The organism is Salinisphaera sp. PC39 (assembly GCF_040361335.1).
GTDB lineage: Bacteria > Pseudomonadota > Gammaproteobacteria > Nevskiales > Salinisphaeraceae > APNM01.
Window position 1 is genome coordinate 1 of sequence record NZ_APNM01000006.1, and the last position, 224,019, is coordinate 224,019.

Consider the following 224,019-nt stretch of genomic DNA (forward strand, 5'->3'; position numbering starts at 1 on the left):
CGGTGGCGAAACATCCAACTGGCTACGGAATGACGGATATTACCCATTGCTGTGCGGATCCTTGATTCGTTCTAATCGGCGACGCCCGGCAGGCGACGGTAATTCGGGGCAGCCGCGAATGCGGCCTGCACGAGGGAGAGGGGGACCACATGCGGCGGACGCTCGGCAGGCACCGGGCCGCGACGCTCCCGCGACACGGATGGCACCGACCGCGGGGGCCGCAATGTCATTACCGTGGAGTGCAATACTCCTCCTCCTCTCGCACTGTCTATCCGGCTTTGCCGCGTTTTGCTCTTATATATCGGCAACGGCCGACAAAGCCTTCCCCCGGAGTCTATCCGGGCACCCGGACACCTCCACTACACTAACGGGTAGTTTTTACCCACCCGGCCGGAACGGCCGCTCAGGGCGCCGGCTCGGACTCCAACGACCGCAGGCTGTCGTGGAAGGCCAGGACCTGGCGCCGCGACACCAGACGGTCCACCTCGGCCATCGCGGCCGCGTAGAAGCGGTTGAGCACGGCGACGAGCGCCCGGTCCGTGGTATCCCGCAACGGCTCCTCGCCGCCGGGCGGCGCGCCTCCGTCGCTGTCCGCGTCGTCGGTGTAGCGCACATACGGCTCGTCGATCCCGAGGCTGTGAAGGTTCATGCGGCGGATCGCCACCGGCGATCCCGAGCCGGATTCCACCACCAGCAACAGGAACTGGCCGTCGAGACGCAGCCTGCCGCTCTCGCGACAATAACCACCGCCGCACTCGCGCTCATCGACCTCGCGACTGACCGCCAGGGTTGCCGTGGGCACGGTCGTCAGCAGGGTCTTGGCGCGGGCGTCCGGATCGAGATCCTCGAAGCGGGGCGAACTCGTGTCGGCCCGGAAGCCCTTGCTCCGCAGAAGCTCCGCGATATCCCGGTCGAGCGCGGCCTCGATCCGCGGACGATAGGTTTCCAGGAGCCGACGCTGGAACGGATTGGTGGCCGGATCGGCGTCCTCCACCTGAAAGCGCGCCTGGGCTCGGAACTGGCGGGTCATGTCGGCGAACGGGGTGTCCGATTCGGGAGCCGAGTCGTCAGTCGCCGACCAAAGCCTGGGCGCGACCATGGAGAAGGCCACACCCGTGTCCGAGGCCGTCTCGCCGTCGGGATACTGGAAACGGGTCTGGCCGGTCTCATGTGCGACCCGGGGCCCCGTCGCGCAGGCGGCCAAAAGCAGGGCGACACCGGCCGCCACGGTCCGTACAGCGAACCTTTCAACCATGATTCTCCTCCTCGCGGCGCACCGCGCCGGCACGCCGATTCGTCAAGGGCGGGGATTCGCACGGCGACCGCGAAACCGAATCATTGCGCGCGTACCCGGCCGGCCGCGAACGCACCCCGCGTGTTGTTTGTCGTCCATTTAGGGGCGCCCGAGCGCGCGATGCACTACACAAATGGGTAGTTTCATTCCCGTGCCATCTGGTATAGCGTTCCGCGTACGACAGAATTAATAGTAATTTTCCTACCCATTAAAGGGGATATCACTCAGACAGGGACGGCCATATTGCCCACTACCGACGGGCGTATATTCTCATGCCACCGGAGGTTGCCGCCGGCTCTGCCCGGCGCCGGCCATGGCAGGCCTGTCCCGGACCACGGAACGAACCGAGACTTAGCAATCCAAGCAAGGAGGAGACCGATGAAAACCAAACTGATCGCAGCCGCGCTCGCGCTCGGCGTGTCCGGCCAGGCGGCCGCCCAGGATCCGGTGGCCAACGTGGGCCAGGCGGTGGGCAACCTGGTACCGAACCTGACGAATACCGTCGATTCGCTGCTCGCACTCGAGGTCACGAACACCACCCTGGCCCTGAACCAGACGGTAACCGACCTGCACATGGACCTCAGCGCCGGCACCCCACTGGCGACCGATTCCTCGCTCAATGACACGCTGATGGTGCTGGCCACGCCCCAGACCGACATGATCGACGACATCCTCGCGGGCGATAAGGGCCTGGACGGTTTCGTGTCCGACCTTCAGAAGCTGGCCACTTTCGATCCGGCCCTGCTGTTCATTCTGAGCGAGGACCTGCTGGCCAATCCGACCGGCACCGTGCTGGATCCCGAGATCGGCGGCACGCTCCTGCTCTCGCTGCTGCCCCTGGAGGCCCTGAACGGCGGCCTGCCCTCCGGCGGCGACTCGCCCCTGGGCGGCCTGCTGGATCCGGGCTTGCTGCTGGGCCTGCTCGGCGGAGCCGGTGGTGATTCCCCGCTCGGCGGCCTGGACGCCCTGACCGGCCTGCTCGGCGGTGGTACCGGCGGCCTCCCGCTGGACGCCCTGCCGCTGTCGACCCTGCTGGGGCTGTTGTCGCTGGAGGGCGCCGGCAGCGGCGGGCTCAGCGCCGACGCGCTGCCGCTGCCGCTGGACGCGCTGGACACCGGCACCCTCACGGCTCTGCTGGATGGCGCGTCCCTGCCGGGTCTGCAGTAACACAGAACCACAATAACGCCCCGGCACGAGCCGGGGATTCAGGCCGGCGGATCGCTCCGCCGGCCTTTTTTATCGCCCCGGCGCCCGCTACCATCGCGCTTGCCGCGGACTTCTATATCGGCCTCGACGCCGCGCTCGCGCAACTCGATGTGCAGTTCGCGCGCGACCACTTCATAGACCCGGCGCGTGACCAGCCGAGGCGCGAAGGGGAACATATGGCGGCCGACCTGGGAACGCTCGCGCGCGAGCCGCTCGGCGTTGAGCACGGTCACGGCGAGATAAAAATCCGCGACCATATCCCGACGGGACAAGTCGTCGCGCGCCTGAAGCAGTCGGCGGTGGCGCCGCCAGAGCGCCCACAGCGCCGCCGACAGGATGGCGACCGCCAGGCCGAGTGCCGCGCACAACAAGATCAGGAACATGACCGAATCCGCATGGCCGCGTCGGGCGTGTGACGGACTCGAAGCTTACACGCGGCGACGGACGTCCGGCGAGGGCCCGTCCGCGCCAACGGACCGTCCGGTCGCGTATCAGGCGGCGCTATCGGCCTCGGCCTTGTCCGCCCCGGCCTTCTTCGACTTGCCCGGCAGGATGCCCAGCAGCTTGCAGATGATGCCGAGCATGATCTCGTCGGCGCCGCCGCCGATCGACATCAGGCGGGTGTCGCGCAGGGCGCGCGCCGGCTCGGACTCCCACATGTAGCCCTGCCCGCCCCAGTACTGGAGGCAGGAGTCGGCCACCTCGCGCGCCAGCCGGCCGGCCTTGAGCTTGACCATGGAGCACAGCATGGTCGCGTCCTCGCCGTTCAGCATCGCCTCCGTGGCGCGGTACACGCCGGAGCGCAGCAGCTCGACCTCGGTCTTGAGCTCGGCGATGCGGAAATGGATGCTCTGGTTGTCGATCAGCGGCTGGCCGAAGGTCTGGCGCTGGCGGGTGTAGTCCACGGTGGCGTCGATCAGGGATTCCATGCCCTTGAGGGCACTGGCGGCCCCGAACAGCCGTTCCTCCTGGAACTGCAGCATCTGGTACATGAAGCCGGCGCCTTCCTGCCCGATCAGGTAACGCTGCGGCACACGCACGTCGTCGAAGAACAATTGCGCCGTGTCCGAGGCCCACATGCCCAGCTTGTGCAGCTTGCGGGCGCGTTCCACCCCCGGCGCGTCCAGGGGCACCACGATCAGGGACTTGTTGGTATGCGGCTTGCCGTCGGAGGTATTGGCGAGCAGGCAGATCCAGTCGCCCTTCATGCCGTTCGTGATCCACATCTTGGTGCCGTTGATCACGTAGTCGTCGCCGTCCTTGCGGGCGGTGGTCTTGATCTGGGCGACATCGGAACCGGCCTGGGGCTCGGACACGCCGATACAGGCCACCTGTTCGCCCGCCACCGCCGGCGCCAGGAACTCCCCCTTGAGCTCGTCGGAGCCGAAGCGCGTGAGCGCCGGGGTGGCCATGTCGGTCTGCACGCCGATCGCCATCGGCACGGCGCCGCAGGCGATGCGGCCCAGCTCCTCGACCATCACCAGCTCGTAGGACCAGTCCAGGCCCAGGCCGCCCACCGATTCGGGCTTGGTGATGCCCAGCAGGCCGAGGTCGCCCATCTTCTTGAACAGCTCGTGCGAGGGGAACTGCTGGGCCTCCTCCCACTCGTCCACGTAGGGGTTGATCTCGTTGTCGACGAACTTGCGGACGGTGCGGCGCAGCTCTTCGTGCTCACTGGTGAACTTCATGTACGGCCTCCGGCGGCGCCCGGAACGAAACCGGGATTACTCGCGCCAATGCTGAAATGACAGGCTCGTTTGGTACCACACGGAGCACACGGGCGACAATAGACACGAAAGGTTACCGCTCCGGCCGCGGCACGGCGGACAGGGTGATCCGCCGGTAACGACGTTCAGGCCGCGGCGCCGCCGTCCCCGGAGCCGGCCCGGGCGTCCTCGCCGTCCCCGTTGCCGGACAGGGTCAGAAGAATATGGTTCATCCGGCGCACGAACGTGGCGGGATCCTCCAGTTCGCCGCCTTCGGCGAGCACCGCCTGCTCGAACAGCAACTGCGCCCACTCGTCGAAGCGCTCGCCCGACTTTTCGGCGTCGAGCCGCGTCACCAGGGGATGATCGGGATTGATCTCCAGATGCGGCTGCATCTCGGGCACGGCCTGGCCGGCCTCCTTGAGGATGCGCTGCAGATGGGAAGACAGTCCGGCCTCGTCGGCCACCAGGCAGGCGGGCGAATCCGTGAGCCGGTGCGTGATCCGGACTTCGCCCACACGCTCGCCCAGGGCGGTCTTGATCCGCTCCAGCAGCTCGCGGGACTCGGTCTCGCGCTTTTCCTTGGCGGCCTTCTCGTCCTCGGACTCGGCCTCGCCCAAGTCCAGCGCGCCCTTGGCGACATGCTGGAAGGACTTGCCGTCGTATTCGGTGAGGTGGGCCATGACCCACTCGTCCACGCGGTCCGTGAGCAGCAGCACCTCGATGCCCTTCTTGCGGAAGACCTCCAGGTGCGGGCTGTTCTTCGCCGCCGCCACCGAGTCGGCGGTGATGTAATAGAGCTTGTCCTGGCCCTCCTGCATGCGGCCGATGTAGTCGGCCAGGGAGACCGTGCCCGGGACCGTGTCGTCGTGCGTGGAGGGGAAGCGCAGCAGGCCGGCGATGGCCTCGCGGTTCTCCGGATCCTCGACGATGCCCTCCTTGAGCACGGCCCCGAACTCGCCCCAGAAGGTCGCATAGTCCTCGGGACGCTTGGCCGCCATGTCCTGCAGCAGTCCCAGCAGCTTCTTGACCGAGCCGGCGCGGATGCGATCGATCACGCGGTTGGACTGCAGGATTTCGCGGGAGACGTTCAGCGGCAGGTCATTGGAATCCACCACGCCGCGCACGAAACGCAGGTAGCGCGGCACGAGCTGCTCGGCGTCGTCGAGGATGAACACGCGCTGCACATACAGCTTGACCCCCTGGGGCCGCCGCTGGGGGTCCCAGAGATCGAACGGCGCGCGCCTCGGGATGTACAGCAGCGAGGTGTACTCCTGGCTGCCCTCGACCTTGTTGTGGGTCCAGGCCAGCGGCTCCTCGAAATCGTGGGCGATGTGCTTGTAGAAGCCCTTGTATTCCTCGTCGTCGATCTCGCTCTTGGGACGGGCCCAGAGCGGCGCGCCGCGGTTGACCTGCTCCCAGTCGCCCGGCTCGTCGTCCTCGCCGGACGGTTCCGCGCGCATCCGGATGGGAAAGGCGATGTGATCCGAGTACTGCCGGATCAGGCCGCGCAGGCGGTGGCCGTCCAGGAACTCGTCCTCGCCCTCGCGCAGGTGCAACACGACCTCGGTACCCCGCTCCGGCTTGCCCACCGTCTCGATGGTGTATTCGCCGCCGCCGTCGGACTCCCAGCGCACGGCGTCGCGTTCGCCGGCCCGGCGAGTGGTGACCACGACCCGCTCGGCGACGATGAAGGCGGAATAGAAGCCGACGCCGAACTGCCCGATGAGTCGCGCGTCCTTCTTCTCGTCACCGGACAACGACTCCAGGAAGGCCTTGGTGCCGGACTTGGCGATGGTGCCGATGCGCTCGATCACCTCCTCGCGCGACATGCCGATGCCGTTGTCGGAGACGGTCACCGTACGCGCCTCCGGGTCGTACTCGACCCGGATCGCCAGGTCCGGGTCGTTCTCGTACAGGCTCTCGTCCTTCAACCCCTGGAACCGGAGCGTATCCAGCGCGTCCGAGGCGTTGGAGATCAGCTCCCGCAGGAACACCTCCTTGTTGGAGTACATGGAGTGGATCATCAGCTGCAGGAGCTGCTTGACCTCCGCCTGAAAGCCGCGGGTTTCCTTGTTCTGTGCGTCGCTCATGGTCACGTGCCCACTATCGTGCGTTTGTCATCCGACCGGTCGCTCTCAAGTAAGGGCCACCATCACGGTTTTCAAGCGGAAGAGGCGGATAGCCCGCCAAGGTCCGTTGCCAACCCGGCAATTCAGTCGCCGGGGCGCTGCGCGGTCAGCGCCGTGCCGAACCAGGGCATTTGTTTATCCGCAGATGGACGCCGATTAACGCAGATTGGTTGGGCTGTCCTTTAATCTGCGTCCATCTGCGTCATCTGCGGATCGTTTCTTCCGGGAACCGCCCGCCAAGGTCCGTTGCCAACCCGGCAATTCGGTCGCCGGGGCGCGGCGCGGTCGGCGCCGTGCCGAACCAGGGCATTTGTTTTTATCCACAGATTACGCCGATTAACGCAGATTGGTTGGAGACGCTCTTTAATCTGCGTATATCTGCGCAATCTGCGGATTATTTCTTTCAGGAACCACCCACCAAGGTCCGGTTCTGGCTCGGCGTTTCGGTCGCCGGGGCGCTTCGCGGTTGACGCCATGCCGAGTGAAGGCATTTGTTTATCCGCAGATGGACGCCGATCAACACAGATTGGCCGGAACTGCTCTTTAATCTGCGTCCATCGGCGTAATCTGCGGATTCTTTCTTGCGGGAACCGCCTCGGCAAGCGGCCACCTAATCCATGGTCAGCACCACCCGGAACCGCGCCTCGTTGCGGATCATGCGGTCGTAGGCGGCCGCCGCCTCCGCCAGGGGATAGGTCTCGATCGCGGCCTCGATCCCGGCGAGCGCCGAGAAACCCATGGTGTCCTCGGAGTCGTGCGGCGTGCCGCTGGGGTGGCCGGCGATGCTGCGGCGCGGCCCGATGATCTGCGCCGGCGACACCTCGATCGGGTCGGCACCGACGCCCACCACGATCAAGCGGCCGCTCGGCCCCAGACCGCCGATCAGGGCGCTCATGGCCTTGCCGCTGGGCGCGGTGGCCAGGATCGCGCGGGCGCCGCCCAACTGCCGCAGGGCCTTGACCGGGTCCTCGGCCTCGACATCGATATGGCGATGCGCACCCAGTTGTGCCGCCAGTTCCGCCTTGTCGGCGCCGCGCGACAGCGCCACGGTATGGAACCCCATGCGCGAGGCGTACTGGATGCCCAGGTGCCCCAAGCCGCCCACGCCCTGGACCGCGACCACGTCGCCGGCCGTCGCGCCACTGTGCCGCAGCGCGTTGTAGGTGGTCACGCCGGCGCAGAGCAACGGCGCCGCCGCCGCGTCCGAGAGCGCATCCGGCACCGCGGCCAGCGCCTCCACCGGCGCCACCATGTACTCGGCGTAGCCGCCGTCGTAGGCGATACCGCAGATCTGCAGGTTCCGGCAGGTGACGAAATCGCCGCCGCGGCAGGAATCGCATTGCCAGCAATGCCCGCCGTGCCAGCCCACGCCCACGCGCTGGCCGGACCGCCAGCCGGTCACGCCGTCACCCAGGGCGTCCACCGTGCCCACGACCTCGTGACCCGGCACGCGCGGATATGCCATGGGGAAGGCGCCGTCCTTGACGAAGGCATCGGAGTGGCAGATGCCACAGGCCGCGACCTTGATCCGGACCTGCCCCGGTCCGGGCGTCGGGATCGGCCGTTCCACCAACTCGAAATCGCCGCCCGCCTCGGGCACCTGGACCGCGCGCATGGTCGTCATGATCGTCTCCGGTGGCTGGGAACCGCAGCCGCTCAATCTAGCAGCAGCGGCGACCGCCGCGCATCCGGTATAGTCCCCGGCATGGCGATCGAATGCGTCAGCGCGGTCACCCTGTTCGTCTCCGACATGGCCCGGTCCTGCCGCTTCTACCGGGCGCTCGGTTTCGAGCTCAAGTTCGGCGGCGAGCACGCTGCCTTCACGGGGTTTTACGCCGGCACGGGCTATCTCAACCTGGCCCGCCACCGGGCGCCGGAGACCGGCTGGGGCCGGGCCATCTTCCATGTCGACGACGTCGACGCCTGCCACCGGCGGGCGATCGACAACGGCCTGACGCCGGCTTTCGAGCCGCGCGACGCCGAGTGGGGCGAACGCTATTTCCACATCCGCGACCCGGACGGCCACGAGCTGTCGTTCGCGACGCCATTGCCGGGCGGCCCCTACTGAACCGGCGCCGTCGAGCCATGACCGAGCCCACCACGGAATCCTAGCCATCATGACCCGGGACCAGGACCCCTACCACCGCGACGAGTTGAGCGACCGCCTCGCCCGCGCCGAGGCCATGGGCGGCGGGGACAAGATCGCCCGCCAGCACGACAAGGGCCGCCTGACCGCCCGCGAGCGCATCGCGAGGCTGGTCGACGCCGACAGCTTCGAGGAACGCTGGGCGCTGGCGCACAGCGATCTGCCGGAGGCCGCCGACAAGACCCCGGCCGACGGCAAGGTCTGCGGTTTCGGCACCGTCGACGGCCGCCGTGCCTTCGTCTCCGCGGACGATGTCACCGTGATGGCGGGCGCCGGCGGCCGGGTCGGCGTGCGCAAGCAGTCCCGGGGCATGCAGTACGCGGTCGAGAAAGGCTATCCCTGCATCCACCTCGGCGACGCCGGCGGCGCCCGCGTGCCCGACATCATGGGCTCGGCGGGCATGATGAGCATGGTCTATCCGATCGCCGGCGCGCCGCCGCGCGACCGCCGGGTGCCGGCGATCGTCGCGATCATGGGCGAGTGCTTCGGCGGCGCCGCCTGGAGCGCCTCGGTCTCGGACATCGTGATCCAGGTCAAGGGCACCGCCATGTGCGTGGGCGGGCCGTCGATCCTGGAGATCGCCACCGGCGAGCGCGCCGACACCGAGGAATTGGGCGGCTGGCAACTCCATGCCCGGACCACCGGCCAGGTCGACCTGTTCGCGGAGGACGACGAACACGCCCTGGCGCTGGCGCGGCGCGCACTGGGGTATTTCCCGGACCACGCCGGCAAGCTGCCGCCGGTCTGGGCGCCCGCGCCGGGCCGGCGCACGCGCGAGCCGGGTTTCGTGGACGCGGTACCGGCCGACCCGCGCGCCACCTACGACATGCACCACGTCCTGCGGCTGATCGCCGACCCGGATACGCTGCTGGAATTGCGACCCTACTTCGATCCCAGCCTGATCACCGCCCTGGGCCGGCTGGACGGACGCGTGGTCGGCTTCCTCGCCAACAACCCCAAATCCACCGCCGGCGCCATGGGACCGGGCGCCTGCGAGAAGGCCGTGGCCTTCATCGCCCTGTGCGACTCCTTCCACATCCCGCTGGTGTTCGTGCACGACACGCCGGGGTTCTTCGTGAGCAAGGCCGCCGAGGCACGGGGCATGCCGCTGCGGATTATGAACTTCATCGAGGCCCTGCACCAGTCGACGGTGCCGCGCGTCTCATTGATCGTGCGCAAGTCCTACGGCATGGCCCACTGCAACATGGCCGGCGGCAACATGGACAGCGACGCGGTCCTGGCCTGGCCGACCGCGGACGTGTCGTTCATGGCGCCCGCGGTCGCGGTGAACGTGGTCTACGGCCGCAAGATCGCCAAGATGGACGATCCCGAGGCCGCGCGGCAGGCCTATGCCGAGGAGCTGGCCCGCGCCAACGCGCCCTGGGACGCGGCCGGCGCCGGCTACGTGGACCGCGTCATCGATCCGGCCGATACCCGCCTGGAACTGATCCGGACCCTGGAAACCGCCCGCGGGCCGGACGGCGAAGGCGGCCGCAGTCACCGCCGGCTGGCCAACTGGCCGCGCATGGCCTGAGCCGCGGCGGCGCTTCAGTCCAGGGTCAGGAGCCAATCGCGCACGCCCGGCCAGACCAGGGCCGGGGCGGCGTCGCCGAGGACGATATCGAAATGGCCGATCGGCGTGGCCTCGTCGCCGAAGGTCCGGAAATCCAGCCGCCCGCTGCCGAGCCGGGCATCGGCCGGCTCGATCGCCGCGTGCGGCACGATCGGATCGCGGTTGGCGCCGGCCAGGAGCACCGGCACCTGAAGAGCCGCCAGGCGCTCGGCCAGGTCCTCGCCCGTGTGCGGATCGCGGAAACGCCGGGTGCGGGCCCAGTGCATGATGAAGCGCAGCACCCCCACGCCGGTACGGTCGAACCCGTGCCGGGTGAGCTCTCGCGCGGCCGCGATCGGGATCGAGCCCGGCGCCCACAGGGCCAGGGGAAAGGGATTGTTCGGCCGGTCCAGCCAGGGCAGACACAGGCGATTGAGCCAGCCGATCACTTCGCCGTGGACCGGCGCCCCCGCGGCGAAGCGCAGCAGGCTACCGCGCTCGACCAGGGTCACCGCCCAGGCCAGGGCCTGCAGACTGGGCGCGGCCGTGCCCAGACGCAGCGGCGAGGCCAGGGCCGCCACCCCGGCCAGGCCGGCCTGACCCCGGTGCTGGCAGAGACCGAGCACACCGCCCAGGCTGTGGCCGATGTAGGCCACCCGCCGGCCAGCACTGCGACGGCGCACGTAGGCAAGCAGGGCCGGTACATCGAGATCGGCATAATCCGCGAAGCCGCGGGCGTAGGTCGCGCCCCGCGCACGCGAATCGCCGTGGCCGCGCAGCTCCGCCAGCCAGACATCGAAACCCTCGCCCGCCAGGTAATTGGCGAAGCTGCGATCGTGGAGCTCCCAGGTGCGGCGGTTCTGGGCCAGACCGTGGACCAGCAGCACCGGCGGGGCGTCGGCGGCATCCGGGGCGCGCCGCCGGTGCAGGGCCAGGGTCTGGCCGTCGAGCGTGCGGCAGTGGTGGGCCTCGGCCACCACCGGTGTGTGCCGGTCGCCGTGGATCACGCCGCGTCGCGCGTCCCCGCGCCGGCCCACGCGTGTCCGCCGGACCGTTGCCGTTGCCCCCGCCATGGCCGTTGTATAGCAAACGGCGATGCCGTCGCCAAGATGCACCGCCCTGCAAATCGCCGGCATGGCGCTATCGCCGCTGTTCGAGCGACCGCCTCAAGCGACCGACGCGGCCGGCCCCGGCGCTGAACGACCGCGACAAGCGGGGCGCGATACTATAGACTATGTATGCGAATCATTCGTATTCGCTTAAAAATCTCTAACAACTACTCAAGGGAGACATCATGTCGTCACGACACGCGAGCCGACTGCGGCGGGCATTGCCCTGCGCGCTGGCGCTGTCCGCCGGCCTGGCGGCCGCCGGCGCCGTCGCCGCCCAGACCGACGACCCGACGGGGGACGACGCCACCGAGCTGGCGCCCATCCGCGTCGAAGACCGGCTGGACACCGCCTGGGACCCGGTGGACGGCTACATCGCCGACCGGGCCGCGACCGCGACCAAGACCGACGTGCCGCTGATCGAGGTGCCGCAATCGATCTCCGTGATCTCGCGCGAGCAGCTCGAGGACCGCGGCGCCGACACCCTCACCGAAGCGGTGGCCTACACCCCCGGCATCCGGGTGGATAACAGCCCGGCGGCGCGCGTGATCGACTCCTTCTCCATCGATATCCGCGGCTTCTCGGCCCAGAACGCCACCTTCCGCGACGGCACCCAGATCCAGGCCGGCCTGCCCTACGACGCGCCCCTGGAGACCTATGGCCTCGAACGTATCGAGGTGCTGCGCGGCCCGGCGTCCGTGCTCTACGGCCAGGGCCAGCCCGGCGGCATCATCAACCTCGTGACCAAGCGGCCGACCTCGGCGCCGCTGCGGGAGGTGGGCCTGGAAGTCGGCGAGTACGACCACAAGCAGCTCACCGCCGACTTCAGCGACAGCCTCGACGCCGACGGCGAATGGCGTTATCGCCTGACCGGGCTCTGGCAGGACTCGGACACCTACATCGACTATGTCAACGACGACCGCGTGTATCTGGCGCCGGCCCTGACCTGGGCGCCGTCGAGCCGCACCGAGCTCACCCTGCTGGCCCACTACCAGGAGAACGAGACCCGCTACCCCTGGTCCGGATCGCCGCGCCGCGGCACCGTGGAGGAAAGCCAGCACGGCCGTATCCCCGACAGCCGCTACATCGGCGAGCCCAGCTTCGACCGCTACGACGCCACCGTGTGGGCCGTGGGCTACCTGTTCGAGCACCACTTCGACGACCGCTGGACCTTCCGCCAGAACCTGCGCTACCGCGACATCGAGTACGACGTGCTCGACACCTTCCGCAACTACTTCGGCCCGGCCCTCTCGCCCGACTACCGGACCCTGGTCAACCGCTTCAACCGCGCCCGCTTCGACGAGGGCGAGACCACCACCCTGGACAACCAGCTCGTCTCCACCTGGACCCACGGCACGGTCGAGCACACCGTGCTGGTGGGCCTGGATCACAAGGCGCTGACCTACGACACACGGCGGAGCAATCATCCGCTCACGGGGCAATTCATTCCGATTACCGGCCCAGGCGCCAATCTGGATCTCTACGACCCGATCTATGGCCGCCCCTTCTCCACACCGAGTAATTTCGTGGATAACACCGTGGAAGCGGACCAGACCGGTCTCTACGTCCAGGACCACATCAAGGTGGGCGAGCGCTGGGCATTCTCCCTCGGCGGCCGCCAGGACTGGGTCGAGGAGGACAACTCGGGACAGCGCGAGGAAGACCAGGACGAGCTGTCCCTGCGTGCCGGCGCGGTCTACCTGGCCGACGGCGGCTGGGCGCCCTACGCCAGCTATTCCGAGTCCTTCACCCCCAACTACGGCCAGAACAGCGCCACCGGCGAGGACTACGAGCCGATCACCGGCGAACAGTACGAGGTGGGCCTGCGCTACCGGCCGCCGGAGACCGGCCTGTCCATGACGCTGGCCCTGTTCGAGATCACCCGCGAGAACGAGCTGGTGGCGGACCCCGGCAACCCGGCCGTGCAGATCCAGATCGGCGAGACCCGCTCGCGCGGCGCCGAACTGGAAGTGATCGCCGACCTGACGAACAACCTCAAGGCGATCGCCGCCTACACCTATCAGGACGTGGAGATCGTCGAGGACGGCAACGGCACGAACGACGGCAACCAGCTCGGGGACACCCCGGAGAACCTGGCCAGCCTGTGGCTGGACTACAGCGTCACCACGGGCCGCCTCGCGGGCCTGGGCGTGGGCGCCGGCGTGCGCTACACCGACGGCTACTACGTGAGCAGCGCCAACGACTACGAGGACCCGTCGACCACCCTGGTGGACGCGGCCGTGCGCTATGACGTGGACCGGAACGTGCGGCTGCAGGTCTCGGCCAGCAACCTGCTGGACGAGCAGGAGATCTACTGCGGCGGCGGCGACCCGGACGACTTCTGCGAGTACGGCGTGCCGCGCCAGGTGATCGGCAGCATCCGCTACCGCTGGGATTGAGCCGGGGGCCGCCTGAAAAGCGGCCGCTGGCGCGGGACAGGGATGTCCCGCCACCGATCGAGCACACACGTGCTCATCGGGCGGCCCCGAGACCGGACCGCGCCGGACCGACCGGCCGCCGTCTCGGACCGCATACCGCCATTCACCAAGCCACCCGAGGGGCAAGCAACATGAACTGGAACCGGCTGAGAACCGCAGGACCCATCTTCCTGGCGGCGGCCTTGAGCGCCGCATCGGCGGCCGCCGCGGGGCCCGGTGACGGGCAAGGGACCGACCGTGCCGCGGGCGACGACCGATCCGGCGAGTCGGGCACCCGGCTTTCGCCCATCAAGATCACCGACGAAAGCGCGCGCGAAAGCGACGCCTACATCAACCTGGACAAGAGCTCGCAGGTCGGCAAGACACCGGTGCCCGTCAAGGACACGCCGCAGGCCATCGAGGTCGTCGAGCGGGACTTCATGGAGGACATCGGCGCCCTGACCATCGAGGATGCGTTGCTGTATTCGGCCGGCATCCAGGGCGCGCAATTCGGCTTCGACAACCGCGTCGACACCGTCGCCGTGCGCGGGCTGGACGCCTCCCGTTATCTCGACGGCCTGCGTTCGGTCTATGGCTACTACAACAGCGTGCTGACCAACCCCTACACGCTCGAGCGCCTGGAGGTGCTCAAGGGGCCCTCCTCGGTGCTCTACGGTCAGGCCGAGCTCGGCGGCATCATCAACGCCGTCTCCAAGCTGCCCCGGGACGAGCAGCAGGGCGAGTTGTGGGCCCAGGCGGGCTCCTTCGACCGCCGTCAGATCGCCGCGGACGTCACCGGGCCGATCACGCGGGACGGCGACTGGCTCTACCGGGTGGTGGCGCTGAACCGGGATACCGACACCCAGGTCGACCACGTGGAGAACGACGGCTATCTCATGGCGCCCTCCGTGACCTGGAAACCCGACAACCGCACCGAGGTCAGCCTGCTGGTCAACCGCCTGGTCAACGACGGCCGGGTGGCGCCCCAGTTCCTGCCCTCCAAGGGCACCATCGATCCCGCGCCGAAGGGCCGGATCCCGACGGACACCTTCGTGGGCGAGCCCGGCTGGGACCGCTACGACCGCGAGCGCACGGACGTCACGCTGTTCGTCGATCAGCGGCTGACCGACAACTGGCAGTTGAAGGCCACCGTGCGCAAGTCCGACTCGGAGGCCGAGACCCGCGAGCACTGGATCGCCATCGGCGCGGTCCCGGACGACGACGGCAACGTCGCGCGTACCATCTACACGGTCGACCGGGAGACCGACGTGCTCAATTTCGACGTGCGCGCGCAGGGCGTGATCGACCTGGGCCCGACCGTCCATACCTTGGCCATCGGCGTGGACCGCCAGGACGCGCTCTGGGAGGAGGACAACTACTACTACGGCGCCGGTCAAGGCGGCACGATCAACCTCTACGACCCGCAGTACGGCAACCTTCAGGATCAGGTGCTCAACCCCGTGGACCGGCCGGACAGCGAGATCAAGCAGACCGGCATCTATCTCATCGATCACATCGAGATCGACCGGGTGGTCGTCTCGGCCGCCCTGCGCCGCGACGACTCGGAGAGCACCACCCTCAACCCCGGCGCCGCCGACGTCACCAGCGACGACGAGGTCACCACCGGCCGCCTGGGCCTGATGTACCGCTTCGACTCCGGGCTGTCGCCCTACGTCAGCTACGCCGAATCGTTCAACCCCAACCTCGGCACCGACCAAGCCGGCGGCACGCTGGAGCCCACCGAGGGCGACCAGACCGAGATCGGCCTCAAGTACCTGTCGCGCCGCCACGCCATGTCGGTGGACTTCGCCTGGTTCGACATCGAGCAGACGAACCGGGTGGTCCAGGGCAATCGACCCGGCGGCGTGACGCAAACCGGCGCGGTCGTGGACGGCTGGGAGATCCAGCTCAAAAAGCGTTTCGGCGGACTCGAGTTGCTGGCCAACTACACCGACCTCGACGCCCGCGACGAGAGCACCGGCTTCCGCCTGAGCAACGTCGCCGAGGAACTGGCCTCGCTATGGGGCAAGTACGAATTCGACAACGGCTTGCGAGTCGGTGCCGGGGCGCGCTACCGCGGTGACGTCGTCGGCAGTGGCGGCGGTCCGGAGGTCGCGTCCGTGACCGTGTACGACGCCATGCTCGGCTACCGGACCGGTCCCTGGGACTTCAGCGTCAACGGCCACAACCTGGCCGACAAGGTCTACGTCACCTGGTGCCGCGCCGAGGGCCTGGACTGCGGCTATGGCAGCCGCCGCAACATCGTCGGCAACGTGCGCTACCGCTTTTAGGGAGGTGTTATTGGCTGGCGGGACATGAAACCACAGAGGCGCACGGAGGCGCGCAGAGGTTCTTGATGGGCGCTATGGGTCGTGTCCGGGGCAGGCTTTCGTGCCGGACCCGGTATCCCGACAATCCCTGGCCTGACGAATGTTTCCCTGGGTCCCGGATAGCCGCTGCCGCGGCTTCCGGGACCAACAGTCGGTTTCCTCTGTGTCCCTCTGTGCGCCTCTGTGGTTGATTTTCTGGCTGGCCGTGTGCCAAGGCGCTTGCCGCCGTCGCGCAGATGCCGGAAACGCTTCGCTCATCCCGGCCTACGGTCTGCAAACAGCCTCCCAGGGCGATCCGCGCCCCGTGACTCAGCCCGTCCGGCGGCGACGCCGGACGGGCTTTTTTCTGGCTCCCGTGCGGTCCGCGAGCAGACCCTTGCCGCAGGCCAGACCCAGGCCGGCCAGACCGACGGCCGCGACCCAGTAGACGATCCCGAGATCCGGGCCTAGGGCCGCGACCGCCGCCGCGAGGGAACCGGCGATGCAGGCGCTTCCCCCGACTTGGCGCAGGCGGCGCGCCCATGGCGACAGGGGCGGCAAACCGCGCCGGCGACGCTCGCTGCGCTGGACCGCGGCCAGGGCCGCCATGCCGGCGGCGGCGAGCAGGAGGGACAGCAGCACGGAGGTCAGGCTTCCGACGTGGCGGGACGGGCGACCGGTCCGGACACCGGCGCCGGCAGACGGCGCGCGCCCAGCCAGGCCATCGCGGTCGCGGCCAGGCAGCACAGGTCCACGCCGGCCACCACCCAGTCGCCCCGCCACAGCGTGGCGGCCAGATGGTCACCGGTGGTGGCGGCGTTGAGCAGGGGCAGGCTCAGGCTCAGCAGGGCCAGGGCCTGGAGCTGGCGCCGCAGGTTGGTCAGTCCCGGCCGCCACAGGCCGAACAACAGGCTGGCGCCCCAGGCGCCGAAGAACACCCAGACCTCGGCCGCCGCGCGCCCGGCCATGTCGGCCGGCAGCAGGCGGTTGGCGGCGAGCATGGCCGCGGTCGCCAACAGCAGGCCGACGGTGGCCGCGGAGGCGGTCGCCTGGGCCGCGCGATAGCCGGCGCGGCCGGCGTCGCGGACCCGCTTGTCCAGCCAGACCAGGAAGCCGGTGGCAATCACCAGACAGCCGCCCAGCCCCATCAGGAAGTAGAGCCACATCAGCGGCCAGTCGTCGAACTTCGCCAGATGCAGCCCCATGATGAACTGGTAGGTGCTCATCGCCGGGCCCAGCCGCTGGTGGTGCATGAGCTCGCCGCTGGCGGCGTCGAAGGTGAGCTGCTCGTAGCGGTAGCTCACCTGGTCGCCGGTGTCCTTGTACATGGCGACGTAGCCGTTGGCGTCGCCGGGATGGAACAGACCCAGCGCCATGAGCTCGCCCCCGCCCCACTCGCGCGAGGCCCGATCCGCCATGGTGTCCAGCGAGGCGGTCTGCGCGGACTCGCCCGCGGCCTCGCGGTCCGGGTGCGGGAAGGCGTCGTGGAAGAAGGTGTCGGGATCGGGGTACACCGCCAGGATGCCGGCCGGCATGTACACGTGCGAGAAGATCACGATCCCGGAGAACGTGATCACCAGCAGGAACGGCAGCAGCATCACGCCGGCGACGTTGTGCAGGTCCAGCAGGGCGCGGCCGCGCGAGCGTTCCAGGCGGAAGGTGAAGAAGTCGCGGAAGATGCGGCGGTGGATGATCACCCCCGAGACCAGCAGGGCGAGCATGGCCATGCCGGCGATGCCGACCAGCCAGTAGCCGATCTGCGTGAAACCGAAATGATCCAGGTGCAGCCCGAAATGCATCGGGTAGAAGAACTCGCTCGCCCCGAGCGTGCCCTGGTCGGGCAGCAGTTCGCCGGTCGCGGGATCGAGGAACCGGCGCAGATGGGTATCCCCCGGCCCGTGGAAATTGGCGCGGTAGACCGGCTGGCGCTGGCTCGGCGGATACAGGAACACGGGCTCGTCGCGCACCTCGACCGCCGGCAGCAGATTGGCCAGCACCGTATCGTAGCCGACGTCGGCACGGGCCTCGCCGCGCGTATCCGGCATCATCCAGCGGTCGATCTCCTCGTCGAACACCGACAGGCTGCCCATGAAGAAGATCAGGAACAGCAGTGCCCCGAGCAGGATGCCCGCCCAGGTGTGCATGAGGTTCAGCGACTGGCGTAGCGAGCGCCTCAAATCATTCCCCCGACATCGATCCGCCAGACCACCGCTACGGCGACCAGCGCGAGTAGCCCCGGTACCGCCCAGGCCCGGAGCACACTGCGCGCCCCGAAGGCGTACAGCCCCAGCGCCAGCCATATCAGGTAGGACCCGAGCATGGGCCAACCCACGGCCTCGGTCTTGGGCACGCCCGCGAAGGCCAGGAGCACGCCCGTCGCCGCCGCCAGCGAGGCGGCGGCCAGATAAGCCAACGGCAGCGCGGCGAAAGCGCGCAGGACCGCTTCCAGGACGGGGCGGCGTGACATCGGCGAATGGGGCACGGTGGCGTCGGCGAATGCAGGTTGCTTTTGCGAATGATAACGGTTTGCAGAAAACCTTCAAGCGCCGCCCTCGGATGCGGTCGGGCCGTATCGTATAGTGAGCCTTTCCCGTTGCATGACGAGACCACCACGGGCGCGGACGCATCCGTCCGCGCCGTGCGCATTCGAGGGGGCCACATGACCGAGATTCACGAGCTGGGGGCGGCCGGGCTGGCGGCCGCGATCCGGGACAGGCGCATCGGCTGCCGCGAGGCCCTGGAGCACTACCTGGAGCGCGACGCGCGCCTGAACCCCGCGATCAACGCCATCGTCGCCCGCGACCCGGACGGGGCCCGCGCGCGGGCCGACGCCGCCGACGCGGCGCTGGCGCGCGGCGAGACGACCGGCGCCCTGCACGGCGTGCCCATGACCATCAAGGACACCTACGAGGTCGCGGGCATGACCACGGTCTGCGGCGAACCCTCGCTGCGCGAGCATCGGCCCCGGCGCAACGCGGTCGCCGTCCAGCGCCTGATCGACGCCGGCGCCGTGGTCTTCGGCAAAACCAACACGCCGCGCATGGCCCAGGACATCCAGACCTACAACAGGATATTCGGCACCACCGGCAATCCCTGGGACACGGCACGCACGCCGGGCGGCTCCTCCGGCGGCTCGGCCGCGGCCACTGCCGCCGGCCTCACCGCCCTGGAGCTGGGCAGCGACATCGGCGGTTCGATCCGGACCCCGGCCCACTGGTGCGGCGTGTACGGCCACAAGCCCTCGCACGGCATCGTCCCGCTGGAGGGCCATATTCCGGGACCGCCGGGCACCGTGGCCGAGCCGGACCTGGCCGTCGGCGGCCCGCTCGCGCGCTCGGCGGCGGACCTGGCGCTGGCCTTCGACACGCTGGCGGGGCCGGACGCCATGCGCGGCAAGGGCTGGCGCCTGGCGCTGCCGCCCGCGCGGCGGGAGCGGCTGGCGGATTTCCGGGTGGCCTGCTGGTTCGACGACGCCTTCTGCCCGGTCGACGCCGACACCCGCCGCCTGCTGGAGCGCGCGGCCGCGGCCCTCGGCAACGCCGGCGCCCGGGTCGACAGCGCGCCGACACCGCCGGCCGCGCTGCGCGAGGAGTTCGAACTCTACGAGCGACTGCTGGACGCGGTGATCGGCGCCGGCCTGCCGGGCAAGCTCTACACGAAGGCGCGGCGCGGTGCGGCATTGATGCGGCTGCTCGGCCGCACCCGCCCGGCCACCCTCGGCGGCTTCCTGGACGCGGCCACCCAGCGCCACAAACAGTGGGCGGTCTGCCACGAGCGCCGCGAGCGGCGGCGGCGAGAGTGGGAACGCTTCTTCGGGGATCACGACGTGCTGCTGATGCCGGTGACCCCGACCCCGGCGATCCCGCACGCCCAGGACGGCAACCTGTTCTCGCGGCGCATCGACGTGGACGGCCGCGCCCGGCCCTACTTCGACCAGTTCGTGTGGATCGCCCCGGCCACCTCGGCGCTGCTGCCGGTCACGGTGGCGCCGCTGGGGACCACGCAAGCCGGACTACCCGTGGGCGTGCAGATCGTGGGCCCCTACCTGGAGGACCGCACCACCCTGGCCTTCGCGCGACTGCTGGCGGAGCACGTCGGCGGCTTCGTTGCACCGCCCGATTACAAGGAAGATTAACCACAGAGGCACAGGGACACAGGGCGGATTCGAAGCGGACGACCACGGGGCCACGAAGAAATCCGCACATGACATAGCAGGCGCAGCAGTCCCGTGCCCGCCGCAGTTTCATGATCTTGGCGTCCCTCTTCTCTGCGTCTCTGTGCCTCTGTGGTTCACACAAACAAAAACGGGGCCCGAATGGGCCCCGTCATATCCGGCTGCCGACGCCGCGTCAGGATTTGACCTCGATGCGCCGCGGCTTGCTTTCCGCCTTCTTCTTGATGGTCAGGCGGAGCACGCCGTTGTCGGCGCGGGCCTCCACGTTGTCGGCGTCGGCCGTGTCCGGCAGCGCGAAACGCCGCACGAACGAGCCGTAACTGCGCTCGATGTGGCGGGCGCCGCCCTCCTCGGTGCTCTTCTCGGTCCGGCGCTCGCCCTTGAGGGTGAGCACACCGTTCTCGAGGGTGACATCGATGTCCTTGGGATCGATCCCGGGGACATCCGCCTCGATACGGTACTCGTCCGGCGTCTCGTGGACGTCCACGGCCGGCACCCACTGGGCGCTGCTCAGCGCCGGGTAATCGCCGAAATCGCCCCAGTCGCGGCCGAAGAGCCGGTTGATCTCACTGTTGAACTGCTGCAACAGGCTGTTGGGTTCATAACGCTGCAGTGCCATGTCACATCACCTCCTGACATAACTGCTTGACCTCGTTCCGGGGTCTTAGATGCGGTCATGCCGGCGGTTTTCAAGATGGCGGGCGGCATATCCCGCGGCCGCGCTCAGGCGGCCGCCAGGAAGCTGTCGCTGGCGGCCACCGCGTCGCCGTCGTGGCGGTCGTATTCCTCGCGCCAGCGCTGGAAGGCCCGGGTCTCGCCCTTGTCCCAGGGGTGGTAGCCGGGCCGGTAGTAGCTGATGTAGTGGCGCATCATGCGGGCGTAGATGCCGCGCGGGCCGTACAGCCACCACAGCCCCTTGAGCCAGATGCGCCGGCGCTCGCGGCCGGAGAAGCCGTCCACCCGCAGCATGTGGCGCATGATCATGAGCACGTGGAACGGGAACGCCAGCGACAGGTTGATCATGGCCGCCACGCGGGTGAAATAGCCGGCCTTGGCCACCTTCTGCATCACGTCGTAGGCCACCGCCTTGTGCTCGATCTCCTCGATGGCGTGCCAGAAGTAGATCGCGCGGATACGCGGGTCCGCCTCCGCCAGCATCTCCGAATTCTCGAGCACGAAATGCGCCATCAGGGCGGTCATGTGCTCGGCCGCGGCGGTCTGGGCCAGTGTGAACTTGCGCGGGAAATACCGCCGGTACCAGTTAAGCACCTTCTTCTGCATGGCCTCCACTTCGGACACGTCCACGCCCTGGCGCTCCACCCGGCGGTTGAACTCGATGTGCACGCGGGTGTGCTGGGCCTCCTGGAAGGTGAAGTCCTTGACCTCGGCCTGGAGCTGCGGATCGTCGATGCGGTCGCGGTAATCGCGCACGCACTGGATGAAGAACTTCTCGCCCTCCGGGAACAGCAGCGACATGGCGTCGAAGAAACGCGTCTTGAACGGGTCGTTGCCGTACCAGAAGCGCGGGATGTCGTCGGACTGCAGGTGAAAGTCGAGATCCTGGCGCGGCACGATCTCGTGAGCGGCTTTCGCGGCCATCGCTCCCCTCCTTGTCTTTATGTGTGGGAGCACAGTAGACCGGGCCGCGACCGCCTGCCTATGACGGCGGACGACGCCAGGGAACAATTCGCGACAATGCGCGGATCAAACGCCCCGTCCCCGGGCGCGATAGGCACTGGGACTCATGCCGGTCCAGCGCCGGAAGGCGCGGGTGAAGCTGCGGCGGTCGGCGAAACCCAGGGCTTCGCTGATGGCCTCGATGTCGGCATCGGGCTCGTCCAGCCAGGCGGCGGCCCGGCGATACCGCGCGGCGTCCTGGACCGTGCCGAAGCTGCAACCCTCGTCGCGCAACCGCCGCTGGAGGGTGCGCGGGCCCAGTCCGAAGGCGGCCGCGGCCGCGTCCAGGCCGCCGGCGAGCAGGGCCGGATCGCGGGCGAGCGCGGCCGCCAACCGGTCGCCCAGGCCCTGACCGGTCAGGCGCGCCACCCGCTGTTCCACCAGCGCTTCGGCCTGGCGGTGCAGCGCCGGGAAGTCCCCCTCCAGCGGCCGGTCGAGCAGCTCGCGCGGAAACACCAGCTCGTCGCGCGGGCGCTCGAAATACACCGGCATGCGGAAAAAGCCGTGGTAACGCCCGGCGTGCGGCGGCGCCCGATGCCGGAAGTGCAGCGAGGTGAGCCGCACCTCCTCGCCCAGCAGCGAGCGGGCGAACTTGAGGATGGAGGCGAAGAAGATCTCCGCGTGGTACGGCTTGCCCGGCGTCGGCGCCTCGGGCGCCAGCCGCAGCACCAGCCGCGCCTCGTCGCCGATCTCGTCCATGCCGGCGTCGATCATCGGATTGACCAGGGCGGGAATCCATTCCAGCACGCGGGCGGCGTCGCGCAGCGACGAGCTGGTGGTCAGGTAGGTCTCCAGGTCCGGCAGGTATTCGAAGGCGAAGGTCTCGCCGACCACGAACGGGAAATGGTCATCGCCCGCGCGGGCGATGCAGTCCTCCAGCACCCGGTCGAGCGCCGACAGGGACACGGTGCGGTCCTCGAGCCGGGACAGGTCCAGCTCGATGCCGTGCGCCGCGAATATCGGCTTGACGTTGATCCCGCAGCGGGCCGCCGCCTTCACCCAGCTCGGCAGCACCACCGCGGGCACGCTCAGATCGTCCATGATTGGTGATTGGTGATTGGTGATTGGTGATTGGTGATTGGTGATTGGTGATTGGCAAAGAGCATAACCCCCTCTTCCCAACGAATCACAAATCACGAATCACGGATCACGGCGCTGTACGCTCAATCCAGTCACTGTTGCCCAGCGCCCCCTGCAGCCGCACCCAGGCGCGCACGCGGTCGTTGCGGGCGACCGCGGCCCGGGCCCGTTGCTCGGCCAGGTCCGCCTCGGCCTCCAGAACCTGGTCGACCGTGGCACGGCCGGCCTCGAAGCGGGCGCTGCGGGCGTCCAGCGTCGCGCGGGCGCTCTCCACGCCGGCGGCGGCCAGCTCGGCCAGCGCGGTGGCCGTCTCCAGCTCCGCCAGGGTCTGCTCGATCTGCACCCGCACGCCGCGCGCGAACGACAGGCGCTCGGCGCGCAGCGCCGCCAGCTTGGCCTCGGCGGCCGCCTTGCGCGCGCTGATCGCGCCGCCGGCGAAGGGCGTCCAGGTGATCTGCGCCTCGATCCGGCCCTCGCGGTCGGGGGCGAAGGAGTTGCCCTCGTTGTAGCGCAGGCTGGCCACCGCATCGAGGTTCGGTAACCGTTGCGCCCCGGCCGAACCCACGCGCAACTCCAGCTCGCGGATGCGCTCGTCCAGCGCCGCGAGATCGCGACGCGCCGCCAGGGCCTCGTCGAGCAGCGCCGGCACGTCGCGGGTGACCGGGCGCGGCTCGAAATCCAGGGGCGCCGGCGCGACGCGGCCGTCGCGGCCGACCGCGCGCGCCAGGCGCGCCCGGGCCAGGCGATAGTTCTCGCGCAGACGCACCTTGATCTGCTCGGCGCGTTGCCGCGCGAAGCGGACCTCGGCGCGGTCGCTGACCAGGGCCCGGCCGTTGTCCAGCAGGCGCTCGACCCGTTCGGCGCGGGCGTCGAGACCTTCCCGCAGGGCGGCGTTGGCCTCCAGGCGAGCCTCCAGGTCGAGCGCGTCCAGGTAGCGCGACACCGCGTCGATGGCGTTGGCCAGCCGTTCGCTGGCGGCGGTCGAGGCGGCGGCCTCGGCGGCGCGCTCGGCGGCCGGCGCGGTATAGAACTGCTGCGCCGGGTTGATCAGGGGCTGGCGCAGCTCGATCACGGCACCGGCCTTCTCGCGCTCGCCGGCGGCGAACGACTGCGGCGGCATCCCCGGCCCCAGCGACGGGATCTCGATCTCGCCCACCTCGTCGCTGCGGGACGCGAAGGCGTCCGCCTGCAACGAGGGATAGCGACCGAGCCGCCGTTCGGCAGCGGCGTCGGCCGCGGCGGCCCGGGCCTCGAAGCCACCCACCTGCGAGTCCGGCTGGCGGGCGCCCAACACCGCCGCCTCCATGAGGCCGACCTCGTCGCCCGCTTGCGCCTCGACGGTCCCGGCGGGCCACAGCGCGCCGGCGACGATCGCGGCCGTCATCAGGACGGCCGTGGCCCCGGACGGCGCCGGCCGCCGGACGCCGAGCAGCAGCCGGCAGAGCGCCGGCAGCACCAGCAGGGTGAGCACCGCCGACGCGATCAGGCCGGTGATGATGGTCCAGGCCATCGGCGGCCACAGGGTGGTGTCCGACAGCGCCAACGGCAGCAGGCCGGCGATGGTGGTGGCCGTGGTCAGCAGGATCGGCCGCGTACGCCGGCGCACGGCGTCGCGGACGGCCTGGACGATATCGGCGCCGTCCCGCAGCCGGTGGTCGACCACATCGATCAGCACGATGGCGTTGTTCACCACGATACCCACCAGGGCGATGATGCCCTGCAGCGGCTGGAAGCCGAAGGGGATGCCCAACAGCAGCAGGCCCGGGATCACCCCGGCGACCGCGAACGGGATCGTGAGCAGCACCAGGCCCATGCGCCGGAAGGAGTTGAACTCCATCAGCAGGAAGAACAGCAACAGACCCGCGCCCAGCGGCGCGGCCTGCAGGATCGCGGTGTTGGCCTCCTGGGAGGCCTCGGCCTCGCCGCCGTACTCGATGCGTGTGCCCGGCGGCAGATCGAGACCGGCGATGGCGTCCTGGATCGGGGCCAGCACCTCGCTGAAGACGTAGCCGTCGGCCAGCTCGGCGGAGACCCGCGCCACCCGGTGCTGGTTGTAGTGGCGGATCGCGGCCGGCTGCATCTCCAGCCGCGCCGAGGCCACCTGATCCAGGGGGATGGGCTGGCCACCGTCACCGTAGACATTGACGGTCTCCAGCTCGGGCAGCGGGAAATACTCGCCCTGGGGGCTGCGCAGCCGAATGGGGATGGGGTCCTCCTCGGCGCGGTACTGGCCCACGACGATGCCGTGCGTGCGTCCCAGAAGCGCCTGGGCCACGTCCTCGCGGGTCACGCCCAGGCGGCGGGCGGCGGCGTCGTGGACCGTGTAGACCACGCTGGGCGCGCCGGTGCCCAGGTCCTGGCGCACGTCGCGTGCGCCCGGCACCGTCAGGGCCTCGGCGAAGATGCGCTCGGTGGCCAGCGCCAGCCGCTCGGGATCGGGGTTGAATACCCGTACCTCGATGGGCGCGGTCACCGGCGGACCCTGCCGCAGGATGGAGGCGACCACCTCCACCCCCGGCAATTCCCGGCGCGCGAAACGGCGCGTCCACTCGATCAGGGCATGGTTCTCGGCGAGACTGCCGGTCTCGGCGATCAACCGGGCCCGGTGTGGCTCCTGCGGCCGGCGGGTCAGGTTGTAATAGAACGACGGCCCGGAGAAGCCGACGAAGCCGTGCACCTCGTTCACCGCGGGGTGGTCGTGCAACGCCCGCTCCATGCGCGCGGCCATCTTCTGGGTCGCCTCCAAATGGGTGCCCTCGGGCATCGACAGATCGATGACCACCTGGTTGCGGTCGGCGTTGGGGAAGAATTGCTGGTCGAGCCAGGCGCCGCTACTGAAGGCGCCGGCCAGGATCGCCGCCCCCAGGCACACCATCAGCCACGGCCGCGAGGTGGACACCCGGCCGAGGCGGTCCGCCAGCCGGACCACCGGGGCGTCGGTCTCGCGTCGCCGGTCCTGCGGGCGCAGGAAGCGCCGCGCCACGATCGGGGTGAAGGTCACCGCGAACACGTAGCTGATGGTCAGCGACAACATGATCGTGATCGGGATGGCGCGCGTGAAATCGGCGGCGTTGCCCTTGGCCAGCAGCAGCGGCGCGAACGCCGCCAGCGTGGTGCCGGTAGCCGCGAACAGCGGCGCCGCCAGCTCGCGCACCGAGCGCGTCGCGGCCTCGGCGCGCGAGGCGCCGTTGTTGAGATGGTGCTGGATGTTCTCGGTCATCACGATGGCGTTGTCCACCAGGATGCCGAGCGCGATCACCAACCCGATGATCGCGATCTGGTGTAGCACGCCACCTCCCATGGCGTAGACCGCCAGCGCCGACAGGGTGACCAGCGGCAGTACCGTCGCCACCAGCAGGCCCACCCGCAGTCCCATGCCCGCGAACAGCACGGCCACGATGATCAGGACCGCGTAGAACAGGCTTCGCGTGAGATTGTCCAGCCGGCTCTCGGTGAAGGCCGGCTGATAGAACATCTCGCGGATCTCCAGCGGCTCGAAGTCCCCGCGCAGGCTGTCGATCTCGGCGCGCAGGCGGTTGCCGAAGTTCACCACGTGGGTGGCGTCGCGCTGCGACTTGATATCCAGGGCCACCGCGCGCGTGCCGTCGAACCAGACCCGCTCGGTGGGCGGCTGCGCCTCGCTGCGCTGGACCTCGGCGATGCTGCCCAGGGGCACGACACCGCCCGCCGGCAACTGGACCGGGGTCTCCCGGATTTCCTCGATGCTGCGGTAGTCGGTGCGCGGCCGCAGCACCAGCGATCGCCCGCCGACCGACAGCGAGCCGCCGGCGATGATCTTGTTGCTGGCATCGAGCTGCCCGAGAAGCTGCTCCGGCGTCAGGCCGGTGCGGAACAGGGCGGCATCCGACAGCGCCACGGTGATCTGCTCGCCGGGGTCGCCGATCACGCGGATCGAGGACATATCCGGCAGATCGAGCAGGTGTGCCTTGAGCCGCTCGGCGGCGTCGTCGAGCTCGAGCGGATCGTCGCTGCCCGTGATCGCGATCACCGCGGTGGAGGCGGTCACGATGCGGTCGTCCAGGTCGGGCTTGCCGACCCCGTCCGGGAACTCGCGGGCGGCATCGTCCATGGCGATGCGTACCCGGTCCCAGGCGGTCTCGGTGTCGTAGACCGAAGGCAGCAGCGTGACCCGGACCACGGCCACGCCCTGGCGCGCCGTGCCCTGGGTATGCTCGACCTCCTCGACCCCGGCCAATTCCTCCTCCAGCGGTTGCAGCACCAGGCGCTCCACCCGCGCCGGATCGGCGCCGGGAAAGGCCACGGTGATCAGCCCGCCGCGGTACGGGAAGGCGGGATCCTCCTGGCGGATCATGCTGAAGTAGGCCGCCAGGCCGGCCAGCGCCAGCACCAGGACCAGCGTGTAGATCAGGCGCTCGTTCTCCAGCAGGCGCGTCAACCGGTCGGCCATCACCGCACCTCCACGGCGCGGCCGTCGACCAGGCCCTCCAGGCCCAGGGTGACGACCCGCTGGCCGGCGGCGAGATCACCGCTGACGACCACGCGTTCGCCCACGACCACGCCCAGGCTCACGGGCACGGCGCTGACCGTGCCGTTGTCGACCCGGAAGACCTTGGGCTGGCTGCGACCGCCGGTGCTGGCGATCGCCGCCACCGGCACGGTGAGGCGCTCGCCGCGGTTCGAGCGCAGGTGCCAGGCGACGGTGACGCCGGGCCGCAGCCGCGGCGACGCGTCGATGGTAATCACCGCCGGGAACAAACGGCCGGGGCCGGGCGAGGCGGCGGCCAGCTCGGTCACCCGGCCGGTCGCCTCGCCATCCAGCAGCGGCAGCGTCAGCCGCGCCGTATCGCCGACCGCGACCTCGCCCAGGAGGGTCTCCGGCAGGCCGATCTCCACCTCCAGCGCACCGCCGCCGGACAGGCCGACCACGGGTTGCCCCGCGGGCACGAACTCGCCGGGCTCGAAATAGACCTGCTCCACCGTGCCCGCGACCGGCGCCACGATGCGTGTCTCCCCCAGCAGCCGCCGCGAGCGCTGGGCCTCGGCGCGGGCACGCCGCAGCGACGCGGCCAGCGCGTCGCGGCGCGACTGGGCACTCTCCAGTTCCTGCCGGGTGGCGGCGCCCTGGTCGTGCAGCCGCCGCACCCGATCCAGGTCGCGCTCGGCCTGGGCCAGTTCCGTCTCAAGCTGCTCCGCCTGGGCCCGGGCGGCCGCGGCCGCGGGCTCGAGCTCGGGCTGGTCCAGGCGCGCGATCAGGTCGCCCTCGGCCACCTCGTCCCCGAGCGAGACGGCACGCTCGGCGAGGCGACCGCTGACCTGGAAGGCGAGCTGCGCGCGGTCCGCGGCCCGGGTCACGCCGGTGAGCGCGAAGGCACGATCGGTATCCACGGCTGCGACCTCGCCGACCTCGACCGGGTGGTCGTGGGCGACCGGCGCGGCCTCTTCCCGCGCGTCGCCGCCGCAGGCGGCGGCGAGCGCCGTCAGCAGGAGAACGGTGATTCGAATCGCGAATGGCATCGGCGGTTCCCCCTCGACCGGCATCGCCGGCAAATGTAAACGGTGTTAACATTAGTAGGTCCATGTTGACGGTGTCAACACCGAGGCCTAATCTGGAATCAATGGGTACCGCAACCGTGTCGCAACGCAGCTACCACCACGGCGACCTCCGCAACGCCTGCCTGCGCAGCGCCCTCGATCTGCTGGAGGAAGGCGGCCTGGAGGCCGTGACCCTGCGCGCCGTGGCCGAGCGCACCGGTGTATCCCGCAGCGCGCCCTACCGTCATTTCGAAACCAAGCGGGCCCTGCTGGCGGCGGCCGCCGCCACCGGCTTCCGGCGCCTGAACGACGCCATCACGGCCGCGCGCGACACCGCCGGCGACGACCCCCAGACCCGGCTGACCGCGGGCTGCGGCGCCTACGCCCGCTTCGGCGCCGGGCACCCGCACCTGTACCGGCTGATGTTCGCCGGCGATTTCTGCGAAGGCCCCCTGTTCGGCAACCGCACGCCGGTCGAGGAATCGGAATTTCCGGAACTGATCGAGGCCGGCAACGACGCCTTCGATTCGCTGGTGGAAGGTCTTCAGGAGGCGCAGGAACAGGGGGCCCTGCGGCTGCGCGACCCGCGCTCCCAGGCCCTGGCTATCTGGTCCATGATCCACGGCGTGATGAGCCTGTACCTGGACAATCGCACCGCCTATGGCCGTCACGAGACCGCGGCGCTGGAGGCGGTGCTGCAGGAAGTCCTCGCGATCGCATTCGAGGGCTTGGCCAAGCCAAGCTAGATGAGGGGCCGCTTTGCCGCAGCCCCTAGAGGGTGCTTACAAAACGTGGCGAGCAAAGACGGACCGTAGGCCGGGCTAAGCGACACGTTCCCGGCATGCCGCCGATGATTCTCGATTGCGGAAGAAATGATCTTGAACCACAGAGGCACAGAGGACACAGAGATTTAATGGGGTGAGTCTTCTTGGCCCCTTTTGCTCCTGTGCTCTCTGTGTCTCTGTGGTTGATCTTCTAGCTGCCGGAAACGGGCCAGACGGCCCTTGTTCCAGCCCACGCCTGCCGAAGATCACGACGGCGGAAAGCGCCTCGGCAAGCGGCTAGCCAGAACATGGACCACAGAGGCGCACAGAGGGACACAGAGGGCACTGACTGTCGTCCCGGAAGCCGCAAAGAAGCCTGCCCCGGACACGATCACGGTTTTCAAGCGAAAGTGGCGGATAGCCCGTTAAGGTTCGTTGCCAACCCGGCAGCTCGAGCGCCGGGGCGCTTCGCGGTCGGTGCCGTGCCGGGCCAGGGTATTTGTTTATCCACAGATTACGCCGCTTAACGCAGATTAATTGGGGCTGTTCTTTAATCTGCGTCCATCGGCGTCATCTCCGGATCGTTTCTTCCGGGAACCGCCCGCCAAGCTCCGTTGCCGCCCCGGCAATTCGGTCGCCTAGGCGCTACGCGGTCGGCGCCGTGCCGAATCAAGGCATTTGTTTATCCACAGATTACGCCGATTAACGCAGATTGGCCGGGACTGCTCTTGAATCTGCGTCGATCGGCGTCATCTGCGGATTCTTTCTTCCGGAACCCACCCGCCAAGGTCCGTTACCAACCCGGCAGTTCAGTCGCCGGGGCGCTGCGCGGTCAGTGCCGTGTCGAGTCAAGGCATTTGTTTATCCGCGGATGGACGCCGATTAACGCAGATCGGTTGGACTGCTCTTTAATCTGCGTAAATAGGCGTAATCTGTGGATTCCTTATTCCGGCAAACGGCCAGCAAGAACCTCTGCGCGCCTCCGTGCGCCTCTGTGGTTTCATCTCCCGCCAACCAAAGCCCGGGGCCGGCCGGCGGAAGCTCGGCTACCGCCCGGGCGGCTCACTCATACCGGTTGATGTTGTGGACGCCCTCCTAGGGGTAGCGAACCGCCACCACCTCCATCTCGATCTCGCCGGCCGGGCGCCGCACCATGACGCTGTCGCCCTCGCCCCGGCCCAGCAGGGCGCGCGCCACCGGCGAGTGCACGCTGATCCAGCCCGCACGGGCGTCGGTCTCGTCGGCGCCGACTATGCGATAGGTCGATTCCGTGCCGTCGTCGTCGGCCACCGTCACCTCGGCCCCGAAGAACACGCGGCTCGGATCGTCCGGCCGGCGCGCCGGCACGATCAATTCGTCGAGACGCTTGGAGAGATAGCGCAGGCGCCGGTCGATCTCCCGCAGTTCCTTCTTGCGGTAGATGTACTCGGCGTTCTCGGAGCGGTCGCCCTCGGCCGCGGCATCGGCCAGGGCGCGGGTCACGGCCGGCCGCTTCTCACGCCAGAGGTAATCCAGCTCCTCGCGCAGCCGGCGATGGCCGTCGGCGGTGATGTAGTCGCGTCCGCGAGCCATGATCTCAGGTCTTCGGCGCTGGTCGGTTTTGTGCTAACCACAGAGGCACAGAGAACACAGAGGGCAGGAATGACTCAATGGGAAGCTGCCGGCACGGCAACCATCGCACCCGCGAGGCTCAGCGAATACGCGCCTTCCCCTTCTCCGTGCCCTCTGTGTCTCTGTGGTTAATTAATGCATTACCCCGGGCGGTTAATCCATCGCCCCGGGCGGCGGCGTGCGGTCCTCCGGCACGAAGAAGTCCGGCATCAGGTTCTTGGCCTCGGGATTGACCTTGTACTGGGTGAAATCGCGCTCGCCGGCCTCGTACAGCACCTCGTCGTCGATGCAGAAGTTGCCGGTGAACTCGCGGCTGTTCCTGGTCAGGATCACGTAGGCGGCGTCGCCCATGATCTCCGGCGTGCGCGAGGCCGCGACCATGTCCTCGCCGCCCAGCAGGTTGCGCACCGCGGCGGTGGCCACGGTGGTCCGGGGCCAGAGGGCGTTGAAGGCGATGCCGTCCTTCTTGAACTCCTCGGCCATGCCCAGCACGCACAGGCTCATGCCGTACTTGGCCATGGTGTAGGCCACGTGCGGCGCGAACCAGCGCGGCGACAGGTCCAGGGGCGGCGACAGGTTGAGCACGTGCGGGTTGTCGGATTTCTTCAGGAACGGGATGCACTTCTGGCTGACCAGAAAGGTGCCGCGCGCGTTGATCTGGTTCATCAGATCGTAGCGCTTCATCTTGGTCTCCAGCGTGCCGGTGAGCTGGATCGCGCTGGCGTTGTTGACGCACACGTCGATGCCGCCGAACTCCTCCGCCGCGCGCTCGACCGCGGCCTCGACCTGCTCTTCCTCGCGGATGTCGCAGACCAGCGGCAGGGCCTTGCCGCCGGCGGCCTCGATCTCCTCCGCGGCGGTGTAGATGGTGCCGGGCAGCTTGGGATGCGGCTCGGCGGTCTTGGCCGCGATGGCGACGTTGGCGCCGTCAGCCGCCGCGCGCTTGGCGATCGCCAGGCCGATGCCGCGCGAGGCGCCGGAGATGAACAGGGTTTTGCCCTTCAGATCCGCCATGAAAGCTCTCCTCGTGTTGTGATCGGCGCACAGGTTAACGCCGAACGCGCGTCGACGCGACGCGGGTATATTCCATCAAAGTCCAAAACAATCCGCAGATGAACGCGGATAGACGCGGATCAAGGGCGTATTTCTGCGTGCATCGGCGTTCATCTGCGGATATGTGACGATGACCGGTCTGCGAGGTGCGAGGCGACTTGCCGGACAATCCATGTAATCTGTGGATCGCTTGGCAAACAAAGAACTGTCGGGAGAGACGATGGCGGATTTCGAGGTCGGGCAACTGCAAACGGCGCGCGGCCGCTTCGGGTTGCGCGCGAGCGGCGACCCGGACGCGCCGCCGCTGCTGCTGGTCCACGGCTGGCCGGAGTCCTCGTATTGCTGGAAAGGGGTCGCCGAGCGGCTGGCCGGCGATTACCGGGTGCTCGCCCCGGACCTGCGCGGCCTGGGCGACTCCGAGCGCACGCCCGAGCGCGAGGCCTACACCAAGCGGAACCTGGGCGCCGACATCCTCGCGGTGATGGACGCCCTGGACATCGACGCCTGCCCGCTGATCGGTCACGACTGGGGCGGCGCCGCGGTGCAGGAGGCGGCCCTGGCGGCGCCCGGCCGGGTACCGGCGCTGGTGCTGCTCAACATCCACGTGCTGCCCAACGCCCGCGGCAATCTGGTGGCCCAGGAGGCGATGCGCGAGCGCGCCCTGCCCTATATCTGGTACCAGTTCTTCCAGGGCGCCCCCGGCCTCGCCGAGGCCATGATCCCCGGCAACGAGCGGGCCTGGCTGGGCTATTTCCTGCGCACCTGGTCGGAGGCCGGCTATCCGCCCGACGCCTTCGAGGAACACGTACGCTGCTACGCCATCGAGGGCACGCCCCTGACCGGCGCCAACTTCTACCGCTGCTACAAGGACGACATGGCCCGCTGGCGCGAGCTCGCCGGCACCCGTTTCGCCATGCCCGGGCTCTACATCCACGGCGTCAAGGATCCGGTGATCATCCCGGAGTACACCCGCCACCTCGACGACGTGTTCGACGACATCCGCCTGGAGACCTTGGAGGCGGCGCACTTCGTCCAGGAGGAGAAACCGGCCGAGGTCGCGGCGCTGATCCGCGGGTTCGTGCGCGACAAGCTTGCCGTCTAGACCGTGCCGGGCGCTTCGACAATCCACCGATTACACGGATTGCACGGATGCATGTCTCTTCAAGCAAATCCGTGTCATCTGCGTAATCCGTGGATGTCCCTAAAGACACCGATGCCGACGAACACGAAACCCGATACATGAAACACGAAACATCCCGGACCCGCGCCGACGAACTGATCCGGGAACTGGACCTGGAACCGCACCCTGAGGGTGGCCACTTCCGCCGCCACTACGCCGCGACAGCGACGGTGGAACCGGCGGACGGCCGCGGCACGCGGCCGGCGCTGACCTCGATCTACTACCTGCTGCGTCCCGGCGAGATCGGCCGCTGGCACCGGGTGCGTTCCGACGAGGCCTGGCATTTCTACGAGGGCACGCCCCTGGAACTGTTGATGATGCCGCCCGACATGACCGACGTACGGCAACGGCGGCTGGGGCCGCCGGGCGTCGACACCCGGCCGGCGGCGGTGGTGCCGGTCGGCTGGTGGCAGGCCGCGCGCCCCGCGGACGGCTTCGCCCTGGTGGGCTGCAGCGTGGGTCCCGGCTTCGATTTCGCGGATTTCGAACTGCTGCGCGACCGGCCGGCGGAGGCGGCGGCGCTGCGCGAGCGGCATCCGGACCTGGCCGGGCTCATCTAGGTCATCCAGGGCCCGTCGACGACCCCTGGGAACCGCCCTCGCCGTCGGCCGGCGCCTCGCGGGCGTCGCGGTCGAACAACTCTTCCAGCTCCTCCATCGCCTCCTTGCGCAACTGGGCCAGCTTGGCCTCGTCGCCGGCGGCCACCGCCTGCTCGGCCACCAGACGCTCGTCGTGGGCGCGGAACAGGGCGGCGGCGCGAGCGGCTTCCTTGGCGTTCAGGCCTACCGCCTTGAGGGTCTCGGCGCCCAATTCCAGGCTCGAGAGGAAGGTTTCGCGCAACACCACATCGACGCCGGCGTTCATCAGGGCATAGGCGTGGCGGCGGTTGCGCGCCGCGGCGATGATGCGCACGCCCGGGTGCCGCTCGCGCACCGCGCGCGCGATGCGCACCGAGGTTTCGGGGTCGCCGATGGTGAGCACGAAGGCCCGCGCCTGCTCGATGCCGGCCGCCCGCAGAAGCTCGGGTTTGGAGGCGTCACCGTAGTAGATCTTGTCGCCGAAGCGGCGAACGAAGTCCACCTGCTCCGGATTCAGCTCCAGGGCGACGAAACCGATGCCCTTGGCCCGCAACAGCCGCGCGACGATCTGGCCCACGCGCCCGAAGCCGGCGACGATCACCGGATGCGTGGGCGCCTCCGGAACCTCGAAATCGGGCGCCGGCGCCGGCGCCGCCAGCCACCGGTTGAGGCGCGCGGCCCCGATCACCGCGATCGGCGTGGCGAGCATGGTCAGCGTCACCACCGCCACCACCAGGTCCGACAGGGCGCGGTCGAGGATGCCCGCGGCGACCGCCGAAGCCAGGATCACGAACGCGAACTCGCCGCCCTGGGGCAGGGTCGCGGCGAGGCTGCGCGCGGCGGCGGGATTCAGGCCCTGGCGCCGGCCGAGAACGTAGAGAACGATGCCCTTCAGCAGCATCAGACCGGCGGCCGCGCCCACCAGGAACAGGGGTTGCGCCAGCAACAACCCCAGGTTGATCGACATGCCCACGGCGATGAAGAACAGGCCGAGCAACAGGTCCTTGAAGGGATCGATGTTGGCCTCGAGCTCGTGCCGATACTCCGAGTCGGCCAGGAGCACGCCGGCCACGAAGGCGCCGAGCGCCACCGAGACATCGAGCTTGGCCATGACCACGGCGGTGCCGAGCACCACCAGCAGGGCCCAGGCGGTGAATATCTCGGGCATGCGGGTGGCCGCCACCAGCCGGAAGACCGGACGCAGCAGGTAGTGGCCGCCGACCACCATCACCGCCAGGACACCGGCCACCTTGGCCGTTTCCAGCAGGGCGCCGGCGAAGCTCATCGACTCCCCGCCGGCCGCCAGCAGCGGCAGCAGGGCCAGGATCGGGATCACGGCCAGGTCCTGGAACAGCAGGATGCCGAACGCGGCCCGGCCGTGGCGGGCGGTCAGCTCGCCGCGCTCGCTCAGGAGCTGGAGGCCGAAGGCGGTGGAGGACAGGGCCAGGGCCAGGCCGACCACGGTCGCGGTGGCCGGCGAGAGGTCCAGCAGCCAGAGGGACAACCCGCCCAGCGCGGCCGCGGAGAGCAGGACCTGGAGACCGCCCAGCCCCACGATGATCTTGCGCAGGGCCCAGAGCCGCCGCGGCTGCATCTCCAGCCCGATCACGAACAGCAGCAGCACCACGCCCAGCTCGGCGATGTGCAGCACCTCGTCGACCTCGCCGATCAGACCCAGGCCCCAGGGCCCGATCACGACGCCGGCGGCCAGGTACCCCAGCACCGAACCCAGCCCCAGCCGCTGCGCGATCGGCACCGCGATCACCGCCGCCGCCAGGAACACGGCGATCTCTTCCAGCCAGTTCTCCAACATGCGCCCCCTTCCGGATTCCCGCGAGTCTAAACGAAAAGGGGCCGGCGACCGTCGTGCGGCCGCCGGCCCCGTCATCGGTTCGGTGAATGGGGTACCGGTCAGCCGGTGTGCCAGTCCATCACACGCCGCTCCCGGGTATCACCGGACGGGATGGTGACATCACGCGTGTGCGTCGCGCCGTCGAACGACGCCGTCACCTCGTACTCGCCGGCCGGGAGATCGGCGACAAGCCACGGTCCGGTGGTGGTCGTTTCCAGGACCTTGCCACCCGCGTCGTCGGTGATCGTGACATCGACCTTGGCGACATAGGCCGCCTCGGGGCCGCTGCGCACGTTGACCAGCTTGAAGCTGTAGTCGTCGTAGCGGCTCTCCATGATCACCTGCTCGGTCTCGCCGACGCCGCCGGTGGCGTACTCGAAGCCGCCGACGGCCTGCTTCTCGACGATCTCGCCGCCCGGCGGCGTGCGGGCGCCGGCCGTCGCGGCCACCAGGGTCGCCGCGGCGCCCAGCAGAAGACTGCTCCAACGCATGGATTACCTCGTCCGCTGCAAATGATCTCGTCAATCGCCTGTCCCCGTCCCTGGCATCGACAGAAATCTTTTCAACCCCCGCTCGCGTGCCGGCGCCCGACTGCGTAATCTGGCGGCCGGGACACGGAGGAGACCAGGACATGAGCGACGATTCCCGGGACAACCGCATCAACGCGCCGGTCGCGCGGCAGCAGGAGATCTACATGGGCGGTCTCGGCGGCCGCCGCCCCGCGGTGCCGGTGGACATGGCGGCGCTGGAGACGGCCGCGGCCCGGCGCATGAGCCGCGAGGGCCATGCCTACATCGCCGGCGGCGCCGGCCGCGAGGACACCATGGCCCGCAATCTCGACGCCTTCGGCGAGTGGCGGATCGTGCCGCGCATGTTGCGCGACGTCTCGCAACGCGACACCTCGGTCACGCTGTTCGGCCGGCGCCTGCCGTCGCCGTTGCTGCTGTCGCCGGTCGGGGTGCTGGAAATGGCCCACGCCCAGGCCGACCTGGCGGTGGCGCGCGCAGCCGCCGCCGAGGGCGTGCCGTACATCTTCTCCAACCAGGCCTCGGTGCCGATGGAGACCTGCGCCGCCGCCATGGATGACGCCCCGCGCTGGTTCCAGCTCTACTGGAGCAAGTCCGACGAGCTGGTGGAGAGCCTGGTGGCCCGTGCCGAGGCCTGCGGCTGCGAGGCGATCGTGGTCACCCTGGACACCACCCTGCTCGGCTGGCGCACGCGCGACCTGGACCTGGCCTATCTGCCCTTCCTGCGCGGCATGGGCATCGCCCAGTACACCTCCGACCCCGTGTTCCTGCGCATGCTGGACCAGCCGCTGCCCGAGGGCGCCGGCGACAGTCGCCCGCCGGTCAACCTCCACACCATCCGCGCCGTGCTGCAGGCGGCGCGCAACTTTCCCGACGGCTTCTGGCCGAGCCTGACCTCCGGCCGGGCGCTGGCGGCCGTGCGCCGCTTCATCGCGACCTATTCGCGGCCCAGCCTGACCTGGAACGACCTCGCCTTCCTGCGCGAACGCACCCGCCTGCCGATCCTGCTCAAGGGCATCCTCGACCCCGCGGACGCGGCACGGGCGGTGGACCACGGCGTCGACGGCCTGATCGTGTCCAACCACGGCGGCCGGCAGGTCGACGGCAGCGTGAGCACCCTGGAGCAGTTGCCGCGGATCGCCGAGGCGGTGGCCGAGCAGATCCCGATCGTCATGGACAGCGGCATCCGCGGCGGCGCCGACATGTTCAAGGCCCTGGCCCTGGGCGCCACCGCGGTCGGCATCGGCCGTCCCTATTGCTACGGGCTGGCCGCCGGCGGCGAGGACGGGGTGCGCGAGGTGATCGGCAACCTCAAGACCGACTTCGAGCTGACCATGGCCCTGGCGGGCTGCAAGTCGGTCGCCGAGATCACCCGCGAGCGGCTGGTTCCTGCTGGGTGAATGCTTCCTTAAGAGCTAACCACAGAGACACAGAGCGCACAGAGTTTTACGAAATAAAGCAGCGAGGCTCTGGAACGCGAATCAAGAGTCAAAGTTCTTTGCATCCCCTGCTCTGTGTTCTCTGTGTCTCTGTGGTTAGTCTTTAATCAGACCCATCCAGGACCTCCGCGGCGGCGCGTTCGCCGGAGCGAATGGCGCCCTCGATGTAGCCGCAGTACTCGGTCGCGGTCTCGGTGCCCGCGAAATGCAGGCGCCCGATCGGGGCGCGCAGTGCGGTGCCCACCTCGGTGAGCACCCGCGGCGGCATCAGGCCGACATAGCAGCCGCGGCTCCAGGGCTCGGCCAGCCAGTCGTTCTCCACGTAGTCGACGGGCGCGCGCGCCGCATCGCCGAAATAGGCGGCCAGGGAATCCAGCACCGCCGCGCGGCGCGCCGCCGGCTCCGCCGGCGACCAGTCCACCGCCGGGGCGCCGTCGAAGAAGCCCACCAGCGCCCCCTGCGAACCGTCGGCCGGGCTGGCGTCGAACACCGGCGAGAACGGCTGTTCATGGCTCAGGGCCATGCCGGACAGGCCGGCCTCGCGCCAGAAGGGACGTTCGTAGGCGACCAGGCACTTGATCACCGACCCCATGGGCATGCGCCGGCCCAACCGGTCGCGGGCCACCGGCAAGTCCGGCTCGAAGGTGATGTCCGCCTGCAGGGCGGGCGGCACCGTCAGGACCAGGCGCGAGGCTTCGTGGGTGCCCGCTCCGGTCGCCACCGAGACGCGGTCCGACATCTGCCGCACCGTCCGGACCGGTTCGCCGAGGCGGATGTCGACGCCCTCGGCGAGTGCCGACGCCAGGGCGTGCATGCCGCCTTCCACCACCTCGGCCTGAGCCCCGCCGGCGGTGCCGATCAGGGTCTCGAAGCCGTCGTTGGAGCGGCAGTAGAACAGGAAATACAGCAGCGAGATGTCGCCCGGCTCGGCGCTGAAGACGGCACGCACGGCGGCGTCGAACATGGCCCGCGCGCTGCCGCTGCGCAGCCGGCGGCGGGCCCAGGTCTCCAGGGTCACCGCGTCCAGTTGCCGCGCGCGTGGATGGTGCCAGGGGGCATCCGGCGGCAAGTCCGCCTGGCGGCGGGCGAGGTCGCGCAGCGCCAACTCCAGCTCCAGCAGGGCCCAGGGATGCACGCGCGGGATGTCACCGCTGAAACGGCGGTTGCGACCGCCGTGCCGCAGGATATTGGCGCCGTCGTCGTATTGCGGCCGCCGGCGCAGGCCGTGCTCGTCGAGTAGCGCGCACAGCCGGGTGTGGCCGGTCCCGACCCACTGCCCGCCGACATCCACGGTCCGACCGGCCAGGGTCGCGGGCGCGCTGCGGCCGCCCACGCGCTCGCGCGCCTCCAGCACGATCACCGAGCGGCCCGCCGCCCGCAGGGCGCGGGCACAGGCCAGTCCGGCGAAGCCGGCCCCCACGACGATGGCATCGGCATCCATGCGGGCCAGTGTATCCTGACGCGCCTTGCGACCCCAGATACCACGGACGACCTAAATGACCGCGAACGAGGACTGGCGGGCCCGGCCCGAGACCGAGATCCTGCGTGCCGACGACGGCGGCCGTTTCGCCCTGACGCGGGTCGGCACGCCGGGGGCGGCGCGGGCCGCCGCAGTCTACCTGCCGGGGATGTTCTCGGGACGGCGTTTCTGGCTGTCGGACCGCGGGGTGGGCCTGGCCGGGCATCTGGCCGAGGCCGGGTTCGCCGGCTACATCATAGAGCGTCGCGGGGTCGGCGACTCGCCCCGGCCCGCGGGGGCGCGCACCGGCCTCACCGAGCACGTCCGCCACGACCTGCCCCTGGTGCGCTCGCTGATCGCCCGCGAGTGCCCGGGTCCCGTCTTCTGGATCGGGCATTCCTTCGGCGGGGTGATGGCGGCGCGTGCCGCGGCCACGGTGCTCGACCCGGCGGAGATCGCCGGACTGGTGCTGTTCGCGTCGCAGTTCGAGGTGGGCAAGACGGCACTGGATTTCCCCGCCAACCTGTTCACCCGCGCCCTGGCCTACGGCCTGGGGCGGTTCCCGGCGCGACGGCTGGGGCTGGGCCCCGAGAACGAACCGCCCGCGGCCATGGCCGATGCCTGCCGGTGGGTCGCCGCCGGCCGCCGCCGGCCGGCCTTCCGCCGGGCCCTGGCGAGCGTGACGTCACCGGTGCTCGCGATCGCGGGCGCCGGCGACCGGGTGGACCCGGCGGCCGGCTGCGAGCGCCTGATCGGGCACTTCTCCGGGACCGACAAGACCTTCGTGCGCGCGGGCACCGACACCGGTTACACGGTCGATTACGACCATCCCGGCATCGTCGTGAGCAAGCCGGCACGCGCGGAGATCTGGCCGCTGGTGACGGACTGGCTGCGCAGCCGTGATTCGTGACTCGTGATTGGTGTTCGAGCCAATCACCAATCACGGTTCACCGATCACGCGCCTATGAGGCTCTGGCCGCACACCCGCACCACGTTGCCGGTGACGCCGCCGGCGCCCGGGGTGCTCAGGAAGGTGATCAGTTCGGCCACGTCCGCCGGCGTTCCGCCCTGGGACAGTGAGTTCATGCGGCGGCCGGCCTCGCGGATCATGAACGGCATGGCCGCGGTCATGCGGGTCTCGATGAAGCCCGGCGCCACGGCGTTGACGGTGATGCCGCGGCCGGCCTGCTTCGGTCCCTGGGCCTGCACGTAGCCGATCAGGCCCGCCTTGGTCGCGCCGTAGTTGGTCTGGCCGACGTTGCCGGCGATGCCGCCGATGGACGAGAGGCAGACGATGCGGCCGTGGTCGCGCATCACCTTCTCGCCCAGCAGGACCTCGTCGATCTTCAGGATCGAGAGCAGGTTGATCGACAGCACCATGTCCCAGAAGTGCTCGGGCATGTTGGCCAGGGTCTTGTCGCGCGTGACGCCGGCGTTGTGGACCACGATATCCACGCCGCCGAACTTCTCCTTGAGGAAATCGGCGATCTTGCGCGGTGCCTCTTCGTCCGTGATGTCCAGCGGCAGGGCGGTGCCGCCGACCTCGGCCACGGTGGCGTCCAGGGTCTCGCGGTCGGCCGGGATGTCCAGGCAGACCACGTGCGCGCCCTCGGCGGCCAGTCGCCGGGCGGTGGCCGCGCCAATGCCGCGGGCGCCGCCGGTGACCAGCGCCACCTTGTCCTTGAGCGCCTGGGTGAAGACGATCTCGTCGGGCATGTCCGGCGCCGAGGTTATCCGCACCGGTTGGCCGTCCACGTAGGCCGAGTGCGCCGACAGGAAGAAGCGCAGCGGCCCGGCCGCGCGCGCCTCGGCGCCGCGCTCGACGTAGAGCAGGTTGGCGGTGGCGCCGAGCTTGCCGATCTCCTTGCCCACGGAGCGCACGAAGCCCTCGACCGCGCGCGCGGCCACCGCCGCGGCGGTCTCGCCCTCGCCCTCCGGCAGGTCGGTGAGCACCACGACCCGGCCGCAGCGGGCGATGCGCCGCATCACCGGGTGGAAGAAGTCGTACAGGGAGGACAGGTTCGCCGCCTCGCCGAGACCGGTGGCGTCGAAGACCAAGGCGTCGTATTTGACGTCCGACGACGGCTCCGGCTTGTCGGCACGCTCGGGGTCGGACCCGGCGGCGGCCAGCACGGACGCCACCTCGTCGGTCATGCGCGCGCCCGGCGCGCCGCCCAGCAGGGCGCGCTTGCCCTCCAGCGGCCGCTCGGCATAGCCGCCCTCGGCCCGGGCCAGGGCCTGCGGCGTGGGCAGGCCGATGCTCTTGATCACGCTGCGCATGGCGGGTTGCTGCGCGAGCCGTACGAGATAATCGCTCATGATGTCACTCCTTGTTCGGATGTGATCGGTGATTGGTGAGTCGTGATTCGCGACAACCGCGGCCGATCACGCTTCCAGGATCGCGGTGACGCCCTGGCCGCCGGCGGCGCAGATGGAGATCAGGCCGCGGCCGCCACCGTTCTCGTGCAGGGTCTTGGCCAGCGTCGCCAGGATACGGCCGCCGGTGGCGGCGAACGGATGGCCGGTGGCGATGCTGGAGCCCTTGACGTTGAGCTTGTCGCGGTCGATCTCGCCCAGCGGCTTGTCGCGGCCCAGGCGCTCGCGGCAGAAGGTCTCCGAGCGCCAAGCCTCCAGCGTGTACAGCACCTGCGCGGCGAAGGCCTCGTGGATTTCGTAGAAATCGAAATCCTGCAGGCTCAGGCCGGCGCGGTCCAGCATCCGCGGCACGGCGTAGGCGGGCGCCATCAGCAGGCCCTCGCGCTCCTCGCGGAAGTCGACCGCCGCGGTCTGGGCGTGGACGATCCGGGCCAGCACCGGCAGGTCGCGGTCGCGCGCCCAGCCCTCGTCCGCCAGCAGTACGGTGGAGGCGCCGTCGGTCAGGCCCGTGCTGTTGGCGGCCGTGAGGGTGCCGTTCTCCTTGTCGAAGGCCGGCGGCAGGCTCGCCAGCTTCTCCAGGGTGGAGTCCGCGCGCAGGACATTGTCCCGCTCCAGGCCTTCGCAGGGCGTCACGAGATCGTCGAAGAATCCGGCCTCGTAGGCGGCGGCCAGCTTCTGGTGGCTCTCCCAGGCGAGCCGGTCCTGGGCCTCGCGCGAGATGCCCCAGTGCTTGGCGGTCAGCTCGCAGTGGCCGCCCATGGACAGGCCGGTGCGGGGCTCGACGTTGGCCGGGATATTCGGGATCAGGTGCGCCGGCTTGAGCATCTTCAGCAGGGCGCGGGCCCGGGCGCCGCCGCTGCGGGCGCCGTTGAACTCCATCATGGCCCGCTGCAGACCCGGATTGACCTCGATCGGGGCGTCCGACGTGGTATCGACGCCGCCGGCCACGGCCACCTCGGCCTGGCCGAGCGCGATCTTGTTGGCCACCAGGATCGCCGCCTCCAGCCCGGTGCCGCAGGCCTGCTGGACGTCGTAGGCGGGGGTTTCGGGTGCCAGGCCGCTGCCGAGCACCGATTCGCGGGTCAGGTTGAAGTCGCGCGAGTGCTTGAGCACCGCGCCCGCCGCCACCTCGTCGACCCGCTCGCCGGCGAGTCCGAAGCGGTCGACGAGCCCGCGCAACGCCGCCGTGAGCATGTCCTGGTTGGACAGCTTCGCGTAGGCCGTGTTGGAACGGGCGAAGGGAATCCGGTTGCCGCCGACGACGGCGACGTTGCGGACCTCGTTCACTTTCATCGTGTCTCTCCTACCGATTGCGGCACTGCAGCATGATACGCGCGCTGAGGGGCGTGCGCAGCCCCGCGGTGCCTGATGGAACTAAAAGTCGTAACGAAGGTACAGGGACAGGTGATCCCGGTCCTTGAGGCTGTTGCGGCGCTCCCCGCTGCCGAAATAACCACGGTACTGGATGCCGCCCTTGAGGGCCGGGGTGAAAATCACGTCGCTGCCGACGATGAACTCCTTGCGCTCCTCCACGAAGTTCTGCATCGGGAACGGCGCCACGCCGTCCACGTCGTGGAAGAAGGCCAGCACCGGCTCGTAGTCGAAGCCGAAGAACAGGTTGTTGTACTGCATGGTGGCCAGGATCCGGTAGCCCCAGGAGAACTCGTCCGCGTAGCAGCCGTCGCCCTGCGTGGGGTTGAAGCTGCGCGGATCGGGCTGCCCGTCGGGCTGGCCGGTGCCGTCGGCGCCCGGGCTGTAGTGGGTGCAGTTGGGGCCGCCGCCCTCGAACTGCAGTTCGTCCAGGCCGGGCCGGTTGAACATGTAGGTCGCCCCCACCTCGGTCAGCAGGATGATCTGGTCGGCCCCGATCGGGTTGGAGCTGCCGAATATGCGGATACCGGTGAAATCCACCTGGCCGACCCGCATGCGTTCGTAACCGGCGATGCGGTCGCCCGCCCGCACCGTGTTGCCCCGATAGCGGGTCTCGATGAAGTCCGGGACGGCGTTGCGGGCACTCGGCACCGTGGCCACCGCCAGGTTGATGTCTTCGTCCGGCAGGGCCGGCTGCAGGCCGGCGAAGATCACATCCGGGAACGACACCTGCACCGGCAGGTTGGGCCGGTAGGCGACCTCGCCGGCCAGCGACCACTTGCCGACGTTGGTGTTGAAGCTGATGCCGTAGAGGTCGATGTCCTCGGGGTATTCGAGATAGGCCCCCATGGTGTCGATGGGCAGGGGCTCCCGCCCCTGGCCGGTGGGGTTCAGGGTGCCGTCGAAGCCCTGGCAGGCGGCGAGTGCGGTCACGCCGTCGGCGCTGAGCTGCTGGCCGCTGACATTCTCGATGGTGTCCACCACCGGCTGCAGCTGGCCCGCAAGGACGTCCGGCAGCAGGTCGAACAAATCGTCGCTGTCCGGCAGGTCGATCCGGTCGCGGATGCAGGACCGGTCGGTCGCGGTCACGCCCAGGTAGGGCAGCCGGCTATGGTAGTGCAGATAGTAGAATCCGAACTCGGTGCCGCCGTTGATGTCCGGCGCGTACCAGTCGAAGTTGATGCCGTACTGGCCGCCGTCCTCCGGCTTGTAGGCATGGTTGGACACCGGCACGTTGGTGGCGGTGTCGGTGATCAACTGCGCCAACGTGTTCTTGAAGCCACCGACCTGTTGCGGATCCTCCGAGAACTGGCCGAGGGAGATCACCAGGTTGTCACCGCCGCCGGCGATGTCGTTGGTGGAGAAGAAACCGCTGGACGCGGACGGCCGGGTGGGTTCCCAGTTGTACTGATAGACCAGCTCCATCGCCAGATTGCCGGTCAGGTTGGTGGACAGTACCGCCAGGCCGGTGGGCTCGAACACCGAGGCGATCTCCGAGCCCGGAAAGTGCAACCGGTTCTGGTCGGGCGGGTTGATCTGGTCGAGGCTGTTCTGGGCGACGAAGGTGGACTCGCCCCAGCGCAGGCGCTGCTCGCCCACGCGCAACTGCCAACGCTTCCCGAACAGATCGAACGGCTGGGTGATGTGGGCCTCCAGCAGGTCGACATCGTTGCCGATCTGATCCTCCAGGTAGCCGGGGCGGTCCGTGCGCCGCGGCTGGAAGGCGGTGTCCGGGTGGTATTCGCGGAAGTCGGTGTTCTCGTGGTCGTAGAAGCCGATACCGCTGACCTTGATGGCGGTGTCACCGATGAACACCTCCATCTCGCTCTGCAGCCGCGCCTGGGCCGCCACGACATCGTGCCGGTCGTAGTTCAGGTTGCCGTCATCCATGTTGGCGCCCAGGAAAGCGCCCGGGGCATCCACCAGGTTTTGGTTCGGCTGGGGATCGCCGTTGAACGACACGCAGTCGTCCGGACACAGGTCCGGATTCACGTTCAGCTTGCCGACCAGGCTGTCGTCGCGCGCCTCCATGCGCCAGGTGCCGCCGACCACGAACTGGTTGTCGAAGACGAACTCGGCACCCCACAGGTCGAAACTGATCGCGTGCGCACCGCCCGCCGCGAACGCCTGCAATACGCCGGCGGCCAGCGTCATCCTCCCGATTCCGCGCATTTCCTTCTCCCCCGATTGGCCCTGGGGCAATCGCATTTCTACATTTGGAACCGTACCATCAGACGATGGCGTGGTATTTTGAATCCGACAAATAGGAAAGATCGCTTTTAATAAGCTAGTATATTCTAGTAGTATCGACAACCTCATAACCGAGGCACGCCCCTACGAAGGGCGGACCGGCACGCTTTTTTGGGAGGAGAAAGCACGCCATGCGCACCCTGTACCGACTCTCCGGGGCCCTGTTGCTCTGCGGCGCGGCGACGCCCCTGCTCGCCGGCGTCAGTTCCGAGGAGGCCGCCAAGCTCGGCGACGAGCTCACCCCCGTCGGCGCCAACCCGGCGCCGAACGAGGACGGCAGCATCCCGGCCTGGCAGGGTGAATCCCTGTTCACCGACGCCCAGAAGAACTACGATCCCGAGGATCTGGAAAAGCTACGCAAGGAAGCGCTGGCATGGCAGGAAGCCCATCCCGACCTGGATCCGGTCGAGAACCGCGCCGATCTGGACAAGCTGATCGAGGACAGCCCGCGCGTGGGCGACCTCATCCGCCAGATCGGCCGCGAGAAGACCGAGCCGCTGTTCACCATCACCGCGGACAATTACCGGGAGTACGCCGACAAGCTCACCGAGGGCCACAAGGCGCTGTTCGAGCTGTACCCGGACACCTACGAGATGACCGTCTACCCGTCGGTGCGCGGCGCCTACTATCCGGACGAGATCCTGGCGGCGACCCGCAAGAACGCCACCCGTGCCGAGCTGGAGGGCACGGACGGCGTCAGCGGCGCCAAGCTCGGCTTCCCCTACCCGATCCCCAAGAACGGCGCCCAGGTGATCTGGAACCACAAGCTCAAGTACCGCGGTTCCGCCGTCAAGCGCTACAACGACCAGGTGATCGTGGAGGCCAACGGCGATTACGAGATCACCAAGCTGGTCGAGGACGTCAGCTTCGAGTACGCGAACCTCAACAAGACGGCCGAGGAGCGCGACGACGACGTCCTGGCCTACTACCTCCAGGAGACCACCTACCCGCGCCGCGTGGCCGGGCAGTTCACCCTGGTCCACGAGATCTTCGGCAAGGACACGTCGGGCCGCAACGCCTGGATCTACAACCCCGGCCTGGGCCGGGTGAACCGGGCGCCGGACGTCGGCTACGACAACCCGTCGATCGGTTCCGACGGCATGCAGTTCAACGATCAGGTCGACATGTTCAACGGGTCGCTGAACCGCTACAACTGGAAGCTGGTCGGCAAGAAGGAGATGTACATCCCGTACAACTCCTACATGATGAACAACCCGCTGGCGCAGTACGAGGAGATCGTCGGCAAGGGCCACATCAATCCCGCCCTGCCGCGCTACGAGCTGCACCGCGTCTGGGTCGTGGAGGCGACGCTCAAGGAGGACACGCGCCACCAGTTCGGCAAGCGCGTGTTCTATCTGGACGAGGACTCCTGGTCGATCGTCGCCGTGGACAACTACGACAACCGCGGCAAGCTGTGGCGGTTCCAGGAAGGGCACCTGGTGACCTTCCCGTTCATCCCGACCACGACCGCCAGTCCGGAAGCCATCTACGACCTGCAGAGCGGCCGCTACATGCTGACGGCGCTCACCAACGAGGGCGAGATCTCGGATTTCCGGATCACCTACGACGAAGGCTACTTCACCCCGTCGCGCCTGTCGCGGCGGGCCCGGTAGCCGTAACGCCGGGCGCCGCCGGCCGGCGGCGCCCGGCGGAGTACAACCCGCCGGCGCGGATCGGGCCGCGGCGCCGGACCGGGGTGCACATGGACGCTGTGCCCGCCAACGCAACGGACGCGTACCCCGCGGGGCGCGTCCCCGGGTAGAGGAGAACCGATGAGCGCAACCGCACGCATCCTCCGGGTTGTCGAGCCGCTGATCTTCGGCCGCCGCTGGATCACGCTCGCCATCCTGCTGGGAATCACCGCCTTCCTGGGCTACCAGGCCATCCAGCTCAAGCCGAACGCCGGCTGGCTGAAGATGGTGCCCAAGGAACACCCGTACATGCAGACCTTCCTGGAGTACTACGACGACTTCGGGGGGGCCAACACCATCCTGGTGGCGCTGAAGAACCACGACGGCGACATCTACCAGCCGGACTTCATGGAGAAGCTCCGCCAGCTAACCGACGATGTGTTCTTCATCCCCGGCGTCGACCGGGCGCGCGTCAACAGCATCTTCACGCCCAACATCATCTACGTGGAGGTCACGCCCACGGGCCTGTCCGGTTCCACCGTGGTGCCCGGCGACTACGCCCCCACGCCGGAGATGATGAAGACGCTGCGCAGCAACGTCTCCAAGGCCAACGTGGTCGGGCGGCTGGTCTCCGAGGACCACACCGCGGCCATGGTGGTCGCCGAGCTCATCGACCGCGATCCCCAGACCGGCAAGCCCCTGGACTACACCGAAGTCGGCGACAAGCTGGAGGAGATCCGGGCCAAGTACGAGACCGGCGACACCACCGTCCACATCATCGGCTTCGCCAAGGTCGTGGACGACATGACCGACGCCTCCACGCAGGTGGTCGGATTCTTCGCGCTGACGCTGGTGCTCACCGGCATCCTGCTGTGGCTGTACACCGGCTCGTTCATGCTCGGCCTGCTGCCGCTGCTGTGCTCGATCGCCGCGGTCATCTGGGAGCTCGGCCTGTTGCACCTGGCCGGCTTCGGTCTCGATCCGTTCGCCATCCTGGTGCCGTTCCTGATCCTGGCGGTATCCGTCTCCCACGGCGTGCAGTACGTCAACGGCTGGGCGGCCGAGGTCGCCGACGACGATCGCGCGCCGTTCGGCGCCTCGCTGGCCACATTCCGGCGCCTGGCGATCCCGGGCACGGTGGCCCTGATCACCGACGTCGCCGGTTTCGCCACCATCTACATGATCAACATCGACGTCATCCGCGAGATGTCGCTGAACGCGGCCTTCGGCATGGCCTCGATCATCATCACCAACAAGGCGCTGATGCCGGTGCTGCTGACCCTGGTCCGGGTCCGCGACCGCGAGACCTTCAAGCGCCGCCAGCTCAAGCGCGAGGCCATGGGCGACGCCCTCTGGCGCTTCATCGCCCGTCACTTCACCAGCACCAAGCCGGCGGTGGCGACCCTGCTGATCTGCGGCGTGGCCCTCGGCTGGGCGATCTGGAAATACGACGACCTCACCGTCGGCTCGGCCCAGGAGGGCGTGCCCGAATTGCGGCCGGACTCGCGCTTCAACCGCGACGCCCGCCTGATCGGCAATCACTTCTCGCTGGGCGTCGACCAGTTCAAGGTGATCCTGGAGACGGTGCCCAACGGCTGCGTCGACTACGAGGTGATGGCGGCGATGGACCGCTTCGCCTGGCACATGAAGAACGAGCCGGGCGTGCGCGAGACCATGTCCCTGCTCACATTGGCGCAACTGGCCTACGCCGGCCTCAGCGAGGGCCGTCTCAACGCCTTCGTGGTACCGCGCAACCAGTACGCCCTGGCGCAGTCCACGGCCCTGGTGCCGACCACCACCGGCCTGCTCAACGACGACTGCAGCGCCATGGTGATCAACTCCTTCACCACCGATCACAAGGCCAGCACCATCCGCAACCTGGTCAACAAGGTGAAGGACTACCGGAAGAACGAGCTCGAGGCCGAGGACGTCCATCTCGCGCTCGCCTCCGGCAACGTCGGCGTGATGGCCGCCACCAACGAGGTGGTCAAGGACAAGGAGATCGAGATCGTCTTCTGGGTATACGTGGTCGTACTCACCTTCCTGTGGCTGTCCTTCCGCACCCTCTCCGGCGTGGTCTGCGTGGCCCTGCCGCTGTCCCTGGTCTCGATCTGCGCCTACGGCGTGATGGCGAGCCTGGGCATCGGCATGAAGGTCGCCACCCTGCCGGTGATCGCCCTGGCGGTGGGCATCGGCGTGGACTACGGCATCTACATCTACTCGGTGCTGGCGTCCGGGCTGCGCAACGGCCTGTCCCTCGAGGAGGCCTACTACCGCACCCTGCACAAGACCGGCAAGGCGGTGGTGTTCACCGGCATCGCCCTGGGCCTTGGCGTGGCCACCTGGCTGTTCTCGGACCTGCAGTTCCAGGCCGACATGGGCCTGATGCTGGTGTTCATGTTCACCGCCAACATGTTCGGCGCCATTCTCGTGCTGCCGGCCCTGGCCCGGTTCTTCGCGCACGAGGAACGCAAGCACGCCGGCAAGGACCTGAGCGGCGGCGCCGAATTCGCCACGGACGAGGCAGGCCGATGACTCGTCGGCAACAGCACAAGGAGACAAACGTGACGATGCGACACAATCGGATCGCGGACCGGGCGCTGCGCGCGCTCGGTGCCGCGGCACTCCTGCTCGCGGCGGGGACGGCGGCGGCCGCGGACATCCGCGGGCCGCGCGAGCCCGACCCCTCGGAGATCATGCCGCTGGCGGACAAGTCCCTGCTCCTGAAGGTCGCGGCGGCCGACGGCCGGCTCGTGATCGTCGGCGAGCGCGGGCATGTCCTGCTCTCCGATGACGGCCGCGACTGGCGCCAGGTCAAGGCGCCCGTGCGGGCCATGCTCAACCAGGTGCATTTCCTGGACGACACCCATGGCTGGGCCGTGGGCCACGACGGCAGCGTCCTGGCCACCGACGACGGCGGCGAGAGCTGGACCCTGCAGTTCTTCGACTCCGGCTGGGCCAAGGCCTTCTACGATGTGCACTTCTTCGACCGCGAGCACGGCATGGCGGTCGGCGGCAACGGCCGCATGCTGGTCACCGACGACGGCGGCGAAACCTGGCGCGACCGCAAGCCCGAGGTCTTCGCCATCGCCCACAACATCAACGATGTCGAAACCCTGGCCGACGGCACCCTGGTGGCGGTCGGCGAGCGCGGCCTGCTGGCCCGCTCGGACGACCGGGGCGAAACCTGGGAGATGATCAAGACACCCTATATCGGCTCCTATTTCGGGGTCCTGCCGCATGGCGAGTCGGGCATGGTGATCTACGGCCTCCAGGGCCGGGCCTACATCGCCGACGACGTGCATACCCTGCCGACCCAGGACCCCACCACTTACGACCCCTTCACCGCCTCCGGCGTCGAGGACCCGGAGGAACTCGCCGACATGGGCTGGCAACGGATGAGCGGCCCCAGCGAGGAAAGCTTCTTCGGGGGCACGTTGCTCGACGCGGACACGGCGGTGTTCGTCGGCGTGGACGGGGTGGTCTTCCGCGGCGACCTGGACGAGGCCACCCTGACGTCGCTGGACAGCCCCACCGGCAACCCGTTGTCGGGCGTGATCGCCCACGACGACGAGCTGATCCTGGTCGGGCGCGGCGGCATCTACCACATGCCGCGTCCCGATTGACCCTCGCGACCCCGGCGGCACCGGCCGCCGGGGCTTTCCGTCAATAATCCACGGATTACACGGATTTCGCAGAGCGAAGAAGCGTGCATCTGCGTCATCCGTGAAATCCGTGGATTTCTTGTTTCTCTACCAGGTAAGCGACAGGTTCCAATTCACGCGGCTGTCGCCGCCGGCGTCGCCCGCGGCGACCTGGGTCCACTCCCAGGACGCGCCCATCGCGGCCTCGGCCGCCCGGGGCCACACCGCGGTCAGCCAGCGGTCGAAATCCAGGCCCAGTGACAGCCGCTCGCTGCCGACCGGAGCGGCCACGGGCACGAACCACAGCGGATCCTTGGCGTGCGCCCAGCGGGCGGTGACGGACAGGTCGTCCAGCCGGCGCCGCAGGGCGACATCGGCGGTCCAGCGCGTATCCACGTCGCCGGCAAGCGGCTCGCCGATACGGCGCAGACCCAACTCGGCCCGCGCCTGCCAGCCGCCGACGAGCCGACTGTGGCTCAGACCCAACTCGTAGTCGGCACCGGCATCGGACGCGGAACCGGCCGGGCGCCGTGTGGCGACACGGCGCAGGCGCAGCGCGTTGCCCGTACGCTCGCCCCAGCGCCAGGCCGCGCCCCAGCTCTCCATCGACCAGCCGGCCGCCACCCGGCCGGGCGCGGTCACCCGGCACTGCCGGCCGCTGACGTTCAGCGATGGCGTCCCGACAGGGTCCAGGAATTCCGCCGGCAGGCTCAAGCTGCCGTCGAAGGTGCAGTCCAACGGCCCGGACACCGTCTCCCGGGGCAGCGACCAGCGCAGATCCAGGCCGATCGGACCCGGCCGCCACCGCAGGCCGGCCGCGGTCGAGCGTGAACGCCGGCGGCCGTCGCCGGTGAGCAGCGATTCCTGCCCGCTCTCGACATCCAGGCGCAGCGGCGCGCTCAGCGGCGTGGGCAGGGCCGCGGTCAACTGCTGGCTCAGGGAATGGCCGCCGAACTCCGTCGGCGCGCTGCGCAGCGACTCGCCGCCCGTGCGCATGCTGCGCAGGATATCGCCCGGCACCAGGGCGTAGCGGGCGCCGTAGTCCAGCCAGTCGCCGGCATCGCCGGCCCGCAGGCTGCTCCGGAACAGCGCCTCGTCGCCGCCCGCGGACAACGGCATCGCCGCGTCCACGTCCACCTCCGAGCGGACCGGCGGCATCTGCCAGTCCCCGACCGGCGCCTCCCGGCGGTCGACCGACGCGCAGGCGGACAACAAAAGGGCCAGGACGGCCGACATGGCGACCGGTGTCTTCAACGGCATCTCCCGGAAGGCCCGGAGGGCTCGAAAAACAAGACTCGTCCTTGACGACAGGCGCCCGCCCGGAAAGTTCACGGGCGAGGATTCCAATGAGGTAATCGGCGAAAACGCCCGCGCCTTGAGAGCCCGTTAATCTACTTCAGCTCGGAGGAACTCTTCCCCAGCAACCGCCGCGCCACGATCAGGAGCTGGATCTGCTGGGTGCCCTCGAAGATGTCCAGGATCTTGGCGTCGCGGGCCCATTTCTCCAGCAGGGAGGTCTCGGCGTAGGCGCTCGGGCCGATCAGCTCGACGCAGCCGAGGGTGACATCGGTGCCCATGCGGCCGGCCTTGGCCTTGGCCATGGAGGCCTCCAGCGAGTTGGAGCGGCCGTTGTCGGCCATCCAGGCGGCCTGGAGCGTGAGCAGGCGAGCCGATTCCCAGTCGGCCTCCATGTCCAGGAAGGCCGCCGCGGCCGCGGAGCGGGCGGCGGCGGGGCGGTCGTGATCGATCTCGATGCCCGCCCGCGCCAGCAGGTTCCGGGTCTCGTCCAGCGCCGCCCGCGCCAGGCCGATGGCCATGGCGGCCACGATCGGGCGGGTGTTGTCGAAAGTCTTCATCGCGCCCGCGAAGCTGCGCTGCGTGTCGATCTCCGGGCTGCCCAGGAGGTTTGCCTTCGGCACCCGGCAGTCGGTCAGCCGCAGGGTAGCGGTGTCGGAGGCGCGGATACCCAGCTTGTGGTCGAGCCGGACCACCTCCAGGCCGGGGGTGTCCTTGGGGACCAGGAAGGACTTGATCGCGGCGCGGCCCGCGGACGGATCCAGGGTCGCCCAAACCACCACCGTGTCGGCGCGGCCGCCGGCGGTGACGTAGATCTTCTCGCCGTTGAGCACATAGTCGTCGCCGTCGGCCACCGCGCGGGTGCGGATCGCCGCCGAGTCCGAGCCGGCGCCGGGCTCGGTGATCGCCATCGCCGCCCAGCAGCCCTTGAAGCGCTCGGCCTGCTCCTCGTCGGCGACGGCGGCGATGGCGGCATTGCCCAGGCCCTGGCGGGGCAGGGACAGGGCCAGTCCGACGTCGCCCCAGCAGAGTTCGATCATGCCCAGCACCGCGGCCAGGTTGCGACCGTTGCGCACGCCCTCGCCGCCGCTGTCGTCCTGGGACAGGGCGCCGGCCCCGGTCGCCTGCTCGCCGCCGGCATTCATGCCGTCCATCAGGGCCGCCAGCGTGTCGAGCTCGCTCGGATAGGCGTGCTCGGCGCGATCGTACTTGCGCGAGATCGGCCGGAACATCTCGCGCGCGACCTGGTTCGCCTGCCGGACCAGCCCGCGGTACCGCTTGGGTGTCTCAAGATTGATCATGGCTTGTCTTCCGTTATTCGGCTAACCACTAACCACAGAGACACAGAGATCACAGAGGGAAGAAAGAGGTTTGGCAAAGAACCACGAGGCGCATGCGTCTTACACATCGGACTTGTGCTCTTTAGTTCTTTTCAACATTCAATGCTTTGTGTCCTCTGTGTCTCTGTGGTTAGCAAAAATCAAATCATCACCCCGCCTTCCATGACCCCGGCGCCGCGCAGGTCGCGGTACCAGCGTTCCACGGGGTGTTCCTTGACGAAGCCGTGGCCGCCCAGGATCTGGACGCCGCGGCTACCGATGCCGGCGCCGTGGCGGGCGACCAGCCGTTGCACCAGGGCCGCCTCGCGGGCGAAGTCGCGGCCGGCGGCGGCGCGCGCCGCCGCGCGCCAGACCGCCAGTCGCAGGCCGTTCAGCTCGATGGCGATGTCCGAGATCATGAAGGCCACGCCCTGGCGGTGGCTGATGGGCTCGCCGAAGGCCTGACGCTCGTTGGCGTAGGGACCGACATAGTCCAGTACCGCCTGGGCCGTGCCCGTGGCCAGGGCGCCCCAGGCCAGCCGCGAGAGCGCGATCAGCGCGGCATAGTCGCAGCCGGCCTCGCCGCCGAGCCGGGCCGTGGCCGGTAGCCGCGCCTTTTTCAGCGACAGCCGGCCGGTGCCGGCCGCCCGCAGCCCCATGCCGGGGTCCGGTTCCACCGTCAGTCCTCGGGTGTCGCGCTCAACCACGAACACCCCGGGCGCGCCGTCCGGCCCGCGCGCGGCCACCAGGAAGAACTCGGCGTCCGCCGCGCGCGGCACCAGGCACTTGGTGCCGTCCAGGACGTAGCCGCCGCCCTTCACCTCGGCCGCGGTGTCGAGCCGGAGCGGGTCGAACAGCGGCCGCGGCTCGGTCACGGCCAGCGCGGCCGCCGGGGGCTCGTCGCCGGCGAACGGCGCCAGGTAGGCCGCCTGCTGGTCCGGGTCGCCCCAGCGCAGCAGGGCGTTGGCCGCGCCCACCGGCGCCAAGCAGGCCAGCGCCAGGCCCATGTCGCCGCGGGCCAGGGCCTCCGCGATCAGGGCGCCGGTGACCGGCGAGTGCTCGCCGCCGGCGCCGTCCAGTTCCTCGGGCACCGACAGGGCGGCGAGACCGAGGGCCGCGGCCTCGGACAACAGCTCGGGCGGCGCGGCACAGGCCCCGTCGGCGGCGGCCGCCGCGGGCCCCAGCCGCTCGTCGGCGAACCGGGCCGCGGCGTCGCGCAGCATGGCCTGGTCGTCGTCGGGCGTGAGATCGAATAGGTCACCGGCGGTCGACGCCGGCGGCCGGCCGGGCGACCCCAGACGCCGCACCGCCTTGAACGCACGGTTGCCGGCCGTGGCCGCGGCGAAGCCGCCGCGGCTGCCCTGGAAGACCAGGCGCTGCATGGCGTCGCGCAGCCCCCACCGGTCCAGCAGCGGGCTGCCGCCCAGCCGCCGCAGGGCGGCGATACCGAGTCCCATCGGATTGCGTGCCATCGCGTGTTCCCCCTCCGGTGTTCGCCCGGCTAGCGGCACTGCCAGGCGATGGTTGTCAAAAGCTCGCCGAGCGCCACCAGATGCCCGCCGAGCAGGGCCTTGCCCGTGACCAGCAGGGACGCCGCCAGCCGCCGCGACGGATCGGCCCAGCCGAGGATGTTCATGAAGCCGAGGTGGCCATAGGCCCGGGCGCTCAGCGGCCCGTAGAGGCCGAACGGGTTGGCGCCGAGCATCAACCCCTCGGAGTAGCGCATCGGGATCATCAGCGTGTGGTCGAAACGCAGCCGCACCGCGGGCTTCACCGCCCGGCGCACGGTCGCCGGCGACAGCACCTGGCGGCCCTCGTATTCCCCCTCGTCCAGGAGCATCTGGTAGAAGCGGGACAGCTCCTCGGCGGTGGCGTACAGGTTCCCGGCCGGCACCACCGCGCGCATGAAGGCGTCGTGGTTGGAGATGTCGACCACCTCCTCGAAGGGCGCGCCCAGGGCCCGCTTGACCGCCAGGGTCAGCGGGAAGCGCACCGGCTGGCCGGCGGTGTAATTGCGCGCCACCGCGTCGCGCTCGCCCTCGGGCAGGCCGAAGGTGAAATGGCGCATGCCCAGCGGCCGCCGCAGACGGCTGTCCAGATAATCGGTGAATTCGCCGCCGGTCACGCGCCGGATCACCTCGGCCAGGACGAAGCCGCCGGTGATCGCGTGGTAGGCCATGCGCGGGGCCCGCCGGTGCGTGGGCGGCGCCCCGCAGATCAGCTCGATGCAACGGTCCCAGTCCAGGAGGGTCTCGGTCGGCGCATCGTCGTCGGGCGCCTGGAACAGCGGGAAACCGCCCCGGTGCGACAGGACTTCGGCGATGGTGGTCCGGGCCTTGCCGCGGCCGGCGAACTCGGGCAGGTACCGCGCCACGGGCGCGTCCAGATCGATGCCGCCCTCCTCGGCCAGCTTGTGGACGAGGATCGCGGTGACCGCCTTGGAGGCCGAGAACAGACAGACGGGTGTGTCCGGCGTCATCAACACCCGTTCAGCGTCGTGCGGGTCGTCGGGACCGTTGCCGCGGGCGTGTCCCAGGGTCCGGTCCAGCACCGTCACACCGTCGCGGCGCAGGCAGAAGGCGATACCGGGATAGGCACCGCTACGGTAGAGGTCCTCGACCGCCCGCCAGACGGCGTCCACGGCACGCGGCGTCAGATCCGTCGCGCCCGGCGCGGCCTCGCCGGGCGCGATCGCCGTGACCGGCGCCAACGACGCCGGCACGTCGACCAGACGGGCACCGAAACGGCCGACGCGACTCATGGCATCGGGCGCGTCAGGACGCCTTGCGCAGCGTGCCGTTGCGCCGCTCCTCGGCGCGCGCCTCCTCGGACAACGGGTTCACCAGGTACTCGTGGCTGAAGTCGTCGGTGAGGATGGCATCGTAGCGCAGCGGGTCGTACTCGGCGATGCCGCGCGCCTGGGCCTCGTCGATCACGCCGGCGCGCACCGCCGCCGCGAGCTGTTCCTCCAGGGTCTCGCCGGCGATGTCGCCCTTCTTGAGCGCCTTGAGGAAGTCCTCGTAGTAGGGCTCGACCTCGCGCAGCTTCTCGTAGGCGCGCAGGATGCGGCCGGTGGGATCGTCCTCGCCCTCGCCCACGTAGACGTCGTAGCGCAGGCGGCCGGTGAACTCGCCCTGCGGGTCGGCGTCCAGCATGAGATCGCAGACGCGGGCGTTGAGGCTGTCGGCCGGGCCGTCGAACTTGCGGCCGCGCGGCAGCGTCACCAGCCGCAGCAGGGGCCGCACCGCCTTGACCGGGAAGTTGCGCGCGACCTCGTAGAGGGCCTTCTCGATCTCGGCCAGATGGTGTTGCATCGCCCAGTGGGCGTGGACCGCGTCGGCCTCGCCGCGGGCCTGCTCGTGGTGGTACTTGAGCACCGCCGAGGCCATGTACAGGTGCGACAGCACGTCGCCCAGGCGCGCGGAGATGCGCTCGCGCAGCTTGAGCTCGCCGCCGAGCACGCCCATGGCCACGTCCGAGGCGAACGCCAGCGCCGCCGAGAATCGTTCCAGGTGGCGGTAGTAGCCGGCCATCTCGCCGCTCACCGGCGTGCGCGCGAGGCGCCCCTGGGTCAGGCCCAGAGTCAGGGCCCGCACGCCGCGGTTCACGGCGAAGCCGATATGGGCGAACACCAGCCGGTCGAACTCGGCCAGGCCGGCGTCGAAATCGGGGTTCTTGGCCGCCTCCATCTCCGGATAGACGTAGGGATGGCAGCGGATCGCGCCCTGCCCGAAGACCATCAGGTTCCGGGTCATGATGTTGGCGCCCTCGACCGTGATCGCCACCGGCAGGGCCTGGTAGGCGGCGGCCAGGTAGTTGCGCGGCCCCATGATGATGGTGCGGCCGCTGTGGATGTCCATGGAGTCGAGGATGCACTGCCGCATCATCTCGGTCATGTGGTACTTCATCATCGCCGTGACCACGCTGGGCGTGCAGTGGTCGACGGCGGAGGCGGTCAGGTTGCGGGTCGCCTCCAGGATGTAGGCGTAGCCGCCGATCCGGCCCAGCGCTTCCTGCACGCCCTCGAACTTACCGATGGGCACGCCGAACTGGCGCCGGATGCGGGCGTAGGCGGCGGTGACGCCGTACATGCCCTTGCCGGTGGCGGTGGACAGGGCCGGCAGCGAGATGCCGCGCCCTGCGGACAGGCACTCGACCAGCATGCGCCAGCCGTTGCCGGCCTGCTCGGGGCCGCCGATGATGGCGTCGAGCGGCACGAACACGTCCTCGCCCTTGACCGGACCGTTCATGAACACCGCGCCCGGGAAATGGCGGCGGCCGTTCTCGACGCCCTCGGTGTCGGCGGACACCAGGGCGCAGGTGATGCCGTAGTCGACCTTCTCAGGATCGCCCAGCAGGCCGTCCGGATCCTTGAGCTTGAACGCGAGCCCGATCAGGGTCGCCACCGGCGCCAGGGTGATGTAGCGCTTGGAGAAGTTCAGGCGGATGCCGACGATCTCCTCGCCGTCCACGCGGCGCTTCTCGACGATGCCGGTATCCGGCATGGCGGTGGCGTCGGACCCCACCTCGGGACCGGTGAGCGCGAAACAGGGGATTTCCTTGCCGGAGATCAGGCCCGGCAGCCACTGCTTCTGCTGTTCCTCGGTGCCGTAGTGCACCAGCAGCTCGCCGGGGCCGAGGGAGTTCGGGACCATCACGGTCACCGCCGCGGTCAGCGAGCGGGTCGCGATCTTGGCCACCACGCAGGACTGAGCGTAGGCCGAGAACCCGAGGCCGCCGTGCGACTTCGGGATCAGCATCGCGAAGAAGCCCTTGTCCCGGATGTACTGCCAGACCTCGGGCGGCAGGTCCTTGAGCTCGAAGTTGATCTGCCAATCGTCGAGCATCGCGCAGAGCTGCTCGGTCTCCTCGTTCAGGAACCGGCGCTCCTCGTCGTTGAGCTCGGTCATCTCAAAGTCGAGCAACTGGCGCCAGGCCGGGCGGCCGCGGAACATCTCGGCCTCCCACCAGACCTGGCCCGCCTCCAGCGCCTCGCGCTCGGTGCGGTTCATGTCCGGCAGCACGCGCCGGAACAGCTTGTAGATCGGCTGCGTGACCACGGCCCGCCGCAGCGGCACGAGGTTGAACAGCAGCGCCGGCGGCAGGAACAGCGCGCTCGCCACGGCCAGGCCGACGGGACCGAGGGCGCCGCCCGCGAACAGGCCGAGCAGCACCGCGGCGGTCACGGCGGTGAAACCGATCAGGCCGACGCCGCGATACAGCAGCGTCCAGTACAGGGCGGCGATAAGCAGGGTCACGGCTAATGCAATCATGGCGAACTCTCTCCGACCGGCGGGCTCCCGCCCGGCCGAACAAACGGTCATTCCGAAAATATTGGTTTTAGGAATTTACTGCGACGCATCATCGGTGTCAATGATTTGACAACGTGCGTTTCCTTATTCCCTCATGACCCCGTCAACGAAGGATCAGCGGCTTTTCTAAAACGAACGGTTTATTGTTTGAAAAGCGCTCCTGGAGTAAGGTTGTCGGACCATGAACAAACCTCTTCGCAGCCGACGCCGCTATCGCGGGCGTACCCCGGAGCAGCTCGCCGCGGAACGGCGGGACAGGCTGCTCAAGGCCGCCCTCGCCCTGTTCGCCGAGCGCGGCTACACCGGCACGCCCATCGAGACCCTGTGCGCCACGGCGCGCGTGGCCACGCGCCATTTCTACGAGCAGTTCGACGGTCGCGAGGCGGTCCTCAAGGCGCTGTTCGACGACATCTTCGAGCACGCCAGCCGCGAGATATCCGCCGCCCTCGCCGACGACAGCGAGGACCTGGACGCGCGCGTGGGCAACGCCATCCGCGCGGCCATGCAGTACCTGCTGGAGGATCCCCGCCGGGCGCGGGTGTTCTGCCTGGAGAGCATCGGCGTCTCGCGCGAGATGGAGGCCCACCGGCGCGCGCGGGTACGCGACATCGCCGGCCTGGTGCATCGCTACGCCGACGCCCTGCAGGCTTCCGGCATGCTGCCCGAGCGCGACTACACCCTGCCTTCGGTGGCGCTGATCGGCGCGGTGTTCGAGATGATGGAGGAGTGGCTGACCACGGATACCGGTCTCGACGCCGACGGCCTCGCCCGCGAGGCGGTGCTGATCTTCCGCGCCATGATCATCGGCGCCCGGTTCTACGAGGACGAGCGCCCGCCCAAGGTCGAGGCCTAGGCCGCGTTCCTTACAGCCGGGCCTTCCCCGCGTCCAGCTTCTTCCGCTGCGCCCCGGTCAGCTCGGCGTAGGCCTCGCCGTCCGGCCAGAGGGCGTACACCGGCGAGCCGTCCTCCGGACTGTACCCCTCGCGCTTGAGTTCCACCTTGCGGTACTTGAAGGTGCCGGTCATGGCCTGCTCCGGCCGCGGCCGCAGGAACACCGGCACCGCGTAGGCGGGCAGGCGCTCGCGCAGATGCCGGGCGAGGTCCGCCATGTCCAGGTCCGCCAGCGATCCGGCGGGCGTGATCGCCGCCATGCCGGCCCGGCCGTCGGTGCCCGGTACCTCGACCCCGTAGACCACGCTTTCCTCGATGCCGGGATGGGCGTTGAGCGCGTTCTCGACCTCGGTGGTGGCCACGTTCTCGCCCTTCCAGCGGAAGGTGTCGCCCAGGCGATCGACGAAGGCGATGTGCCGCCAGCCCTGGTCGCGGACGAGATCGCCGGTGTTGAACCAGGCGTCGCCGTCCTTGAAGACGTCGTGCAGGACCTTCTTCTCCGAGGCGTCGGCGTCGGTATAACCCTCGTACGGGGCGAAGTTGGTGATCTTGGTCAGCAGCAGGCCGACCCCGCCCGACTCGACCCGGCGCATCCGGCCCTTGGCGTCGCGCACCGGGGCCTCGGTGTCGGGATCGTATGCCACCACCGCGAACGGCAGCGGACAAAGCCCGGCCGTGCGGTCCAGGTTGAGCCCGTTGACGAAGACCAGGTTGCCCTCGCTGGCGCCGTAGAACTCGCAGATGTGATGGATGCCGAAGCGCTCCTTGAACTCGTCCCAGATATCCGGACGCAGCCCGTTGCCGACCACCACGCGCACCCGGTGCCGGCGCTCGGCCGGCTTCGACGGCGCCTGCAGCAGGTAGCGGCAGAGTTCGCCGATGTAGCAGAACGCCGTGGCGTCGTTGGCGACCACGTCGTCCCAGAAGCGGGAAACGCTGAACTTGCGCGCCAGCGCCAGGGTCGCCCCGGCGGCCAGGACGCCGCCCCAGGACACCGTCAGCGCGTTGTTGTGGTACAGCGGCAGGGCGCAGTAGAGCACGTCGTCGCCACGCAGGCGCATGCCGGCCAGGCCCATGCCGGCCCCGCCCCGCAGCCAGCGCACATGGCTCATGACCGACGCCTTGGGCAGGCCGGTGGTGCCGGAGGTGAAGATGTAGAAGCAGGCGTCGGACTTGGTCACGCGCGCCGTCTCGGACAGGTTGCCGGCGTTCAGGTCGCGGCTTTCGGCGTCGAGATCGCGATAACCGGCCGGCGCGGCGCCCTGGCCGCCGTCGGCCACGAACCAGACGCGCCCGTCCGCGGGGCCGGCGTCGCCGCGTACCTCCTCGAAGGCCTCGCGCAGTTCCGGCCCCACCAAGGCCGCGGCCGCGTCCACGGTCCGCAGACTGTGCGCCAGCGTCTCGCCGCGCTGCTTGGTGTTGCACATGGCCGCGACCGCGCCCAGCTTCACGATCGCGGTGACCGCGATCAGGGTCTCGGGGCGATTGTCCAGCAGTACCGCCACCGCGTCGCCGTGACCGACCCCGGCGTCGCGTAGCACCCGCGCATAGCGGTTGGCGGCGGCGTTGAATTCGGCGTAGGTGTACTCGCGCCCCTCGAAACGCAACGCCGGATGCTGCGGCCGCACGCCCGCGTGGTGCTCCACCAGGCACCCGATGGATACATGCTCGCGGAAACGAGACCAGGCCATCAGGCCGACCGCGCGGCCGACGCGGTCCAGGCCGCGCAGCCGGTCCGGGTCCGGCCGCACCATGTCCCAGAACGTGACGCGATCGGTGGCTTTCTCGCTCGCGGTGGCGGTCATTCGGTGTCTCCCTCTACCGGTTGATCGGTCGCCGCGCCCGGATGCGCGGCCTCCCACAGGGCCCGTCCGAAATCGGACAGGCCGACGGTGTAGCGCAGCAGGCGCGGCCAGAGCTTGAGACCCTCCTTGACCAGGCGCTGGGCGTCCCGGACGGCATCGTCCGTGGCCAGGATCTCGTAGGCGGTCTTCATGTCCGGGTCCTCGGGCCCCAGCTCCAGGAGGCCGAGGGCGCGCATCTGGGTCACCATCACCGGTACCCGGTCGCGCAGGGTCACGCCGGCGTCGCGCCCGAGCGTGGTGGCGTTGTGCAACACGATCTCGCGCAGCGGCCCCGCCGGCAGGCCGGCACCGACGTGGCACAGCGGCACGCGGCGGCCGTCGGCCAGCGCCGCCAGCATCTTCGCCTGGTCGGGCGAGAGCTGCGCCAGCACCGAGAGATAGTCCCGCTCGCGGGCCTGGGCCAGGGTCTCGTGATCCGCGTCGTGCAGCAGCCGGGCGAGCATCTCGGCCGGGCGCGGCCCGATGCCCTGGGACATCGAGCGGGTCTCGTCGGCCGTCTCCGCGAGCCCGTCGAGACGGTGCTTGAGCTCGGCCAGGGCCCAGGTCTCGGCGTCCTGCAGGCGGCGCACGGCGGCGCCGGCCACCGGCAGGTCCTCGGCCGCGGTCATCGCGCCGCGCAGCAGGCGGACGCCGAACGGCGTCGGCAGGCGCAGGCTCTTGCTCCGGCTGGTCTGGTCGGCCATATCCCCTTCCCGTATCCGTGCCGCGGCTCCGGCCGCGGGGCAACCATGCTAACCGAAGGCGCGGGCGAATTCCTCGCCGAACACGAACACGAGCTGGAACCAGCCCACCCCGAAGCCCAGGGCCGCGCCCACCGCGATCAGCAGCCACTCGTCCTCCTCGAACGCCGGCCGCAGCATGCGTTCGAAGCCGACGGGGTCGAGCCCCTGCAGGCGGCTGACCAGGGTCTCGCGGATACGCATCGCGTCCTCGGCGTAGTCGGTGACGTGTTGCAGGGCCTCCGGCATCTGGGTGAGCACGTGATCGACGGCCGAGGCCTTCATGCGCTCGTAGCTCTCGGTGCCCACGGTCCAGGCCACGAACGGCCGCGCCACGCTCGCGGACTCGTCCACCACCCGCTGGACATGCCGCTGCACCAGGGCGAACAGCTTGTCCGCATAGGGACCGCGCAGCACCGCCTCGAGGATGTTGGCCGGGGTGAGGATCTCGTCGGAGACCAGGTTGCCGTAGTCGTGCGCGACCTCGCTCTGGCGCTTGAAGAACAGCCCCTGGATCGCGACCGGCCCGAACTGCCAGGGACGCTTGGGATTGAAGATCATCTTCAGCGCCAGCCAGTTGGTGGCGTAGCCCACCAGCAGCCCGAACGCCGGCAGCAGCCACCAGACGGGGTAGAGCCACCAGACCGTCATCTGGACCAGGCCGAACAGGAACCCGAAGTACAGCCCGGAGCGGGCGATGAAGCGGAACTCGGTCTCGCCGGTCTCCAGGAAGATGCGGTTGAGCAGCGTCTTGTCCCGGACCAGGCTGGTGATCACCATGTCCTTGAGATCGAACATCTGGTGGATGTTCTCCCGGACCTCGTCCATGACCTCGGCGACCATCGCCGGCGCCTCCGCCTGCACCCGCCGGATCACCCGCTGGCGCAGCGCCGCCGGCAGGGAGTCCCACAAACGCGGCTGGTGCTCGCGCATGACCGCCTCGGTGATGTCGTGGACCATCTCGTTGAGCGGCCCCTCCAGCTCCTGGGCGATGCGGTCGGGATCGAGCCGGTCGAAGATCTCCTCCTGGGTGATCAGGCGGGTGGTGATGGTGTCGACGGCGACCCCGGCCATCTTGGCGCACTTGCGCGGCACCACGCCCTGCCATCCCAGCCAGGGCGGCTTGAGGCCCACGAACTCGACCGGATAGAACATCATCCGGATCGCGACCAGGTTGGTCACGTAGCCGACCACCGCGCTGATCACCGGCAGCGACAGGTACTTGAGGATTTCCGGGTCGATGTTCATTTCCGGTGATCGGTGATTCGTGATTGGTGATTGGTGACCGGCCCATTCACCGGCGAAGGCACCGATCGCGGGTCAGGCGCCCTCGCGCGCCTGCAGGAGTTGGTTGGCCCGCTCCAGCGTCTCGATCACGGCCACGGCGCTGGCGCCGTCGGACAGCGGCGCGCGGCGGTCCTCGATGCGGGCGAGGAAGTGCTCCATCTCCAGTTTGAGCGGCTGGCCGTGGCCGCGATGAACCACCTCGCTGCCCTCGTCGCGGTTGCGCAGGTCCTTGTCGATCCATTTGCGGTGCAGGGTCACCGACTGCGCCACCTCGTCGTAGACCAGCATGCCGGCGGAGCCGCGGATGATGGTGCGGCGGTTGGTCTCCGGCCACAGCCAGGAGACGTGCAGGTTGCCGCGCACGCCGTTGGGGAAGGCCAGATGCACGTGCACGTCGTCCTCGACGCCGAGTTGCAGCAGCCGGTGGCCGCTGGCGCGTATCTCCGACGGCCGGCTCTCGCCGGTCAGGTACAGCATCACCGCGATGTCGTGCACGCCGATGTCCCAGAGCACGTTCTCGGCGGAGCGCGCCCGGCCCAGGGTCAGCCGCTCGTGGCGGATGCCGTAGAGATCGCCCAGCTCGCCGGTCGACAGGTAGTCCTTGATCCAGGAGACCGCCGGCTGGTAGAGCAGCAGGTGACCGACCATCAGCACCCGCCCGCGCTCGGCGGCGAGCTCGGTCAGGGCCCGGGCCTGCTCGCTGCTGTGGGTCAGGGGCTTCTCGACATAGACGTCCTTGCCGGCCTTGAGCGCGGCCTCGGCCATCTCGTAGTGCAGCGGCGTGGGCGTGGCGATCGCCACGGCGGGGACGTCGGACGCCAGCATCCGCCGCCAGTCGGTGTAGGTCGCGGCCTCCGGGTACTCCGCCGCGAACACCACCAGCTTGTCCTCGTCGGGATCGCAGATCGCGCCCAGGGCATCCAGTTCCGCCAGGTTGCGGACGATGTTGCGCCCCCAGGCACCCGCGCCGATTACCGCGACTTTCATCTCTTATGCCGCCCTCGTGTCCGTCCGGGTCCGCCCTTCCCCCGTGCCGGGGCGCCGGACCGCGCCGCCGTCGGCCCGTCTCCGGACGTTGCTGCTTGTGGATACGCGCGCCGGGATTCCCGGACCCTATCATGCCGGGGCCGGCCGGCGCCGCGACAGTGTAGCGTACCCCGGCCGGTCAGGGCTTGAGGCGGTAGCCGGTACGGAAAATCCACCACACGGCGGTCAGGCACAGGGCCAGGAATACCCCGATCATGCCGGCGCTGACGGCCACGTGGACGTCGGCCACGCCGTAGAAGCTCCAGCGGAAACCGCTGACCAGGTAGACCACGGGATTGAACAGGGTGATGGTCTGCCAGACCGGCGGCAACATATCGATGGAGTAGAAGGTGCCGCCGAGGAAGGTCAACGGCGTCACCACCATCAGCGGCACGATCTGCAGCTTCTCGAAGCCGTCGGCCCAGATGCCGATGACGAACCCGAACAGGCTGAAGGTGAGCGCCGTCAGCACCAGGAAGCCCAGCATCCAGAACGGATGCTCGATGCCGTAGTCCACGAACAGCCGCGCGGTGGCCAGGATCAGCAGCCCCAGCAGCATCGACTTGGTGGCGGCGGCGCCGACGTAGCCGGCCACGATCTCGATGTAGGAGACCGGCGCCGACAGCACCTCGTAGATAGTGCCCGAGAACTTGGGCATGTAGATGCCGAAAGCGGCGTTGGAAATGCTCTCGTTGAGCAGCGACAGCATGATCAGGCCGGGGATGATGAAGGCGCCGTAGGCGACGCCGTCGATCTCGACCATGCGCGAGCCGATCGCGGAACCGAAGACCACGAAATACAACGAGGTCGATAGCACCGGCGAGGCCACGCTCTGCAGCAGGGTCCGGCCCGTACGCGCCATCTCGAAGCGGTAGATCGCCGCGATCGCCCGCCAGTTCACGAGCGCGCCCCCACCAGGTCCACGAAAATCTCCTCCAGGGTGCTCTCGCGGGAGCGCACGTCCTCGAACTCGATCCCGCGCTCGACCAGGCGGCGCATGAGATGCCCGATGCGCGGGCCGTCGTCGCCGGCGCCGTAGGTGTAGACGATCTCGCTGCCGTCGGCGGACAGTTCCAGCGGCTCGTCGGCGAGCTCGTCCGGCAACGCCGCCAGCGGCCGCTCCAGCCGCAGCCGCAACTGCTTCTTGCCGAGCTTGGCCATCAGGGCCGCCTTGTCCTCGACCAGGATCAGCTCGCCGTGGTCGATCACGCCCACGCGGTCCGCCATCTGCTCGGCCTCCTCGATGTAGTGGGTGGTCAGGATGATGGTCACGCCGTCCTCGCGCAGGCGGTGGATCATCCGCCACATGTCCCGGCGCAACTCGACGTCCACGCCCGCCGTGGGTTCGTCCAGGAACAGGATACGGGGCTCGTGCGACAGCGCCTTGGCGATCATCAGGCGGCGCTTCATCCCGCCCGACAGCGCCATGATGCGCGAGTCGCGCTTATCCCACAGCGACAGGTCGCGCAGCACCTTCTCCAGGTAGCCGGGGTCGGCGGGCTTGCCGAACAGACCCCGGCTGAACCGGACCGTGGCCCAGACCGTCTCGAAGGCGTCCGTGGCCAACTCCTGCGGCACCAGGCCGATCTTGGCGCGGGCGGCGCGGTAGTCCGCGACGATGTCGTGGCCGTCGGCGAGCACGCGCCCCTCGCTCGGGTTCACCAGGCCGCAGACGATGCTGATCAGGGTGGTCTTGCCGGCGCCGTTCGGTCCCAGCAGGGCGAATATCTCGCCGGCGCGGATATCGAGGTCGATACCCTTGAGCGCCCGGAAGCCGGATTCGTAGGTCTTGCCGAGCTGTCTGACCGAGATGATGGGCTGCATCCGTACTCCGGCGCCGGTTCCGCGGACGCCGATTCTATCGGATCGGCCGCCGTACGCGCGCGGCGGCCGCAGCACCCGGTTACCGGTAGGTGATCAGATCGGCGTGCTCGCCCTCGAAGTGGGCATGTTCGTTGACCGTGCTCAGGTAGCGGGCGCGCTCGCTGTAGATGATCTTGCTGATCCCGCAGTTGGTCAGGGTGTGGTTGATCCGGAAGGCGTTCTCGTCGGGGATGCCGAGCAGTTCCTGCACGATCGCCGCGATCGGTCCGCCGGAGGTGAACACCAGCGAGGTGCGGGAACGGCCCTGCTCGGCGATGACCTCGTCCAGCGCGGCCACGCTGCGGGCGCGGAAGTCGCCCCAGGATTCGCTGTAGCCGCCGTCCTCGCCGGACGCGATCCAGTGGTCGACGGCCTTGCCGAACAGATCCTGGAAGGCGCGGCGCGGATGGCCCGTGCGCTCCATGTCGGCCATGCGCCGCTCGATGTCCGCGTACTCGGGCTTGTACTGGACGATGATCTCCTCGTGGTCGAACTCGTTGAAGCCCGCCAACTCGGTAAGCGTCCGCCCCTCCAGGCCCATGCCCTCCAGGCAGGCCTCGGCGGTCTGCCGGTGACGCTTCATGGTGCCGGCATAAAGGCCGTCCACCCGCTCGATCCGCTTGCTCAGGGCAAGACCCAGAATGCCCGACTGCTCGCCGCCGTTGGCGGAGAGCCGGTCGTAATCGGATTCGCCGAACGACGCCTGGCCGTGGCGGATGAGGTAGACGGCTGCCATGGATGCTCCCGGAATCTTGGACGGAACCGCGCGCCGGCCGGACCGGCGCGCACAAGAACAATATTGTACGACAATCCGGGCGCGGCGGGGCGCTGCGCGGCCGGCGCCGTGCCGGTTCCAACGCCTGTTTGATCCACAGATTTCGCGGATTACACGGATTTATTTCTGTGTAATCCGTGAAATCTGTGGATTGCTTCTTCGTAGTGCCACAGGCGGCGCCGCTTCGAGTCCGATGGCTCGAGCGCCAAGGCGCTGCGCGTTCGGTGCCGTGCCAAATCAGGGCGCTTGTTTTTATCCGCAGATTACGCCGATTAACGCAGATTGGTTGGGGCGGCTCTTTAATCCGCGTCCATCGGCGTCATCTGCGGATTCTTTCTTCCGGAACCGCCCGCCAGGCTTGTCTTTGGCCTGGCGCGTCGGGCGCCGGGGCGCTGCGCGATTAACGCCGTGCTGGTTCAGACCTCTTGTTTTTTTATCCGCAGATGGACGCCGATTAACGCAGATTGTTTGGGGCAGCTCTTTAATCTGCGTCCATCGACGTAATCTGTGGATTGTTTCTTCCGGAACCGCCCGCCAGGCTTGTCTTTTGCCTGGCGCGTCGGGCGCCGGGGCGCTGCGCGATTAACGCCGTGCTGGTTCAGAACTCTTGTTTTTTATCCGCAGATGGACACCGATCAACGCAGATTGCGTGGGGCGGCTCTTTAATCTGCGTACATCGGCGTAATCTGCGGATTCTTTCTTCCGGGAAGCGCCTCGACAAACGGCCGGCAAGAAGATTAACCACAGAGGCGCACGGAGGGACACAGAGGGACATGACTGTCGGCCGCGGCAGCGGCTATCCGGGACCCGGGGAAACATTCGTCAAGCCAGGGATTGCCTGGAGACCGAGCCCGGCACGAGAGCCTGCCCCGGACACGCCCATCAAAAAACCTCCGTGCGCCTCAGTGCGCCTCTTTGGTTTCATGCCCCGCCAACCGAAGCCCGTAGGCCGGAACAAGCGAAGCGCGCCCGGCTATCGAGCGCGGCAGTCATGCGGAAGTCTCAGGGGGTCAGCAGGATCTTGCCGAAGAAGTCGCGGGACTCGGCCAGCCGGTGGGCGTCGGCGGCCTCGGCCAGGGGCATGCGGGTGTGGATCTGCGGCACCAGCTCGCCGGCCGCCACCAGGCGATAGACCTCGGCGATCTGCGCCTGGCCGGCGCCGTGGGTGCCGTGCAGCACGAGCTGGCGCCGGAACAGGTCGATGATGTCGATGGGCACGGTCTCGCCGGCGTGCGCCCCGCAGGTGGCGACCCGCCCGCCGGCCGCCAGCGCCGCGAGACTGGCCGTGAGGATGTCGCCGCCGACGTTCTCCACCACGGCATCCGCGCCGCGGCCGCCGGTGAGGTCGCGCACCGCCTGCGCCAGGTCCGCCTCGCGATAGTTGACCGTTTCGTGGGCACCGAGCGCCTGCGCCCGGCGCAGCTTGTCGTCGCTGCCCGCGCTGGCGATCACGCGCGCGCCGCAGAGCCGGGCGATCTGGATGGCGGCGGTGCCGATGCCGCCGCCGGCGGCGTTGACCAGCACGGTCTCGCCGGGCCGCACGCGGATCTGGTCCACCAGCATCTGCCAGGCGGTGCCCATGGTGACCTGGACCGCCGACGCCGCCTCGAACGACAGCCCGTCCGGCAGCGGCAGGCAGTTATGGGCGGCCACCTTCACGTATTCGGCATAGGTGCCCGGCGCGGTGACGCCGAGGATGCCGCCCACCGCGCACAGGTTGTCCTGGCCGCGCTGGCAATAGCACACGGTCTCGCCGCAGCGCCCGGCGCTGAGCGAGAACACCGGCGCCACCCGGTCGCCGGGCCGGAAGGCCCGCACCTCGCCGCCCACCGCCGCGATCTCCCCGGCGCCCTCCAGGCCCAGGGTGTGCGGCAGGGGCGTGGGGATGCCCGCCACCCCGGCCCGGATGTCGATGTCGAAATGGTTGAGGCCGACGGTATCCAGCCGGATCACCACCTCGTCCGGGCCCGGCTCGGGGTCCGGCAGGGTCTCGCACGACAGGCACTCGGGCCCGCCGTACTCGTGGAAGACGGCCGCGCGCATATCGCCTCCGGCTCAGCAGCAGCTACGCACGGCCATGTCGCGCCGGAATTCCGGCGGCCGCGGCGGCTCCAGGCCGGTCTCGGCCTTGCAGCGGGACCGCAGCTCTTCGATGGTGCCGCCGAAATTGAACAGCTCGATCTCGCCGCGGGCGTCGGCCATCTCCTTGCGCAGCTTGTCGGTGGCACCCTGGTCGATCGACAGGTCCTCGGCGAGCACCACGCCGTAGCGGCGGGCGCCGTCGCGCGTGACCAGGCCGCGGGCCACGTCCCGCGCCACGACGGCGGGATCGCGCTGCAGCGGATCGCCCCAGCCGCCGCCCCCCCAGGTGTTGAAGTGCAACACGTCACCGGCCTCGACGTGGATATGGTCCTGCTTGGATTGCAGGTATTCCACGCTGCCGTCGGCCCGCTCCAGGACCTTGGTGCTGCGGCCGCCCGGCTCGCCGCCCTTGACGCCCCAGGGATAGGTCAGCCAGCGGTCGTCGTGCACCGAGATCTCGCCCGGCACCAGGAAGCGGTAGGTCACGCGCAGGCCGTTGCCGCCGCGGTGCAGTCCCGCGCCGCCGCTGTCGGCGATGGTCTCGAAGGCTTCGATGCGCAGCGGGTAATGGCTCTCCAGGAACTCGTTGGGCACGTTGGTGAACGAGGGCCAGAGCGAATGGCCGTCGGGACCGTCCCCGGCCGGCCGGCCGGGGATGCCGCCGAAGCCGATCTGGTAGAGCTGGAACCACTCGCCCTTGTCGTCGTAGCCCGAGTACATGATGTGCGGGCTGTCGGAGAAGCCGGCGGCGTTGAGGAAGTCGGGGCTGCCCTGGCCGAACAGGCCGCCCATGACGTCGAAGATGCGGCCGAGGGCGTGGTTGCGGCAGGACAGCGCCGCCGGGGCCTGCGGCTTGAGCAGGCAGCCCTCGGGGATGCGCACTTCCATCAGGTCGTAGAAGCCGTCGTTGAACATGATCTGGGGGTCGAAGACCATGATCAGGAACACCCCCGCGAACATCTTGAACATCTCCTCGTTGAGGAGGAAGTTGATCGAGCCCGCGGACTGGGGATCGGTGCCGTCGAAGTCGAAGATCAGCTTGTCGCCCTCGCGCCACATCGAGCAGGCGATCTTGTACGGGCCCATGCCGCGGCCGTCGTCGCAGACATAGTCCTCGAAGCGCAGCGTCTGATCCGCCGGCAGGTTGTGGCGGATGAGGTGGTCCATGGCCTGGTAGTTGCGGTCCAGCAGGGCACGCATGCCGGCGATGAAGGTATCGGTGCCGAAGCGGTCGCAGATCTCGTTGCAGCGGCGCTCGGCGACACGGCAGGCGGCCACCAGCGACTTGAAGTCGCTCTTGTTCCACTGCGGCAGGCGGCAGTTGCGCAGGATCAGGTCCAGGATCTCCTCCTGCAGCTCGCCGCGCCGGTAGATCTTGACCGGCGGGATGATGATGCCCTCCTGGTAGATCTGGGAGGCGCCCACCGGCATGCTGCTGGGCACGCCGCCGCCGATGTCGGTCATGTGCCCGAACATGGAGGCCCAGCCGATCAGGCGGCCCTCGCGGAACATGGGCATGAGCACCAGCCAGTCGTTGGCGTGGCTGATGGCCCCGTTCACGCCGTAGGGGTCCGAGGTGAGGATGATGTCGCCCTCCTCGATGTCGCCCTCGTAGCCGGCCAGGAAGCCGTGGATGAAGGACCCGAACTGGCCGACCACCATCTTGCCCTGCTCGTTGGCGATCATGGGGAAGGTGTCGTGCTGCTCGCGGATGCCGGGCGACATCGCGGTCCGGAACAGCACCGTGTCCATCTCGAAGCGCGCGTTCTTGAGCGCGCTCTCGATGATGTCGAGGCTGATCGGGTCCAGGTCCACGCCCTGGAACGGCTGGTCGTTGGTCTCAATGATCTTGGCGGGCATATCACTGCTCTCCTGGTCTCGTTGCGTGCCGTCCGGCGAAGGCGCGGGACGACACTTCCATTCCTGTTAGCGCTGCATCACGTCGCGTGCGCGGACGTCATGCAGAGGTTTCACTCCCGTCCCCCGAACTGGCGCGCCCCGAACAGGGCCTCCCGCGCCTCCTCGGTGGGGTTGCCGATGACCTCGTCCTCCGCCAGCACGGCGGTGCCGCGACGCACGCCCTCGCGGGCGCCGACGGTCTCGTACCAGCGCTTGACGTTCGGGTACTCGTCGATATCGATCTCGTGCAGCCAGCGCACGCGGATCCAGGGCCAGGTGGCGATGTCCGCCACCGTGTAGGTCTCGCCGCCGAGATACTCGGATTCCGCCAGGCGGCGGTCCATCACGCCGTACAGGCGGTGGGTCTCCTTGGAATAGCGCTCGATGGCGTAGGGCACCTTCTCCGGGGCGTAGCCCAGGAAATGTCCGCACTGGCCGAACATCGGGCCGACCCCGGCCATCTGGAACATCAGCCACTGGATGGCGTCGTAGCCGGCCTCGGGCGCCTCCGGCAGGAACCGGCCGGTCTTCTCGGCCAGGTACAGCAGGATGGCGCCGGACTCGAACAGGCTGTACGGCCGGCCCTCCGGGCCCTCGTGATCGACGATCGCCGGCATCCGGTTGTTCGGGCTGATCTCGAGGAACGCGGGGTCGAACTGCTCGCCCTTGAGGATGTTCACCGGCTTCACGCGATAGGACAGCCCGGTCTCCTCCAGCATGATGGAGACCTTGTGCCCGTTGGGCGTCGGCCAGTAATAGAGATCGATCACGACGCCGCCCCGTCGCGCAGCGCCACCGCCTCGCGCACGTGGCGCTGGCAGTTGGCGGCGCTGTCGTCGCCCTCGAAGTCGACGTTCCAGTGGCTGACCACCGACGGATGCCGCGTGATCCGCTCGTACCAGGCGGCCAGACGCGGCCGGCCCTCGCGGAAGTCGTAGCGCGGGTAGAGCGGGTCCACGGCCTCGTAGAACTTGGAGCCGAAGTCCAGATAGCTGAGGGCGTGCAGGGTGCAGATGTGGCCGATGTCCAGCGCCTCGCCCCAACCGTCGGCCTCGGTCTCCATCTCGTCGAACGAACGCAGGATCTTGGGCCACATCCAGCGGTACAGGCCCATGTGGCGCTCTTCCTCGGGATACCAGCCCTCCATGTTCATCTGCACGGTGCCCTCGAACACGGTCTGCGCGCGGTCGTGGCGCCGCAGCGCGTCCCACAGGGCCGGACCCGGCTCGGGGTACACCCGCGCCGCCCGGGAGGTATGGTCCAGGTACCGGCACACCGGCTCGCTGCCGTACACGGACACGCCGTCGTCGGTGATCAGGGTCGGCACCTTGTCGAGGGGGTTCAGGGCGGCGATCGAGTAATCGTCGCCCTGGTCCTCGCCGTCGCGGTTGCGGAACGGATAGGTGGGCACGAACTCGATGTCATCCCAATGGCCGGTGGCGTGAGCCGTGACCAGGACCTTGTGGATGAAACCGTGGAACGGGGAATAGAACAGCTTCATGACGCCTCCCGGCTCAGGCCACCCGGTCGGCGGGCCGGATCAGGATGTTGCCGTAGAGATCGATCTCGCCCACGTGGTCCGGCAGGATCACGGTGGTGGAGTCCATCTCCATGACGATCGCCGGCCCCGGCACGCGGTTGCCGGCCTTGAGCTTGGCGCGGTCGTAGATCGCGGCGTCGTGATCGGCGCCCTCGACGAAGATGCTCTCCTCGGCGATCTTGGCCTCGGCGGGATCGGCGCCGCCCTCGGGCAGGTGCCGGGCCTCGACCATGACCGGCTTGCCCTGCACCACCACGCGCAGGTTGACGATCTCCTTGTCCTCCTCCAGCGCGAAGGTATAGAGCTGGGTGTGCATGTCGTCGAAACGCTCGCCGACGGCCTTGAGACCCTCGCGCTCGAACTCGTCCAGCGGCATGTCCACGGTCAGCATCAACACCTGGCCGTGGTAGCGCAGGTCGATCTGGCACATCGCGTTCTGGTCCTCGCGCGGCACGCCCTCGTCGTCGAGATGGCGGGCGGCGGTCTCGGACAGTTCCTTGAGGATCGCCAGGACTTCGCTGTCCTCGGTGTTGGGGAAGCGGCGCACGAAGGTCTGCGCGGCCTCGTTGCGCAGCACCGTGGTGGCGTCGCCGTAGGCGCAGAGCACGCCGGGGCCCGGCGGGATGATCACCGGCCAGGCGCCCATCAGCTTGCCCAGGGCGTTGGCGTGCAGCGGCCCCGCCCCGCCGAAGCCCACCAGCGCGAAGTCGCGCGGATCGTAGCCCTGCTCCACCGAGACCAGGCGCAGCGCGCCGAACATGTTCTCGTTGACGATGTCGATGATGCCGGCGGCGGCCTTCTTCAGCGGCAGCCCCAGCGGCTCGGCAACCTTGGCCACGGCCTGCTCGGCCAGGTCCCGGCCGATCTGCATCTCGCCGCCGAGCTGGGTGGTGGCCGGCAGGTAGCCCAGCACCACGTTGGCGTCGGTCACGGTGGGCTCGGTGCCGCCCTTGCGGTAGGCCGCCGGACCCGGCTCGGCGCCGGCGCTCTCCGGGCCCACGCGCAGGGCCTTGGTCAGCTCCGGCACGTGCGCGATGGAGCCGCCGCCCGCGCCCACGGTACGCACGTCCACCGAGGACGCGCGGATGGTCAGGTCGCCCACGGTGGTCTCGCGGCGGACCTGGGCCTTGGCGTCCTGCACCAGGCAGACGTCGGTGGAGGTGCCGCCCATGTCCAGGGTCAGCAGGTTCTTGTAGCCCGCCTGGCCGGCCATCCAGATGGCGCCGGAGACGCCGCCGGCCGGGCCGCTCATGAGGTGGTTGACCGGCAGGTCGACACAGCCCTGGGCCGAGGCCAGGCCGCCGTCGGAGCGCAGGATGTAGAGCTTGACCGTGTCCATGCGCCGGTCGAGCTCGCTCTGCAGGTTCTCCACGTAGCGCTTCATGCCGGGGCGCACGAAGGAGTTGGCCACCGTGGTCAGGGTGCGCTCGTACTCCTGCATCTCCGGGATCACCTCGGAGGACAGGGAGATCGCCACGTCCGGCAGCATCTCCTCGGCGATCGCCTTGATCCGGCGCTCGTGCTCGGGATTGGCGTAGGCGTTGATCAGGGACACGGTCAGGGCCTCGATGCCCCGGTCCTTGAGCTTGGTGAGTTGCGCGCGGACATCGTCCTCGGACAGCTCGGTCACGACCGTGCCGTCGGCGCCGATGCGCTCGGCTACCTCGACCGTGTTCTCGAGCGGCGCCAACGGCTCGCTCTTGTTGTAGATGACCCAGCCGCCCAGGCCGCCGGGCACGTACGAGCGCGCGATCTGCAGCACCTGCCCGTAGCCCTTGGTCGCGACCAGGCCCACCTTGGCGCCCTTGCCCGTGAGCACGGCGTTGGTGGCGACGGTGGTGCCGTGCATCACATAGTCGACCTTGGTGGGATCGACGCCCGCCCGCTCGCAGACCTTGGTGATGCCGTTGAGCACGCCCTGGGACGAATCCTCGGGGGTGGAGGGCACCTTGGCGGTGTAGGTCTTGCCGCTATCCTCGTCGATGAGCAGCACGTCGGTGAAGGTGCCGCCGACGTCGACGCCCAGGTGATACGCCATGCCTAAGTCTCCTCAAAAACTCCGTTGCGGCCGGCGACGCGCCGGCCGTGCCATTGCTTACTTCGCGCCCCGCTGCGTCTCGGCCCACCGGGCGAGAGCCGCCAGGGCGGTCTCCAGCGAGGGCACGTCGCCGTACTTGCACTCGATGTCGTGCAGGTTGGCGTCGTGCGCCGCGGCGTCGCGGTCGCCGACCGCCTCGCGCGGCACGATCACGCGCAGATCGTGCGACAGGGCGTCCACCGCGGTCGCGCGCACGCAGCCGCTGGTGGTGAGCCCGGTGACGAACACGGTGTCGACGCCGGCCTCGGCGATCCGCTCGCCCAGGTCGGTGCCGAAGAAACCGCTGGGCCAGTGCTTGACCAGCACCGGCTCGTTGCCGGCCGGCGCCACGCGCGGATCGATCTCGACCGCGTCGCTGCCGGCCGCCAGGTATTCCAGGGCCGGCAGCTTGGCCCGGAAGACCGTGGCCTGCCCGGGATCGTCGTAGGCCACCGTGGTGTAGAACACCGGCAGCCCGTGACGGCGGAAGGCCGTCAGCAGATCGGCGATGGCATCGACCACCGCGCCGGCCTCCGACCCCAGCGGCGACGCCGGATCGGTGAACGCCTTGCTGACGTCGATCACCACCAGCGCGGGGCGGCGCCCGATACCGACTTCGTTGCGCTCCAGCTCGGCCATGGGATCAGCTCCGCGCCGGCGCCGGGGCGGCGTCGCCCGCGGGCGCGTCCTCGGGCCGGCCGAACACGAAGCGCGGCCGGGCGACATAGGCCAGCGCCGGCATCAGCAGCAGCGCGCTGACCGCGGACACCGCCAGCCACAGCGCGATCAGCAGGCCCATCTCGGCCTGGAAGCGCAGCGACGACAGGATCCAGAAGAACACGCCCATGACCATGGTCACGCCGGTGACGAACACGCCCCGGCCGGCGCTGCGCAGGGCGTTGATCACCGCCCGCTCGGCGTCGCCGTGGTTCTGGTATTCGTCGCGGATACCGTTGACCACGTACAGCGAGTAATCCACACCCAGGCCGATGCCCAGGGCCACGACCGGCAGGGTGTTGATGTTGAAGCCGATGCCGTTGAAGGCCATGTAGGCGAAGGTCACCGTGTTCGACAGCAGCACCGGCACCATGAAGAACATGCCCGCCACCGAGGACCGGTAGGCGATGGTGGCGAAGATCACCACCACCAGCAGGGCCAGGGCGATGGAACGGATCTGGCCCTTGAGGATCACGTCGTTGACCGCCCCCAGGATGCCGATCAGGCCGCCGGCCAGGCGGTAGTCGGCCTGCTCCATCGGGTGCTCGGCCGTGAACTCGTCGATCCGGGCGAAGGCCGTGCGGATGGTCTCGCCGGTATGGTCGCTGAAGTAGAGCGTGACCGCGCCGTTGGTATACGAGGGATCGGAATATTGCGCCAGGTCGCCCGGGTCGGAGCCGGTGACGTACATGTACAGGTACTGGCCGTTGGCGATCGCGCTGTCGGAGATGTCGTAGTAGCGCGGATTGCCCTCGTGCAGGGACTGGTTCACCGAGGACACCACGTCCGCCAGCGACACGCTGCCGCCGACCTGGGGCTGGGCCTCCATGTAGCGCTGGAATTCGCGCATGGTCCGCAGCACCTCCGGCTGCTTCATGGCGTCCTGGGACTCGCCCTCGAACACCATGAACATGCGGTCCGCGCCGGGGAAGTTGGCGTTGATGTCGGCGGCGCTGCGGTTGTACTCCGAGTCCGGCCACAGGATCGGCGAGCCCGGCTGGGCGTCGCCCACCTGCAGGTTCTCCACCGCGTAGATGCCGGACCCCAACAGGACGATGCCGCCGACCGCGATCGAGACATAGCGCGAGCGCGGCCCGATGGCGACGTAGGCGCAGGCCTCCAGCAGGCGGTGCATGGCCGGATACAGATCCACCGGGTGGGCGGCGCCGCCGCCCTTGCCGCGCCGCAGCCACGACAGCAGCACCGGCGTGAGCACGGCGGCCGACAGCAGCATCGCGCTCACCCAGATCACGCCGATGATCGCCACCTTCTGCAGCAGCGGGATCGGCGTGAGCCAGACCACGGCGATGGCGCCGGCATCCGAGACGATGCCCAGCACTGCCGGCCGGAACAGCTCGGCGAGACTCTTGCGCGCCACGTCGCGCAGCGGCATGTCCGGGTGCTCGTCGGCGATATCGTCGTAGCGCGTAATCATCTGCACCGAGTGCGAGATCGAACGCGCCGTGATCAGGAAGGCGACGACGATGATCAGCGGGTCGAAATTCAGGCCCAGCAGGGAGGCCACGCCCAGCGCCCAGACGCCGCTGACGGTGCCGGACACCAGGGGCAGCAGCGTGCCCCGCCAGGTGCGGGCCAGCAGCAGCAGGGTCGCCATCAGCATGCCGATGGTCACCAGCGAGATCAGGGCGGTCTGCGAGAGATAGTTGCGGACCCAGCCGTTGAGGATGGGCTCGCCGACGATCCGGGTCTGCACGCCCGGCACCGAGTGACGCTCGACGATCTCGTGCACCTGGTCGAAGATCACCGGCGGCTCCACCAGCCGGTCGATGAAATCCACCGTGATCAGGGCCGATTCCAGGTCGGGCGAGACGTACTGCCCGTAGACCAGCGGATTCTGCAGGACCTTTTCCCGCAGTTCCACCACGCCCCTGGCGTCCTTCGGGATATCCGGCCACATCAGCGGCACGGTGTCCACGGAGGTACTCGTGGCCTCGACCGTCTTGAGCTTCTTGGAGGCCAGCGACACGATCTGGAACTGGTTGACGCCCCGGACCTTGCGCAGGTCCCGGGTGATCTCGCGGATCATGCCCAGGACCTCGCGGTCGAAGATCTCGCCCTCCTCGTTGCGCACCATGATGCTGACGACGTTGGCGCCGCCGAAGAGCTCCTTGTACTCCTCGTGGGTCTGCACCCAGGCATGGTTCTGCGGCAGCATGTCCGAGAAGATGGTGCGGATCTCGATCTGGGCGGCGGACACGCCCAGCACCACGGTCAGCAGACCGAAGACCACCACCAGCGGCGTGCGGCGCCGGATGCAGAATGCCGCGAATCGTTCGACCATGCCGCTCATGTGTCCGTCTCCCGGTTCTTGCCGTCCACGCGGCGCCACTCGCCGTCGCCGTAGAATCCGTTGCTGATGCCCGTCAGGAACCAGCGATCGCCGACCGCGGCGATGCCGGTGTGCCAGCCATAGTCACGCGCGCTGATGCGGCTCGTCTCCCAGTCGCGCGCGGCGGCGTCGGCACGGGCGACGATGCCCTTGTCGCCGGCCACCAGCCACCGGCCGTCATGCCAGATCACGCCATAGAGATGCTCCTCGGCGATGGGCGCCAGCGATTCCCAGGTGGCGCCGCCGTCGACGGTCACCAGCACCGAGCCCTGCAGCCCCACCGCGACGCCGTGATCGGCGTCGCGGAAGGCCACGGCATTCAGGGTGCTGGCGACCGGGGACTCGACTTCGGCCCACGTTTCGCCTCCGTCCCGGCTGACCTTGATCCGCCCGAACTCGCCCACCACGCAGAGGAACTCGCCGGTGCCGGCGACGTCATGCCAGGTGACGTCCTGTTCCTCGGTGGTGGCATCGGTCCAGGTGCGGCCGCGGTCGCGGGATACCAGCACGGCACCGAACTCGCCCGTGACCCAGGCGCTGCCGTCGTCCATGACGCGCACCCGGATGAGCTTGTCGGCGATCTCGGACACGGGCGCCTCGACCCGTGTCCAGGTGGCGCCGCCGTCCTCCGTGCGGAGCACGACGCCGCCGTCGCCCACGGCCACGAGCGTCTCGTGGTCCCAGCGGGCGATCGACTGCAGGGTCGTGACCACGGGCGTGGTCTGTTCCCGCCAGGTTTCGCCCCCGTCTTCGCTGTGGACGATCTTGCCCATGTTGCCCGCCAGCCAGATCTCGCCGGGATTGGCGTGGGCCACGCCGTAGAAACGGTCGTTGTGGGAGACCGCCGCGGGCTGCACCGCTTCCTCGACGGCCGCGGGCTCCAGGTAGAAGGCGGCGACCAGGAGACCGGCGATCACGAGCCAGGGCAGACTGCCCACCAGGAAACGTCCGAGTCGTTTCATGAGCGCAACCCGGCATGCGGACGCCGGCCGCCGGGGCGGCATGCCGGTGCGTGATTGATCGATCGCTGTCTCATCGAGCTGTATCCGTTTGGGTCGACATGGGCGCGCGGCCGGCGCCGCGCCGTGGTTCCTTCAACGCAAGCGGTGTGCCAATCGCCCGCCGGCTCTCGCGGGAACCCCCTGTTCCCAACGGCAACAAGGGCTTGCGTGCGCCGCATGCCGCAACTGCCCGTTCCGGCGCCGGGCCCGGCCGGTTTCTATTCTGTTACGCGCACGTTTCGCAACGAGAACAGAAAGCGCGCCGGGAAATCCTGCTTTCCCGCACATCCCGGCGGGCGGCACACACGCCGGACAGGCGCTTGCGCGCCCCGCCGGCCGCGACCCGCGCGCCGCGACCGCCCGACCACCCGCCGGTGCACGAACGCAACCAGCCTGTTACAGGCACGCACGTCGGGGCGCGGCTCACGATGCCGCGACCGGGGCGACGCTGACGTAATTCGAGTGGAAGGTGGAGTTGCCGGCGAGGTCCGCGCCGCGATCGGGCGTAGTGGCGTTGGCGTTGTCGCCCCAGCGCACCATGTAGCTGACCACCAGCCCCGGCTGCACCCGCGCCGATACCCGGGCGATCAACGTCACCTCGCCGCGCCCGTTCCAGACCCGCAGGGATTCCCCGTCGGCGATCCCTTCCCGCGCGGCGTCGCCGGGATGGATGTAGAGCCACGGCGTCGCCTGGTCGCCGAGCTTGTCCGGCATGTTGCCGTACTGGCTGCCCTGCAGGCGCATGGTCTTGGGCGTGATGAACCGGTACGGATGGCCCTCGTCCGGACACGGCGTGCAGTCGAACGGGTACAGCTCGATCCGACCGCTGGGGGTCGGGAACACACCGTCGTCGAAGCTGGTGCGCTCGGCATCGTTCCACAGCACCGGCCCCGTCGTCAGCGCCTCGTAATCCAGACCGGTGCCCTGTAGCGCCTCGCGGATCACGTCCTCATCCGTCTGGCGGAAGCAGGCTTCGTCGAAGCCCAGGCGCCGGGCCAGCTCGGCGATCACCCAGCGGTTGGAGCGGGCGCCGGCGAGGGGCGGGATCGCGGGATTGTTAATCTGCACGTAGTCGTGCCAGTACGACAGTTGCAGGTCGCGCGTCTCGGCGAAGGAGGTCGCCGGCAGCACCACGTCCGCGTAACGCGCGGTGTCGGTCAGGAACAGGTCGTGGACCACCACGAACAGGTCCTCGCGCGCCAGCCCGCGGCGCACCAGGCGCTGGTTCGGGCAGGTGGCCGCCGGATTCTGGTTGTACACGTACAGGGCCTTGAGGTGATCGTCCTCGGTGAGGTATCGGCCGAGCTTGACCATGTTGTACATGCGCGGCCCGTCGCTGCGCAGGTGGCCATAGCTTATGTCGTTGAGACGCCAGTCGTAATTGGCGTAGAGCACACCGCCGCCGCGCACGCCGATCTGGCCGGCGAGCGCCGCGAGCATCGCCACCGCGGCCACCATTTCGCCGCCGTTGACGTTGCGCTGCAGGCCCACCCCGATGTGCAGCAGGCCCGGCCGGTTCTCGTGGTACAGCCGGGCCAGCGAGATCACTTGATCCCGCGGCACGCCCGTGACCCGCTCGACCGCGTCCAGGGACACGGCACGCACCCGCTCGGCCAGCGCCTCGTAGCCGGTCGTGTGCCGCCGGATGTAGTCGCGGTCGATCCAGTCGTTGTCCAGGAACACCCGCATCAGCCCGAGCACGAGCATGCTGTCGGTGCCCGGGCGCGGCTGGATATGGAGATCGGCGTCGCGCGCGCTGTCCGACTCGAACGGGTCGACCACCACCTTGATCGGCACGTCCCGGATCAGGGACCAGAGATGGACGTTGGTCTCCTTGGGGTTCTTGCCCCAGGCCACGTAAAGACGGGTACGCGACAGGTGCTGCGGCTCGGTGCCGCGCACCCGGCCGACCAGCCGGAGCATCGCCTCGGCCCCGGCCATGGCGCAGATCTCGGCGCCGACCCGCGGCGTGTTCATGCGATTCCAGAGCCGGTCCGGGAAACGGCTGGAGACGATCCCCATGTGGCCGAGGTAGCTGTAGGGCAGGATGGCCTGACCGCCGTGCTCGGCCATGATCGCGGCGAAGCGCCCCGCCACGCGGTCCAGGGCCTCGTCCCAGTCGGCCGACCGCAGCTCGCCGCCCTTGCGGTCGCGCACCAGCGGCGTCGTCAGCCGTTCCGGGTGGTGGATCCACGTCTCGTAGCCGCGGCACTTGGCGCAGATGAAACCGCGGGTGACGGGGTGGTCGGGGTCGCCCACGACCTTGGTGACGCGGCCGTCGGCCACGTGCGCGAGCATGCCGCAGACGTCCGGGCAGTCCCGGGGACAGACCGTCCGCACGATCCCGGCGGACGTGGCGCCGTTGTCAGCGGACGCGCCCATCGCCGGCGAGCGCCGTGGCCTCGATCTCGATCATCAGTTCGGGGAGCGCCAGCGACCGGACCTCGACGATGGTGTCCGCCGGCCAGGGCGGGCGGAAGTATTCCCCGCGCAACTCGACCACGCGCGGGAAGTGGCTCATGTCGGTGAGATAGATGGTGACCTTGACCACCTGCGCCAGCGACGAGCCGGCGGCGCGCAGGACCCGTTCCAGATTGGCGAAGCACTGCGCGGCCTGGGCGTCGAAGTCGCCGACCCCGACCAGGTTGCCGGCCTCGTCGATGGCGGCCTGGCCGGAGGTGATCACCAGGTCGCCGATGCGGTAGCCCTGCGCGATCCGGAAGGTCGCGAAGGGATCGGGATCGAGGCGCACCGCCTCCGCGTCGGTATCCTCGCCGGCCGCGCTCACAGGAACACGTCCCCGCCGTTGGGCGTCAGGCACTGGCCGACGAAGTGGCGGGCGTCGTCCGAGGCCAGGAAGACATAGGCGGGGACGATGTCCTCGACCTCGGCCAGGCGGCCCTTGGGGATGGAGGCGCGGATGGCCTCGACGATGTCCGCCGGCAGGCCGTCCACCATCGGCGTGCGGGTCGCGCCCGGCGCGACCACGTTGGCGTTGACGTTGCGCGACCCGATCTCCAGCGACAGCGTCCGCGTGAACGACAGGATGCCGCCCTTGGCCGCGGTGTAGTGGGCGAAACCGGGCGCCCCCTTGTACGCGAGTTGGGATGCGGTATTGATGATCTTGCCGTAGTCGCGCTCGTACATGCCGGGCAGCACCGCGCGGGTGCAGAGGAAGGTGCCCTTCAGATGCACCCCGAGCACGCGGTCCCAATCGGCGGCGTCGATCGCCTCCACCGGGGCGCTGGCGGCGATCCCGGCCACGTTGACCAGGATATCCACCGGCCCGAGGGCCGCCTCGGTGCGCGCCACCATGTCGGCGACCTGGGCCTCGTCGGAGACATCCGCCGACACCGCCATGGCTTCACCGCCCAACTCGCGTATCTCGTCGCAGACCGCCTCGGCCGCCTCGACCTGACCGGCGACGGGCGGATGATTGACCGCCACCCGCGCGCCCTCGGCCGCGAACGCGATCGCCACGCCGCGACCGATGCCGCTGGAGGCGCCGGTGACCAGCGCGATGCGTCCGTCCAGTTTGCCCATGAATGCTTCTCCTGCGCCGCAGGCTCAGAGCTTGCGCCCGAGCTCCTCGGCTTCGTAGGTGACCTGCGCCGGCCGGCGCGGGGCGACGCAGTCGCCCACCCGGTGCACCTCCTTGTCCGCGAAACGCTCGCGACAAGCGAAGTACAGGCCGGCCTCGGGGGTGCGATCGATCGAGATCACCACCGTGTCAACGCCGCTGGCGACCCGGCGCTTGCCGGCCCAGAGGGGATAGATCTCGACGCTGTCGCCCTCGATCTTCTCGACGAAGTGCTGCGGCGTCAGCTCGACACCGGCCTCCGCCAGGCGCGGGATCACGTGCGGATACTCCAGGCGCCGCAAGACATCCGAGCCGACCATTTCCATCGGCGTGACGATCTCGACCTCGGCGCCGCCCTGCGTCGCCAGGATCTCGGCCAGGCCCACCGGCAGGTGGTCGCCGGTCTGATCCAGGATCAGGACCTTGCCGCCGAGTGCCTTGGGATCGGCCAGTGCCCGCCGCGCGGCGGTGCCGATGTCGATCACGTTGTCCTGCTCGTGGCCGGGCAGGCTCTCGCGCTCGGGCCGGAATTGGCTGTAGCCGGTCTTGGCGTAGGAAAAGCCGGTGGCCACCACCAGGGCGTCGAAATCCTCGTCGGCGAGGCTGTCCGGCGTGGCCTCCACGCCCAGGCGCACGTCCACCCCGAACACGTCCATGCGCCGCTTCAGGTTGTCGATGGCGATCGCCCATTCCTTGCGGGTAGGCATATTGAGCAGCAGGTTGAGATGCCCGCCCAGCGTGTCGCCCTTCTCCAGCAGCGTGACCTTGTGGCCGCGGCTCGCGGCGAGCTGTGCCGTGTGCATGCCGCCGAGGCCGCCGCCGACCACCAGCACGCGTTTCTCCGCGCCCGGCGCCACCCGCTCGACGCTGTCGTTGTTCCAGCGGGCCTCGCGGCCGACCGAGGGATTCACCAGGCAGACCGACGGCCGGTTCTCGAAGGTCCGGGCGACGCACTCGTTGGCGCCCATGCAGCCGACGATCTCCTGCTGCCGGCCCTCCAGGGTCTTGCGGATCATGTGCGGCTCGGCCATCTGGGCGCGGGTCATGGCCACCATGTCGGCGGCGCCGTCGCGGATCGCCTCCTCGGCCATCTTGAGGTCGACGATGCGGCCCACGATGAACACCTTGGCGCGGTCCCCGACCACCCGCTTGGCGCGCTTGCCGAACGGGAGCATGAAGCCGTAGTCCACCGACATCGGCGCCACCGCCATGTGGATGGTGTGGTAGCCGCCGCCGCTGATGTTGAAGAAATCGAAGAGGCCGGTGGCGGCGAGCACCTCCAGCATCTCCTCGGAATCCTCCGGCTGGATGCCGGCCTCGCCCATGAACTCGTCGAAGGAGATGCGCACCCCGAGGGTGAAATGCTCGCCGCAGCGGCGGCGGATCTCCTCACCGGTCTCGATGATGATGCGGCAGCGGTTGGCGATGGAACCGCCGTACTTGTCGTCGCGCTTGTTGTAGGCCGGCGACAGGAACTGGCCGTACAGGTAGCTGTGCGCGGCGTGCAGCTCGACGCCGTCGAGGCCGGCGGTCATGACGTTCAGGGCCGACTGGCCGAAGCCGCGCACCAGGTCGTCGATATGTTCCTGCTGCATCACCATCGGCATCTCGTGATGCACGATCGAGGCGGTCTGGGACACGCCCCAGAGCGGATGCCACTGGTCGATGATGGTGGTGCCCTTGTCGTGCACGCCGGGCGCGAACAACTGCGCGAACTGGCGGGCGCCGTGCTCGTGCACGGCCTCCGCCAGCCTGGCGTACTGCGGCACCGACTCCGGGTCCCAGGCCGAGCAGCCGTTGTGGAACGAGCCCTTGGCCACCGGGTGCGCGCCCTGCTGCTCGCAGATGAACAGGCCGCAGCCGCCCTTGGCCCGCTCCCGGTAGTACTCGATATGGCGGTCGCCGAGGATGTTGTTGTCGCCGTAGAGGATGCTCTGGGCGGTCATCATGATGCGGTTCTTGACCGTGGTGCCGCCGATGGTCAGCGGCTCCCAGATGCGTGACAGGTCCTCGGCGCGAACGCCGACGGCGCGGGATCGGGCGGTGTCCGTCATGACGGTCTCCGGACTCAGTTGATGTTGATCTTGACCGGCACGTTGCCGCGCACGGCGTTGGAATAGGGGCACAGCCGGTCGGCTTCCTTGACCACCGCCTCGGCGGCGGCCTTGTCCAGGCCCTCGATCGCGACGTCGAGGCTCACGTCGAGCCCGAAGCTGCCGTCGTCGTTCACGCCCAGGCCGACGTGCGCGGTGACCGCGGTGTGCGTCGGCTTGTGCCCTTCCTGCTTGGCCACGTGCAGCACCGCGTTCTCGAAGCAGGCGGCGTAGCCGGCGCCGAAGAGCTGCTCCGGATTGGTCGCCGCCTTGCCCGGACCGCCCATCTTGCCGGGCATGGACAGGTCGAGGTCGAGCATGCCGTCGTCGGACTCGGCGTGCCCGTCGCGGCCGCCGGAGGCGGTGACCTTGGTGGTGTAGACGATGTTCACTTGCGGACTCCTATCGGTTCTCGTGCGGGCCGGCGCTCACGCCGGCGGTAACAGGGCGAGGTCGTTGAAGACCAGCCAGTCGGTGATCCGACCCTCGTCGTCGAAGACGAAGGTATCGGTGTAACGGGTGCCGTCCATGCGGCGGCCGTCGGCCATGCGGCCGAACAGCGAACCGTGGACATTGACGGCCCGACGGTCGTGGACCCAGAGGTCGTAGGACTTGGTCGGACAGCCGTCGAAAACCTGGTCGAGCATCCCCATCAGTTCGTCGACGCCGGCATGGCCGCGGCCCTCGAAGCCGGGGAACACGATGCGGCAATCGTCGGTGACGAAGGACTTGAGCTTGGGGACGTCGCCGGGCACCAGGGCCTCGTCGAGCAGCGCGAGCACCCGGCGTTGCTGCCAGTCGGCGCTGCCGACGTCGATTGCGGTATCGGACATGGAAATCTCCTGGCTGCCGGGCGCCGCGGCGCCCGGCCCGGTTGGGACGGCTGAAGGATGCCGCCGTCCGGCTCGTGCCGGACGGCGGCGATCGGGTCACTTCTCGGCGATGAACAGGAACCACTCGCCGGCGCCGGCGAAATCGCCGCACTGGAACACACCGGTGCGGCCCGCGGCCTCGGCCAGCGCGCTCGGCGCGAGCTCCAGGCGGACCTTGTCCCGGTCGAAACCGGCGTCGCCGGCCAGCTCGCGGTAGTCGATCTCGTGGGACGGCCCCCAGAAGGGCTCGTTGTTGTTGTAGGTGTCCCAATCCATGATGAACTCGTCGAACTCGTCGTTCATCGCGGCGTAGGGCGGCGTCTCCAGGTGGACCATCATGCCGCCCGGGCGCAGCAGCCGGTGGCATTCGTCCATGATGCGCTTGATCGCCTTGGACGAGGTCTCGTGGATCAGGATCTGCGACACGATCAGGTCGAAGCTCTCGTCCTCGAAGTCGGTCTTCTCGGCGTTCTGCTGCGAGTAGTGAACCTTCTCGCCCAGCGACTCGGCGCGGGCGTGGGCATAGCGCAGCACCGGCGCGCCCACGTCGATGCCGTGGACCTCGGCCTCCGGGTAGGCGTCCACCCAGGGCAGCGTGCTGTGGCCCACGGTGCAGCCCATGTCCAGGATCGCCCGCGGCTTGAACTCCGGGAACGTCCGGCGCATGAAGTTGGCGGCGGAATCGCCCATGTCCGAGTTCAGCGGCCCGGCGCGGCCCATGGTGTAGATGTAGACCGCGCGGTCGTAGATCGCGCCGGCGGCGACATCATCCTCGCGCAGCTCGGTGTGGTAGCCGCCGGGCTGGCAGTGGATATCGACCTTGGCGTGGTAATGCGGCACCTCGACCGAGGGATCAAGCCTGAGCGACCCCAGGGTCTTGCCCTGGCCGCCGGACTTCGCCTTGCCGACCAGGTCATCGAGCTGCCGGTCGACGCTGGCGGACACCGAGTCCCACATCATCTCCTGACTGGTGCGCTGCAGGGAGCTCCAGAACTGGTAGTAGGGATCGGCGCCCATCGCCTTGCGGACCTCGTGGCGGTCCTTGGGGCCGCGGCCGTGTTCCTTCTCGAATTGCGGCTTCACCCGCTGGTCGTAGACCTCGCGGTTGCCGGGCGAGACATTGTTCGCCAGATACACCTTGAAACTCTGGATGAAGTCCTGGCGTGCCGCCTCGTCGTGGGTGGCGCGGGGCAGTACGTCGTGTTGCGTCTGTGCCATCGGTTCGTTCCTCCCGACACGGCCGTGTCGTTGCGATGCGAATATGAAGTTCAGCTCTCCGCCAGATCGGCGATCGCTTGTTCGTAGCCTTCCCGGCTCTCGCCGGCCTTCTCCGATTCGAGTTCATGGTGGACGATGCGCAGCACGCGCTCCAGGTACACCTCGCGCCAGGCATGACGCGCCTCGCGCACGCTCTCGTCCGGCTCGTAATCCTCGATATCGGCCCGGGTCAGGCTGCCCTTCTGTTCCAGCAGCCGCTCGACGGTATCCAGACGGTCCCGCACCACGGAAAGCTCGCCGGCCACCGCCATGATGATGGCAAGCAGCTTGTCGCTCTCCGGGTTCTCGAAAAAGTACGGGCGTTTGCCCTTGGCCTTTCTCGACATGATCTCCTCCGTTTCCGATAGACCGATCCGAGCGGACCGGCCGCTCGACACCCAATGCTCCAAATTCCGTGCCACACGGCCCGCGGCAAGCCGGCGCCCTGCAAGCCATTGTCGATCAACGGCTTGCGCCGCCCATGGCGCGACGCACCACGCCGGGGCGGCGCCCGGTCATTGCAAGTATTGAACGTTACCGCAACAACAGTGCAACAACCGGCGGCGTCAGGCGTGGGCGCGATCGACCACGGTCAGGGCCGCGTCCAGGGCCGACAGGCCCTTGTCGATCTCCTCGTCGCTGATGGTGAACGGCGGCGCGACCTTGATGGTGTTCGGCACGAAACCGCCCAGGAGCACGCCGTGACGGGCGCACTCCGCGGCGATCAGGTTGTTCGGATGCCGCGCCGGGTCGCCCGTGAATCCGGTGTAGCGGTCCTCCGGCACGATCGGCTCGCCGTCGGCGTTCACCAGGTCCACCGCGTAGTAGAGGCCCGCCCCGCCGACGCGGCCGACACAGGGATGGCGCCCGGCGAGCCGCGTCAACTCGGCCAGGACGCGTTCACCCTTTTCCCGGACCCGGCCGAGGGTGTCGTGCTCCAGCATGTACTCCAGGTTGCCGACGATCGACGCGCAGATCAGCGGATGGCCGTCCCAGGTGCTGCCACTCCACCAGCGGGCGCGGTCGAAATACTCCGCCACCGGCTTCGAGGCCACCACCCCGCCCGACGGCAGCAGGCTGCCGTTGATGCCCTTGCCCACCACCATCAGGTCGGGCGCGATGCCGGGATGGCGCTGGTAGCCGAACCACTCGCCCAGCCGCCCGAAGCCGCAGAGCACCTCGTCGTCGATCCAGAGGAAGCCGTGGCGCTTGGAGAGCTCCCGCAACGCCGGGTAGTAGTCGTCGTGCGGCATCAGGCCGCCGGCGCCGAACATGGGCTCGGTGATCACGGCGGCGATGTTCTCCGGTCCGACCGCGCGCACGATCGCCTCGGTGGCCGCGATCGACGGCAGCGTGCCGTCCACCGCGGCATCTATCGGCTCGGGCGGCGGGATCGGGATATAACCCGCCGACGGGAAGCCGGGGGCGTCCACCACACGGTCCGGGTCGTCGGCGGGATTGAGGCAGTTGCGATAGCCGCGCAGCCAGGTCGCCCCCATGGTGCTGCCGTGGAAGGAGTGCGCCTGGGTCAGGATCACCGGCCGGCCGGTATAGAGCTTCGCCATGGTCATGGCGGACTCGGCCGCCTCGGTGCCGGAGGCGAACACCCGCAGCCGGCCCGGCCAGTCCTCGCCGGCCAGCACATCCTCGATCACCAGCTTCGCGGCCCGCGCCCGGTACTCGTTGGCCATGCCGAAGAAGACGTGGCCGTAGCGCGCCATGGCCCGCTCGACCGCGGCGACCGCCGCCGGATGCCGGTGGCCCATGCTGTCCGATACGAGCTGGCTCTGGAAGTCGAGCAGCCGCGTCCCGTCCGCGAGCTGGATATAATTGCCGTCGGCGCGATCCACGGCTAGGAACGAGTAGTCCGCCTGGGCCTGCACGTTGTGCAGGTAATAGGTGCGGTCCCAGCGTTCGATCTCCGTCCAGTCGGTCATGCCCGTGTCCTGTGTCGTAAGTTTCTTGACGAATGAGCGTGAGGACTTGGCGTGTCTGGCAAGGCGCCAAGCCGAGTCGTATCAGGGAATACGGCGAGGCTTGGCAACGCCGCCAGGCGCGGCGAGGGCCGCGCGCAATGCAAGGTTACTTGCGACACAGGACACTAGCCTCCTTGCCGGTCGAGGAAATCGCGCAGGCCGCCGGCCACGCCGTCGGCATCGACATCGCACTGGAAGTCGGCGCCGGTGACGACGACGCCCTCGGCGTCCGGGCGGGCCGCCCGCGCCTGCTCGTAGAACGGCCAGATCACGTCGTCGCGCGAGCACATATGCAGCATCGGGCAGTCCACCCGCTGGTGGAAGGCGGCGAAGTCCTGGTCCCAGACGCGGTTGAAGGCCACGGTCAGCGCCTCCCAGGACCGCAGGTGATCGACCAACTCGCGGTGGTGCAGCTCCAGGGTCTGGTCGGCGCCGATGCCGGCCAGGTAGCGCCAGGCCTCGTCCAGGTAGGCACCCGAGGGTTCCGGCTTGAACGGTGCCGAAAAGTGCTTGCGGAATTCCGCGCGCTGCTCGGCGGTGGCCTCGACCGGGCCGATCATCGCCAGGCTCAGAACGCGGCCGGGATAGCGCACCGGCATCTCCACCGCGAGGCAGCCGCCGGTGTGGTGGCCGCAGGCATGGAAGCGCTCGATACCGAGATCGTCCAGCGCCTCCATCATGCGGTCGGTGTAATAGCCGACGCTGTCCACTTCGGCGGGTTCGTAGGAATAACCGAAGCCGGGGGTATCGAAGGCGATACAGTCGTAGCCGTCCGCCAGCCGCGCCATCACCTTCTCGAACATGGCGCCGGAGCTGGCGGTCTGGTGGTAGAAGGCGACCACGGGCTTGCCGGCGGTGCCCTGGCGCCGGTAGTGGATCTGGCCGTCACGGCAATCGGCGTAGCCGAAACGCAGACGGTCGGGGCGGGCTTGTTCCACGGTCATGGCGGTCAGGCCTCCTTCGCGGCGAGGAAATCGCGGAGCGCGTTCGCGGTACCGTCCGGGTCCAGGTCGGGCTCGAAATTGGCGCCCGCCAGGACCGCGGTGACGGCGTCGGGATGCGCTTCCGCGGCCCGCTCCAGGTAGGGCCAGAGCACGTCGTCCCTGGCGGCCATCATCAGCTTCGGGCAGCGCACCCGCGCCAGCAGCGCCGGAAAATCCTGATCCCAGACGGCGTTGTAGGCCTGGACCCGGCCGCGCCAGGCGCGCACGGTGTCCGCGGTCTCGCGGTGGTGCAACGCGAGGTCGCCGTCGGCGCCGAGACCCGCCAGGTAGTCGAAAGTCCGCTTCAGGTAGCCGCCGTCCGCCGTGGGCGCGAACGGCGTGGAGAAGTGCTTGCGGAACTCGTCGCGCTCCGCCTGGGTGAGCTGGACCGGCCCGATCATGCTCAGGCTGAGCACCCGGTCCGAATCCTCCGCCGCCAGTTCCACCGCCACGCAGACCCCGGTGTGGTGGCCGCAGACGTGGTAGCGGTCGACGCCCAGGGCGCCCAGCGCCTCGCGCATGACCCCGGTGTAGTAGCCGATCGACGGCACCTCGTCGGGGTCGTAGGAGCCGCCGAAGCCGGGCGTGTCCAGGGCGATCATGTCGTAACCGCCGGCCAGGCGCCGCATCACGGCCTCCCACATGGCCGACGAGCTGGCGGTCTGGTGCAGGAACACCAGTGTCGGTCCGTCGCCACGCAGGCGGCGATAATGGACCTGGCCCTCGCCGGCGTCGACATAGCCGAAGCGCATATCGCTCATGCCTTGCCTCCGTTGCCGTGGAGGCCGAGGCTGCCCGGGTTGACCAGGCCCGCCGGATCGAGCTGCCCCTTGACGCCCTGGATCAAGGTCCACAGGGCGTCGTTGTTCATCATCCGCCGGTAGGGGTAATAGCGCCCGAGCTGCAGATGACAGCAGCCGTGGGCGTCGAACAGGTCACGCAGCTTGTCGCGCAGCTCCAGGGCGACCCGGCGCTTTTCCGGTTGCGGTTCGCGCCCCTGCCATTTCTCGCGGAAGGCGGGTTCGATCCGGTCCAGTCGGAACTGCTGGACCTCGTCGTACCAGTAGAAACTGGGTTCGATCACGAATTCCGCGCCGGAATAACAGGTGAGATAGGACGTGCGGATATCGTGCGCCTCCATCAACGCCTTGTTCTCGGCGAAGAAATCCTCGACCGCCTGCCCGACCTCCTGGACCCGGGACAGTGGCATGAACCCGTGCACCGGCAGCCAGATCTCGCCGTCGGAGCCCAGGATCACGGAGCCCACGCCGTCGAACGGCGCGGCGTTGAACACGGTGGGCAGGCTGTTGTCGATCTCCACGCCGCCGTGCCGCACGCAGATGTCGTGCGCCGTCTTCATCTTGGCGGCCGCGATCTCGGAGGTCTGGCCCTCGAAGGTCATGTGCAGCGAGTAATTCACGCCCCGCAGCACGCGCTTGCCGCTGCGCGCCACGCGGGCGGCGTTGGCGATGCCCGCGAGGACCGAGTTGCCCGACTTGGCGATGTTCTTGAGCGCGGACACGCCCTGCTTGAAGGTGAACCCCTTGTCCTCGAACGTGGCGTTGTAATAGGGATCGAAGCCGTAGCACTCGGCGGACAGCCGCAGCCGCGACATCTCGATCTGCACCGCCAGCATCTCCTCCAGGTTCTCGAAGGCGAAGGACATGGTCAGGGTTGTTTCCGGCACGGGCAGCAGGCGCAGCACGGCGCGCGCCTTGAAGCCGAATGCGCCGGTGTCGGCGGTGAACAGCCCGGTCACGTCGGGCCCGAAATGGCGGTAGAAGGGCTTGCCGTTCTTGTGCGCCCAGGAGCCGGTCCGCAACAGGGACCCGTCCGCCAGCACCACCTCCAGGCCCAGCACGCTCTCCGCGACCGTGTGGTTGTCGCCCGAGCCCAGGAACAGGCTGTTCTGGGCGATCGCCCCGCCGACGGTGGCGTACATGCCGGACAGCGGACCGTAGTACGGCGTGCGCACGCCCTCGGCCTTCAGCCGCTCCACCAGTTTCTTCCAGGTGCAGCCGCATTCCACGACCACGTACATGTCCTCGGCGTTGATCTCGACGATGCGGTCCAGCCCCTGCATGTCGATCAGCACGGTCCGTTCGTTCTCCGGGGAATAGGCCTGGGTATAGGACATGCCGCCGCCGCGCGGGATCACGGCATAGCCCGCGGCGGTGGCCTCGCGGACCACGCCCTGCAGGGCCTCGACCGACTCCGGCCGCACCACGAGTTCCGCCGTGGCGTGCGGCAGGTAGCTCAGGTCGCGCGAATAATAGGTACGGCGGGCCTCGTCCGTGATGACGTTGTCGGCGCCGACCAGACCGACGAGGCGGCGGCTCAGGGAATCGGATTCGAGTGTCGCGGACATTGGTATCTCCTCCAACGGGCGGTGGAACGGGTTAACGCATGGTCTGTGCCAGCACGGCACCGGCGAGGTGCCGCCGATGCGGGTCGGCGACCGGCCGCGTCCCGACGGGCGTCGCCAAACCGTCGGCCGGCCTGCGTTCCGGCCGCCGGTCGCGGTGGACGATCGACCACCGCGACATGTCAAGGGCCCGTCGCCGGACACGGGGCGAGGTGTCCGTTTAATGCAACAGACCCGTAACAGGGAAGAAACCATGCAGGTCGGCAGCCACCATGTTCCGGCGCGCCCCACGCCCGTCCGAGCACGGCGAATGCCATACAAATCAAGCGCTGGCGGCCGCTCCGGCCTGCCGCGCCGCGGCATCGGCCTCCCTCTGGCACGCCGGTTGCGTAATCCGGTCAGAGAGCGCCGTCCCCACCGGCGAATGACGGCCGGGACGGTCCGGACCCCCACGGCCGAGGTGCCGGTAGCGGGCGGACGGCGAGCAATCGGCTTGACGGGACCGGACCCGGTCTGACGAGAGGCATGGGCCGGGCGAATGCAATTGAGGGAGGTAAGGCAATGACACTCTCTAGGAAACTAGGTGGTTTGACGTTTTCGGTTGCGGCACTGGCATTCGCTGCCTCTCCGCTGCACGCCGAGGCCCTGTCCGACGGCGACGTGATCAACGCCGGCAACCTGGACTCGGTGATGGACGACACCTACCAGGGCCACAAGATCGGCGACCTGCTCACCGAGCGCGTGATCTGGCAGATCAAGGAACACGACCTGGAGATCGAACTCGGCGACGCGCCGGCGTTCGACATCGACGACAACTACTGGAAGCTGACCGAGGCCCACGCCGGCGAGGCGAGCCTGAACCAAGAGACCCGACAGATGGAGAACTGGTCGGGCGCGGGCATGCCGTTCCCGATGAGCGAGATCGACGTGGACGATCCCCACGCCGGCGACAAGCTGATCTGGAACTTCTTCACCTACCAGACCGACGGCGACGTCACCCGCTTTCCCTTCACCTACCTGCTGATCGACGGCAACAGCGGGCTGGAACGCGTCCAGGAGTGGTTCTGGATCCGCTACAAGTACTCGGGTCGCTTCAGCCCGAACAACGAGCCCAACATCAACGAGAACGGCGAGACCATTCTCAACAAGACGCTGATCAACGCGCGCTTCCCGCGTGATATCCGCGGTCTGGGCACGCTGTCGACCAGCTACTACTCGGACAAGGTGGACGACTCCTTCGCCTACCTGCCGGCCGTGCGCCGCATCCGGCGCACCTCCGGCGGCGCCTGGATGGACCCCATCGGCGGCACCGACCAGCTCCAGGACGACATCAACGTGTGGAACACCCACCCGAACTGGTACCCGGAGATCAAGGTCGTCGGCAAGCGCTGGATCCTGACCCCGATCAGCACGAGCTGGACGTCGTACCCCGAGAAGGACAGCAACGCCGAGAAGTACCCCTACGTCAATCTCGCCGAGGCGCCGTACTGGCATCCGAAGGGCTTCAAGTGGGAGCCGCGCGAGGTGTACGTGATCGAGGCGAATGCCCCGGACGAGCACCCGTACTCCAAGAAGGTCATGTACTACTCGACCGAGCTGCCGTGGATCTACCAGGGCGAGACCTATGACAAGAAGGGCGAGTTCTGGAAGTACCTGTGGTGGGTCCCGCGGAACTACACCGCCGAGGACGACACCAAGGTCGTGACGGTGGTCTCCGCCTTCGTGGAGGACTATCAGCGCATGCACGCCACGCTGTTCGTGAGCACGCCGGCCTGGGAGTTCAACCCCGCCGACGTGAAGCGCAGCGACGCCTCCCTGTCGGCGCTGCAGGCGGGCGGCCGGTAACCCCGGCACCCGACGGTCGACACGGCGCGGGCGATCCGATCGCCCGCGCCGTTTTCTTCTCACGCCAACCACTCACACCGACAACCGAAGCGCCGCCCATGACCGACCGCGAGGCAACCGTCACCGAGGCCATGCCGCTGACCCCGGGCCGCACGGCCCTGATGGTCATCGACATGCAGAACGCCTTCCTCGATCCCGAGGGTTCCTGCGCCCGCCTGGGCCTGGACCACACGGCGCTGCGCCGCGCGATCCCCGGCGTGCAACGGCTGATCGCCGCCGCCCGCGAGGCCGGCGTGCCGATCGTCTACACCCGCTTCGTCTACCGCGACGACTACCGCGACGGCGGCATCGTCACCAACCAGATCCTGCCGGCGCTGCGCGAGAACCGCGCGCTGGCCGCCGGCACCCGCGACATCGAGATCATCGACGAGCTGGCGCCGGCCGACGGCGACATCGTCATCGACAAGAACCGTCCCGGCGCCTTCCACGGCACCCCGCTGGCGAGCTGCCTGGACGGGCTCGACGCCGACAGCCTCATCGTCTGCGGCGTCACCACCAACGTCTGCGTCGAGACCACGACGCGCGAGGCCATGCAGCACGACTACCGCGTCTGGGTGGTGGCCGACGCCACCGCCGAGTTCGAGGACGACCGCCACACGGTCGCCCTCAAGGGCCTGGGCTGGATGTTCGCCAGCATCGTCGAGCTGCGTGACGCGCTCGCGGCGATCCCCGGCCTGGGACAGACACAACCCCGGGACTGAGGAGCGACCCATGGACCGGCCCTTCGTCATCGACGGCGTCTGCCACCCCTACAACTTCAGTCCGGCGAACACGCGCGGGCGTTTCGGGGAGATGTTCAGCGAATCGCTGTACAGCTATTTCCCCTATGTGAACCCGCCCGAGATCCAGTTCCCGAAGGAAGCCTGGCTGCGGGAATGGCAGCCCGAGGAATTCATCGAGACCATGCTCCTGGAATCGCACACGGACATGCTCTGCGTGCATTCCCTGCCCATCTACGACGCCTACGAGGACGGCCTGGCCGCCCACGACAAGTGCGCCCGGCTCAAGCGCGACTATCCCGACCGGGTGTTGTGGTACGGCGGCGTCAACCTGTGCTGGCCGGAACGCGCCGATCGCGACCTGGAGGCCCATCTGGCCGCGGGCTGCGACGGCATCAAGTTCTACCCGGCCCGTTACGACGAGGGCCGCACGCGCTACTGGCGCATGGACGACGAGGAACTGGCGTTCCCCATGTACGAGCGCATCCTCGATGCCGGCATCAACAACGTCGCCGTGCACAAGGCGCTGCCCCTGGGGCCGGTCTCGGTGGATTCCATGCGGGTGGACGACATCTCCACCGCCGCCAACGTGTTCCCCGACCTGAACATCCAGATCGTGCACGCCGGCTTCATGTTCGTGGACGAGACCAAGTTCCTGATCGCGAACCACCCCAACGTCTACGCCACCCTGGAGGCGTCGACGCTGTTCTGCATGCTGCATCCGCCCACGCTGACGCGCATGCTCGACGAATTCCTGATCTACGGCGGCCCGGACAAGCTGATCTACGCCTCCGCGGCCGTGAACCCGCATCCGCGCGTAGTGCTGGAGTCCTTCGCCGATTACACGTTGCCGGCGGAATCGCCGATCCCGCTCAACGACGAGGTACGCGCGGCGTTCCTCGGCGGCAACCTGGCCCGGCTGCACGGCATCGACGTCGACGAGCGCCGCCGCCGTCTCGCCGACGACCGCTTCGCCCGCGAGGTCGTCGCCAACGGCCTGCGGCCGCACTGGCAGGCCGTGCACGGCGCCGACGCATGAGCGCCCCGGATATCGGCGACCGGGTCCGGAACGCGCTCGGCGCGGTGCGCGACCCCTGCATGACCGCCGCCGGCCTGGATCTGTCCGTGGTTGACCTGGGGCTGCTGCGCGATGTACGGGCGACCCCCGACCGCATCGACGTGGACGTGACCTTCACCGAGCCCGGCTGCCCGTTCTCGCACCGTCTGCTGGACGAGTTGCACCGGGCCCTGGAAAGCCTCCCGGAGGGCGGGCACACGCACCTGAACATCGTCTGGTCGCCGCCCTGGACGCCGGCCGACATGACCCCGGCGGCCCGCCACCAGTTCGACGCCGCGCGGCGGCGACTGGGGCCGGGCGCCACCCGCACCATCCCCGTGGAGGAGATTTCACGATGAGCGAACGGGACCCGTCCGACCTGCTGATGCCGCTGTGCAGCCCGCCCTTCGGCAAGCTGCCGTTCCCCATGATCGAGTGCAAGATGGTCCTGGTGGCCTTCAAGGCCGACCCCGACGAGATCGCCCGCATCACCCCGGCGCCGCTGGAGCCGGACGGCGACACGCTGTATGCCTTCGTCGCCGACAACAACCAGCTCTCGCACTCGATGGCCTACCACGAGGCGGCGATCCTGCAGAAGGTCACCTACCAGGGCCGCAGCGCGGTCACCGTGCCCTACATCTGGACATCCACCGACACCGCCATGCTGGCCGGGCGCGAGCTGTTCGGCATGCCCAAGCTGATGTGCGACGACGCCGGCCACCTGCACGCCATCGCCAACGAGGTCAGCGGCAGCCTGGTCAAGTACGGCCGGACCATGATGGACCTGGGCATCGTGATCGACGCCCCGGGCACCATCGCGGACCTGCCGTTCGGCGCCGACTGGACGTTCGTGCGCCACATCCCCAGCCCCGACCCGAAGCGGCCCGCCATCCAGCAGCTCCTGTGGATCGAGTTGCAGGACTTCGCGCTCCAGGAATGCTGGCTGGGCCGCGGCTGGCTGGATATCTCGTATCCGAGCTCGTCCGGCATCGACCGTTTCGGGGCGTCACCGGTGGAACGTGCCTGGTACGGCCGCTTCTCCTGGGAACTGCGCGGCGCGACCGTGGAACGGGAATGGGAACTCACCGAAGGGAACAACTAGCAATGCCAATGATCCAGGATGCGGTCGACATCGTCTGCAACCCGTTCACGGCCCAGGAGCTGGACAAGGGCCAGACCGGGTTCGACCGCGAGTTCATGAAACAGGTGCGCATGCCGCGGGAGATGCACGACGGCGTCGCCATGCCCGATTACATCGCCAAGATGGACCGGGCCCGTATCGGCCGCTCGCTGCTGATCGCGGTGCGCGCCGGCGACATGCGCATGGCCGGCTCGGCCGAGATCCCCTACGACCAGGTGGCCGAGTACTGCCGCGCCTACCCGGACCGCTTCTCTGGCCTGGCCGGCGTCGACCCCTATCGCGGCATGCAGGGGCTGCGCGATCTCACCTACGCGGTCGAGGAGCTCGGCTTCGTCGGCGCCCACCTCTACCCGCACTGGTTCGAGCTGCCGCCGGACCACGCCAAGTACTACCCGTACTACGCCAAGTGCTGCGAGCTCGACATCCCGATCATGATGCAGGTCGGCCAGAACCTGGTGTACAACCGTCAGCGCGCCCTGCCGAGCGTCGGCCGCCCGATCTGCCTGGACCGGGTCGCGATCGACTTCCCCGAGCTCAAGCTGATCGGCATCCACGTCGGCGTGCCCTGGACCGACGAGATGATCGCCATGGCCTGGAAACACGAGAACGTGTTCATCGGCGGCGACGCCTACGCGCCCAAGTACTGGCCGCCGCAGTTCGTCCACTACCTGAACTCCTACGGCCAGGACAAATGCCTGTTCGGCACCGACTGGCCGGTGATCGACCCCGAGCGGGCGGTGGCCGAGATCGAGGCCATGGACCTGCGGCCCGAGGCCCGCGCCAAGCTCATGCGCGACAACGCACGCCGGGTGTTCCGGCTGCCGGAATCGGAGGCCGCATGAGCCGCAGTCCCGCCTACCACGACCTGACCATCGCCGGCGGCATCCGCGCCAGCGCCGCCCGCAACCCCGGCAAGGCCGCGCTGGCGCTGGGCGAGCGCGAGCTGACCTACCGCGAGCTGGTTTCCCGGTTGCACCGGGTCGGCAACGGCGCCGTCGACGGCCTGGGTCTGGGCGGCGGCCGGGCGGCGATCCTGGCGCCCAACTGCCTGGAATTCGTGGAACTGGTGGCGGGCCTGTCGGAAGCCGGCGTCACCGCCGTGCTGATCAATCCGAAGCTCACCCTGGACGAGATCGCGTTCATCTGCGCCGACAGCGAGGCGCGGGTGATCTTCGCCCATCCGGATCTGGCCGAGACCGCGCGCGCCGTGCCCGGCATCGAGCGCGTGATCACGCTCGGCGAGGATTACGAGGGCTGGCTGGCCGCCGCGGCGGACGATGCGCCGCGTGCCGAGGTCGCCGAGACCGACGCCTTCGCCATGCACTACACCGCCGGCACCACCGGCAAGCCCAAGGGCGTGCTGGTGTCGCACCGCTCGCGGGCGCTGACCTTCTTCGGCATGGCGGTGGAATACGGCTGCTACGGGCCGGACGACCGCGCCCTGGGCATCGCCCCGATGTTCCACGGCGCCGGCCTGGCCTTCGCCCTGGCGCCGGTGTTCTTCGGCGGCTTCTGCCGCATCCTGCCGCGCTTCGATCCCGAGGAGAGCCTGCGGCTGCTGGCCGAGGGCGGCTTCGGCACCACCTTCCTGGTACCCACGCATTTCAACGCCATCTTCAACCTGCCGCAGGCGACCCTGGACCGCTACCGGCGGCCGGCGGGCCTGCGTACCATCGTCTCCAACGCCGCGCCGCTGGCCCAGGCCACCAAGGAGCGGATCGTGGACTATTTCGGCGAGGGCATCCTGCACGAGACCTACGGTTCCACCGAGGGCGGCATCGTCACCAACCTGCGGCCGGCGGACCAGCTCCGCAAGCAGCGTTGCGTGGGCCTGCCGTTCGCGCACACCGAGGTCCGGTTGCTGGACGACGACGGCCGGCCGGTGCCGCAGAGCGAGGTGGGCGAGCTGTACAGCCGTTCGCCCTATCTGTTCAACGGCTACTGGAACCGCCCCGACGCCACCGCCGAGGCCCTGCGCGACGGCTGGCTGAGCGTGGGCGACCTCGCGCGGCGCGACGAGGAGGGCTACATCTACCTCGTCGACCGCAAGAAGGACGTGATCATCTCCGGCGGCGTCAACGTCTATCCGCGCGAGGTCGAGGAATGCCTGCACGCGCACCCGGACATCGCCGAGGCGGCCGTGGTGGGCGTGCCCGACGACTACTGGGGCGAGGCGGTCAAGGCCTTCGTGGTCGCCCGCGCCGGCGCGGCCCTGGACGCCGACGCGGTGCTGGCGCACTGCACGCCGCGGCTGGCCGGCTACAAGCTGCCCAAGACGGTCAGCTTCATCGACGCCCTGCCGCGCAACGCCGCCGGCAAGGTGCTCAAGCGCGACCTGCGCGACACCTGAGGAGCGACGCGATGTCCGAGACCCGATTCAAGGTGGCCGCGGCCCACGCCGCGTCCGAGTTCCTGGACACGCCCGCCGGCATCGACAAGGCCTGCCGGCTGGTGGCGGACGCCGGGGCCCGGGACATCCGCCTGCTGGTGTTCCCCGAGGTGTTCGTGCCGGGCTTCCCGCACTGGATCAACTGCTATCCGCCGTTGCTGCAGGCGCCGCTCAACCGGCGCTACATGGACGCCTCGATCGCGGTCCCCGGCCCCGAGGTGGACGCCGTGCGCGACGCCGCCCGCGCGGCCGGCTGCGCGGTGGTGCTCGGCGTCAGCGAGCGCGCCGGCGGCACCTGCTACAACACCCAGGTGTTCATCGACGCCGATGGCACCTATCTCGGCAAGCACCGCAAGCTGCAGCCGACCTACGCCGAACGCTACATCTGGGGTCAGGGCGACGGCGCCACGCTGCGCGTCTGGGACAGCGCGGTCGGCCGCCTCGGCGGGCTGGCCTGCTGGGAGCATACCCTCAACCTCGCCCGGCACGCGCTGATCCTGCAGGGCATGCAGATCCACGCGGCCTCCTGGCCGGCGCTGTCCACCCTGGCGGGTTTCGACGCCATGTTCGACGCCCAGGTCGACGCCATGATGCGCAGCCACGCCCTCACCGGGCAGTGCTTCGTGGTGGTGGCCGAGGACACGGTCACCGAGACGGCGCTGCGGGTGATGGAAGACGCCCTCGGACCGCAGGAGCTGGTCCGCGCCGGCGGCGGCTCGTCCGCGGTCATCCACCCCTGGGGCCACTACATCGCGGGCCCGCACACCGGTCCGGAGGAAACCCTGGTCACGGCGGAGATCGATCTCGACGAGATCGCCGACGTGAAGGCCATGGTGGACTCGGCCGGGCATTACTCGCGGCCCGAGGTCCTGCAACTGAGCGTGGACGCCCGCCCCCGGCACGGGCTGCGTCTGATCACCGACGACGAGGCCTGAGACATGGCGGAATTCAACGGCAAGACCGTGATCGTCAGCGGCGCGGCCAATCCCATCGGCATCGGCCGCGCCACCGCCGAGGCCTTCGCCCGCGAGGGCGCCGACGTGGCGTTGCTGGATGTGGACGCCGCCGGCCTCGCGGCCACGGCCGACGCCGTGCGCGCGCTCGGCGCCCGCGCCGTGACCGCGGTCTGCGATGTCGGCGACGCCGACGCGGTCGCCGATGCCCTGGCGGCCACCCGCGAGGGCCTGGGCCCGGTGGATATCGTCGTCTGCAACGCCGGCATCGCCCGGCGGCGACCTTTCCTGGAACTTACCGAGAACCAGCTCGGCGAGGTCATGGGCGTGAACTTCGGCGGTACCTTCCGCCTGATTCACGGCGCCCTGCCCGACCTGATCGAGCGCGGCGGGTCCGCCGTGTGCATCTCCTCGATCGCGGGCTGGCCCTGGGGCTGGCGGCGGCACGCCGACTACAGCGCCTCCAAGGCCGCCATCGAGGGCCTGGTGCGGGCGCTGGCCGCGGAGTTCGCCCCCCGGGGCGTGCGCCTGAACGCGATCGCGCCCGGCGCCGTGCGCACCGGCCAGACCACTGACGCCGAGAATTCCGTGGGCGAGGAAGGCCTGGCCGCGATCGCCGATCAGATCCCGCTGCGCCGCGTGGGCGAGCCGGCCGACATCGCCGACGTCGCCCTGTTCCTGGCCGGCCACCGCGCCCGCTATCTCACCGGGCAGACCCTGGTGGTGGACGGCGGCATCACCCTCGGGCCCCTGGACTGACCCGACGGCCACCGGCCGAACACGCCGGCGCAATTAAGGGGACGGTATACTTAATTGATTGCAATTAAGTATACCGTCCCCTTAATTCAAAAAGAACGGGGGTGCGGCCCGGGAGAGTAGGCCGCACCCCCAACACGCATGGGAGGAGTTTCTATGCTTCTATGCGACGGTCGCTCAGAACTGGTAGGTCAGACGCGCCATCAGCTGGTCGTTGTGGTCGAAATAGCCGAAGATCGTGGTGTCGTCGCTGGTTGCGGGCGAACCGGGAGGCGGCGTGCTGCCGTCGTCGAAGAAGATGTCGGCCTCCAGCTTCAACCGCCAATGGTTGCCCCACACGAACTGCACACTCGGGATCACGAACCCGCCGCCGTAGCTGACGTCGTAGCCGCCGGCGAGCTGCGGGTTGATGGTGTCGTTCTTGTAGTTCAGGCCCAGGATCGCGGTGGCGATCACCGAGTGCGACTTGGGATCGGCGGAATAGCCGACCAGCTGCACTAGGTCGTCGCTGTCCTCCAGGTCGACGATGTAGTCGTCGAAGATCTGCACCGAGAAGAACGACGGCCGGCTGGTCTTGAAGACCGTCTGCGTCCAGTCGACCTGCTTGTCCATGCGGATCATCAGGCTGACCACGTCCTTCTCGTCGACGCCGCAGATGCCGGCGATCGCCGCCTGGCCCGTGGCACCACAGACCGAGGGATCCTGGCCGACGTTGAAGGGCTTGTCCATCGCGTAGGCGATCTCGGTGCTGAACACCGCGTCGGCCTTGGTGGAGTAGCCGCTGGCGGTGAAGCCGATCACGTCGATGATCGGGTAGATCAGGCTGGCGAAGCCGTTGTCCGGCCCGTCACCCTCGTACGGCGCGAACACCGAGTTGAACACCGGGTCCGGGTTGTGGACGTGCAGGTAGTTGAACGAGTAGTTGATCCCACCGCCCGGCGTCAGGCCCGTCCAGCGGATGGCACCCTTGAGGTCGTCGGTGTCGCCTTCCTTGTGGTCGTACTGGTAGGGCGAGACGCCCGGATTCAGGAAGTCCACGCCCTTGTTCGGCTGATTCGACCAGCGGCCGCCCGACAGCCCGTAGGAGGTGCCGAAGTCACGGTCGCGGTTGAGATCGCCGCCCGGGATCAGCAACACTTGGAACGCCCCCTGCCACGGCGTGACCTGCTGGGTGATGTTCAGCATGTTCAGCGGCTTGCGGCTGTCCTCGTTCTCCGACACGAGGAAACTGCGCCACGTGTAGTCGAAGCCGTGGATCAGGTCGAGCGCTTGGAAGAAGTCGGTCTCGCCGAAGGCCACCTGCTGCCGGCCGAGCCGTACGTTGGTGGTGTTCGTGAGATCGAAGTCGATATAGGCCTCGCGGATCTCGTCGTTGTCGTAGATATCCTCCACGAGATCGTCGCCGCTATTGGCGCCGAGGTCCTCGAGATCCTCCAGATAACCCGTCTCCATCTCGCGCACGCTCCGCGCCTGGATACGGAAATCCACCGGTCCCACGTTGCCTTCCAGGGCCGGCTGGAACTGGGTCCTCACCATGGACAGACGGTACTTGTCGTCGCCCGGGTTCTCGGGCGGGTCTTCCAGGTTCATGGAGACATACTGGCGCAGGTAGCCGAACGCGGTGATCTCCCAACCGTCACCGCTGTAGCTCATCTGGGCCGACGCGGTGCCGGCGTGCGCGCCCAGCGCGCCTACCAGCAACGCGACCCACGTGCGCCGCCCAAAATGCTTCTCGTCGAGTCTTGTCATGGCCTCGTTCCCTCTCGTATCGCGTTGCGTTTCAGAACTGTGGTTGCAATCCGCCAGTCAATCGCTTCGGCGCGGCGCCGTTACCGGTCAGCCGCTCTGCGCGCGTGCGTCTGTGTCCCCCGCACACGCTTTATTGCGGGTCAGGAACCAGGGCAGCATCCGCCCCCCGAGCTCGCGCCCGGTCAGTTCCGCCGCCAGGTTCACCGCGTCCAGCAGACGCGGGACATCGATGCCGGTGCGGTAACCGCATTGCTCCAGCATCAGGACCAGGTCCTCGGTGGCCGTGTTGCCGGCCGCGCCGGGCGCGAACGGGCAACCGCCGAGGCCACCGATGGATGAATCGAAACGCCGCACGCCCGCCTGAAGGGCGGCCCAGGAATTGGCCAGCGCGAGGGCGCGGGTGTCGTGCAGGTGGGCCGACAGGCGGGCGACGTCGAAGCGCGACGCCAGGGCCGTGAAGCCTTCGTACACGGCCGTCGGCGCGGCGGCGCCGATGGTGTCGGCGATGATCACCTCGTCGGCGCCGTTGTCGAACATCTCGCCGGTGAGATCGACCACGCGCTCCAGCGGCACCTTGCCCTCGTAGGGGCACTCGAAGGCCACCGCCACATAGCCGTGGGCGCGCACGCCGTCGGCATGGGCGCGGGCGATGATGCGCTTGCAGACCTCGCGGGTCTCGTCCAGCGACATGCGGATGTTCTTGCGGTTCATGGTGTCGGTGGCGGACAGCACCACGTTCACCGAGCGCACGCCGGCCTCGAGCGCACGCTCGTAGCCCTTCTCGTTGGGGATCAGGGCGGCGTACTCGACCTCGTCGGGTCGCGGCAGGCTGGCGATCAGCTCGCCGGCGTCCGCCATCTGCGGCACCGCCTTCGGGGAAACGAAGCTAGTCGCCTCCATGTGGCGCACGCCGGCGTCGACCAGCAGCTCGGCCAGCCGGCACTTGCCCTCGGTGGGCACCGGCGTCGGCTGGTTCTGGAGGCCGTCCCGCAGGCCGACCTCGTTGATCACGACGGTCTCGGCGCTCATGCCACCACCCCCGCCTCGCGCAGCGCGGCGATCTCGTCCTCGCTCAGACCCAGCACCTCCGCCAGCACCTGGTCCGTCTGCTGGCCCAGAAGCGGCGGCGGCGCGTACGACTCCTCGCCGGTCTCGGACATCTTCATCGGGTTGCCCGGCATCCGGACCTCGCCGCCCTCCGGGTGGGCGACGTTGACCACCATGTTGCGGAACACGACCTGCGGATCGCTCAGCGCCTGCTCGAAGTTGTTCACCGGCGCGCAGGGGATGCGCTTGGCACGAAGCTGCTCCAGCCAATACTTCGCCGGCTTGGTGACCAGCACTTCCTCGATCTTCTCGTTGATGAAGTCGCGGTCGGCGAAGCGTCCGGGCTGGGTGCGGTACTTCTCGTCCTTGAGCTCGGGGACATCGATGACCTCCAGGAGGTTGTCCCAGAAGCTGTCGAAGATCACCGCGATGATGATGTAGTCGTCGGCGGTCTTGAACGTGTTGTAGGGCACGTGCACGAAGTGCGCGTTGCCCAGGCGCTCGGGGTTCTTCCCGGAGAGGAAGAACATGGTCGCCATGTAGTTCAACAGCGAGATCTGGCAGTCGAGCATGGATACGTCGACATGCTGGCCGCGCCCGGTGCGCTCGCGCGCGGCGAGCGCCGCGAGCACGCCCATGGCGCCGAACATGCCCCCGGCGAGATCGCCGATCGGAATGCCGGAGCGTACGGGGTCGCTGTCGGGATGGCCGGTGATCGACATGCCGCCGCCCATGCCCTGGATCACCTGATCGAAGGCCGGGCGCTGGGTATCGGGACCGGTCTCGCCGAAGCCGGTGATGGTGCAGGTGATGATGCCCGGGTTGATCTCGGCGAGGCGGTCGTGGTTGATCTTCAGACGCTCGGTGACGCCGGCGCTGAAGTTGTCGAAGACGATGTCCGCCTTCTCGACCATCCGGTAGAAGAGCTGCAGGCCTTCCTCGGACTTGAGATCGATGCACACGCTCTGCTTGTTGCGGGCCAGCGTCAGGAAATACGCGCCCATGCCGTTGAGCGAATAATCCTCGGCCGTCGCCAGCAGCTTCCGGGTGCCCTCGCCGCGGCCCGGCGGTTCCACCTTGATGGTGGTCGCCCCCAGATCGGCCAGGAGCATGGTGCCGTACGGCCCGGAGAGCATGTGGGTCAAATCGAGTATCGTGATCCCGTCCAAGGCCTTCATCAGTCTCTTCGTCTCCACGCTCGCGGGTTGTATTTCGGGTCGTTCCTGTACCGCCGTCGCCGCCGCCTGTACCGCCGGGCGGCGACCGTCCGCCGGACTGACAGGTTGGGAGCAAGCGCTATGCCAATCCGCGAGCCGGGGCGGCAAAGGCGGACCCGGGGATTGGCAAGAAACTGTTTTTGCAGGTGATTGCCCGGACCGCCCCGTGACGCCGACGGGACCGTCGCCCCCCTTCCCGACCACGCAGTTACCCGTTCTGCTACAGATGTGTTACGTATAGGAAACAGGCAGGCACCCGGGCGCACCGCCGCCCGATCCCACCGAGGTAACGAGGATGAAAGCGCCCAAGCAGCCGCAGCGACGCGCCCGCATCGCGGCGATCAGTTATCGCGGACTCAGCCGGCTGATCGGCAGTCTCACCCCCGAATACGCCGAGCGGGCGGACATGACGGTGATCGACAAGGTCTTCGACGAGGCCACCGAGATCGCGCGCGAGCTGGTGATGCGGGGCCAGGTGGACGTGATCCTGAGCGCCGGCGCGAACGGCGCCTATCTGGCGGACACCCTGGGCATCCCGGTGGTTCGCATCCCGGTCACCGGGGCGGACGTGATGCGCGCGCTGCTCAAGGCGCGGAAGATGTCGGACCACATCGCCGTGGTCACCTACCAGCAGCCCAACAGCGAGCTCGAGGAGATCAAGGACCTGGTCAACCTCGACATCGAGCAGCGCACCTACACCACCATCGACGACGCCAAGGAGACCTTCCGCGAACTGGCCCATCGCGGCTTCCGCGTGATCGTGGGCTCCAGCCTGATCACCGAGCTGGCCGAGCGCGAGGGCCTGACCGGCATCCTGGTGTACTCGCGCAACTCCGTGCGCTCGACCATCGAGGACGCCCTGGAGATCGCCCAGATCCGCTACACCGAGGAGCAGCGCGCGGAGCGCATCAACGCCATCCTGAGCCATCTCAACGAGGGCGTGGTGGCGGTCGACGCGGAACAGAAGGTCCTGCTGACCAATCCCGCCATGGAGACCCTGGCCGGCGTCACCGCCGAGAACGCCCGCGGCCGGCGGCTGGAGGATCTGGTGCCCGAGCTGGCGGTCGGCGAGGTGTTCCGCCACGGCCACGCCTCGCTGGGCCGGGTGGAGAAGATCAACAAGCGCACGGTGGTGACCAACCGCATCCCCATCCGCAGCGACGGCGACATCACCGGCGCGGTGCTCACCATCCAGGACGCGCAGGCGATCTCGCGCGCCGACCGCAGCATCCGCTCGCGCAACCGCCGTACCAAATTCCTGGCCAAGTACGAATTCGGCGACATCGCCGGCCGCTCGCCGGCGGTGCTGCGCGCCCGCGAACTCTGCGAGCAATACGCCGAGACCGACGCCACGGTATTGATCACCGGCGAGACCGGCACCGGCAAGGAGTTGTTCGTCCAGGGCATCCACAACGCCAGCCGGCGCCGCAACGCCCCGTTCGTGGCGGTCAACTGCGGCGCGATCCCGGACAACCTGCTGGAGAGCGAGCTCTTCGGCTACGAGGAGGGCGCCTTCACCGGTTCGCGGCGCGGCGGCCAGACCGGCCTGTTCGAACTCGCCCACACCGGCACCATCTGCCTCGACGAGATCGGCGAAATGCCGGTTTCGCTGCAGACGCGGCTGCTGCGGGTGCTGCAGGAGAAGGTGGTGTTGCCGTTGGGCGGCGACCCGGTACCGATCGACGTGCGGGTGGTCGCGGCCACCAACTGCGACCTCAAGCAGGCCGTGGAGGACGGCACGTTCCGCCGCGACCTGTACTACCGCCTGAATATCCTGCAGGTGAACCTGCCGTCCCTGCGCGAGCGCGGCGACGACGTGCTATTGCTGTCCGCCAAGCTGCTGCGGGACAAGCTGGGCTCGCTCGCGGGGGAACGCGACGTGGACGGCCTCGTCGAGCGACTGGCGCCCTATCTCCAGGCGCATGCCTGGCCCGGCAACGTGCGCGAGCTGGAGAACGTCATGGAGCGCCTGGCGGTGCTCTGGGCGGAGTCCGAGGACTTTCTGTCGCGCAACGTCGAGCGCCAGTTGCGCACCATCGTGCCGGAGTTCTTCGCCGCGGCGGACACCCCGCCGCCGGAGGACGCCGACTCCCTCAAGGAATTCGTCGAGCGCACCGAGATCCAGCGCATCCGCGACGCCGTCGAGGAATGCCACGGCAACATCAGCGAGGCCGCCCGCAAGCTCCAGCTCAGCCGCACCACGCTCTGGCGCAAGCTGCGCCGGCACGACCAGGAAGGCGCGACGGCCACCGCCGAGTGACCGTCTCCGGCGGTGGCCAATAAGAATATCGACCACAGAGGCGCACAGAGGGACACAGAGGAACATAACTGTTGTCCCGGATGCCGCGGCAGCGGCTATCCGGGCCAGGGCAGGGGCCGTCTGGATGCCGGATTCAGCACGAAAGCCTTTCCCGGACACGATCCAGGGCCCCATCAAAAACCTCTGTGCGCCTCCGTGCGCCTCTGTGGTTTCATTCCCCGCCAACCAAAGCCTGTAAGCCGGAATACTCCGACATGCCCGGCGATTCGCCGGAAACGGGCCTGACAACCCTTACCCCTGACGGAAGGTCACGACGGCGGAAAGCGCCTCGGCAAACGGCCGGCAAGAACATGGACCACAGAGGCGCACAGAGGGACACAGAGGGACACAGAGGGACACAGAGGAAAATGACTTTTGTCCCGGATGCGATCCAGGGCGCCCATCAAAAAACCTCTGCGCGCCTCCGTGCGCCTCTGTGGTTTCATTCCCCAGGCCGAGATGCCGAGCGCAGTAGTCTTGCAGACACCCTCTCAGCGGAGGACGTTCTCTCCGCTCATGAACACGTAAACCCGCTGGAACTTGCCGTCGCGGCAATACCAGAAGTTGCAGTTGTGCAGCTCGACCTCGCCGCCGTCGTGATCGACCAGGCGCACGTCGAAACGGGTCGCGATGCACTCGTTCTCGACATCCACGGTGTGCTCGAAGTTGCCGTGCCAGATGACCTGGTAGCTGTCGAACAGGGTCTGGAACATCTCGCGGACGCCGGCGTCGCGGCCCTCGTGGGTGATGGGGGCGGTCTGCACCGTCAACGAACCGTCTTCCTGGAAACAGTCCAGGACGGCCTGCATGTTCTTCCGGTCGACGTTGCCGAAATAGTGTTTCTCGACCATGTCGATGTAGTGCTGACGCGGAAACGCTGCCATGGGGTACCTCCTCAGGCTGTGTTGTCGGGGGCCCGCAGGGAATGGAATATCCCGTCCTGCGGGGTCTCGGGGGGCGGATAGGCCCGTTTGCTGTGGGTCAGGCCGAGCTGCAGCAGCAGCTCGCACTGCTTGTACATGACCAGGCCCGGGTTCACGACCGGCACCGGCAGGCGCTCGGCGAGCCAGGGATGCGACTGGTGCATGGTGGTGGAGCCGAGCACGATGACGTCGGCGCCGTCCTCCTCGATCGCGGCGCGGCACTGGGCCTCCAGCCGCGGGAACAGGACCTCCTCCTTGCCGGCCAGCAACTCGTTGAGATCGGGCCGGGTGTCGATCGAGCGCATCGAGGCCAACCGCGGCCAGAGACCGTGACGTGTCAGCGACTCGCGGTAGAGCGGGAACCAGGTATCCCACATGCTCACGATGCTGAAACGATGCCCGAGCATGCAGGCCGTGTGGAACGCCACCTGGCCCGGCCCCAGCACCGGGATGGTGAGCCGCGAGCGCAGCGCCAGCAGCCCGGAATCGCTGACCGTGTCGATACAGACCGCGTCGCAACCGTCCGCCTCGGCGCTCAGCCCGGCCTCGGTGATGGTCATGTCCATCAGCAGGGTCTCGTAGTAGCTGTCCGCCAGCCGCGCCCCGGTGCGCACCGACACGAAGGTCGGCTCGAACCCGGGCAGCGCCAGGTCCGAGGGCAACTGCGCGGCGCGATTGGCGACCCCCGCCTCGTCCATGGGCACCGGCACGATCACGCGGATTCTGCGGGTCATGACTGCTCTCCTCCTCGATACGACCCCGCATGACTGGCAAGAATGAGGCCACCGCCGCGGACGGACGCAACCGTCTGTTTGCGCTGCAAATGCCGCGACGTCCGGACGGGGCCCGCACCATGTGCATGACGCGTCCGCAACGGTGGCGTCGCATCGCTGCAACCATCACCCCCGCGGCCGGGACATGCCGGCATCGCCATCGCACGGGGAAAAACGCCAATGCGCACGGGCACCTGGCGCGGCCGGCGGGCACGACCCCGGATGACCGGCACGCTCCTTGCCACCTCCACCCGCAGCAAACCCATCCTGCGAGTGGAGATATGACCGACCAGAACAACCATCCGGGAGAGGACCGCTATCCGACCCTGTTCTCGCCGCTGACCATCGGCAACATGCAGGTGCGCAACCGCATCATGCAGACCGCCCACGCCAAGGTCTTCGGCTACCGAGACGGACTCACCAACCGGCGCGAGATCCACTACCAGCGCGAGCGCGCCCGCGGCGGCATCGGTCTGATGATCACCGGCAACCGCCTGGTGCACCCCACTTCCAATACCGCGTCACGCGGCTTCAACTGGGGCTACCGCAAGGAGATCATCGAGCGCGAGCGGGCCCTGACCGACGCCGTCCACGAGCACGGCGCCAAGATCATCGCGCAGCAGAACCACTTCGGCGTCAACGGCTCCAGCTCGGCGATGGACGATTACCGCGTGCTGTGGTCGGCCTCCAACGTGAAATCCCCCGCCTTCGGCGAGACGCCCAAGCCGATGGAGCCCGAGGACCTGGAGTCGGTCGCCGAGCACTGGGCGTTGTGCTGCGCCTATTCCCGCGAGGGCGGCTTCGACGGCGTGGAGGTGCACCTGGCGCACAGCTACCTGCTGCACCAGTTCATCTCCGAGCTGTTCAACAAACGCACCGACGAGTACGGCGGCAGCTTCGAGAACCGCATGCGCTACCCACTGGAAGTCATCCGCCGGGTACGCGAGCGCGTCGGCGACGACTTCGTGGTCGGCATCCGCATCCCGCTCACCGAGATGGCGCCGGGCGGCTTCGAGGTGGACACGGCGGTGCGCATCGCCAAGACCGTGGCCGACACCGGCCTTATCGACTACGTGAACACCACCGCCGCCACCTACCACAACATCGGCTACGGCATCCCCACCAACGACGTGCCCGAGGGCTGGCTCCTGGAGCGTCTGGCCCAGGTCAAGGCGGCGGTGGACCTGCCGGTGTTCGCGGTCGGCGGGATCAAGGATCCCACCATGGCCGAGAACGCCCTGCGCTCCGGACAGGCGGACATGATCGCCATGACCCGCGAGCAGATCGCCGACCCCGAGTACGCGCGCAAGCTGCGCGAAGGCCGCGACGACGAGATCACCCACTGCATCCGCTGCAACCAGGGCTGCATCGGACGGCTCTTCCAGGCCCGCCCGATCACCTGCATCCTCACGCCCGGCACGGGCCGCGAGGAGCGCCTGGGCCGCGACACTCTGGTGCCCGCGGCGAATCCCGGCCACTGGGCGGTGATCGGCGGCGGCCCGGCCGGCATGAAGGCGGCGGTCACCCTGGCCGAGCGCGGTCATCGCGTGACGCTGTTCGAACGTGACGAGACTCTGGGCGGACAGATCAAGCTGGTCCTGGAGCAGCCGCACCGGGGCAGCTTCGCCTGGATACCGCACGACCTGGGCAAGCAGATGGACCGCCTCGGCGTGGACGTGCGCCTGGGCACCGCCGCCGACCGCGCCGCCATCGAGGCGCTGGCGCCCGACGGCGTGATCGTGGCCACCGGTTCACAGCCGCGGACCACCGGCTTCTCCAGCGTCAACCCGATGGTGCCGGTGGTGCCGGGCACCGACCAGGACAACGTGCTCACCACCCCCGACGTGCTGCGCGATCCGGCGCGGGCCGGCAAGCGCACCCTGATCCTCGACGACGACGGCAGCCGCTACGTCCTCGGCACCGCCGAACGTCTGCTCGCCGAGGGCTGCGCGGTGCATATCGTCACCCGCTTCAACGGCATCGGGCCCAACCTGGCGCCGACCCTGGACCTGCCGATGGTGCTCAACCGGCTAGGCGAGGGCGGCATGGAATACACCGTCAATCACTGGATCAAGTCGATCGAGGGCGACACCGCCACGGTGTTCGACATCTTCACCGGCCGCGAGAAACGGCTCGAAGGCTTCGACAGCTTCCTGCTGTGCACCGGCCACGAGGCCGAGGACGGACTCTACTTCGAGCTCAAGGAGGCCCTACCCAACGTCCACCGCATCGGCGATTGCCACGCCCCGCGCCAGGTGGAGCACGCGATCTACGAAGGCGTGCTCGCCGGGCGTGAGCTGTTCGACCCGGCGACCCGCTACTTCGAATGCGGCGAACTGGAACAGTGGCCTTGATATATCAACCACAGAGGCACAGAGGCACAGAGGAAGGTCTGAATGTAAGCAAATAACCCCGGCGGACACGGTAAGTGAGAGGGTTGAAGAGCCACCTCGTATGCTTGTGTTCCCGTGGTTGCATCAAGACTTCAAAATCTGTGCATCGCTCCGTGTCTCTGTGCCTCTGTGGTTAGTCCGCATCAATCGGCGTCGTCGGCGATGATGTGGGCCGAGGTCAGGCCGCCGGTGACGGCGTCGTCGAAATAGGCGATGCGCCAGTCCTTGTAGGCCAGGTAGGGCGGGCCCTTCATGGGCAGCCCCGCGGCCTGCAGGCGCTCGTAGGCGTCGTCCACGTCCGCCACGCCGAAGGCCAGATGAAAGAAGCCTTCGCCGTGACGCGCCAGGTAGGCATGCAGCGGGCTGTCGGGCGTGGCCGGGGCGACCAGCTCGATGTTGACGTTGGCCAGCTTGAAGATGGCCACCTCGGCGCCGCGCGAGTGCACCGGCCCGCGCTCGGCCAACGGCACCGCCAGCAGCGTCTCGAAACGCTCGATGGCGGCGTCCAGGTCGCCGACCACGAAGGACAGGTGATGCAACCGGTCCAATGCCGGGCGCTCGCCGTCGTTCGCGGCCCCGCTCACGGTTCACCCCCGCCGGCGTCGACCCGGTCCGGGAACAGCCACGGCGCCTCGCGCGCGCGGCGTGCCTCGTAGGCACGGATCGCGTCCGCCCGCTGCAGGCTCAGGGCGATGTCGTCCAGGCCTTCCAGCAACCGCGTCTTGATCGAGGGCTGGATATCGAAGCCGATGCGCTCGCCGTCCGGGGTCGTCAGCGCCTGTGCCGCCAGATCGACGTGCAGGGCGTAGCCCTCGCGCTCGTCCACGGCCCGGAACAGACGGTCCACCTCGGCTTCGTCCAGGGCGATACAGAGCAGGCCGTTCTTGTAGGCGTTGGCGAAGAAGATGTCGGCGAAGCTGGGCGCGATCACCGTCCGGAAGCCGGCGTCCATCAGCGCCCAGACCGCGTGCTCGCGCGACGAGCCGCAGCCGAAGTTCTCGCGTGCCAGCAGGACGGCGGCATCGGCGTAGCGCGGCCGGTTGAGCACGAAGTCCGGGTTCTGCGGCCGACGCGCGCAGTCCTGGCCGAGTTCGCCCTCGTCCTCGTAGCGCCAGTTGTCGAACAGGAACGGCCCGAGGCCCTCGCGGGTAACCGCCTTGAGGAATTGCTTGGGGATGATGGCGTCGGTGTCGACACTGGCGCGGTCCAGCGGCGCCACCACGCCCGTGAATGCGCGGAACGGTTCCATGGTCAGACCTCCTCCTGGCGCGGATCGACGAAATGGCCGTGGACGGCGGCGGCCGCCACCATCACGGGGCTCGCCAGGTGGCTGCGCCCGCCGCGCCCCTGGCGGCCCTCGAAGTTGCGGTTCGAGGTCGAGGCGCAGCGCTCGCCCTCGGACAGCCGGTCGGGATTCATGCCCAGGCACATCGAGCAGCCGGCGCCGCGCCATTCGAAACCGGCTTCGATGAAGATCCGGTCCAGCCCCTCGCGCTCGGCCTGCGCCTTGACCAGGCCGCTGCCCGGGACCACCAGGGCCTGCTTGATGTTGGCCGCCACGCGGCGGCCGCGCACCACGGCGGCGGCGGCCCGCAGGTCCTCGATGCGGGCGTTGGTGCAGGAGCCGATGAAGACCTTGTCCAGCGGCACATCCTGCAGGCGGCTGCCCGGTTTCAGATCCATGTAGGCCAGGGCCTCGGTCATCGCCCGGCGCCTGCCGGCGTCGGACTCGTCCGCCGGATCGGGCACGCGGCCGGTGACCGGCATCACCATGCCCGGGGTGGTGCCCCAGGTGACCTGCGGCTCGATGGTCGCGGCGTCCAGCTCGACCTCGCGGTCGAACACCGCACCCTCGTCGCTGACCAGCTCGCGCCACGCGCTCTCGGCCCGCGCCAGGGTCTCGCCTTCCGGCGCGTACGGCCGGCCCCGCACGTACTCGATAGTGGTGTCGTCGACCGCGACCATGCCGGCGCGGGCGCCGGCCTCGATGGACATGTTGCACACGGTCATGCGGCCCTCGACCGACAGCGACCGAATGGCACTGCCGGCGTACTCGATCACGTGGCCGTTGCCGCCGTCGGTGCCGATCTCGCCGATCAGGGCGAGGATGATGTCCTTGGCGCCCACGCCGGGCCCCAGCTCACCCTCGACACGCACCCGCATGTTGCGGGACTTGGGCATCGCCAGGCACTGCGTGGCCATCACGTGCTCGATGTCCGAGGTGCCGATGCCGAACCCGAGCGCGCCCAGGGCGCCGTGGGTGGAGGTGTGCGAATCGCCGCAGACCACGGTCATGCCCGGCAGCGTCAGGCCCTGCTCGGGGCCGATGATGTGGACGATGCCCTGGCGCCGGTCGGTCAGCGGGAACAGGGTGACGCCGAAATCGCGGCAGTTGCGTGCCAGTGCCTCGAGCTGGATCTTGGCGATGGGATCGTCGATGCGCTCGCGGTGGACGGTGGGCACGTTGTGGTCCACGACCGCCAGGGTGGCGGGTATCCGCCAGAAATCGCGCCCGGCCAGACGCATGCCCTCGAAGGCCTGCGGCGAGGACACCTCGTGCACCAGGTGGCGGTCGATATACAGCAGGGACGTGCCGTCGTCGTTGTCGCACACGACGTGCGCCTCCCAGAGCTTGTCGTACAGGGTCTTGGCGGTCATATGGTTCTCCTCCGTCCTTGTGTCCCCGCTAGCGGTCGGCGGCATGGCCGGGGCGGAAACTGCGCCCCAGCAGGAACACCCCGGCGAGCGCCATCGCGAAGCCCAGCCATTGCCAGGGCCGCATCGACTCGCCCAGGAACGCGTATGCCATGCCCACCGTGAACACGGGTCCCAACAGGTTGATCGCCGCCGAGGAGTCGGTATCGATCCGGCGCAGACCCTCGGCGATCAGCAGGATCGGCAACACCGTCGACACCAGACCCAGACCGACAGCATGGGCGTACACCGGCCATGACTGATCGAGCAGGAGATGCCCCGGCCGGGTCGCCAGGAAGTGCGCCAGGGTCGCGCCCCCGGCGATGCTCATCAGATAGGTCGAAAAACGCACCGTGGCCAGGCGCCGCACCAGGTCGCCGGCCGTGAGGTAGTAGGTCGCGAAGATCAGGGCCGCCGCGAGGATCAGCGCCAGCCCCAGCCACTCGCCCTGGAACTGCTCGCGGCCGCCGGCCGCCAGGGTGACCACCACGCCGCCGTAGGCCAGCCCCATCGAGAACCAGGTCGCGGCACGCAGGCGCCGGCGGGCGAAGAGCGCCCCGAGCAGCACCACGAAGCAGGGATACAGGAACAGCAGGATGCGTTCGAGGATCGCGGTGACTGTCTGCAGCCCGTAGAAATCCAGGAAGGAGGCGAGGTAGTAGCTGGCGAAGCCGGCCCAGGCCATCCGCAACCAACCGCCCCGCCCCAGCGGCAGGCCCGGCTCGCGCGAGATCAGCAGGAGCAGCCACAGCACCGGCACCGCGACCAGCGAGCGCAGGGTCATCAGCGTGATCGGGTCCACGCCGTACGGATAGGCGAGCTTGGTGAAGATCGCCTTGGCGGAGAAGCCCAGCACCCCGAGCACGGTGGCAGCATAGCCGATGCGCCGCCCCGCCCGGCCGCCGTCCGTCATGGTCACCGGTCGCGGTGCGCGGCGGGACGATTCCGCCGCGGCGCGACCGGCCGTCGGCGATCGCCATCGTCGCTCGTCGTCTCGACACTCATACGGGGACGATCGCAAGCTTCGCGCCAGACCGATCCGATCGGGGAGACCGCCCGCAAGTCATTGTCGAAACGGATGAAACCGCGTCGCCCGTCGGCCTCCGGCAAAATCCGCGGCAACGGCTGTTTCAGCCCCGTTACCGTCACGTTTCGCATCTGCGCCTGTGTGCGCCGGAACGCGCCCCGCCAGGCACTAAGGTTCGCTCCCGTACGGCCGATCTATGGCCTATCGGCCGCGGTAGCACGGAACCCGCCCGGACACGGGCGATCGCGGGGCGGCCGACCGATTGGCATACGGGTGAACGTTTATGGCAAGACCGCAGTCTGCCTTGGGACCGACCTTCGCCGCGGGACGGCGGCGCCGCTGGCGCGGCCTGCCCGAGCTGGGCTTCCGCCCGGCCATGGAGGCACGTTTCCGCGATTACAAGATGGACCGGCGCCGCGGCCTCATGAGCGTCGGCCTGCTCCTGGCCGCGGGCATGCAGCTCGCGTTCGTCTTCCTGGATCGCGTCGTGCTGGGCGGCCACATGGCCTGGTGGGAGGCGGGGCTGCTGATCGGTCTGGTCACGGTGCCACAGGCCGGACTGGCCCTACTGGTGCGCACGCGTCTGTCGTCGGACAACCTGCGCCGTGCCGTACCCGCCGCGGTCGTCTGGGGCGCCCTCGTGATCTGCGCCTTGCTCGCGGTCGGGCCCGGTATGCGCAACGGCCTGCCGTATGCCTGGGAGGCGACCATCCTGCTGGTGATCTTCGCCTGCGTGTTCACCGGCCTGCGCTTCAGCCGGCTGCTGGCGCTCTGCCTGTTGGTCTTCGCGGCTTACCTGGGCTTCCAGATCCTGGCGAACGCGGATTACCGGGCCCTGATCTACGGCGCCTATTTCCTCGCGATGGCGGGCACGCTGAGTCTGACCGGCGAGTACCTGCTGGAGCGCAGCGAGCGTTTCGAGTACCTGTTCCGGCTGCGCCTCAACCGCCAGATCGACCGCGACCCGCTCACCGGCCTGAGCAACCGGCGCGTGCTCTACCGCTCGCTGCGCACCGTCCTGGACCTGGGACGGCGGCAACAGCGGTACGTGGCGGTGGCGATGATCGATGTCGACGGCTTCAAGGAGTACAACGACCGCTTCGGACACCTCGCCGGCGACCGCCACCTGCGCCGGGTGGCGGCGGTGTTGCGCAAGGCGGCGCACCGCCCGCTGGACTGCGCCGCGCGCTTCGGCGGCGACGAGTTCTGCATGATCTGGTACGACGTCGGCCCCGACGGCGCCGAACGTATCGCCGAGCGCATCGACGAGTTGGCCCGCGAGGCCGGACTGGCGGGCACGCTCAGCATCGGCAGCGTGGTGATCCCGCCGGACGAGTTCAGCGAACGCGGCGCCGTTAACACGCGCACCGCCGATATCGTCCTCCAGTACGCCGACCGCCAGCTCTATCGCGAGAAACTGCGGCGCAACGGCGGGGCCGGGGACGCTTGATCCCCGCGATGGCCAATCGCGGCGGCAGCGTCAGGCCCGGCACCATGTCCTTCGGCAACCACGCCGCGATATTCCGGGCCGATGCCGTCCGGCGGCTGATCGAGCACGCGCGGACGTGCCGGCGCCACGCGGAAGCGTCCCCCGACTCGGCGGGCCACGCCGGAGGCCCGGATGGCGCGCCGGCCGGCCTGCACCTGGTCGCCGACATCGCCGTGTACCTGACCTCGAACGGGCTGCCGCCGATGGCCGCCGACAACGGCTCCGGCGTGTTCGCGGCCTATGCCGAGCAGTTCTATCCGCTCAAACCCGACCCGACCCGGCCCGCGGCGGACGACGAACCGGTCGTGGCATGCCGCTTCGTGCCGCTGGAACAGATCGAGCCCATGGCCGAGGTGTACGATCATCTGTTCATAAAGCTCCGCGGCGACGATCTGGAGATCGGCGGCTTCAACGCCTGACCGAACGCCGCGCCCCGCTTTTACCGGCGGGGTGAAAATTCTGTAGGGTATATACGGGGACGCCCGAAGGCACTTCGAAAACGGGGCGTTGGGGGACAACGTGACGGGACACTACGGGATTGCGGTGATCGGCGCCGGTCCGGCGGGCCTCAGTGCCGCCGGGCGTGCCGCGGAGCACGATGCGCAGGACGGCGAGGCCGGCCATATCCTGCTGGAAGGTGCGCCGCACCACGCCAACACCATCCAGCGCTACCAGAAGGGCAAGCACGTCATGGACGAGCCGGGCTACCTCGACCTGAGGAGCCCGATCGAGTTCAATGCCGGCACCCGCGAGGCCATCCTCGATACCTGGGCGGAGGACATCCGCGCCACCGGGATCAATCTGCAATGCGGCGCCGAAGTCACCGCCATCGACGGCGAGCGCGGCGACTTCACCCTGCGCTGCGCCGACGGCACGGAGATCACCGCCGACAACGTGATCCTGGCCATCGGCACCCAGGGCAACCCCCGCAGGCTCGGCGTCGAGGGCGACGATTCCGCCTTCGTCCAGTACCAGCTCGACGATCCCGACGAATACGCCGACGAGGATATCGTCGTGGTGGGCGCGGGCGACGCCGCCATCGAGAACGCTCTGGGCCTGGCGCGCCAGAATCGGGTGGTGATCGTCAATCGGCGCAACGAGTTCAGCCGCGCCAAGCAGGGCAACCTGGACGCGGTCCTGGCGGCGATCAACGACCGCGACCTGGCGTTCTCCTGCCGCTACCAGAGCAACGTCAAGGGCCTGCAACCGCCGTCCGCGCCGGGCGAACCCGGCGCCATCGTGCTGGATACCCCGGACGGCGAGGAAGCCATTCCCTGCCACCGCGTGATCGCGCGCCTGGGCTCCATCCCGCCGCGCGGCTTCCTGGAGCGCTGCGGCATCGAGCTGCCCAACGAGTCGCCCGAGGCCCTGCCGGAGCTGGACGAGCATTACCAGTCCAACGTGCCGGGCCTGTACGTGATCGGCGCCCTCGCCGGCTACCCGCTGATCAAGCAGGCGATGAACCAGGGCCACGACGTGGTCGAGTTCATCAAGGGCCACGACATCAAGCCGGTCGAGCACCCGCTGCTGCAGCTCAAGTTCGGCCTCCTGCCCTACCGCGCCGACGTCGACGAGATCCTGGCGCTGTACCAGCAGCGGGTACCGATGTTCGCGCGCATGAACACTCTGGCCTTCCGCGAACTGATCCTGGAAAGCGAAATCCGCTACGCGGTGGGCGACGAGACGGCGCACGAGGAACTGCGCGAGCGCCGGCGCACCCTGCGCGAACGGCGCATCGCCGAGATCGAGCAGGCCCGCGCCGACGAGGACCGGCGTCGCAGCGAGGCCGGCAAGCCGCCCAAGCCGCGGCGGCCGGTCGAGGAGCCCGATATCACCAAGCTGCTGCGGGCCGGCGATTATGTCTACCGCGACGGCGAATACACCAACACCTTCTTCACCATCGTCGAGGGCGAGGTCACGCTGCGCTCGGACAACGGTCCCGAGACCCGACTCACCGCCGGCCAGTTCTTCGGCGAGATGAGCCTGCTGTCGGGCCGGCCGCGCATCGGCGACGCCGTGGTCTCGGCCGACACCATCCTGATCGAGACGCCGCGGCGCACCATGGTCAAGCTGATGGCGGCGAACGCCGAAGTGGCCGAGGGCATCGAGACCGTCTTCCTGCAGCGCACGCTGCAGCAGTTCTTCGCCCCGTCGGTCAGCTACAGCGCGCTGCGCGACATCGCGCGGCAGGTGACCACCAGCCGCTTCAACCGGGGCGACACCATCTACAGCGAGGGCGATACCGGCGACCGCCTGTACCTGATCCGCAGCGGCACCGTCGCCCTGACCAGCCGGCGCGACGGCCGCGAGATCGCCGTGGGCCATCCCCAGTCCGGACAGACCTTCGGCCAGATGGCGCTGATGGGCGATCCGGTGCGCCGCGAGTCGGCGGTGGCGGCGGTGCGCACCGAGGTCATCGAGATCGAGCGCGAGGAATTCCTGGCGCTGTTGCGCAAGTCGCCGGACTCGGTGCCCCAGCTACAGGCGGAGACCACCCGGCAGTTGCAACAGGCCTCGCGGATGGAGGCGGTGCCGGAAAGCAGTTCCGTGATCTCCTTCCTCCTGGACCAGGGCCTGGGCGAGGCCACCGACGCGTTGGTGATCGACGAGACCCTGTGCATCGGCTGCGACAACTGCGAGATCGCCTGCGCGGAGACCCATGACGGCGTCTCCCGCCTGAACCGCAAGGCCGGCATGCGCTTCGCGCACGTCAACCTGCCGATCGCCTGCCGCCACTGCGAGCAGCCCCACTGCATGAAGGAATGCCCGCCGGACGCGATCCACCGCGAGCCCAGCGGCGAGGTATTCATCGACGACTCCTGCATCGGCTGCGGCAACTGCGAGACCAACTGCCCGTACGACGTCATCAAGATGTCCTACGAGCCGCCCAAGAAGCCCGGCCTGCTGCAGTGGCTGCTCATGGGCCGCGGTCCGGGGCCGGGCGAGGATCCGCTGGCCGAGCCGACCGAGGCCGCGCAGGAGGCCGGCAAGAAGGCCGTGAAATGCGACGCCTGCCGCGACCGGCCCGCGGGCCCGGCCTGCGTCCAGTCGTGCCCGACCGGCGCCGCCGTGCGGCTGAGCCCGGCGGACTTCGCGGACCTGGCAGAACGGAACTGATCAACGAGGAGCGGGACCCTGTACGTCAACATCCTCAGATTCGCGGGGCGGCGCTATCTCTGGTGGTCACTGGCACTGGTGGCCGCCAGCGCCGGCATCTACCTGAGCCAGGACCCGGCCCTGCCGCCCAACGGCGGCAGTTGGCAGGGCTACACCCTGGGCGGCCTGGGCCTGGCCCTGATCCTGTGGCTGGCCTGGCTGGGCATCCGCAAGCGCCAGTACCGCAACAATCGCGGCACGTTGGAGGGCTGGGCCTCCGCGCACGTCTACCTGGGCGGGATCGCCCTGCCGGTGGCGGCCACCCTGCACGGCGGCTTCCAGTTCGGCCTGAATGTCCACACCCTGGCCTACGCGCTCATGGCCGGCGTCATACTGAGCGGCCTGTACGGGCTGTACACCTATCTGCGCTTCCCGCCACTGCTGGTGCGCAACCGCGGCGACCAGTCCATGGACGAGCGTCTCGCGGAGCTCGACCGCATCGACAAGGAAGCCCTGGAAACCGCTTCGCGGTGCGACGAGAGCGTGCATACCGCGGTCCACAGCGCGCTCGACCGCACCGCCGTGGGCGGCGGCTTCCGCGACCAGCTTTTCGCGCGCGACCGCTCGCGGGTACTGCTGCCGGGCACCGGCAAGCGCGAGGGCCGCAATGTCCTGGTCGCCAACCGCGGGCAGCGGGCGGTGGTCGACTACCTGGCGCAACGGATTCCCGACACCAGCAAGCACGGCGAGGCCGAACGCCTGCGCGAACTGCTGTACGTCTTCGGGCGCCGCGCCGAGCTGCTGCAGCGCCTGCGCCGCGAGATCAGCCTGCAGTTGCGCATGAAGCTGTGGCTGGCCATTCATGTTCCATTGACCGTGGCCCTGCTCGCGGCGCTGACGGTCCACGTCGTCACGGTGTTCTTCTACTGGTAGCCCGATGCTGATCCTGCTCCGACAAATCCGCATGCGCGGCGAGCGCATCGTCGACCAGCGCGACCTGGAGCTGGATACGGCCGCCCTGCGCGTGGGCAGCGGCAAGGGCCAGGACCTCCAGCTTTTCGGGGACGGCATCGGCGCCGAGCACGCGGTGCTGCGGCCCCAGGCCGGCGGCCGCCTGCGCATCGATACCCGGGGAGGCGGTCGGATTCGCGTCGATGGCCAGGACGTCGCCCGGGCGGAGTTGGCACCGGACGAATGGGCGCGCATCGGCCCGCACCGGCTGGCGCCGGTGGCGGCGCCGCCCGGCTTCGACGCCGCCGTCGAGGTCCGCATCGACGCCGACGCGGCCCAGTCGATCAAGGACCGCCTACGCAGCGAACTGACACTCAAGCTGCCGCGGGTGCGGCGACACGCCTACGGCCTGGCCCTGCTGGTGCTGCTCGTGGGGCTGGCGTTCCCCATGGCCGGGTATTTCGATGATCGGGCGGACGCCACGATCGAGCGCTTCGGCGGCCCGACCGACGATCTCTGGTCCAGCGGTCCCTTGGCGTCCGCCCATCACGTGCCGGGCATCGCCGATGATTGCAACGCCTGCCACGTCGAGCCCTTCAAGCGCGTGAGCGACGAGACCTGTATCGGCTGCCACGAGCGCACCACCGTCCATTTCGCGCCCGTACACCCGCTCACCGAGGAATTCGACGGCGCCTGCCGCGACTGCCATCGCGAGCACAACGAACCCTCCAACCTGATCGTGCGCGACAAGGGCCAATGCACCGACTGCCACGCCCGCGCCATGCGCCGGCTGGCCGACGCCGCACCCGCCGTGGACGGCATGCCGGTCGCGCGGGCGCCGGACGAGATGCGGCCGGTGACGGCCTTCACCGCGGGCGGCCACCCCGATTTCCTGGCCTCGGTGCTGCGGCCCGCCGACGACCCGGCGGACGGCGAGCGCTGGCGGGTCCATCGCCAGCCGCTGGACGGCGCCGACGCGCACGAGTCGTCGCGCCTCAAGTTCCCGCACGACATCCATCTCGACGCGGACAAGGTGTCGCTGGCGGACGGCCCGTCGAGCGTGGACCGGGCCCTGGCCTGCGACGACTGCCATAGCCTCGAGAAGGAAGGCGAGCACTTCCGCGCCATCACCATGGAGGACACCTGCGCCGGCTGCCACAGCCTCGCCTTCGACGACGCGCAACCGGACCGCCAGTTGCCGCACGGCGAGCCGGCGACACTGCGCACGCACCTGGAGGAATACTACGTCCGCCAGGCCGCGATCCAGCGCCGCGCCGAACCGCCCCGGCCCGCGCGCCGCGTGCCGGACGAGCCGATCACCCGCCGCTGCGAGGGCGAGCCGCTGGACTGCGGCCGCGAGTGGGCCGACGCCGAGATGGACAAGCTGTTCACCAAGGCCGGCTGCGTGAGCTGCCACGAGGTCGAGCGCGGCGAGGACGAGTGGACGGTGGCGCCGGTCAAGCTGGTGCGGGACTGGTTCCCCGCCGCCCGCTTCGACCACCGGCCGCACCTGAACCCGGGCGCCCGCGCCGACGGCGAGACCTGCCTCGGCTGCCACGAGGCCACCGCCTCGTCGCACAGCGAGGACATCCTGATGCCGGGCATCGACAACTGCGTCACCTGCCACGCCGAGGACCGGCCGCGCAGCGTGGCCCTGCAATGCGTGGACTGCCACTCGTTCCACCGCCCCGGCATGGCCCTGATGGGAGAGCACTGAGATGGCCCGTCCGCCGATCATCGCGCTGCTGCTCGCCGGCGCCGCGGCGCTGGCCGCCTGCCAGTCCGGCGGCAGCCGCGACGACGATCCCGACGCCCGCGGCTCCAACGCCGGCACCGACTGCAACGGCGAATGCGCCACCTCGTTCGGCAGTCTGGACGAGGTCCGGTTGACCGCGGACGACGTGCGCCAAGTGATCGGCCAGGCCGTGGCCCAGGCCGGCGCCATGGACACCGCCGCCACCGTCGCGGTGGTGGACCGCGTCGGCAACGTGCTCGCGGTGTTCCGCATGACCGAGGTCCTGGCCGGCGGCGATCGCGAGGTGACCATCGTCTCGAAGCCCGACGGCCAGGGCGGCTCGGAGATCGACGGCGGCCTGGAGGCGCTGCAACTGCCCGTGAGCGGCGCCGCCCCCGGCGACGGCCTGGCGGCGATCGCCAAGGCGATCACCGGCGCCTACCTGTCCAGCGAGGGCAACGCCTTCTCCACCCGCACCGCGAACCAGATCGTGCAGCGGCACTTCAACCCGAGCGAGGACAACCAGCCGGGCGGCCCGCTGTTCGGAGTCCAGTTCAGCCAGCTCGCCTGCTCCGACTTCGCCCTGCGTCTGCCCGACGACGCCGCGGCCGGTCCCAAGCGCTCGCCGCTGGGCCTGGCCGCCGATCCGGGCGGTTTCCCGCTGTACAAGAACGGCACGCCCGTGGGCGGCGTCGGGGTGATCTCGGACGATTTCGTCTACGGCCTGGACCCGAGGGTCACCGACTTCGACGACGACAGCGACGAACTGATCGCGCTGGCGGCCACCTACGGCTACGCCGCGCCCGCCGACCGCGAGGCCAACCGCATCACCGTCGAGGGCAAGACCCTGCGCTTCTCGGACGCGGATTTCGACGACGTGTCCGGCGCGGCCCGCAACGCGGGCCCCGTGACCGACGGCGTCGAGGGCGACCTGATCGCGGTGCGCGACTACTACGAGCCGGCGGGCGGCTTCGGCACCGGCGTCGCCTTCGGCCAGCCGGCATCCGGCATCCGTCCGGACCCGGACGGCGACTTCCCCGGCCGCGATGCCTTCGTGTTCGTCGACGGCACGGACACCGAGCGCTACGACCCCCAGGCCGGCGCCGCCCTGTCCGCCGAGGAGGTCCGGGTAATCCTGGACGAGGCCCTGGGCGTGGCCAACGCCGCGCGCGCACAAATCCGCTATGTCGAACTGGCATCCTCGGCGCGCGTGACCGTGTCGGTGGTGGACACCGACGGCACCGTGCTGGGCATGGCGCGCACCCGCGACGCGCCCGTCTTCGGCGCCGACGTCTCGCTGCAGAAGGCGCGCACCGCGGTGCTGTTCTCGTCCACCGACGCCGCCGGCTACATCCAGGGCCTGCCGGACGCGCAGTACGTGCAGCCGGACCTGACCTCCCCGGCGCCCGCGCGCGCCATCGACCTGGGCGACTACGTGCAGGCGGCCAAGGATTTCATCGGTGCCACCGCGCTCGAGGACGGCACCGCCTTCTCCGACCGCGCCGGCGGCAACCTGTCGCGCCCGAACTATCCGGACGGCCTCAACGAGCCGCCCACGGGCCCCAACCCGCCGGGGCCGTTCAGCAAGCCGCCGGGCGAATGGAGCCCGTTCTCCACCGGCCTGCAGCTCGACCTGAGCTTCAACGCGCTGAGCAGCCACCTGCTGTACGTCTTCGGATTCAGCGGCGACGACGTGGAGAAGAACTGCGTGGGCGTGCCGTTTACCGGCACCGCCAGCTCGGCGCCCGCGCCCGCCGACCGCGTCGCCAACGGCACCCAGATCTTCCCGGGCAGCGTGCCCATCTATCGCGACGGCACGCTCATCGGCGGCATCGGGGTGTCCGGCGACGGCATCGACCAGGACGACATGATCGCCTTCCTGGGCGTGCACCGCGCCGGTCAACGGCTGAACACCGTCAACAACGCGCCGGACGCTATCCGCGCGGACAACCTGGAACCCAAGGGCGTGCGGCTGCGCTACGTCAACTGCCCGTTCAAGCCCTTCAAGGACAGCGATGAGCAGGATGTCTGTTCCGGCAAGTAGTCCCGGCCGCGAGCGGCGCTCAGCGCTGCTGCTGGCGCTGGTGCTGTCGCTGCCGGCGCCGGCGGTGTTGGCCGCGCCCGACCCCGAGTCCACTCCCGCGCCCACGCCGGAGTGCAAGCTCCCGCCCGAGGCCGTCGAGCGGGAGCGCCGCGTGCCCGGCGAGGAGACGCCGGCGGCCGACACCGGCGAGCGCGAGCGCGACCCCTGCCTGCCCCGGCCGCGCGCGGAGGACTATTCCTCCGCGATCGCGGTGCCCGACCGTTGGCGGATCGTGCAGATGCTCGGTTACGAGCAGCACTGGTACGACCCGTACAACCGCAACACCATCAAGGCGGACGCGCCGATCCACGACGACTGGTTCTTCAACCTCACGGTGATCTCGGACACCTTCTACGAGGACCGCGAGGTGCCCACGCCCGTCGGTATCCAGAGCACCGCCGATGCCGGCGACCTGGACCTGCTGGGCGAGACCCGCCAGGACCAGCTCCTGACCAACCTCGCCGTGGAGCTGGTCTATTACAAGGGCGACACGGTGTTCAAGCCGCCGGACTACGAGTTCCGCTTCACGCCGGTGTTCGCCTACAACAACACCGACGTGGAGGAAGTCCTCAACACGGACGTGAACCCGACGGAGGGCACCACGCGCCGCGATTACTTCGTGGGCATCCAGACGGCGTTCATCGACGTGCACCTGCGCAACGTCTCGCCGCGCTACGACTTCGACAGCGTCCGCGTGGGCATCCAGCCGTTCACGGCCGATTTCCGCGGCTTCCTGTTCCAGGACCAGCCGTTCGGCGTGCGCCTGTTCGGCACCCGCGACAACAACATCTTCCAGTACAACCTGGCCTGGTTCCGGCGTCTGGAGAAGGACACCAACAGCGGCCTCAACGACCCCGGCGAATCGCTGCGCGAGGACGACATCTTCGTCGCCAACCTCTATTGGCAGGACGCCCTCAAGCTGGGGCATTTCCTGCAGTTCACGGCGCTCTACAATCGCAACCGCGAGGACGACTTCTACTTCGACGAGAACGGTTTCATCCAGCGCCCCGCCTCGATCGGCGGCGAGCGCCCGCGCGAGTACGACGTCGGCTACCTGGGCTTCAACACCGACGGCCACCTGGGCCGGCTGAACCTGACCACCTCGCTGTACTACGCCCACGGCAGCCAGGACCGCGCGCCGTTCACCGGCGAGGACAGCGACATCCGCGCCTGGTTCGGCGCCGCCGAGCTATCCTTCGACCAGGACTGGACGCGCTGGCGGGCCTCGTTCCTGTACGGCTCCGGCGACGACGACCCCTACGACGACGTCGAGACCGGCTTCGACGCGGTCCTGGAGAACCCGCTGTTCGCGGGCGCCGATACCAGCTACTGGATCCGCCAGGCGGTGCCGCTGATCGGCGGCGGCCGGGTGACCCTCTCGCAACGCAACGGCGTGCTCAACAACCTGCGCAGCTCGCGCGAGCACGGCCAGTCCAACTTCACCAACCCCGGCACCATCCTGCTGGGGCTGGGAACCGACCTCGACCTGATGCCGGAACTGCGGCTGAGCTTCAACGCCAACCACCTGCGTTTCGACGACACCGCGGTGCTGGAGGCGGCGCGCCAGCAGCCCGGCATCGACGAGGAGATCGGCTGGGACCTGTCGGCCGCGCTGATCTACCGGCCGCTGATGTCCCAGAACATCGTGCTGCGGCTGTCCTACGCGGAGCTGCGGCCGGGCGACGGCTACGAGACCCTGTTCGGCGGGGAGAACCAACGATCGGTGCTATTCAATGCGGTACTCACCTACTGACGCGCGCGCCACCACGCGGCGCCGTCGCGCGCCGTGGGCGGCCGCCCTGCTCGCGCTGGCGGCCACGGCCGTCGTGCACGCCGCCGAGAAGGAGGAGGCGGTCGAGCGCGACTACGACCCCGCCCCGCCGGCCCCGGCGCACCAGAGCCTGGACGAGATGCGGCGCAAGAGCGCCGGCTGCGTGAGCTGCCATACCGAGACCGACAGCCACACCATGCACGCCAGCGAGGCCGTGCGCCTGGGCTGCACCGACTGCCACGGCGGCGACGCCGGGGTGGAGAAGGCCGCGGACGTGGCACTCGACAGCGCCGAGGCCAAGGACCTGATGGAACGGGCCCACGTGCTGCCGCGCTATCCGAAGAGCTGGCACTGGCCGGACTCGGCCAACCCGAAACAGAGCTACACCCTGCTCAACCGCGAGGCGCAGGAGTACGTGCGCTTCGTGAACCCCGGCGATTTCCGGGCGGCGCGCCAGGCCTGCGGCGCCTGCCACGCGGACATCATCGAGAAGTCGATCCGCAGCCTGCACGCCACCGGCGCCATGTTCTGGGCCGCGGCCGCCTACAACAACGGCATCCTGCCCTACAAACGCTCGATCCTGGGCGAGGCCTACACGCCCCAGGGCACGGGCGCAATGCTGGAGGCGCCGGTCGAACCCACCGAGGAAATGCGCGAACACGGCATCCTCGACAAGATCGTGCCGCTGCCGGCTTGGGAGACGGTCAAGCCCGGCGACATCTTCCGGGTGTTCGAGCGCGGCGGCCGCATCATCCCCAACCTGTTCCCCGAGACCGGCCTGCCCAACGTCCTGGGCCGCATCCAGACCCTGGAGGAGCCGGGCCGGCCGGACATCCGCCAGTCCATCCGCGGCCCCGGCACCGGCGCCCGCATCGCGGTGCCGCTGATCAACATCACCAAGACCCGGCTCAACGACCCGCTGCTGTGGTTCCTGGGCACCAACGACCAGCCCGGCGACTACCGCAGCTCCGGCTGCAGCGCCTGTCACGTGGTCTACGCCAACGACCGCCAGCCGACCCACTCCGGCCCGTATGCCGAGTTCGGCAACATGGGGCGGACACAGACCGCCGACCCGACGATCGACGAGGACGAGTCGGGACACCCGATTCGTCACCGCTTCAGCAGCGCGATTCCCACCAGCCAGTGCATGATCTGCCACATGCACCAGCCCAACATGTTCCTGAACTCCTACCTGGGCTACACCATGTGGGACTACGAATCCGACGCTCCTCACATGTGGCCCGAGGAGCAGCGGTACCCGAGCCACGAGCGCCGCCGCGAGGTACTGAACCGCAACCCCGAGGGCGCCGCGCCGCGCGGCAAGTGGGCCGACGTCGACTTCCTCAAGGACGTGTGGAAGATGAACCCGGAGCTGGACGACACCCAGTTCGCCGACTACCACGGCCACGGCTGGAACTTCCGGGCGGTGTTCAAGAAGGATCGCGACGGCAACCTGTTGGACGCCGACGGCGACATCGTGCCCCGCGACGACCCGGACAAGTTCGACAAGGCGGTACACATGAAGTCGATCCACGCCGAGGTCGGCATGCACTGCGTGGATTGCCACTTCGAGCAGGACAGCCACGGCAACGGCCATATCTACGGCGAGGTCGCGGCGGCCGTGGAGATCGCCTGCAAGGACTGCCACGGCACCGCGGACGCCTATCCCGACCTGCGCACCTCGGGGGCGGCGAGCAGCGTCACCGGCGGCACCGACATGAGCGTGCTGCGCAACCCGGACGGCAAGCTCCGCTTCGAGTGGCGGGACGGCGAACTGATACAGCGCTCCATGGTGAATCCCGGCATGGAATGGACGCTCTCCCTGGTCAAGGACTCGGTCGACCCGGACAGCGCCCACTACAACCCGAAGTCGGCCCGCGCCAAGCTGATGTCCGAGGACACCGGCAGCCAGCACTGGGGCCCCGACGTGACCGCCGGGAACCGCGCGCACAAGGACGAGGAGATGGAGTGCTATAGCTGCCACACCTCCTGGACCACGAGTTGCGGCGGCTGCCACCTGCCGATCCAGGCCAACGAGAAGACCGAGCGCCACCACTACGAGGGCGGTATCACCCGCAACTACGCGACCTATAACCCGCAGGTCGCGCGCGACCAGATCTTCATGCTGGGCAAGCGGGCGCCCTACAAGGGCGGCAAGGTCGCGCCGGTACGATCGTCCTCGGCGCTGGTGCTGTCCTCCACCAACGCCAACCGCGAGCACATCTACATCCAGCAGGCACCGATCGCGGCCAGCGGCTACAGCTCGCAGGCCTTCAATCCGCACTTCCCGCACACCGTGCGCAAGACCGAGACCAAGGGCTGCAGCGACTGCCACCTGTCGCGCGAGGGCGACAATAACGCGATCATGGCCCAGACCCTGGGCTACGGCACCGAGTTCATCGACTTCATCGGCCGCCACCTGTGGGTCGGCGAGCGGGAGCACGTCGAGGCGGTGCGCGTGACCGAGTGGAAGGAACCGCAGGCGGTGAAGGGCAGCTACCTGCACCGCTACGCCTATCCCGACTGGTTCGCCGAGCACGAGGCCAACGACCGCCGCCTGGAGGTCGCCCACGGCCACGGCGCCGGCACCACCGGCTGCCTGCAACTGCGCGGCGAATACCTCTACACCGCCGGCGGCGAGGACGGCTTCCGGGTATTCGACGTCGCCTCCATCGACAACAAGGGCTTCTCGCACCGGATCATCACCGCGCCGTTCGGCCCGCTGGGCCACGACGCCCACGTCGACACCGAGAACGCCACCTGCATGGCCCTGCCCACGACCCAGCCGGTGCATCCGCCGCGCAACCAGGGCGAGCTGATGCGGGAGACCAACAAGGAACAGCCCTTCCATCCGCTCTACAACTACGCGTTCGTGACCGACGCCGAGGAAGGCCTGATCCTGGTCGACATCAACACCTTCGCCGACGGCGAGCCGCGCAACAATCACCTGGAGCGGGCCCTGACCTGGAACGAGGGCGGGGTACTGGACGGCGCCCGCTACCTGACGGTCGGCGGCCACTACCTGTACGTGATCGCGGACGCGGGCCTGGTGATCGTCGACATCGACGACCCGCTCGAACCGCGGCACGTGCGCACGGTGCCGCTGGACGACGGCCGCGCGGTGGCGCAGCAGTTCCGCTACCTGTTCGTGACCGACGCCGAGGGCCTCAAGCTGATCGACATCACCCGGCCGGAGGCGGCGGCGCTGGTGCCGGAGGCCACCGTGCCGCTGGCGGACGCACACCGCATGCATCTGGCCCGTACCTACGCCTATGTCGCCGCCGGCGGCGACGGGCTGGCGATCGTCGACATCGAGACGCCCCGCGAGATGGCGCTGGTCGGGACCTACGACGCCGACGGCAAGCTCACCGACAGCCATGACGTGGTGGTGGGCACCACCAACGCCTCGCTGTTCGCCTACGTGGCGGACGGCGAAGGCGGCGTCGACGTGATCCAGCTCACCTCGCCCGAGCTGCAGCCGAATTTCTACGGCTTCAGCCCGGCGCCGAACGCGCGCTGGATCGCCGGCCGCGAGACCCGCAGCCCGGCCCTGAGCCTGTCGCACGGCCTGGTGCGGGACCGGGCCGTGGACGAGACCGGCGGCCAGGTCGCCGTGTTCGGCCGCCGGGGCTCGCGTCCCCTCAATCACCAGGAGATGCGCGAGCTGTATCTCGACGACGCGGGCGAGCCCTGGTACGTCGAGGACCAGCCGCCGGCCGACCGCCGGGAGGAAGAGTGAGCGATGGATAGGAACCGCCTGCTTTCGCACGGCACCCTGGCCGCGGCCGCCGCGGCCGTGGCCCTGCTCGCCGGCGCCGCCCGGGCCGCCGGCGAGGGGGACGGGGACGAGGCCGTGCACCTGGGCGTGGCGTCCTGCGCGTCCAGCACCTGTCACGGCCGGGTCACTCCGGACGAGGACTCGCCGCTGGCCCTCAACGAGTACTTCGTCTGGTCCAAGTACGACCATCACGCCGGCGCCTACAAGACCCTGAAGGGCGACTGGTCGCGGCGCATCGCCGCGAACATGGGGCTGGCGGACGCCGCCACCGCCGAGGAATGCCTGGCCTGCCACGCGGACGACGTGCCGGAGGAGCGGCGCGGCGAACGCTTCCACCTGAGCGACGGCATCGGCTGCGAGGCCTGTCACGGCGGCGCCGGGGACTGGATCGACTCGCACTACGGCCCGGACGCCAGCCACGCCGCCAACCTGGAGGCGGGCATGAACCCCACCGAGGAGCCCGTGTTCCAGGCGCGCCTGTGCCAGTCCTGCCACGTCGGCGACGACAACCGCTTCGTGACCCACGAGATGATGGCGGCGGGCCATCCGCGGCTGCGCTTCGAGCTCGACACCTGGCTGGCGAACATGCCCCCGCATCACGTCGAGGACGCCGACTACGAGCGCCGCAAGGGCACGACCGCCCCCGCGGACCGCTGGGCGACCGGCGTCGCGGTCGCGGCCGGCGGCTACCTGGATATCCTGGCGCGACACCTGGACGCCGATGCCCTGGTCCCGGAACTCTCGCTGTTCGATTGCCATGCCTGCCACCGGCCCATGGACACGGACGTGCGGCGGCTGGCCGAGGACCGGCGCATGATGCCGGCGGGGACGCTGCGGCCGCAGGACCAGACCCTGCGCATGCTGGGCGTCGTGACGGCGGTCCGCGACGAGGCACTGTCGGACACGATCGAGCGCGGCAACAGGGCCCTGCACGGCGCCGCGGCGGGCTCGCCCGCCGATTTCCGTACCCGTCTGCGGGCGCTGCGCGAGCCGGTCGCGCGCGCCCGCGAGACCGTGACGTCGGCGCCCCTGTCCGCGGACGAGCGCGCCGCGCTCCAGAACGCACTGTTGCGCACGGCCGCGGACGCGCGGTTCCGGGACTACGCCGACGCCGAGCAACTCTACCTCGCACTGCAGGCGCTGGCCGCGCAGGACAACGACGCCCGCGCCGCGCGCTACGATACCCTGTTCCGGCTGCTGGAAAGCGAACGGCGCTTCGATCCGCGCCGCGTGGCGGCCGAGGCACGGCGGCTTCTGCAAGAACGATAGGCCAGGGAGCGAGAGCCAATGATCGACATCCGCGGCAAGACCCACATCGGCCGGCGCGCGCTCAACGAGGACCGCTTCGTCGCCGATGCGGGCTGGGGGATCGCGCTGGTGTCCGACGGCATGGGCGGCCGCGACGCCGGCGAGATCGCCGCCGGCCTGGTGGCCATGGGCGTCGTCGACCGCCTGGACGAAGGCCTGTCCCTGGAGGAGGCGGTGGCCGGCGCCGACGAGGACGTGCGGCGGGCGGCCGGGGACGGCACCGGCAAGCCCGGCATGGGCGCCACGCTGGTGCTGGCGCAGTTCGAGGGCTATGATTTCCGGGTGGCCTGGATCGGCGACAGCCGGGCCTATCTCTGGGACGGCGAGCTGCGCCAGATCACCCGCGACCATTCCGAGGTGGAACGGCTGATCGCCAGCGGCGAGGCGACGCCCCAGGACGCCGGCAACCGCAACAACAAGCACCTGATCACGCGCGCCATGGGTCTGAGCGACCTCCGGGCCGAGGACGTGCCCACGCTGCAGGGCACGCTATGCCGCGGCCAACAACTGCTGCTGTGCAGCGACGGCCTGAGCGACATGCTCGCCGGCACCGAGATCGCCGGCGTACTGGCGACCGACGCGACGCCCGAGGACAAGCTGGAGACACTGGTGGGGCGCGCGGTCGAGGCCGGCGGCGCCGACAATATCACCGCCGTCCTCGTAACCGCGGACGACGACGCGCCCGAGACCGCAGCCCCGCTGCCCGCCGTCTCGATCGCGCGGCCCGACGGGTCGACCGAATACTACGGCCCTGGGGAATGACCGAGACCGAACGAGGGGCGATGCCATGTCAGGCTTCCAGATTTTCGACACCACCAACAGCATCGAGCACGAGCTGCCCGACGGCAAGACCGTCGTGGGGCGAGGCGCCGATTCCGACATCCGGCTGCTGAGCTCCAGCGTCTCGCGCAAGCACGGGATGTTCGAGGTCCGTGACGGGGCCCTGTTCTTCTCCGATCTCGGTTCCAGCAACGGCTCCTTCGTCAACGACCAGCAGGTCAAGGCCGAGGTCCAGCTCCGTCCCGGCGACAGCCTGCTCCTGGGCGACTTCCAGTTCACCGTCAAGCACGCGGACGCGGATGCCGCCGAAGCGGGCGGCGACGACGAGGCGACCCAGCTCGCCGCGCCCGGCGGCGGTGGCGGCGACGAGATCCCGTCGGTCTGGTCCGAGAACGTCGGCCTGGAGAACGCCTCCGGCACCCAGTTCTTCGCCGAGCCGGAGGAGTCCGACGCGGTCAACGCCTACCGCGAGGGCCGGCTCGATATCCCGTCGCTCGGCGACACGCCGCGCTTGGTCGTGCTCACCGGCGACAACCGGGGCACGGTGTTCACGCTGGAATCGGACCCGGCCGACACCACCGAACGCACCTGGAAGATCGGCCGCGAGAGCGGCAGCGTCGATCTGGTGATCCCGGACGCCAGCGTCTCGGGCCAGCACGCCCAGCTCGTCAACGAGGGCGCGCGCTGGAAGATCGTCAACTGGATGTCCACCAACGGCACGTTCGTCAACGGCCACAAGGGGCTGTCGACCTATCTCAAGGGCGGCGACGTGATCCGCATGGGTAGCGCCGAGCTGGCCTTCGAACTGCCGCCGGGCTGGGGCCGGGATGCCGCCGGCGACGCCGGCCGTGACCGACAGTCGGCCAAGGCCGACGGCGCCTTCGCTCGGCTCGGCGCGATGCTCAAGCGGCTATTCGGCGGCGGCTGACCCTCCCGCGAGCGCCGCCAGCTCGCGCTCCTTCTCCGCCAGACGCGAGTTCTGCTTCAGGGACTCGTACTTCTGCAGCTCCCGGACCTGGTTGAGCTGGCGCCGCGCCTGCGCCGGCGACGGATCGTCCGCCATGCGGGAGAAGATGTCGTCCAGCACCGCGTCGATCTCCTCCATCACCCGCGGGTTGCGGGGATGCAGGTTGTAGGCCTGGTCGAAGTAGAACAGGGCGCCGTTCAGGTCGCCGAACTGCCGCGCCCGCTGCCCCTCGGCCAGCGCGGTGTTGAACTCCTGGCGGGTCTCCTGCGGCAGCTCCTCGAACGGGATGTCGGGCCCGGCCTCGGGCTGGAAGAACAGCATGTAGGTGCCGAAGCCGGCGATCGCCAGCACCAGGGCCGCCGAGAGCTGGCGCACGCGGCGGCCGGTGCCGACGAACTTGCGCCGGAACTGCTCGGCATCCTGCCAGCGGTCGGCGCGGTCGAAGGCCAGGGCCTTGGCGATCGCCTGCCATTGGAAATTCTTGAGGCCGCGGATGCGGCGCGGCCTGAGGCCCTCCGCCTTCGCGTCCACCGCCCGCTTGCGGGCGAAGGGATGCTCGCCCGTGAGCATCTCGTAGGCGATCAGGCCGATGGCGTAGACGTCGTCGGCCGGGTGCGGCTCGCCGCCCTCGAACATCTCGCAGCTCGCGTAGGTCGGCGTGAGGCCGGCCACCTCGCCGGGATCGCGGGTGCGGTCGCCGCCCTCGTCCGCGTCCGAAAAGGCCCGCGCGATGCCGAAGTCCAGGACCTTGAGCGTGCCCTCCTCGGTGACGAAGATGTTCTGCGGCTTGAGGTCGGAGTGGACGATATTGCGACGATGGGCGTAGGCGATGGCGTTGGCGATGTCCCCGATGTAGGCCAGCGCCTGCTTGCGGTCGCCCCGGCCCTCCGCGATGTACTTGTCGAGGGTGGTGCCGACCAGCGACTCCATGGTCATGAAGAACAGCTCGCCGTCGCGGTCGAAGTCGTAGACCGTGATGATGTTGGGGTGGGCGAGCGTCTGCGACTTGTCGGCCTCGCGCTGCAGCGCGATGAAGGCGTTGGCGTGCTTCGAGAAATCCCCCGCGATCACCTTGATCGCGACGTTCGGGTTCTGGTGCCGGGTCTCGACCCGGCGCTGGTCCACCGCCCGGAACACGGCGCCCATGGCCCCGGCGCCCAGCTTCTCCTCCAGACGGAAGCGCTCCTTGAGCATGTAGCCGGGACGCAGGTCCGCCAACGGCCCGGCGCCGCCGGCCGCCGCCCCGCTGCCGCCGGCGGGCCGGCTCACCTCGGTGGCCGCCTCGTCGCCGGTCGTGCCGGTGATCTCGGTCGGCGCATCCTCGCCGGTATCGGTGAGTTCGGTCGGGGCGTCCCCGCCGGGGTCGGTAAACTCGGTGGGCGCGTCCGCGTCGGTGCGCTCCGTGGGCTCGTCGGTACGGTCGCCGCCCTTGCGGCCCGGCTTGCCGGCATCGTCGTCGGTCATCGGTCCTGTTCTCCCCGGCGCGTGGCGTCACTATGGATTGTCGGCGAAGACGCGGCCGGCAACAACAAACCGGGCCACCGCTCGCGCCAGCAACAGCGGTGGTCGAAGCCTTCGACGACCTGGACACGGCCGCCGTGGCGCTCGGCGAACGCCCGCGCGATCCCGGGCGATACGTTGGCGTCCGCGGCCCCCGCGAAATGCAGGTGCTCGACCCCGGCCAGCCGGGCGGCGGTCATCGGGTTGAGGGAGCCCGCCAACGGCCGGTAGCCGTGGGCGGCCGTCCAGGCGTCGGTGTCGAGGTTGCCGGCGACGGTGACCACCCGGCGCACCCCCGGCACCCGGTCCGCCAGCAGCACCGCCAGGGTGCCGCCGCCGCTGTAGCCGACCAGCATCACCGCCGGCCACCCGCGTTCGGCCAGCAATCCGTCGAGGGCGGCGGCCATGCTGGCCACGACCTCGGGGCCGTAGCGCGCGTCGGTCCAGAGGCGGGGCTCGCAGCCCGGCTCGTCCGCCAGGCCGAAATAGCAGGGTCGTCCCAGGTAGATAGCCGGCCGCGGATCGCGGCCCATCAATGCCAGGGCATAGGGGGTCCGCGGCGTGGGATCGGCACTGGCCAACACACCATGGAGCCAGGGCCGGCCGTCGCCTTCGATATAGACATGCAGGCTGCGCGGGGTGTCGTCGGCCTCCCGTGCGTAGACCACGTGCCGGAAACCGTCCCCCGCGACGACGCGCCGCTCCAGGCCTTGCGCCTCCGCGAAGGCGTCGACTCGTTCCGGCAGGGACGCGCAACCGGCGGCCAGGCCGCCGCCGATGAGCAACAACGCCCCGGCAAGGGTGACCGTCCCGCGGCATCGTGCCGCGGGACGGTTCTCGATACGCCTAGAAAATCTCGTAGCGGACACCCACCACCGCGTTGTTACGATCCATGTAGTCGTGATGCAGCAGCTTCTCGAGGCTGGCGAAGGCCGTCCAGCCATGCGTGAACTGGGCGTGCATGCCCAACCGGATCACGTAGGTGTGGCGGTCCGGGTTGTCCGGCGTCTGGTTCACGGTCGTGAAGGGGCCGGTGGACACCTGCACGGTGTTGGCGTCACTGAACTCGCGATAGTAGGAAAAGTTCAACGACGGGATCAGCACACCCCAGTCCATGAGATAGACCGTGTCCGCCTGCAGCGCGAGCTGCAGGTTGAGGGCATCGAAATCCTGCTCGCCGACCCGTTGTGGCCCGGGGAAGCCCGGCCCGTCCTCGGTATAGGCGTCCAGTTTGCCGTCGAAGTAGTGCAGCTTCGCCAGCGGCGTGATCCGGGTGCGGCCGCGGCTGTGCTCGTAGCCGATGGCCACCTCCGCCGACATCTCCTCGCCGTCGGGCGAGGCGGTGTAGCGACGCGTCGAGCCGAACAGTTCGACGTTCCGGGTGATATCCGACTCCACCTGGCCGTAGGTCACCAGGGCGTCCGTGAAGACGTTGTTGCCCCAGTACTTGGAGCCGTGCAGGCCGATCAGGTAGGCGTCGATGTCGATATCGCCGGCATCGTTGGCGAAGTCCGTGTCGCCGGAAAGGTAATTGAGCGTGCCGCCCACGAACAGGGTGTCGTTGACGCGGTAGTCGGCGCCCACGATCAGCGACTGCGTGTCCTGGTCATAGGCCTGGCCCGCGTCGGTGCGCTCGCGGTCGCTGTCGGCGAAATCCGCGATCACGAACGGCGACAGCCGGCCGTAGGCGCTGACGCCGCTGACCTCGTCGTCGGCGCTGGCGGCGCCGCCCAGGCGCCAACCCGAGGCCGCGGTCTGCTCCTCGTCGCCCTGGCGCTCCAGCGCCTGGCGCGCCCGGCGCTGCTGGATGATGCGGGTGCGCAGGTCGTTGACGAAGGTGAAGAGCTGCGTGCTCGTCGAAGGACCCGTCTGGGTCGGGCAGTTCTCGTAACTGTCGCCCTCGGTGAATATCGTCTCGCACTCGTCCTGCTCGAACGTCGTGCCGGGGCTGGGCTCGGGGAAGGGCGGCTCCTGCTGCGCCATCGCAGTCGGTGCCGCCAGCGCACCCGCCAGGGCGAGCCCCCAAACGGCCCGCGGACCGCGCTTCAAAATCGAATACCTAGGCATGACAAGCTGCCCTCCTGCATGAATCGTTGAACATGACGGTCTCCCTGCGTTCATTCGGGGCACGGTGTGGAAGCTTGGACGGCGGGCACCCGTCAACGGCCCGCTGCCGGGAACGGCTCCCCCCCGTTCCGTGCGTCGGCGCCGCGATCAGCGCAGGGCGACGGACGCCCCGGTCTTGCTCCGCGGCACGAAGAAGAAATCACCGATCTCGTGGCCGGCCCCCTTGATGCTTTTCAGCACCGGCGCCTGCGGGAAGCCGCTGGCTTCCGACTCCCGGCGCACCGGTTCCTCGATGGCGGCGAACAACTCCGGCACCGTGAGGATCTCGTCGTTGTCGCGCAGGATGTCGATCAGCTTGCCGGCGAAGATCGAGTGCTCGTCGCCCGCGCTGTCGATCACCGGCTTGTCGCCGCCGGAGGAGATCAGGAGGCGCGAGCGCCGCGGCAGCTTGTAGCGGATGTATTCCTCGTTGGCCTTGGCCGAGGAGTCCCCGAGCATGAGATAGCCCGGCGCCGACGACAGCAGACCGCCGTAGCAGGAGTCCGCGATCACCAGCACGCGCTTGGCGTTGAAACGACCCAGATGATCGGTGACGAACTCGTTGGGCACCCAGTAGGAATCATCCGGCGGCGGATCGGCATTGATCGGCAACCAGTACCCCGTATTCCGCTTGCCGACGTCCACCAGACTGCCGTGGCCGGCGTAGTACACGAGCAGGTTGTCGTTTTCGTCCAGCTTGTCGTGCAGGTTATTGATGGTCTTCATGATCGCCAGCCGATCGGCGTCGATCAGCAGCTCCACCCGGAAGCCGTAGCGCTTCTCCAGCAGCGACGCGATCTCGCGGGCGTCGTTGACGGGCGTATTCAGGTCCTCGATCCGCGAGTAATCGCGGTTGCCGATGACCAGCGCGTAGTACTGCCCGAAATCCATGTCGCCCACGCGGGTCGCGGCGGGCGCCGCGCCGTCCTTGAAGCCGCCGTCCCGGCTCTCGTCGCCGCGTTCCGGTTCGCGCGTCTTGATGTCCGAGCCGGACTTGGACGCGGACGCGGGTTCGGGGGACGACGAGGACGACAGCGAGGCCAGTTCCTGCTGGGCCTCGTCGCGGGACGTGCGCAGCGAATCGACCACCTGGCGCAGGGACTCGATCTCGGCGGCCATGGCCTGCCGCTCCTCGGCGTTGCGCGCCGACGCCTCGAGCTTCGCCTGCAGCGAGTCGATCTGTTTGCGCAGGGCCTGGACCTGGGCCTCCTTCTGGCGGATCTGCTTGTTCAGCTTCTTTTCCAGTTCCTTGCGCTCGGCGCGCGCGGTCTCCTGGAAGATCACGCTGTCTTGCGGCAATCCCCAGGCCTGACGATAGAGATTCAGGGCCTTGACGCGGTTCTCCTCCACGCCCTTGCCCTGCTCGTACATGGTGCCGAGGTTGAACAATCCGCGCTTGTTGCCCTGCTCGGCGGCCTTGCGGTACCAGATGACGGCGGCCTCGTAATTGGGCTCGGTACCGAGGCCTTTCTCGAAGATTTCGCCCACGTTCACCTGGGCCTTGGCGTCGCCGGCCTCCGCCGCGGGCATCCAGACCTTGAGCGCCGTCTTGTAATCGGCACGGTCATGGGCGACGTACTCGCCGCCGCGGATATTGCAGTCCGCGGCCGTGGTCTTGATCGGCCGCCGCGGCGTGACATAGGTGGTATTGCCGAGCTTGCGGAGCTGGCCCGGCAGGAGGCAGTCGACCACCTGCATCTTGGCGATCTGCTCCTCCTCGCTGGGAGGCGCTCCCTCCGAGGCGCTCGCGGCGCCGCCGCCTGCGGTTCCACCGGCCCCGCCGGCGGCGCAACCGGTCATCGTCAAGGCAAGCAATAGGTAGGCGCCCGGCCAGGCCAGCCGGGCCGTCTTGGCGTTGCTGTCAGTCACCCCAGTCCCCCACACGTCTCGAGGACGTTGTATTCAATCCACACGCATTTACACCATACACGATACTCCGGCCGGTTTGTGACCCCTTGATGGCCCCATGATGGCCGTGGCGGACATCGGTCCGGGACGCCCCGTACTTCTCCGGGGCGCGCGACTTGAGTACCATCGGGCACGGCCGGCACCGACCACCCCGCGACCCGCGAGTCTTGAAGCATCAACACGACGCCAAACCCGATACCGTCCGCGCCGACCAGACCGATACGGGCGGTGGAGCCATGACATGATCCCCGAGCTCGGCGTATTCGCCCTCACCGTCACCCTGTGTCTGGCAATGGCCCAGGCCTTCTTCCCGCTGGTCGGCGCCCGCACCGGCAACGGCGCCTGGATGGCGGTGGCCGGCCCCGCCGCGGCGGGGCAATTCCTGTTTGTAGCGATCGCCTACGCCTGCCTGACGTACAGCTTCGCGGTGGACGACTTCACGGTGCGCTACGTCGCGACCAACTCCAACAGCGGCCTGCCCATGGGCTACAAGCTGGCGGCGGTCTGGGGCGGCCACGAAGGCTCCATGCTGCTGTGGGTGCTGGTGCTGTCCGGCTGGACGCTGGCGGTCGCGGCCTTCAGCCGCAGCCTGCCGGTCGTGATGCGGGCACGCACCCTAGGCGTCCTGGGGCTGATCAGCATCGGCTTCCTGGCCTTCATACTGCTGACCTCCAACCCCTTCGATCGGCTGTGGCCGGCGCCGCCGGACGGCCAGGACCTGAACCCCCTGCTCCAGGATCCGGCGATGGCGATCCACCCGCCCATGCTGTATCTGGGCTACGTCGGCTTCGCCGTGGTCTTCAGCCTGGCGGTGGCGGCCCTGCTCGGCGGCCGGCTGGACACCGCCTGGGCGCGCTGGTCCCGCCCCTGGACCACCGTCGCCTGGCTGTTCCTGACCCTGGGCATCCTGCTCGGCAGTTTCTGGGCCTACTACGAGCTGGGCTGGGGCGGCTGGTGGTTCTGGGACCCGGTGGAAAACGCCTCGTTCATGCCCTGGCTGGTGGGCACGGCACTGATCCATTCGCTCGCCGTCACCGAGAAGCGCGGCGCCTTCAAGGCCTGGACCGTGCTGCTGGCCATGACCGCCTTCTCGCTGAGCCTGCTGGGCACGTTCCTGGTGCGCTCGGGCGTGCTGACATCGGTGCATTCGTTCGCCACCGACCCGGCCCGCGGCGTGTTCATCCTGGGCTTCATGGCGGTGGTCGTCGGGAGCTCACTGATGCTCTACGCCTGGCGCGCACCGACCATGCGCAGCACCGGCACCTTCTCGCTGCTGTCGCGCGAGAGCCTGTTGCTGGCGAACAACGTGCTGCTGGTGGTCGCCTGCGCCTCGGTCCTGCTCGGCACCCTCTATCCGCTGGTCCTGGAAGCGCTCGGCCTGGGCAAGATCTCGGTCGGGCCGCCCTATTTCAACACTGTGTTCGTGCCGCCGATGCTGGTGCTGGCCGGCTTGATCGGCCTGGGGCCGCTGGCGCGCTGGCGGCACATGCCCGCCCGCGAGCTGGCCCGGCGCGTGCGCACGGCGTTCGTGGTGGCCCTCGCGGTCGCGGGCGCCGCCGTCGTGCTCCTTACCGACGGCGCCACGCTGGGTCTGGGGGTGGCGATCTTCATGGCCGCCTGGATCGCGGCCACCGCCTGCCAGAACCTCTACGGTCGCATCCGGACGCGCCGCGGCCTGAGCGGTCTCCGCGCCATACCCCAGGGCTTCTACGCGATGAACCTGGCGCACGTGGGCATGGCCGTGTTCATCGTCGGCGCCGCCGCGGTCAGCATCCACGGCGAGGAGCACACATTCGGGCTGGCGCCGGGCGAGAGCGCCACGGTGGCCGGCTACCGGTTCACGTTCCAGGACATGCGCGCCGTCGAGGGCGCGAACTACACGGCGATGCGCGGTTATTTCACGGTGAGCCGTGACGGCCGCGCGGTCGCCGACCTGTTCCCGGAGAAACGGCGCTATGCCGTCCGCAACTCGGCCATGACTGAGGCGGCGATCGACGGCGGCGCTTTCCGCGACCTGTTCGTCGCACTGGGCGAGCCGCTGGGTGACGGCGCCTGGAGCGTGCGCATCCAGTACAAGCCCATGATCCGCTGGATCTGGGCCGGCGCCCTGATGATGGCGCTGGGCGGACTACTCGCGGCCTCGGACCGGCGCTATCGCGCCGCCGCGCGGGCAACCCGCGCCCGGCGCTCGGACGACAGGGTACCGGCCTGATGCGTTTCCTCCTGCCGCTGGGAGTCCTGGCGCTGATCCTGGCCTTCCTGGGGATCGGCCTGACCATGGATCCGCGCAAGCTGCCCTCGCCGCTGATCGACCGGGCGGCCCCAGCCTTCGAGCTGCCGACGCTGCGCGATCCCGAGGCCACCCTGTCGGTGGCGCGGCTGCGCGAGCACCCGGTGTCACTGCTCAACGTCTGGGCCTCCTGGTGCGTGGCCTGCCGCCAGGAGCACCCCGTGCTGATGCGGCTGTCGCGGCGGGACGCGGTCCCGATCTACGGCTTGAACTACAAGGACCGGCGCGAGGACGCCCTGACCTGGCTGCAACGCCACGGCGACCCTTACATCGCCAGCGCCCACGACGGTGACGGCAAGGTCGGCATCGACTGGGGCGTCTACGGCGTACCCGAGACCTACGTCGTGGACGGCGAGGGCACCATCCGCTACAAGCACATCGGCCCGGTCACCGGCGAGGTCTGGCGCGATACCCTGCGTCCGATCATCGAACGCCTGAGGAGCGGCAACGGATGACGAGGCGGCCCCCGATGACGACACTGCGAACACTGGCGGCCTGGCTGCTGTTGACCGCCGCCCTGGCGGCCGCCGCGATCGAGCCATTGAACTTCGACGACCCGGCCAAGCAGGCCCGCTACGAGCGGCTGCTGCACGAGTTCCGCTGCCTGGTCTGCCAGAACGAATCCCTGGCCTCGTCCGGCGCGGGCCTGGCCGACGACCTGCGGCAGGAGGTCCACCGCATGGTCGCCGAGGGCAAGAGCGACGCCGAGATCCGGGACTACCTGGTCGAGCGCTACGGCGAATTCGTGCTCTACCGTCCGCCCGTGACCACCCGGACCTACCTGCTGTGGTTCGGCCCCTTCCTGCTGGCCGTCGTCGGCCTGGCCGCGCTCGTGATCGCCATCCGGCGGCGGTCGCGGCGGACGCCGCCGGACACGCTCGACGACAGTGAGCGCGAGCGCCTGCGGCGCGTGCTCGACAGACACCGGGAGCCGTGATCGTGGAACCGCTTTTCTGGACACTCGCCGCGCTCATGATCCTGGCCGCGCTGGCAATCGTCGCGATCCCCCTGTGGCGACACGGACAGCCGTCCGACGCCGACGACGGCGTCTCGTCGGAGCAGGCGGACGTAACCCTGTACCGCCGCCGCCGCGAGGAGCTCGATCGCGAGCGCGAGGCGGGACTGCTCAGCGCCGAGGAGCACCGGGTCGCCCTGGTGGAGCTGGACCGCCAGCTCCTGGCGGACACGGAGGACGCGGACGCGACCGCGCCCCGTTCCGGGCGGCGACCGGCGGCCCGCTGGTTGCCGATGGCAGCGGCGGCCGTGGCGATCCCGCTGATCGCCGTGCCCCTGTACCTGGAGGTCGGCGGCGGCCCGGGCGCCGCCGATAACGCCGGCTCGCCGCAGCAGCCACCCGACATCCAGGCGATGGTGTCCCGCCTCGAGGATCGCCTGGCGGAGAACCCGGACAACGGCGAGGGCTGGCTGATGCTGGGCCGCTCCTACGCCGCCATGGGCCAGCCGGGCAAGGCCGTGCGGGCCCTGTCGCGCGCCCGCGAGCAGCTCGGCGACGATCCCGAGGTGCTGGTGGAGTACGCCGGCGCCCTGGCCGCGACTCGCGAGCCGATGTCGTTCTCGGGCCGACCCGCCGAGCTGCTGGAGCGGGCGCTCGACCAGGACCCCGGAAACCCACGGGCCCTATGGCTGGCGGGCATGGCGAACATCGAGCGCGGCGATTACGGCACGGCCATCGATCGTTGGGAACGGCTCCTCGGTCAACTGCCGCCGGAAGGCGAGGACGCGGATGTCGTGCGCCGCAACCTGGAGCGGGCGCGGGAGCGGTTGGGCGTGGCCCCGGCCGCCGCGCAGGCATCCACCGCACCGGCCACGGCCGAAGCCGAGACGCCCGCCGCCTCGCTCCGGGTCCGGGTCGCACTGGCACCCGAACTGCGGGAACGTGCCGCGCCGGACGACACGGTCTTCATCTTCGCCCGCGCCGTGAACGGCCCGCCGATGCCGCTGGCCGTGGTCAAGCGCCGGGTGCGCGACCTGCCCGCCACCGTGACCCTCGACGACGACGACTCGATGATGCCCGGCCGCGGCATCTCCGGTCACGAGAAGGTCACCGTGGTCGCCCGGGTCTCCCGCAGCGGCGACGCCCGGGCAAGCGCCGGTGACTTCGAGTCGGCTGAGCACACGGCATCCCTGGACAGCGACGGACCGCTGGACGTGACCATCGACTCGGTGGTGCGCTGAGGCCGCCTGCCGTCAGTCCGGGGTGTCGCCCTCGTAGGTGAGCTGCCCCATGGCCTCGTCGTAGGACAGGCCGCGAATGCCCGACTGGTCCATGGACCGGCCCAGCGAATAGGCCAGGGCAAAGGCGGAGGCCCGGCGGTAGAAGTCGTAGCGGCGCTCGTGCACCGGCAGCACGTCGTCCATGGTCTCGGCCTCGCTGAGACGGCGCTCGAAGGCGGCCCGCCGCTCGGCCAGCTCGGCCATGAACGTCTCGTCCTCGGCCACCTCGGGCGCGAGCTCCAGGGTCCAGGTCATGTCCGGCTGCAGCTCGCAGGTGCCGATGAAGCGCCCGGCGATATCCTCGGTCATGATCTCCGGCGGCGTCAGGCACAGCCAGTAGCGGTCGGGCTTGCGGTACAGGTAGTGCGGCCGCCCGGGGACGGGCTTGAAGCGGAACTCGCTCTCCAGCACGAACAGCGAGGTGAACAACTCCGTGGTCACCTGCTCGATACGCTTGGGCGGCACGGCCTCCAGCGCCGCGCGCGGCTGCGTGAGCGCGGCCAGCACCGGGGAGCCGCCCTTGCCCTGGGGATTCGGGTTCTTGCTCATGACGCGACTGGGGTCCGTCAAGACTTGGCGCGAAGTGGCCCTCCATCTTAACAGGGGCCGTCCCGGCGACCGGCTGATCCCGTGCCGCGTCTTTCCCGGAAACCCGGCCATCCGGGCTACAATAGCCGCCGTTCGCATCCAGCAACCGGAACCGGGATGGGCAAATCCCTCCAGGAACAGCTCGTGGAAAGCGGCCTCGCGAAGCCCAAGCAGGCCCGCAAGGCACGGCACGAGAAGACGCGCAAGGGCAAGGCGGCCAGGCGGCGCGGCGAACGCCCCGGCGAGGACCGCAAACTGGACCGTGAGCTCGACGCCGCGCAGGCCGCCAAGCGCGAGCGCGACCGCCAGCTCAACGAGAAACGCCAGGCCCAGCGCGCGGCCCGCGAGCGCGAGGCCGCCGTGGTCCAGATCATCGAGAGCAACCGGGTCGCGCGCGACACCGACTCCGGCGACACCGTGCCCTACAACTACACGGTGGAGAAACGCATCCGGCGCATGGACGTGAGTCCGGCCCAGCGCCGCGAGTTGGCCGCCGGCCGCCTGGGCATCGCCCGCTACCGCGGCGTCACCTCGCTGGTGCCGCGCGCCACCGCCGAACGGCTGCTGGAATATATCCCGGACCGCGTCTGGCTGGTCACGCCGGACGACAACGAGCCGGACCCGGACGATCCCTACGCGGACTACCAGGTGCCCGACGACCTGATGTGGTAACCGACGCCGCTCAGGTGGGCGTCCCCGGTTCAGGGTAATCCTTCAATACGTCCCGAACCGCCGCCAATAATTCGGGCGCATGTGTCACGGCGACGGCATAGACCTTTCGATGGTCCAAAGCCGCATAACCATGCGCCAGAATATTCCGGAAACCGATAATGGCGCGCGAGTGTGGAATGCGTTTTGCGACTTCCGGCGCCACCTTGTCGAGGTTGCGCATAGCCTCGCCGCAGATTTCCAGCACGCGCTCGACCGCAGCCCGCGTCTTATCATCCGCCAGCTATTGTTCCAGACTGTAGCCGGCGGTATATCGAACCGCGGCATCGGCGCAATATTCGATATCTTCCAGATAGACGCCCGGATCACGCTGCGTCATAGATAGGCGTCTTGCTCTGCTCGATGTAACGACGCAAACGTCGATTGCGGATCGTCTGCGGCTCCACCAGATCCACCGGCCGCCGGAACAGGTTCTCGAGCGCCTCCTTGAGTTCGAGGTAGTTCTCGAAGCTGCCCGCCGCTCCCGTTTCGAATTGCACAAGGATGTCGATATCGCTGCGCTGTCGATCGAAGTCTTCGCGCAATATGGATCCGAATGCTTCCAGACGACGCACCCCATGGCGTCGGCACAATTCGGCGATCGCTTGACGATTATTTTCGATCAGCGCATTCATGCCGATATTGTAGCTATCGATCAATAATCCCGCATAAACCCGACGTATTCGAAGATACGATATCGCGACCTCATAGGCGGGGTAAGATGACATCCTACTTAGTGGACCGATCCATGAATCACGACCACACGCCGCAGCCGCGCCCCCTGGTGGCCCCCTGCCGCCCCCTGAGTCCGACCGAGCCGCTGACCTGGCTCGCGCTGGGCTGGCGCGACCTGCGGGCCGCGCCCCTGCAGAGCCTGTTCTTCGGGGCGCTGGTGGTGCTGGCGAGCGTGGCCGTGAGCGCGGGCGCCTGGCTGACCGGCGGTTTCTGGGTACTCGTGGGGCTGCTGTCCGCCTTCGTGTTCGCCGGGCCGGTGCTGGCGATCGGCTTCTACACGGTGAGCCAGACCCTGGAGGAGGGACGCCCGGCTTCCATGGGCGAAAGCTGGCGGCGCATGCGCCGCTCGCTCGCGGGCACGGCCCTGTTCGCCAACCTGCTACTGGTGGTGGCCCTGCTCTGGGCGCGCGCCGCCACCATGGTGCACGTGTTCTTCCCGCAGACCAGCGAGGCCACGCTGCTGGATTTCGCCACCTATCTCGGGGTCGGCTCCGCGGTGGGGGCGTTCTTCTGCCTGGTGATCTTCGTGGTCAGCGCCTTCTCGCTGCCGATGCTGCACGACCGCGACGTGGACGCGGTCACGGCGGCCCTGTCCAGCATCAACGCCGTGCTGCGCAACAAGCCGGCCATGGTCGTCTGGGCCGCGATCATCGTGGCGACGGTGGCGATCGGGTTCGCCACGGCCTTGATCGGCCTGGCCGTGGCGCTGCCCCTGATCGCCTACGCCACCTGGCACGGCTACCGCCGCACCGTGGACGCCTCGGCCTGGCCGGGACGCGGCGACGCCGACCGGTAGCGGGCGGACCGGCGTCGCCGCGTCGTCCCGGACCCGTCAGGCGTCGCCGGGCCCGAGAACCCCGACGCCGCTGTCGATCAGATCGTTGAGACGCTTGCGCATGCGCGCCATCTCCAACTCTGCCGGGTTCGACATGATGGTCGGCTCGATCGCATCGGCCGGACAGGTGCTGTCGGGCGAGCCGCGGTAAAGCACATCCAGATCGCCCCAGCTACCGTAATAGGGCAAACCCTCGGGCGGCGTATCGGTCACCCATTCGGCCACGAATTCGGCGTAGGGCTTGGCCCGTGCCAGGCGGGCCTTGCGCTGCGCCTCGCGCGTCGCCTCGGTGGCCTCGCGATCGACGGCCGCCGTCTTCGGGTTCAGGACCACGCCGTAGATGTTCTCCGCGGTCCACAGCGAGATCAGCCCGTCCACGAAGTCCTTGGCGACATGCTCCGGGTCACGGTCCAGGACATCGCCATAACCGGCACCGGGACCCATCTGCGTGCAATACAGCTCGCCCCGGTTGACCGTCTCCGGCGGCATGCCCATGTGGGTGGCGATGTAGTCGCCGTCCTTGAAGGGCCGGTCGTTCATCAAGTCGACCGTGTCGTAGGACTTCAGGATCTCCGGATCCTTCTCCAGCTCCTTGAAGACATCGATGCCCTTGACCTTGCACATCGGCGTGCAGGCACTGCCGTAGCCGCCGAACACCCCGATCACGCTCGGGAACTTGCCCATGTTGGCGGTGGTGATGAAGGCCCACATCGGCGTGTCCTTGACGGTGGCGATGGTCTGGCACCCATGTCCGCCCCGGTACTTGCCGAAGCCCTGCACGTCCTTCTGCAGCCGTTGCCAGGTGATGCGCATCATCGGGATCTCTTCCTCGATGAGCTCCTGCTCGCCGTGATCGACGTAGTTCGCGAAGATCGGCGAGATGGCGTGCTCGCCGTCGCGGTTCCAGCGGGCGCTGCCGGCCATGCCGTTGATGTCCGAGGCGATATTGCCCACGAACTCACCGTGCTGGGTGACGCCCGCGTACAGCAGCGTATCGATCATGTGCCACCAGGGCGCGATGATCTCCGTGTGCCGCTCCCCGGCGCTGTACAAGAACTTGGGCAGGCCGTGCTGGATGCCGCCGAACGCCGGGAAGATGGACATCATCGACTGCGCGGTGGCGGCGTCGTCGCTGCAGTGCAGGAACGAGTCCTGGTCGGTGCGCACCTTGATCGGCGCGAACACCGCCTGGTTGCGCGGCAGGTCCGGCCACACGAAGGTCAGGAACTGCTGCGCCAGCATGCCCTTGAGCGAAGAGACGATCGTGTTGACGGACCGGTTGCGGAATTCCGGCGCGGAGCCGTGGAAGTTGATGATCAGCTCGTCGTCGCGCTTGGTCATCTCCACGTTGATCTTGCTCAGCACGACCTCGCGCAGGGTGGTGTCGCAGAAGATGGTGCTGCGGATCGTGCCCTCGGGCCAGGTCTGCAGCCGCCGGCGCGCCTCCGACTCGGTGTCGATCAGCGTCTGGCGGATGGTCGCCATCACGGCGTTGGCCCCGTAGGAGTCGACCAGCTCGTCGACACGCTCCTGGACCCGCATGCAGGCGAACAGGCGCGACTTGAGGCCGGCCAGCATCAGCTTGGGCTCGCGCGTGGAATGCTGCAGGAAGGTCACCAGGTCACGCTTGAGGGTGTAGTTCTCGCCCACGCGTATCGGTGACAGCCGCAGCCCCTCGTCGAACGGCGACTCCGCGCTCGGCGGGATGCCGCCCGGCTCGCAGGCGCCGCATTCGCCCTCGTGCACGACGCAGCCGGCGAAGCAGATCAATTCGTCGCCCGCGAAGATCGGCATGATCACGGAGAAATCGGCATTGTGGATATTGCCGTAGCGGGTGTCGTTATGGATGAAGATATCGCCGGGCTTGAGGCCCACGGTGGGCTCGTCCTTCCAGTACTTCACCATGAAGCGCACCGGCATCTGCGCCAGCACCGAGAACAGCAGCACGCCGCCCGCGCTCGCCACGGACAGGTCGCCGGCGCGCGAGAACAGGCCGACGATCATGTCGCCCCACTTCGCGCCCGGTGCCGCACCCATGTTCTCGACCAGTTCGAAGGCCTCGGTGCAACCGGTCTCCATGCGGGCGCGGATGATATTCATGGTCTCCGCGTCGGGCGCATCCTTGAGCGCTTCGCGTTCGGCATCGGTGATATCCGATACCTGGTGGTCGTGCATGAACTCCCGGTCCGGCCCGTAGAACAGCACGTTGTCCTTCAGGAACTTGTCGATGATCTCCTGATCGTCGGCGCTGATCCGGCCGCGATCGATCTGGTCTTCTGCTGTGCTCATTGGATCTCTCCTAAAGCGATGTCGCTTGTGCGGCGCGTTTTCAGTGCCGGGACTGGTTCTGGTCGGTTTCCCGCTCCATCACCGCGGCGCCCTGCAGGCCCACGATCAGATACCAGCCGGGCTCGACCACGAAGGTGGTGGTTTCGGACTCGATCAGCGCCGGTCCGTGGATGACGGTCCCGGGCTCGAGGCCGGCATGGTCGTAAACCGGCGTCTCCACGGGATCGGTCTGGCCCTCGAAGTAGCAATCGCGGTGGCTGGTCGCGGGCACATCGGTCCGGTCGCTCTTGCGGTACGGCTCGAGCGGCACGTGCTCGTGCTCGACATAGGCGATCACGCGCACCACCTGGATGCGGATGCCCGCCTCCGGGGCACGGCTGCCCTCGCCGAAGCGATGCTCGTAGCTCTCGGAGAACTGCTGCACCAGATCCATCAGGTCGCGCACGCCCTCGAACCGGCTCTTGGGCGAGGCCACCGCGGTCTGGGCGAGCTGGTTGCCGTAGCGCATGTCGACCTCGACCCGCAGACGGATGTCCTCGTCGGGCACGCCCTGACGGCGCAGGTCCTCGCGACCGGCGGCGCTCAGCTCCTCGATCGCGGCGTTGAGCTCGCTGGGATCGGACAGGACCTTCTTCGACACCGAGTCGTAGATCGTCAGGTAGACGGACTTCTCGTGGATGTGAAGCTGGTCCATGTTGCCGGCGCCCAACGCCGAAAACACCGAGGAGAACGGCGGGATGATGACGCGCTTGACCCCCAGCACGCGGCAGAAGCCACAGGCGTGCAGCGGACCGCCGCCGCCGTAGGACAGCACCGAGAAATCGCGCGGATCGTACCCCTTGACCGCCACCTCCTTGAAGATGGCGTCGGCCATGTTGGCGTCCACCTTGCGCCGGATCGCCTGGGCGGCCTCGATCAGGCCCAGCCCGGTGGGCTTGCAGATCCGGTCGACGATCGCCTTCTCGGCCCGGCGCTTGTTCAGCGGGATGGAACCGCCGGCGTAGTTATCCGGGTCCAGGTAGCCGAGAACCAGGTTGGCGTCGGTGGTGGTGGGCTCGCGGCCGCCGCGGTTATAGCAGGCGGGACCGGGATCGGAGCCGGCGCTCTCCGGGCCCACCTCGACCGCGTTCCACATCCGTTCGTAGCGCGCGATGGAGCCGCCACCGGCACCGAGCGTATGCAGGTAGACCATCGGCGTGGACACCAGGAAACGGTCGATGATCGGATTGAACTCGTAGAACTTCACCTTGTCGCCGGTGACCATGCCGATGTCGAAGCTGGTGCCGCCCATGTCGGTGGCCAGCAGGTTCGGCTCGTCGTACTGCTCGGACAGGCTCTCCGTGGCGGCCAAGCCCGCCACCGGGCCCGAATGGATGGTCTGCAGGGCGTGGGTGGAGTTGAGCTGCGCCATGCCGCCCGAGTTGTGGGTCACCAGCATGGGCCGGCGGTAGCCGTTGTCGCGCAGGGTCACTTCCAGGCCGGACAGGCCGTGATGCATCTTGCCGTGCAGGTAGGCGTCGAGGATCGCGGACATGATGCGGGCGTACTCGCCCTTTCGGCCCGCGACCTTGTGCGACAGGACCACCGGGATACCGCCCAGGAAGTGTCCCGGGTACTCCTCGGAGATGATGCGTTCGACGGCCTTCTCGTGCTCGGCGTTCAGGACCGAGTTGGTCAGTCCGACCACGAATGCCTGGGCGCCGCGGTCCACCAGTTGCAGGACCGCGCGGCGCACGTCTTCCTCCACCAGCTTCTGGACGACGTCGCCCTTCCAGTCCACGCGCTCGCGCACGCCGGCGATCATGGGCTTGTCGACCAGCGGCTCGGGGCGGTCGGCACCGGGGAGGTCGGCCTTGTACTGCTCGGGCATGCCGTCACCGTAGCCACGGCCGCGCATCACCGGCACCACGGACTCGAAGCCCGCGGTGCAGATCAGGCCGATGCGGGGCCCCTTGCGCTCGATCAGCGCATTGGTGCCCAGGGTCGTGGCGTAGCGCACCGCGTCGACGCCGCTGAGCACGCTCTCCATGTCCTGGCCGATGGCCTTGCAGGCGCGCTCCAGGGCATCCATGAACCCGGTCGACAGGTTGTTATGGGTGGTGAGGGCCTTGGCCTGCGTGTACTTCCCGCCGAAGGCGAGGAAGCAATCCGTGAAGGTGCCACCGATATCCACACTGACGCGATTCATTGTGCCTGCTCCTCCAGTTTGTCGGCGTGACGCTCTTTCATGGCGTCGACGTCGAGCTCGATGTCGTGCGTAAGCGGATGGCCGGGCGGCAGATACTCCACCTCCATCAGCGTGGCGCAGCTCGGGCAGTAGAACTCGATGAGCCGGCACCACTCGGGATCCGGCCCGAAATTGAATTCGTACCGTTTTTCGTCGATCAGCGGACGATGCACCTCGCGCGGGTCGCGCTCGGCCACCATCAGGCCTTCCTTGTAATTGTTGCGGGCGTGCCCGATGTCGTGATCGCAGCGGCGGCAGTGCCAGCGCTCGCTCTTCAGGTCGACCTCGAGATACTCGGTGATCGCCACGCGTCCCGGTCGGGCTTGGGTATCGCTCATTGCTTGGCCTCCAGAATCAGGTCGCGGTTGGGCGAGACGTGGAAGCCCCAGCCCTCGTTCACGAGACAGGTGAGATAGCCGCCGCGGATCAGCGCGGGGCCGTCGGCGCCGTCGCCGGGCTGCATCGAGCCCGCGTCGTAGACGGGGATCTCGCGCGTGCCGCCGAGCGCCAGCTCGGTCGAGCCGCTCGGCTCGGCATCGCGCTCGCGCCCGGGATCCTCGCCGCTGAAGTCGAACTTGGGCAGCGGGTAGGTGGCGGTCAGCAGCAGGCGCTGCCCCTTCTTCGGGCCGGCGCCGTTGAGCGGGGTGGCATCGGCGTAGCCCTCGCGGTCGAACCAGACGGAGAACTCGTAGGTCGCCGCGTCCGGATCGACGCCCTCGCCGAACATGTCGCGCCGCGCCCGCAGCAACAGGCTGGCGCGGGCGGCTTCCATGCCCATGTCCTCGACATCCTCGGCCTCCAGGAAGTACTGCTGACCCAGATCCGAGAAACCGATGCCGTAGGCGCTGAACACCGGTGACAGATGCGGCACGATCAACCGCCGCACGCCGGCCTTGGCGGCCACGCCGGAGGCGTTCATCGGGCCGGCGCCGCCGAACGCCAGCAGCAGCGCGTCGGCCGGCTTCAGGCCACGCTCCTCGAGCATGGCGCGGGCCTTGTCGGCGACCTTGCTCTCGTAGGCGTCGACGCAGGCCACCAGTGCCTCGTCCAGGGACACGCCCAGCGGCTCGGCGATGTTCTTCTCGACCGCCTGGCGCGCGCGATCGGTGTCCAGGCTGAGCGTGCCGCCCAGGAAGTTCTCCCGGTCGACCACGCCCGCCAGCAACAACACGTCGGTGATGGTCGCCTCGGTGCCGCCGCGGGCGAAGCAGGCCGGGCCGGGGGCGGCGCCGACGCTCTCGGGGCCGACCGTCACCTGGCCGTCGGCCACGCGCAGCACCGAACTGCCGCCGGCGCCGATGCTGTCGACCTCGCCCATCTCGAACGAGAACGGCAGGCCGCCGGCCTTGCCGTAGGACAGCGACGAGGCCTTGCCCTCGACCACCGCCGCGAAGTCCGTGGTGGTGCCCCCGATGTCGAACGACACCACCGCCGGCGCGCCGTAGTGGTCGGCGTACTGCGCCGCGCCCACCAGACCGCCGGCCGGGCCGGAGCTGTAGGTCTTGATCGCCGTGGTCTTGGCAACGCGCGCCGAGGCGCCGTCGTTGCGGAAGATCAGCAGCGGATTCTCCATGTGGTGGCGGCGGGCCACCTCCTCGGCGCCGTACAGGAAGCCTTCCATCACCGGATGCAGGAAGGCATTCAGTACCGCCGTGGACAGGCGCCGCGCATGGTTGCGGTCGGTGGAGAGCTCGTACGAGAACAGCACCGGCACCGCGCCCAGCAGATGGCGCGGGAAGCGATCGAAGATGATCGACTTCACCCGGCGCTCGTCCTCCGCCGTGGGCATGCAGATCACGATCCGGCTCACGCCCTGGGTCAGGAGGCCGTTCACCGCCTCGGTGACCGCGGCCTGCTCCGCCTCGCTGCCGTCCAGGGTCAGGCCGACCGGCTCGGTCGGCACCATCACCTGCCACAGGCGGCTGTCGCGGAACGCGTCGCCGTGCCCGTAGAGATTCGTCTGCTCCCCGTCGGCCAGGATCACGCCGATGGGCATGCCCTTGCCCTCGACCACGGCGTTGGTGCCCGCCGTCGTCGAGTAGCGCAGGTGGTCCGTCTCGCGGACCAGGCGCCCGATGTCGTCCTCGCCGTAATACGCCTCCGCGGCGCGGGTGAGCGCGTCCACGAAGCACACCGTCAGGTCGTGCGGCGTGGTCGCCGCCTTCGCGTTCACGATGCGTTCGCCGTCGCTGACGCACACATCGGTAAAGGTTCCGCCGTTATCGACGTTGATGAGCAACCCCATCGAACTATCTCCGTTCATGCACCGCCGCCGCGTCACGCGGCGGTCCCGGTCGTTGTCGTAATCGTCCCGGGGCGGCACGCGGCCTGCCCCGTTTGAACCGATGCTAGGGGCGGCGGCTACGGGGCCACACCCCACGTAGGGGTAATAACGGGTGGAAGTTCGGGTGGTGGTGGCGGTAGGGCGGAGGTGGCGCCGAATCCGGAGGGCTCAGGGCCTTCAGGGGGGCGGGCGGAAACAAGACGGGGAGCCGGCCCTTCGGACCGGCAACCGGGCGCGGAGCACCATCGCCGGCTTGGCGCTTGCCAATCGCCCGGCGGGCGCGGACCGGTCCCCCGGCGGCCTGAAACCGGCCGTCGCCCGAAGCATGCGTCGCGCGGAACCTGTCCGGGGGAGTTGCAGCCGGGTGCGACAGACCGGGCGGGCGCCGGGGACGGATACCGTGGCGGACCCCGCGGCCGACAGGCGCCGGGCGGTTCACCCGCGAGCGGCGCCATGCGCCGCCGGCTAGTTGCCGGCGCAGCTCTCGGAGCCCGGATACCGGTCGTTGTCGGCCACCACCACGTTGTTGATCCAGTTCCGGATCAGGGCGTGTCCCTCGGCATGCACCACACTGCGAGAGATGGGGGGCATTTTCGCCGCCGGGGTATCGGCCTCCGGCCCGATGCGATATTCCACGATCGAGCTAGACGCATCGCCCGGATGGACGTCCACCTCGCGGCCGCCGCTGCCCTCGGCGCCCGCGGCCGTCGGCCCCTTGCAGATGCCGTAACTGGTGTCGATCCGGCGGAAAGTGTCCAGGAAATAACCGGTATTGGAGGCGAACCCGTCGGGATTGTGGCAATGGTGGCAGTTGACCTCGAAGTAGGCCCGCGCGCGCGCCTCGATATCCTCGTCGGAACCGGCCTGGAAGCCCGAGTCGCCGGGCTCGTCGAAGCGCGGCAAACGCTCCAGGTTGGTGGCGATCTGGGTATTCGGGTCGATACCCAAGTCGTCCGGACAACCGGCGAGGAAGCCGTGGTCGCACAAGTAGGCGATCTGGTTGTTGCCGGCGATCGGATGACGGCCCTGGTCGGTGACCACCGTCGATTCCGACTGGTAGGGGCGGTTGAGGTTGCGCACCTTGGGTCCGATCGGCGCCGAGCCGCCTTCCAGGTCGCGGTTGGCGTGGCAGGAGATGCACTGGTTGGCGTTGGGCACGCTATAGCTGTCGGTCGAACCGGATTGCGGCTTGCCGTAGCTGTCGGTGAAGTCCCAGGAGGTCGCCACCGTGGCACCGGCCAGCTTCAGGTTGGCCACGGGTTCGCCGGATTCGTCGGTCTCCCAGAGGTAGGGCAGGCCGCGCCAGCGGGCGGTGCCGTTGTTGCCCTCGCGCTTGATCAGCAAGCGTGTCTCGATGTGCGCCTCCTCGCCGTCCTCCACGAAGGAGAAAGTCTTGGCGATGATGGTCCCGGTCGGGAAAACGATGGTGCCCGTGGGGCTGTCAGCGCCCGGCGCCATGTAGGTGGCGCGCTCGCCGGGGGGCAGGAACGCCACCCGGTACTTCACCGCGTAGTCCGAGAACAACTTGGTATTGAGCACGAACGGGAAGCTCTTGCCGTTGGGCTCGCTGGTGGGATCGTCCGGATCGGCGAACAGGTTGTATTGCGCCAGATTCGGGCAGTCCACCCGCCCCGCGTCGAAATTGACCTCGCCCTGCGCCACGTCGGCGTTGCACAGCGCCGCGATCTCCTCCGGCGTGGGCGGTGGCTCGATATCGACGCTGGGCTCGAACGGCGGGATCTCGACCGGCTCGATGCGACCGAGGTTCTTGCCATAGGCCTCGTCGCACTCGTGGGCGCTCATGTCGAAGTCGGCCGGGAAGTTCTGGATTTCCGCGAGTTGCTCGGGCGTGGGCGCGTTTCCCGTCGCCAGCGCGATCGCGGCGTTGACCCCTTCGGTGCCGTGGAAATTCGCGAACTTGATGCTGTCGTCGCTGAAGCTGTTGTTGGCATCGATGCAGCTGGCGAAGAACAGGGGCTTCTTGCGCGGGTCGCCGTCCCGGTCAGTGTGGAACTTGTAGGCGTTGTAGTGGCAGCCCGGGTCCGGGTGTTCGTTGGTATACCGCGGCTTGCCCTCGAAGTTCTCCTCCTCGGGCACCGGCTCGCCTTTGCTGTCCTCGGGGTAGGGGCAGTCGGGATCGTATTCGTCGAGCAGGCCGTCCCAGACGATATGGGCGCCCCGGAAGCCGGTATTCACCTCGGGGTGCTCGGTATTGGGCGCCAGGCATGCCCCGAGGTTCTGTGGCAGCACGCAGCCGGCCTGGGTCTTCAAGCCCACGAGCGCGGGGAGCAACGCCGTGATGTCCTGGCTTAGCAGGTCATTGGTGGTGGCCACCGGCAGGCTGTTGCCGTTGTTGCGGAATTCGTTGTCGAAGATCCGCATGCCCTCGGTGTAGAAATCGATCTTGTTGTCGCTCGGCCGGCCGGCACCCTCCGGAAAGAGTTCATAGCTGACATGGATGATGCCGGCGGTATTGTTGTCCTCGAAGACGTTGTTGTAGACGTCGATACGGTCGTAGGCGAGCGTGATCATGCCGCTGCCCGGCGGCACGTTGGAGACGAACCCGCCCTCGGTGAAGTTGTAGGTGTTGTTCATGCGCGACACGTTGTCGTGCATGAGCGTGCGCTCGCCGTACTGGGTCAGGTTGTCCAGGTCGTAGATCAGGAAGCCGCCCGTGTTGCACTCCGCCAGGTTGTTTGAGTACTCACCGTGGCGCACGTTCTCGATCTCGAAGCCGAAGACATTGTAGGCGGCGCGGCTGTCGCGGATGATCGCGGTCGAGGTCTGTCCCACGTAGATTCCGGCATCCGAGGCACCGATGGATTCGGATTCCTCCACCAGAATGTTCTGCGATTTCACCGGATAGATGCCGTAGCGCCCCGCCTGGTCGCTGACGGTGTAGTCCGGCGAGGTCGTGTCCGCGCCGGGCAGGTTGTTCTCCAGCGCGCCCGGATCCTGGGTCGCGGGATCGGTACAGGCCACGTCGAGGCGACCGTCCTGGTAGTTATCGGCGGTAATGGGATCGGCGGACGCGCGGCCGCCGCCGGACGACCAGAACGCACGCACGCCCCGCAGGGTGCCGTGATCGACGTTGCGCAGCTCGAAGGCGTTGCCGTCCGTGTCCGCCACCGTCAGGCCCTCGATGGTGATGCCGCGCGCATCGTCCACCAGCAAGCCTTCGGGATTGTTGTTGTTGCGGAAGGACAGCACCGTCCGGTCCATCCCGCAGCCCTTGATGGTCACGGCCTCGGTATTCGTCAGCAGCAGGGTCGAGTCGATCTGGAAGAAACCGCAGCCGAATTCGATCGTATCGCCGGGCCGCGCGTCTATGAAGCGCGTCAGGGCGTCCTCGGTGGCGTCCGGGCCGGGCTCGATCTGAAACGTCCGCCCGGCCGGCACTTCACCGGAGCTGCCGTCGTCGCCGGCATTATCGGACGAGGAACCGCCACCGCTCGAACCGCCGCAGGCGGACAGTGCCGCGCTACCGGCAAGCGCCAACGCAAAGAACCAGACCCGCTTATCCATGATGAAGATGCCCCCTTAACTCCCGCCGCCGTCTTTGTCTGATACTGCTGCGTGCGACGGTGTGTACCGGGCGTCTCGGCCCGGCCGCATGTGTCAAATTTTTGACAGCAGCCTGCCATGGCGCCTAAGACCGCTCAACCCAGGGGTATAAATTTACTTATGGGCGCGCGAGAGGAGGTCGGCGGGTAAAGTAAGGATTCATCAAGGCCGGGCGCCGGAGAATGCCGCGGGCGCAACCGCCCTCCCCGCGGCATTGGCTCTCAACCGCGCGGCGCAGGCGGCACGCCGCCAGGGATCGTCTCCGTGCGCGTGCAGGCCGGCGCGGTCGACGGCGCTCCCGGCACCGGCGAGCGATACCGTTCACCCCCCGTGATGCACGTAGATCGGCGACGACCAGGCGCGCTCCCGGGCCGGGGCGGTGCAATCGTCGTCCGCATCCGTACGAGGATCGCCGTAGCAGACATCGACCGCCACGCACCGTCCCGAGTCGTCATACTCGCAGCGTAGGCCGTCCGCATTGATCGTCGGCGTGGGCGCCTGCAGCGCACGCACGTAGTAGAGGGTCTCGCGGCCGCCCGCCGTGAACCCGGGATCGCTGAACGTGAAGGCGCAGCCGCCGCCGTCGGCGGGACAGTCGTGCACACGCCAGGGATCGTCGATCAGCTCCGCCACCGGCTCGCCGGCGGCGATCTGCGGCCGGATGCGGACGACCTCGATCCGCTCGATCGGCCGGCGCCGGTCCGACGGGTGGTAACACTCGCCGCCCGAGAGCTTCGCCAGGCGCTCGGCCCCGATGGTCCGCACCACGTCCTCGGGGCAGCCCGGCTTCTGCTCGAAGGCACCCACCGCCCGCACGCGGAAGCGCGGCGCGTCGGTCATGGTCGCTTCGCCGCCCATGGGCCGCGGACCGCCGGGGGCGTTGCGCAGATCGAACCACAGCAGCATGCGGTCGCCCGAGGTGGCATACACCTCGCGTCGCCGGATGGCCTCCCAGATCGCCTCACGATCGCGGCCGGCGCTGTGCACCGCCATCAGACCGCCGCTATAGAAAAAGGAGGCCTGGCGCTCGGACTCGTTGACCTGGAGAAAACTGTACCGGCTGGCACCGAGCTCGTGGGGCTGCGACCACCGCTGGTCGGGATCGGGCTTGGCGGCGTCCACGAACTGATCCTGGGCGATCCCGCTCCGGGCACCGTAGGTATCCGTGACGACGGCCCGGTCGCGTTCCTTGAAACCGTTGCCGGGACGGGCGTTGTGGTTGTCACTGGAGCCGATGAAACCGAAGCGATAGCCGAACGGATCGCCGTCCTCGTCGGTTGCCTCGAAATTGCGTTTCGCCAGGATGTACTGCACGGACCCGCCGGGCCGGTGGTTGAGCGGCGGCAGGTAGCAGTCCCGGCACTGCCCGGCGTCGAGCCAGTCGTCGGGGGTCACGCCGGGCACCGTCAGGTGCCCCGCGCGGCCCGCGGCCAGGTAATTCTGTTCGGCCTCGTGCACGCGCCGCTCGCAGTCGTCGGACGCGGGATCGTCGCAGCGCGAGCGGATGATCTCGCCGGCGCGATGGCAGGACGGCAGATAGTCGGCGGTCGGCTCGGGGCAGACCGGATTGCCCTGGCCGTCGAATTCGACCGCCCGCCACTCCCGATATTCCTCGGCATTGCCGTGCCCGGAGAAGACCTCGATCAGTCGTTGGCTCTCGGGGTCGTGCTGTGCCGGAGTGACCTGCTTGGCCCAGTCGTAGCCGGGCGGCGTGTAGAACCCCCAGGTGGTGCCGTGCGGCACCACCATCGCGGGGAAACCCCAGTCGGCCAGCTTGTCGAACAAGTCCGCCGGCGTCGCGGCGACCTCCAGGCAGTCCGCCGGCAGTTCGCGCACCGGCCGGCCCTGTTCGCACACCGGCCACGACCGCAGATCGGCCTGCTTGTGCTGCAGATCGACCTGCCGCTGGCGGTTGTCGAAGTCCACGAGATAGGGGCCGATGTATTTCTGGAACGCGTTGAGGGGATCGTTGCGCATCGCCCGGAAGGCGACGCCGTCGGCGGCGATCGGCCGCGCCGGCACCCGGTCTTCCCCGGTATGCAGCAAAAACACGTTGCGGTGGCCGTAATGGCTCGCGCGCGTGTTGCCCATCTGGGTCCATTCCCAGCCCAGGAAGGTCACCAGGTCCGGGTTGGCCGGATCGCCCGCCGCGGCGTTGCAGGCACGCACGGTGTCCTTGATCATCCGCCAGTGGCGCGGCGTCAGGCTCTCGGCATGGTCGGTCAGGGCCCAGAAATCGAGGCCCGCGACGTAGCGGGCGTAATCGCAGGCATCGGCCGGCGGATGCGTGCCTTCCCCGCCGAGCATGGGCAGGCTCCAGGCGAATGCGTCCATGGAGAAGGTGGTATGCGCGTGCACGTCCCCGAACAGGATCTGCTTGGTCGCCGGGGCGCCGGCGGCCCGTTGTCGTGCCGCGCGCGCCGCGACCGTCTCCGTCGAGCGCGCGGCGTCGGTGACCGTGCCCGCCTGCTGCGGCGTGCCCCGGCGGTCGAGCGCGATGACAAGCGCCAGACCGGCACAGGCCAGACCCAGCAGAACCACCCCCAATGACACTTTTCGCATGGCGCTCTCCCCCGCGCCGCCCGGGTCGGCGGCTTGTATGCACTGTACACAATGTTTAAAAGAAGGCGATAAGCCACAAGGCGATACCCTCCCGCCGGCGAATGAACGACGCGCATCGACATCCCCGCACGACCGCCTGGCTCGCCGCCGGCATGTTCGGCGGCCTCGTCCTGGCCGTGGCCGGTCTGATCGACCCCGGCGCCGGGGACGCCGGCTTGCCGGAGAACGCCGTGGCGCGCGTCGACGGCCGGGTCATCGGCCGGGATACCTACACCCGGGCATTGAAGGCGGTGGCTGAGGACAAGCGCGATCCGCTCGACGATGCCGACCGACGGCAAGTGCTGGAACGGCTCGTGAACGAATCCCTGCTGATCGCGCACGGCCTGGACCTGGATCTCGTGCGGCAGTCGCCCAGGCTGCGCGACCAACTGGTCGACGAAGTCCTGCAGGGCATCCGGGCACAATCGGATTCGCGAGCACTGTCGCGGGACGAGGTCGAACGCTTCTACCGCCGGCACCGGGCGCTTTTCACCGGGCCGGAGCTGTTGCACGTCGGCGTCATCCGGACCGGCGATCGCGCGGCCGCCGCCCGGGCAAGCGACGCCTTGCGCGACGGGATGGCGTTCTCGCGCGTGCTCGCGCGTTTCGACGACGGCACCGGTTTCCTGCCGGACGGCCCCCTGCCGGCCGACAAACTCCGCGACTATCTCGGACCGGAGCTCACCCGGCGCGCCGAGGCGCTGCCCCCCGGCGACGCCAGCGAGCCGATCGAGTCCCGGGGCCGCCATGTCGTGCTCATGCTGCACGCCCGGCGCGCGGCCGAACCGCCGCCGCTCGCGCAGGTCGAGTCCGCCGTTCGCCACGAAATCCGGCGGCGGCGTGCCGAGGCCCTGCTGCGGGAACGCTTGGCCGCCCTGCGCGAGCGTTATCCCGTGACCGTGGCGCCGGATGTCCCGCAATAACCTCTGGCTCGCGATCGCACTCTGCCTGTGGGCGAGTATCACGACCGCGCATACCCGCAGCGTGTCCTATTCGTTCTGGGAGATCGGCGACGACGGGGCGCGGGCGCGCGCCACGATGTCGCAACTGGAGCTGACCCGACTGGGCCTCGCGCCGGAGGACCCCCGCTACCGCGACAAGGTCGCGCAGCAATTGATGCAGAACCTGCGCCTCAACGATGCCGGCGGCCCCTGCACGAACGAGGCCGGCACACCGCCGGAGGTGCGCTCGGGGGATGTCGTTCACCGCTGGCGCGTACGCTGCGACGGACCGCCGACCAGCCTGAGCAGCACGCTCTTCCGCGGCACCGGCATCGCCCACGCACACTTCGTCACCCTGACCGCGGACGACCGGGACCCCGTCACCCGGATACTGACCCCCGACGCCGGCACCTGGCATTGGGCCGGGGAAACGGCGAACGCCACGGCGCCCGACCGCCTCGGCGCCTTCTTCTCATTGGGCGTGACGCATATCCTCTCCGGCTGGGACCACCTGGCGTTCCTGCTGGTCCTCGTGGTCATCGCCGCCTCCCTGAAGGAGGTAGCCTGGCTGGCCACGGGTTTCACCCTGGGCCATAGCCTGACCCTGGCGATCGCCGTCCTCGGCCTCGCGCGGCCGACCGCCCCCGCGGTCGAGGCCTTCATCGCCCTGTCGATCGTGCTGGTCGCGCTGGAAAACGCTTATCGGCTGACGCCCGGCAGCCGCGCATTCGCGGCAGGCGCCGTGCTGGTGCTGATCGCGCTCGCCCTGGTCTCCCCCGTCATGCCGCTGCTGGTCGTCCTGGGTCTCGCGCTATTCCTGTACGCGTACGGCAGGCTGTTGCTGGACGCGCGCAAAGGCTTCCGCCTGCGGCTGGCGCTCACCGCCGCCTTCGGCCTGTTCCACGGTTTCGGCTTCGCCGGCGTGCTCGACGGCATGGACCTGCCGGCGGACCGGCTCGCGATCTCACTTCTGGGCTTCAATGCCGGCGTGGAGGTGGGACAACTGCTGCTGCTCGCCTGCGCCTGGCCGATCCTGCTGGCACTCCGGGGCAGCGGCCTACCGGCGACCCCGGCCGCCACGGCGGCGGCCGCCGGCATCGGCACGTTCTGGTACATCCAGCGGTTGTTCGGCTAGTCCGCGTACGCCATATCGCCGGGACCGGGGGTCCCCGCGTCGGACGGTAACGTGCCTGGCGTACCCGGGCATACCGGGGCGAAGCGGCCCGGCACATTCCCGAATGTCCTTATAGGGTCAATGGAAGCCCATTCATAGGTCGAGCGGAGACAGGGCGGATAAGCTTGCCTTAACAGGAAGTTACGCCAGCCCCGCAGCGTCTCGGCGGTCGCCGGGTAACCGCTGGCGGCAAGATGAGTCAGATAAGCATCGATATCGTAGGGTGGATCGTGGAGTCGCCCGCGGATCAACCGGACGGCCTCGCAAACCGTTGCTTGCGCCAGATCACACTGGTACGAGACGAAGGCATCGGGATGGATGGCCTCGACATCGTAGGGCGCCAATGCCGCTTCCGGAAAATCCTTCAGATTGAAGGTCACGATCGCATCGGCACCGGCGCGAAGCGCCGCGGCGAGTACATGGCGATCATCGGGGTCGGGCAAATCCAGTCCCTCGATGAGGGACTCGTAACCGGTGACCCGAGCGTCATCCACCACTCGGTCCATCAATTCACGCGTTCGAGCGAGGGCCGCGTCAGACAGGTCTGGCCGATTGGCCTTGAGGTTACGAATCCATTCGTCGTGAATGTCGTCGGTCCAGTGAGCCCGGAACAGGCCCGTGGTGGCCAACTGCATCAATAGATCGCGAGACGGCGCGGGATATAGGACATTGGCGTCGAAGACGACGGTGAACCGAGACACGTCAATAGCCCATATCGTGATCCACAGCGATCGCCGTCAACTCCTCGAGGTCGCGCTTTTGCTCGACCCTGCGCCGTTCCTTGTGATCAAGGAGATCACTGACCAAAACCCGGCGATGCGTGCCGACCTTGCGATAGGGGATATCACCCTTCTCCAGCAATTTCACCAGATACGGCCGCGAGACATTGAGCAGGTCGGCGGCCTCCTGAGTGGTCAATTCCGCGTGCACGGGCATCAATGTAATCGCGTTCCCGCTGGCCATCTCGCTGAGGATGCGCAAAAGCATCTTGGCCGCCGACGTCGGCAATTCAAACACACTGGAGCCGACCCCATCGCTCACGCGCACAGTGCCGCCAGGCTGCTCGAGTAGCTGCGCCAAGGCCTGACTGGCTTCCCGGGCCTGCGCCGATTCATCGCTGGACGGCAACTGCAGGTCGTCGTCGGGATAGCGTGTCATAACGTACTCCGACTTCTGTTATCCACATTCGAAATATACGAAATAAACGAAATTATCGCAACGAAACCGTCGCGTCGAGTCTGACCGAGCGTCCACGACCCAGGTTTCTTGCGCCACGGCAACGCTTTGGCATGCGAAGGGAAACTCGGGAGGCGGGACATGTGGCGGCACACGAGGACAAGGTGTACCAGGAGACCAATGGGAAAGTCCCCCGGTGCGGAACAAGGATGCCTCCGCCCAACAAGCACGTATGTGACGTGCTTGATCGGACGAGGCCGAAACCGGCGGCGCTGGCACGCCGGATCGCAAGGAGTGTCGGCTACCTGCAAGCACCGTTAAGGTGTGAAAACGATTCGAATAGGGAGAACAGGCTCGTGAGTGTCGAGGGCAAAGTGGTCGTCATCACCGGCGGCAGCCGTGGGATGGGCAAGGCCATGGCGGAAGGCTTCGCGAAGCAGGGCGCCAACGTGGTCGTCGCGAGCCGCAAGCGCGAGAACTGCGTCGAGGTGGCCGACGAACTGAGCACCGCTTACGGTGTCCGGGCGATGCCGGTCGCATGCAACGTGAGCCACTGGGAGGACTGCGACGCCCTGGTGGAGACGGTATACGCGGAGCTCGGCCGGATCGACGTATTGATCAACAATGCCGGTCTCTCGCCGCTGTACCCCAGTCTCCCCGAGGTCACCGAGACCTACTTCGACAAGGTCATCGGCGTGAATCTCAAGGGCCCCTTCCGTCTCGCCGCCCTGGTCGGGCAGCGCATGAGCGAGGGCGAGGGCGAGGGCGGATCGATCGTCAACATCGGCTCCATTGAGGCGATCCGGCCCAACACGCATTCCCTGCCGTACGCCGCCGCCAAGGCCGGGCTGCATGTCCTCACCGAGGGCTTCGCCAAGGCCTTCGGCCCCACGGTGCGGGTCAACACCATCCAGTGCGGCCCGTTCCTCACCGACATTGCCACCGCCTGGACGCCCGAGATGCGCCGCCAGTTCGAGGAGACCCTCGCCCTGCAGCGCTGCGGCAAACCGGAGGAGGTCGTCGGCGCGGCGATGTACTTCGCCACCGATGCCTCGTCGTTCTGTACCGGGGCGTTGCTGCGACTCGATGGGGGCACGCCGTGAGCGACCCGATACCCGATCTCGAACCCGTCCGGGTCTGGATGGACGAGCAGGGCCTGGGCAGGGGGCGGCCGTTCGAGGAAGCCCGGCTACTGGCCGGCGGCACCCAGAACGTGATGGTGCGCTTTCGCCGGGGGGACCGGTCCTACGTCCTGCGGCGCGGCCCGAGGCATACCCGGGCCACCACGGACAAGTCCCTGTTGCGGGAAATCCGGGTCCTGGAGGCCCTGGCCGACACGGCCGTCCCGCACCCGGCACTGATCGCGGCGTGCCCCGACCGCAACGTGCTGGGCGACTCGGTCTTCTACCTGATGGCGCCCGTCGACGGCCTCAACGCCGTGAACGAACTCAGCGCCCGCCACCGCGAATCGGCCGCCGTGCGCCATGACATGGGGCTCCGGATGGTGGACGCGCTCGCCGCCCTGCACGCCGTCGACCCCGAGCAGGTCGGTCTGGGAGACATGGGCCATCCCGACGGCTTCCACGAACGGCAGGTCCGGCGGTGGCTGTCCGAGCTCGACGCCTACAACGAACTGTCGGGCTACGAAGGGCACGCGATCCCCGGCCTCGCGCAGGTGGCCGACTGGCTCGACAACAACCTGCCGCGGCATCCGCGGCCGGGCCTGATGCACGGCGACTTCCATGTCGCCAACGTCATGTTCGAGCACGGCGGGCCGGATGTCGCGGCCATCGTCGACTGGGAGATGTGCACCGTCGGCGACCCGCTGCTCGACCTCGGCTGGCTGTTGTCGTTGTGGCGCGAGCCGGGACAGGACACCGATCTACTCGACAGCGCCCTGTCCAAGGCCGGCGGGATGGCCACCCCGGACGAACTCATCGAGCGATACGCCTCGCATGGCGTGCGGGACGTGACCGAACTCGACTGGTACCGCGTCCTGGCCTGTTTCAAGCTGGGCATCATCCTGGAGGGCACCTATGCCCGTTCGCGGGCGGGCAAGGCGCCGCCGGAGCTCGGCACGTGGATGCGGGACCGCACCACACGGCTATTCGAACGGGCTCACGCCCTCATCGCCGCATCGGGCCGACAGGCCGGATAACCTCGAAAGGCGGCACCCCGGCCCGCAAGCGTCGCGAGCGCCTCAGAACAGCGGCTCGCCCCAGTCCACCGACTCGCGAAGCGTCGGCTTGAGCACCTTGCCGCCCGGGTTGCGCGGCAGCGCCTCGCCGGCGACGTGGATGTACTGCGGCACCTTGAAGTCACCGATGTGGCGGCGGCAGAAGGCGACCACGTCGTCGGCATCCACCTCGCGGCCGGGCACGGGCACGATCACCGCGCCCACCTTCTCGCCCATCATGGCGTCGGGCACGCCCATCACCGCCGCCTCGAAGATGTCGGGGTGGGCGGCCAGGCAGTTCTCCACCTCCACGCAGTACACGTTCTCGCCGCCGCGGTTGATCATGTCCTTGGCGCGGTCGACGATGTAGACGAGGCCTTTGTCGTCGATGCGGGCCAGGTCACCGCTGCGCAGCCAGCCGTCGACGAAGGTCTCCGCGGTGGCCTCCGGCTTGTTCCAATAGCCGTCCACCACGTTCGAGCCGCGGATGAGCAGTTCGCCGACCCCGGTATCGGGGTCGACATCCCGCAGATCCACTTCCATCACCGGCGCGGCGAAGCCGACGCTGTCGGCATGCTCGTCGGCGTACTCGTGCGGCAGGTAAGTGGCGATCGAGGCGGTCTCGGTCAGGCCGAAGCCGTTGCCCAGCCGCGCCCGCGGAAAGGCGTCCTTGAGCCGGGCCACCAGGTCCGGCGCGATGGGCGCCCCGCCGTAGACCAGCCAGCGCACGCTGGAGACGTCGAAATCGCCGAAATTCTCCTGACTGATCGCCAGCCAGTACACCGCCGGCACCGACACCAGCACATTGATGCGCTCGGCCTCGATCGCCTGCAGGAAAGCCTGGACCTCGAAGGCGGGCATGATCACCGTCGCCCCGCAACGCTCCAGGGTGGCCAGGAGCTGGCTGTGGCAGCCGGTGGCGTGGAACAGCGGCACCGACAGCAGGTTGCGCACGCTGCCGTCGTCCGGCAGGCCGATCACCCGGCGGGCGGACTCGTTGTTGGACAGGAAGTTGGCGTGGGTCGTCCGCGCGCCCTTGGGAAAGCCGGTGGTGCCGCTGGTGTAGAAGATCGCCGCCAGGTCCGCCGGCTGGAGGTCGTCGACGACCAGCGGCTCGCCGTCGGGCAGGGCGTCGTCCGGCCGGAACACGTAGGCCGAGCCGGAGTCGTCGATGACGTAGTCGATCTCCTCCCGCGAGAAGCGGATGTTGACCGGCACCGCCACGACGCCGGCGAGGTGGCAGCCGAGAAAGGCCAGCACCCAATCCAGGCCGTTGCCGAGCTGGATGGCGGCGCGGTCGCCGCGCTGCAGGCCGGATGCGGCCAGCCCCCCGGCCACGCGCGCCGAGCGGTCCCACAGTTCGCGGTAGGTCACCCGCGCGCCGGTGCCCAGATCCACGATCGCCTCGCCCTCGGGCCGGCGCTCCACGCTGTTCCGCAGCATGGCCACCAGCGAGTCGGGACGGTTCGCATAGCGCTTCACGCCGTCCTCGCCGCGGACGACGCCGGATTCGTCGAAGACACCCATCAGTACGCCCCGACGTTCTCGAAGATGCGGCGCGGGTTGATCACCATCATTTGATCGATCTGGTCCTCGGTGACACCGCGCTCCCGCAACGCGGGCAGCACGTCCTCGTGGATATGCTTGTAGTGCCAGTTGGGCACGTTGGTGGCGCGCTGCTCCTCGGTGAACCAGTCGATATGGCACATGGTGTCGTGGGACAGCACCATGCGGTCGGCATAGCCGGCCTTGCACAGGTCCACCACCGTGTTCACGCGGTTCTCGAAGTCGAGCAGGATATCCAGCCCGAAGCGGTCCATGCCGATGGTGGAGCCCGCATCCATGAGGTTGCGCAAATAGGTCTGGTCGGTGGTGTCACCGCAGTGGCCGATGATCACGCGCGACAGGTCCACGCCCTCCTCGCGGAAGACCTTCTGCTGGTCGTAGCCGCGCTCGGTGTGGGCGTCGGTGTGGGTGGTGATGGGCACGCCGGTCTCGCGGTGGGCCTGGGCCACCGCGCGCAGCACCCGTTCCACGCCGGGCGTCAGGCCCTCCTTCTCGGTGACGCACTTCAGGATCGCGGCCTTCACGCTGGTGCCGGCGATGCCCTCGCGGATGTCCTGGATGAACATGCCGGTCATCGGCTCCGGCTCCTCGAACAGGCAATCCGGGCCGCGGAAGTGGAAATAGAAGGGCACTTCGTTGTAGGTGTAGACGCCGGTGGCGGCGACGATATTCACGTCCACCTCATTGGCGATGCGCTGCACCCGTGGGATGTAGCGGCCCAGCCCGATCACGGTGGGATCGACGATGGTGTCCACACCCACCTCGGTCAGACCCTTGAGCTTGGTGATCGCATCCGAGACGCGGTACTCCTCGTCCCAGATCTCGGGGTAGTTCTGCTGGATCTCGGGGCTGAGAACGAACACGTGCTCGTGCATCAGCGTGGTGCCCAGTTCCGACGTGTCCATCGGCCCGCGCACCGTTTCCACGGTCGTCATGATGCTCTCCTCCGTCTCGCTACGGACGTTGTTGTCCTGTCACGCTAAGCGTCGGGGAGCAAAGCCGCAACCGTGGAACAGGCCGACGGCGATGCCGGCCGGTCGGTCACCAGGGGCCGGCAGGGTTATTCCACGGTCACCGACTTCGCCAGGTTACGGGGCTGATCCACGTCCGTGCCCTTGGCCACGGCGACGTGGTAGGCGAGGAGCTGCAGCGGGACGGTGTAGACAATGGGGGCGACCAGGTCGGCGGCGTGGGGCATCTCCAGGACGGTGATGCCGTCGTCGTCCTCGAAGCCGGCATCGCGGTCGGCGAAGACGTAGAGCTGGCCGCCGCGGGCGCGGACTTCCTGTAGGTTGGATTTTACCTTCTCCAGCCAGTCGTTGCTGGGGGCCACGGCGATCACCGGCATGTCCTCGTCCACCAGGGCCAGGGGGCCGTGCTTGAGCTCGCCGGCGGCGTAGGCCTCGGCGTGGATGTAGGAGATTTCCTTGAGCTTGAGCGCGCCTTCCATGGCGACGGGGTACATCGGGCCCCGGCCCAGGAACAGGGCGTGATGTTTGTCCACGAAACGGTCAGCCAGGGCGCGGATGCTGTCGTCCATCAGCAGCACGTCCTCGACGCGGCCGGCGATGCCGCGGATCTGCTCGTTCAGGGCCGGCTCGTCGCGGCCCCGGGCGCGCGCCAGGATGGCGGTGACCAGCAGCAGCGCCAGCAGTTGGGTGGTGAAGGCCTTGGTGGAGGCGACGCCGATCTCGGGACCGGCGTGGGTCATCAACGTGAGATCGGACTCGCGCACCAGCGAGGATTCGGGCACGTTGCAGATCGACAGGCTGCCGATGTAGCCCAGCCCCTTGGCGTAGCGCAGGGCGGCCAGGGTGTCCGCGGTCTCGCCGGATTGCGACAGGGTCACGAACAGGCAGTCTTCCGGCACCACCGGGTTGCGGTAACGGTATTCGCTGGCCAGCTCGACGTTGCAGGGCACGCGCGCCACCGATTCCAGCCAGTAGCGGGCCACCAGCCCGGCGTGGTGGCTGGTGCCGCAGGCCACGATATGCACGGCCTTCACCCGCGCGAACAGGTCCTCGGCGCCGGGGCCGATGCTGGCGGCCAGGGCACCGTGCTCGCCCAGCCGGCCCTGCCAGGTGTCGGTGAGCGCGGACGGCTGCTCGAAGATCTCCTTGAGCATGAAGTGGCGGTAGCCGCCCTTGTCGGCGGCGTCCGCCGACAGGCTGGATTCCTTGACCGGCCGGTCCACGGCGGCGCCGTCGTGGTCGGTGACGGCCAGCCGCTCGGCCGTGAGGTCGGCGATGTCGCCCTCTTCCAGGTAGACGAAGCGCCGGGTCACCGGCAGCAGGGCGGCGGCGTCGGAGGCGACGAAGTGCTCGCCGATGCCCACGCCCACCACCAGCGGCGAGCCGCGGCGGGCGGCCACCAGTCGGCCGGGCTCGTCGGGGCTGATCACGGCGATGGCGTAGGCGCCTTCCAGCTCGGCAAGCGCCGCGCGCACGGCATCGGCGAGATCGGGATGCTGCCGGCGGTGCAGGGCCACCAGGTGGGCGATGGTCTCGGTATCGGTGTCGGAGGCGAACGTGAACCCGCTGTCCTCCAGACGGCGGCGCAGGGACTCGTGGTTCTCAATGATGCCGTTGTGGACCACGGCCAGGGCATCGCCCGAGAGATGCGGGTGGGCGTTGTTCTCGGCGACACCGCCGTGCGTGGCCCAGCGGGTGTGGGCGATGCCCAGGTTCCCGGCCAGGGGCTGGCGTTCCAGGGCCTCTTCGAGCTGGCGCACCTTGCCCACGGTGCGGGCGCGCCCGAGCGCGCCCGCGGCGTCCACCACCGAGATGCCGGCGGAATCATAACCGCGGTATTCGAGCCGCCGCAGGCCCTCCATGAGGATGGGGACGACGTTGCGTTGGGCGGTGGCGCCGACTATGCCGCACATGTTTGCTTGTGCTCCGGGAAATGACAGACGGAAAACGGGAAACGCCGGAAGGTGATCCCGTCTACTACAGGGGTTTTGGCGTTTTCCGTTTTCCGTTTCACGTTTTCCGATCCTTCCTGGGTCTCTGCCATCCTTCCACCGTCACCTGACGCGCGCGGGACACGGTCAACTTGCCGGCGGGGGCGTCCTTGGTGATGGTGGAGCCGGCGCCGATGGTGGCGCCGGCGGCGACCTCGACGGGGGCCACGAGCTGGCAATCGGAGCCGATGAAGGCGCCGTCGCCGATCACGGTCTTGTGCTTGGCCGCGCCGTCGTAGTTGCAGGTGATCACGCCGGCGCCGACGTTGACGTCGGCGCCCAGTTCGGCGTCGCCGACATAGCTGAGATGCGGCATCTTGCTGCCGGCGCCCACCTTGATGTTCTTGGTCTCGACGAAATTGCCGACCTTGGCGCGCTCGCCCAGCTCGGTGTCCGGGCGCAGGCGGGCGAAGGGACCGATCTGGCAGCGGTCACCCACCCTGGCGTGCTCGATCACGGTGTGGGCGTGGATCTGGGTGCCGTCGCCGATGCGGCACTGCCTGAGCACGCAGTTGGGCCCCACGTGCACCCCCGCGCCCAGGGCCACCTCGCCCTCGATCACGGCGTTGACGTCGATCACGCAGTCGGGGCCGGCGGTCAGGGTACCGCGCAGATCGAACCGGGCCGGATCGCGCAGTGTCAGACCCGCGGCCATCAGCTCATCGGCCTGGCGTCGCTGCAGCACCCGCTCGGCGGCGGCCAATTCACGCTTGTCGTTGATGCCCTGCACTTCCGCGGCGCTCCCTGCCTGGCCGGCCACCACGCGTACGCCGTCCTCGGCGGCCAGCGCGACGATATCCGTCAGATAATATTCACCCTGGGCATTGTCGTTGTCCAACCGGACGAGCCAATCCCGCAGGCGACCGGCGGGGCCGCAGAGCAGGCCGGTATTGACCTCGCGGATATGGCGCTGGTCGCCGTCCGCGTCCTTGTGCTCGACGATGCCGATCACGCGATTGCTGTCATCGCGCACGATGCGACCGTAGCCCGTGGGATCGTCAAGCACCACCGTGAGCAGGGCCAGGCTGTCGCCGCCCGCCGCCTCGACCAGGTTCTCCAGGGTCTCGGCACGGATCAACGGGACGTCGCCATACAGCACCAGGACCCGGGCGCCGTCGGGTACGTCGTGGATCGCCTGGGCCACGGCATGCCCGGTGCCGAGCTGTTCGGCCTGGTGGACCCAGTTGACGTCGAGATAGCCGAGGGCGGACTGCACCTGCTCGGCGCCGTGGCCGTACACCACGTGGATGCGTTCCGGGTCGAGCCGCTGGGCCGTTTCCACGACGTGGGTCAGCAGCGGGCGGTCGCCCAGCGGCTGCAGCACCTTGGGCAAGGCGGAGCGCATCCGGGTGCCCTGGCCGGCGGCGAGTACGATGATGTGCAAGGGCATGTCGACGTCGAGACTCCGAATTCGCGGACCCACCAAAGGCCCGTCATTGTTGCAGAAAACCATGACATTTTCCGCCCTGCAGCACGCCGCGCCAGGCGGCGGTCACGGACCGTCGCGCCCTTGAGCCGGCGGCATCGCCGGCCACGGCCAGCGCGGCGACGCCCAGAGCCGCTCGTGCAGGGCCTCGAAGGCCACGGCATCGTCCAGCAGGGCGGCGCGCTCGGCGCTGCCGAGACTCTCCGGTCCCGCCTCCAGGACCCGGTCGCAAAGGGCCCGCCGACGCTCCCGCTCGTTCGCCGGCAGGGTATGCGGGCTGCGCACCAATGCGCAGTGCAGGGCGTTGACGGCGGGGTCCAGCAGCGCCCGTGCGAAGCCACGGCGCCCCTCGTGCCCGCCGCGACGCAGTTCCCGCCGCAACCGGCGCAGCACCCGCGGCGGCCGCGACTCCTCCGGGATCAGGAACAAGCGCCGGCGCCGCAGCCGCCGGCCCAGGCCCGGACGGCTGGAATACACCGTCACCGCCGGCGCCAGCAGCAGCGGCACGAAGATCGGCAGCAGCCACGGGGCGAAGCCCGGAGCGACGTAGAACAGCAGCCCGCCCCAGGCGAGTGCGATCAGCATGCCGGGACCGTGGTATCGGAGGGCGCGCGTCCACGGGATGCCGACGTCCGAGCGCGACTGCGCGCCCCAGCGGACCTTGCCGCCCAGCAGCGTGACCGCCACGAAGCGCGAATGCGAGAGCATGCGCACCGGCGCGATCAACGTCGTGAACAGGATCTCCAGCACCGTGCTCGCCAACAGGCCCGGCCAGCCGCCGAAATCGCGGGCCTCGCCCCGCCACAGGATCCGCAGCAACCCCAGCAGCTTGGGCAGGAACAGCACCACCAGGGTCGCCGCGAACAGACTGATGGCCCAGGCCGGCCGCCAGACCGGCCACTCCGGGAACAGACCGCCGGCCTCGGGAAAGTAGTCATGCGGCCGCAGGGCCTCCAGGACAGCCTCGGTGCTGCTCAAACCCAGGAACACCAGCCACAGCAGGGCCGAGGCGTAGGCCATCACGCCATTGGCGAACAGGGCGCGGTGGGCGGGATTGAGGCGGTCCGAGAACAGCAGCCGCATGTGCTGGAGGTTGCCCTGGCACCAGCGCCGGTCGCGCTTGAGCTCGTCGAGCAGGGTGGGCGGCATCTCCTCGTAGCTGCCCGGCAGGTCGTAGGCCAGGTACACGCCCCACCCGGCCCGGCGCAGCAGGGCCGCCTCCACGAAGTCGTGGCTGAGGATATCGCCCGATAGCGCGCCCTTGCCCGGTAGCCGCGGCAGCGAGCAGTGCGCCATGAAGGGGGCGATGCGGATGATCGCGTTGTGGCCCCAGTAGTGGGCGTTGTCGAGGTGCCAGAAGTGCAGGCCGGCGGCGAACAGCGGCCCGTAGGCCCGCAGCGCGAACTGCTGGATGCGCGCGATCGGGGTGTGACGTTCCACCGCGAACGGCTGGGTCTGGATCAGACCGGCGGCCGGGTGATGCTCCATCAGTTGGGCCAAGCGCACGAGCGCGTCGCCGGTCATGATGCTGTCGGCGTCCAGGACCACCATGTAGCGGTACTGACCGCCCCAACGACGGCAGAAATCGGCGATATTGCCGTTCTTGCGCTTGGCGTGGGTCCGCCGGCGCCGATAATACACCCGGCCGTGGGCGCCCAGATCGCGGCACATCGCGGCCCAGGCCACCTCCTCCTCGACCCAGAGATCGGGATCGCGGGAGTCGCTGAGCACGAAGAAATCGAAACGCTCCGCCTGCCCGGTGTCCGCCAGCGAGCGGTAGACCGTGCGCAGCCCGGCGAAGACCCGGTCCACGTCCTCGTCGCAAATGGGCATGACCACGGCCGTGCGGGCCCCGGCCGGCAGCGGCGTGCGCCCGGCCACCGCGGCATCGACCGCATAGCGGTCGCCGAACAGCAGGGTCCGGAAGCCCGCCACCGCGGTCCAGAAACCCACCAGGATCCAGGCGAACAGCAGGAAGGCCACCGCCAGGATCGCCACTTCCAGTCCCGTGCCACCCTGATGGGGCAACACGGCGGCCAGGTAACCGCTGCCGGCGAAGGCCGGTAGCGCCACCAACACTGACAGCGCCAGTTGCCGCAGCCGGGCCGCGCTCCGCAACCGATCGGGACCCGCCAGTCGCGTCGGCAGGCGGGCGAGCCATAGTACGCCGTCCATGAGGCGTCGCAGCGGGCTGCGATCCAGGGGCGGCGGGCGCATGTGGCCGCGCCGTATCGGCGGCATGGAGCGCAGCCGCGGCCAGCGTCCGGACCAGGGCAGGCGGCCGAAGCGCGTCGTCACCCGTTTCCGCCGGGAGGCCGCCAACCCCGCCGCCGGTCCCCCATCGCGCTCCGCCAGCAACCGGTGCAGACGCTCGAAGGCACGCTCGTAGGCCGCCTCGGGCTCGGCCGGCATATCCCCGGTGGCACGCTCGACCAAGGACGTCGATTCATCCTCGGGCAGCCCCAGGGCCGCCAGGTATTGCCGCAGTCGTTCCGCCACCTTGCGGCGCAGGGCATCTTCCGGCGCGTCGACGGATTCGAACGAGATCGCGCTCATGGCCGCAGGGCGTAGGTCCAGGTCTCGGTCAGCGCGCCGCCGTCCGGCGTCGCCAGATAGGCACGCAGTTCCAGCGGCGGCGCGGCGTCGGCGGCCAGCACGTGGAACACCAGACGCCAGCCGCCGGTCGCCTCGTTGCGGAAGGCGTTGGCGTGCAGCAGGCGCGCGCCCTCGGGAACGGACACACGCGGCACCACCTCGGCATTCGCCGGCAACTCGTCCAGGCGGTCGCCGACGAAATCGATCACCACTTCCCGGGCGGCAGCCGGCTGCTGACTGCCGCCGCTGGGCCGGCCCACGCGGGTCGCCCGGGTCCGGCCGCCCGGCGGCAGGGCCTCGTCGGGACCGCGCCAGGACAGGCGGTAGGCGAAGTCCAGGGTCTGGCCCGCGGTGACCGACTCCGCCGGCACCCAGTAAGCGACGATGTTGTCGTTCTTCTCGCTCTCGGAAGGAATCTGGACCAGCTCGATACGGCCCTTGCCCCATTCGCCCTGGGGCGCGACCCAGGCACTCGGCCGGCGCTCGTAGCGGGCCTCCAGGTCCTGGTAGTTGGCGAACGCGTCGTCGCGCTGCATCAATCCGAAGCCGCGCGGGCTCTCCAGCACGAAGCTGTTCACCGCCAGCTCGCGCGGGTTGTGCAGCGGCCGCCAGAGCCATTCGCCGGTGCGCGCGGCGATCAGCAGGCCGTCCGAGTCGTGTACCTCGGGACGGAAATCGTCGAAACGGTGCGGACCGTTCTCGCCGAACAGGAACATGCTGGTGAGCGGCGCGATGCCCAGCTTGGCGATGGGATGGCGGGTGAACAGCCGCGCCTGCACGTCCATGATGGTGATCGCGCCGGGCTCGATGACGAATCGGTAGGCGCCGGTCACGCTCGGACTGTCGAGCAGGGCGTAGACGGTCATGCGTTCGGCGTCCGGCGCCGGCGGCTTGATCCAGTAGGCGCGGAAGCGCGGGAATTCCTCGCCGTCGGCGGTGGCCGTGTCCACCGCCAGCCCGCGCGCGGACAGCCCGTAATGCTGGCCGGCGCCGATACCGCGGAAATAGCTCGCGCCCAGGAACACCGCGAACTCGTCCTTGTAGTCGGGCCGGTTGAGCGGGTAGTGCACGCGAAAGCCGGCATAGCCCAGGTCCGCGGGGACGCGCTCGGCCAACTTGGGATTCGGATACTCGAAGCGACCCTTCTCGAAGGCGAGCCGCCCCACGCCGCCGGCGGTTATCAGATACACCGGCACCGTGTGCCGGTAATGGAATCCCGGATGGAAGAACTGCAGCTCGAAGGGGCGGCCCTCGCTGCGCCATAGTGCCTTGCCGGGCCGGTAGCGAATCGCCCGCCACTGGTCGTAGCTCAACTCGCGCAGGTCGGGCGGCACCGCGGGCGGCGCCTGGTAGGGCTTTTCCGCCAGGGCCTTGGCGCGTGCCGCGACCTGCTCCAGGCCGAACGGTGGCGGTCCGGCGCCAACGGCGCCGGCGGCGGCAATCAGGAATAGTGCCGCTACGGCGCGGCGTACGGCCGGGAACCGGCCGTGTGGCGAGGGGGCCATGTCGTGCAAGTCGTCCTCCCGATGCAGGGTCGCACGTGGTCCCGATTCGCCCCCTCGTCAATCGGGCATGGGGGATCCATTATCCCTGCAAATGGGCTGGCGGGCCAGTCTCGGGAGTGACATGCCGCCGGACGGGCGCCGGCGGCGGGCAGACGTAGACGGCCCCGGCCGACGCGGCCGGGGTCGCTCGCGACGGCCGATCAGCGGCGGGAGGAGGTGCCGCGGAGCTGTTTGACCACGTGCAGCCGGGCCGCGGCCTCGGCCAGCTCCGCCTGGGCGCGGGCCATGTCGACCTTGTCGTGCGCCTCGGACAGGGCCTCCTCGGCTCGCTGCTTGGCCTTCTCGGCCTCGGCCTCGTCGATGTCGTGGGCACGGGCGGCCGTGTCGGCGAGCACCGTGACCAGATGCGGCTGCACTTCGAGCACACCGCCGGACACGAAGAAGACCTGCTCCTGGCCCTCCAGGTCCTCGATCCGGACCTGCCCCGGCTTGAGCCGGGTCAGCAGCGGGGCGTGGCGGGGCGCAATGCCCACCTCGCCCATCTCGGCCGGCGCATAGACCATGTTCGCGGAGCCGGAATGGATCTGGCCCTCCGCGCTGACGATGTCGACGTGTAGCTTCATGTCCGACACTGAGCCTCTCTCGGGACGCGTTTACGCGGCCTGCTTCTGCTGCATCTCTTCGCCCTTCTTCACCGCGTCGTCGATGGTGCCGACCATGTAGAAGGCCTGTTCGGGCAGGTGGTCGTACTCGCCGTCGACGATGCCGCGGAAGCCGCGGATGGTCTCCTTCAGGGAGACATACTGACCCGGGGAGCCGGTGAACACCTCGGCGACGAAGAACGGCTGCGACAGGAAGCGCTGGATCTTGCGCGCGCGGGCCACGGTGAGCTTGTCCTCCTCGGAGAGCTCGTCCATGCCCAGGATCGCGATGATGTCCTTGAGCTCCTTGTAGCGCTGCAGGGTCTGCTGCACCGCGCGGGCGGTATCGTAGTGCTCGCGGCCGACCACGTTCGGGTCGAGCTGGCGCGAGGTGGAGTCCAGCGGATCCACCGCGGGGTAGATACCCAGCTCGGCGATCGAGCGGGCCAGCACCACGGTGGCGTCCAGGTGGGCGAAGGTCGTGGCCGGGGACGGGTCGGTAAGGTCGTCCGCGGGCACGTACACCGCCTGGATCGAGGTGATGGAGCCGGTCTTGGTGGAGGTGATGCGCTCCTGCAGGATGCCCATCTCCTCGGCCAGGGTCGGCTGGTAACCCACCGCGGAGGGCATGCGGCCCAGCAGCGCGGACACCTCGGTGCCGGCCAGCGTGTAGCGGTAGATGTTGTCGATGAACAGCAGGACGTCGCGGCCCTCGTCACGGAAGTACTCGGCCATGGTCAGGCCGGTCAGGGCCACGCGCAGACGGTTGCCCGGCGGCTCGTTCATCTGGCCGTAGACCAACGCCACCTTGTCGAGCACCTGCGACTCCTGCATCTCGTGGTAGAAGTCGTTGCCCTCGCGGGTCCGCTCGCCGACGCCGGCGAACACCGAGTAGCCGGAGTGCTCCGCGGCGATGTTGCGGATCAGCTCCATCATGTTCACGGTCTTGCCCACGCCGGCGCCGCCGAACAGGCCGACCTTGCCGCCCTTGGCGAACGGGCAGAGCAGGTCGATGACCTTGATGCCGGTCTCCAGCAGCTCGGTGGCCGCCGACTGCTCCTCGAAGCTGGGGGCGGTGCGGTGGATCGGCGCACGCTCGTCGGTGCCGATCTCGCCCTGCTTGTCGATGGGCGTGCCGAGCACGTCCATGATCCGGCCCAGGGTCGCCTGGCCCACCGGTACCGAGATCGGGTTGCCGGTGTTGGTGACCTCGATCCCGCGCTGCAGGCCGTCGGTCACGCCCATGGCGATGCAGCGGACCACGCCGTCGCCCATCTGCTGCTGGACTTCCAGCACCAGTTCGGCCTTGTCGACCACCAGGGCGTCGTGGATGTTCGGCAGATCCTCGCGCTCGAACTCGACGTCGACCACGGCGCCGATGATTTGAACGATCTTGCCGGTTTTGCCGTTGCTCATGTCTATGTCCTCAGGCTCTGGAGCGCTTGTGTTCTGGAAACTCGAAACTTGAAACTGGAAACGTCGCCGTCAGGAGACCGCCGCCGCGCCGGCCACGATCTCGGACAGCTCCTGCGTGATCGCCGCCTGGCGGGCCTTGTTGTACTCGAGCTGGAGCTGGTCGATGATGTCGGCGGCGTTGTCGGAGGCCGACTTCATCGCCACCATCCGCGCCGCCATCTCGCAGGCGACGTTCTCGACCACGCCCTGGTACACCTGGGCCTCGACGTAGCGCATCAGGATGCCGTCGAGCAGGTCGGCGGCGTCCGGCTCGTAGATATAGTCCCAGTAGTCGGGCAGCTCGTCGTCCCGCACCGGCTCGATCGGGAGCACCTGCCGCACCTCGGGGCGCTGGGTCATGGTGTTCACGAAGTCGTTGCCCATCACGTACAGACGGTCGATCTTGCCCTCGCGATACGCCTTGAGCATCACCTGCACCGTGCCCAGCAGGTCTTCCAGGTGCGGGTTGTCGCCCAGATTGGAGACCTCGGCCTCGATCTTGCTGAACCGCCGGAAGAAGCCGATACCCTTGCGGCCGACCACGGCGATGTCGGTCTCGATGCCTTTCTCCTTCCAGCCGCGCATCTCACCGAGCACGCGCCGGAACAGGTTGATGTTCAGGCCGCCGCACAGGCCGCGGTCGGTGGAGATCACCAGCAGGCCGACCCGCTTGATCTCGCGCTCGACCATGAAGGGATGCCGGTAGTCCGGATTCGCGTAGGCCAGGTGGCCGATCGTGCGCCGGATCTTCTCCGCATAGGGACGCGCCGCCTCGACCCGCTCCTGGGCCTTGCGCATCTTGGAGGCGGCGACCATCTCCATGGCCTTGGTAATCTTCTGCGTGTTCTCGACGCTTCGGATCTTGCCTTTGACTTCCTTCGAGCCGGCCATCAGTTCACCTCGTCAATCGGAATTCGGAACCTGCACACCCGGGATCACCAGGTGTGGGTCTCCTTGAATTCCTTCAGGGCGGTGTGGAGGGCGGACTCGACCTCGTCGTTGTAGTCGCCCGACTCGTTGATCTGGTCGACCAGCGCCTTCTGCTCGGTCTCCATGTACTGATGCAGGGCGGCCTCGAAGTCCACGACCTTCTCGGTCTCGACGTCCTTGAGATAGCCCTTGTCCGCCGCGAACAGCGACACCGCGGTCAGCGCCACGGACAGCGGGCGGTACTGGGCCTGCTTCATCAGCTCGGTCACGCGCTCGCCGTGCTCAAGCTGCTGCCGGGTCGCCTCATCCAGGTCGGAGGCGAACTGGGCGAAGGCCGCCAGTTCCCGGTACTGGGCCAGCGCCAGGCGGATGCCGCCGCCGAGCTTCTTGATGATCTTGGTCTGCGCCGAGCCGCCCACGCGGGACACCGACAGGCCCGCGTTCACCGCCGGGCGGATGCCGGCGTTGAACATGTCGGACTCGAGGTAGATCTGGCCGTCGGTGATCGAGATCACGTTGGTGGGCACGAAGGCGGACACGTCGCCGGCCTGGGTCTCGATGATCGGCAGCGCGGTGAGCGAGCCGGTCTTGCCCTTGACCTTGCCCTCGGTGATCTCCTCGACGTAATCGGCGTTGATGCGCGCGGCGCGCTCCAGCAACCGGGAGTGCAGGTAGAACACGTCGCCGGGGAAGGCCTCGCGGCCCGGCGGGCGCCGCAGCAGCAGGGAGACCTGGCGGTAGGCCACGGCCTGCTTGGACAGGTCGTCGTAGATGATCAGGGCGTCCTCGCCCTTGTCCCGGAAGTACTCGCCCATGGCGCAGCCGGCGTAGGGGGCGATGTACTGCAGGGCCGGCGAGATCGCGGCGCCGGCGGAGACCACGATGGTGTGGTCCATGGCGCCGTGCTCCTCGAGCTTGCGCACCACCGCGGCGATCGACGAGTTCTTCTGGCCGATCGCGACGTAGATGCACTTAATGCCGGTGTTCTTCTGGTTGATGATCGCGTCGATCGCGATCGCGGTCTTGCCGGTCTGGCGATCGCCAATGATCAGCTCGCGCTGGCCGCGGCCGATCGGGATCATGGCGTCGATGGACTTGAGGCCGGTCTGCACCGGCTGATCGACCGACTGGCGCGCGATCACGCCCGGCGCCACCTTCTCGATCGGCTCGGTGCGCTCGATGTCGAGCTCGCCCTTGCCGTCGATGGGGCTACCCAGCGGGTCGACCACGCGGCCCAGCAGGCCCTCGCCGACCGGCACCTCCAGGATGCGGCCGGTGGTCTTCACCGTATCGCCCTCGGAGATGTGCTTGTAATCGCCCATGAGCACCGCGCCCACGGAGTCGCGCTCCAGGTTCAGGGCGATGCCGAAGGTGCCGCCCGGGAACTCGAGCATTTCGCCCTGCATCGCTTCGGCCAGGCCGTGGATGCGGGCGATGCCGTCGGCCAGGCTGACCACGGTGCCGACGTTGCGCGCCTCGGTGGCGGACTCGAAGTTCTCGATCCGCTGCTTGATCAGATCGGAGATTTCGGACGGGTTGAGTTGCATACCGGATTCCTCAGTTGTCCTCTATCGACGGGCCTCCGCCCGCCGCTGTCGATTCGCGCCCTTGTCCGGGCCGTCAGTGGGCCAGACTCTGGCTCAGTCGCGCGAGCTGCGCGCGCACGGAACCGTCGATAACCAGATCGCCGGCGCGGATCACGGCGCCGCCGATCAGGGCCTCGTCGATGGTGCACGACAGACTCACCTGCCGCGCCAGTCGTTTCTCCAGCGCCGAGGCCAGGGCCTCGCGCTGCGTATCGCCCAACTCGGCCGCCGTGCGGACCTCGACGTCCACCCGGTTCTCGGCCTCGGCCCGCAGGGCCGCGTACTGGGCGGCGATCTCGGGGGCCAGCCGCAGGCGGCCGTTCTCGGCCAGCAACCGCACCAGGTTCTCGGCCTGGCTGTCGGCGACGCCGGACAGCGCTTCGCCGGCGATCGCCACGATCGCCTCGGCGAGCTGCCGATCGTCCACGCCGGGATTGCCCACCAGCGCGGCGACGTCCTCGTTCGACACGATCGCCGCGAGGGTATCCAGCGCCTCGGACCAGGCCGGCAGGCTGCCGCCCGCCTGCGCCAGCTCGAAGATGGCCTCGGCGTAGGGCCGGGCAAGCGTGCGAAGCTCAGCCATCAGCGGATCTCCGCAACCAGGTCGTCGATGATGTCGTTATGGGCCTGACTGTCGATCTCGCGCCGCAGGATGCGCTCGGCACCGGCGACGGACAGCCGGCCCACCTCGCGCCGGAGCTCGTCCTTGGCGTGGGCGACCGCCTGGTCGATCTCGTCGCGGGCCGCCGCCTTCAGGCGTTCGCCTTCCTCGCGGGCCTCGTCGCGGGACCGTTCGATGGTCTCGCTGGCCTGCTTCTGGGCGTTGCTCAGGATTTCCTGCGCCTGCTCGCGGGCCTCGCGGAGCATGTTCTCGGCCTTCTCGGTGGCCTCGTTCAGCTCGCGGGCGCCCCGTTCGGCCGCGGCCAGCCCCTCGCTGATCCGCTGCTGCCGATCGCGCATCGCCTGCATCAACGGCGGCCAGATGAACTTCATCGTGAACCAGACGAACACGCCGAAGACGATCATCTGGCCGAGCAGGGTGGCGTTGATGTTCATAACGGACTCCAGTGAGAGCGAAGATGGAAGCTACGGGACGCAAGCGATCGAGATCGCCCCATCCCCGACCTTCCTCTTCTTAGCCGGCCGCCTGAATCGCCGCCACGAACGGGTTGGCGAACGTGAAGAACAGCGCGACACCCACGCCGATCATGGCCACGGCGTCCAGCAGGCCGGCGATCAGGAACATGCGGCCGGTCAGCATCGGGGCCATCTCGGGCTGCCGGGCGATGCCCTCGAGGAACTTGCCGCCGAGCAGACCGAAGCCGATGGCGGTACCCAGAGCACCCATGCCGATCAGCAGGCCCACCGCAACCGCGGTCATACCAATTACCATCTCCATCGTCTCTTTCCTCCTAGGAACGTTTGCTAGTGCTCTGTCTCGTGTGCCATGGACAGGTACACGATGGTCAACATCATGAAAATGAAGGCCTGCAGGGTCACAACCAGAATGTGGAAGATCGCCCAGGCCGCGCCCAGGATCAGCTGCGTGGCGAACAGCGGCAGCGTCATCAGGGACATGCCGGCACCCAGGCTGAACAGCGCGATCAGGATGAAGATCAGTTCGCCCGCGTAGAGGTTGCCGAACAGTCGCAGCGACAGCGAGACCGGCTTCGCGATCTCCTCGACCAGCTTGAGCAGCAGGTTGAAGGGCGCGAGCCACCAGCCGAACGGATGCGTCAGGAATTCCTTGGCGTAGCCCCAGCCACCCTTGATCTTGATCGAGTAGAAGATCACCAGGGCGAACACGGTCAGGGACAGGCCGAAGGTGACGTTGAGGTCGGTGGTGGGCACCACCTTGAGATACTCGACGCCCATGGCGGCCGCCGTGGCCGGCAGCAGGTCCACCGGCACCAGGTCCATGAAGTTCATCAGGAAAACCCAGACGAAGATCGTCAGGGCGAGCGGCGCCACCAACCGGGACTTGCCGTGGAAGATGTCGCGGACCTGACCGTCCGTGAACTCCACCACCATCTCCACGAAGTTCTGCATGCCGCCCGGCTCGGCGGCCGTGGCGCGCTTCGCGACCGCGCGGAACAGCAGCACAAACAGCAGGCCGAGGCCGACGGCGAAGCCGAGGCTGTCCACATGCAGGACCCAGAAACCGTCCGCATGCGAATCGAACCGCATGGTGGAGAGATCGAACTTGAGATTGGTCAGGTGATGCTCGATGTAGCGGCTGACGTTGCTGCCGCCCTCTTCGGCACTGGCCATCTTGCTTATCCCTATCTGGTCCGGCTATCGCCTGATCCGGATCACGCGCGCCTAGCGGTTGACGATCATGGCCAGCCAATAACAACCCAGGCAGGCCACGTATGTAGTCAGTACGGGCAGGAAATGCTCCCCGAACGCCAATGCGGCGACCAGGAACATGGCGGCGGTCAGCGCGAGCTTGCCGAGCTCGCCGAGGTACAGCGACCGCGCCACCCGTTTCGGCGAGGCGTCGGTTCCGTACCGCAACAAACGCCTCGCAAAGTAAAGCCCCGGCACCACTGCTATCAGCGCTCCGAAGAGCGCCGCCGCGCCGCTTGATCCGCCGCGCGCGGCTTGCCACACGGTGGCGAGCGCCGCGCCGACGCCCGCCTGCGCCGTGAACAGGGCCAGGGCCAATTGCATTCCTCGCAGTCGGGGCCGCCTCATGGTCCTCTCCGATGTGCCGGGCGGACCTCATCCCCTGGCGCCCCAGGCTGCGGGCGCGAGACTATAAAGGAGTCACCCATCAGGGTCAATTACGCGCAGCGCGATCCCTGCCCGCGGCAGGCGTGCCACGAGCGGCGCAACGGCGTCCCGGCGGACAAGGCTTATTGTCGGTACCAATCCAGGCCGGCGGCCCGGCGCTCATTTCATTTCAGGCGGCGCACCAGCTCGTCGAGCCCTTCGGCGTCGCCGTACTCGATCACGACCCGGCCGCCGCGCCCCCCGCGACCGGGCTTGATCGCCACCGCGGTACCCAACGACGCGCTCAGGTCGCTTTCCAACCGCGCCAGCCGCGGGCTGCGCGTGGCGCGCTCGCGGCGCGGGGTGTCGGAACCCTCCAGCGCGGCCTTCACCAGGGCCTCGGTGGCCCGCACGGTCAGCCCCCGGGCCACGACCTTCTCGGCCAGCGGGCCCTGCTGCTCCTTGGGCAACGCCAGCAGCGCGCGGGCATGGCCCATCTCCAGCCGCCGCTGGCGCAGCAGATCCTGGACCGTGTCGTCCAGTTCGGCCAGCCGCAGCAGGTTGGAGACGGCCGCGCGCGAGCGGCCCACGGCCTCCGCGCATTGAGCGTGGGTCATCTTGCAGTCGCGGATCAAGCGGCGCAGGGCCGCGCCCTCTTCCAGCGGATTGAGGTCCTCGCGCTGGATGTTCTCGATCAGAGCCACGGCCATGGCGATCTCGTCGCCGATCTCGCGCACCACCGCGGGCACGGTCTCGCGACCGGCGATGCGCGCGGCGCGCCAGCGGCGCTCGCCGGCGATGATCTCGTAGCCGCTGCCGTCCGGCCGCACCACCAGCGGCTGAAGCACGCCCTGGGTGCGGATCGACTGCGCCAGCGATTCCAGGGCGTCGGTGTCGATCTCGGTGCGCGGCTGATAGCGACCGGGGTGCAGGTCGTCCAGCGCCAGCTCGTGCAGCTCGCCGGCGGCCGCCGCCTCGTCGGCGTCCGGCGCCAGGTCGCCGCCGAGCAGGGCGTCCAGCCCGCGTCCGAGGCCGCGTTTCTTAGCCGCCATGCGAGGTCTCCGTGTTGCGTTGCCCGTCCCGCGCCCGCGCCAGCACCTCGTCCGCCAGGGCCCGGTAGGCCTTCGCCCCGGCCGCGGAGGCGTCGTAATCGAGGGCGGGCAGGCCGTGGCTGGGGGCCTCGGCCAGGCGCACGTTGCGGGGGATGATGGTCTCGTAGACCTGCTCGCCGAAATGGCTCAACAGTTGCGCGGAGACGTCCCCCGACAACCGGTTGCGCGGGTCGTACATGGTGCGCAACAGCCCCTCGATCCGCAGGCGCGGATTGATCACGGCCCGCACCTTCTCGATGGTGTCCATCAGCGCCGTCAGCCCCTCCAGGGCATAGTACTCGCACTGCATCGGGATCAGCACGCCGTCGCAGGCGGACAGGGCGTTGACCGTGAGCATCGACAGCGCCGGCGGGCAATCGGCGATCACGTAGTCGTAGCGGCCGCGCGCATCCCGCAAGGCTTCCGAGAGCGCCAGCTCGCCGTTGCGCCGGCGACGCAGCCCGACCTCCGCCGCGGTCATGTCGCCGTTGGCCGGCAGCAGGTCGAAGCGCCCGTCCAGCACCGGCCGCACCGCCTCGCCGAGACTGCGCTCGCCGAGCAGCACGTCGCAGCCGGTGAGCTTGAGGCCCGCCTTGTCGACGCCCACGCCCATGGTGGCATTGCCCTGGGCATCCATGTCCACGAGCAGCACGCGCTGGCCGGCCGCCGCCAGGCTGGCGGCCAGGTTGATGCTGGTGGTGGTCTTGCCGACCCCCCCTTTCTGGTTCGCGACCGCGATAACTCTGGCCATAAGGCGTGTGAGGGTATCTTTTTCCCTGTTATCTGTAACCTGTCGTCCGCGACCTTGCCTACAGCAGCCCCGGCCCCAGCACGACGATATGCCGCTCGGCGTCCAGGCCGGGCACCGTCACCGCGGCCGATTCCAGCACCCGAAAGCCGGCCGGCAGCGCCGCCAGCTCGGCGGCCGGGTCGCGCCCTTTCATCAGGACGAAGCGCCCGTCCGGCGCGCACAGGTGGCCCGCCAGCCGCACCGCCTCGTCGGCCGCCGCGAAGGCGCGGCAGACCACCGTGTCGAAGCCCCTGGCGGGTCGGTAGTCCTCGCTGCGCCGCTGCACGACATCGACGTTATCCAGCGCCAGGGTACGCACGACGTGCCGCAGGAAGGCCGCCTTCTTGCCGTTGGACTCGACTAGCGTGAACGACTTGCGCGGCAGTGCCAGCGCCAGCGGGATGCCCGGCAGGCCGGCCCCGCTGCCGATGTCGGCGACGCTGTCTCCGGCGATGTAGGGCGCCGCCGCCAGGCTGTCCAGCAGGTGGCGCACCACCATGTCCGCCGGCTTGCGCACCGCGGTGAGGTTGTAGGTGCGGTTCCAGGATTCGAGCTGTTTGAGGTAGTCGATCAGGGTCTCGCGCGCGGCCGGCGAGGTGCGCACGCGCAGGGCCCGCGCGCCCTCGGTCAGGCGCTTGAGGCAGCCTTCCCAGTCCACCGTCGCCCGCGGCGTGTCGACCGTCACGCGCCCTCCCGGGCCTCGATCTTGGCCCAGGTGTCGCGCAGCGGCACCGTGCGGTTGAACACCGGCCGGTCCGGGCGATGGTCGTGGCGGTCGGCCACGAAATAGCCGAGACGCTCGAACTGCAGCCGCTGTTCGGGCTCGGCCGCGGCCCAGTCGGGCTCGATCCAGCAGTCCTCGCGGACCTCCAGGGAGTCGGGATTCAGGTGCGCGAGGAAATCCTCGTCGCCGCGGCCCGGGGTCTCGACCGCGAACAGCCGGTCGTAGAGCCGCACGGTGGCGCGCTTGCCGTGGCTGGCCGAGACCCAGTGGATCACACCCTTGGGCTTGACGCCGTCGGCCGGGTTCTCGCCCAGGGTATCGGGGTCGTAGGTGCAATGGACCTCGACCACGTTGCCGTCGGCGTCCCGCACCACGTCCTCGGCGGTGAGCACGTAGGCGTTGCGCAGCCGCACCTTTTTGCCCAGCACCAGCCGCTTGTACTTCTTGTTGGCGGACTCGCGGAAGTCCTCGCGCTCGATCCAGATCTCGCGCGTGAGCGGCAGCCGGCGCTCGCCCATGTCATCGCGGTTGGGGTGGCCGGGCGCGGCCAGGGTCTCCACCCGGTCCGCCGGGAAATTGGTGATCACCACCTTGAGCGGGTCGATCACGCACATGGCCCGCGGGGCGTTCTCGTTGAGGTCGTCGCGGATGGCGTGCTCCAGCATGCCGGCGTCGACCACGCCGTCGGAGCGCGCCACACCGACCATCTCGCAGAAGTTGCGGATCGCGGCCGGCGTATAGCCCCGCCGCCGGATGCCGCAGAGAGTGGGCATGCGCGGGTCGTCCCAGCCGGAGACATGACCCTCGTCCACCAGCCGCTTGAGCTTGCGCTTGCTGGTGATGGTGTAGTTGAGGTTCAGCCGCCCGAACTCGTACTGGCACGGGCGCGAAGGCACCGGCAGGTGCTCGATCAGCCAGTCGTAGAGCGGCCGGTGGTCCTCGAACTCCAGCGTGCAGATGGAGTGCGTGACCCCCTCGATGGCGTCGGACTGGCCGTGGGCGAAGTCGTACGAGGGATAGATGCACCACTTGTCGCCGGTCTGGTGGTGCGGCGCCTTGCGGATACGGTAGAGCACGGGATCGCGCAGGTTCATGTTGCCCGCGCTCATGTCGATCTTCGCGCGCAGCGCCGCCGCGCCCTCGTCCAGCTCGCCGGCGCGCATGCGCTCGAACAGCGCGCGGCTCTCGGCCGCCGGCCGGTCACGATAGGGGCTGTCCACGCCGGGCTCGGTCAGGGTGCCGCGGTTCTCGCGCGCCTGCTCCGGCGACTGCTCGTCGACATAGGCCAGGCCGGCGTCGATCAGGTGCAGGGCGTAGTCGTAGAGCTGGTCGAAATAATCCGAGGCGTGCCGGACGGGGCCGTCCCACTCGTAGCCCAGCCAGCGCACGTCGTCCTCGATGGCGGCCACGTACTCGGGGTTCTCGCGATCGGGGTTGGTGTCGTCGAAGCGCAGGCGGCAGCGCCCGCCGAAATGCTCGGCCAGGCCGAAGTTGAGCCAGATCGAGCGGGCATGGCCGATATGCAGATAGCCGTTGGGCTCGGGCGGGAAGCGTGTGACGACCTCGCCCGTGTGCTCGCCCGAGGCGATCTGCTCGGCGATCAGGTTGCGCAGGAAGTTGTTGCCGGCTTTGTCGTTGCCGGAAACGGAATCGCTCATGATGCAGAGGCCTCGTCCCAGCCGGACCGCGGTGGAAATCCAGGCCGCGCATTATAGAGAAACTGGCCGGCGACCTTTATCCGCGGCCGCCGGCCGGGGCGAGAAACGCGCTATGCGGCCTGCTGCTTCCGCGGGCGCACCTCGCGGTCGAACGCCAGGTAGCCGTCCTCGATCGGCTCCTCCAGGAGGATCTTGCGGTCGCGCAGGTAATGGTTGAGCACGCGCCACGGCAGCTTCCTGCCCTGGCGCGGCAGGCGGTGGCTGGCGCGCCGCACGTAGCCCGCGCTCAGGGAATCCAGCACCGAGGTGTCCTCCTCGGCGCAGCCCTCCTCGTCGCGCGGCGTGGCCGAGACATAACCCTCGGCGTCCATGTGGTTGAGCAGGCGGCAGATGTACTTGGCGGCGATGTCCGCCTTCAGGGTCCAGGAGGCATTGGTGTAGCCGAAGATCACCGCCAGATTGGGCGCGTCCTCGATCAGCACGCCCTTGTAGGTCATGACCTCGTTCGGCGGGCGGGTCTCGCCGTCGACCGCGATCTCCATGCCGCCCATGAGCTGGACCTCCAGGCCGGTGGCGGCGATCACGATGTCCGCCTCCAGGGTCTTGCCCGAGCGCAGGCGGATGCCGTCCTCGGTGAAGGTGTCGATGTGGTCCGTGACGACGGAGGCCCGGCCCTCGCGCAGGACCTTGAACAGGTCGGCGTCGGGCACCGCGCACAGCCGCTCGTCCCAGGGGTTGTAGCTGGGCGAGAAGTGGCGCATATCGAAATCCTTGCCCAACTGCTTGCGCACGCCGCGCATCAGCAACCAGCGCATGAACCGCGGGTAGCGCTGGGAGGCCGTGTACAGGATCCGTTGCAGACGGATGTTGCGCCGCCGCGCCATGGCGAACACCCAGTCGTCGGGCAGGATACGCTTGAGCCAGGCCGAGATCTTGTCGAACGCCGGCAACGAGATGATGTACGAGGGCGAACGCTGCAGCATGGTGATGTGGCCGGTATCCGGCGCCATCGCCGGCACCAGCGTCATCGCCGTGGCGCCGCTGCCGATCACCACCACGCGCTTGCCCTCGTAGTCCAGACCCTCGGGCCAGTTCTGGGGATGGACCACGGTTCCGCGGTAGCGCTCGATGCCGGGGAATTCGGGCATGTAGCCCGCGTCGTAGCGATAGTAGCCGGTACACAGGACCAGGTAGTGGCAGCGGTAATGGCGGGTCTCGCCGCTGGGCTCGTGGACCGCGGTCAGGGTCCAGCGGGCCTCCTCGCTCGACCAGTCGGCGCGGGTGATGCGCAGGCCGAAGCGGATCTTGTCCTCGACGCCGTACTCGCGCGCGGTCTCCGCCACATAGTTGCGGATCGACGGGCCGTCGGCCAGCACCTTGGGCTCGTGCCAGGGCCGGAACTCGTAGCCGAAGCTGAACATGTCCGAGTCGGAGCGGATGCCGGGATAGCGGAACAGGTCCCAGGTGCCGCCGATCGCCTGCCGGCGCTCCAGGATCGCGAACGACTTGCCCGGCGACTCCATCTGCAGATGGCAGGCCATGCCGACGCCGGACAGGCCGGCGCCCACGATCAGCACGTCGAATTCCTCGGGGTTGGTCTCCTCAGCGGCCATACCGCACCTCGTCATGTCTCGTCGTTATCATCCCATTATGCCCCGCACACGGGTGGCGACGCCAAGCATCCCCAGCAAGCGCACGCCCTGGACACTGACCCGACAATCGTCAGTCAGGCCAACTCCGCCCAGTGCCTGTCATTTCGGGCATGATCGACGACCGGTTCGAGGGCCTGTCCGCAGTTGTCCCCGGACATCGTGGCTGCTGGCGCGGCCTGGGCCATCGCCTAAATTCTCGCGATCGTCCGTCACAGCTCGGGATCTCGAATCCGAACTCATCCGCCAGGCGCCGGACCAGCGCCCGCTCGATGACGTTTTCGGATATGACTATCGCCACCGTTTATCGCGAATCGTCCCTGAACAGCCGCAACAGCGGACCATAGTCACCGGCATCCGCCGCCCTCAGCGCCCCGATATACGCATCGCGATGTTCGCTATCAGCCAGCAATCCGTTGCCGCCCCACGAAATGGGGCGGGCGCCAAGTTCATGCACCAGCAGCGCGTCGGCCAGAATCCGCGCGTGGCGGCCGTTGCCGTTGGGGAACAGATGTATCCAGACCAGGCGGTGATGGAACCGGAGCGCCAGCTCGGTGGGCGTCCAGGTTTCATGATCGATCCAGAACCGGCAATCGTCCAGCAGGTTTCGAAGCCGGACGGCGATCTGCTCCGGCGCCACGCCGATATTCTTCTCATTGAGCCGGAACGTGCCCGCCCACGTCCAGACTCGGCCGAACAGCCGCCGGTGCAACTCGCGCACGAAGCCCTCGCTCAGCACCTCCGGCCCGCGCTGTCGGCCGAGCCAAACCATGCCGTCCTGGATGTTCGCCTGCTCCATCCGGTCCAACTCGGCACGGGTCTCGATATGCCCGAAGCGCAGACCCCGGGTTTCGTCGGGATCGAGCGGGGTGGCGCCGTAGGGCTCAGTCATTGTCCCGGAGCGGGTCCCAGAGGTCGCGTGGCATCTCGTCCAGCAGCCGCCTCTTCAGCCGCTTGATCTCGGCCGCCGTGTCGGTCTCGCCGAGTTGCTGCGCCTCCAGCGCCATGTGCACGGCAGCATCTTCCACGATCTGCCGCGCCCGCCGTTCGGCCTGGAGCTCGATCAGGTCCTCGATGGATCGGCCTTCCGGCGGCACGATGGCGTAGACGAACCGACAGCCCATGGCCGCCGCCGCCTCGCGCATGGATTTGAGCGTGGCTCGCCCTTCACGCTCATAGCGCTGCATGTTCGCCGCCCACGTGCGCCCACCGCCCACACGACGGCTGAGCGCCGCGCCGGACATGCCCAACGCGGTACGCACGGTGCGTATCCAGCCCTGCCTGGGCACGCGCACACGCGCCGCCGCGGCCGCCTCATCGACTTGCCGCCGGGTCTGCTCGCGTTCCAGTGTCTTCGTGCTGTCGCTCATTGGTTCTCACATACGAGAACATTAACAACTATATGATCTCATATATGAGAACAAATAGCACGAAAGATTCTCATATAAGAGAACCAAGCCTCTGCAAAACGTAGCGAGCGAAGGCAGGTTGGTCGCCACCGGAGCGCAGGAAGCGCTGCGTGTGTGCGAATACGTGAGCCCTCTTTCGGAAAGAGGGCGCACCGCCGGCGGCCAAGATGCCGAGCGCAATCGTTGTGCAGAGGTCTGAGAAAGTCAGAGGGCAGCCTGGCGCATACCGGACGGGAGCCGGATGTCCCTGTTCTCGACCGAGAGCTTGTCAGAGATCAGACGGTCGGAGAGGAGATGCGGTTCTGCTGCGGATTTGCATTCTGTGCAACCAGCGGTTCCATCGGATCGTTCGCGATCTCGGTCAGCGGCTTCTCGACGCATGCCCTTGAGCCCTGGTATCCAACGAGATCCAAGAAGTCACGAACCGGGACCTATCGGAACTTTCCGGACATACCGAGTCCGGCGCCGCCCTGCTTACGGGTGGTCCCTCGCCCCCTCCGGTCCGGGCAAAATCCCGTATCGAGCGGCGACGGCGCTCGTTGCCCGTTCTTATATTCGCGCCAACGATCGTTTAGTATCACGCCCCCGCTGAAGGGCCGCCTCCGGCGCCCACCCCGACAATCAGAGGAATGCATTGCTATGACCGCCACGATCCACACCGTCAAGGCAGAAAAGACCAGCGGAGACCTCGCCCGCGAGGAACAGTTGGCCTGGAAGCTGGCCGAGCTCGCCACCCGGGCGAAGGACGCCCCGCAGGACGACGAGGCCGTGGCGATGGCCAAGAACCGGATCATCGACAACGCGGCGATCGCCCTGGGCGCGGCGAACGAGACGGCGGTCAAGGTGGCACGCGCCGACGCGCTGGCCTCCAAGGGCACGGGCAAGGCCACGATCTGGGGGCTGGAGGACAAGTTCGCGCCGCTGCCGGCGGCCTTCGCCAACGCCGTGGCCGTGCGCTTCCTGGATAACGACGACTGCTACCTGGCGGCCGAGTACTCCCACCCGGACGACAACATCTCCCCGATCATCGCGGTGGGCCAGCATCTCGGCGTGCACGGCGCCGACATCCTGCGCGGCATCGTGGTGGCCTACGAGGTGCACGTGGCGCTGGTCGGCACGGGCGACGGCACCGGCATCTGCCTGCACAAGCACAAGGTCGACCACATGACGCATATCGCCGCGGGCACGGCGGCAGGCATCGCCTCCATGCTGGGGCTGACCACCGAGCAGGCCTATCACGCCATCAACTTCGCCGTGCACAACGCCATTTCCTCCCGGCAGTCGCGCAAGGGCGACATCGGCGCGCAGAAGGAATTCGTGCCCGGCTTCTCCGCGGAGATCGCCATCAAGGCGGTGAACCACGCCACGCACGGCCTCAAGGGACCCAACCCGGTCTACGAAGGCGTGGACAGCATCATCCGCCGCTTCCTGAACGGCCGGGACGACGAGAACGCCGTCTACAAGGTCGAGCTGGCCGAACCGGGGGTCGATCCGCTGCGCAACATCCTGAAGACCTACCCCAAGCAGTACGCCTTCGAATACCAGGGTCAGGCGATCATCGACCTGGCGCTGCAATTGCGCGAGCAGCTACCCAAGAAGGGCGACGGCGTGGACCTCGACCAGATCGGGAAGATCGTGCTGGAAACCAGCCATCACACGCACCACGTGATCGGCACGGGCGCCAACGACCCGCAGAAGATCGACCCGGATTCGCCCCGCGGCACGCTGGACCACAGCATCATGTTCGCCATCGCCCGCTGCATCCAGACCGGCGAGTTCCACAAGGACCGCGCCTACCAGATGACCCAGGCCGAGAAGAACGAACTGCGCCAGCTGATGGCCCGCATCGAGACGCAGTTCGACCAGCACTGGGAAGACCTGTACCACGACCAGGATCCGAACGTGCAGGCCTATGGCGGCCGCATGATCGTGACCCTGGCCGACGGCAGCGAGGTCGCGGACGAGAAGACCCGCGCCAACGCCCACCCCGGCGGCGACACTCCCTGGCAGCGCCCCGACTACGAGGCCAAGCTCGCCGATTACACCAAGGATCTGGTCTCGGATGCCGAACGCGCCCGCTTCATCGAGGCCGTCAACGGCATGGATAGCCTCTCGGGCGAGGAACTGGCGACCGTGAACCTGATCGTGGACAACGGTCGCCTGGAGGCGCCGGAGACGCGCGGCATTTACTAGCGACAAACCAGCGGTCTTCGCGGCGACGGTTTGCCCACCGAACCGTTGTCGCGGCTCCGCCAAGCGAGCTTCGGCCAGGTTCACCGGGCTGCCGAAAGACAGCCAAGGTCGTCCACGATTGAGCGTGCGTGTCGCAGGCAAGGCGGCGCGCCGCCAAAGCCACCGCCCAGAACGAGCTGCTGCTCTACCGAATCGTTGAGGCGTAGTACCCCGCTTACGTGGAATAAATGGACCGCGAGAACCGGCTGCCGCCTTACTACATACGACGGGAATTTAAGGTTCCTACACCGTAGTCGGCTGGAGCGCGGTCGCATTGCGGTGACTCTCACGAGGAGCACTTGACGGCTTTTAACTGCACGCGCCGGTAACACCCGGCTGAACTCGACAGCACTGGCTCAGGTCACAAGGTTCGACTTGTGCCAATGCCCAGTCCAGCGCGTTAGCCGAATTCAAACTGCCGATTCAGCCTCTCACGGAAACCAGAATCGCACCTCGAAACCGAAATACTGGTAGACAAAGCGCCGCCCGTCCGAGTCTTGCCTATGACAGAGGTAGTTAACGCTACTCAGGAGAGGTTCTATGGTCGCCGGTCAAATACTTGGGTAGTTTGGTTAGCCATCAAGCTGAAGGCGATACCCGTGAGTTTGCGGGCTACGGCAACGAAGACTTGGGTGGGTTTCAGGCCCTGATTTCACGCGAAATCAATATGATCTACTCGTGGGTGAATCACTTCTTAAGGAGTCCTACTGTACGCCAGTCTACAGAAAGACTCCCCGACTCAATGGATACAATTTCTACGGAAGGTCGATACAAGGGCTTTTGTTCTACCTATACTCAGTGCTATTTGCACAGTATCCTTGGCAGCAGGCTCACTCATTAAGTTAAGGTTCTGCAGCATACGTTACAACTCTCAGGCTGCCCGCTAATCTCAGCGTCGCTCTTGTTCGGAACAGGATCATTGACCGCGCGTATAGGTGGTGTGTGGGACAAGGTTCAACAAAATTTAGCGCGCTTTCACGACTGTTTTCATCCACAGTATTCCGCGAGATGGCTCGTGTTGGCCGCTCCGCCACCTTCGCGCGACTACTGCCATCCACTGGACTTGTTGACCTGTCCGGCGCGAACAAAACCGTCGGTGATAGCTTTGATGCTGCCTTTCGTCAGTTGAAGAGAGCGGGTCAGCGCGACGAATACGTATACCGTGCAGCACTAACGCGCAAAATTCTCTTAGGAAAGCACTCGTTAAAAACTGCATGCATGTTGAGCGAATTCCGTGCCGGCGCCTGCAAGGCAGACCTAGTAATTCTCAATGGAACAGCGACGGTCTACGAGATTAAGTCTGAGAGGGACTCACTGGATAGATTGGCACATCAAGTCGAAAACTATAAGAAAGTATTCGCATCCGTTAATATCGTCGCGAGCCCGAACCACGTCGAGCGCATTTTAGAGCGGATGCCCGAAGATGTCGGAGTTATCTGTCTCTCGTCGCGCTTCCAGCTCAGCAGTCAGCGCACCGCGGCTACTAAGCCAGAGCAGGTTTGCCCACAGACAGTCTTCGAATCCCTCCGTTCAGACGAAGCACAGCGCGTGCTCAAAACCTTGGGCCAGCGTATACCGGATGTGCCGAACACCCAACTCCACTCGAAAATGCGTTCTATCTTCGCTCGGCAAGAACCCGCAGCTGTGCATCGGGCAATGGTCGCAACGCTCAAGGATACCCGCAGTCTGTCTCCGTTAGGTGACCTTGTAGATCGACTCCCATCTTCGTTACATGCCGCCGCACTCTCCATTAGGCTCAAACCTAAGGAGCACCAGCGAGTTGTTGCTGCCGTTAACACGTCACTGGACAGGGCGATGCGTTGGAGTTAGTTGGGAATGTACCACCCATACTTTAGAGGAAAACAGTTCGAGCTCATTGCCATCCGGGAAACCGCGGAAATCCTCTCTCGGTCAAGTTTCGTCCCAATTATTGAGCCCGTCAGGGAGTCCTTGAGAGGACTGCATCGCACACTTAGCGCGATCAGCGATGCTGAAGGAAAGGCGATTGTGATCGTAAACCCCCATCACGGCGAGCACAGTGACGACGGCACTGACATCACTGCACTTCTCAAAGGGGAATTCGACTCCAACGATTCAATCGCTGCGGGGATTCTCCTCACAGAAGACATGACGGCAGAAGAGGCTGTCAGGTACTACGAGGAGCACGCAGACCACCAGCCAGTATTCGTCCACGCTGGCTTCACGCAGGCTAAATCCCTGGTAGGCAAACTCGGTCACAAGATCGACCAAACCGAGAACGTCTTTTTTGAACAACATGGATTGTTGTATAGAAAACATTTTGCAGATGCCACTCGCATTCTACTAAAAGATGGATTTGAGCGACGACGCAATGCCGATTATCCCTCGGTGGAGGTGTTCTCCGACTTGCATGTCACCTTCAAAGAGATCGGAATGGATGGCTTCGGGGACTTCCTCATCGTTGGAGACGACTATAGTGAGGGGGGAGGTCCGGCCTATGCAGTAGCTATTCACCTGACGTTCATCGACGCAGACAGGGACGATGAGATGTATATCTATCACTTCGTGTCGAAGACTAAAGATACGCCTACGGATCCTGCCGGCAAGTTCAAGGAGGCGTTGGATGAGTTGATTGAAACGATAGACTCAGACGAGTCCCACGTCCTTGAAACGAGTGCCATAAAGGAGTTTCGGCAACTTCACGCGAATGGACACTTCCCTGGCTTGGGCTACGTTAAAAAGCTCTCCATGAAGCATCACATTGAAACGCTAGCCGATTACCTCAACTGAAAATAATGGTCGCTCGTTGCTGCCCAGAATGCTTCGATGACCGCGGCCTGCGGAAAGATATATTCCCGTCTCTCAATCCAGTAAAAGGAACTTGCGACTTCTGTGGGTCGTCAGATGTAGACCTAGTCGAACCGCGTAGGCTTTCGGCATATTTCGAGTTGCTCGTCGACACGTATGAGCCAAATGACGCTGGCCGGCTCTTGGTTGACTGGATGAAAGAGGACTGGGCGCTTTTCAGTCATCCGCGTATGGACGCTGCGCATGCCAAGGAACTGTTAGGTGAGATTCTGGATGACGGAGATATCGTAAGACAGGGCTTCATGCCGTCCGCAAGCTTTGAGAGCGAAGGTCTGGTGCAGTGGAAGACGCTTCGTGACGAGATAATGTATCGGAATCGTTGGTTCCTTAATGTCGATTTCGACACTGAGCAACTCGGTGGCTTGTTGGCTCACCTCATCGCGGATGAGTTGCCGAAAACGTGGTATAGAGCGCGGCTAATTGAGGGAGACGAAATATATCCTATAGATAAGATGGGAGCACCGCCGAAGAGGTCGGCATCGCATGGTCGCGCGAATCCTGCAGGTATCCCGTATCTGTATCTTGGCTCACTCCCTGAGACGGCGATTTCCGAGATTCGTCCACACACGGGAGAACAAGCGTGCGTAGCAGACTTCACGGTCGATGGCCCCTTTAAAGCCGTTGACCTTCGTGAACCACGCAAATTGGTATCGCCTTTTCTGCTCGCTGATGCAAGCGCTATAGGGCAGCTGCGGGCAGATTTACCGTTTATGGAGCGGCTTGGTGAAGAGCTTACGCGCCCAGTGCTACCGTCTGGTGCGGCTATCGACTATATTCCGAGCCAGTACTTATGCGAACTCGTTAAAAATTGTGGTTACGATGGCGTAGTATATCGGAGCGCTGTAAGTGACGGAATTAACTTGGCGCTATTCGATCCGAATAGAGCAACAGGGGGAAGCGTAACTAGGTACGCCATTAAGCGTGTATCTGTGTGCGTTGAGGTTACTTCGCGCGAGACATAATTCGTAAGATCGATTCGAATTCCGTCGCTATTCCCAAGTTTTCGTAGTCAGACCTTTATTTTACACAAAACAGACTGAAACTCGTTGCCTGGGATAAGCGAATGATCTAGTTGGGTCGATTTCGTTCAGTCCCGCTGGAGCCAGTCGGAGGACGGCGAGCCCAGCCATTACACGCATCACGTAATCGACACCAATTTCGCCTACCGGCACGCCATCTATCCGCCGCACTGGCCATACAAACGTAATGGACGGCGCTCCCGTGCCAACCCGGATCATCAACCACTCATCGGGCGGCCAACTTTCCGGCGTCGACTCGCGAATGCCCATTGAGGAATCGATCGTTTACGATTGCCGGACGCTCTCAATCCGTCAGGAGAGGACATGGCGATCGCGGACAAGACCATCGTGATCACGGGCGCTTCCAGCGGCATCGGCGAGGCGGGCGCCCGGCGGCTGGCCGAGCGGGGTGCCCGGGTCTGCCTGGTGGCCCGGCGCGAGGACGAGTTGCAACGGGTCGCCGACGACATCCGGGCGGCCGGCGGCCAGGCCTGGGCCTATCCGGCCGATCTCACGGACGAGGCGGCGGTCGCGCGGTGCGCCGAGCGCATCCTGGCCGAACACGGCCACGTCGACGTGCTGATCAATAACGCCGGCCGCTCCATCCGGCGCCCCATCCGAGAGGCCCTGGACCGGCTGCACGACTACCGCCGCACCATGGAGATCAACTATTTCGCGGCGGTCCAGCTCACCCTGGCGTTCCTGCCCGGCATGCTGGAACGCGACAGCGGCCAGATCGTGAACGTCTCCAGCTTCGCCACCCTGGCGCCGGTGCCGCGTTTTTCCGCCTATGTGGGCAGCAAGGCGGCCCTGGAGGGCTTCTCGCAGTCGCTGGCCGCGGAACTGGCGAATACCGGCATCGCCGTGACCGTGATCTGCTACCCGCTGGTGCGCACCCCCATGACGGCGCCCACCAAGATGTACGACAACATCTCCATGATGTCGCCGGACGAGGCCGCGCAGTGGATGGTGGACGCCGTGGCCAAGCGCCCGGCGCGCATCGCCCGCCGCGTCGGCGAGGCGATGGCGGTCGCCAAGACCGCGGCTCCGGGACTGACCACGTCGATCATGGCGCGGGTCTTCGACTACCGCGCCAAGAAGCTGCGAAAGCAGATGGAAGATTAACCACAGAGGCACAGCGACACAGAGGGCGAACCCAAAAGAATGTGTCTTGAGGATTAAACCTGTTCTTTGCTCTGTGACTCCGTGTCTCTGTGGTTAGTCTCTTAAAAAATCAGCGAACAGCACCACCGCCCAATCCGGCAGGTCGCGCGCCCGCCAGGTGGCACGCCCGTGCTCGAACAAAAGCACGTCGCGCAGGGCCCGCCCGCGCTCGCCGTTGTCCACCACCATCAGCCGGTCGACCAGGGGCACCGCCGACGGCACCCGCTCCCGCAAGCCGGTATCGCCCGCGCGGATGGCGCCCGGCGACGGTGCCGGTCGGCCGGTCTCGCGCGCCCGCAGGTACGCCCGCGCCACGGCGAGATCGGCGGAACCCAGCCCGACCAGCGTGAGCCACGTGACATAGCCCGCCTCCTTGGCACGCGCCAGGAAATCCAAATCCGCGGCGCTCGCGAACACGGTTTCCACCGCGAAACTGCGGCGGGCGGCGAGCAATGCGTCGCGCGTCGCCGCCGCCCGGTGCCGTGCCTCGTCGGTGTGGCGCTCGGGGGCCCGCGGCCAGCGACCGCGGGCGATACGTCCGGGATCCACCAGGGGCAGCCGCAAGCGCGTGGCGACGTTGCGGCGATGGTAGTGGCTCTTGCCGGCGGCGTCCGCGCCGGCGACGAGCCACAGGAACGGCGCGGCAACGGCTGCTGCTTCGGCGGTCACCGGTCAGGTCGTCTTCAGGGCGTCGACATCGGCGATCACGCGCCGGCGGCCGTTGGGCCGGACCTCGACCACCCGCCCGGCATCGTCCAGCACCGCGTAGCACTGACCGGCCTCGGCCATGCCACGCTGCAGCCCGCGGTCGCCCTTGGGATCGAGCACGATCGATTCGAGCACGCCCAGGGCCACGGCCCGCTCGTCGCCGCCGAGATCGTCGAAATCCAGGCCCGCCTCCAGGGCCGTCCGGACCCGCGCCATCGACACGCCCGGTTGGCGCTCCAGGGCCCGGCCGATCCGGGCCCAATGCTCGATCTGCTCGGTCATGGAGCGGCTCATGAGGTCGGCCTCGGCCCGCGCCGCGGCAGCGATATCGTCATTGACCTTGATGGCGACCGACATGGCCTGGCCCTCGTGGTTGCAATCTGCGACCATCCTAGCAGAACGCCAAGGAGGGAAATCCGCCGTATGAGACGCATCCTCGCCGCCGCCGCCGTCCTGTTCCTGCTGCTGGTCGTGGGCCTGGTCCTGTTCGCGACCCGGCCCTGGTCGGCCTACGACCCGCTGACCATGAACGCCCTGTTCGCCCCGGACCGGCGGGTGGCGAACTTCCGGCACATGGACGCGGTGTTCCCGGCCCGGCGGATCGACGCCTCGCCGGCGCCACACGCATTCCCGCACGCCGAACGGCCGCTGGACGTGCACTACCGCTTCGGCGGCGAACGCCGGACCCTGGACGGCTTCCTCGAACGCATCACCGCCACCGGCCTGCTGGTGCTCAAGGACGGCCGCATCGTCCACGAGCGCTATCTCAACGGCGCCGACGCCGACAGCCGGCTCACCTCCTGGTCGGTCGCCAAGTCCTTCGTGGGCACGCTGGTCGGCATGGCCGCGGCCGAGGGACGCATCGACTCCCTGGACGATCCCATCACCGACTACGTGCCCGAACTGGCCGGCACCGGCTACGACGGCGTGCCCATCCGCGATGTGTTGCGGATGGCCTCGGGCGTCGATTTCGAGGAGGTCTACGACGACCGCCTCTCGGACATCAACCGGTTCTTCCTCAAGGTGTTCCTGTTCGGCTGGCGCGCGGACGAGGCCACCGCCGACTACGGCCGCGCGCGACCGCCGGGCGAGGTCTTCCACTACATCAGCCTGAACACCCAGGCCCTGGGCATGCTCCTGCGCGCGGTCCACGGCGGCCGGGCGCTGCCCGCCATCCTCGAGGAGAAACTGTGGCACCCGCTGGGCGCCGGGGATGCCTTCTGGAACATCGACCGCGACAAAGCCGGCGGCACCGCGCTGGCATTCTGCTGCCTCAACGCGCGGCTGCGGGACTACGCCCGGCTCGGTCAACTCTATCTGCAGAAAGGACGCTGGCGCGGCGAGCGCCTGCTACCCGCGGACTGGGTGCGCGCGGCGACCACGCCGGACGCGCCCTACCTGGAACCGGGGGCCTCGCCCTATCCCTACGGGCCGCGCGGCTACGGCTATCACTGGTGGGTGCCGGCCGATTACGCGCCGGGCGAGTATTTCGCCTCCGGGGTCTGGGGCCAATACATCTACGTCTCCGAGCCGGATGACCTGGTGATCGCCCGCACCGCCGTCGATCCGCACTATCACCAGAACACCGCGGAGTCGATCGCGGTCTTCCGCGCGATCCGCGACGCCCTACGCGAGCCCGGCGAGAAACCCGGAGATCAGGATTAGCAGGCCGCCGATCTCGCCGGCGATCAGGGCGAGCATGAACGCGACCATGGCCGCGGGCGGCACGGTGCGGTCACCCAGCCGGTGCGGCCGCGCAAGCTGGTTGTCGGTGTCGCGCAGCCAGCCGTGCAGCACATAGCTGGCCACGGCGAGGGCGAAGAACAGCACCGACACCAGGATGGCGAGGCTGTCCAGCCAGTCCGGCCAGCGGCTGCGCTCGGCCAGCAATGCCAGCACCACGCACGCAAAGCTGTACATGAGGGCCGCGCGGTGGGCGATATCGACGTACTGCGGCGCCGCGGCCTCGGCCGAGACCATGATCCGGCGGTATTTCCACACCCCCGTGAGCAGGCCGGCCAGCAGGAAAGCGCCGGCGCAGAGCAGACCCAGCTCGTAGGGACTCATGTGCCCTCACCCGCGCGCCGCGCGGCCCGCAGCCCGGCGTCGCGCCCGCGGCGCCGGTAGAGACTACGTCCCACCCAGTTCTGATGGTGCCAGTAGAGCCGATGCAGCAGCGGCAGCCGGGGGATCCAGTAGCGGCCCGGCTCGGCCGGCGCCCGCGGCTCGATGGCGCCGGTCTCGATCTCGGCGGCCACCCAGCCGGGCCCGTCGAGGGCATTCCGGCTGGCGAGCACGGTGCCGTCCGCCGCGACGATCTGGGTCGCGCCGACGAAGCGGGTGGCATAGGGCACGCGCAGGTCGAGGCCGGGCAGGAAATGGAACTCGCCGCGCAGCCGCCCGCCGTGACTGGCCTGGATCACGGGCACGCCCAGCCGCCGCGCGAACTCGACCGGGGCCTGTTCCGACAGGTAGCGGTTGAACTGCGAGATGGGCCCCAGCAGGGTCGGCACGCCGGGCCAGTTATCCGGCATGTCCCACCAGTGGGTACCGGTGATCGCCAGGTCCACGCGACCGCGCAGGCGGGCCACCGTCTGCTCGCGGATCAGTTCCCAGCACACCGCCGCGCCCACGCCGCCGATGTCGGTGTCGAACACGCCGTCGTCCGAGCCGCCCGTGTAGAAGGCGTTCTCCCACATCGTGGGGAGATCCTTGTCGTGGGTGAAGACGCGGCCGTCGGCCTGGACGTAGTGGTAGCGGTTGTAGACCTCGCCGCGGTCGGCGACCAGGAAGGAGCCGCCGATGGCGCCGCCGTGCTCGCGGGCCAGGCGCCGCAGCAGGTCCAGGGCCTGGTTGTCGCCGGCGGGCAGCACCGCCTCGGAGGACGGCGCGCCCGTGATCAGCGGCGTGGTGAAGAACTCCGGCAGGGCCACCAGCCGGGCGCCGGCGGCGAAGGCCTCGCCGGCCAGGCGCTCGACCTGGGCGAGGTTGTCGGCGAGACGCCCTGGCCGTGCCTCGATCTGGACCGCGGCGACCGGGAGCGTCCCGACCATGACGACGATCCGCCGGTCAGCCGCGCTCGGCGAGCGTCGGCACCTCGCGCAGCTCCGGGCCCACGTAGTCCGCGGACGGCCGGATCAGGCGGTTGTCCGCGCGCTGCTCGAAGATGTGCGCCGCCCAGCCGGTGAGCCGCGAGATCACGAAGATGGGCGTGAACAGCGGCGTGGGGATGCCCATGAAGTGGTAGGCCGTGGCATGGAAGAAGTCGGCGTTCGGGAACAGCTTCTTCTCGTCCCACATGATCTGGGCGATGCGCTCGGAGATGTCGTACAGGTTCTTCTTGTAGGCGTCGTCGCCGGCGAACTTGCGGCTCCACTCCTTGATGATGGCGTTGCGGGGGTCCGAGGTCTTGTAGACCCGGTGCCCGAAGCCCATGATCTTTTCCTTGTTCGCCAGCATCTGGTGCAGGCCGCGGTCGGCGTCGTCGGCGTCCTTGAAGGTCTGGATCAGTTCCATCGCCTTCTCGTTGGCGCCGCCGTGCAGCGGCCCGCGCAGGGCGCCGATCGCGCCGGTGATCGCGGAGTAGAAGTCCGACAGGGTCGCGGTGACCACGCGCGCCGTGAAGGTGGAGGCGTTGAACTCGTGCTCCGCGTACAGGATCAGCGAGGTGGACATGCACTGGGCGTGGTCCTCGCTGGCGGGCTTGCCGTGCAGCAGGTGCAGGAAGTGCCCGCCGATGCTGTCGTCGTCGGTCTCGACCTCGATGCGCTTGCCGTTGTTGGCGTAGTGGTACCAGTACAGCAGCATCGAGGAGAAGCTGGCGAGCAGGCGATCGGCCACGTCCTGCTGCTGGCTGGCGGGATCGGTCTCCTGCTCGATGCAGCCGAGCACCGAGCAGCCGGTGCGCATCACGTCCATCGGGTGGCTGTCCGCCGGCAGTTGCTCGAGCGCGGTCTTCACGCCCTCCGGCAGGCCGCGCAGGCCCTGGAGCTTCTTCTTGTAGGCGGCCAGTTCCTGACTGGTGGGCAGCTCGCCCTTGAGCAGCAGGTAGGCGACCTCCTCGAACTCCGTCTTCTCGGCCAGGTCCTCGATCGAGTAACCGCGGTAGGTGAGGCCGACGCCTTGCTTGCCGACGGTGCAGATGGCGGTCTTGCCGGCGGTGACGCCGGCGAGGCCGGCGGTGTTCTCGGGCTTGCTCATGACACTCCTCGCTTAATCCTATTCTTTGTGCAGGTCGACCACGGTGCGGCCCAGCGTCTCGCCGGCCAGCATCGACTCGCAGACCTCCTTGAGGTCGCGCAAGCCTACGGTCTGTTTCACGACACTGTCCAGGTTCGCCGGCCGGTGGGGCCCGGCGAGATCGGCCCAGATCTCGCGGCGCCAATCCATGGGGCATTCCACCGAGTGGATGCCGACCAGGCTCACGCCGCGCAGGATGAACGGCAGCACGGTCGTCTTCAGGCCGACGCCGCCGGCGAGACCGATCGCCGCGATGTTGCCGAAGGGCACGACCTGTTTCACCACCCTTTCTAGTAGTGCCCCCCCGACATTATCGACGGCCCCGCCCCAGCGGGCGCCGGACAGGGGCTTGCCGTCGTCCTCGACGGCCTCCGGCGAGATCACCTCGGCGGCGCCCAGGCCGCGCAGGTAATCGCCGGCGGTGTCGGTCTTGCGCGTGGCCGCCACCACCTCGTAGCCCGCGTTCGACAGGATGTCCACGGCGAAGGAACCGACGCCGCCGGTGGCGCCGGTCACCAGGATCGGCCCCTGCTCGGGCGCCTGACGGTTCTCGCGCAGGCGGCGGAACGCGAAACCGGCGGTGAAGCCGGCCGTGCCCAGGGCCATGCACTGGAACAGGGACAGCTCCTTCGGGCGCGGCACCACGCAATCGGCGGGGATGCGCACGTACTCGGCGTAGCCGCCGTCGCGCTCCTCGCTCATGGCATAGCCGGTCACCAGGACCTCGTCGCCGGGGGCGAAGCGATCGTCCTCGCTGGACTCGACCACGCCCGCCACGTCGATACCGCCGTTCAGCGGGAAACGCCGCAGGATCTTGCCCTTGCCGGTCACCGCGAGGGCGTCCTTGTAGTTCACCGACGAATAGCGCGCGGCGATCACCACCTCGCCCGCGGTCAATTCGTCCAGGGCCACGTCCTGCAGCCGCGCCTCGCTGCCGTCGTCGGTCTTGTGTATACGCAGTGCCCGCATGATCTCGCCTCCTCTTGCAGGGCGCCAAGGCTAGCACGAGTGTCAGCCGGCGGCGCACCGCCGGCGCCGGATGTATCCAAGCGTGGGACACGGCACAATAGCGCGGACATTTTCCGCGGGAATCCCGGTTGCGGGATTCCGGACGTCAGGAGACCGATTCATGAGCGGACACGTCTACAAGGTGATCGAGGTCGTGGGCTCCTCGCCCGAGGGCCTGGAGCAGGCGATCCACAACGGCATCCACGAGGCCTCCCAGAGCGTGCGCCAGATGCGCTGGTTCGAGGTCACGGACACCCGCGGCAACATCGAGAACGGTGTCGTCGCCCACTGGCAGGTTACGCTCAAGATCGGCTTCACCATGGAGTCGAGCCTGTGAGGTCCCGGGCATGAGCGATGTCACACAGGGTTGGACGGCCCGTCTCAACCGTACCGACCTGGAGGAGGCGAACGCCCCCGACGACCCGCTGGCGCTGTTCGAGCGCTGGTTCGCGGAGGCGCGCGAGGCCGACCTGGTCGACGCCAGCGCCATGACCCTGGCCACGGCCGACGCCGAGGGCCTGCCCTCGGCGCGCATCGTGCTCCTCAAGGGCTACGGCGCCGACGGCTTCCGTTTCTACACCAACTACGAGAGCCGCAAGGGCCGCGAGCTGGAAAGCAATCCGTTCGCGGCGCTGGCCTTCTGGTGGGACCGCCTGGAACGTCAGGTCCGCGTGCGCGGCCCGGTGCGGCGCCTGCCGGCGACGGTGTCGGACGAGTACTTCGGCACCCGGCCGCGTGGCAGCCAGATCGGCGCGCACGCCTCGCCCCAGAGCCGGCCCATCGAGGGACGGGCCCGGCTGGAGGACACCGTGGCCGAGCTGACGGAGCGCTTCGGCGACGGCCCGGTGCCGCGACCGGCGCATTGGGGCGGCTATGCCGTGGTGCCCGAGGAGATCGAGTTCTGGCAGGGGCGCGAGAATCGGCTCCACGACCGTCTGCGCTACACCCGCGCGGACGGCGGCTGGCGGCGCGAGCGGCTGGCGCCTTGAGAGGCTGTTTCGCGATGACGGCGCGGTCGCACCGTGGCTGAGCACAGGATCGTGGGAGCGGGCGCGGTGGGCACCGTGCTCGCGGGATTCCTGACCGCGGCCGGCGAATCCGTACGCCTGCAGGTACGGCCCGGGCGGCTCGCCGACTACGCGGACGTCGAACGCCTGACGGTGACGGACAGCGCCGGCCAGGGCGTCGTGGACGTCCCGGCGCCGCCGATCGAGGACCGCGCCGGCGGGGCGGATTACGTCTACCTCGCGGTCAAGCACGGCGGGCTCGATGCCGCGCTCGACGCACTCGACGGACATCTGGGCGAGAACACTGTCCTGCTGCCCTGTCTCAACGGCGTGGGCGTGGGCGACCGGGTGGCCGCCCGCTTTCCGGGGCATACCGTGATGCCGGTGACGATCATGTTCAACGCCCGGATCGAGGCGCCGCTGGCGGCGCGGCTGACTACGCGGCCCGAAATCCTGTTCCGTGCCGCCGAGCTACCGCCGCAGGCCGAATCGCTACGCCGGGCCGGCATGACGGTCGGGCGCGGCGACGACGCCACCGAGTGGGGCAAGCTGCTGATCAACCTCAACAACGCCGTGTGCGCCGCCACCGCCACCGGCTTCGCCGACCTGTTCGGCGATCGGCACCTGGTGCGTGCCTTCGTCACCGTGCTCGACGAGGCGATCGCGGTGCTGGACGCAGCCGGCATCCGCTACGACCTGCCGGTGCCGGTGCCGTACCGCGTCTACCGCTGGCTGTTGCTGCACGGCCGCGGCCTGCCGCTGTGGGTCGCCCGCCGCAAGAACGGCCTCTCGGACGAGGCCTATCCGTCCATGCTCGCGGACCTGCGCGCCGGCCGGGCCACCGAGATCGACGCCCTCAACGGCGCCATCGTCGACCTCGGCCGGACGCACGGCGTGGCGACCCCCGCCAATGCCGAACTGATACGCTTGATCCACGACCGCGAGAAGGACGGCGCGGCGGACCCCCTGACCCCGCAACAACTCCTTCGGAGGCTGGAGAACGCCTGATGCGCGCCTGGATACTCGTCTGCCTGCTGTTGTGCATGCCCGCCGTGGAGGCCGCGGTCTACGATCGGCCCGCGCCCGGCAACGACGTGATCGGCGAAGTCCGCGAGATCCGGACCCGGGCGCAGGACACCCTGGTGGACGTGGCCCGCCGCCACGACATCGGTTACCGCGAACTGCGGCTGGCCAACCCGCACGTCGATCCCTGGCTGCCCGGCGAGGGCACCCGGGTCGTGCTGCCCACCCGCTACGTGCTGCCGGACGCGCCGCGCGAGGGCCTGGTCCTGAACCTCAGCGAGATGCGGCTCTACTACTACCCGGCCAAGGACTCGCCCTACGCCGGCAAGGTGATCACCTATCCCCTGGGCATCGGCCGCGAGGGCCGGAGCACGCCCCTGGGCGAGACCCGGATCGTGCGCACCGCCGACCGGCCCACCTGGTACCCGCCGGCATCGATCCGCAAGGAGCACGCCGAGGACGGCGATCCACTGCCGCGCGTGGTGCCGCCCGGGCCCGACAATCCGCTGGGCGAATACGCGCTCTACCTGGGCTTCCCCAGCTACCTGATCCACGGCACCAACAAGCCGGCGGGCATCGGCATGCGCGTGAGCTCGGGCTGCATCCGCCTGTACCCCGAGGACATCGCCGCCCTGTATTCGATGGTGGACGCGGGTACGACCGTGCGCATCATCGATCAGCCCTACAAGGCCGGCTGGCTGGACGGCACCCTCTACGTCGAGGCCCACCCGCCGGACGCCAACGGCCGCTCGCGGGTCGGCAGCTACACCCCGCTGGTGAAAAGCGTGATCGCGGCCACCCGCCAGCGTCCGGACTTCCCGGTGGACTGGAACCTCGCCCAGAACGCGGCCGAGACCGCCGACGGGGTGCCGGTCTCGGTGGGCAACGAGCAGGTCGCCTCCAAGACGCCCTGAGAGGCCGGGCATGAAAAAACCCCGCCGGGTCACCCCGACGGGGTTCTTCTCTCTCCCGAGAAGCGGGCGCTTACTTGCGCTGCGACTTCTCGAACATGCGCTCGATACGCTTGGAGTTGGCCTCGCAGCAGGACTTGGCCTCCTGGGCTGCCTTCATGGCGCGATCGGCGGTCTGCTGGGCCGAGTCGGCCGTGCGCTTCGCCGCATTCGCGGTGCTCTGCGCATCCTGGGCCATGCTGCGGACGTCGGCGATCTCACTGCGCAGATCGTCGTTGCTGGCGCAACCGGCGGCAACCGCCACCAGTCCGCCGAGAATCAACCCCTTCCATACATTCTTGGTCATAACGTTCTCCTGATTGCCAGGTCACCAGCGATAGCGGGGGAACCCCCCGGAAATACCGTGAATCAAGCTAGCACAGGCATCGGCGCAAGCGAAACAGTCGTCAAATGACGACACTCAGCGTCAACACCGAGAGCGCGGTCACGGCGAATGGGATCACCAACGATACCATGGCGATATCCAGGTAGGCCTGCCGGTGGGTAAGACCGCAGATGGTCAGCAGGGTGATCACGGCGCCGTTGTGGGGCAGCGTGTCGAAGCCGCCCGAGGCCATGGAGGCGATGCGGTGCATCAACCCGGGATCGATGCCGGCGCTGCGGGCCATCTCCAGATAACTGTCGCCCAGGGCCGTGAGCGCGATCGACAACCCGCCCGAGGCGGAGCCGGTGATGCCCGCCAGCACGTTCACGGCCACCATCTCAGAGATCAGCGGGTTGCCGGGCGAGATGTTGATCACGGCGTTCTTGACCAGGGCGAAGGCGGCCAGCGACGCGATGGTGGCACCGTAGCCCACCTCGCTGGCGGTGTTGAAGGTCGGCAGCAGCGAGCCCATCGCGCCGTCCGTGAGCGAGCGGTTGAGCCGCGCCAGGCTGCGGTAGTGGATCGCCGCGACCGCCAGGTTGGCCGCCAGCAGCGCCGCGATCATCGCCCAGAGACCGCGCACGTCGTCGATACTCACCTCGCCGTAGGTCTCCTTGGCGAGGTAGCCGGTGTCCCAGGCCGGGATCACGTGCGCGGTCATCAGGTAATTGGTGGCGATCACCACGGCGATCGGCAACAGGGCCACCCAGAACCCCGGCACGGGACCGTTCTGGGCCTCCGGTTCCTTGATGTGGCCGCTGCCGTAGCCCTCGCCCGCACACCGCGCCACGCGCATGCGCCGGTTCAGCCAGAGCACGCCGCCGCCGAACATGCCGGCCGCGGCCGCCAGCCCCAGGATCGGCGCCGCGAAAGCGTCGGTACCGAAATAGGGCATGGGGATCAGGTTGTGGATCTGGGCCGTGCCGGGCAGCGCCGTCATCGAGAAGGTGAAGGCGCCCAGGGCGATGGTGCCGCCCACCAGGCGCTTGGGGATGTCCAGCTCGCGGAACAAGGCCGCGGCCAGCGGGTAGACCGCGAACGCCACCACGAAGGCGGACACGCCGCCGTATTCCAGCAGTCCACAGGCCAGCACGATCGCGGCGATGCCGTGGCGCGCGCCCAATCGGTCGCGGAAGGCCAGGGCGATGGAACGGGCACAGCCCGAGTCCTCCATCAGCTTCCCGAAGATCGCGCCCAGCAGGAAGATGGGGAAGAACTTGATCGCGAAGCCGCCCATGGACTCCATGAACACCTGGGTGTAGGTGGCCAGCAGGGGCACGTCGTCGGCCTGGAACAGGCACGCGAGCATCGCCAGCACGGGCGCCAGGATGATGACCGATACACCGCGATAGGCCAGCCACATCAGCAGGGCCAGCGACACCAGGATGCCGACGACTCCGAGGATAGTTCTCTCCTTCCCGCACGTTCGTTCTTGTGTCCCGCCGGCCGCCTCGCGGGCACGGCGGAACCCGTCGGATCATAAAGGCTTTCGTCCCGGCATGCATGACGGTAGCGTCGATAACCGTCGTTTTCGAACGGCTTTGCCCTGTGATATAACCGCCCGACTCGATTCGCGGGCTCGAGAGCGGCGCGCGATGGCTATCCCGATTTCCAATCCGGGCACTACCCGTTCGAGGAGTGATGCCGTCGCCGGATAGGCGCTAGGATCGGTCGGGACCGCGCCCGATACACACGACACACGACAACGGGGAAGACGTCATGGCGAGCAAACCGGAGGAGACGCGACAGGTGCCGCACCTGCCGAACCTGATCGGCGGAGCATTCCGCGACAGCAAGGCCTCGGACTGGATCGACGTCACCGATCCGGCCACGCAGGACGTCCTGGCGCGCGCCCCCGTCACCCCGCGCGACGAGATGGCCGCGGCGGTGGATTCCGCGGCCGAGGCCTTCAAGACCTGGAAGGAGGTGCCGGTCGCCGAGCGCGCCCGCCTCATGCTGCGCTACCAGGCGCTGCTCAAGGAGCACCACGACGAGCTCGGCGAGATCCTCGCCAAGGAGACCGGCAAGACCTTCGCCGACGCCAAGGGCGACGTCTGGCGCGGCATCGAGGTGGCGGAGCAGGCCTGCAACGCGCCGGCGCTGATGCTGGCGGAGTCGGCCGAGAACGTCGCCTCGGGCATCGACACCCGCACCATCACGCACCCGCTGGGGGTGTGCGCGGGCATCACGCCGTTCAACTTCCCGGCGATGATCCCGCTGTGGTTCTTCCCGATCGCGATCGTCACCGGCAACACCTTCGTGCTCAAGCCCTCCGAGCAGGACCCGATGACGCCCAACCGGCTCGCCGAGCTGTTCCTGGAGGCGGGCTTCCCCAAGGACGTACTGCAAGTGGTGCACGGCGCCCGCGAGCAGGTGGACTATCTGCTGACCCACGACACCATCAAGGCGGTGTCCTTCGTGGGCTCGGTGCCGGTGGCCCAGCACGTCTACCGGACCTCCACGGACCACCTCAAGCGCTGCCAGGCCTTCGCCGGAGCCAAGAACCACATGGTGGTGATGCCCGACGCCGACAAGTCGCAGGCGATCAACAACCTGGTGGGCTCGGCGGTGGGCGCCGCCGGCCAACGCTGCATGGCCAACTCCGTGGCCGTGCTGGTGGGCGAGGCCCGCGACTGGCTGCCCGAGATCAAGGCCGCGATGGAGCAGGTCCGGCCCGGGCGCTGGGACGACCCCGAGGCCGGCTACGGCGCCCTGATCAACCCGCGCGCCGCGCAGCGGGTCAAGGATCTGATCGCCCAGGGCGAGAAGGAGGGCGCCACCCTGGAACTGGACGGCCGCGACTGCGCGGTCGAGGGCTATCCGGACGGCAACTGGGTCGGCCCCACCCTGTTCTCGGGCGTGAAGCCCGGCATGACCGTCTACGACGAGGAGATCTTCGGCCCGGTGCTGTGCGTCACCGAGGCGGAGACCCTGGAGGAGGCCATCGCCCTGATCAACGCCAACCCCTACGGCAACGGCACCTCGATCTTCACCGCCAGCGGCGCCGCGGCGCGCAAGTACGTGCACGAGATCGAGGTCGGCCAGGTGGGCGTGAACATCCCGATCCCGGTGCCGGTGCCCTTCTTCTCGTTCACCGGCGCCAAGGGCAGCTTCTACGGCGACCTGCACGCCTACGGCAAGCAGGCGTTCCGGTTCTTCACCGAGACCAAGACCGTGATCTCGCGCTGGTTCGAGTCCGACATCCCGGCGAGCGGCCCGAACCTGACGATCAACATGAAATAACGGTTAACCACAGAGGCACAGAGAACACAGAGAAAAGAGGCTGTTTTTCCTTTTCAGCCCTCCGTGCCTCTGTGACTCTGTGGTTCAAATGGGACGGTGTACGGTTTATCCATGAATGAACCACAGAGACACAGGGCACACGGAGAAGAAACTGTTTTTATTTTAAAAACTCTGTGGCCTCTGTGCCTCTGTGGTTACGAATCCTGAACCCATGAACTTCGAGCTCACCGACGACCAACGCGCCTTCCAGGAGGCCGCCGAGACCTTCGCCCTGAGCGAGATGGCGCCGCACGCGGCCGAGTGGGACGCCGAGGCGCATTTCCCCAAGGACGTGATCGCGGCCGCGGGGGAACTGGGCTTCTGCGGCCTGTACTCGCCTGAGGCGGCGGGCGGCCTGGGGTTGTCGCGGCTGGACGCCTCCATCGTGTTCGAGGCCCTGTGCAAGGGCTGCACCTCGACCACCGCCTTCATCACCATCCACAACATGGCCACCTGGATGGTGACCGAGTTCGGCGACGACGACCTGGTCGCGGAATGGGGCGAGCCGCTGACCTCGGGTCGGAAGCTGGCCTCGTACTGCCTCACGGAGCCCGGCGCCGGCTCCGACGCCGCCAGCCTCAAGACCACGGCCCGCCGTGACGGCGATGACTACGTGCTCAACGGCGGCAAGGTCTTCTCCTCCGGGGCGGGCGACACCGACGCCCTGGTGGTGATGGCGCGCACCGGCGGCGAGGGCGCCGCCGGCATCACCTGCTTCCTGGTGCCCGGCGACGCCGAGGGCGTGTCCTACGGCCGCAAGGAGCCCAAGATGGGCTGGAACAGCCAGCCCACCCGCGCCATCGCCTTCGACGACGTGCGCCTGCCCGCGCGTAACCGCGTCGGCGCCGAGGGCGAGGGCTTCCGGTTCGCGATGAAGGGCCTGGACGGCGGCCGCATCAACATCGCCACCTGCTCGGTGGGCACAGCCCAACGGGCCATGGAGATCACGCGCGACTACATGCGCGAGCGCCGCCAGTTCGGCAGCGCCCTGACGGGCTTCCAGGCCCTGCAGTTCAAGTTCGCGGACATGGCCACCGAACTGGTGGCGGCGCGCCAGATGGTGCGCCTGGCCGCGAGCAAGCTCGACCGCGGCGATCCCGAAGCCACCGCCTACTGCGCCATGGCCAAGCGCTTCGCCACGGACGCCGGCTTCAACGTCTGCAACGACGCCCTGCAGCTTCACGGCGGCTACGGCTACATCCGGGAATACCCGCTGGAACGCATGGTCCGCGATCTGCGCGTGCACCAGATCCTGGAGGGCACCAACGAGATCATGCGCCTGGTCGTCGCCCGGCGCATGTTCGCCGACGGCGTGCTCGAGGCCATGCAATGAATTTGAATTGAACCACAGAGGCACAGAGATCACAGAGCAAAGAAATGCATGACCACAAGACACTAACGACACAGTCTTTGTGGATTTAATTCTTGAAAACTCTGTGTCCTCTGTGCCTCTGTGGTTAATCGTAAAAATGGAGGGTCACGCATGACAGCGAACATCCAGGTCGAAAAGCGCGGCCACGTGGCCGTGCTCACGATCGACAACCCGCCCGCCAACACCTGGACCCAGCCCAGCCTCGACGAGCTGCACGACGTGATCGAGGCGCTGGACGCCGACGCCGACAACTACGCGCTGGTGATCACCGGCGCCGGCGACAAGTTCTTCTCCGCCGGCGCCGACCTCAAGACCTTCGCCGACGGCGACAAGGGCGTGGCCTCGGACATGGCGCGGGCCTTCGGGCGCGCCTTCGAGCGGCTCTCGGCCTATGCCGGCGTGTCGATCGCGGCGGTCAACGGCTACGCCATGGGCGGCGGCCTGGAATGCGCCCTGGCCTGCGACATCCGCATCGCCGCCGACAACGCCAAGATGGCGCTGCCGGAGGCCGGCGTGGGCCTGCTGCCCTGCGCCGGCGGCACCCAGAACCTGCCGTGGCTGGTGGGCGAGGGCTGGGCCAAGCGCATGATCCTCTGCGGCGAACGCGTGGACGCGGCCACCGCCGAACGCATCGGCCTGACCGAGCAGACCGTGGCCGCCGGCGAGGCGCTGGACACCGCCGTGGCCCTCGCCGAGAAGGTCGGCAACCAGTCCCCGCCCGCGGTACGCGCCTGCAAGTGCCTGATCCAGAGCGCCCGCTACCAGGGGCCGGCCTGGAACCTCCCGGCCGAGCGCGAGGCCTTCGTGGGCCTGTTCGACACCGCGGACCAGGCCGAGGGCGTGAACGCCTTCCTGGAGAAGCGGTCACCCGAGTGGAAGAACGGCTGAATCAACCACGGAGACACGCAGTCCGGAGACTAACCACAGAGGCACAGAGGGCACAGAGTGAAGTGATTGTTGTCACTCCGGAAAGACACGAAGCGGTTTGTCCGCAGTCCAGGGGGACATTCGACGATGGAGAATGCATCCCTGGGTCCCGGATCGCGCTGCACCGCAGCGCGTCCGGGACGACGACATCGTTTTCGCTCTGTGTCCTCTGTGTCTCTGTGGTTGAACATCGAATCGAGGAGAGATCGTAGATGGCGGATGACAACGCCGACACCCTGCTGCTGGAAGAGATCCCGCTGGGCGATGGCAAGCGCCTGGGCAGGGCCACGCTGAACGCGCCCAAGGCCCTGAACTCGCTGTCCCTGGACATGATCCGGCGGCTCACGCCGCAACTCCGGGACTGGGACGCCGACCCGGACGTGGTCTGTATCCTGCTCGAGGGCGCGGGCGAGAAGGCCTTCTGTGCCGGCGGCGATATCGTGCGCATCTATCACGGCATGCGGGCGATGGCCGGCGAGGGCGACGGCGACGCCGACTATCCGGACGCTTTCTTCACCGACGAGTACCGCCTGGACTACACCATCCATTGCCTGGCCACCCCCACCATCGCCTGGGGCGACGGCATCGTGATGGGCGGCGGCATGGGCATCCTGCAGGGTGCGTCCTACCGGGTGGTGACCGAGAACACCCGCATGGCCATGCCCGAGATCGGCATCGGCCTGTTCCCGGACGTGGGCGCCACCTGGTTCCTCAACCGCATGCCGGGGCGCACCGGCCTGTTCCTGGGCCTGACCGGCGCCCAGATCAACGCCGGCGACGCCCTGTTCTGCAACCTCGCCGACCGCTTCCTGCCGGCCGAGTCCGGCGACGACCTGATCGAGCGGCTGGCGGCCGCCGCGGACTGGACGGAGCCGCACCGCGTGGTGGACGGCGTGCTGCGGCGGCTGGCGCACGAATCCGGCGCGCAGCCGCCGCATTCGACGGTGCGCCAGCACCTGGACACCATCAACGAAGCCACCGACGCCGCGACCCTGAGCGAGATCGTGGCGGCCATCCGCGCCCTGGAAAGCCGCGACGACAAGTGGCTGACGCGCGCCGCCAAGACCCTGGACGGCGGCTGCCCCACGACCGCGGCGCTGGTCCACGAACAGATCCGGCGCGGGGCGCATCTGTCGCTCAAGCAGTGCTTCATGCGCGAGCTCAAGATGGCCGCCCAGTGCATCCGCCATCCGGACTTCGCGGAAGGCATACGCGCCCTGCTGATCGACAAGGACGGCAAGCCGGCCTGGCGCTACCAGTCGGTCGCGGAGATTCCCGAGGATTACATCGAGGCCCATTTCGAGGCGCCCTGGGACGGCGAGCACCCGCTGGCCGACCTGCCGGCGGAGCAACCTTGACTGGGTGGGTCTTCATTTAATCAACCACAGGGACACAGAGGCACAGAGTTTTTAAAAAGAAACAAAGACGCGAAGCGGACCTGTCATTGCATCTTCGTGTTCTTTCTCTGTGGCTCCGTGACTCTGTGGTTCCCGTTATGGAGGAGAGAACCATGGCGACTATCGGCTTCATCGGCCTGGGCAACATGGGCGGCCCCATGGCCGCCAACCTGCTGGCCGCGGGACACACGCTCAAGGTCTTCGATCTCGACCCGGCGCTGGCCGAGCCGCTGATCGCCGACGGCGCCACCCTCGCGGAGACACCCGGCGACACCGTGGCCGGGGTGGACGTCCTGGTCTCGATGCTGCCCAACGGCGACATCGTCAAGGACCTCTACATCCGCGACCAGGCGCTGCTGGACCGCATCGACCCGGCGACCCTGGTGATCGATTCCTCCACCATCGCCGCCGAGGACGCGCGCGAGGTGCACGAAGCCGCCAAGGCCCGCGGCGTGGGCATGATCGACGCGCCGGTGTCCGGCGGCGTGGGCGCGGCCAAGTCCGGCAAGCTCACCTTCATCTGCGGCGGCGACGCCGAGGACGTCGACCGCGGCCGCGAGGTGCTCGGCGCCATGGGCAAGGCGGTGTTCCGCGCCGGGCCCTCGGGCGCCGGCCAGGTCGCCAAGATCTGCAACAACATGCTACTGGCCGTGCACATGATCGGCACCGCCGAGGCCCTGGCGCTGGGTGCGAGGGCCGGTCTCGACCCCAAGGCGATGACCGAGATCATGGCCGCGTCCTCGGGCCGCAACTGGTCGCTGGACACCTACAACCCCTGGCCCGGGGTGCAGGACGGCGTGCCCGCGGGCAACGGCTACGAGGGCGGCTTCCTGGTCAAGCTCATGAACAAGGACCTGGGCCTGGCCGCGGCCGCCGCCGAGCGCCTGGGCGCCGAAACCCCCATGGGCGAGCTCGCCCGCAAGCTCTACGGCGAGCACGCCGAGGCCAGCTACGCCGACAAGGACTTCTCCAGCATCCTGGAACGGTTCCGGAATTCGGAGTGAGTTGTCATCCGCGGATGAACGCCGATTGACGCAGAGGCAGACCCGTTTTTCCCCCAAATCGTGCCGGTAACGAGCGGGAGCGCTGGTCCCGGCATACGGCTCCGTGATTCCTCGAAATGAGGAGAGTCCGCGGATTCACGCAAACGGTTTTCAAACCAGTGCCCTCAATCTGCGTCCATCGGCGTCAATCTGCGGATCGAATTTTTACTACCCCTGCCAGACGACCTCGTCGCGCAGCATCGCGGCGAGCTCGTTCAGTTGGCGGCCCTCGCCTTCGGGGCAGAACAGCGCGATCACGCCACGGCGGGTCTGGATCACGCGGCCGCGCATGCCGGCCCGTTCCAGGTCGACATCGCGCGGCCAGGCGCCGTCCGGCAGCACGAAGGCGGTGACACGCGTGCCGCCGTGCTCGAACACGAAGTGGGCGGTCTGCTTGCCCTGGACGTCACAGAAACGCGCGCGCAGCACATGCGCCAGCAGGTTGGCGTCGAAACCCACGCCCAGGCGCTCGCCCATGCCGGTAAGCTCGGCGGCGGCGTCCGGCGCCGCCGCCTGGCGGTGCAGCGGATCCTTGGCCATGTGGGCGATCATGTCGTCGGCCAGCCGGTACGGGGCCAGGTACTGCCAGCCGCTGTAGCCCACGCCGATGCCGAGCACCAGGACCGCGGCCGCCGCCAGCCAGCGCACACCGCGCCGGCGCCCGCGGCTGCGGGCGAAAATCACCCGCTCCGGCAGCCGCTCGGGCACCGGCACCCGCAGCGCGGTCCGCAGCCGCGTCTCGAAGGCGCCGACCTCGGCCGCGTAGCGGGCGCAGGCCGGGCACTCGCGCAAGTGTTCGTGCAGCGCGGCATCCTCCGACCGGGGATCGGTCAGCAGGGCGCGGCGGCAATCCAGGCAATTCACGGTCGTTCCTCCCGGCCCGGTCGCGAGCCTTCGGCCCCGACCGCGCTCATCAACTGTTTGCGGGCCCGGAACAAGCGGGTCATCACGGCGCTCTCGCTGATGCCGACGATCCCCGCGATCTCGCGCACGCTGCAGCCGAGCAGCGCCTGCAGGGCCAGCGGCTCGCGGTAGTCCGCCGGCAACTCGAACAACCGCCGCCGCAGCTCGGCGGTCTCGGCATCCGCCTCCGGCCCGCCCGCGACCGCATCCGGCAGCGTGCCCAGGTCCACGTCCGCGTAGTCGAAGCGCTTGCGCTCGTAGAGCCGGGCATGCTCGCGCCGCAGCGTGGTCAGCAGCCAGGACTTGGCGGCGTCGGCGTCGCGCAGGCTGTCCAGGAAGCGCCAGGCGCGCAGCAGGGTCTCCTGCACCAGATCCTCGGCCAGCGACGGATCACGGCACAGCCAAACCGCGTAGCGGTGAAGGTCGTCGGCGACCGCGCCCACCATCGCGTCGAATCGGTGCTGTCTGCTGTTCATCCCGTCGGTGTCCGGGGCCGTTCGCGGGGTCCTGGCTATGGGACCGGGTCGGGAGGCGGTTGCTTGCGGCCGAACCCGGCGATCCGGGGCAACGCTGTCACGAAAGCCCGCCGACCGCGATCACGCCGAGCAACTGAGGGCGATACCACGGGCCCACTCCGGGGGCAGGCGGGCATAGTCCTCGTGCGCCGGCTGCTCGTCGCAGGGCGCCGACAGGATACGGCGCAGACGCTCGATCTCGCCGAAGTCGCCCTCGCGGGCCCGCTCGACGGCGGCTTCCGCGAGATAGGTGCGCAGCACGTACTTGGGGTTCACGGCCTCCATGCGGGCGCGGCGCTCGGCATCGTCGGTCGTGCCCTCGGCGGCCAGGCGGGTCCGCCAGTCGGCCACCCAGGAGGCGGCCGCCTCGCGATCCGCGAACTCGTCCAGGAACGGGCCGGCCGGGGCATCGTCCGCGGCGCCGACCCGGCCCAGGGCCCGGAAGACGCGGGTGTAGTCGGCACTCTCCGCGGCCATGCGCCGGAGCAGCCCTTCCAGCAGGGTGTCGTCGCCGTCGCGCGCCTCGCGCAGGCCCAGCTTGGCCCGCATCCGCCGCCGGTAGGCGGCGTCGAAACGGCCGCGGTAGGCGTCCAGCGCCTCGCGGCCGATGGCGACGGCGTCGTCGGCATGGTGCGCGAGCAGCGGCAGGATCGCCTGCACGAAGCGGCCCAGGTTCCAGAGCGCGATGGTGGGCTGGCGGTCGAAGGCGTAACGCCCGTGCATGTCCGAATGGTTGGGCGTCCAGTTCGGGATGTAGCCGTCCATGAAGGCGAACGGCCCGTAGTCCAGGGTCTGGCCGGTCACGGACATGTTGTCGGTGTTCATCACCCCGTGCACGAAGCCCACCGCCTGCCAGTCGGCGACCAGCTCGGCGGTCCGATCGATCACGGCGGCCATCCAGGCGCGGTAGCGCTCGGCGTCGTCGGCGATCGCGGTCAGATCGGGATACTCGGCGGCGATCACGTGGTCCGCCAACGGCGCCAGGGCGTCGAACATCTCGCGGTAGAAGAAATACTCGAAACTGCCGAAGCGCACGTGGGTATCCGCCACCCGCGCCAACACCGCGGCCGTGTGCGGCACCTCGCGCTGCACGGGGTCGTCGGAACCGACCACCGCCAGCGCCCGCGTGGTCGGGATGCCGAGCCCCGCCATGGCTTCGCTGGCCAGGAACTCGCGCACGGTGGAATGCAGGATCGCGCGGCCGTCCGCGCCGCGTGCGTATGGCGTGCGGCCGGCCCCCTTGAGCTGGATGTCGCGCAGGCGGCCATCGGGACCGCGTACCTGGCCGAGCAGGATGGCGCGGCCGTCACCCAGGCGCGGTACCCGCACACCGAACTGATGGCCGGCGTAGACCTGGGCCACCGGCGCCGCGCCCGCGGGCACGCGGTTGCCGGCCACCACCGCCACGAAGTCGGGATCGTCGGCCACCGCCGGGTCGAGACCCAGCGACGCCGCCACGTCGGGGCTGAACGCGACCGGATGCGGCGGGTACGCCAGCGGCGTCGGCGCCTGCGGCGCGGCATAGGTCTCGCCCAGGGCCGCGAGGCGATTGTCCCAATCCAGGTCGTCGAACCGCGCCGCCGGTTGCCGATCGGATACGCTCAAGAGGGACGCCGGCCCGTTACTCGCCGTCATCACCGCCGCCGGGCGGCGGCGGTTGGCAATAACCTTCCTGGCTCTCGCTGCCGTCCTCGATCGGCACCTGCTTGGAGCCTTCCATCGCCTTGCATTCCTCCTGACGCCGGCGCGCCTCGGCCGCCTCGCGCGCGCGCTCGTTCTCATACTCGCGGCGGGCGTCCTGCAGGCGCTCGATGTCACGCGACAGACCGTCCGGGTCCTCGCGCCCAGGATACTCGCGCCGGGGCTCCTTGGTCTGCTCGAAGACCTCGATGGGCTGGACCGGCCCCTTGCGCGCCGGCTTCTCCTCCGGCGTCTCCTCCTGCCCCCACAGGGCGCAGCCGGCGAGGCTCGCGCCGATCACGGCGATACAGGCTAATCGGAACATGGCGGTCATCCGTGGGGTCAGGCTCGTGCCTATATCGTACCAGCGGAGCCGAATCCGGGGCCGGTTTCACGGCCCTGTCACCCGCGTGCCATATGAATGGCGCATCCACGGTCATCGCTGCATAGTCGCCATGCTCAATCCCGACAGCCGCCTGCTGATCAAACTCTGGATGCGCACGCCCCTGCGCATCGCCACCGCCGCCCCCAGCGGCGACGCCGTCTCGGCCGCGCTAGCCCGCGAGGCGACCGGCGAGACCGGCTGGGTGGTGGAGCTGGGCGGCGGCACCGGTCCCGTGACCCGGGCGCTGCTCGCCGCGGGCGTGCCCGCCCACCGGCTGCTGGTGCTGGAACAGAACCCGGAGCTGCACCGCGTGCTGGCGGCGCGCTTCCCCAGCGTGGCCACGGTGTGCGGCGACGCCGCGCGGCTGGACCGGATCCTCGCGGCGCACGGCGCGCGCCGGGTGCGGGCGGTGATCTCGACGCTGCCCATCCTGACCATGCCGCCATCCGTGCAGCGCGCGATCCTGGACCAGGCCTTCGCCGCCATGGGCGATCACGGCCGTTTCGTGCAGATCACCTACATGCCGGGCTCACCGGTACCGAAGCGGCGGCTCGGGCGCTGGGGCTACGAGGCCGCGATCGCCCGTTTCGCCCTGCGCAACGTCCCGCCCGCGACCATCTGGCGTTATACCCGGCGGGCGGCGATGCCGACCGCGGCCTGACCGGGCTCGCTCCACACCGCCTGACATGCTAGAAACGCGGGCTGGTTTCCATCCAGCCATGACAACCGCATGTCCGAGACCCACGACCCGCGCCCGACGCCGGCGCAGATCAACGCCATGATGGCGGCGAACTCGCCGTTCCACAGCCTGCTGCCGCTCGAGTTGCAGGAGATCGACGAGGAACGGGCGCTGTGCCACCTCGACCTGCGCCCGGAATACTTCCACGGCGGCGGTTTCCTGCACGGCGGCATCACCTACGCCCTGGCGGATGCGGCGGTGGCCTACCTCGTGCTCTGGCGCGCGGGCTTCGACCGCAAGGCCTTCACCATCGAGGGCAAGCTGAACTACCTGGCCTCGGTCCCCGCGGGCACCGAGGGCCACCTGGTCGCGGAGGCGCGCTGCGTGTCCTTCGGCCGCACCACGGCGGTGGTGGACGCCGACATCTACAACGATAGCGGCCGCCGGCTCTGCCACGGCATCTTCACCTACGCGATCAGGTAGTAGACGGCACCACGCGGGCGATGCGAATCTTCCGCGACGGTGGTATTAGAAAATATCCGGAGGAGATCACCATGCAATCCACCATGATGGACCGTCCGCTGCTGCTGGACGATCTGCTGGAGCGCGCAGGGCACCAGTTCGCGGACACCGAGATCGTGTCCAACATGCCCGACAAGTCGCGCCACCGCTACACCTACGCCGATTTCCACCGCCGCGCCCGCACCCTGGCCCAGGGCCTGCTCGAGGCCGGCCTGAAGCCGGGCGACCGGGTGGCCACGCTGATGTGGAACCATTACGCGCACCTGGAGTGCTACTTCGGCGTGCCCGCCGCCGGCGCGGTGCTGCACACCCTCAACCTGCGGCTGCCGCCGGACGACATCGCCTGGATCGCGAACCACGCCGAGGACCGCTTCCTGATCGTCGACGACGTCCTGCTGCCGCTGTACGAGAAATTCGCCGACCGGGTCGATTTCGAGCGGGTCCTGGTGGTGCCGCTGTCCGGCAAGGCCGTGCCCGACGGTCTGGCGTCCTACGAGGACTTCCTGGACGGCGTGCAGAACGAGTTCGTGTATCCCGAGAAGAGCGAGTACGACGCCTGCGGCATGTGCTACACCTCGGGCACCACGGGCAAACCCAAGGGCGTGGTCTACTCGCATCGCTCCACGGCGCTGCACGCCTTCGCCGGCGCCCTGCCGGACACGGTCGGGCTGTCGTTCAACGATTCCTGCCTGCCGGTGGTGCCCATGTTCCACGCCAACGCCTGGGGCCTGCCGTACACGGCCACCCTGGCCGGCGCCAAGCAGGTCTATCCGGGACCGCATCTGGACGCCGAAAGCCTGCTCGACCTGTTCGAGAGCGAGGGCGTCACCGTCACGGGAGGCGTGCCCACCATCTGGATGGGCATCCTCAACGCGCTGGACAAGGAACCCAAGCGCTGGACCCTGCCCAACATCCGCATGGTGGTGGGCGGCTCGGCGGTGCCCGAGGCGATGATCCGGCGCTTCGACGAGTACGGCCTGCAGGTGCTGCAGGGCTGGGGCATGACCGAGACCTCGCCGCTGGTCACGGTCTCCCGGCTCAAGCCCCGCTACCAGGACGCCGACCCGGACACCCAGTACCGCCAGCGCGCCAAGGCGGGGGTACCCTCGCCGTTCGTGGACCTGCGCATCGTCGCCGACGACGGCACCGTCCAACCCTGGGACGGCGAATCCATGGGCGAGATCCAGGTGCGCGGTCCCTGGGTCACGGCGGCCTACTACGGCGTCGGCTCGCCCGAGGACAAGTTTTCCGCGGACGGCTGGCTGCGCACCGGCGACGTCGCCACCGTGGATCGCGACGGCTACATCCACATCACCGACCGCACCAAGGACCTGATCAAGTCCGGCGGCGAGTGGATCTCGTCCGTGCACCTGGAGAACGAGATCATGGCCCACGACAAGGTCGCCGAGGCCGCGGTGATCGCCAAGGCCCACCCCAAGTGGGGCGAGCGGCCGCTGGCCTGCGTCGTCCGCCACGAGGGCGCCGATCTCGACGAGGCCGAGCTCGTGGCATTCCTCAAGCAGCGCCTGGAGAAGTGGATGCTGCCCGAGGCGGTGACCTTCATCGACGAGATCCCGCGCACCTCGACCGGCAAGTTCAACAAGCTGGGCCTGCGCGAGCAGTTCAAGGACTGGAACTGGGACGCCGCCTGACGTCCTAGGCGACCTCCGCGACCCGCCCCGCCGCCCGCTCGCGCATGGAGGCCAGGCGGCGGCGGGCCTTGTCGGCCTCGCGCACGCAGCGGCGCATCGCGCTCAGGCGGTCGACATGGCGCACGATGCTGCGCACCGCGACCGCCGGCCCCGCCTGCAGCAGGCGTGTCTTGACGGTCTGATAGCGTTCCTCGAGCGCGGTCTCGTCGAGGGGCGCGTCGCGCCGCAGACAAGCCACGGCATGCTCGGCGAAGCCGGCGACCGCCTCTCCCGGTCCGGCGGGCAGCGCCGGCAGCTCGGCGCCCAAGTCGACCACGGTGCGCGCCGCCAGCAGGGTGTCCTCGATATCGCGCACGGTGCGCAGGGCGTAGGTCATGGCCTCCGCCTCCTCGGGGGGCATGCTGCCGCGCTGCAGGCGCTCGCAGTAATCGCCGATCACGTCCAGCAAGCGGTCGACGGCGGCGCGCTCCGCGCCGAGCCGGGCCGGGGCGGTCTCGCCGCGCAGCGCGGCCACGGCGATCCCGCGGCTGATGCCGGCCGCCCGGTCCAGCTCGCGCGCCAGGGCCTCGAGGGCGAGCGCCGGCGTGCCCAGCAGCGTGCTGTCCAGGAACTGCGGCCGGGCGAGATCCTCCTCGGCGGTGCGGAAGCGCGTCGCCAGATAGGCCACGAGACGCGGCGTCAACGGCAGGAACAGCAGGACACCGAGAACGTTGAAGGCGGTATGGAACAACGCCAGCACCGCGGCCGCGCCGCCGCCCGCGAGGCCGCCGTCCGCCGCCAGCGACAACACCCCGAGCAGGACCGGCAGCGACAACAGGGCGACCACCCCGGTGCCGAGGTTGAAGACCAGGTGCGCGGCCGCCGCCCGCTTGGCGTTGGGCGTGGCCCCGAGCACCGCGATCAGGGCCGTCGAGGTGGTCCCGATATTGGCGCCGATCACCATGACCGCGGCGCTCGGCAGGGAGACCATGCCGCCGCCGGCCACCGTCAGGATCACGGTCAGGGCCGCGCTCGACGACTGCATGAGCATGGTCAGCAGGAAGCCCAGGCCCAGGGCCGTCAGGATGCCGGCGGGGCCGGCGCGCACCAGCTCCGCCAACGGCACCCGGGCACCGATATCCGCGAACGCCTCCCGCAGCAGATCGATGCCGGCGAAGAACACGCCGAAACCGACCAGCGCCAGGCCGATCGCGCCGGCCCGGCGCTGGCCCGCGAACACGCGCAGCAGCATGCCGATGCCGATCAACGGCAGGGCGAGCAGGCGCACGTCCACATGGAACCCGATCAGGGCCACCAGCCAGGCGGTGGCGGTGGTGCCGACATTGCTGCCGTAGATCACCGGCACCGCCTGCGCCAGGCCCAGCAGGCCGGCGTTCACGAAACCGATAGTGGCGACCGTGACCGCGCTGGACGACTGCACCACCCCGGTGATCAGCACGCCGCTGGCCACGGCCCGCAGCGGCCGGCCGGTGGCCCGCGCCAGGATCGTGCGCAGGGCCTGACCGGCGGCCACCCGCAGGCCTTCGGTCATGGTGGCCATGCCCAGCAGCAACAGGCCGATGCCGCCCAGGGCCGACCCGGCGAGCTGCCAATCGATCATGCGCCGTCCGGCACCAGCCGGTTGTCGCGCCGCGCCAGCCGGCGCGGCAGCGGCATGGCCATGGCGGACTCGCCCCCGGCGCGCGCCAGCAGGCGGTCGGCGGCCGCGCGCTCGTCACCCGCGAGGCCGCGGTAATAATCCAGCGGCCGCTGCGCCATCCACAGCGAGAACGGCAGCACGCCCCGCTCGCCCTCGACCTCGCCGATGCGGAACGTATGGATGCCGATCTTCCTCGGCACCCGCGCCGCCTCCGGGTGGGCGTCGAGCCATTCGGCCAGGCGCGCGGCGGTGTCCGCCAGCACCGGGAACTGTTCCTCGAACTGGCGTCGCAGGATGGGGATCAAGGTGTCCGGCACCGCGTCGTCCGGTAGCCAATCCCCGATCTCGGGGCGGGTCCGGTTCATGCGTTCGACCCAGGCGGCCACGTTCGGGGCGACGCGGCGCATGAGACGCCCCGGCGCCGGGTCGCGATAGAGGTGCGCGTACAGCGGCGCCATCAGCCCGAAATCGCCGATGCTGGCGCGGCCGCCGAGCAGATAGGGATACTCGGCGAAGTGGGCGTCGAGCTGCGCCAGGAACGACTCGTACCAGGCCTCGATCGCCGGCGCCGTGCGCTCGTCGATGCCCAGCAGGGGCAGCATGCCGCTGAAGCGGGCCGCCAGCCGCCGGCCCAGGAGACGGCGCAGCGGCGCCGGCGCCCAGGGCGCGACGATCCGGCCGAACTCCGCCATCAGGAAGCGATCGTTCTCGGCCGGGAAATTCCAGCGGTAGTGCATGGCCGGGATCAGCAGCCACTCGTCGCCGAGCAGCTCGAACAGCAATGCCGTCAGCCGCTGTGCGGGCGTGTCCGGATACACCGACCGCGCCGGGTACCGCGCCTCCAGGGCATCGATTATGTCGGTGGTGTCCTGGATCAGTTCGCCTTCGGGCGTGCGCACCACCGGGATCATGGACACCCCGGTGCCGGGCCGGATCACCTTGCGGTAGACGTTGAGCGTGGACAGGACTTCCCGGTACGGAATGCCCTTGTAACGCAGGTACGACCGGGCCTTGCCGGTGTACAGCGAGAATTCGGTCCCGTACAGGGTGTGCGCGGTTGCCGTCATGTCTAGAACTCTAGCAAGAGGCCGGGGCAACGGCGACGGCCGCGGCCCGCGGGCCGGGCCGTTTCGTGTTTCCGGATAGGGTCCCGCTATCCGGCGGGACGCGGCACCCGGCCTCCCTGCCGGCTCAGAACCACGCCGGCTGCATGGTCAGGCAGCTATCCTCGCCGTCCGCCAGCAATCGCGCCCGGCGCTCGATGCGGGGCAGCTCGCGCTGGAAGAAGAAACGGCAGGTGTGCCGCTTGCCGGCGTGGAAGTCGTCGTCGCCGTCGACCGCGGCCAGGGCCTGGCGCAGCCACATCCAGGCGATGACCACGTGTCCGAGCATCTCCAGGTACTCGTTGGCGTTGGCGAGATAGCGCTCGGGGTCGCCGGCGTCGCGCATCAGGGTCGACGTGGTCTCGGCGACGGTGTCGATCGCCTGCGCCAGGGCCTCGGCGTGCGGCTTGAGCGCGTCGTGGGCGGTCGCCTCCTCGGCGGTGGCGCCCATCTCGCGCAGTAGCAGCTTGAGGGCGGCGCCGTCCCGCATGGTCACCTTGCGGCCCAGCAGGTCGATGGCCTGGATGCCGTTGGTGCCCTCGTGGATCGGGTTCAGACGGTTGTCGCGGTACAGGCGCTCCACCGGGTACTCGCGGGTGTAGCCGTAGCCGCCGAGCACCTGGATGGCGAGCTTGTTGGCCTCCAGGCAGAACTCCGAGGGCCAGGCCTTGGCGATCGGGGTCAGGATGTCCAGCAGCAGCTTCAGGCGCGCGCGTTCGTCGTCATCCTCGGTGGTGGCCTGGCGGTCGACCAGCGTGGCGCAGTACAGGCACAGGGCCAGGCCGCCCTCGACGTAGGCCTTCTGCGTGAGCAGCATCCGGCGCACGTCGGCGTGCTCCACGATCGGCACCGGCTTCTTCGCCGGATCGGGATCGGAGGGCTTGCGCCCCTGCGGCCGCTCCAGGGCGTAGGCCAGCGAGTGCAGGTAGCCGGAATAGCCGAGCACCGAGGCGCCCATGCCGACGCCGATGCGGGCCTCGTTCATCATGTGGAACATACCGGCCAGGCCCTTGTTGGGCTCGCCCACGAGGTAGCCCACGCAGTCGCCGTTCTCGCCGAAATTGAGCACCGTATTGACGGTGCCGCGGTAGCCCATCTTGTGGTTCAGGCCCGCCAGGCGCACGCCGTTGCGTTCGCCGACGGCGCCGTCGTCGCCGACCAGGTACTTGGGCACGATGAACAGCGAGATGCCCTTGGTGCCCGCCGGCGCGCCGTCGATGCGCGCGAGCACCATGTGCACGATGTTCTCCGACAGGTCGTGCTCGCCGCCGGAGATCCACATCTTGCTGCCCTCGATGCGGTAGGTGCCGTCCTCCTGCGGGAAGGCCTTGGTGCGGATGTCGCCCAGCGACGAGCCCGCCTGCGGCTCGGACAGGCACATGGTCCCGAAGAAGCGGCCCTCGACCATGGGATGCATGTACTTGGCCTGCTGCTCGGGCGAACCGACCGCCTTGAGCAGGTTGGCGGCGGCGGCGGTCAGGAACGGATAGCCGGCGGTGCCGATGTTGGCCGCGGTGAACAGGGCGGACACCGCCTGGCCGACGGTGTACGGCAATTGCAGGCCGCCGTCTTCCTCGTCGAACGCGGCGGCCAGGAAGCCGCCCTCGATGTAGGCGTCCAGCGCCTCCTTGACCTCCGGGATCAGGTGCACCCGTTCGCCGTCGAAGGTGGGTTCGTTGGCATCCAGCTTGGACGCGTGCGAGGCGAACTGCTCCTCGGCCAGCTTGTAGGCGGCCTCGATCACCGCATCGAAGGTCTCGCGGTCGTGCTGGGCGAATCTCGGGGCCTCGCAGAGGCGCTCCACCCCGAGGAAGTCGTACAGCAGGAAGTCCAGGTCGCGGCGGTCGATCAGGGTGCTCATGGCGCTTGTTGTCGGCGGATGGGGCCCCGAGTTTAACCCGTTGCCCGCGACCGTCGTCAGGCTTACCTTGTCCGGCCAGCGACAGAATCACGGAGAACGCGCCCATGAGCGACCATTCGCCCGGCTTCCTGAAACTGGTGGACAGCGTCCGATCCCGTGTGCGCGAGATCGACGCCGCGGACCTGCCGGCCGCGCTAGATGTGACCTCTCAGTAGATTGTTCATCCGGGCCGCGTTCCTTGA

General features: G+C 68.6%; 179 protein-coding genes and 1 pseudogene. 65 read left to right on the forward strand and 115 right to left on the reverse strand.

Annotated elements, in window-relative coordinates; translation table 11 throughout:
* Positions 1–403: 403 nt before the first annotated feature.
* Positions 404–1,255, reverse strand: coding sequence for a hypothetical protein (locus tag PC39_RS07200; protein WP_353252700.1), 852 nt, complete (start codon positions 1,253–1,255; stop codon positions 404–406).
* A gap of 417 nt (positions 1,256–1,672) precedes the next feature.
* Between PC39_RS07200 and PC39_RS07205 the strand changes: the two genes are divergently transcribed.
* Positions 1,673–2,461 carry a hypothetical protein gene (locus PC39_RS07205; protein WP_353252701.1) on the forward strand — a complete coding sequence of 263 codons (789 nt, stop codon included), beginning with the start codon at positions 1,673–1,675 and terminating at the stop codon, positions 2,459–2,461.
* A gap of 38 nt (positions 2,462–2,499) precedes the next feature.
* Here the strand turns inward: PC39_RS07205 and PC39_RS07210 are convergent, their stop codons facing one another.
* The 4 genes from PC39_RS07210 to PC39_RS07225 all read right to left on the reverse strand — a co-directional run bounded on the left by PC39_RS07210 (position 2,500) and on the right by PC39_RS07225 (position 7,962).
* Complete coding sequence (locus PC39_RS07210) at positions 2,500–2,883, reverse strand: hypothetical protein (RefSeq protein WP_353252702.1); 384 nt, start codon at positions 2,881–2,883, stop codon at positions 2,500–2,502.
* 108 nt (positions 2,884–2,991) lie between these two features.
* Complete coding sequence (locus PC39_RS07215) at positions 2,992–4,188, reverse strand: acyl-CoA dehydrogenase family protein (RefSeq protein ID WP_353252703.1); 1,197 nt, start codon at positions 4,186–4,188, stop codon at positions 2,992–2,994.
* 164 nt (positions 4,189–4,352) lie between these two features.
* On the reverse strand, positions 4,353–6,299 hold the full coding sequence (gene htpG, locus PC39_RS07220; RefSeq protein ID WP_353252704.1) for a molecular chaperone HtpG: 1,947 nt from the start codon (positions 6,297–6,299) through the stop codon (positions 4,353–4,355).
* A 649-nt stretch (positions 6,300–6,948) separates the two neighbouring features.
* Positions 6,949–7,962, reverse strand: coding sequence for an alcohol dehydrogenase (locus tag PC39_RS07225; RefSeq protein ID WP_353252705.1), 1,014 nt, complete (start codon positions 7,960–7,962; stop codon positions 6,949–6,951).
* An 81-nt stretch (positions 7,963–8,043) separates the two neighbouring features.
* Here PC39_RS07225 and PC39_RS07230 point away from each other — a divergent pair, with 81 nt between their 5' ends.
* Entirely contained in the window at positions 8,044–8,406 is a 363-nt protein-coding gene (locus tag PC39_RS07230; RefSeq protein ID WP_353252706.1) for a VOC family protein, read from the forward strand.
* A 49-nt stretch (positions 8,407–8,455) separates the two neighbouring features.
* A complete protein-coding gene (locus tag PC39_RS07235) occupies positions 8,456–10,018 on the forward strand; it encodes an acyl-CoA carboxylase subunit beta (protein ID WP_353252707.1) in 1,563 nt (520 codons plus the stop codon).
* Positions 10,019–10,032: 14 nt separating this feature from the next.
* Here the strand turns inward: PC39_RS07235 and PC39_RS07240 are convergent, their stop codons facing one another.
* Positions 10,033–11,073, reverse strand: coding sequence for an alpha/beta fold hydrolase (locus PC39_RS07240; RefSeq protein ID WP_353252708.1), 1,041 nt, complete (start codon positions 11,071–11,073; stop codon positions 10,033–10,035).
* A 257-nt stretch (positions 11,074–11,330) separates the two neighbouring features.
* On the opposite strand from PC39_RS07240, the gene PC39_RS07245 reads away from it, so the two are divergent.
* Positions 11,331–13,544 (forward strand): TonB-dependent siderophore receptor, encoded by a 2,214-nt coding sequence (locus tag PC39_RS07245; protein ID WP_353252709.1) that lies wholly within the window; start codon positions 11,331–11,333, stop codon positions 13,542–13,544.
* Between the two features lie 170 nt (positions 13,545–13,714).
* Positions 13,715–15,853, forward strand: a complete 2,139-nt coding sequence (locus PC39_RS07250) for a TonB-dependent siderophore receptor (protein WP_353252710.1) — start codon at positions 13,715–13,717, stop codon at positions 15,851–15,853.
* A gap of 348 nt (positions 15,854–16,201) precedes the next feature.
* Here the strand turns inward: PC39_RS07250 and PC39_RS07255 are convergent, their stop codons facing one another.
* The 3 genes from PC39_RS07255 to PC39_RS07265 are packed head-to-tail and all read right to left on the reverse strand — an operon-like array spanning position 16,202 to position 18,338.
* Positions 16,202–16,513 (reverse strand): DUF3325 family protein, encoded by a 312-nt coding sequence (locus PC39_RS07255; protein ID WP_353252711.1) that lies wholly within the window; start codon positions 16,511–16,513, stop codon positions 16,202–16,204.
* Between the two features lie 5 nt (positions 16,514–16,518).
* A complete protein-coding gene (locus PC39_RS07260) occupies positions 16,519–18,048 on the reverse strand; it encodes a PepSY-associated TM helix domain-containing protein (RefSeq protein ID WP_353252712.1) in 1,530 nt (509 codons plus the stop codon).
* Positions 18,045–18,338 (reverse strand): hypothetical protein, encoded by a 294-nt coding sequence (locus PC39_RS07265; protein ID WP_353252713.1) that lies wholly within the window; start codon positions 18,336–18,338, stop codon positions 18,045–18,047. Before PC39_RS07265 ends, PC39_RS07260 begins: the two co-directional genes overlap by 4 nt.
* Before the next feature lie 192 nt (positions 18,339–18,530).
* Here PC39_RS07265 and PC39_RS07270 point away from each other — a divergent pair, with 192 nt between their 5' ends.
* Positions 18,531–20,006, forward strand: coding sequence for an amidase (locus tag PC39_RS07270; protein ID WP_353252714.1), 1,476 nt, complete (start codon positions 18,531–18,533; stop codon positions 20,004–20,006).
* A gap of 214 nt (positions 20,007–20,220) precedes the next feature.
* Here PC39_RS07270 and PC39_RS07275 read toward each other — a convergent pair whose 3' ends face one another.
* The 5 genes from PC39_RS07275 to PC39_RS07295 all read right to left on the reverse strand — a co-directional run bounded on the left by PC39_RS07275 (position 20,221) and on the right by PC39_RS07295 (position 28,298).
* Positions 20,221–20,664, reverse strand: coding sequence for an Hsp20/alpha crystallin family protein (locus PC39_RS07275; RefSeq protein ID WP_353252715.1), 444 nt, complete (start codon positions 20,662–20,664; stop codon positions 20,221–20,223).
* 104 nt (positions 20,665–20,768) lie between these two features.
* The gene (locus tag PC39_RS07280) at positions 20,769–21,644 is read right to left on the reverse strand and encodes a metal-dependent hydrolase (protein ID WP_353252716.1); all 876 of its coding nucleotides are present in this window, start codon (positions 21,642–21,644) and stop codon (positions 20,769–20,771) included.
* 105 nt (positions 21,645–21,749) lie between these two features.
* On the reverse strand, positions 21,750–22,763 hold the full coding sequence (locus tag PC39_RS07285; RefSeq protein ID WP_353252717.1) for an AraC family transcriptional regulator: 1,014 nt from the start codon (positions 22,761–22,763) through the stop codon (positions 21,750–21,752).
* Between the two features lie 106 nt (positions 22,764–22,869).
* A complete protein-coding gene (locus PC39_RS07290; RefSeq protein ID WP_353252718.1) occupies positions 22,870–27,231 on the reverse strand; it encodes an efflux RND transporter permease subunit in 4,362 nt (1,453 codons plus the stop codon).
* The gene (locus PC39_RS07295) at positions 27,231–28,298 is read right to left on the reverse strand and encodes an efflux RND transporter periplasmic adaptor subunit (protein ID WP_353252719.1); all 1,068 of its coding nucleotides are present in this window, start codon (positions 28,296–28,298) and stop codon (positions 27,231–27,233) included. Before PC39_RS07295 ends, PC39_RS07290 begins: the two co-directional genes overlap by 1 nt.
* 101 nt (positions 28,299–28,399) lie before the next feature.
* Here PC39_RS07295 and PC39_RS07300 point away from each other — a divergent pair, with 101 nt between their 5' ends.
* Positions 28,400–29,062, forward strand: a complete 663-nt coding sequence (locus PC39_RS07300; RefSeq protein WP_353252720.1) for a TetR/AcrR family transcriptional regulator — start codon at positions 28,400–28,402, stop codon at positions 29,060–29,062.
* A 1,113-nt stretch (positions 29,063–30,175) separates the two neighbouring features.
* Here the strand turns inward: PC39_RS07300 and greB are convergent.
* On the reverse strand, positions 30,176–30,652 hold the full coding sequence (gene greB / locus PC39_RS07305; protein WP_353252721.1) for a transcription elongation factor GreB: 477 nt from the start codon (positions 30,650–30,652) through the stop codon (positions 30,176–30,178).
* Positions 30,653–30,844: 192 nt separating this feature from the next.
* Positions 30,845–31,705, reverse strand: coding sequence for an SDR family oxidoreductase (locus PC39_RS07310; protein WP_353252722.1), 861 nt, complete (start codon positions 31,703–31,705; stop codon positions 30,845–30,847).
* A gap of 259 nt (positions 31,706–31,964) precedes the next feature.
* Between PC39_RS07310 and PC39_RS07315 the strand changes: the two genes are divergently transcribed.
* The gene (locus PC39_RS07315; protein ID WP_353252723.1) at positions 31,965–32,846 is read left to right on the forward strand and encodes an alpha/beta fold hydrolase; all 882 of its coding nucleotides are present in this window, start codon (positions 31,965–31,967) and stop codon (positions 32,844–32,846) included.
* A gap of 137 nt (positions 32,847–32,983) precedes the next feature.
* A complete protein-coding gene (locus PC39_RS07320; RefSeq protein WP_353252724.1) occupies positions 32,984–33,484 on the forward strand; it encodes a cupin domain-containing protein in 501 nt (166 codons plus the stop codon).
* A 1-nt stretch (position 33,485) separates the two neighbouring features.
* On the opposite strand, the gene PC39_RS07325 is transcribed toward PC39_RS07320, so the two are convergent.
* The gene (locus tag PC39_RS07325; protein WP_353252725.1) at positions 33,486–35,315 is read right to left on the reverse strand and encodes a monovalent cation:proton antiporter-2 (CPA2) family protein; all 1,830 of its coding nucleotides are present in this window, start codon (positions 35,313–35,315) and stop codon (positions 33,486–33,488) included.
* Between the two features lie 98 nt (positions 35,316–35,413).
* Positions 35,414–35,845, reverse strand: a complete 432-nt coding sequence (locus tag PC39_RS07330; protein ID WP_353252726.1) for a carboxypeptidase-like regulatory domain-containing protein — start codon at positions 35,843–35,845, stop codon at positions 35,414–35,416.
* 140 nt (positions 35,846–35,985) lie between these two features.
* Between PC39_RS07330 and PC39_RS07335 the strand changes: the two genes are divergently transcribed.
* Positions 35,986–37,281 carry a lactate 2-monooxygenase gene (locus PC39_RS07335; RefSeq protein WP_353252727.1) on the forward strand — a complete coding sequence of 432 codons (1,296 nt, stop codon included), beginning with the start codon at positions 35,986–35,988 and terminating at the stop codon, positions 37,279–37,281.
* Between the two features lie 142 nt (positions 37,282–37,423).
* Here the strand turns inward: PC39_RS07335 and PC39_RS07340 are convergent, their stop codons facing one another.
* Positions 37,424–38,761: a flavin monoamine oxidase family protein gene (locus PC39_RS07340; RefSeq protein WP_353252728.1), complete on the reverse strand. Its 1,338-nt coding sequence runs from the start codon at positions 38,759–38,761 to the stop codon at positions 37,424–37,426.
* A 55-nt stretch (positions 38,762–38,816) separates the two neighbouring features.
* Between PC39_RS07340 and PC39_RS07345 the strand changes: the two genes are divergently transcribed.
* Positions 38,817–39,689 carry an alpha/beta fold hydrolase gene (locus PC39_RS07345; protein ID WP_353252729.1) on the forward strand — a complete coding sequence of 291 codons (873 nt, stop codon included), beginning with the start codon at positions 38,817–38,819 and terminating at the stop codon, positions 39,687–39,689.
* A 44-nt stretch (positions 39,690–39,733) separates the two neighbouring features.
* On the opposite strand, the gene PC39_RS07350 is transcribed toward PC39_RS07345, so the two are convergent.
* The 3 genes from PC39_RS07350 to PC39_RS07360 all read right to left on the reverse strand — a co-directional run bounded on the left by PC39_RS07350 (position 39,734) and on the right by PC39_RS07360 (position 44,680).
* The gene (locus tag PC39_RS07350) at positions 39,734–41,098 is read right to left on the reverse strand and encodes a 3-oxoacyl-ACP reductase (RefSeq protein WP_353252730.1); all 1,365 of its coding nucleotides are present in this window, start codon (positions 41,096–41,098) and stop codon (positions 39,734–39,736) included.
* A 66-nt stretch (positions 41,099–41,164) separates the two neighbouring features.
* Positions 41,165–42,448, reverse strand: coding sequence for an acetyl-CoA C-acetyltransferase (locus PC39_RS07355; protein WP_353252731.1), 1,284 nt, complete (start codon positions 42,446–42,448; stop codon positions 41,165–41,167).
* Between the two features lie 81 nt (positions 42,449–42,529).
* Positions 42,530–44,680 carry a DUF1302 domain-containing protein gene (locus PC39_RS07360; protein WP_353252732.1) on the reverse strand — a complete coding sequence of 717 codons (2,151 nt, stop codon included), beginning with the start codon at positions 44,678–44,680 and terminating at the stop codon, positions 42,530–42,532.
* 227 nt (positions 44,681–44,907) lie between these two features.
* Between PC39_RS07360 and PC39_RS07365 the strand changes: the two genes are divergently transcribed.
* From PC39_RS07365 to PC39_RS16630, 3 genes are all read left to right on the forward strand, one after another.
* Entirely contained in the window at positions 44,908–46,389 is a 1,482-nt protein-coding gene (locus PC39_RS07365; RefSeq protein WP_353252733.1) for a DUF1329 domain-containing protein, read from the forward strand.
* A 159-nt stretch (positions 46,390–46,548) separates the two neighbouring features.
* On the forward strand, positions 46,549–48,942 hold the full coding sequence (locus PC39_RS07370; RefSeq protein WP_353252734.1) for an efflux RND transporter permease subunit: 2,394 nt from the start codon (positions 46,549–46,551) through the stop codon (positions 48,940–48,942).
* Positions 48,943–48,977: 35 nt separating this feature from the next.
* Positions 48,978–50,033, forward strand: a complete 1,056-nt coding sequence (locus PC39_RS16630) for a WD40/YVTN/BNR-like repeat-containing protein (RefSeq protein ID WP_502950865.1) — start codon at positions 48,978–48,980, stop codon at positions 50,031–50,033.
* Positions 50,034–50,159: 126 nt separating this feature from the next.
* Here the strand turns inward: PC39_RS16630 and PC39_RS07385 are convergent, their stop codons facing one another.
* The 5 genes from PC39_RS07385 to PC39_RS07405 all read right to left on the reverse strand — a co-directional run bounded on the left by PC39_RS07385 (position 50,160) and on the right by PC39_RS07405 (position 57,939).
* The gene (locus PC39_RS07385) at positions 50,160–51,305 is read right to left on the reverse strand and encodes a hypothetical protein (protein ID WP_353252735.1); all 1,146 of its coding nucleotides are present in this window, start codon (positions 51,303–51,305) and stop codon (positions 50,160–50,162) included.
* A gap of 137 nt (positions 51,306–51,442) precedes the next feature.
* Positions 51,443–52,648 (reverse strand): acyl-CoA dehydrogenase family protein, encoded by a 1,206-nt coding sequence (locus PC39_RS07390; RefSeq protein WP_353252736.1) that lies wholly within the window; start codon positions 52,646–52,648, stop codon positions 51,443–51,445.
* A 179-nt stretch (positions 52,649–52,827) separates the two neighbouring features.
* On the reverse strand, positions 52,828–54,138 hold the full coding sequence (locus tag PC39_RS07395; protein WP_353252737.1) for an acyl-CoA dehydrogenase family protein: 1,311 nt from the start codon (positions 54,136–54,138) through the stop codon (positions 52,828–52,830).
* Between the two features lie 29 nt (positions 54,139–54,167).
* Positions 54,168–55,427 (reverse strand): serine hydrolase domain-containing protein, encoded by a 1,260-nt coding sequence (locus PC39_RS07400; protein WP_353252738.1) that lies wholly within the window; start codon positions 55,425–55,427, stop codon positions 54,168–54,170.
* 13 nt (positions 55,428–55,440) lie between these two features.
* Positions 55,441–57,939 carry an acyl-CoA dehydrogenase gene (locus PC39_RS07405; RefSeq protein WP_353252739.1) on the reverse strand — a complete coding sequence of 833 codons (2,499 nt, stop codon included), beginning with the start codon at positions 57,937–57,939 and terminating at the stop codon, positions 55,441–55,443.
* A 220-nt stretch (positions 57,940–58,159) separates the two neighbouring features.
* Here PC39_RS07405 and PC39_RS07410 point away from each other — a divergent pair, with 220 nt between their 5' ends.
* On the forward strand, positions 58,160–58,831 hold the full coding sequence (locus PC39_RS07410) for a TetR/AcrR family transcriptional regulator (protein ID WP_353252740.1): 672 nt from the start codon (positions 58,160–58,162) through the stop codon (positions 58,829–58,831).
* A 10-nt stretch (positions 58,832–58,841) separates the two neighbouring features.
* Here the strand turns inward: PC39_RS07410 and PC39_RS07415 are convergent, their stop codons facing one another.
* The 27 genes from PC39_RS07415 to PC39_RS07545 form a co-directional block, all read right to left on the reverse strand.
* Positions 58,842–60,674: a long-chain-acyl-CoA synthetase gene (locus PC39_RS07415; protein ID WP_353252741.1), complete on the reverse strand. Its 1,833-nt coding sequence runs from the start codon at positions 60,672–60,674 to the stop codon at positions 58,842–58,844.
* The gene (locus tag PC39_RS07420) at positions 60,671–61,417 is read right to left on the reverse strand and encodes an Abi-alpha family protein (RefSeq protein ID WP_353252742.1); all 747 of its coding nucleotides are present in this window, start codon (positions 61,415–61,417) and stop codon (positions 60,671–60,673) included. The genes PC39_RS07415 and PC39_RS07420 overlap by 4 nt, the downstream gene beginning before the upstream one ends.
* A gap of 48 nt (positions 61,418–61,465) precedes the next feature.
* The gene (locus PC39_RS07425; RefSeq protein WP_353252743.1) at positions 61,466–62,701 is read right to left on the reverse strand and encodes a DUF445 domain-containing protein; all 1,236 of its coding nucleotides are present in this window, start codon (positions 62,699–62,701) and stop codon (positions 61,466–61,468) included.
* Positions 62,702–62,773: 72 nt separating this feature from the next.
* Positions 62,774–63,727: a Gfo/Idh/MocA family protein gene (locus PC39_RS07430; RefSeq protein WP_353252744.1), complete on the reverse strand. Its 954-nt coding sequence runs from the start codon at positions 63,725–63,727 to the stop codon at positions 62,774–62,776.
* Between the two features lie 178 nt (positions 63,728–63,905).
* On the reverse strand, positions 63,906–64,667 hold the full coding sequence (locus PC39_RS07435; RefSeq protein WP_353252745.1) for an ABC transporter permease: 762 nt from the start codon (positions 64,665–64,667) through the stop codon (positions 63,906–63,908).
* Positions 64,664–65,590, reverse strand: coding sequence for an ABC transporter ATP-binding protein (locus PC39_RS07440; protein WP_353252746.1), 927 nt, complete (start codon positions 65,588–65,590; stop codon positions 64,664–64,666). The genes PC39_RS07435 and PC39_RS07440 overlap by 4 nt, the downstream gene beginning before the upstream one ends.
* Before the next feature lie 79 nt (positions 65,591–65,669).
* Positions 65,670–66,365, reverse strand: a complete 696-nt coding sequence (locus PC39_RS07445) for a histidine phosphatase family protein (RefSeq protein ID WP_353252747.1) — start codon at positions 66,363–66,365, stop codon at positions 65,670–65,672.
* 1,041 nt (positions 66,366–67,406) lie between these two features.
* On the reverse strand, positions 67,407–68,447 hold the full coding sequence (locus PC39_RS07450) for a zinc-binding dehydrogenase (RefSeq protein WP_353252748.1): 1,041 nt from the start codon (positions 68,445–68,447) through the stop codon (positions 67,407–67,409).
* A 12-nt stretch (positions 68,448–68,459) separates the two neighbouring features.
* Positions 68,460–70,346, reverse strand: coding sequence for a hydantoinase B/oxoprolinase family protein (locus PC39_RS07455; RefSeq protein WP_353252749.1), 1,887 nt, complete (start codon positions 70,344–70,346; stop codon positions 68,460–68,462).
* A gap of 110 nt (positions 70,347–70,456) precedes the next feature.
* Positions 70,457–71,155 carry a glutathione S-transferase N-terminal domain-containing protein gene (locus PC39_RS07460; protein WP_353252750.1) on the reverse strand — a complete coding sequence of 233 codons (699 nt, stop codon included), beginning with the start codon at positions 71,153–71,155 and terminating at the stop codon, positions 70,457–70,459.
* Entirely contained in the window at positions 71,152–71,886 is a 735-nt protein-coding gene (locus PC39_RS07465; RefSeq protein WP_353252751.1) for a glutathione S-transferase family protein, read from the reverse strand. The genes PC39_RS07460 and PC39_RS07465 overlap by 4 nt, the downstream gene beginning before the upstream one ends.
* Before the next feature lie 13 nt (positions 71,887–71,899).
* The gene (locus PC39_RS07470; RefSeq protein ID WP_353252752.1) at positions 71,900–73,963 is read right to left on the reverse strand and encodes a hydantoinase/oxoprolinase family protein; all 2,064 of its coding nucleotides are present in this window, start codon (positions 73,961–73,963) and stop codon (positions 71,900–71,902) included.
* Between the two features lie 57 nt (positions 73,964–74,020).
* Positions 74,021–74,641, reverse strand: a complete 621-nt coding sequence (locus PC39_RS07475) for an isochorismatase family protein (protein ID WP_353252753.1) — start codon at positions 74,639–74,641, stop codon at positions 74,021–74,023.
* A gap of 4 nt (positions 74,642–74,645) precedes the next feature.
* Entirely contained in the window at positions 74,646–77,030 is a 2,385-nt protein-coding gene (locus PC39_RS07480) for an efflux RND transporter permease subunit (RefSeq protein ID WP_353252754.1), read from the reverse strand.
* Positions 77,027–78,031, reverse strand: coding sequence for a YCF48-related protein (locus tag PC39_RS07485; RefSeq protein ID WP_353252755.1), 1,005 nt, complete (start codon positions 78,029–78,031; stop codon positions 77,027–77,029). The genes PC39_RS07480 and PC39_RS07485 overlap by 4 nt, the downstream gene beginning before the upstream one ends.
* Before the next feature lie 462 nt (positions 78,032–78,493).
* Positions 78,494–80,452 carry a molybdopterin-containing oxidoreductase family protein gene (locus tag PC39_RS07490; protein WP_353252756.1) on the reverse strand — a complete coding sequence of 653 codons (1,959 nt, stop codon included), beginning with the start codon at positions 80,450–80,452 and terminating at the stop codon, positions 78,494–78,496.
* On the reverse strand, positions 80,436–80,858 hold the full coding sequence (locus PC39_RS07495; RefSeq protein WP_353252757.1) for a RidA family protein: 423 nt from the start codon (positions 80,856–80,858) through the stop codon (positions 80,436–80,438). Before PC39_RS07495 ends, PC39_RS07490 begins: the two co-directional genes overlap by 17 nt.
* Positions 80,855–81,613 (reverse strand): SDR family NAD(P)-dependent oxidoreductase, encoded by a 759-nt coding sequence (locus PC39_RS07500; protein WP_353252758.1) that lies wholly within the window; start codon positions 81,611–81,613, stop codon positions 80,855–80,857. The genes PC39_RS07495 and PC39_RS07500 overlap by 4 nt, the downstream gene beginning before the upstream one ends.
* 24 nt (positions 81,614–81,637) lie before the next feature.
* Positions 81,638–83,704: an oxidoreductase gene (locus PC39_RS07505; RefSeq protein ID WP_353252759.1), complete on the reverse strand. Its 2,067-nt coding sequence runs from the start codon at positions 83,702–83,704 to the stop codon at positions 81,638–81,640.
* A 14-nt stretch (positions 83,705–83,718) separates the two neighbouring features.
* Complete coding sequence (locus PC39_RS07510; RefSeq protein ID WP_353252760.1) at positions 83,719–84,135, reverse strand: organic hydroperoxide resistance protein; 417 nt, start codon at positions 84,133–84,135, stop codon at positions 83,719–83,721.
* 36 nt (positions 84,136–84,171) lie between these two features.
* A complete protein-coding gene (locus PC39_RS07515) occupies positions 84,172–84,576 on the reverse strand; it encodes a nuclear transport factor 2 family protein (RefSeq protein WP_353252761.1) in 405 nt (134 codons plus the stop codon).
* A gap of 96 nt (positions 84,577–84,672) precedes the next feature.
* On the reverse strand, positions 84,673–85,833 hold the full coding sequence (locus PC39_RS07520) for a class I SAM-dependent methyltransferase (RefSeq protein ID WP_353252762.1): 1,161 nt from the start codon (positions 85,831–85,833) through the stop codon (positions 84,673–84,675).
* Positions 85,834–85,883: 50 nt separating this feature from the next.
* Positions 85,884–86,219, reverse strand: coding sequence for a hypothetical protein (locus PC39_RS07525; protein WP_353252763.1), 336 nt, complete (start codon positions 86,217–86,219; stop codon positions 85,884–85,886).
* Between the two features lie 219 nt (positions 86,220–86,438).
* A complete protein-coding gene (locus tag PC39_RS07530; protein ID WP_353252764.1) occupies positions 86,439–87,809 on the reverse strand; it encodes a class-III pyridoxal-phosphate-dependent aminotransferase in 1,371 nt (456 codons plus the stop codon).
* 164 nt (positions 87,810–87,973) lie between these two features.
* Positions 87,974–88,792 (reverse strand): alpha/beta fold hydrolase, encoded by an 819-nt coding sequence (locus PC39_RS07535; RefSeq protein ID WP_353252765.1) that lies wholly within the window; start codon positions 88,790–88,792, stop codon positions 87,974–87,976.
* Between the two features lie 5 nt (positions 88,793–88,797).
* On the reverse strand, positions 88,798–89,592 hold the full coding sequence (locus PC39_RS07540; RefSeq protein WP_353252766.1) for an alpha/beta fold hydrolase: 795 nt from the start codon (positions 89,590–89,592) through the stop codon (positions 88,798–88,800).
* Positions 89,589–91,199 (reverse strand): FAD-binding oxidoreductase, encoded by a 1,611-nt coding sequence (locus PC39_RS07545; protein WP_353252767.1) that lies wholly within the window; start codon positions 91,197–91,199, stop codon positions 89,589–89,591. Before PC39_RS07545 ends, PC39_RS07540 begins: the two co-directional genes overlap by 4 nt.
* Positions 91,200–91,784: 585 nt before the next feature.
* Here PC39_RS07545 and PC39_RS07550 point away from each other — a divergent pair.
* The 9 genes from PC39_RS07550 to PC39_RS07590 all read left to right on the forward strand — a co-directional run bounded on the left by PC39_RS07550 (position 91,785) and on the right by PC39_RS07590 (position 100,119).
* Entirely contained in the window at positions 91,785–93,041 is a 1,257-nt protein-coding gene (locus PC39_RS07550) for a DUF1329 domain-containing protein (protein ID WP_353252768.1), read from the forward strand.
* Positions 93,042–93,139: 98 nt separating this feature from the next.
* Complete coding sequence (locus tag PC39_RS07555) at positions 93,140–93,802, forward strand: isochorismatase family protein (RefSeq protein WP_353252769.1); 663 nt, start codon at positions 93,140–93,142, stop codon at positions 93,800–93,802.
* A gap of 10 nt (positions 93,803–93,812) precedes the next feature.
* A complete protein-coding gene (locus PC39_RS07560; protein ID WP_353252770.1) occupies positions 93,813–94,859 on the forward strand; it encodes an amidohydrolase family protein in 1,047 nt (348 codons plus the stop codon).
* Positions 94,856–95,236: a metal-sulfur cluster assembly factor gene (locus PC39_RS07565; RefSeq protein ID WP_353252771.1), complete on the forward strand. Its 381-nt coding sequence runs from the start codon at positions 94,856–94,858 to the stop codon at positions 95,234–95,236. Before PC39_RS07560 ends, PC39_RS07565 begins: the two co-directional genes overlap by 4 nt.
* Positions 95,233–95,979 (forward strand): acetoacetate decarboxylase family protein, encoded by a 747-nt coding sequence (locus PC39_RS07570; protein ID WP_353252772.1) that lies wholly within the window; start codon positions 95,233–95,235, stop codon positions 95,977–95,979. The genes PC39_RS07565 and PC39_RS07570 overlap by 4 nt, the downstream gene beginning before the upstream one ends.
* A gap of 2 nt (positions 95,980–95,981) precedes the next feature.
* A complete protein-coding gene (locus PC39_RS07575; protein WP_353252773.1) occupies positions 95,982–96,860 on the forward strand; it encodes an amidohydrolase family protein in 879 nt (292 codons plus the stop codon).
* Positions 96,857–98,368 (forward strand): class I adenylate-forming enzyme family protein, encoded by a 1,512-nt coding sequence (locus PC39_RS07580; RefSeq protein ID WP_353252774.1) that lies wholly within the window; start codon positions 96,857–96,859, stop codon positions 98,366–98,368. Before PC39_RS07575 ends, PC39_RS07580 begins: the two co-directional genes overlap by 4 nt.
* A gap of 11 nt (positions 98,369–98,379) precedes the next feature.
* Positions 98,380–99,342 carry a carbon-nitrogen hydrolase family protein gene (locus PC39_RS07585; protein ID WP_353252775.1) on the forward strand — a complete coding sequence of 321 codons (963 nt, stop codon included), beginning with the start codon at positions 98,380–98,382 and terminating at the stop codon, positions 99,340–99,342.
* A gap of 3 nt (positions 99,343–99,345) precedes the next feature.
* Positions 99,346–100,119 carry an SDR family NAD(P)-dependent oxidoreductase gene (locus PC39_RS07590; protein ID WP_353252776.1) on the forward strand — a complete coding sequence of 258 codons (774 nt, stop codon included), beginning with the start codon at positions 99,346–99,348 and terminating at the stop codon, positions 100,117–100,119.
* Between the two features lie 174 nt (positions 100,120–100,293).
* Here the strand turns inward: PC39_RS07590 and PC39_RS07595 are convergent, their stop codons facing one another.
* From PC39_RS07595 to PC39_RS07605, 3 genes are all read right to left on the reverse strand, one after another.
* On the reverse strand, positions 100,294–101,865 hold the full coding sequence (locus PC39_RS07595) for a DUF1302 family protein (RefSeq protein WP_353252777.1): 1,572 nt from the start codon (positions 101,863–101,865) through the stop codon (positions 100,294–100,296).
* Positions 101,866–101,952: 87 nt separating this feature from the next.
* A complete protein-coding gene (locus tag PC39_RS07600; protein WP_353252778.1) occupies positions 101,953–102,894 on the reverse strand; it encodes a hydroxymethylglutaryl-CoA lyase in 942 nt (313 codons plus the stop codon).
* Positions 102,891–104,090 (reverse strand): CaiB/BaiF CoA transferase family protein, encoded by a 1,200-nt coding sequence (locus PC39_RS07605; protein WP_353252779.1) that lies wholly within the window; start codon positions 104,088–104,090, stop codon positions 102,891–102,893. The genes PC39_RS07600 and PC39_RS07605 overlap by 4 nt, the downstream gene beginning before the upstream one ends.
* Positions 104,091–104,424: 334 nt before the next feature.
* Between PC39_RS07605 and prpR the strand changes: the two genes are divergently transcribed.
* Entirely contained in the window at positions 104,425–106,389 is a 1,965-nt protein-coding gene (prpR, locus tag PC39_RS07610; protein ID WP_353252780.1) for a propionate catabolism operon regulatory protein PrpR, read from the forward strand.
* A gap of 530 nt (positions 106,390–106,919) precedes the next feature.
* Here prpR and PC39_RS07615 read toward each other — a convergent pair.
* Both PC39_RS07615 and PC39_RS07620 read right to left on the reverse strand, forming a co-directional pair.
* A complete protein-coding gene (locus PC39_RS07615; RefSeq protein ID WP_353252781.1) occupies positions 106,920–107,312 on the reverse strand; it encodes a nuclear transport factor 2 family protein in 393 nt (130 codons plus the stop codon).
* 11 nt (positions 107,313–107,323) lie between these two features.
* Positions 107,324–108,085, reverse strand: a complete 762-nt coding sequence (locus tag PC39_RS07620) for an aspartate/glutamate racemase family protein (RefSeq protein WP_353252782.1) — start codon at positions 108,083–108,085, stop codon at positions 107,324–107,326.
* A gap of 320 nt (positions 108,086–108,405) precedes the next feature.
* Here PC39_RS07620 and PC39_RS07625 point away from each other — a divergent pair, with 320 nt between their 5' ends.
* Positions 108,406–110,478 carry an oxidoreductase gene (locus PC39_RS07625; protein ID WP_353252783.1) on the forward strand — a complete coding sequence of 691 codons (2,073 nt, stop codon included), beginning with the start codon at positions 108,406–108,408 and terminating at the stop codon, positions 110,476–110,478.
* A gap of 182 nt (positions 110,479–110,660) precedes the next feature.
* Here PC39_RS07625 and PC39_RS07630 read toward each other — a convergent pair whose 3' ends face one another.
* Genes PC39_RS07630 through PC39_RS07645 form a run of 4 tightly spaced genes read right to left on the reverse strand, consistent with a single transcriptional unit; the run spans position 110,661 to position 114,124 of the window.
* Positions 110,661–111,101: a VOC family protein gene (locus PC39_RS07630; protein WP_353252784.1), complete on the reverse strand. Its 441-nt coding sequence runs from the start codon at positions 111,099–111,101 to the stop codon at positions 110,661–110,663.
* Entirely contained in the window at positions 111,098–111,766 is a 669-nt protein-coding gene (gene leuD / locus PC39_RS07635; protein WP_353252785.1) for a 3-isopropylmalate dehydratase small subunit, read from the reverse strand. The genes PC39_RS07630 and leuD overlap by 4 nt, the downstream gene beginning before the upstream one ends.
* A 2-nt stretch (positions 111,767–111,768) precedes the next feature.
* Positions 111,769–113,175, reverse strand: coding sequence for a 3-isopropylmalate dehydratase large subunit (leuC, locus tag PC39_RS07640; RefSeq protein WP_353252786.1), 1,407 nt, complete (start codon positions 113,173–113,175; stop codon positions 111,769–111,771).
* Positions 113,176–113,203: 28 nt separating this feature from the next.
* Positions 113,204–114,124: a DMT family transporter gene (locus tag PC39_RS07645; protein WP_353252787.1), complete on the reverse strand. Its 921-nt coding sequence runs from the start codon at positions 114,122–114,124 to the stop codon at positions 113,204–113,206.
* A gap of 397 nt (positions 114,125–114,521) precedes the next feature.
* On the opposite strand from PC39_RS07645, the gene PC39_RS07650 reads away from it, so the two are divergent.
* From PC39_RS07650 to PC39_RS07700, 11 genes are all read left to right on the forward strand, one after another.
* Positions 114,522–115,688: a GGDEF domain-containing protein gene (locus tag PC39_RS07650; protein WP_353252788.1), complete on the forward strand. Its 1,167-nt coding sequence runs from the start codon at positions 114,522–114,524 to the stop codon at positions 115,686–115,688.
* 8 nt (positions 115,689–115,696) lie between these two features.
* Positions 115,697–116,146 (forward strand): hypothetical protein, encoded by a 450-nt coding sequence (locus tag PC39_RS07655; protein WP_353252789.1) that lies wholly within the window; start codon positions 115,697–115,699, stop codon positions 116,144–116,146.
* Positions 116,147–116,246: 100 nt separating this feature from the next.
* Positions 116,247–118,844, forward strand: a complete 2,598-nt coding sequence (locus PC39_RS07660) for a cyclic nucleotide-binding domain-containing protein (RefSeq protein WP_353252790.1) — start codon at positions 116,247–116,249, stop codon at positions 118,842–118,844.
* A gap of 78 nt (positions 118,845–118,922) precedes the next feature.
* Positions 118,923–119,756 (forward strand): hypothetical protein, encoded by an 834-nt coding sequence (locus tag PC39_RS07665; RefSeq protein ID WP_353252791.1) that lies wholly within the window; start codon positions 118,923–118,925, stop codon positions 119,754–119,756.
* 4 nt (positions 119,757–119,760) lie between these two features.
* Entirely contained in the window at positions 119,761–121,491 is a 1,731-nt protein-coding gene (locus PC39_RS07670) for a cytochrome c3 family protein (RefSeq protein ID WP_353252792.1), read from the forward strand.
* 1 nt (position 121,492) lies between these two features.
* Positions 121,493–123,553: a heme-binding protein gene (locus tag PC39_RS07675; RefSeq protein WP_353252793.1), complete on the forward strand. Its 2,061-nt coding sequence runs from the start codon at positions 121,493–121,495 to the stop codon at positions 123,551–123,553.
* Complete coding sequence (locus PC39_RS07680; RefSeq protein WP_353252794.1) at positions 123,525–125,345, forward strand: hypothetical protein; 1,821 nt, start codon at positions 123,525–123,527, stop codon at positions 125,343–125,345. Before PC39_RS07675 ends, PC39_RS07680 begins: the two co-directional genes overlap by 29 nt.
* Positions 125,326–129,102, forward strand: a complete 3,777-nt coding sequence (locus tag PC39_RS07685) for a hypothetical protein (RefSeq protein ID WP_353252795.1) — start codon at positions 125,326–125,328, stop codon at positions 129,100–129,102. The genes PC39_RS07680 and PC39_RS07685 overlap by 20 nt, the downstream gene beginning before the upstream one ends.
* Positions 129,103–129,105: 3 nt before the next feature.
* Positions 129,106–130,410: a multiheme c-type cytochrome gene (locus PC39_RS07690; RefSeq protein ID WP_353252796.1), complete on the forward strand. Its 1,305-nt coding sequence runs from the start codon at positions 129,106–129,108 to the stop codon at positions 130,408–130,410.
* Positions 130,411–130,428: 18 nt separating this feature from the next.
* Positions 130,429–131,211: a PP2C family protein-serine/threonine phosphatase gene (locus PC39_RS07695; protein WP_353252797.1), complete on the forward strand. Its 783-nt coding sequence runs from the start codon at positions 130,429–130,431 to the stop codon at positions 131,209–131,211.
* Positions 131,212–131,236: 25 nt separating this feature from the next.
* Positions 131,237–132,157, forward strand: a complete 921-nt coding sequence (locus PC39_RS07700) for an FHA domain-containing protein (RefSeq protein ID WP_353252798.1) — start codon at positions 131,237–131,239, stop codon at positions 132,155–132,157.
* Here PC39_RS07700 and PC39_RS07705 read toward each other — a convergent pair.
* The 4 genes from PC39_RS07705 to PC39_RS07720 all read right to left on the reverse strand — a co-directional run bounded on the left by PC39_RS07705 (position 132,140) and on the right by PC39_RS07720 (position 137,671).
* The gene (locus PC39_RS07705) at positions 132,140–133,660 is read right to left on the reverse strand and encodes a serine/threonine-protein kinase (protein WP_353252799.1); all 1,521 of its coding nucleotides are present in this window, start codon (positions 133,658–133,660) and stop codon (positions 132,140–132,142) included. The two genes, PC39_RS07700 and PC39_RS07705, sit on opposite strands and share 18 nt — an antisense overlap.
* Positions 133,657–134,481: an alpha/beta fold hydrolase gene (locus PC39_RS07710; protein WP_353252800.1), complete on the reverse strand. Its 825-nt coding sequence runs from the start codon at positions 134,479–134,481 to the stop codon at positions 133,657–133,659. Before PC39_RS07710 ends, PC39_RS07705 begins: the two co-directional genes overlap by 4 nt.
* 61 nt (positions 134,482–134,542) lie before the next feature.
* Positions 134,543–135,763, reverse strand: a complete 1,221-nt coding sequence (locus tag PC39_RS07715) for an autotransporter outer membrane beta-barrel domain-containing protein (protein ID WP_353252801.1) — start codon at positions 135,761–135,763, stop codon at positions 134,543–134,545.
* Positions 135,764–135,910: 147 nt separating this feature from the next.
* Positions 135,911–137,671, reverse strand: coding sequence for a caspase family protein (locus PC39_RS07720; RefSeq protein WP_353252802.1), 1,761 nt, complete (start codon positions 137,669–137,671; stop codon positions 135,911–135,913).
* Between the two features lie 280 nt (positions 137,672–137,951).
* Here PC39_RS07720 and PC39_RS07725 point away from each other — a divergent pair, with 280 nt between their 5' ends.
* From PC39_RS07725 to ccmI, 4 genes are read left to right on the forward strand one after another with little or no spacing between them, the layout of a single operon-like run.
* Positions 137,952–139,922, forward strand: a complete 1,971-nt coding sequence (locus tag PC39_RS07725; protein WP_353252803.1) for a heme lyase CcmF/NrfE family subunit — start codon at positions 137,952–137,954, stop codon at positions 139,920–139,922.
* Positions 139,919–140,455: a DsbE family thiol:disulfide interchange protein gene (locus PC39_RS07730; protein WP_353252873.1), complete on the forward strand. Its 537-nt coding sequence runs from the start codon at positions 139,919–139,921 to the stop codon at positions 140,453–140,455. The genes PC39_RS07725 and PC39_RS07730 overlap by 4 nt, the downstream gene beginning before the upstream one ends.
* A gap of 14 nt (positions 140,456–140,469) precedes the next feature.
* Positions 140,470–140,937, forward strand: coding sequence for a cytochrome c-type biogenesis protein (locus tag PC39_RS07735; protein ID WP_353252804.1), 468 nt, complete (start codon positions 140,470–140,472; stop codon positions 140,935–140,937).
* A gap of 2 nt (positions 140,938–140,939) precedes the next feature.
* Positions 140,940–142,196: a c-type cytochrome biogenesis protein CcmI gene (gene ccmI / locus PC39_RS07740; RefSeq protein ID WP_353252805.1), complete on the forward strand. Its 1,257-nt coding sequence runs from the start codon at positions 140,940–140,942 to the stop codon at positions 142,194–142,196.
* Positions 142,197–142,208: 12 nt separating this feature from the next.
* Here the strand turns inward: ccmI and PC39_RS07745 are convergent, their stop codons facing one another.
* Positions 142,209–142,784 (reverse strand): DUF2452 domain-containing protein, encoded by a 576-nt coding sequence (locus tag PC39_RS07745; RefSeq protein ID WP_353252806.1) that lies wholly within the window; start codon positions 142,782–142,784, stop codon positions 142,209–142,211.
* 156 nt (positions 142,785–142,940) lie between these two features.
* Here PC39_RS07745 and PC39_RS07750 point away from each other — a divergent pair, with 156 nt between their 5' ends.
* The gene (locus PC39_RS07750; RefSeq protein WP_353252807.1) at positions 142,941–143,495 is read left to right on the forward strand and encodes a DUF2058 domain-containing protein; all 555 of its coding nucleotides are present in this window, start codon (positions 142,941–142,943) and stop codon (positions 143,493–143,495) included.
* Positions 143,496–143,505: 10 nt separating this feature from the next.
* On the opposite strand, the gene PC39_RS07755 is transcribed toward PC39_RS07750, so the two are convergent.
* Together PC39_RS07755 and PC39_RS07760 are read right to left on the reverse strand one after the other, a co-directional pair.
* Positions 143,506–143,775: a HepT-like ribonuclease domain-containing protein gene (locus PC39_RS07755; RefSeq protein WP_353252874.1), complete on the reverse strand. Its 270-nt coding sequence runs from the start codon at positions 143,773–143,775 to the stop codon at positions 143,506–143,508.
* A gap of 82 nt (positions 143,776–143,857) precedes the next feature.
* The gene (locus PC39_RS07760) at positions 143,858–144,166 is read right to left on the reverse strand and encodes a nucleotidyltransferase family protein (protein WP_353252808.1); all 309 of its coding nucleotides are present in this window, start codon (positions 144,164–144,166) and stop codon (positions 143,858–143,860) included.
* Between the two features lie 113 nt (positions 144,167–144,279).
* On the opposite strand from PC39_RS07760, the gene PC39_RS07765 reads away from it, so the two are divergent.
* Positions 144,280–145,062: a DUF2189 domain-containing protein gene (locus PC39_RS07765; protein ID WP_353252809.1), complete on the forward strand. Its 783-nt coding sequence runs from the start codon at positions 144,280–144,282 to the stop codon at positions 145,060–145,062.
* 36 nt (positions 145,063–145,098) lie between these two features.
* Here the strand turns inward: PC39_RS07765 and PC39_RS07770 are convergent, their stop codons facing one another.
* The 6 genes from PC39_RS07770 to PC39_RS07795 form a co-directional block, all read right to left on the reverse strand.
* Positions 145,099–147,390, reverse strand: coding sequence for a hydantoinase B/oxoprolinase family protein (locus PC39_RS07770; RefSeq protein ID WP_353252810.1), 2,292 nt, complete (start codon positions 147,388–147,390; stop codon positions 145,099–145,101).
* A 40-nt stretch (positions 147,391–147,430) separates the two neighbouring features.
* Positions 147,431–149,578, reverse strand: coding sequence for a hydantoinase/oxoprolinase family protein (locus tag PC39_RS07775; RefSeq protein WP_353252811.1), 2,148 nt, complete (start codon positions 149,576–149,578; stop codon positions 147,431–147,433).
* Complete coding sequence (locus PC39_RS07780; protein WP_353252812.1) at positions 149,575–149,955, reverse strand: acetone carboxylase subunit gamma; 381 nt, start codon at positions 149,953–149,955, stop codon at positions 149,575–149,577. The genes PC39_RS07775 and PC39_RS07780 overlap by 4 nt, the downstream gene beginning before the upstream one ends.
* Entirely contained in the window at positions 149,952–151,862 is a 1,911-nt protein-coding gene (locus tag PC39_RS07785; protein ID WP_353252813.1) for a hydantoinase/oxoprolinase family protein, read from the reverse strand. The genes PC39_RS07780 and PC39_RS07785 overlap by 4 nt, the downstream gene beginning before the upstream one ends.
* A gap of 504 nt (positions 151,863–152,366) precedes the next feature.
* On the reverse strand, positions 152,367–155,426 hold the full coding sequence (locus tag PC39_RS07790; RefSeq protein ID WP_353252814.1) for a parallel beta-helix domain-containing protein: 3,060 nt from the start codon (positions 155,424–155,426) through the stop codon (positions 152,367–152,369).
* A 360-nt stretch (positions 155,427–155,786) separates the two neighbouring features.
* Positions 155,787–158,027 carry a DUF3604 domain-containing protein gene (locus tag PC39_RS07795; RefSeq protein WP_353252815.1) on the reverse strand — a complete coding sequence of 747 codons (2,241 nt, stop codon included), beginning with the start codon at positions 158,025–158,027 and terminating at the stop codon, positions 155,787–155,789.
* Positions 158,028–158,128: 101 nt separating this feature from the next.
* Between PC39_RS07795 and PC39_RS07800 the strand changes: the two genes are divergently transcribed.
* A complete protein-coding gene (locus PC39_RS07800; RefSeq protein ID WP_353252816.1) occupies positions 158,129–158,989 on the forward strand; it encodes a peptidylprolyl isomerase in 861 nt (286 codons plus the stop codon).
* The gene (locus PC39_RS07805) at positions 158,976–160,142 is read left to right on the forward strand and encodes a HupE/UreJ family protein (protein WP_353252817.1); all 1,167 of its coding nucleotides are present in this window, start codon (positions 158,976–158,978) and stop codon (positions 160,140–160,142) included. The genes PC39_RS07800 and PC39_RS07805 overlap by 14 nt, the downstream gene beginning before the upstream one ends.
* A 173-nt stretch (positions 160,143–160,315) precedes the next feature.
* Here PC39_RS07805 and PC39_RS07810 read toward each other — a convergent pair.
* Positions 160,316–160,888 (reverse strand): annotated as a pseudogene (locus tag PC39_RS07810) (VapC50 family PIN domain-containing toxin); the annotation flags it as partial.
* Positions 160,884–161,339 (reverse strand): helix-turn-helix domain-containing protein, encoded by a 456-nt coding sequence (locus PC39_RS07815; RefSeq protein WP_353252818.1) that lies wholly within the window; start codon positions 161,337–161,339, stop codon positions 160,884–160,886. The pseudogene PC39_RS07810 and the gene PC39_RS07815, both read right to left, overlap by 5 nt.
* 374 nt (positions 161,340–161,713) lie before the next feature.
* Here PC39_RS07815 and PC39_RS07820 point away from each other — a divergent pair, with 374 nt between their 5' ends.
* Both PC39_RS07820 and PC39_RS07825 read left to right on the forward strand, forming a co-directional pair.
* Positions 161,714–162,460: an SDR family NAD(P)-dependent oxidoreductase gene (locus PC39_RS07820; RefSeq protein WP_353252819.1), complete on the forward strand. Its 747-nt coding sequence runs from the start codon at positions 161,714–161,716 to the stop codon at positions 162,458–162,460.
* A 38-nt stretch (positions 162,461–162,498) separates the two neighbouring features.
* Positions 162,499–163,515: a phosphotransferase family protein gene (locus PC39_RS07825; protein WP_502950866.1), complete on the forward strand. Its 1,017-nt coding sequence runs from the start codon at positions 162,499–162,501 to the stop codon at positions 163,513–163,515.
* Positions 163,516–163,557: 42 nt separating this feature from the next.
* Here PC39_RS07825 and PC39_RS07830 read toward each other — a convergent pair whose 3' ends face one another.
* The 22 genes from PC39_RS07830 to PC39_RS07935 form a co-directional block, all read right to left on the reverse strand.
* Positions 163,558–165,060, reverse strand: a complete 1,503-nt coding sequence (locus tag PC39_RS07830) for a class I adenylate-forming enzyme family protein (RefSeq protein ID WP_353252821.1) — start codon at positions 165,058–165,060, stop codon at positions 163,558–163,560.
* On the reverse strand, positions 165,060–166,034 hold the full coding sequence (locus PC39_RS07835) for a phosphotriesterase family protein (RefSeq protein WP_353252822.1): 975 nt from the start codon (positions 166,032–166,034) through the stop codon (positions 165,060–165,062). The genes PC39_RS07830 and PC39_RS07835 overlap by 1 nt, the downstream gene beginning before the upstream one ends.
* 125 nt (positions 166,035–166,159) lie before the next feature.
* On the reverse strand, positions 166,160–167,983 hold the full coding sequence (gene glmS / locus PC39_RS07840) for a glutamine--fructose-6-phosphate transaminase (isomerizing) (protein ID WP_353252823.1): 1,824 nt from the start codon (positions 167,981–167,983) through the stop codon (positions 166,160–166,162).
* Between the two features lie 97 nt (positions 167,984–168,080).
* The gene (gene glmU, locus PC39_RS07845; protein WP_353252824.1) at positions 168,081–169,451 is read right to left on the reverse strand and encodes a bifunctional UDP-N-acetylglucosamine diphosphorylase/glucosamine-1-phosphate N-acetyltransferase GlmU; all 1,371 of its coding nucleotides are present in this window, start codon (positions 169,449–169,451) and stop codon (positions 168,081–168,083) included.
* A gap of 102 nt (positions 169,452–169,553) precedes the next feature.
* Positions 169,554–172,043 carry a glucans biosynthesis glucosyltransferase MdoH gene (gene mdoH / locus PC39_RS07850; RefSeq protein WP_353252825.1) on the reverse strand — a complete coding sequence of 830 codons (2,490 nt, stop codon included), beginning with the start codon at positions 172,041–172,043 and terminating at the stop codon, positions 169,554–169,556.
* Positions 172,040–173,587 (reverse strand): OpgD/OpgG family glucan biosynthesis protein, encoded by a 1,548-nt coding sequence (locus PC39_RS07855; protein WP_353252875.1) that lies wholly within the window; start codon positions 173,585–173,587, stop codon positions 172,040–172,042. The genes mdoH and PC39_RS07855 overlap by 4 nt, the downstream gene beginning before the upstream one ends.
* 200 nt (positions 173,588–173,787) lie before the next feature.
* Positions 173,788–174,210, reverse strand: a complete 423-nt coding sequence (locus tag PC39_RS07860) for a F0F1 ATP synthase subunit epsilon (protein ID WP_353252826.1) — start codon at positions 174,208–174,210, stop codon at positions 173,788–173,790.
* Between the two features lie 30 nt (positions 174,211–174,240).
* Positions 174,241–175,644 (reverse strand): F0F1 ATP synthase subunit beta, encoded by a 1,404-nt coding sequence (gene atpD / locus PC39_RS07865; RefSeq protein ID WP_353252827.1) that lies wholly within the window; start codon positions 175,642–175,644, stop codon positions 174,241–174,243.
* 69 nt (positions 175,645–175,713) lie between these two features.
* The gene (gene atpG, locus PC39_RS07870) at positions 175,714–176,574 is read right to left on the reverse strand and encodes a F0F1 ATP synthase subunit gamma (protein ID WP_353252828.1); all 861 of its coding nucleotides are present in this window, start codon (positions 176,572–176,574) and stop codon (positions 175,714–175,716) included.
* Between the two features lie 44 nt (positions 176,575–176,618).
* Positions 176,619–178,160, reverse strand: coding sequence for a F0F1 ATP synthase subunit alpha (atpA, locus tag PC39_RS07875; RefSeq protein ID WP_353252829.1), 1,542 nt, complete (start codon positions 178,158–178,160; stop codon positions 176,619–176,621).
* Between the two features lie 73 nt (positions 178,161–178,233).
* Positions 178,234–178,782 (reverse strand): F0F1 ATP synthase subunit delta, encoded by a 549-nt coding sequence (locus PC39_RS07880; RefSeq protein WP_353252830.1) that lies wholly within the window; start codon positions 178,780–178,782, stop codon positions 178,234–178,236.
* The gene (locus tag PC39_RS07885; protein WP_353252831.1) at positions 178,782–179,255 is read right to left on the reverse strand and encodes a F0F1 ATP synthase subunit B; all 474 of its coding nucleotides are present in this window, start codon (positions 179,253–179,255) and stop codon (positions 178,782–178,784) included. The genes PC39_RS07880 and PC39_RS07885 overlap by 1 nt, the downstream gene beginning before the upstream one ends.
* Before the next feature lie 79 nt (positions 179,256–179,334).
* A complete protein-coding gene (gene atpE / locus PC39_RS07890; RefSeq protein WP_353252832.1) occupies positions 179,335–179,598 on the reverse strand; it encodes a F0F1 ATP synthase subunit C in 264 nt (87 codons plus the stop codon).
* Positions 179,599–179,624: 26 nt separating this feature from the next.
* Positions 179,625–180,470, reverse strand: coding sequence for a F0F1 ATP synthase subunit A (gene atpB, locus PC39_RS07895; protein ID WP_353252833.1), 846 nt, complete (start codon positions 180,468–180,470; stop codon positions 179,625–179,627).
* Between the two features lie 51 nt (positions 180,471–180,521).
* Positions 180,522–180,896 carry an ATP synthase subunit I gene (locus tag PC39_RS07900; protein WP_353252834.1) on the reverse strand — a complete coding sequence of 125 codons (375 nt, stop codon included), beginning with the start codon at positions 180,894–180,896 and terminating at the stop codon, positions 180,522–180,524.
* A 203-nt stretch (positions 180,897–181,099) separates the two neighbouring features.
* Positions 181,100–181,966 carry a ParB/RepB/Spo0J family partition protein gene (locus PC39_RS07905; RefSeq protein WP_353252835.1) on the reverse strand — a complete coding sequence of 289 codons (867 nt, stop codon included), beginning with the start codon at positions 181,964–181,966 and terminating at the stop codon, positions 181,100–181,102.
* Complete coding sequence (locus tag PC39_RS07910) at positions 181,956–182,756, reverse strand: ParA family protein (protein ID WP_353252836.1); 801 nt, start codon at positions 182,754–182,756, stop codon at positions 181,956–181,958. The genes PC39_RS07905 and PC39_RS07910 overlap by 11 nt, the downstream gene beginning before the upstream one ends.
* Before the next feature lie 58 nt (positions 182,757–182,814).
* Positions 182,815–183,480: a 16S rRNA (guanine(527)-N(7))-methyltransferase RsmG gene (rsmG, locus tag PC39_RS07915; protein WP_353252837.1), complete on the reverse strand. Its 666-nt coding sequence runs from the start codon at positions 183,478–183,480 to the stop codon at positions 182,815–182,817.
* Positions 183,477–185,177: a glutamine--tRNA ligase/YqeY domain fusion protein gene (locus tag PC39_RS07920; protein WP_353252838.1), complete on the reverse strand. Its 1,701-nt coding sequence runs from the start codon at positions 185,175–185,177 to the stop codon at positions 183,477–183,479. Before PC39_RS07920 ends, rsmG begins: the two co-directional genes overlap by 4 nt.
* 110 nt (positions 185,178–185,287) lie before the next feature.
* On the reverse strand, positions 185,288–186,790 hold the full coding sequence (locus tag PC39_RS07925) for a flavin-containing monooxygenase (RefSeq protein ID WP_353252839.1): 1,503 nt from the start codon (positions 186,788–186,790) through the stop codon (positions 185,288–185,290).
* 340 nt (positions 186,791–187,130) lie between these two features.
* The gene (locus PC39_RS07930) at positions 187,131–187,718 is read right to left on the reverse strand and encodes a mobile mystery protein B (protein WP_353252840.1); all 588 of its coding nucleotides are present in this window, start codon (positions 187,716–187,718) and stop codon (positions 187,131–187,133) included.
* The gene (locus PC39_RS07935; RefSeq protein ID WP_353252841.1) at positions 187,711–188,196 is read right to left on the reverse strand and encodes a mobile mystery protein A; all 486 of its coding nucleotides are present in this window, start codon (positions 188,194–188,196) and stop codon (positions 187,711–187,713) included. The genes PC39_RS07930 and PC39_RS07935 overlap by 8 nt, the downstream gene beginning before the upstream one ends.
* 678 nt (positions 188,197–188,874) lie before the next feature.
* On the opposite strand from PC39_RS07935, the gene PC39_RS07940 reads away from it, so the two are divergent.
* The 5 genes from PC39_RS07940 (at position 188,875) to PC39_RS07960 (ending at position 195,458) form a co-directional block, all read left to right on the forward strand.
* Entirely contained in the window at positions 188,875–190,428 is a 1,554-nt protein-coding gene (locus PC39_RS07940) for an MmgE/PrpD family protein (RefSeq protein WP_353252842.1), read from the forward strand.
* Between the two features lie 1,047 nt (positions 190,429–191,475).
* Positions 191,476–192,297 carry a sce7726 family protein gene (locus PC39_RS07945; protein ID WP_353252876.1) on the forward strand — a complete coding sequence of 274 codons (822 nt, stop codon included), beginning with the start codon at positions 191,476–191,478 and terminating at the stop codon, positions 192,295–192,297.
* Between the two features lie 6 nt (positions 192,298–192,303).
* Complete coding sequence (locus tag PC39_RS07950) at positions 192,304–193,236, forward strand: sce7725 family protein (RefSeq protein WP_353252843.1); 933 nt, start codon at positions 192,304–192,306, stop codon at positions 193,234–193,236.
* A gap of 5 nt (positions 193,237–193,241) precedes the next feature.
* Positions 193,242–194,276 (forward strand): RES family NAD+ phosphorylase, encoded by a 1,035-nt coding sequence (locus PC39_RS07955; RefSeq protein ID WP_353252844.1) that lies wholly within the window; start codon positions 193,242–193,244, stop codon positions 194,274–194,276.
* Between the two features lie 381 nt (positions 194,277–194,657).
* Positions 194,658–195,458, forward strand: coding sequence for an SDR family NAD(P)-dependent oxidoreductase (locus PC39_RS07960; RefSeq protein ID WP_353252845.1), 801 nt, complete (start codon positions 194,658–194,660; stop codon positions 195,456–195,458).
* Positions 195,459–195,551: 93 nt separating this feature from the next.
* Here the strand turns inward: PC39_RS07960 and PC39_RS07965 are convergent, their stop codons facing one another.
* Positions 195,552–196,166: a hypothetical protein gene (locus tag PC39_RS07965; RefSeq protein WP_353252846.1), complete on the reverse strand. Its 615-nt coding sequence runs from the start codon at positions 196,164–196,166 to the stop codon at positions 195,552–195,554.
* Between the two features lie 3 nt (positions 196,167–196,169).
* Positions 196,170–196,562: a TA system antitoxin ParD family protein gene (locus PC39_RS07970; RefSeq protein ID WP_353252847.1), complete on the reverse strand. Its 393-nt coding sequence runs from the start codon at positions 196,560–196,562 to the stop codon at positions 196,170–196,172.
* Between the two features lie 66 nt (positions 196,563–196,628).
* On the opposite strand from PC39_RS07970, the gene PC39_RS07975 reads away from it, so the two are divergent.
* The gene (locus tag PC39_RS07975; RefSeq protein WP_353252848.1) at positions 196,629–197,870 is read left to right on the forward strand and encodes a serine hydrolase domain-containing protein; all 1,242 of its coding nucleotides are present in this window, start codon (positions 196,629–196,631) and stop codon (positions 197,868–197,870) included.
* Here the strand turns inward: PC39_RS07975 and PC39_RS07980 are convergent.
* Genes PC39_RS07980 through PC39_RS07995 form a run of 4 tightly spaced genes read right to left on the reverse strand, consistent with a single transcriptional unit; the run spans position 197,832 to position 201,413 of the window.
* Positions 197,832–198,272 carry a hypothetical protein gene (locus tag PC39_RS07980; protein ID WP_353252849.1) on the reverse strand — a complete coding sequence of 147 codons (441 nt, stop codon included), beginning with the start codon at positions 198,270–198,272 and terminating at the stop codon, positions 197,832–197,834. The genes PC39_RS07975 and PC39_RS07980 overlap by 39 nt on opposite strands.
* A complete protein-coding gene (locus PC39_RS07985) occupies positions 198,269–199,258 on the reverse strand; it encodes a carbon-nitrogen hydrolase family protein (protein WP_353252850.1) in 990 nt (329 codons plus the stop codon). Before PC39_RS07985 ends, PC39_RS07980 begins: the two co-directional genes overlap by 4 nt.
* Positions 199,259–199,274: 16 nt before the next feature.
* Entirely contained in the window at positions 199,275–200,405 is a 1,131-nt protein-coding gene (prpC, locus tag PC39_RS07990; protein WP_353252851.1) for a bifunctional 2-methylcitrate synthase/citrate synthase, read from the reverse strand.
* 18 nt (positions 200,406–200,423) lie between these two features.
* Entirely contained in the window at positions 200,424–201,413 is a 990-nt protein-coding gene (locus PC39_RS07995; protein WP_353252852.1) for a YhdH/YhfP family quinone oxidoreductase, read from the reverse strand.
* Positions 201,414–201,573: 160 nt separating this feature from the next.
* On the opposite strand from PC39_RS07995, the gene PC39_RS08000 reads away from it, so the two are divergent.
* Genes PC39_RS08000 through PC39_RS08015 form a run of 4 tightly spaced genes read left to right on the forward strand, consistent with a single transcriptional unit; the run spans position 201,574 to position 204,396 of the window.
* Positions 201,574–201,789, forward strand: coding sequence for a dodecin (locus PC39_RS08000; RefSeq protein WP_353252853.1), 216 nt, complete (start codon positions 201,574–201,576; stop codon positions 201,787–201,789).
* A gap of 10 nt (positions 201,790–201,799) precedes the next feature.
* Positions 201,800–202,441: a pyridoxamine 5'-phosphate oxidase gene (gene pdxH, locus PC39_RS08005; protein WP_353252854.1), complete on the forward strand. Its 642-nt coding sequence runs from the start codon at positions 201,800–201,802 to the stop codon at positions 202,439–202,441.
* 33 nt (positions 202,442–202,474) lie between these two features.
* A complete protein-coding gene (locus PC39_RS08010) occupies positions 202,475–203,467 on the forward strand; it encodes a ketopantoate reductase family protein (protein ID WP_353252855.1) in 993 nt (330 codons plus the stop codon).
* On the forward strand, positions 203,467–204,396 hold the full coding sequence (locus PC39_RS08015) for a L,D-transpeptidase family protein (protein WP_353252856.1): 930 nt from the start codon (positions 203,467–203,469) through the stop codon (positions 204,394–204,396). The genes PC39_RS08010 and PC39_RS08015 overlap by 1 nt, the downstream gene beginning before the upstream one ends.
* 70 nt (positions 204,397–204,466) lie before the next feature.
* On the opposite strand, the gene PC39_RS08020 is transcribed toward PC39_RS08015, so the two are convergent.
* Positions 204,467–204,739 (reverse strand): Lpp/OprI family alanine-zipper lipoprotein, encoded by a 273-nt coding sequence (locus PC39_RS08020; protein WP_353252857.1) that lies wholly within the window; start codon positions 204,737–204,739, stop codon positions 204,467–204,469.
* 100 nt (positions 204,740–204,839) lie between these two features.
* Positions 204,840–206,222: a GntP family permease gene (locus PC39_RS08025; RefSeq protein WP_353252877.1), complete on the reverse strand. Its 1,383-nt coding sequence runs from the start codon at positions 206,220–206,222 to the stop codon at positions 204,840–204,842.
* A 314-nt stretch (positions 206,223–206,536) separates the two neighbouring features.
* Between PC39_RS08025 and PC39_RS08030 the strand changes: the two genes are divergently transcribed.
* From PC39_RS08030 to mmsB, 5 genes are all read left to right on the forward strand, one after another.
* Positions 206,537–208,060, forward strand: coding sequence for a CoA-acylating methylmalonate-semialdehyde dehydrogenase (locus tag PC39_RS08030; RefSeq protein WP_353252858.1), 1,524 nt, complete (start codon positions 206,537–206,539; stop codon positions 208,058–208,060).
* A gap of 211 nt (positions 208,061–208,271) precedes the next feature.
* Positions 208,272–209,432, forward strand: coding sequence for an acyl-CoA dehydrogenase family protein (locus PC39_RS08035; protein WP_353252859.1), 1,161 nt, complete (start codon positions 208,272–208,274; stop codon positions 209,430–209,432).
* Between the two features lie 150 nt (positions 209,433–209,582).
* Positions 209,583–210,359 (forward strand): enoyl-CoA hydratase, encoded by a 777-nt coding sequence (locus PC39_RS08040; RefSeq protein ID WP_353252860.1) that lies wholly within the window; start codon positions 209,583–209,585, stop codon positions 210,357–210,359.
* Between the two features lie 251 nt (positions 210,360–210,610).
* The gene (locus PC39_RS08045) at positions 210,611–211,756 is read left to right on the forward strand and encodes an enoyl-CoA hydratase/isomerase family protein (RefSeq protein ID WP_353252861.1); all 1,146 of its coding nucleotides are present in this window, start codon (positions 210,611–210,613) and stop codon (positions 211,754–211,756) included.
* 152 nt (positions 211,757–211,908) lie between these two features.
* On the forward strand, positions 211,909–212,799 hold the full coding sequence (mmsB, locus tag PC39_RS08050; RefSeq protein ID WP_353252862.1) for a 3-hydroxyisobutyrate dehydrogenase: 891 nt from the start codon (positions 211,909–211,911) through the stop codon (positions 212,797–212,799).
* Positions 212,800–213,006: 207 nt separating this feature from the next.
* Here mmsB and PC39_RS08055 read toward each other — a convergent pair whose 3' ends face one another.
* From PC39_RS08055 to PC39_RS08070, 4 genes are all read right to left on the reverse strand, one after another.
* On the reverse strand, positions 213,007–213,702 hold the full coding sequence (locus PC39_RS08055; RefSeq protein ID WP_353252863.1) for a DUF3379 family protein: 696 nt from the start codon (positions 213,700–213,702) through the stop codon (positions 213,007–213,009).
* Complete coding sequence (locus tag PC39_RS08060) at positions 213,699–214,217, reverse strand: sigma-70 family RNA polymerase sigma factor (RefSeq protein WP_353252864.1); 519 nt, start codon at positions 214,215–214,217, stop codon at positions 213,699–213,701. The genes PC39_RS08055 and PC39_RS08060 overlap by 4 nt, the downstream gene beginning before the upstream one ends.
* A 120-nt stretch (positions 214,218–214,337) precedes the next feature.
* The gene (locus PC39_RS08065) at positions 214,338–215,861 is read right to left on the reverse strand and encodes a protein adenylyltransferase SelO (RefSeq protein ID WP_353252865.1); all 1,524 of its coding nucleotides are present in this window, start codon (positions 215,859–215,861) and stop codon (positions 214,338–214,340) included.
* A gap of 16 nt (positions 215,862–215,877) precedes the next feature.
* Entirely contained in the window at positions 215,878–216,261 is a 384-nt protein-coding gene (locus PC39_RS08070) for a hypothetical protein (protein ID WP_353252866.1), read from the reverse strand.
* An 85-nt stretch (positions 216,262–216,346) separates the two neighbouring features.
* Between PC39_RS08070 and PC39_RS08075 the strand changes: the two genes are divergently transcribed.
* The 3 genes from PC39_RS08075 (at position 216,347) to PC39_RS08085 (ending at position 219,174) form a co-directional block, all read left to right on the forward strand.
* The gene (locus PC39_RS08075; RefSeq protein WP_353252867.1) at positions 216,347–216,982 is read left to right on the forward strand and encodes a class I SAM-dependent methyltransferase; all 636 of its coding nucleotides are present in this window, start codon (positions 216,347–216,349) and stop codon (positions 216,980–216,982) included.
* A 69-nt stretch (positions 216,983–217,051) separates the two neighbouring features.
* The gene (locus PC39_RS08080; RefSeq protein WP_353252868.1) at positions 217,052–217,483 is read left to right on the forward strand and encodes a PaaI family thioesterase; all 432 of its coding nucleotides are present in this window, start codon (positions 217,052–217,054) and stop codon (positions 217,481–217,483) included.
* 71 nt (positions 217,484–217,554) lie between these two features.
* Positions 217,555–219,174, forward strand: coding sequence for a long-chain fatty acid--CoA ligase (locus PC39_RS08085; RefSeq protein ID WP_353252869.1), 1,620 nt, complete (start codon positions 217,555–217,557; stop codon positions 219,172–219,174).
* A 4-nt stretch (positions 219,175–219,178) separates the two neighbouring features.
* On the opposite strand, the gene PC39_RS08090 is transcribed toward PC39_RS08085, so the two are convergent.
* The 3 genes from PC39_RS08090 to PC39_RS08100 all read right to left on the reverse strand — a co-directional run bounded on the left by PC39_RS08090 (position 219,179) and on the right by PC39_RS08100 (position 223,777).
* Positions 219,179–220,774, reverse strand: coding sequence for a Na/Pi cotransporter family protein (locus PC39_RS08090; RefSeq protein WP_353252870.1), 1,596 nt, complete (start codon positions 220,772–220,774; stop codon positions 219,179–219,181).
* Positions 220,771–221,880 carry a glutathione S-transferase family protein gene (locus PC39_RS08095; RefSeq protein WP_353252871.1) on the reverse strand — a complete coding sequence of 370 codons (1,110 nt, stop codon included), beginning with the start codon at positions 221,878–221,880 and terminating at the stop codon, positions 220,771–220,773. Before PC39_RS08095 ends, PC39_RS08090 begins: the two co-directional genes overlap by 4 nt.
* Before the next feature lie 124 nt (positions 221,881–222,004).
* The gene (locus PC39_RS08100) at positions 222,005–223,777 is read right to left on the reverse strand and encodes an acyl-CoA dehydrogenase (protein WP_353252872.1); all 1,773 of its coding nucleotides are present in this window, start codon (positions 223,775–223,777) and stop codon (positions 222,005–222,007) included.
* Between the last annotated feature and the right edge of the window lie 242 nt (positions 223,778–224,019).

What these genes read in the sequence shown, in the direction of transcription:
- PC39_RS08085 (WP_353252869.1), top strand. Translation starts at nt 217,555, where the DNA reads ATGCAATCCACCATGATGGACCGTCCGCTGCTGCTGGACGATCTGCTG.
- mdoH (WP_353252825.1), bottom strand. Translation starts at nt 172,043, where the DNA reads ATGAGCGCGATCTCGTTCGAATCCGTCGACGCGCCGGAAGATGCCCTG.
- PC39_RS07685 (WP_353252795.1), top strand. Translation starts at nt 125,326, where the DNA reads ATGCGGTACTCACCTACTGACGCGCGCGCCACCACGCGGCGCCGTCGC.
- PC39_RS07535 (WP_353252765.1), bottom strand. Translation starts at nt 88,792, where the DNA reads ATGACCGTGGAACAAGCCCGCCCCGACCGTCTGCGTTTCGGCTACGCC.
- PC39_RS07995 (WP_353252852.1), bottom strand. Translation starts at nt 201,413, where the DNA reads ATGCGGGCACTGCGTATACACAAGACCGACGACGGCAGCGAGGCGCGG.
- PC39_RS07205 (WP_353252701.1), top strand. Translation starts at nt 1,673, where the DNA reads ATGAAAACCAAACTGATCGCAGCCGCGCTCGCGCTCGGCGTGTCCGGC.
- PC39_RS07310 (WP_353252722.1), bottom strand. Translation starts at nt 31,705, where the DNA reads ATGGCGGATCTGAAGGGCAAAACCCTGTTCATCTCCGGCGCCTCGCGC.
- PC39_RS08015 (WP_353252856.1), top strand. Translation starts at nt 203,467, where the DNA reads ATGCGCGCCTGGATACTCGTCTGCCTGCTGTTGTGCATGCCCGCCGTG.
- PC39_RS07455 (WP_353252749.1), bottom strand. Translation starts at nt 70,346, where the DNA reads ATGCCCGCCAAGATCATTGAGACCAACGACCAGCCGTTCCAGGGCGTG.
- PC39_RS07450 (WP_353252748.1), bottom strand. Translation starts at nt 68,447, where the DNA reads ATGCGCGCGGCCGTCTTCCACGAGTACGGCGGGCCCGAGTGCCTGTCG.
- PC39_RS08040 (WP_353252860.1), top strand. Translation starts at nt 209,583, where the DNA reads ATGACAGCGAACATCCAGGTCGAAAAGCGCGGCCACGTGGCCGTGCTC.
- PC39_RS07690 (WP_353252796.1), top strand. Translation starts at nt 129,106, where the DNA reads ATGGATAGGAACCGCCTGCTTTCGCACGGCACCCTGGCCGCGGCCGCC.
- PC39_RS07920 (WP_353252838.1), bottom strand. Translation starts at nt 185,177, where the DNA reads ATGAGCGATTCCGTTTCCGGCAACGACAAAGCCGGCAACAACTTCCTG.
- PC39_RS07900 (WP_353252834.1), bottom strand. Translation starts at nt 180,896, where the DNA reads ATGAGGCGGCCCCGACTGCGAGGAATGCAATTGGCCCTGGCCCTGTTC.
- PC39_RS07705 (WP_353252799.1), bottom strand. Translation starts at nt 133,660, where the DNA reads ATGACCGACGACGATGCCGGCAAGCCGGGCCGCAAGGGCGGCGACCGT.
- PC39_RS07290 (WP_353252718.1), bottom strand. Translation starts at nt 27,231, where the DNA reads ATGGCCGACCGGTTGACGCGCCTGCTGGAGAACGAGCGCCTGATCTAC.
- atpG (WP_353252828.1), bottom strand. Translation starts at nt 176,574, where the DNA reads ATGGCCGGCTCGAAGGAAGTCAAAGGCAAGATCCGAAGCGTCGAGAAC.
- PC39_RS07325 (WP_353252725.1), bottom strand. Translation starts at nt 35,315, where the DNA reads ATGTTGGAGAACTGGCTGGAAGAGATCGCCGTGTTCCTGGCGGCGGCG.
- PC39_RS07605 (WP_353252779.1), bottom strand. Translation starts at nt 104,090, where the DNA reads ATGAAGGCCTTGGACGGGATCACGATACTCGATTTGACCCACATGCTC.
- PC39_RS07935 (WP_353252841.1), bottom strand. Translation starts at nt 188,196, where the DNA reads ATGAGCGACAGCACGAAGACACTGGAACGCGAGCAGACCCGGCGGCAA.
- PC39_RS07675 (WP_353252793.1), top strand. Translation starts at nt 121,493, where the DNA reads ATGGCCCGTCCGCCGATCATCGCGCTGCTGCTCGCCGGCGCCGCGGCG.
- PC39_RS07500 (WP_353252758.1), bottom strand. Translation starts at nt 81,613, where the DNA reads ATGGGCAAACTGGACGGACGCATCGCGCTGGTCACCGGCGCCTCCAGC.
- PC39_RS08035 (WP_353252859.1), top strand. Translation starts at nt 208,272, where the DNA reads ATGAACTTCGAGCTCACCGACGACCAACGCGCCTTCCAGGAGGCCGCC.
- PC39_RS07360 (WP_353252732.1), bottom strand. Translation starts at nt 44,680, where the DNA reads ATGACGCTGGCCGCCGGCGTATTGCAGGCGTTCGCGGCGGGCGGTGCG.
- PC39_RS07750 (WP_353252807.1), top strand. Translation starts at nt 142,941, where the DNA reads ATGGGCAAATCCCTCCAGGAACAGCTCGTGGAAAGCGGCCTCGCGAAG.
- PC39_RS07215 (WP_353252703.1), bottom strand. Translation starts at nt 4,188, where the DNA reads ATGAAGTTCACCAGTGAGCACGAAGAGCTGCGCCGCACCGTCCGCAAG.
- PC39_RS07265 (WP_353252713.1), bottom strand. Translation starts at nt 18,338, where the DNA reads ATGTCACGCCGCCCCGTCCTGGAAGCGGTCCTGCGCGCTTTCGCCGCG.
- PC39_RS07785 (WP_353252813.1), bottom strand. Translation starts at nt 151,862, where the DNA reads ATGGGGTTGCTCATCAACGTCGATAACGGCGGAACCTTTACCGATGTG.
- PC39_RS07565 (WP_353252771.1), top strand. Translation starts at nt 94,856, where the DNA reads ATGAGCGCCCCGGATATCGGCGACCGGGTCCGGAACGCGCTCGGCGCG.
- PC39_RS07805 (WP_353252817.1), top strand. Translation starts at nt 158,976, where the DNA reads ATGTCCCGCAATAACCTCTGGCTCGCGATCGCACTCTGCCTGTGGGCG.
- PC39_RS07230 (WP_353252706.1), top strand. Translation starts at nt 8,044, where the DNA reads ATGGCGATCGAATGCGTCAGCGCGGTCACCCTGTTCGTCTCCGACATG.
- PC39_RS07925 (WP_353252839.1), bottom strand. Translation starts at nt 186,790, where the DNA reads ATGGCCGCTGAGGAGACCAACCCCGAGGAATTCGACGTGCTGATCGTG.
- PC39_RS07930 (WP_353252840.1), bottom strand. Translation starts at nt 187,718, where the DNA reads ATGACTGAGCCCTACGGCGCCACCCCGCTCGATCCCGACGAAACCCGG.
- glmS (WP_353252823.1), bottom strand. Translation starts at nt 167,983, where the DNA reads ATGTGCGGCATAGTCGGCGCCACCGCCCAACGCAACGTCGTCCCCATC.
- PC39_RS07540 (WP_353252766.1), bottom strand. Translation starts at nt 89,592, where the DNA reads ATGAGCGATATGCGCTTCGGCTATGTCGACGCCGGCGAGGGCCAGGTC.
- PC39_RS07825 (WP_502950866.1), top strand. Translation starts at nt 162,499, where the DNA reads ATGGACGAGCAGGGCCTGGGCAGGGGGCGGCCGTTCGAGGAAGCCCGG.
- PC39_RS07235 (WP_353252707.1), top strand. Translation starts at nt 8,456, where the DNA reads ATGACCCGGGACCAGGACCCCTACCACCGCGACGAGTTGAGCGACCGC.
- PC39_RS07625 (WP_353252783.1), top strand. Translation starts at nt 108,406, where the DNA reads ATGACCGACCAGAACAACCATCCGGGAGAGGACCGCTATCCGACCCTG.
- PC39_RS07645 (WP_353252787.1), bottom strand. Translation starts at nt 114,124, where the DNA reads ATGACGGACGGCGGCCGGGCGGGGCGGCGCATCGGCTATGCTGCCACC.
- PC39_RS07430 (WP_353252744.1), bottom strand. Translation starts at nt 63,727, where the DNA reads ATGAAAGTCGCGGTAATCGGCGCGGGTGCCTGGGGGCGCAACATCGTC.
- PC39_RS08095 (WP_353252871.1), bottom strand. Translation starts at nt 221,880, where the DNA reads ATGACGGCAACCGCGCACACCCTGTACGGGACCGAATTCTCGCTGTAC.
- PC39_RS07210 (WP_353252702.1), bottom strand. Translation starts at nt 2,883, where the DNA reads ATGTTCCTGATCTTGTTGTGCGCGGCACTCGGCCTGGCGGTCGCCATC.
- PC39_RS07390 (WP_353252736.1), bottom strand. Translation starts at nt 52,648, where the DNA reads ATGATCAATCTTGAGACACCCAAGCGGTACCGCGGGCTGGTCCGGCAG.
- PC39_RS07555 (WP_353252769.1), top strand. Translation starts at nt 93,140, where the DNA reads ATGACCGACCGCGAGGCAACCGTCACCGAGGCCATGCCGCTGACCCCG.
- PC39_RS07735 (WP_353252804.1), top strand. Translation starts at nt 140,470, where the DNA reads ATGACGACACTGCGAACACTGGCGGCCTGGCTGCTGTTGACCGCCGCC.
- PC39_RS07415 (WP_353252741.1), bottom strand. Translation starts at nt 60,674, where the DNA reads ATGACCGCCACCGCGAGCGAGAAAGCCACCGATCGCGTCACGTTCTGG.
- PC39_RS08070 (WP_353252866.1), bottom strand. Translation starts at nt 216,261, where the DNA reads ATGTTCCGATTAGCCTGTATCGCCGTGATCGGCGCGAGCCTCGCCGGC.
- prpC (WP_353252851.1), bottom strand. Translation starts at nt 200,405, where the DNA reads ATGAGCAAGCCCGAGAACACCGCCGGCCTCGCCGGCGTCACCGCCGGC.
- atpE (WP_353252832.1), bottom strand. Translation starts at nt 179,598, where the DNA reads ATGGAGATGGTAATTGGTATGACCGCGGTTGCGGTGGGCCTGCTGATC.
- PC39_RS07225 (WP_353252705.1), bottom strand. Translation starts at nt 7,962, where the DNA reads ATGACGACCATGCGCGCGGTCCAGGTGCCCGAGGCGGGCGGCGATTTC.
- PC39_RS07725 (WP_353252803.1), top strand. Translation starts at nt 137,952, where the DNA reads ATGATCCCCGAGCTCGGCGTATTCGCCCTCACCGTCACCCTGTGTCTG.
- prpR (WP_353252780.1), top strand. Translation starts at nt 104,425, where the DNA reads ATGAAAGCGCCCAAGCAGCCGCAGCGACGCGCCCGCATCGCGGCGATC.
- leuC (WP_353252786.1), bottom strand. Translation starts at nt 113,175, where the DNA reads ATGACCGCCAAGACCCTGTACGACAAGCTCTGGGAGGCGCACGTCGTG.
- PC39_RS07320 (WP_353252724.1), top strand. Translation starts at nt 32,984, where the DNA reads ATGAAACACGAAACATCCCGGACCCGCGCCGACGAACTGATCCGGGAA.
- PC39_RS07855 (WP_353252875.1), bottom strand. Translation starts at nt 173,587, where the DNA reads ATGGCCCCCTCGCCACACGGCCGGTTCCCGGCCGTACGCCGCGCCGTA.
- PC39_RS07505 (WP_353252759.1), bottom strand. Translation starts at nt 83,704, where the DNA reads ATGACGGACACCGCCCGATCCCGCGCCGTCGGCGTTCGCGCCGAGGAC.
- PC39_RS07525 (WP_353252763.1), bottom strand. Translation starts at nt 86,219, where the DNA reads ATGTCGAGAAAGGCCAAGGGCAAACGCCCGTACTTTTTCGAGAACCCG.
- PC39_RS07530 (WP_353252764.1), bottom strand. Translation starts at nt 87,809, where the DNA reads ATGACCGACTGGACGGAGATCGAACGCTGGGACCGCACCTATTACCTG.
- PC39_RS07775 (WP_353252811.1), bottom strand. Translation starts at nt 149,578, where the DNA reads ATGAATCGCGTCAGTGTGGATATCGGTGGCACCTTCACGGATTGCTTC.
- PC39_RS07475 (WP_353252753.1), bottom strand. Translation starts at nt 74,641, where the DNA reads ATGGCCGAGCTGGAGCGCAACGAAGTCGGTATCGGGCGCCGCCCCGCG.
- PC39_RS07620 (WP_353252782.1), bottom strand. Translation starts at nt 108,085, where the DNA reads ATGACCCGCAGAATCCGCGTGATCGTGCCGGTGCCCATGGACGAGGCG.
- PC39_RS08030 (WP_353252858.1), top strand. Translation starts at nt 206,537, where the DNA reads ATGGCGAGCAAACCGGAGGAGACGCGACAGGTGCCGCACCTGCCGAAC.
- PC39_RS08045 (WP_353252861.1), top strand. Translation starts at nt 210,611, where the DNA reads ATGGCGGATGACAACGCCGACACCCTGCTGCTGGAAGAGATCCCGCTG.
- pdxH (WP_353252854.1), top strand. Translation starts at nt 201,800, where the DNA reads ATGAGCGATGTCACACAGGGTTGGACGGCCCGTCTCAACCGTACCGAC.
- PC39_RS07200 (WP_353252700.1), bottom strand. Translation starts at nt 1,255, where the DNA reads ATGGTTGAAAGGTTCGCTGTACGGACCGTGGCGGCCGGTGTCGCCCTG.
- PC39_RS08080 (WP_353252868.1), top strand. Translation starts at nt 217,052, where the DNA reads ATGTCCGAGACCCACGACCCGCGCCCGACGCCGGCGCAGATCAACGCC.
- PC39_RS07905 (WP_353252835.1), bottom strand. Translation starts at nt 181,966, where the DNA reads ATGGCGGCTAAGAAACGCGGCCTCGGACGCGGGCTGGACGCCCTGCTC.
- atpD (WP_353252827.1), bottom strand. Translation starts at nt 175,644, where the DNA reads ATGAGCAACGGCAAAACCGGCAAGATCGTTCAAATCATCGGCGCCGTG.
- PC39_RS07980 (WP_353252849.1), bottom strand. Translation starts at nt 198,272, where the DNA reads ATGAGTCCCTACGAGCTGGGTCTGCTCTGCGCCGGCGCTTTCCTGCTG.
- PC39_RS07780 (WP_353252812.1), bottom strand. Translation starts at nt 149,955, where the DNA reads ATGAGCGATACCCAAGCCCGACCGGGACGCGTGGCGATCACCGAGTAT.
- PC39_RS07285 (WP_353252717.1), bottom strand. Translation starts at nt 22,763, where the DNA reads ATGGACGATCTGAGCGTGCCCGCGGTGGTGCTGCCGAGCTGGGTGAAG.
- PC39_RS07560 (WP_353252770.1), top strand. Translation starts at nt 93,813, where the DNA reads ATGGACCGGCCCTTCGTCATCGACGGCGTCTGCCACCCCTACAACTTC.
- PC39_RS07830 (WP_353252821.1), bottom strand. Translation starts at nt 165,060, where the DNA reads ATGGGTGTCTTCGACGAATCCGGCGTCGTCCGCGGCGAGGACGGCGTG.
- greB (WP_353252721.1), bottom strand. Translation starts at nt 30,652, where the DNA reads ATGGCTCGCGGACGCGACTACATCACCGCCGACGGCCATCGCCGGCTG.
- PC39_RS07465 (WP_353252751.1), bottom strand. Translation starts at nt 71,886, where the DNA reads ATGAAGCTGTTCTATTCCCCGTTCCACGGTTTCATCCACAAGGTCCTG.
- PC39_RS07745 (WP_353252806.1), bottom strand. Translation starts at nt 142,784, where the DNA reads ATGAGCAAGAACCCGAATCCCCAGGGCAAGGGCGGCTCCCCGGTGCTG.
- PC39_RS07575 (WP_353252773.1), top strand. Translation starts at nt 95,982, where the DNA reads ATGCCAATGATCCAGGATGCGGTCGACATCGTCTGCAACCCGTTCACG.
- PC39_RS07670 (WP_353252792.1), top strand. Translation starts at nt 119,761, where the DNA reads ATGCTGATCCTGCTCCGACAAATCCGCATGCGCGGCGAGCGCATCGTC.
- PC39_RS07420 (WP_353252742.1), bottom strand. Translation starts at nt 61,417, where the DNA reads ATGGCCGACCAGACCAGCCGGAGCAAGAGCCTGCGCCTGCCGACGCCG.
- PC39_RS07250 (WP_353252710.1), top strand. Translation starts at nt 13,715, where the DNA reads ATGAACTGGAACCGGCTGAGAACCGCAGGACCCATCTTCCTGGCGGCG.
- PC39_RS07275 (WP_353252715.1), bottom strand. Translation starts at nt 20,664, where the DNA reads ATGGCACTGCAGCGTTATGAACCCAACAGCCTGTTGCAGCAGTTCAAC.
- PC39_RS07585 (WP_353252775.1), top strand. Translation starts at nt 98,380, where the DNA reads ATGTCCGAGACCCGATTCAAGGTGGCCGCGGCCCACGCCGCGTCCGAG.
- PC39_RS07800 (WP_353252816.1), top strand. Translation starts at nt 158,129, where the DNA reads ATGAACGACGCGCATCGACATCCCCGCACGACCGCCTGGCTCGCCGCC.
- PC39_RS08060 (WP_353252864.1), bottom strand. Translation starts at nt 214,217, where the DNA reads ATGAACAGCAGACAGCACCGATTCGACGCGATGGTGGGCGCGGTCGCC.
- PC39_RS07655 (WP_353252789.1), top strand. Translation starts at nt 115,697, where the DNA reads ATGGCCAATCGCGGCGGCAGCGTCAGGCCCGGCACCATGTCCTTCGGC.
- PC39_RS07795 (WP_353252815.1), bottom strand. Translation starts at nt 158,027, where the DNA reads ATGCGAAAAGTGTCATTGGGGGTGGTTCTGCTGGGTCTGGCCTGTGCC.
- PC39_RS07885 (WP_353252831.1), bottom strand. Translation starts at nt 179,255, where the DNA reads ATGAACATCAACGCCACCCTGCTCGGCCAGATGATCGTCTTCGGCGTG.
- PC39_RS07960 (WP_353252845.1), top strand. Translation starts at nt 194,658, where the DNA reads ATGGCGATCGCGGACAAGACCATCGTGATCACGGGCGCTTCCAGCGGC.
- PC39_RS08090 (WP_353252870.1), bottom strand. Translation starts at nt 220,774, where the DNA reads ATGATCGATTGGCAGCTCGCCGGGTCGGCCCTGGGCGGCATCGGCCTG.
- PC39_RS07520 (WP_353252762.1), bottom strand. Translation starts at nt 85,833, where the DNA reads ATGGCACAGACGCAACACGACGTACTGCCCCGCGCCACCCACGACGAG.
- htpG (WP_353252704.1), bottom strand. Translation starts at nt 6,299, where the DNA reads ATGAGCGACGCACAGAACAAGGAAACCCGCGGCTTTCAGGCGGAGGTC.
- PC39_RS07880 (WP_353252830.1), bottom strand. Translation starts at nt 178,782, where the DNA reads ATGGCTGAGCTTCGCACGCTTGCCCGGCCCTACGCCGAGGCCATCTTC.
- PC39_RS07815 (WP_353252818.1), bottom strand. Translation starts at nt 161,339, where the DNA reads ATGACACGCTATCCCGACGACGACCTGCAGTTGCCGTCCAGCGATGAA.
- PC39_RS07680 (WP_353252794.1), top strand. Translation starts at nt 123,525, where the DNA reads ATGAGCAGGATGTCTGTTCCGGCAAGTAGTCCCGGCCGCGAGCGGCGC.
- PC39_RS07490 (WP_353252756.1), bottom strand. Translation starts at nt 80,452, where the DNA reads ATGGGCGCGTCCGCTGACAACGGCGCCACGTCCGCCGGGATCGTGCGG.
- PC39_RS07765 (WP_353252809.1), top strand. Translation starts at nt 144,280, where the DNA reads ATGAATCACGACCACACGCCGCAGCCGCGCCCCCTGGTGGCCCCCTGC.
- PC39_RS07615 (WP_353252781.1), bottom strand. Translation starts at nt 107,312, where the DNA reads ATGGCAGCGTTTCCGCGTCAGCACTACATCGACATGGTCGAGAAACAC.
- PC39_RS07790 (WP_353252814.1), bottom strand. Translation starts at nt 155,426, where the DNA reads ATGGATAAGCGGGTCTGGTTCTTTGCGTTGGCGCTTGCCGGTAGCGCG.
- PC39_RS07910 (WP_353252836.1), bottom strand. Translation starts at nt 182,756, where the DNA reads ATGGCCAGAGTTATCGCGGTCGCGAACCAGAAAGGGGGGGTCGGCAAG.
- PC39_RS07405 (WP_353252739.1), bottom strand. Translation starts at nt 57,939, where the DNA reads ATGATTGCATTAGCCGTGACCCTGCTTATCGCCGCCCTGTACTGGACG.
- PC39_RS07340 (WP_353252728.1), bottom strand. Translation starts at nt 38,761, where the DNA reads ATGGATGCCGATGCCATCGTCGTGGGGGCCGGCTTCGCCGGACTGGCC.
- PC39_RS07330 (WP_353252726.1), bottom strand. Translation starts at nt 35,845, where the DNA reads ATGCGTTGGAGCAGTCTTCTGCTGGGCGCCGCGGCGACCCTGGTGGCC.
- PC39_RS07245 (WP_353252709.1), top strand. Translation starts at nt 11,331, where the DNA reads ATGTCGTCACGACACGCGAGCCGACTGCGGCGGGCATTGCCCTGCGCG.
- PC39_RS07715 (WP_353252801.1), bottom strand. Translation starts at nt 135,763, where the DNA reads ATGCCTAGGTATTCGATTTTGAAGCGCGGTCCGCGGGCCGTTTGGGGG.
- PC39_RS07835 (WP_353252822.1), bottom strand. Translation starts at nt 166,034, where the DNA reads ATGACGACCGTGGAAACGGTGCGCGGGCCGATGGACACGTCGGAACTG.
- PC39_RS07570 (WP_353252772.1), top strand. Translation starts at nt 95,233, where the DNA reads ATGAGCGAACGGGACCCGTCCGACCTGCTGATGCCGCTGTGCAGCCCG.
- PC39_RS07300 (WP_353252720.1), top strand. Translation starts at nt 28,400, where the DNA reads ATGGGTACCGCAACCGTGTCGCAACGCAGCTACCACCACGGCGACCTC.
- PC39_RS07860 (WP_353252826.1), bottom strand. Translation starts at nt 174,210, where the DNA reads ATGAAGCTACACGTCGACATCGTCAGCGCGGAGGGCCAGATCCATTCC.
- PC39_RS07770 (WP_353252810.1), bottom strand. Translation starts at nt 147,390, where the DNA reads ATGAGCACAGCAGAAGACCAGATCGATCGCGGCCGGATCAGCGCCGAC.
- atpA (WP_353252829.1), bottom strand. Translation starts at nt 178,160, where the DNA reads ATGCAACTCAACCCGTCCGAAATCTCCGATCTGATCAAGCAGCGGATC.
- PC39_RS07440 (WP_353252746.1), bottom strand. Translation starts at nt 65,590, where the DNA reads ATGCAGCCCATCATCTCGGTCAGACAGCTCGGCAAGACCTACGAATCC.
- PC39_RS07945 (WP_353252876.1), top strand. Translation starts at nt 191,476, where the DNA reads ATGGCTCGTGTTGGCCGCTCCGCCACCTTCGCGCGACTACTGCCATCC.
- PC39_RS07355 (WP_353252731.1), bottom strand. Translation starts at nt 42,448, where the DNA reads ATGAAAGTGAACGAGGTCCGCAACGTCGCCGTCGTCGGCGGCAACCGG.
- PC39_RS07370 (WP_353252734.1), top strand. Translation starts at nt 46,549, where the DNA reads ATGAGCGCAACCGCACGCATCCTCCGGGTTGTCGAGCCGCTGATCTTC.
- atpB (WP_353252833.1), bottom strand. Translation starts at nt 180,470, where the DNA reads ATGGCCAGTGCCGAAGAGGGCGGCAGCAACGTCAGCCGCTACATCGAG.
- PC39_RS07595 (WP_353252777.1), bottom strand. Translation starts at nt 101,865, where the DNA reads ATGACAAGACTCGACGAGAAGCATTTTGGGCGGCGCACGTGGGTCGCG.
- PC39_RS07485 (WP_353252755.1), bottom strand. Translation starts at nt 78,031, where the DNA reads ATGAAACGACTCGGACGTTTCCTGGTGGGCAGTCTGCCCTGGCTCGTG.
- PC39_RS07410 (WP_353252740.1), top strand. Translation starts at nt 58,160, where the DNA reads ATGAACAAACCTCTTCGCAGCCGACGCCGCTATCGCGGGCGTACCCCG.
- PC39_RS07395 (WP_353252737.1), bottom strand. Translation starts at nt 54,138, where the DNA reads ATGGCACGCAATCCGATGGGACTCGGTATCGCCGCCCTGCGGCGGCTG.
- PC39_RS08000 (WP_353252853.1), top strand. Translation starts at nt 201,574, where the DNA reads ATGAGCGGACACGTCTACAAGGTGATCGAGGTCGTGGGCTCCTCGCCC.
- PC39_RS07600 (WP_353252778.1), bottom strand. Translation starts at nt 102,894, where the DNA reads ATGAGCGCCGAGACCGTCGTGATCAACGAGGTCGGCCTGCGGGACGGC.
- PC39_RS07470 (WP_353252752.1), bottom strand. Translation starts at nt 73,963, where the DNA reads ATGGCGTATCACCTGGGCGTCGACGTCGGCGGCACCTTCACCGACGTG.
- PC39_RS07515 (WP_353252761.1), bottom strand. Translation starts at nt 84,576, where the DNA reads ATGTCCGATACCGCAATCGACGTCGGCAGCGCCGACTGGCAGCAACGC.
- PC39_RS07590 (WP_353252776.1), top strand. Translation starts at nt 99,346, where the DNA reads ATGGCGGAATTCAACGGCAAGACCGTGATCGTCAGCGGCGCGGCCAAT.
- PC39_RS07985 (WP_353252850.1), bottom strand. Translation starts at nt 199,258, where the DNA reads ATGGTCGGGACGCTCCCGGTCGCCGCGGTCCAGATCGAGGCACGGCCA.
- PC39_RS07950 (WP_353252843.1), top strand. Translation starts at nt 192,304, where the DNA reads ATGTACCACCCATACTTTAGAGGAAAACAGTTCGAGCTCATTGCCATC.
- PC39_RS07365 (WP_353252733.1), top strand. Translation starts at nt 44,908, where the DNA reads ATGCGCACCCTGTACCGACTCTCCGGGGCCCTGTTGCTCTGCGGCGCG.
- PC39_RS07695 (WP_353252797.1), top strand. Translation starts at nt 130,429, where the DNA reads ATGATCGACATCCGCGGCAAGACCCACATCGGCCGGCGCGCGCTCAAC.
- glmU (WP_353252824.1), bottom strand. Translation starts at nt 169,451, where the DNA reads ATGCCCTTGCACATCATCGTACTCGCCGCCGGCCAGGGCACCCGGATG.
- PC39_RS07425 (WP_353252743.1), bottom strand. Translation starts at nt 62,701, where the DNA reads ATGAACATCGACCCGGAAATCCTCAAGTACCTGTCGCTGCCGGTGATC.
- leuD (WP_353252785.1), bottom strand. Translation starts at nt 111,766, where the DNA reads ATGGAACCGTTCCGCGCATTCACGGGCGTGGTGGCGCCGCTGGACCGC.
- PC39_RS08020 (WP_353252857.1), bottom strand. Translation starts at nt 204,739, where the DNA reads ATGACCAAGAATGTATGGAAGGGGTTGATTCTCGGCGGACTGGTGGCG.
- mmsB (WP_353252862.1), top strand. Translation starts at nt 211,909, where the DNA reads ATGGCGACTATCGGCTTCATCGGCCTGGGCAACATGGGCGGCCCCATG.
- PC39_RS08100 (WP_353252872.1), bottom strand. Translation starts at nt 223,777, where the DNA reads ATGAGCACCCTGATCGACCGCCGCGACCTGGACTTCCTGCTGTACGAC.
- PC39_RS07335 (WP_353252727.1), top strand. Translation starts at nt 35,986, where the DNA reads ATGAGCGACGATTCCCGGGACAACCGCATCAACGCGCCGGTCGCGCGG.
- PC39_RS07345 (WP_353252729.1), top strand. Translation starts at nt 38,817, where the DNA reads ATGACCGCGAACGAGGACTGGCGGGCCCGGCCCGAGACCGAGATCCTG.
- PC39_RS07955 (WP_353252844.1), top strand. Translation starts at nt 193,242, where the DNA reads ATGGTCGCTCGTTGCTGCCCAGAATGCTTCGATGACCGCGGCCTGCGG.
- PC39_RS07445 (WP_353252747.1), bottom strand. Translation starts at nt 66,365, where the DNA reads ATGGCAGCCGTCTACCTCATCCGCCACGGCCAGGCGTCGTTCGGCGAA.
- PC39_RS07760 (WP_353252808.1), bottom strand. Translation starts at nt 144,166, where the DNA reads ATGAATGCGCTGATCGAAAATAATCGTCAAGCGATCGCCGAATTGTGC.
- PC39_RS07970 (WP_353252847.1), bottom strand. Translation starts at nt 196,562, where the DNA reads ATGTCGGTCGCCATCAAGGTCAATGACGATATCGCTGCCGCGGCGCGG.
- PC39_RS07350 (WP_353252730.1), bottom strand. Translation starts at nt 41,098, where the DNA reads ATGAGCGATTATCTCGTACGGCTCGCGCAGCAACCCGCCATGCGCAGC.
- PC39_RS07650 (WP_353252788.1), top strand. Translation starts at nt 114,522, where the DNA reads ATGGCAAGACCGCAGTCTGCCTTGGGACCGACCTTCGCCGCGGGACGG.
- PC39_RS07280 (WP_353252716.1), bottom strand. Translation starts at nt 21,644, where the DNA reads ATGGCCGCGAAAGCCGCTCACGAGATCGTGCCGCGCCAGGATCTCGAC.
- PC39_RS07545 (WP_353252767.1), bottom strand. Translation starts at nt 91,199, where the DNA reads ATGTCCGCGACACTCGAATCCGATTCCCTGAGCCGCCGCCTCGTCGGT.
- PC39_RS07315 (WP_353252723.1), top strand. Translation starts at nt 31,965, where the DNA reads ATGGCGGATTTCGAGGTCGGGCAACTGCAAACGGCGCGCGGCCGCTTC.
- PC39_RS07700 (WP_353252798.1), top strand. Translation starts at nt 131,237, where the DNA reads ATGTCAGGCTTCCAGATTTTCGACACCACCAACAGCATCGAGCACGAG.
- PC39_RS07940 (WP_353252842.1), top strand. Translation starts at nt 188,875, where the DNA reads ATGACCGCCACGATCCACACCGTCAAGGCAGAAAAGACCAGCGGAGAC.
- PC39_RS16630 (WP_502950865.1), top strand. Translation starts at nt 48,978, where the DNA reads ATGCGACACAATCGGATCGCGGACCGGGCGCTGCGCGCGCTCGGTGCC.
- PC39_RS07295 (WP_353252719.1), bottom strand. Translation starts at nt 28,298, where the DNA reads ATGCCATTCGCGATTCGAATCACCGTTCTCCTGCTGACGGCGCTCGCC.
- PC39_RS07270 (WP_353252714.1), top strand. Translation starts at nt 18,531, where the DNA reads ATGACCGAGATTCACGAGCTGGGGGCGGCCGGGCTGGCGGCCGCGATC.
- PC39_RS07975 (WP_353252848.1), top strand. Translation starts at nt 196,629, where the DNA reads ATGAGACGCATCCTCGCCGCCGCCGCCGTCCTGTTCCTGCTGCTGGTC.
- PC39_RS07580 (WP_353252774.1), top strand. Translation starts at nt 96,857, where the DNA reads ATGAGCCGCAGTCCCGCCTACCACGACCTGACCATCGCCGGCGGCATC.
- PC39_RS07400 (WP_353252738.1), bottom strand. Translation starts at nt 55,427, where the DNA reads ATGAGTCGCGTCGGCCGTTTCGGTGCCCGTCTGGTCGACGTGCCGGCG.
- PC39_RS07480 (WP_353252754.1), bottom strand. Translation starts at nt 77,030, where the DNA reads ATGAGCGGCATGGTCGAACGATTCGCGGCATTCTGCATCCGGCGCCGC.